The organism is Clostridium sp. AM33-3, assembly GCF_003480315.1.
Classification (GTDB): Bacteria; Bacillota; Clostridia; order Lachnospirales; family Lachnospiraceae; genus Brotaphodocola.
Genome location: NZ_QUIV01000004.1, coordinates 1 through 170,999, shown reverse-complemented (window position 1 = coordinate 170,999; position 170,999 = coordinate 1). Strand labels below are relative to the sequence as shown.

The following is a 170,999-nucleotide window of genomic DNA, read 5'->3' as shown; positions in this document are numbered from 1 at the left end:
CTCGCCATAGAAATGAGAGAACCGCAGGCTGTAACCAAATATACCATACCAATGCGGTTTAAAAGAATATTTCTGCTTTGTCTATAACATATCATGTTTGCATGGGCGCTGCAAGCATTTTCCGGAAATACCCTTACACAGAAATACCTGAAGGAAAATAATTGCAATTTTCTATCACCTTCCGGTAAAACAGAATCGTCAGGGCTGTTGCCGCGAACCATCCAAACGGCCATGCCATCCAGATTCCGGTACTTCCAAACTTTGGTGTCAGCAAATGCGCAAACCCGATCCGCAAAATCAGGTCCGGAACCGTTGCCGCTACAAAATAGGCCATGGCCCCGGAGCCGCGGATAATACCATCTGTCATCAGCTTTATGGAAATCATAAAATACAGCGGCGATACGATCCGCAAAAATGACATTCCGGCATGGATTGCCTCTTCACTCTCCGCATTCAGGAACAATCCCATCATTCCCCGGCTGAACACAAAACACAGGATCACGAAAGGCAGCGCTGCAAATTCCGCCAGCTTTATCCCGGTTCGAAAGCCCAGGGACAGACGTGCCGGTTTTCCTGCGCCCAGATTCTGCGCCGTGTAGCTGGAAAGGCAGGAGCCAAGCGTCATGAAGGTGTTGATGGCAAAGGTATTTAACTTGATAGCTCCGGAGTACCCGGCTACCACAGCGGATCCATAGCTGTTCACGATTTCCTGCACAAACAGATTTCCTACGCTTAACACACTCTGCTGCATAATGCTCGGCACTGCAATAGCAATGATCCACCAGAGCAGACTTCTGTCAAACAGCGGTTGTCTCTCCAGTTCCCTGGTATATGCTGCAAGCCTGCGCCACAGCGTCAAAAATGCCAGCACAGCCGATACGCCCTGCGCCAGGAAAGTGGCCCATGCCACACCGGCTACGCCCCACTGAAACTGTGCCACAAACAGATAATCCAGAAAAATATTTCCCAGAGAAGAACCGATCAGAAAATACAGCGGCGTTTTCGAATCACCAAGTGCGGTAAATATGCCGGTGCACACATTGTAAAACAGCAGAAAGCTCAGACCGTACACATAAATCTTCAGATACAGAACACCGTCTGCCATAATGTCTTCCGGTGTATGGATCCAGCACATCATGGCTCCGCTGCAGAAATATCCAAATACACTGAGTAGCACACTCAGTACAAGCACGGAAATAAATGCAGTCGATACCGCACGCCTGAGTCCTGCCTTATCTCCGGCTCCGAACAATCTGGAAATCACCACCGAAGCCCCCAGATTCATGCCCACCGCAAAGGCCATATAGATGATCGTAATCGGGTAGGATGCTCCCACCGCCCCCAATGCCGATTCCCCCGCAAATTTTCCCGCGATCATGCTGTCCGCGATATTATAGAACTGCTGGAAGATCACACTGATCATCAGCGGCAGCAAAAAACGCCAGAGAATCTTATCCGGATGTTCCTTTGTCAAATCTGTGATCATTTGTATCCCTCCATCTCCTGGTTACTATTTACTTACATCATACCATACTATGCGCTCTGTTTCATTTGACATTTTGCCTTTATCCGATATAATAATTTCATTATATAACCGTTAATTGTAAACAAAAAGGAGCAACATCATGGAATTACTGCAATTACGATACTTTCTGGTGGCGGCCCAGTATCAGCATATCACAAAAGCCGCCGAACATCTGCGTATCGCGCAGCCGGCTCTTTCCCAGTCAATCCACCGGCTGGAGGCAGAGCTTGGGGTTCCGCTTTTCACACGTCAGAACCGGAGCATTGAATTAAACGAAGAAGGCCGTTTTCTCCAGCAGCGGCTCATCCCCATCTTACACAGTCTGGACCTGATCCCGGAGGAACTTCAAAAGGGCAAATACCAGATGAACCACACCATCCATCTGCGCCTGCTGTCTGCTTCTTCCCTGATCACCAGCCGCATCATTGCCTACCGCAGCCTTCATCCAGAGGTAAGCTTCCAGCTCTATCAGAATCCGGATCAGGATGATAACTTTGATCTTTGCGTATCTGCACGGAGGGCTGATACTGTTTCAGAGCACAGTGCCCACAATGACTTTGCGGACGATGTCATGGTCATGCTGGAGGAGGAGCTCTACCTTGCCGTTCCAACTCATTCAGATTTTGGTCAGAAAACAACAATCCGCCTCTCTGAGACCAGAGACGCGGATTATATCTGCCTTGCCGGTTCCCGCCCTATCAGGCAGATTACCAACAGCTATTTTGAAGAGGAGGGATTTTCTCCTCATATTGTATTTGAAAGTGACACCACGGAATCGGTACGCAACCTGATCGCGGCCGGCATGGGAATCGGGTTCTGGCCCCAGCACTCCTGGGGTACCATCCCGGAAAAGCTGGCAGACTCCCCGGAACAGTTTCCGGTCCGGCTGCTTCATATTGAAGACCGCGTCTGCCGCCGCCAGATCACGCTGACCCGCTCTGAAAAAGGGCGGAACAATCCCGTTATCACGGATTTCTGTAATTTTCTTATGTGCCAGAAATAATCTGGGAACAGCAGCATTTTACAGCCCATTATAATAGCTGCCCTTCTGCTGGCTCGCTTTTAATCTGCTCAGGGCTCTCGCCATGGAGGCCCTGGACATATGGTACTCCCGGATGCTCTGCTTCTGACGGAGCTGTTCCTTTGCCCGCTCCAGAGCCTGGCGCGCCCGCACCTGATCGATGTCCTCGGGGCGCTCTGCCGTATCCACCACAACGGTCACACGGTTGTTGGCCACCTGGACAATGCCAAGTCCGACTACTGCCCGGTGCCAGTCTGTTTCCCCTGGAATACGAAACTTAAGCTCGCCCTCCTGTGAAGCCAGAATCATGGCTTCCCGGTGCGGCAGGATGCCTACTTCTCCATCATGGGCCGGCACCACCAGTACCTCACAGCTGCCATCATAAAATACGTGGTCACTGGCTATGACCTTAAGCCAGAATGTCGACATGGCTTTTGCTCCCTTCTGCTTTGAACCGCCAGGATTTTTCCTGACGGTTTCTGTTCTGATTTCTGTTTTGGAATTTCATCTCATCCCTTTTCTGCGTTCTTCGCCATCATATGCGCCTTCTCCACAACCTCGTCGATGGTTCCGACATTGAAAAAGGCTGCTTCCGGATAGGCATCCATCTCTCCGGCAATGATGGCCTTAAAGCCGCGGACTGTTTCTTTTACCGGCACATATTTGCCCGGAATGCCGGTAAAGTTCTCAGCCACATGGAAGGGCTGGGATAAGAATCTCTGAATTTTTCTGGCACGGCTTACTGTCAGCTTATCCTCATCCGAGAGCTCCTCCATACCCAGAATTGCGATGATATCCTGCAGCTCTTTGTATTTCTGAAGCATCTCCTTGACCTGGTTTGCTACCTGATAATGCTCTTTTCCTACAACATCCTCCTCCAGGATACGGGAAGAAGATTCCAGCGGATCCACGGCCGGATAGATACCCTGCTCCACAATCTTTCGGGAGAGTACCGTGGTGGCATCCAGATGCGCAAAGGTCGTTGCCGGAGCCGGATCCGTCAGATCATCGGCCGGTACATATACGGCCTGGACGGAAGTAACGGAACCATTTTTCGTGGAAGCGATCCGCTCCTGCAATTCGCCCAGATCAGTAGCCAGTGTCGGCTGGTATCCTACTGCGGACGGCATACGTCCAAGCAGTGCCGATACCTCGGAACCGGCCTGGATAAAACGGAAAATGTTATCAATGAACAGCAGTACATTCTGGTGCTCCACATCACGGAAATACTCTGCCATGGTAAGTCCGGTCTCAGCTACCCTCATTCTGGCACCCGGGGACTCATTCATCTGACCGAATACCAGCGCGGTCTTTTTTAATACGCCAGATTCTCCCATCTCCGTCCACAGATCGTTTCCTTCACGGGAACGCTCACCGACACCAGTGAAAATGGAATAACCGCCATGCTCCGTTGCAATGTTGGTGATCAGCTCCTGAATCAGCACCGTCTTTCCGACACCGGCACCGCCAAACAGACCAATCTTACCGCCCTTGGCGTAGGGTGCCAGAAGATCAATGACCTTGATGCCGGTCTCCAGCATCTCCGCCACCGGACTCTGGTCCTCAAAAGAAGGCGGATCCCGGTGGATCACCCATTTCTGTTCTCCTTCCAGGCTTTCACCTCCATCAATGGTCTCGCCTAATACGTTAAACAGTCTTCCCAGTGTTTTCTCTCCCACCGGTACCTGAATACCACTTCCGGTAGCCTCCACTTCCATATCACGGTGAAGTCCCTCGCTGGCGGAAAGCATCACACACCGGACCACATCTCCGCCGATGTGCTGGGCTACCTCCATCACGCAGCGCTTTCCCTGATTCTCTACGACCAGCGCATCCTGAATATGCGGAAGGTTTCCATCTTCAAAGGCCACATCTACCACAGGCCCCATGACCTGTATGATCTTTCCCTTGCTCATGACTTTCTCCTTATCTTATCCTGTTATCTCTTTTTCTTTCTCTGTGCCCTGGCACCTCCCACTACCTCGGTAATCTCCTGGGTAATGGCCGCCTGGCGCAGACGGTTATATTCCATAGACAGCTCTGAAAGCAGGGCCGCAGCATTGTCGCTTGCGGACTGCATTGCCATCATTCGTTCATTCTGTTCGCTGCAGAAGGACTCCACCAGCGCACCGAATATAAAACCTGTCACATAGTTCGGTACCACATGATCCATAATTGCCTCCGGTGAAGGTACCATGCGGATTTCCTCCTGATGAATGTCTGCCGGAATGGAAATGCCGCTGAAATTCTCTCTTTTTAACGGAAGAAGCTGTTCCATTCTGGTCTCCGTTTTCATACTGTTGATCATCTGGGTATACAGAATCCAGACCTCATCAACCCGGCCTTCCATGAAATCCTCAATCAGTGTGGACGCGATACAGCGTGCCCGGTGCATGGTCGGATTCTGGACCGTATAATGAAACTGCTCCTCAATCGGCAGCTGCCTGGATTCAAAATAAGCACGTCCAAGCTCACCCACCACATACAGGCGGTTGTTTTTCCCGGCTTCCATCCATTCCTGAGCCTGCTTTAACACATTATGGTTATAAGAACCGGCCAGGCCCTTATCTCCGGTTATGACCAGAAGACCGCGCACCCGCTTTTCCTTCGGAATTGTCTCCCGCGTGTCAAAATACGCATGCCGGGTATCCGGCATATGACGCAGGATCCTGTGGATCAGGCTCTGAAGTGTGTAAAAGTACGGCTCCGTATCTGACAGAAGCTTTTTGCTCTTCTTCATTTTGGTGGAAGAAATCAGATACATGGCACTGGTGATCTTCCTGGTATCCTGAATACTCTTTATTCGGCTCTGGATCTCTCTTGCGTTTGCCATACTGCCTCCTTGAACTCTTTCGCAGCTGCAGTGATTTGCCCTGCAAGCTCATCACTCAAAGCCTTTTTCTCTTCCAGCTCTTTCCCGACCTCCGGATGATGGTTTGCAAACCATTCCAGCATGCTCATCTGAAACTCCTTGATTCGTTCTACAGCTACATCCAGCATCACGCGGTGGGTTGCCGCACAGAGGGTGATGACCTGCTCCTGCATAGACAGCGGACGTCCGAGCGGCTGCCTGAGCAGCTCCATCAGACGCTTTCCATAAGCCAGCTGTTCCTTGGTAGTTTCATCCAGATCTGAACTGAACTGGGTAAAGACCTCCATCTCACGGTACTGAGCCAGGTCAATACGGATACTTCCGCTGGCCTTCTTCATAGCTTTAGTCTGAGCCGCACCGCCCACACGGGATACAGACAATCCTACATTGACTGCCGGACGCTGACCGGAGAAGAACAGGTCACTTTCCAAAAAGATCTGTCCATCCGTGATGGAAATGACATTGGTCGGAATGTACGCAGATACATCCCCCGCCTGTGTCTCAATGATCGGAAGCGCCGTAATGGAACCGCCGCCCAGTGCATCGCTTAAGCGACTGGACCGCTCCAGCAGTCTGGAGTGCAGATAAAACACATCACCCGGATATGCCTCACGTCCCGGAGAACGCTCCAGCAGCAGAGACAATGCACGGTAAGCAACTGCATGTTTGGACAGATCATCATAGACGATCAGCACATCTCTGCCCTGACGCATGAAAAACTCCGCCATGGCCGTACCTGCATACGGAGCAATATACTGAAGCGGTGCCGAATCACTGGCAGTAGACGCCATTACAATGGTGTAGTCCATGGCATCGTGTGTCTTTAAGGTATTGACCAGCTTGGCAATCGTGGAAGCCTTCTGGCCAATGGCCACATAGATGCAGATCACGCCCTTGCCCTTCTGGTTTAACATGGTGTCTACGGCAATGGACGTCTTACCGGTCTGACGGTCACCGATGATCAGCTCTCGCTGTCCGCGTCCGATCGGGAACATGGAATCAATCGCCAGAATACCGGTCTCCATCGGCTCGCTGACGGATTTGCGGTCTACAATACCGGGCGCCTCAGCCTCAACCGGAAGCCAGTCCTCCTCTTTCGCCGGTCCCAGACCGTCGATCGGCTCGCCCAGGGCATTGACCACACGCCCTAAAAACGCGTTTCCGACCGGAACACCGGCCCTCTTCTTCGTCCGGGTCACCCGGCTTCCCTCTACGATCTCCGTATCCTTTCCAAACAGGATGCAGCCGATCTCATTTTTCCGGATATCCTGTACCATGCCTTTTACGCCGCACTCGAATATCACGATTTCCCCGTACATGGCATGGTCGATGCCATAGACAATGGCAATGCCATCACCCACCCAGATGACGGTTCCGGTTTCCCGGATTTCCCCTGCGTGAGCGTCAAAATCTGCAATCTCTCCCTTTATGATGGAGATGATCTCCTGAGAACTGATTGTACTCATCTTCTGTCTCCTATCTATTTCCTTCGAACATCCGTCTGAGCTGTCCGCTCAGACTGTAGTCATATTCCACATCACCGGTCTGCAGCACAAAACCGCCGATCAGCTCCGGATCCTCCTGCATGGACAGCTCCACGCTGTTCTTTCCGTATGTTTTGCACAGAAGCTCCTTCATGGCCTTGACTTCTGCCGCATCCGGTTCTGTCACATAGCGAAGCTTCGCGGAAAGAATCCCTGCCGCCTCGCGGCTCTTTTCATCCCGGATCCGGACCATACTCTCCATCTGGTCCATGCATCCGGCCTCACAGACTTTCTTTAGAAAATTCCGCATGATCCGGGAAAAGTCCGGGTTCTCAAACACCCGGTCAATGATGGTTTCCTTCCTGCTCTGCCGGATCACCGGACTTTCCAGAACCTGCGCAAGCTGCGGATTTTCCCTCAGAATGCATTCACAGGTCCGGATCATAGTCTCCGGAAGCTTCAGCTCATACAACACGGTGCCGTAAAGTCTTGCCTGTTCAGTCATACTTTTCCCCCGTATCTGCCAGAAATGCAGCAAACCGTTTCCGGTCCGCTTCCTGGCCGCTGTTTTCCTTCAAAAGCTTCTCAGTCGCAGTCGCAGCCAGCTCCTTCGTCAGGCCCTGAAGCTCTCTTAACGTCTTTTCGCGCTCCAGACCGATCATCCGGTCAGCCTGCTCCAGTTTCTTTGCCGCATCGTCATCCGCCTGCCTCAGGATCTTTTCATATTCTGTTCTGCCCATCTTCTTCGCATCTTCCAGAATCCGGCCGGCCTGATCCTCTGCTTCCCGCAGGGAGCCTTCATACTGCTCTTTCAGCCGGATGGCCTCCTGCTTTTCACTTGCGGCATCATTTAAATCTGTTTCCACCTGTGCCTGCCGCTTTTCCATGATCTCCATCAACGGCTTCATAAGGAAATGTTTCAGGAACAGATACAGCACCAGAAGGTTGATGACCGTAAAGGCAATATTCCAAAAATTTATGTTTAACATAGTACCTGCCCTTCTCTGCTTCCGAATTTTTGATTATTTCAGGAAGAGAATGATCAGAAGGCCGATTACAAAGCCGTAAATTGCGGTAGCCTCTGCCAGCGCACAGCCAAGAAGAAGCGCCTTGGTGATCTTGCCGTCTGCCTCCGGCTGTCTTGCGATAGCGTCTACAGCCTTAGAGGTTGCAAGGCCGATTCCGATTCCTGCTCCGACACCTGTGATAACTGCTGCTGCTGCACCGATTGCGATTAATCCTGACATAATTCATTTCTCCTTTTCTCTCTCGTTTTAACCTTTTTACCAGCGGCCCGTTGCTTTTATGCTTATTCGACCGCCTCTTTTATATATAATGATGTGAGGAACACAAAGACGTAAGCCTGGATCACTCCATCAAATATATCGAAATATCCGCTGAACGGAAGCGGAACCACCACCGGAAGCAGATACTTGATCAGCGCCATGACAACAACGGCACCAAGCACGTTTCCGAACAACCGCATGCAAAGGGAAAGCGGCCGAATAAACAGCTCCAGTACATTGATCGGCGCAATGATCGGAATCGGCTCCGCAAAGCTTTTGAGCCATCCTTTTATGCCCCGTTTCCGGATTCCCGCTGCCTCCACCAGCACAATGCTCATCACTGCAAGGGAAGCCGTCACATTCAGATCCTTCGTCGGCGATTTGAAGCCCAGAAGCCCGATCATATTCGCAATCGCGATATAAAGCATTACTGTGATCAGATACGGAATATACGCTTTTCCGTCTTCGCCGAGAAGATCCCCAAAGAAACGGTAGAGAAACGTAAAACCGCTTTCCAGAGCTGCCTGCTTCTTCCCGATGTTTCTCATCTTCAGGCCTTTCACCAGGATCAGTGAACCGATCATCATGATGGCCATAATGATCCAGGTAACCACCACTGATTCCAGCACCGGAATACCGCCAAACAAAGGAATGGTAAATACCGTGTTGCAGTTTAATTCCTCCATCAGGGATTCCACCAGCTTATCCATATACTCACACTCCTTTCTCTTTTGCTCTGTCCGTAATTATAAGCATCTGTTTTTTTCTTATCAATTTTTATTTTCTTATCATCACATAACATTCACGTTATTAACTGAAATTTTGCACAATTTTCACATCCGCATAATGCAATATTGGGGATTTTTTCAAAAGATGTTTTGATTTCGTCAAAAAAACAGAAGCTGTATTTTCGCTCATTTTGAAAATACAGCTTCTGTTTTTCTATTTTTTGGTAATGTTTATCCCTTATGCTTCATCAATCGCGTGTCCGATATCATGGCGCATATATTTATTATCGAAATCAATCCACTCTGTCGCTTTATATGCATTGGCGCGGGCTTCTTTCAAGTTGGTGCCGGTTGCGGTCACGCCCAGCACGCGGCCGCCGTTTGTCACCACGCGGCCCTGCTCATCGAATTTGCTGCCTGCATGGAAGACATAGTAGCCGTCCCTGTCTTTGAAGTTCTCCAGGCCACGGATCTCAAAGCCCTTCTCGTAATGCTCCGGATAGCCTGCGGATGCCAGAACAACACAGACTGCAGCGTTGTCCTCAAACTCCAGATCGATCTGATCCAGGGTTCCGTCGATGCAGGCCTCGAACAGATCCACCAGATCGTTCTTCATGCGCGGAAGCACAACCTGGGTCTCCGGGTCACCGAATCTGGCGTTGTACTCCAGTACCTTCGGACCATCTGCAGTCAGCATCAGGCCGAAGAAGATGATGCCCTTGAACTCTCTGCCCTCTGCCTTCATGGCGTCTACAGTCTTCTGGTAAATGTGTTCCCTGCAGAATGCATCCACCTGTGGAGTATAGAACGGACTTGGAGAGAAGGTTCCCATACCGCCGGTGTTCAGTCCCTGGTCGCCGTCCTTCGCGCGCTTGTGATCCTGGGCAGAGGTCATGATCTTGATGGTCTTTCCGTCTACGAAGGATAACACGGAAACTTCACGTCCGGTCATAAATTCCTCGATAACGATCTCATCCCCGGCAGAACCGAACTGCTTGTCCATCATCAGGGTCTTGACTCCTGCTTTTGCCTCTTCCAGATCCTTGCAGATCAGAACGCCCTTGCCCAGTGCCAGACCGTCTGCCTTTAATACGATCGGCATCTTTGCAGTTTCCAGATAAGCCAGTGCCTTTTCCGGGTCGTTGAAGGTCTCATATGCTGCGGTCGGAATGCCGTATTTTTTCATCAGGTCTTTAGAAAATGCCTTGGAACCTTCCAGAATTGCCGCATTGGCTCTTGGGCCAAAAGCACGAAGTCCTGCTGCCTCAAAGGCATCCACAGCGCCTGCTGCCAGCGGATCATCCGGCGCTACAACGGTTAAGTCGATCTCATGCTCTTTTGCGAATGCCACCAGTTTGTCAAATTCCATTACACCAATGTTTACACACTCTGCCACCTCTGCAATACCGGCATTGCCTGGTGTGCAGTACATTTTTTCCACCTTCGGACTCTTTGCCAGCTTCCATGCGATAGCGTGTTCTCTTCCGCCGCCGCCCACGATCAAAATTTTCATCTGCGTATTCCTCCTCACACCACAGACAGACCGGTATCTCGCCGGTCTGCCGTTATCGTTCTTTTTATTTTATCTTTTCATTCGCGATCAGGTCAATGGCCTGCGGAAGCAGCTTCCACTCTGCCTGCTCCATTACTCTGCGCTGCAGTGTCTCCGGAGTATCACCATTCTGTACTTCTACTGCTTTCTGCAGAAGGATAGGGCCGGTATCCATGCCACTGTCCACAAAATGAACCGTCGCGCCGGTTACCTTCACGCCGCGTGCCAATGCTGCCTCATGCACCTTCAGTCCATAATAACCCACGCCGCAGAAGGACGGGATCAGGGACGGATGGATATTGATGATCTTATGCTCATATTTCTCAATCATAGCTGCAGGGATCTTTACCAGAAAACCAGCCAGCACGATGAGATCTAAATGATATTCATCCACCTTTGCCAGAAATGCCTCGTTGAACGCATCGCGGCTCTCATAATCCTTCGGGGAAATGCACAGTGCCTCTACACCATGTTTTTTTGCCCGCTCCAGGGCATATGCGCCCGGATTGTTACTGATCACCACCGCAATTTCGGCATTGGTGATCTCGCCCGCATCTACCGCATCCAGAATTGCCTGCAGGTTGGTGCCGCCACCGGACACCATCACACCGACTCTTAACATAAGGTCACTCCCTTTTCCCCTGCCTCAATAGAACCGATCACATACGGCACATCGCCGGTAGCCTTAATCGCTTCCATGGTTTTTTCCACATCAGCCGGGTCCACGGCCACGATCATGCCAAGACCCATGTTAAAGGTATTGTACATCATCTCTTCTGCAATGTCGCCTTTCTCTGCCAGCATTTTGAAGATAGCCGGTACCTCATAGCTGTCCTTTTTGATCACTGCGCGGGTGCCTTCCTTTAACATACGCGGAACATTCTCATAGAAGCCGCCGCCGGTGATATGGCTGCATGCCTTCACGGTCACACCTGCGTTCTTGATACTCTTTAATGCCTTCACATAAATGCGGGTCGGAGCCAGAAGCGCCTCTCCCAGGGTCTTGCCCAGAGCGTCATAATAGGTATCCAGACCTTCTCTGGTCAGCTCTTTTTCAAATACCTTGCGCACCAGGGAAAATCCGTTGGAATGTACACCGGTGGAAGCCATGCCAATGAGTACATCACCAGCCTGTAAATGCTCTCCGGTGATCATCTCTTTTTTATCGCAGACACCTACCGCAAATCCAGCCAGGTCGTAATCTTCCTCCGGCATCAGGCCCGGGTGCTCTGCAGTCTCTCCGCCAATGAGAGCAGCCTCAGACTGAAGGCAGCCTTCCGCAACGCCCTTTACGATATCCGCGATCTTCTCCGGATAGTTCTTGCCGCAAGCGATGTAATCCAGGAAGAATAACGGCTCGCCGCCTGCGCAGGCAATGTCGTTCACGCACATAGCAACGGCATCAATACCGATGGTGTCATGCTTATCCATGATGATGGCCAGCTTTACCTTCGTGCCGCAGCCATCGGTACCGGATAAAAGAACCGGCTCCTCCATGTTTTTGATCTTTGCCAGGGAGAACGCGCCGGAAAAACCGCCCAGTCCGCCTAACACTTCCTCACGCATGGTCTTTTTTACATGTTCCTTCATCAGTTCTACTGACTTGTATCCTGCCTCAATGTCTACTCCGGCTTTCTTGTAATCCATCTTTTTTTCCTCCGTGTATCAATCTTATTTCATCTGGGATAAATACTCTTTGTATCCGATGCTTTCCAGCTTGTCTGCCTTCTTCACCACATCATTTTTCATTTCTTCACTGTAGCTTTTCAGCTTTGCAAGCAGCTTTGCGTCTGAAGTTGCAAGGATCTTGGCTGCCAGAATGCCGGCATTGGCACCGCCGTTGATGGCTACCGTTGCAACCGGAATTCCGGACGGCATCTGCACGATGGAATAGAGAGAATCCACACCGCCCAGGTCAGAGGTCTTCATAGGAATGCCTACAACCGGCATCGGAAACAGCGCTGCGCACATTCCCGGCAGGTGTGCTGCCTTTCCGGCGCCTGCAATGATCACCTTGATTTCCTTTTCCTCTGCGCTCTTCGCCCACTCAAAAAAGATATCCGGCTCGCGGTGCGCGGAAATGATTGTCATCTCATAATCGATTCCGAATTTATCCAGAATCTCTGCTGCCTTTGCCATAACCGGCATGTCTGAATCACTGCCCATTACAATTCCTACTTTTGCCATTGTAAGATCTCCTTTATTTATCACTTTCTCTAATAAGTGCCACACGTATTAAAGCTGTTACTTATGAATATGATACTCGATTTTGTAAATGACGTCAATACGGAAATTTACCATAAAACAATCCTTATAAAAGCTGCTGCTTTGGTTGACTTTTTTCGGAAAATACGTTATTCTCGAATAGAAATAACGCTTAAGGGGGGATTTACGAATGATGAAAAGAAATTTTATGACAACACACATCTGCAGCAGTCAGACTGCATTTTATCACGAATTACAACAGCGCTTTCTTGCACTCTTACAGGAGCACAGCCTGCTGGGCGAGCAGGTATCACTATCCGCAAAAATGCTGAGTCCCGAGGAGGCGATCGGCATTCCGAAACGAAAAGATTTTCCAATCCTTTCCGGAAAGGATATCATGGTGCAGGCAGAATGTGCAGGCTGCCTCGGGCAGGCCTTTACAGACGCTCCGGCCGTATTTCACGGAACGCTGGAAGAGATCTGTGCACTGGATCTGATTCACAGCTCTCACAACCGCGGGATCTTTATCGCATCACTGAATGCAGTGATGAAGCATCTCGGCCTTGTGGAATGTACCGTACACTGTAAAAACGACACGCCGGAACTGTGTGCAGACGATGCACTACATTACATCAGGAGCCATTACGAGAATCCGAAGATTGCTCTGATCGGTTACCAGCCGGCGCTTCTTGAGCATCTGTCTGCTGCATTCCGGCTGCGCGCAGTCGACCTGAATCCGGAGCATATCGGTCAGACGCGCCATGAGATCCTGATCGAGGATGGAAACAGCGATGCCGTGCAGCAGGAGCTTTGTTCCTGGGCAGATCTGATCCTCTGCACCGGAAGCACAGTCTGTAACGGAACCATCATAAACTATCTGCCGCTACGGTCAAAAATCCTGTTTTACGGAACTTCCCTGGCCGGTGCGGCAAAGCTTATGGATCTGCCGCGTCTCTGCTTTGCAGACCGTTATCAGTAACCGGAGGCGTACACTACAGATCAGCCATCCAGCTCTTCATTCAGTTTTTCTGTCCCCGCAGCCACAAACCGTCCGCTTTGGATCAGCGGAAGTTTCCGTCCGTCGCTGCACACTGCCGTGATATCGCCAAGCTCCGAATAGGGAATGGTAATATCGGTGTGGCATCCGAAGTATGCCTTGGACACATCCTCCTTTCTTAAGAGAGAAATCTCATTGTCTCTTGCAATGATTTCCTTACCGTCCGGATTGTATACGGCAGAGTCTTCACTCCAGCTGTAGCAGGTATCTCCTACCGCAAAATGCGGACCGGTCTTCTCTGCGATCAGAATTGGGAATTTATCCATGATGCCATACTTCTGTGCCACTGCGTAAGCCGTGGTATTGGTACCGATGGCAAATTCGCCCATAGGCAGTGTGTCATGGTTTTTTAAGATCTGCTGACGGATCAGCTTCCGTCCTTCCTCCGGATCTGCGAAATTATCACAGGAATAATCTGTGACCCTGCCATCCTTAAATTCCATGCGGAAGTTTTTAAACTGGAAATCTCCGATGTAAACCTGGCGCACATGGAGCAGGCCCTCGGTTCCGGCAAGCACCGGTGAAGTAAATACCTCTCCCACCGGAATATTCACATCTGCCACGCAGTTCTCAAAGTTTGTCTGCTTTTGTGGATCCGTCAGCGTATGCAGGAAAATCTTCATCTGAGTTTCATTGCCTGCCGCTGCGTTTCCGGTTACTGTTACATATTCTGCCTGATCCAGCACATCTACCAGATTCTGCTGGATTTTTTTGTACTCCTCATAATCCAGCGTATTGATACGGATGGTCTCGTGGAAGATTTCCGCAAAGTCTCTGCCGATGGCCGGTACCGGGAAGGCAATGATGGTAAAACTGGTCTCATCTCCGGGAATATACTGATTCACTACCGGCATGGCCTCGTTGGAATAGGCGATCTGCAGCTCCTCCTGCTTTTCGCTTAAGGAGTAAGCCTCCGGCTTGTTCACCGGCTCAAAACCATCCTCGCCAAAGGTCTCCACCACGGCCGGTCCGGCATATTCTGCCGCCTGCTTCTTACAGTTCTCGTAAGCGGTACGAAGCACAGCCAGCTTGCGCTCCTTAAATGCCTTATCCAGATAGATGGCCTGATCATAGCGGTGGTCGTAATCAAACTGCATATTGGCAGAAGTTCCGTGATAGCCAATCCTGCGGTTCGGACTCATGGTCACAGACCAGACTGCCGCGCGGTACAGGATCACCTCCAGTCCCATCTCCTCAAACTGACGGATGGCAGAGCGGATCATGCGCTCAAAGCCCAGCTCATAGCGGATGGACACCGTCTTTTTCTTTGCGAGATCACGCCCCATCGTCTCAAACCCCTTGCGGTAGCCTTCTGTATAGGTCGAGGCCATTTTCTCAATGGTCTCCTCCGGCAGGGAATTTAAGTAGGAAGCAATCTGTAACTCCGATTCGGAAATATACTCACCAAACCGGTACAGATAACGCAGATCATTCAGATCGGCCCCCTGAATGATATCCTTTGCAAAGCTTAAGCCCGGATCCAGCTGCTCCCGGATACGGTAAGTCAGTGTCACATCGGTGTAATCGCTGAAGAACCAGTACAGCACATCCCGCACTGAGCGCGCCTGCGGCTCACCATCCTCAAACATGTTGTAAATCTCGATCAGTGTCTCACACAGAATCGTAATATCGGTCAGCCTGCACTCGTACGCAAAGACAATTGCTGCCCGAAACTGTGCATAAAAAGCAGAAAGCAGCGGACCAAGCTCTGCTCCCAGCATCCGCACCGCGTACGCCGGATCGGCATAGCTTTCTGCGTAATGCTCCGGCAGAATGTCAGCATAGAGACTGTGGTTTAACTGTTTCAGCTCTTCAAGGGTAAGTGCATCCAGATCCTCGCGCAGCTGCATTCTTGCCAGTTCCTCGATCTGGGAAGTAAATGCTGCCATCTGGTTAAAATAGCTGCGGTACGGCTCACCGACCCGCTCCTCAGACGGAATCTCCATGATCCGCTCTATGGCCAGATCATAGCGCTCCCTGATATTTGTATTTTCCTCATTCCATAATTCCTGATATTTCACCATATGTTATCACCTCTTTAAAACACACTCAGCACTCCGATCACCAGCATGCCCAGCCAGCAGAACAGTAAAATCCCGCTCACGATCGTCCCTGCACGCGCAAGAATGTAATTGACTTCCTTCATTTTCAGCGTTTTCACACCACAGATCACGGACTCCACAGAAAAAAGCAGGCTGGTCAGAGCCCAGGCTGCCACATCCGGTCCGCCGTTTCCCTGGTTCACAATACTGTTTCTCAGACTGAAGCCAAAACATACAAGCCCTACTGCAGCAAATCCCAGGCAGAAAAAGCTCTGCTTCGGCATCGGCTTACGAATATAGGATATGCGTTTTTTCTTATTTTTCATTTGCGTTTTCTCCTTCTGATCCGAACTTTCTGTACCATCCGGTGGGTGCAAAATCCCAACACGCCGCCCAATGTATTCAAAAACAGGTCATCCACATCAAAGCTTCCCACCCGGAAGACCAGCTGGGTCGTCTCAATGCACAGGCTCAGGCAGAAGCTGAACAAAAAGGTGTTATAAAACTTTTTACTCCTGCGGCTGATGATCGGCAGAAAGAACCCGCACGGCATGAAGCCGACAACATTACCAACAATATTTAAAAGGAATGCTTCCATTCCCAGTTGTTTTCGATATTTATAAAAACGCCGTATTTCTTTGAACAGTTCCAGATTGTACGAGTACTCCCGCAGATCCGGATTGCGTCCAAAGGATTCCGCAAAAAACATAAAATAAACCAGCAAGGTCAGATAAGCAATAAAAAGCACCCATCCCAGCTTCTGATTCCTGGTCGTATTTCTGATCATATTTTCCGACAAAACTCCTTTTTCCTCTAAGATGCTAATTAAGATCAAATCCGGCCCGCAACAACTCTGTTGCAAGCAAAGAGGCAGTCTCCGCCCGAAATTGTTGCAGAAACTGCCGCCCCCTGTATCTTTTCGTAATCCGTTTGCTCAGAGTGCCCGCAGTGCAGGCACTCTTTCGCTTTTTCAGTCTAAAATGTAATCTCACCCTTGCGCTTTAACAGCAGTCCGCCGCAGACAATGGACATAATCCCCACGGTCACACCGGTCACCAGAATGATGACACCAACTGCGATGCTGCACGCGCCGGTGCGCTGCATGGTCTTATAAACTTTTTCCATAAAGCTCTCCTTACTCTGCTGTGATACAGCACTGCAAAACCTGCTGATTACTCCTCTGCGCCATACTGCTCATAGTATGCGTCAATGGCTGCCTTTAAGGTATCATCGATGATGACTTTTCCTTTGTAAGGTTTGTTGTAAAGATGCTCTACGACATCTGCCATGGTTACGATGGCTGTGGTATGGAATCCGTATTTCTCCTCAATTTCCTTCAGTGCGGATTTGGTTCCCTTTCCGCGCTCCATACGGTCTACGGAAACAACCAGACCAAGCACGTTTACATCGCCCTGCGCTTTGATGATCGGCAGGGTCTCCTCGATAGAGGTGCCGGCTGTGGTTACATCCTCGATGATGACTACTTTATCTCCATCCTTGATCGGGCTGCCCAGCAGGATGCCCTTGTCTCCGTGATCTTTTACTTCCTTACGGTTAGAGCAGTAACGGATATCTGCGTCGTACAGCTCGCTGATGGACATGGTTGCTGCAACGGTTAACGGAATGCCCTTGTAAGCCGGTCCGAACAGAACGTTGAAATCGGTGCCGAAGGTCTCTTTGATGGCACGCGCATAATACTGACCGAGGCGGCGCAGCTGCGCGCCGGTGCGGTAGAAGCCGGTGTTTACGAAGAACGGGGTCTTACGACCGGATTTGGTTACAAAATCACCAAATTTCAATACTTCGCAGTCAATCATAAATTCAATAAATTCTTTCTTGTAATCTTCCATGATTTCTCCTTCCAGGTCTGTCACTTACGGCAGAACCGTTCCCACATTTATTTTACACATCCGATCAGTTCGCGGATATCCTCTACCTTCTGCTTCTTCATAAAGTTTTCAATACCCTCCGCGATCTCTACGGTCGCATAGGGGTTGTAGAAGTTGGCGGTACCTACGGAAACCGCGGTTGCACCTGCCATGATGAACTCCAGCGCATCCTCCGCAGTCGCAATGCCGCCCATACCGATGATCGGAAGGCTCACAGCATTTGCCACCTGATAAACCATACGGACAGCCACCGGCTTTACAGCCGGTCCGGACATACCTCCGGTCTTATTTGCAATGGCGAAGGCCCTGCGGTTAATGTCTATCTTCATTCCGGTCAGAGTGTTGATGAGGGACAGCACATCTGCGCCGCCTGCCTCCGCTGCCTTGGCCATGACAGTGATATCCGTTACGTTCGGGCTCAGCTTCATGATGACCGGCTGCTTTGCGTGCTTCTTTACTTCCCGGGTGATGGCCTCAACCGCTTTCGGATCCTGGCCAAAGGCAATACCTCCCTCTTTGACGTTCGGACAAGAGATATTGATCTCTAACAGATCCACCGGCTCATCTGCCAGACGTTCCACCACTTCGATATAATCTTCCGTTGTCTTGCCGCAGACGTTCACGATGATCTTTGTGTCATACTGCTTTAAAAACGGGATATCTCGCTTTGCAAAGACATCAATGCCAGGGTTCTGCAGGCCGATGGCATTTAACATTCCGCCGTACACTTCCGCGATACGCGGGGTCGGATTACCCGGCCACGGTACATTGGCCACACCCTTGGTCACAACTGCGCCAAGACGGTTTAAATCTACAAACTCACTGTACTCGGCACCACTTCCGAAGGTTCCGGAGGCTGTCATGACCGGATTTTTTAATTCCACACCGGCAAGGTTCACTTTTGTGTTCATTACAGCTCCACCTCCTCTGCAGCAAAAACAGGGCCATCCTTGCAGATACGCTTATTGTGCACATGAGAATGCTCGTCAATGTCTTTGGACTTGCAGACACAGGCCAGACACGCGCCGATTCCGCAGGCCATCTTTTCTTCCAGGGAAAGCCAGCACTCCATGCCGTGCTCTGCCGCATAAGCCTTTAAAGCACGCAGCATCGGGGTTGGTCCGCAGGCATAAATGATCTCGGCATCCAGTCCGTTTTCCCTGATGGCATCAATGACGTTGCCCTTCGTTCCGGCACTGCCGTCCTCGGTTGCTGCATACACCCTGCCGTACTGCTCAAATTCATCGTTTAAGAATAAAACATCACGGTAGCCCAGAACCATCTGTTTCTCACAGTTTAAGTTCTTTGCCAGTTCCAGCATCGGCGGGATACCAATACCGCCGCCGATAAGGAAAGCTTTCTTTTCCTTTAACGGGAAGCCGTTTCCGAGCGGTCCCATGATCTCGATATCATCTCCGGCCTGGTATGCGGAAAACTCTTTTGTTCCTGCACCCACCACACGGTATACGATGCGCAGTCTTCCCTGCTCTTTGTCTATCTCGCAAAGACTGATCGGGCGCGGAAGCACCTTGCTTTTGTCCTTCGTATATACAGAAATAAACTGCCCAGGCTTTGCAGCCTTCGCAATCTCATCTGCCTGGATCCACATGCTGCAGATATCGTCTGTCAAAGCTTCCTGGCTGACCACCTTTGCCGTAAGCTTTACCTTTTCCTTCTGAATCGTTTCCATACTCTTTCTTCTCTCTTTTCTGTTCTCTCTGCTCCCTTACAGTACGCTGTTGATATCAGCTACCATGTCGATGACAGCCTGTCTGGATGCCTCTGCGAAATGCTCTGCACCAAACTTTGCGTACTTCTCCTGGCGGTATGCCGCAATGATACCGCGGGAAGAGTTTACGACTGCGCCGAGTCCGTCCTCATTGAAGCAGTTCTTTAAGTCTTTTGCGGTGCCTCCCTGTGCGCCGTAGCCCGGTACCAGGAAATAAGTCTTCGGCATGAGCTTTCTCAATACCGCGCTCATCTCCGGATAGGTTGCGCCAACCACTGCGCCTACATTGCTGTACGCGCCGTCCATGGAATCCTCGCCCCATTCAACGACCTTGGCTGCTACATGCTCGTAAAGCGGTTTACCGTCGATCAGTCTGTCCTGGAACTCTCCGCTGGACGGGTTTGAGGTCTTGACCAGCACGAAAATACCCTTGTCCTCTGCGTTGCAGACATCTACGAACGGCTTCACGCCATCGGTTCCCAGATACGGGTTTACGGTCAGGAAATCCGTATTAAATGCAGAGCAGATACTGTTTCCAACTTTTACCTTACCCAGATGAGCGGTTGCGTATGCTGCGGAAGTGGAACCGATATCGCCGCGCTTTGCATCGCCGATCACTACAAGTCCCTTCTCCTGGCAGTATTTCACAGTCTTGTCATACGCCTTCAGTCCCTCGATACCGAACTGCTCATACATGGCGATCTGCGGCTTCACGGACGGAATCAGATCCCAGGTGTGATCCACGATCTCCTTGTTGAAATTCCAGATGGCATCTGCCGCGCCCTCTAAGGTCTCTCCGAACTCTCCGAAGGACTTCTTTAAAATGTGCTCCGGGATATAATTTAACATTGGGTCCAATCCTACACAGATCGGTGCCTTTGTCTTCTGAATTTTCTCAATCAGTTTTTGAATCATGGATGGCTTCCTCCTTAAGTGTATGCGTAGCGCAATAATCTTTTGCTTCCTTTCAATATACCATATCCGCATAACCCTTTCAACCGAAAAACATGACTGGCCTCAAGATTTCTGCCTGCTTATGCAGGAAAGATACGCTCCAGCATGGCCTCAATCTTATCGGCTTCGATCGGTTTGGACATATGTCTGTTCATTCCGGCCGCAAGTGCCTTCTGTTTGTCTTCCTCAAACGCGTTGGCTGTCATGGCTATGATCGGAATGTTGGCCTTACGGCTGTCTGTCAGGGTCCGGATCTCGCGGGTTGCCATATAACCATCCATCCTCGGCATCTGGATGTCCATAAAGATCAGGTCATACCGGCCGGCATCCGCCTGTTCCATGCGCATCACTGCGTCCGCTCCGTCTTCTACGGAATCTACGGTCAGGCCAAGCTCCTCCAGCATAACGGTAGCAATCTCGCAGTTCAGCTCGTTATCCTCCACCAGAAGCACCCTTTTTCCCGCAAAACGCCGGTTTCTCTGAACGCTTTCTTGTTTTCTTTCTGTCCGGGACTGAGGGGCCAGCACAGCACGAAAATCTGACAAAAACAGCGGTTTGCTGACAAAGGCGGTTACTCCGGCCTCTCGCGCTTCGGTTTCAATATCTGCCCAGTCATAAGCCGTCAGGATAATGATCGGAGCCTCGTTGCCGATCACGCGGCGGATACGGCGTACCGTTTCAATTCCATTCATGTCCGGCATCAGCCAGTCAATGATATATACCTTAAAGGCCCGGGACTGCTCATATGCCTCTTTCGCACGCAGGACGGCTTCCTTGCCGGACGTGGTCCAGTCTGCCTCTAGCTCAATACTGCGCAGCATCTTGCTGATGCTCATGCAGGTATCTGTATCATCATCCACCACCAGGACCCGCGCGCCCTTCAGCTCCGGGAGCAGTTCACAGCGCACCGGCCTTCCGGATAGTCTGCACTCCAGTGTCACAGTAAACTCCGACCCCTTTCCCGGAGCACTTTTCAGCGTGATCGTACCACCCAGAAGATGAACGATATTCCGGGCAATGGCCATACCGAGACCGGTGCCCTGGATGCCGCTTTCCGTGGCTGTCCGTTCCCTTGAGAAGGAATCAAAAATGTGCTCCTGGAATTCCTTGGACATACCGATTCCGTTATCCCGGATGGAAAACTCATAGGTTGCCGTTTCTGCTTTCGGCCCCGGCTTTTCGCTGACGCGGATATTGATGATCCCGCCGGTCGGTGTAAATTTGATCGCGTTTCCGACAATATTTAACAGCACCTGATTCAGACGCAGCCTGTCGGTGATGATATCCTCGTGGATCACATCCTGGATATCGATGTAAAGCTCCAGCTGTTTTGCGTGAATACTGCCCTGGATGATAGAACGCAGGTCATGGAGAACATCCGGAAGATGAACCTCTGTCTGTTCGATCTTCACGCTTCCGCTCTCGATTCGGCTCATATCCAGTACATCATTGATAAGGCTTAACAGATGCTTTCCAGAGGTACTGATCTTCTTTAAGTAATCCTGTACCTGCGCCGTGTTATTGATGTGTGCTGCCGCCAATGCCGTAAATCCGATGATGGCATTCATCGGTGTGCGGATATCGTGGGACATATTGTTCAGGAATACCGTCTTCGCGCGGTTCGCATGCTCAGCTGCCGCCAGGGCGCTGCGTAGCACCTGATCTTGCTCTCTGGCTTTTTCCTGCTCCTCCGTCACATCGCGCACTGCGACCAGAACCGCCGTGATCTGCCCCTGTCTGTCCCGTTTTTGAGGAACGATCAGGGTTAACAGCCAGGCTCCTTTTTCCGTCTGGGCCGTAAAGGACAGCGAAGCATGACCATCCAGTCGCGCTGCAACTGTAGCCATATCCGTAAATTCCATGTAAGCTTTGCGGTATGGCTCCGCAATGAGCTCATTTACCTGTTCTGTACCCTTCAACACCTCAACGGTCTCTGTCTCCAGGTCCACCAGGGAAATGGAGGAATATGCCAGTCCCAGGGCATCAATGATCTGCAGACGCTTGTGTTCTCGTTCCAGATTTTCCTTCTCTGTATGATTTTTACAGAGGACAAAAAACACATAAAGCAAAACCGCAAGCAGCACGTAGATTCCGCAGACCACATTGCGCGCCATAAATGCCTGACTGGAAGGAATGAATACAGAAAGCTCGTATTCACTTGCTTTCTGCCTGCTTCCGTACCACACCCGGCTGCCGGAATGCAAACAGACGATATTGCCGAAATCCGGCCAGTACTGCTCCCTGTAAAGCTCTCTGCATTCGCTTACCTGCTTTCCCCAAAGCTTCTCCACGTTTGTAGCCACGACCTTTGTCCCGTCACTGACTACAAGAGCTCCGTCCATCTGAAAATGAAAGCCTGCAAACAGGGTATCCATCGTCAGATCCCCGTTTTCCTGACTGATTTCTTCTTTCTTTATGTAAGTGATGAGCAGTCCCGGCGCATCCTGTCTGGCTACGGCAGCGAAATCATAAAGTATGCCCTCATTGCTCAGACGTGTGCTGTAGGTCTCCTCCGGATGCTTTAAGATATCACGCACATACGCCCCGTTGATCTGATTTTCCCAGACCGGCATGGTATCTCCATCCTGGGAATTCTGCAGCACAACGCTCATGTTTTCATCCAAAATCAGCACACCGCTCAGACGCTGGTCCACCACATACCGGTCCAGCTTTTCCTGATCCATAATTCCCTCTGCCGCGATCACGCGGCTCAGCTCTGTGGATTTGTCAAGCAGGCGGATCAGGCTTTTTACCCTGTCATTGGTATTAAAGTCCTCATAGCGCTGGATCCTGGCTCTGGCAAACGCAATGGTATCATCGATGGTCCGCTGCAGCTTTCTCCTGTCCATGGCAGTAAGCAGGAAAAACAGCAGGATTCCGGTCACAGTCAGTACCAGGAACACAGCTCTTAAGACTCCTGTTATTTTCAGTTTTCTCATTTCCGTGCTCCTTTCCAGACTACTTTCGCTGCATCCAGTCCATATTTTTCCACGATCCTGGTAATGGTCCCGTCTGCTTCCATTGCTCTTAAGGTCTCTGTGAGTCTTTCTGCCAGGTCCTGGTGTGTTCCTTTTTCAAAAGCCACGCCCAGTTCGGAAACATACGGACTTTCCTCCAGCAGACGGTAATTACCGTTTCCTCCCTTTACAAATGCCGTGATCATTGCCTCATGACCGGCGATCGCATCGACATATCCCTTTCGAAGTGCCGCAAACAATTCCTCCGTGGTAGAGAAACAGTTCACCTGTTTCAGCCGCGGGACTGGGGAATCGATTTCATGTAAAAACACTCCAGATGCCTTAGTGGTAGCCTGTGCTGCCGCGCGTTTTCCCTCCAGATCCTTCAGGGCATAGATCTGGCTGTCCGAGCGCACGGCTACCACCTGACGACTGTACAGATAAGGTCCCGCCCACTCATAGTCGTTCTCGCGTCCGTTCATGGTAAAGCAGCTCCACAGACAGTCCAGGCTTCCGTCTGCCAGAAGCCGTGCCTTCTCTTCCCACGGAATCATCTGAAACTCTGCCTGATATCCCATGCGGTTGAATGCCTCCGTTGCAAGTTCGATATCGATCCCGACATAATTTCCGTTTTCATCCACACTGGAATATGGTTCAAACGAATCGAATCCGATTTTCACAACCGCAGTTTTCTTTTCCGGTGTCAGACCATCCTTCCGTCTGCAGCTCTGCAAGGCTCCCGCCACAAGCAGCGCAAGAAGGCATGCCACAAGCAGCCATGCCGCTTTTTTATGTCCGGCCGGCCTTCCTCCAAATTCTTTCATTTTCTTTTTTCTTTTATACATAGAACCGATCCCTTTCTTTGTCTTCCGGTCGTACAGACACTATCACTCAAATTTCTGAGCTAAAAAAACAGCTTTCGGCATCTAAAACCACTCAGATGTCAAAAGCTGTATGATACTCTGCTTTATGGACGATACAACGCTCATTATATCGGGATTTTATTTTTCTGTCCAGCATTTTTTACCATGTCAGATCAGTCCGGAAACCAGCGGCACCACAATGACTGTCATGAGACCTGCCACAGCAATGGAAAGACTGCTCATTGCTCCCTCGACCTCGCCAAGCTCCAAAGCCTTGGCTGTTCCGATCGCGTGAGCGGAGGTTCCCAGTGCCAGACCCCGGGCGATCGGCTCACGGATTTTCAGAATCTGAAAGAGCAGATCTGCGATGATATTTCCGAAAATGCCCGTAATGATAATGCAGACTACTGTGATAGTCACAATACCACCGGCCTCTTCACTTACGCCCATGCCGATTGCCGTGGTAATGGACTTCGGAAGGAAGGAAACATAGTGGATGTGTTCTACGCCAAACAACGTACACAGGAGAAAAATGCTGCCTGCGCTGGCTGCCACACCCGATGTAATGGCCACGATCACAGAAAGGAAATTCTTTTTTAACAGTTCCAGCTGTTTGTACAGGGGAATGGCCAGACAGACAGTGGACGGTGTCAGCAGATAGCTGATGTATTTTGCACTGTTATTATAGGAAGCATAATCCACATGCAAAAGCTTCAGCACCGCGATCACAATGACCACAGAAACCAGAAGCGGGTTTAATATAGCCCATCCCACCTTCTTTTTGATCCATACCCCTGTCAGATATGCAGCCAGGCTGATCACAAAGCCAAAATAAAGAGATTCCTGTAAAAAGCTCATACTGTTTCCTCCTCTCCCGCACCTTTCGCGTCTTTCTTTTTCAGGACAGCAACCATCAGCTCAGTCACCTTTCCGGTCACACCCATGACCACCAGTGTAGAAACCAGGCAGGTCACGATCAGCGGAACCAGGATGGCCTTCATTTCATCGTAGCTCTCGATCAGTCCGACCGATGCCGGAATGAACAGGATCGGCATGATATCCAGAAGGAAATTACCGGTTGCCTCAATATCCTCCAGCTTTAGAAGTCCTGTACAGAGCAGGATCAGAAGCAGGAACAGTCCATATACACCGGCCGGAACCGGAAGCGGCAGGATTGCATTTAAAAATTCTCCGATCATCGTAATGCCAAAGATGATCGCTGATTCTTTGATATACTTCATGATTCATCCTTTCCGGTGATGCCAGCACTGCGTCACCGTCTTATAAATTTTCGTAAACAGTACTGTATTCTACCATCAGAAACAGAAAAGTCAATGCGCATTCTTGTATTCTTTATGTTTTTTTCCTATACTGGAGCTACAGACGATCAGAAGAAAAAATCTCATCAGGAGGTCTCTATGTACCCGAAGCTTTATATTAACTCAACCAATTTGCTCACCCAAAAGCAGCAGCAGGAAATCGCGGAGCTGACAACATTTTGCCGCCATCATGACGGCATTGACCTGTCCTATCCGTCAGAGGAAGAAGATCTCGCTCATTTTCTGGCCTATCTTCCAGACGGACATCTTGCTGCCTGTCTGGCCCTGATTCCCTACGAGGATGATCTGATGGAATGCAGCGCCTTCACCCATCCGGACGATCGGCAGCAGGGCTGTTTTACCAGGCTTCTTGAAGAAGCGCTCTCCCGGCATCCGGATACCGACCTGCTGTTTGCCGTCTCAGAAAATTGTCCGGATACCTTAAAAACGCTGGAGGCCCTGGATGCAGAGAAGGGTGCGGAAGAACACATCATGGAATGCAGCCTGAGCAGTTATCCCCACAATACTGCCAGCAACGGTCTCCGCAACCACCATCCATTTTCCATTACCCGGACTTCCGGCACGGAATATGCCCTTTCCTGTTCCGGTGTCCTCTGCGGCTTTGCCTCAGCTGAACCAGTCAGTGCCGACACGGTCTGCCTGCACCATGTGGAAATTGTCCCGGAATACCGCAACCGGGGATATGGAACAGCTTTTCTCCTGTTGCTCCTCCCGGCTCTTTCCAAAGAAGGCTTTCAGAAGGCTGTCCTCCAGGTATCCGGAGATAATGCCGCCGCCATTGCACTGTACAAAAAAACAGGGTTCTCTGTCACGAAAACCCTGTCCTACTACTTCTATTAAATGAAGAACAACTTACAGCTCCATGGCCTTTTCTGCAGCCAGATCAAACCAGTCTCTCTCCAGATACTCGATGGTGCCGTTGTCCACATGCTCGGCAACCTTCGGGTCGATCGGGAGTTTTGCCAGCACCGGAATGTTGTACTCCCTGGCAATTTCATCAATATGGCTTTCACCAAATACAGAAATCTTCTTGCCGCAGTCCGGGCACTCCAGGTAGCTCATGTTCTCTACCAGACCGATGATCGGAATGTTCATCTTCTGTGCCATCTTCACGGCCTTTGCCACGATCATGGAAACCAGCTCCTGCGGAGAGGTCACGATGATGATGCCATTCACCGGAAGGGACTGGAATACGGTTAACGGAACGTCACCGGTTCCCGGCGGCATATCCACAAACATATAGTCTACGTCTTCCCAGAGAGTCTCATTCCAGAACTGCTTCACTGCGCCTGCAATGACCGGACCTCTCCAGATGACCGGATCGGTATCATTGTCCAATAAGAGGTTGGCAGACATAATGTCGATACCCAGCGCAGAAGTTGCCGGAATCATCAGGTTGTCCTTGGTCATCATGACCATATTGTTATTCAGCCCAAACGCCTTGGGAATAGACGGACCGGTAATATCTGCATCCAGGATTGCTGTGTGTTTTCCCTTGCTGTTCATCTTCACTGCCATCATGGCAGTTACCAGGGATTTTCCTACACCGCCTTTACCGCTGACAACACCGATTACCTTCTTCACACTGCTTGCCGGGTTTAACGGCTCTAAAAAGCTTGTCTGCTCTGCTGTGCGGCTGCTGCAGGATTCGCCACAGGTACTGCAGTTATGGGTACAATTTTCGCTCATGTAAATTCCTCCAGTTTCTAATACATTTCATACATGTAAGCATACCACATTTTTCAGGAAAACAAAACCCTTGTATACAAAAATATCCTGTATCATGCAGCCTGTATCATGTGACTTCAAAAATATACCTTGTGTGAGCATCAAAATCTGTTATAATATAGTTAATAATCTTACAATATTCCACTGTTTTCAGAAATATCGCACAAAAGCAACGAGGTATCTACAAAATGAATATGAATATGAACCCAAACAGTGAGCTGGTCCAGTCCGCTGTCAATGTCCCGAATCTTGTTCAGGTTCCGGACGCCCTCATCAGCCAGGCCAGAGAATTCCAGCAGGCCATGATGATGTACACCTGCGCCATCCGCGAGGTAAAAACCAAGCTGGAAGTTTTAAATGACGAGCTCTCCATAAAAAACCAGAGAAATCCCATCGAGATGATCAAATCCCGTGTCAAAAAACCCATCAGCATCGTGGAAAAGCTGCAGCGGAGAAACCTTCCGGTCACTCTGGAATCCATGGTGAACAATCTGGACGATGTAGCCGGTATCCGCGTCATCTGCTCCTTCGTCGATGACATCTATTCCGTTGCAAACATGCTGGTCAGCCAGGATGACATCACCGTCATTGCCATTAAGGACTATATCAAGAACCCAAAGCCCAACGGCTATCGCAGCTACCATCTCATCATTGAGATTCCGGTTTTCTTCTCCGAGGAGAAAAAGAATCTGCGGGTGGAGGTCCAGATCCGCACCATCGCCATGGATTTCTGGGCAAGCCTGGATCATCAGTTAAAATACAAAAAGGATATCGGAGCCGCTGCCGATGAGATCAGTGAGGATCTGCGCCAGTGCGCCGAAGTCATCGCCGCCACCGACCAGCACATGCTCCAGATCCGGAAGCGCATTGAGGAGCAAAGCACAAAACAACACAAATTGCAATTATAGGAAAGAACGAATAAAAGTCCAGAAGAGAATAAGACCGCTTTCCTCTATTTTCACATATCGTTGTTTGCTTGCTCTCACAACACGCGTTCGCCTGCATCGGACTGCATCCGTTGCATTCGTACACGTGTGTTCAAGATACAAACACCTGATATGCTGAAAATCCCGGAAAGCGGTCTCATTCACTTCCTACTGTATTGGCTCCACTACAAAAAAGTAACTGCAGCCCATATTAACTCTTTCATAAAAAGAAAACGCAGCCAGAACGCTACTATCAGATAAAAGCCGGATTACAGGCTTTTTATCAGCAACGTTCTGGCTATGTTTATTAATGTAGAACAGCCAGTAAAGTAGAAGTTCCGGGGCGGTCATGCAGAACAAGCAGACACATTGGAATTTTCTTTGTGCGCGAGCATAGCGCCAGACCGGAGACCCTTGTCTGAGTGCGCAAAGCGCACGAGTTTGGGTCGCAGGTCTGGCAATAGGCGGCGGAACGCACGAAGTACAAAATTCCACTCAGTGTCTGCGGTTCTGTATGACCGCCCCGGAACTTCGGACCTTATTTGGTTTTATGAAGCAAATTTTTATAGTGCAGCCCGTTTCCGTCCCACGGTTTTGAGCAGCCGGAATACTCCGGATGCTTCGAGAGTCTTTCCGATGGTATAAAACAGAATGGAATTGACAGGCCACATCATAATGTTTTTGAATACCCGCATCGGCAGAAGCGCCATAAATGCTTTTCCATACAGCATGCTCAGCCACAGGGTTCCGAGAAGCATATTGCAGATGATGGATACGGTCAGTTCTGCCGCCAGCACCCGCCAAAAACTGATCGGACGCTTATAGAGAAAACAGCCGTAAAGAACACCGCCCACCATGGCGCTGATGGTGAAACCAGGGAAAAAGGCTCCGGTCGGGCGAATGATGTATTTTAAAATATCAAGAGCTCCGCCGAACAGACCGCCTGCCACAGGACCGAACAGGTAGTATACAAACTGATTCGCAATAGTGGAAAAGCCAATCTTCAAATAGTCTCCCAGCACCAGGGTAAAATACCCCAGTACTACCGAAATAGCTGCAAACATGGCCATGACTGTGACCGTATTCACATGCTTGAATTCTTCCATGGAATCCCTGAACAAAGCTGTAAATTTCTTCATAAAAAATTACCTCCTTTGCAGAATTCTCAACTACAAAGGAGATAATATATCCTCTTCGCAGCGGGATGCGATCCGTGTACCGCGAAACCAGGCGGCTTCTTCGTCCTGCCGGCAACTCCCTGTCCAGCTGGCACTTAACGCACACAGATCTACTCTGCTTTCTGTATTTTATTTTGTGTGCTACTATAACACAGTTTTTTTCTCCTGTAAAGAAGAATATTTCCGCATTTTGTAAAAATAATACGGAATCAGTGGAATCAGCGCAGAAACCCAGGCTGCCGGATCTGACAGGCAGGTACTCACATATCCACCGCCCAGACGTAATACCAGCATAACCACCGCGCCTCTTGCCAGCAGTTCAAACACACCGCCCAGCATCGGCACCAGTCCATAGCCCATGCCCTGCAGCGCATTCCGGTAGAGGAAAATGCTGCCAAGAAATGGATAAGCCCAGGAAACAGCCATAAAATACCGGTCTGCCGCATCAATGACCAGCTTCTGGGAACCATCCACAAAGATCAGCATGAGCTCTTTGGCGCAGAAATGAATGATCAGAAACGATACCGCTGCTGAGATCAGAATCATGATCTGCGTATTCTTCACGCCCTGATGCACCCGGTCCATTTTGCCTGCCCCGCGGTTCTGTCCCACGAATGTCGCGATGGTGGCACCAAAGGCAATGAAAATGCTATTGATCATATTTTGCAGCTTTCCCGCTGCTGCATAGCCCGCAATGTAATCTGCTCCGAACACATTGATAGCACTCTGTACAATGATGGTTCCGATGGCGGTAATGGAAAACTGCAGTCCCATTGGCACACCGATAGAAAGAAGCCTCCGGCTCATGGAAAAGTCAAACCGGAAATCAACCTTCTGAAGCTTTAGGATATCAAATTTCCAGACGATATAGCCAAGGCACAGGAGCGCGGAGATTCCCTGAGCTATAACGGTCGCGTAGGCACATCCCTCCACCCCCATGTGGAACCGGACAATAAAAAGGACATCCAACCCCGCGTTGATCACGGCGGAAATGATCAGAAAATAAAGTGGTGACCGGCCATCTCCCAGTGCCCGCAGCACAGCGGCAAAGGCATTGTAGGCCGCTGTCACACACAGACCTGCATAAATAATGCTCATATAAGCTGCAGTTGGAGTCAGAATCTCATCAGGTGTGTTCATCAGCCGGAGGACCGGTACGTTGAATATCATGAGTCCTGCCGTCATTACAACCACAAAAGCTACACACAGATAGACAGACATTGCCACGTAACGGCGCATCTGTTTATAGTCCCCTGCACCAAAGCACTGGGCTACCATAATGGAAAAGCCGCTGGTGATACCCTGCAGCCATCCGGTAACCAGAAAAATCAAAGATGTGGTACTTCCGATGGCCGCCAGTGCTTCCACACCAATATAACGGCCGGCCACCACAGAATCCACCAGATTGTAAAACTGCTGGAAAATATTCCCGAGAAACGTCGGGATCATAAAGGCCAGTATCAGACGTACGGGATTTCCCCTGGTCATATCATTTGTCATGCCGAATAGCTCCTGTCATTTCCGATTAGGACAGTCCGATCATCATGGCAACAATTACAGCAATAGATGCGAATACAAACAGGAAGCCCTGGAACTTAATCTGGAACTTTGCCCACTGTCCCCATTCCAGCTTTGCTGCTGCCAGCGCGCCGAGAAGGCATCCACTGGTCGGAACAATAAAGTTAGTGAATGCGTCACCAAGCTGGTATGCCAGAACAGCCACCTGCCGTTCTACCCCAACCAGGTCTGCCAGCGGAGCCATGATCGGCATCGTCAGGGCTGCCTGGCCGGAACCGGATACCACGAAGAAGTTAAAGACAGACTGGAACACATACATCAGCCATGCAGAGATCACCGGCGGGAAGTTCTTCATGCCATTGCTGATGGTATACAGAATGGTATTCAGTACGGTTCCGTCAGTCGCGCTGGTACCGCCCAGAATGATGATGATTCCCTGTGCCATACCTACGCACATGGCCGCACCGAGAAGGTCTGCCGCACCATGGTCAAAGGCCCGCGGAATGTCGTTGATCTGCATGCCGTTTAAGTGGAAGATCAGACCGATGATACCGGAAACAAGACCCATAACAAAGAACTGGGAAGCGATCTCCGGAATGTAGTAGCCCTGGGTTACTACGCCCCAGATGGTCCAGATCATGCAGATCAGGATGGTCAGAAGCACCAGCTTATGTCCAAATGTAAACGGAATATCTGCCTTGCCGTTCTTCTCAAAGTCCTCTCGGTATTCCTGATCAGACTCATATGCAACGGAGAGCTTCGGATTTTTTTTCACCTTTGCCGCGTAACGCATGGTGAACACACAGGTAAGTGCAGTGAAGATGATCCATAACGGGATACGGAACCATGCGCCTGACATAACCGGGATTCCGGCAATACCCTGGGCCACTGCCAGGCCGAACGGGTTCTGCCAGGAGGTACCAAATCCAATCTGGGTAGCCACATAGCTGCACATGATGCCAACTACCGCATCATACCCCATGGCAATGAACATTGGTACCAGGATCATAACGAACGGAATGGCTTCCTCTCCCATGCCGAACACAGCACCGCCCAGGGAAAACAGTACGGTGAGAATCGGCACCAGAAAGATTTCCTTGCCGTTTGTCATGCTGATGACGCGCATGATACCGCCCTCCACCGCGCCGGTTCTCAGCACGATACCGAATGATCCGCCAACAACCAGGATAAACGCAATGATACCGACTGCGGTGCCATTTTTATTTCCGGTTGTCAGACCCTCAAATACATAATTTAAAATACCCTGACCGCCAAAGTCTTCCGTACCGAAGATCGGCGCAACTTTTGTCACCCTGTTTCCATTCTCATCCAGAACATACTCAAAGCTGTCCGGATCCAGAACGGTTCTGGTCTTTTCCTCTCCGTTCATGGTGTAGGTGATTTCTTTTGTCTCATATTTACCCAGCGGGATAAACATGGTCAGGATTGCTGCAAACAGAATTACACCAAAAATGATGATGTACGTATGCGGCATCTGAAACTTCTTTTTCTTTTCCATTTGTAGTTCCCCTTCATTTTCAATAATATAGTCAACGAGTCGCAACAAAAAATTATAACATAACGCAAAGAAATTGTAAATGACGGGATCACTGTCTCTATCCCCCGTCTCTATACCTTCACCGCTAATCCCGTGTCGCTCCATGCGGAGGAGTATAATAAACATGGATCTTATCCTGGATCTCCTCCAGGCATTCCAGCAGCAGCGGATTAAACACGCCGCATTCTCCATCCAGGATCATGCGCATAGCCACGTCGTGCGAATACGCGTTTTTGTATACACGAGGGCTCACCAGCGCATCGTACACATCGACGATCGAAACCACCTGGGCTACGATTGGAATTTCTTCACCTTTTAGTCCATCCGGGTAACCCATTCCGTCATAGCGTTCATGGTGCCAGCGGCAGATCTGGCACGCGATCTTTACAATGGCTTCATTCTGATAGACCGTCATATGCTTCAGCATGGTAGCTCCTATCAGCGTGTGGGTCTTCATGATCTCAAATTCTTCTGCTGTCAGTTTTCCCTGCTTGTTCAGAATCTTTTCATCAATACCGATCTTTCCGATATCATGAAGCGCAGACGCCGTTGCGATGAGCTCTCTGTCTGCCCTGGAGAAATGATACTGTTTCGTTTTCTGCACCAGGCGTTCCAGAAGCAGATTTGTCAGCTGGTTGATGTGGGAAACGTGAAGTCCGCTCTCCCCGTTACGGAACTCCACGATCTGGCTTAAGATGGCTACCATGATGCGGTTATTCTTCTCTTTCTCATAAATCTGGCTGGTAACCAGCCTGATCAGGCGGCGCTGCTTTGCATACAGCTTAATGGTGTTAAAAACACGTTGAAATACCACCTTGGCATCAAAGGGCCTACTGATATAGTCGGATACGCCAAGCTCATAGGCTTTCCGAATGTAAGATTCTGAATTTTCACTGGAAATCATGATGACCGGCACCTCCTCGATCCAGTGGTTCCTGGTCATATATTCCAGCACCTCAAATCCATTCATTCCCGGCATCACGATATCCAGCAGGATCAGTGCAATCCCGGTTCCGTACTGTTCCAGCACAGATATGCTCTGTTCTCCGTTCTCCGCCTCCAGAATACGAAAATCTGAATGCAGCATCTCCGAAAGAATCTCCCGGTTCAGCGCGGAATCATCTACGATAAGGATCTGCTGCTTGATATTGTTCTGCACTTCTTCGGCCTGGCCTTGCTGCTGAGTCTCTTCCCTGCTTCCGGCTGTGACTACCATATTTTTCCGGTTCTTTGCCCGGTACATGAGCTTATCTGCCCGGACAGCCGCATCCTCTACCGTTTCTGTTCCGTCCATCAGAACACCGCCTGTACTGACAGAAAGATTCAGCTGCGTATAGCCCGGAACCTCTGACTCATGGATTTTCTGTTTTATCCTCTGAAGGAATTCCTCAAACTCCTCGCGGCTGATGTCCGGCATCAGAAGAAGGAATTCATCTCCACCATAGCGGATCAGAGAATCCGCATCACGGATGCAGCTGCGGATTATCAGCACTATCGTTTTGAGAACTGCATCACCGGCATCATGGCCGCAGGTATCGTTATAGAGCTTGAAATCATCCAGATCGATCATGGCGATGCCACCCTTCTGGACAGAAGTCTTGATCTTGTCCTCGTAATAACGGCGGTTATAAGCTCCCGTCAGCGCATCGATATAGAGCTCGTCGTGATAGCTGGTAAGACGGTTCAGAAGTTTCTCCCGGCCTTCCGCATCGATCAGAAGCTCTCCATCCATACGGCGTACCAGCTCCATCACACAAGGCTTTCCATCTACTTCCACAAAACAGGCTGTCACCTCAAACAGTTCATTTCCTTTATACTCCAGCTTGGTCCGCTGTTTCCGGTCCTGATAGACCTTTCTGGAAATACAGTTTTCACAGGGTTCGTTCTTCTTCCAATACTCATAGCAGCTGCAATGTTCCATTTTGCCGGTCTGGTATTCTTTGTCTTCATTGCTTCCAGACAAACGAAGGTCTCCGGCATCCAGGAGACGTACAACCGTAAAGATTTTCCGGTACAGCTGCATCCGCTCCTCTGCCTGCTGCCCCGTCATTTTATAAGGTGAATTCATATGCAGCTCATGCCTCCGCTTCCAGCTGCCGGATTACGTCTGTTAACTGCTCGTAGCATGTGGTAAGTTCCGAAAATAAGCGGTCTCCGCCATTGATATCCCTGCCGCGAAGGTCTTCCGTCATGGCCGCACTGATCTCATACAGGCGGTCAAACCCCAGATTCAGACAAACTCCCTTTAACGTATGAGCCGCACGAAATGCACGTTCTGCGTCACGTGCCTCCAGCGCCTCACTTAATTCTGCGTAGCTTGGATCTTTTAAAAACTTCAGTGCAAAGCGCTTCACCAGCGCCTCGCTACCAAATCTGCCTAATATGCTCTCATAATTGGATCCGATTTTCTCATAACACTCTTTTGTTGTCATTCTTTTCCCTCTGATTGATTTTATTATTTGTATCTGCTGTCTTCGCAAGTAACAGTATATATGCAGTGTAGCACAATTCATTTCTGATTTCCACTAGGAATAACGCAGTTACGCAAAAAGAGACCGCATTGAGGAACAAATGCGGTCTCTGAAACATTATGCTGTTAAATTACAAATTATTATTTCTGGGCAATTGCAGCCTGTGCTGCTGCCAGTCTTGCGATCGGCACACGATACGGTGAGCAGGATACATAATCCAGACCGATCTTGTTGCAGAACTCTACGGAAGACGGATCTCCGCCGTGCTCGCCACAGATACCGATGTGCAAATCCGGGTTAGCGGACTTGCCAAGCTTAATAGCCATCTCCATCAGCTTGCCGACACCGGTCTGATCCAGTTTTGCAAACGGATCGTTCTCGTAGATCTTAGCATCGTAGTATGCACCTAAGAACTTGCCTGCATCATCACGGGAGAAGCCAAAAGTCATCTGGGTCAGATCGTTGGTACCGAAGCAGAAGAAGTCAGCCTCTTTTGCGATCTCGTCTGCAGTCAGGGCTGCTCTCGGGATCTCGATCATGGTACCTACATGGTACTTCAGATCAGATGCTGCTGCTGCGATTTCTGCGTCAGCAGTCTCAACAACGGTCTTCTTGCAGTATTTTAACTCTTTAACGTCGCCAATAAGCGGGATCATGATCTCCGGAACGATATTCCAATCCGGATGAGCAGCTTTCACTTTGATTGCTGCACGGATCACAGCCTTGGTCTGCATCACAGCGATCTCCGGGTAGGTAACAGCCAGACGGCAGCCACGATGACCCATCATCGGGTTGAACTCATGCAGGGACTCGCAGATTGCCTTAATCTCTGCAACGGTCTTACCTTTTGCCTTAGCCAGCTTCTCAATGTCAGCTTCCTCAGTCGGAACGAACTCATGTAACGGCGGATCCAGGAAACGGATGGTTACAGGGTTGCCCTCCATAGCCTCATAGAGCTGCTCGAAATCGCCCTGCTGTAACGGAAGGATCTTCTCCAGAGCTTCTTCTCTTTCTTCTACGGTATCGGAGCAGATCATCTCACGGAATGCCTCGATACGGTCGCCCTCGAAGAACATATGCTCGGTACGGCAAAGGCCAATTCCTTCTGCGCCAAGCTCACGAGCCTTCTGTGCATCGTGCGGGGTATCTGCGTTGGTGCGTACGGACATGGTTCTGTACTCATCAGCCCAGGCCATGATACGTCCGAACTCACCTGCAATGGTTGCCTCTACAGTCGGGATTGCTCCATCATATACACAGCCGGTAGAACCATCGAAGGAGATAACGTCGCCCTCATGGTACTCTTTGCCATGTAAGGTAAATTTCTTATTTTCTTCATCCATGATGATATCGCCGCAGCCGGATACACAGCATGCGCCCATGCCACGTGCAACAACTGCTGCATGAGAGGTCATACCACCACGAACAGTCAGGATACCCTGGGAAGCTTTCATTCCGGTGATATCCTCCGGTGAAGTCTCAAGACGGACCAGAACTACCTTCTCGCCTCTCTCTGCCCACTCTACTGCGTCATCTGCAGTGAATACGATCTTACCACAGGCTGCGCCAGGAGCCGCGCCCAGAGCCTTTGCGATCGGGGTAGCTGCCTTTAATGCTTTCTGGTCGAAGGTCGGATGCAGTAAGGAATCCAGGTTACGCGGGTCGATCATAGCGACTGCCTCTTCCGGAGTTCTCATGCCCTCATCTACCAGGTCACAGGCAATCTTTAATGCTGCCTGAGCAGTTCTCTTGCCGTTACGGGTCTGCAGCATGTAAAGCTTTCCATGCTCTACGGTAAACTCCATATCCTGCATGTCTCTGTAGTGATCCTCCAGAGTCTTACATACCTTTTCGAAATCAGCGTAAGCCTGCGGGAACTTCTCTGCCATCTCCTGGATGTGCATCGGAGTGCGGACACCAGCTACTACGTCCTCGCCCTGTGCGTTGGTTAAGAACTCACCGAACAGTCCCTTTGCGCCGGTTGCCGGGTCACGGGTAAATGCAACACCGGTACCGCAGTCATCACCCATGTTACCAAATGCCATGGACTGTACGTTTACAGCAGTACCCCAGGAATACGGGATATCGTTGTCACGACGGTAAACGTTTGCACGCGGGTTGTCCCAGGAACGGAACACAGCTTTGATAGCGCCCATTAACTGCTCCTTCGGATCATCCGGGAAGTCTGCGCCGATCTTATTCTTGTACTCAGCCTTGAACTGGTTAGCCAGCTCTTTTAAATCATCTGCGTCCAGCTCAACGTCAAGCTTAACGCCTTTTTTCTCTTTCATCTGGTCGATGAGAGCCTCAAAATATTTCTTGCCGACTTCCATTACGACGTCGGAATACATCTGAATGAATCTTCTGTAGCAGTCCCAAGCCCAACGAGCATTGCCGGATTTCTCAGCAATTACGTTTACTACTTCCTCGTTTAAGCCCAAATTTAAGATGGTGTCCATCATACCAGGCATGGAAGCGCGTGCGCCGGAACGTACAGAAACAAGAAGCGGGTTTTCAAGATCGCCGAATTTCTTTCCGGTAATCTCTTCCATCTTTACGATATACTCGTTGATCTGGCCCTGGATCTCGTCATTGATCTCGCGGCCATCCTCATAGTACTGTGTGCAGGCCTCTGTTGTAATGGTGAAGCCCTGCGGTACCGGAAGACCGATATTTGTCATCTCAGCCAGGTTTGCGCCTTTACCACCGAGAAGATTTCTCATGGTAGCGTCACCCTCTGTAAATAAGTACACCCACTTTTTAGCCATTGGTTTATTCCTCCTCAACTTATGCAGACTCACGTCTACGCTTTTGCTCCGTCTTGTATAGTTTTTGCACAAAAAAGAATCCTTCGACGGTCTGGTATAAGTATACCATATTTTTTCCAGGAGTAAAGGTTTTTGTGTGTGTTTTTTGTATATTTTTTAGCAAAAACTCGTAAAACTTTGTCGATTCTTCGTTATTTTCACATATGCGATAGCAGTTCGTATATACGAATATATATTTTGCATATTTTGACGAATCCGCATATTCCGGCTGTGCTTCTATTTCTGGATATACTGGTCGATCCTGTTACTGCTGTCCCGTCAAAATGATTTCCACCACATCTCCGCTTTGTACCGCTTCGCTGTCTGCCGGAATATCCACAAGACAGTTACATCCGATTCCGCCGGTGAGCTGACCGTTCTGCTGTTTTCCAGACAGGGATACGCTTCTTCCGTCATAACAGCCACGAAGGAGACGGCGTGTTTTGCTTGGTTTGGAAAAGCCGGAGGCAGCTATGGTCTGTACACGCGTATAATGATATTCCGTACATCCCAGAAAACCTGCTTTTAACGGACGGATCAGAAGCTCAAACACGGCAAAGGCCGAATACGGATTCCCGGAAAGACAGAGAACCGGCGTTTTTTCAAGTACAGCCCCCATGCTCGGCATTCCGGGCTTCAGACTGATCCCGCGAAAAAGTATACGCGCGCCAAGCTCCTCCATAACATAAGGCAGCTGATCCTTCTGTCCCACCGAAACGCCTCCGGTCGTAACGACAAAATCTGCCGTTTTTACCGCTTCTCTGACAGCAGCGGCAATGACGCTGCGCTCGTCTCCTGTCCTGCGACAATATACCACCTCACAGCCCTCCTGCACCAGACGCACCTGGAGATATGTCAGATTGGAATTATAGATTTTTCCTGGCAGCAAAGCAGAGCCTGCTTCAGCCAGTTCCTCACCAGTTGTTACAATGGCAGCCCGCAGCCTTCTTCTTACCAGAAGCTCTGTCCTTCCGGCTGCAACCGCAGCCGCCGCTATATAGGCATCCATGCGATCTCCGGCTCTTGCCAGAATATCTCCCGGCTTGAAATCTTCACCGGCCGCACAGCAGTTTTGCTGTGCCCGCCCGCGGGAATAGATGCGGACCCGGCTCTCACCTTCGTCCGTATCCTCCTGACGTATCACGCAGTCAGCGCCCTCCGGAAGCACCGCACCGGTCATGATGCGGACACATTCCCCCGGGAGAAGCCTGCGGCCCGGAGGATCTCCTGCACAGGTCTTATAGATCACCTTTAAAATAACCGGCTGTTCCTGACATGCACCTTTAATATCCGCTTCCCTGAGCGCATATCCGTCCATTGCCGAACGGGCAAAAGGCGGCTGCGGAATGGCAGATGTCAAGTCTTCTGCCAGGACCCGGCCGGCACATTCCGACACCGGGCAGTATTCTGTCTCCACTGGAATCCCTTCCTGAAAAACAAGTTTCTGTGCATCTTCAATTGCAATACGGGCCATGCTGTTCTCCTGTTCCTTGTGTTCTAATGAAAAATCCACGTAAAACGTGGATTTTTCTCTGACACCTGTATACTTGTATTAATATAGTATATCTTATTGCGAATTTTATCAAGTACTTTGTGTTATCCTATGTTATTTTAATATAAGCTCATCCTTTTTTCGATTTCATCTGCCAGTTTTTCTGCCGAAATCAGTGGCTGCTCCGGATATCGGCAGAAATATTTCGGATACGGACTGTTCTTCATGCCTTCGATCAGAATAATATCTGCTTCCGGAAATGCAGCAAACAGCTCCCGTTCTGTAATCCCCTGGTATTCCTTCGTGATCAGAAACCTGTGATCGGAAAATACTGCCGTACCGTAAGCCCCTGCCTTCTGATGACGGTAGCTGTCCGTTCCCGGCACATCACTCTCAAAATCATGGCCATCATGCTTAATAACTGCCACCTTGTATCCGCGCCTCACCAGCTCCGGCACAAGCCGGGTGATCATCGTGGTTTTTCCGCTGTTTTTCCAGCCGCTGACAGCAAAAACAAACGGACGCGGTCCTGTTTCCAGAGTCCGGTAATCCACGGTACTGTTAATATTTTCCAATGCCCGACTGTGTTTTCCAAGCTCCAGCGTTCGGTAGCCGGCCCGTTCTAACAGATGCATCATGCGGTAATCACCCTCCCGGATCATCTGCATGGCCACAGGAAGTACATGCTTCGGATAGATTCCGAATAACGGATGAATTCGTCCGTTCTGTTCCGCCACAAGGATGACGGAAGTATTTTCACGGTATGTATCAAGCAGCTGCTGCACCGATTCCGGATCGATCATGGGCATGTCACAGGCCATCACCAGAAGTGCGTCTTCTTTGCAGGAGACCAGTCCGGAGGCAATTCCTCCGATCGGTCCGATTTCCCTCCACCGGTCCTCTACCATGGGCAGACCGGCTTCTTGATAGGGGTCTTTTTTATCTACAGACAAATAAACCGCAGGCAGACAGTCACAGGCATGCAAAATTCTCTGACAGAAGGTTTCACCGCCATAGCGGAGGAACAGTTTTTTCTGTCCCTCCATGCGTGTGTTCTTTCCCCCTGAGAGGATGTACCCGGCGACTGCGCCTACGGTTTGTAATTTATTTTCCTTCATTTTAGAAGCGGAACTTGTCCTCAAAATACTGCTTTAACTCAGCGATCGGAACGCGAACCTGCTCCATGGTATCACGGTCGCGGACGGTCACTGCATGATCTTCCTCGGAATCGAAGTCGTAAGTAATGCAGAACGGAGTACCAATTTCATCCTGTCTTCTGTATCTCTTACCAATGTTGCCTCTGTCATCAAACTCACAGTTGTAGTACTTAGACAGCTCTGCGTAAACCTTCTCTGCGCCCTCATTCAACTTCTTGGACAGCGGAAGGATACCGATCTTAACCGGTGCGATAGCCGGATGGAAGTGAAGCACGGTACGCACATCACCCTCTCCGATTTCTTCCTCATCGTATGCTGCGCACAGGAATGCCAGGGTAACACGGTCAGCACCCAGGGACGGCTCGATAACATACGGAATGTATTTTTCCTTTGCCTCATCATCGAAGTAGGTCATATCCTCTCCGGAGGTGTTCTGATGCTGGGTTAAGTCGTAGTCTGTTCTGTCTGCGATGCCCCACAGCTCACCCCATCCGAACGGGAAGAGGAACTCGATATCGGTAGTACCCTTACTGTAGAAGCACAGTTCCTCCGGAGAATGGTCGCGGAGACGGATCTCATCTTCCTTCAAGCCCAGAGCCAGCAGCCAGTCACGGCAGAAACCTCTCCAGTACTGGAACCATTCCAGATCAGTACCCGGCTTGCAGAAGAACTCCAGCTCCATCTGCTCAAATTCACGGGTACGGAAGGTGAAGTTGCCCGGGGTGATCTCGTTACGGAAGGACTTACCGATCTGGCCGATACCGAACGGAACTTTCTTTCTGGATGTACGCTGTACATTCTTGAAGTTTACAAAAATACCCTGTGCCGTCTCCGGTCTTAAGTATACGGTGTTCTTTGCATCCTCGGTTACGCCCTGGAAGGTCTTGAACATCAGGTTGAACTGACGGATATCGGTGAAATCATGCTTGCCGCAGCTTGGGCAGCAGATGTTGTTGTCATCGATGTATTTTTTCATTTCTTCCTGGGACCATGCGTCTACGCTGCCCTCGATGGTAATACCGTTCTCAGACATATAGTCCTCGATCAGTTTGTCTGCACGGAAACGCTCCTTGCAGGCCTTACAGTCCATCAGCGGATCAGAGAAACCGCCCAGATGTCCGGAAGCTACCCAGGTCTGGGAGTTCATGAGGATTGCGCAGTCCACACCTACATTGTATGGGCTCTCCTGCACGAATTTCTGCCACCATGCTTTCTTTACGTTGTTTTTCAGCTCTACGCCAAGGTTGCCGTAATCCCAGGTGTTTGCCAGGCCGCCGTAAATCTCAGAGCCCGGATAAACGAATCCTCTGGTTTTTGCCAGCGCCACAATTTTCTCCATTGTCTTTTCCATCATCGATAACCTCTCTTTTTATTTGAATATAATACAGCCGGTTCCCTCTGGGGTCACTGCTGAATAATCACTTGTCACTTCCACTCCATCGGTCACATAGAGGATTTTTCCCTCCGTATAAACCTTTGCGGAGCCTTCGGTAAGTACCATATGGCTGTCTTTTGCTGCAGCCTTCCGGATATCCGCATCTTTTCCGGCAGGTGTTTTGTAGCCCATATCCGGAAGCCTGGTTTCTTCCGTATCCAGAACCTGAAGGGAAGTCACCGTGTGAGTATCATCCCCGTTTTCTTCGGAAAACCTTACAAAGTCCTCCGGTGTGCCGTACGCGAATACCAGCTTTCCGGTCTTTCCTTCCAGGCTGCTGCTTACAAGCGCTGCCGGAAGCTTCGCAGAGCCATCGGTATTCTCTGACTCGGCCGCCGCGCCCTGCTCTTCATTATAAGAAGCGATCTGCTCTCTGACAAACTCTGCCAGGCCATCGGCGCTGTACAGTTCATTATCCTTTTCAGACGTATAGACCATGGCGCTCTGCACGCTTAAGTCATCCGCCACGTAAATGCTGTTCTCGGAACCGTCCCAGGTATTCCCCGAAGACTTAAAACAGCCTGCGGTCCAGACTGCGGCAAGCAGTACGGATGCAGTCAAAACTGCGATTTTCTTTTTCATAACGCTCCTCATCTTCCCCGGACCTTGTTTGTCTCTGTGTAACTGTTCAGTACCTTCACAGTCACGAGCAAAAATCCATGAAAAATTGCCTGCGGCAATGGGATTTTTGCCTGCCAGCCTATGTTTTCTTACGGTCAGCGCAATAAATGCGCAGACCTACTGAACAGTTACATCTCTGTCCATTTTACAAAATAAAATGTGTCCTGGCACACGCAAACAGGGCCGGTATCCCGCATTGCAGGACTATCTAGGATTATACCTGTTCATGGAAGGTTTTTCAACACCTTATTTTTTCCCGGCTTTTTGTCCTACAGACCATGACCGCATTCAGCACTTCGCGCCTGATGTCCGTGCCACGGTCTGCTCCATCATGCGCAGGATATCCAGAGAATGAAACTCCCGGTCAATAAAGCGGCGCTTATTCAGTTCCACGCAGTGTTTCAGCTCTTCCAGCACCTCCGGTGCCAGTGTAAAGGTATACAAAGATTCCAGCGGAGAAGCAATAATGTACTCCCAGGCATAATTTGCGGAATCACTGACCGGGCGCGGCGGATGTTCTGTATAATCTCCGTTGATGGCCATGCTGCGAAGCTCAAATACAGCCTGCACCAGCGGATCCGGCAGAGCCGGCTTTAACAGGGCCCGCAGAGACTGGTACAAAAGCAGAAGCTGCTCTGTGGCCTCCAGATTCTCCCGTCCGTAGTAATCTGCAAACTCCAGGAAATACGAGCCGTAGCAGGCCGCTTCCATATCCAGCGGGATCTCGGCAAAATAGTTGAGCACATCGGCCCCCTGCAGGTTGTAGGCATCCCGGCCCTCATACAGCTTAAACGTTCCAAACACAAAGGGTCTGGTCACGCCCATCAGCTGGCTTCCGGGCCGCTTGGCTCCCCTGGCAAATGCCGTGATCTTCCCCCGCTCACGGGTTAAGATCACCAGGCGCCGGTCGTTGTCTCCCACCGGCGATGCCTTTAAGACTATGCCTGTCAGATTCACAGATTCTCTCACTGCTGTTTGCTGCCTTTCTTTCTCAATTCTTTTTTGCCTATTCTTTCGGATTGTATCCGTAATTCTTCATCAGCAGCTCACTGTCACGCCACTCTCTGCGCACCTTAACCCAGATCTGCAGGTTCACCTTTGTCTCCAGCATATCCTCCAGCTCTCTTCTGGCCGCAGAGCCAATGCGTTTTAACATGGCGCCGCCCTTTCCTATGATGATGCCCTTATGGGAATCCCGCTCACAGATGATCGTCGCTTCTACATCCATAATGCCATTTGGCCGCTCACTCATCTTTTCGATGGTAACTGCAATGCCATGGGGAATTTCTTCATCTAACATGCGCAGGGCCTTCTCACGGATCAGCTCGGCCGCGATCTGGCGCATCGGCTGGTCGGTGACGGTATCCTCATCGTAAAACTGCGGACCGTAGGGCAAATACTTGAACAACTGCTCTAAGAGCCTGTCGGTATTCTTGTCCCGCAGCGCAGACACCGGAACGATCTCCGCAAAATTGCAGATATCCTTGTAGGCATTGATGAAAGTCAGGATGTCCTCCTGATTCTTCACTGTGTCGGTCTTGTTGATGACCAGGATGATTGGTGTCTTGATGCCCTGAAGCTGTTCAGCAATATGGCGCTCACCTGCGCCGATAAAGGTACTCGGCTCCACCAGCCACAGGATCAGGTCTACCTCTTTCAAGGTATGCTCAGCCACATTTACCATATATTCGCCCAGCTTGTTTTTCGCCTTGTGGATGCCCGGAGTGTCCAGGAAAATGATCTGGCCGCGTTCATCCGTGTATACGGTCTGGATACGATTTCTGGTGGTCTGCGGCTTATCAGACGTGATGGCGATCTTCTGGCCGATGAGATGGTTCATCAGCGTGGATTTGCCCACATTCGGCCGTCCGATCAGGGTAACAAAGCCGGACTTTTTCTGAACCGGAGCGGCCTCGACTGTGCCATCTGCACCGGCCTTCTTTGCCCCGTTCAGTTCCTCCAGCAGTTTATCAAAATTGGTAGCTTCCGGTTTTTTTGCCATAACTTATCCTTTCGAAATGCTTATCCTCTTGTAAGGTTTAAAATCTCGCCAAACATACCGCGGTTGGCCTCAATCTTCTCCTCATTGCCCACCACGCAGAGGCTTCCGGTGGCAAGGACTGCCCGTACCTGGGCAGCCAGCGCACGGATGTCTTCCTTGGTGGCGCCTAAGATCTGGTCACGCTCTGTCTGCATCATTTCTTCGGTCACGCCGGACAGGTATGCAGACAGGCCTCTGCTGCCCTTCACAGACGGGGTCAGTGGAGCATCCAGGTTGCTGATGGTTCCGATGACATACTTGGTCATATCGCGCTCATCCGGGTCGAAGGCTTCCAGATATGCAGGGATGCCCTCGTAGATCTCATTGGTCTCCTTCAGGTTCGGGTCACGGTAAGACACCAGATAGCCCTCTCCGGAGCGTCCAAAACCACTCATGCAGCCGTATGCACCGCCCTTCACACGGATATTCAGCCACAGATAATCATAGCTTAAGATCACCTGCAGGATCTTTAATGCTCCGGTATACTGCAGTCCGGCATCGCGGAAGTTTCCGCAGCGTGCCACATAATCTACCTGTGCAGAGGTCTTTAAGCCCTCATTTAAATTCTTAACCGGATGGGTGAAAGCATACTTCTCACCATTCCCCTGCGGCAGCTGATCTGCCAGAAGCTTTAAGGTCTCAGGAAGCTTCTCATAGCCCTTGTCATCTGCAGTGTAGTTCACCAGCATGTTGGCGCGGGTAAAGAGCTTTTTACTTACCTCCTGCAGTCTGGCTATGATCTCCCCCTTCTTTGCAGCGTAATCCTTCTCCAGCTGTTCCAGGAAATGATAATATGCGGTACCGCCGGTCAGTTCGTTGTAGTAAGCAGTTGCAGAGAAATAAGAGGTTGCACGGGATACTGCGGTGCTATGTCCCGCATTCTCCAGCTTCATCTTCGCGCGGGAGCGGGTTTCCTGAATCACCTCGCCCAGACGCTTCTCATCCGTAAATACCGAATGGTTCAAGATCTCCTCCAGCATGGTAAAGCCAAAGTCCAGCTTGTCATAAAGCACACGGATGCTTGCCACAAAGGCTCCGGTAAACTGCTCCGGCTTCTCCAGGTTTGCATAAGAGGTCACAGAGAAATCCACACCTCCGCTGTTTAAGTGAATCTCACTGGTCAGATCTGAATAGCTGTAATGCTCTGTGCTCACGGAACCCAGAATGGATTTTAAAAGACCTGCATACGGAAGGTCCTCAGGCGGCAGCACTTCCGTGTTAAACAGTACCTTCAGATAGCCGATCCCGGCGGTGAAGAAGTTGTGATGCAGCACCTTGATACCAGCCTCTTCCTTTTCCGTCCAGCAGAAGGTCTCTGCTTTCTTATCTATGTCTTCCCGTTTTAAGAGCGGGATCTTTGCCAGAATCTCCGGAGTGGAAGGAGTATCCTGATACTCCTTCAGCTCTCCCGTTGCAGCGACCAGCTCCTCCAGCTGCTCCTCGGACAGGGAGGCTTTATAGTCTGCCAGCTTTTTTGCAAGCTTTTCATCTTCTTTGGCTGTCAGGTTCTTCTCCGGTGCCACCACGATCACAGCCTCAAACGGATTGTCCAACAGGTAATCTCTGATGAGCTGTTCAAAATATCCATTCTCCACCTCTTTCTTCAGGAAATCAAAGGTTTCCTGATAGCAGAGATGAGTCATTGGATCTCCGTCGTATAACCAGCTGTCCAGGCACTGAAGGCCGTACATCAGGCCCTTTGGTGCAGAACCGTAATCTGCCTCGCGGTACTTAAACTCAAAATAGTTCATGCCGGCCAGCAGGCTCTTACGGTTGATACCCTGATCTGCCAGCTTGCGCAGGGTTCCCTTCACAATAGCCAGGAATTCGCCCTTCTGTTCCTTATTGGCATCCTTGGCAATTACGGAAAAATACGGCTGAAGAATGCCGCTCTCATAACCGCCCAGAATGTCCTTGCCTATACCTGCATCGATCAGGGCCTGCTTCAGCGGCGCCCCCGGTGCATCCAGCAGAGTATACTCCAGGATCTGGAATGCCACATACAGTTTCGGATCCAGGTCATCACCGACAACCGTGTTGATGGAAAGATAGGTTGCGTCCTCCTCGGATTCCCCCTCTGTAATGGAGTAAGAAAATTCGCGCTCTACCGGAGCTTCAAATGCCTTCTGCTCCCGGATTCGGGAATCTACCTGGCGCTCCTCATAGTGGCTTAAATATTCCTCATCCAGCCAGGTCAGCTTCTCAGCCATATCCATGTTGCCGTACAGATAAATATAGCTGTTGGACGGATGATAATAGGTTTTGTGGAAATCCAGGAATTTCTCATAGCTCAACTCCGGGATATATACCGGGTCACCGCCGGAATCTTTGCCGTAGCAGGTATCCGGGAATAAGGTTTTCTGGGTCACGCTATCCAGAATACTCTCCGGAGAAGAATACGCGCCCTTCATCTCATTGTATACAACACCGTTGTAGATGAGTGGCGCATCCTTGCTCTCCAGCTCATAATGCCAGCCTTCCTGGCGGAAAATTTTCTCTTCCTTATAGATATTCGGATGCAGCACAGCATCCATATAGACATCTATGAGGTTATGGAAGTCCTTATCGTTGCAGCTTGCCACCGGGTACACAGTCTTATCCGGATAGGTCATGGCATTTAAGAAGGTATTTAATGACCCCTTTACCAGCTCTACAAACGGATCCTTTAACGGGAACTTATCGGAGCCGCAGAGCACGCTGTGCTCCAGAATGTGCGGCAGTCCGCAGTCATTGTCCGGCGGCGTGCGGAATCCGATACAGAATACCTTGTTCTCGTCATCATTGGATACCAGAAACAGTCTGGCTTTTGTCTTCATATGCTCCAGCACAATGCCTTCCGACTGCATCTCCTCGATCATTTTATGCTCTACCACGCGGTAGGCATCCAGTTTTTTGATTGCTTCCAGCTGACTCATGCGTATTTTCCTTTCCGGTTACCGTTTGATATTTTCGGCATGAACGGTAACTTTGTCTGTCTTTTATTCTGTCTTGTTTTTCTATATTTTATAGATTACAGGTTTCCCATCAGGCGGTCTTTTAATAAGGCAATGCCGTCACGAAGGGAGAAATGCGGCAGCAGCACTTTGTCGGCCTCCGATGCAATGCCATAGACCGTACCGTAATTCTGCTTTTTCGCGATCATGCCTGCCCGGCACAGGTGAAAGTTGCTGGTAATGATGCCGATACGCGGCTGACGTGCCGGAACCGGCTTTCTGTTAAGCAGCGCTTCTCTTTTTTCAATCATCACCCTGCTGTAGGCAAGATTCTCCACCGTGCTGAAGGACTGTTCCTCCTTCAGCAGATGATCTGCAGCCGCCCCCTGTCCCAGGAGATAAGCCTCCATGGCCTCTGCCTCGGAACACGGCTCTGCATCTCCCTTCGCACCAGAGAGCACCAACATGGTTTCCGGATTCTCCTCTGCATACTCCAGCGCCTTATTTAGACGGAGCTTTAATGTTTTGCTTAAGCTTCCATCTGGCTTCACCTTGGCCCCCAGTACGATCACGTAATCCAGAGATGGCTCTGCCGTGGCCGGAATACGCCCAAAGATCAGGATCTGTGTCACCAGAATGATCATCAGGCCGGAGGCGCATAAGGTCACAAAGGATACAGGGAGCCAGAGCGGCATGCGCTCCGGATATTTCTGGTAAAAGTGGATCCCGGCAGCCGTAGCTCCGAAAAATCCGCCGATCAGAAGCCATAACACAGCAAAGGAAGTACCAAAGCCCGCGTACAGCACAATGACACCGTAATACACCAGGCAGAGCACTGCCGCCGCAGTGAAGACCCATATTAACATCATTTCACCTCACGTTAGTTTTATGCCGTAAAATATGGCACAATTAATATAATTATACTGCATTTCCAGAACTGCCACAAGAGCGAATATTGCAATATTGAGACGTAACCACATAAGGTCCGAAGGTTCGGTCAGACTATACAGAATCAGCAGATGCTGTGAAATTTTGTACTTCATTCGCTCCGCCGCCTATTGCCAGACCTGCGCCCCAAACTCGTGCGCTTTGCGCACTCAGACAAGGGTCTCCGGTCTGGCGCTATGCTCGCGCATGAAGAAAATTCCAACGCATCTGCTGATTCTGTATAGTCTGACCGAACCTTCTGCTGTATTGGTTATTCTACGATAATAAACGCAGCCAGAACGTTGCTGACGAAAGCCTGTAATCTGGCTTTTATACGATAGTAGCGTTCTGGCTGCGTTTTTTTATGGCAGAGTTAATATAGCCTGTAGCTATTATTTTTTGTAGCGAAGCCAATACAGCAGGAAGTGAATGAGATCGCTTTCCGGGATTTTCAGCATATCAGGTGTTTGCATCTTGAGCACACACGTCCGAATGTGGCGGATGTCAATCCGACACAGGCGAACGCGTGTTAGCGAGAGCAAGCAAACAACGATATGTGAAAATAGAGGAAGGCGGTCTCTTTCACTTCCGGACCTTTATTCAGCTTTGTAACTCAATTTTTATTTGCCCTCGTAAATGATTGCAGACTCTACCTTGTATCCGGCAAGGCGCTCCCTGCCTTTTAAGCCTGCAAGTTCCATCACGAAACAGAGCTTTACGACCTCACCGCCCAGCTGCTCGATCAGGCTGATGATGGCCTCGGTGGTGCCGCCGGTAGCGATGAGATCATCTACCACAACAACCTTCTGTCCCGGTTTGATGGCATCTTTGTGGATTTCAATCTCAGCTGAGCCATATTCCAGATCATATTTTGCTGTAATGGTCTCACGCGGCAGCTTGCCCTTCTTACGAATCGGTACAAAGCTCTTGTGCTCTGCGTAGGCAACCGGCACACCAAAGATAAATCCTCGTGATTCCGGTCCTACCACAACATCGTAATCCAGATCTTTTACCATTTCACGAATGCTGTCTATGGCCAGTGCCAGTCCGTCTGCATCCTGCAGGATAGAAGTAACATCGCGGAAAATGATTCCCGGCTCCGGAAAATCCGGAATGCTTACAACATACTCCTCTAACTTTTTCATCTCTCTTCTCCTTTGATCTGAGCGTTCCGAAAACGCTTTATTTGTTCATGCAAAACGGAGCTGTGCTCCGGCTCTTACCGAAATACCTTCATCAGATTCCGCACTTCCTTCTGGCAGGCTTCGTCCTGGAACGAACTGTATTCGTAGAAGCAGTAACCGGATACCGAACCGCTTGCCCGCCCTGCTTCCACCTGACGGCTGATAATATCGTCATATCGTTTCCACTCCGGAATTCCGGTATTATCTCTTGCGTTGCTTCCGGCCTTATACATGGCCAGTCCGATGTATAGCTTTGCATGACCCCTTTTCACCAGGCTGATCCAGGTCTTTAAATTGTTTTCAAAGGCAAACGGTGCCGGGCTGCCGTTAGACAGCTGATGTTCAAAGCCCCAGTAAATCTGCGGCATGATGTAATCCACATAGCCGTCATGGGACAGCCAGACGTCAACATCCGCAAACAGGCGGTTGTCACTGCGCAGATGCTCCACATAGCCCTCCGGGCTGATTCCGAACTGTGCGGACGGGCGCGCTTCCTTCACTGCACGGTAAACACCGCGGATCAGCTCATTGACATTTTCCCTTCTCCACTGGGCTATGCTTAAGCTGCTGCCGGAGGCATCGTACTCCGGCTTATCAAACCAACGGCTTTCATTGCTGTTATCCACCTCAGGATAAAAATAATCATCAAAGTGAATACCGTCTACCGTATATTTCTGTGCAATCTCCCGCACACCATTGATGATGAGTTCCCGTACCTGAGGAATGGCCGGGTTGAAATAATAGGCGCCATTCTGCTTTAACACCCAGCGGTCATTGGACGGATTTCCATCCGTCAGCCATTTTTTCGCCGGATTCTGCTCCGAAACCTGCTCCCAGGTATTGTGATATCCGGTCACCCTGTACGGATTAACCCAGGCATGAATCTGCAGTCCTTTATTATGAGCTGTCTTTACAAAGATCGCAAAGGGATCATAGCCAGGGTTATGTCCCTGGGTTCCCGTCACAAAACGGGACCACGGAAAGTACGATGACGGATACATGGCATCCGCATCCGGGCGTACATGCACGAATACCGCATTCATCTTCAATTCCACACAGCGGTCCAGCATCTTGTCGACCTCCCGCTTAAAGGCTTCCTGATCGGCCGGCATTTTTTCCCAGTCCAGATAGGAGATCCATACTCCCCGCAGTTCATCGGATCGGATCACCGATGCCACCGGTGCGGCCAGGACAGTAAGCATGCCAGTCTGTACAAGCAGCAGACACACCGCCAGCAGGCACACCGCCCGCTGTAATCTCAGGCGCAGCTTTCCTGACGCCTGATCTGTATTCTTTCGTATCAGCATTCCAGTCCCTCCCGGATGTCTTTCCAAACGGGTTGTTTTCACATTCCCGCATTCCTTTATTTACCATTATATTTATAAACAGTATAGCAAAGGAGTCCAGAAAGAACAAGGAAACAAATCCTTAAGAAAAACCGTCAGTTATCGGTCCAGCAAAAATTCACTTAAGACCACATTGCTGACATCGATTCCAAGCTCAGTCAGCCGGACCACAGGCGCCTCCACCTCAATGAGTCCCTGCTTCTCCAGTTTTTTTAAGGCATCACCATATACATTCCACATATTCTGCCCGAAGCGGTCCAGAAATTCACTTCCGGATACCCCCTTCATCATGCGAAGGCCCACAAACATAAACTCTTCCATCTTGTCTTCCAGAGTAAGTTCCTCTATGTCACGTGCTGCGGCTCCGCCCTCATAGAGGTTTAAAGAAAGATATTCCTGCAGGTCTTCGGTATTATGATAGCGGTAGCCGTAGGTATAGGAGGAAGCGCCAAGACCGAGCCCCAGATACTCCACACCGGTCCAGTAGCCGGTATTGTGACGGCATTCATAACCTTTCTTCGCATAATTGGAAATTTCATAACGCTCATAACCGTGCGCTGCCATCATCTCCCTGGTCAGATGGTACATCTCCCGGTCCGTATCCTCATCCGGAAGATCCGGCAGCGTCATGACTGCCGCGCGGGCTGCTACTTCTGCTGCCGTCTGTGCTCCACAGGCGCAGCTTCCCTGCGGCTCGCCGAAGCGCTCATAAAACAGGGTCCCCTCTTCAATGATAAGGCTGTAAGCGGAAATATGTTCCGGTCTCAGCATCATGACCTTTTTTAAGGTATTTTTCCAGGAATGCACATCCTGTCCCGGCAGGGCAGACATCAGATCTATATTAATATTCTGAAATCCCGCCTGCCTTGCACGCTGATAGCTCTTTAAAAAAGAGTCGTAGGAATGAATCCTGCCTAAATATTTCAGTTCCTTATCGTCCGCAGACTGCAGACCGATGCTTAAACGGTTTACGCCGCTCTGACGGTACACCTCCAGCTTTTCCATGGTAAGCGTGCCGGGATTGGCCTCCATGGTAATCTCTGCATCCAGAGAAATATCGAAGTTCTCATGCAGTGTGGCAAACAGTTCCATGATCAGATCTGCCGGAAGCAGCGACGGAGTACCGCCGCCCACAAAGATCGTGGACACACGATACTCCTGAAAATTCGGACCCTGACCGCAGATTTCTTCCATCAGCTTGTCCATATAGTCCCGATACACCCTCTCCGGCGCCGCAAAGGACAAAAAATCACAGTAGGCACACTTGCGGGCACAGAAGGGAATGTGAATATAAAGTTCCAGTTCTCGTTTATTCATCGTCTAATTTCAGAACACTCATGAATGCCTTCTGCGGGATCTCTACATTGCCCACCTGACGCATCCGTTTCTTTCCTTCTTTCTGTTTTTCCAGAAGCTTTTTCTTACGGGAGATATCACCGCCGTAGCACTTCGCCAGGACATCCTTACGCATTGCCTTAACCGTTTCGCGGGCAATGATCTTACCGCCCACCGCTGCCTGGATCGGGATCTCAAACAGATGGCGCGGAATCTCCTCCTTTAACTTCTCGCACATCTTTCTGCCGCGCTCGTAGGCAGAATCCGCATGCACGATGAAGGACAGGGCATCCACCTCTTCCTTGTTGATGAGAATATCCAGCTTCACCAGTTCAGAAGTCTCATAGCCCTTCATGTCATAATCAAAGGACGCATAGCCCCTGGAGCGGGACTTCAGTGCATCAAAGAAATCGTAAATGATCTCATTTAGAGGAAGATCGTATTTTAAGAGCGCTCTCGTCTCCTCAATGTATTCCATGCCATGATAGATACCGCGGCGTTCCTGACACAGGGTCATGATAGCGCCTACAAACTCGGTGGTAACCATGATCTCCGCACTGACGATCGGCTCCTCCATGTACTCGATCTCGGTTGGATCCGGCAGGTTGGACGGATTGGTCAGCTCGATCATCTCACCATTTTTCTTATGAACACGGTATACTACACCCGGAGCCGTGGTAACCAGATCCAGGTTGTACTCACGTTCCAGACGCTCCTGAATGATTTCCAGATGCAGAAGACCCAGGAATCCGCAGCGGAAGCCAAAACCGAGGGCAATGGAGGTCTCCGGCTCAAAGAAGAGGGAGGCATCATTTAACTGCAGCTTTTCCAGAGCATCCCGCAGATCGTTGTACTTTGCTCCATCTGCCGGGTACAGGCCGCAGTAAACCATGGAGGTTACCTTCTTGTAGCCCGGAAGCGGCTCTGCGCACGGACGGTTCGCGTCAGTGATGGTATCACCCACGCGGGTATCTTTCACGTTCTTGATGCTGGCTGTGATGTAGCCAACCATGCCGGCACTCAGCTCATCGCACGGAATAAACTGGCCTGCACCGAAGTAACCAACCTCAACCACCTCTTCCTGTGCTCCTGTTGCCATCATGCGCACCAGCGTACCTTTCTTTACGGTTCCCTCTTTGATACGGCAGAATACGATAACACCCTTGTACGGGTCGTACAGAGAGTCGAAGATCAGGGCCTGCAGAGGTGCCTCCGGGTCTCCCACCGGAGCCGGGACCTTGTGAACGATTGCTTCCAGCACATCTTCCACATGCAGTCCTGTCTTTGCGGAAATGCGCGGCGCGTCATGGGCCTCAATGCCGATCACATCCTCGATTTCATCCGCAACCCAGTCTGGGCGCGCACTTGGCAGATCAATCTTGTTGATGACCGGGAATACATCCAGGTCATGATCTAATGCCAGATACACATTTGCCAGGGTCTGGGCCTCAATCCCCTGTGCAGCATCCACCACAAGGATTGCGCCGTCACAGGCGGCCAGGCTTCGGGACACCTCGTAGTTAAAGTCTACATGACCCGGAGTATCGATCAGGTTAAAAATATATTCTTCTCCGTCTTTTGCATGGTAGACGGTGCGGACAGCCTGGGACTTGATGGTAATGCCACGCTCCCGCTCCAGATCCATGTTATCGAGTACCTGTGCCTGCATCTCGCGGCTGGTCAGAAGGCCGGTCATCTCGATGATACGGTCAGCCAGAGTAGATTTGCCGTGGTCGATATGGGCGATGATACAGAAGTTGCGGATCTTGCTTTGGTCCATTGATGCCATGTATTTATTTCCTCCAATAACGTATAAGGTCTAGTTTGTCAATTTATTATGATATCATTTTTTCAGGTTCCTTGCAAGAGCGTATCGCTGTGGTTTCTGCATGTGTGAATTCCTGCATGTCTATTTCTGCGTCACCGGATCGAGCACCGTATCCACCACCTCTGCCAACAGCTCCATGGCATTCCACACCTCCTCTTTCGTGTTGGTCTGGGCTCCGGCCTCGATCAGAGAAGATCTGCCCCGCAGGTGCAGGTTGTAGCGCAGCCCCTTCAGGTAAATTTTCCTTGCAAATCCCGGATATCGTCCACAGGCCAGCTGCATCTGAAAACAAAAGGCAAGGTTTTCCTGCAGATGCGGATTGGGCAGATAAGCGATCTCGCCCTCCGGCGTGCGGCTCATACCCTGAAAAAACATGATCTGGGCCGTAGGCTTTCCATTGATATTCTCCGTCAGCCGCACCGAATCTGCCACACCGTCCCGGTGCAGATCCAGCACAACCTCGATCGTCGGATGTGTCTGTAAAATCCCCTGCACGCCTTCCAGGGCATAAGTATAGGCACGGCTGCGTTCCAGCTTTCCTTCTTTCCGGTCATAGGCTGTAGTGTCATGGATCACATTCCAGCCACGCTGACGCAGCAGCTCTGTCAGATAGGTTCCGGCTCCCACTACATCCGCGTCCGTATTCTGCGGTCCATAATCCGCATAGGTTTCGCTGGCATGGGTGTGGTATATCAGGATCTGAGGCTCATCCGGATTTTTCGTCAGTCCTACATCGGTTTCCAGAAGCCTCTCCGCCTTCATGAGGCTGCGTTCTGCCGTGGTGGAAGCATGCACGCTGAAATACTGCTTCATGAGATAGTCATAGTCCTGAAGGCGGGCCAGGGATGCTGCAGAAAGCATGTTTTCGGCACCGGCCTGCACCGCTTCTGTTCCATCCGAAGCGGTATTTTCCTTTTCTTCTGTTTTCTCCGCATAGGAAAACAGGTATCCGTACCGCTCGTACGCATACCTGTATGTCTCGTAAACCGCATAAGCCGGATCTTTCCGCACGGATTCTTCTTTTTGAAACCGCACTGCCGGATATCGAAGCTGCAGGCACAGCGCCAGAAGTCCTCTTAACACCCAGACCAGCAGATTACTCAAAACGGACAATTTCCTTTTTCAGACGTTTCATGATTTTCTTTTCCAGACGTGAGATATAGGACTGTGAAATTCCCAGGCGGTCTGCCACTTCCTTCTGCGTCATCTCTTCATCCTCCGCATTCTTTAATCCGTAACGCAGCTCAACAATCGTTTTCTCCCGTGGGCTCAGGCGGTCGATCGCAGATTTTAACAGCTGGCGTTCCGTCTCATCCTCCAGTCCCCGGTAGATTATGTCATCATCTGTTCCGAGAATATCCGACAACAGCAGTTCATTTCCATCCCAGTCCACATTCAGCGGTTCATCAATGGATACCTCCGCCTTCATCTTGCTGCTGCGGCGCAGGTACATGAGGATTTCATTCTCAATGCAGCGGGATGCATAGGTGGCCAGCTTGATATTTTTCTCCGGATTAAATGTGTTGATGGCCTTGATCAGTCCGATGGTGCCGATTGAGATCAGATCTTCCACTCCCACCGCCGTATTATCAAACTTCTTTGCTATATACACTACAAGCCGCAGATTATGCTCAATTAAAAGAGCTCTGGCTTCCTTCTCCCCTTCAGTTCCCAACCGGGAGATCATTTCCGCTTCTCTTTTGCTTTCCAGAGGAGGCGGAAGAATATCTGCCCCGCCGATATAATGGACTTCACCCTTTTTCTGCCACAGCATTGTGGTAAAGGAAGAAACTGCCTTAAACTGAAAACGATTTGGTACTGAAACTTTCATGATCATTTTTCCATCCTCCCGGTCCTATCTTATCATTCTCCATGCAGAAGCATCTCGTATTGATGCCGTACAGATAACGGTGTTTCACTGATCGCCACCCACGGGTGCTCCAGCACACGGATTTTCTCTCCCCGCTGCCGCACTTCCATCCTTTCCATGCGGACGGCAGGCAGAATCCCGTGTTCATTTCCTACTGAGCAGAAGGGAATATAAATCACCTTGAAAACCGGTTCAGGAAACTCCGGCCAGGCATTCTTTTCCAGAATATGGACTGGCTGGTGACCGTACGGCTCATACAGCTGATTTCCTGTATCCAACAGTGCCAGAACTGTTTTCTGTTTTCCCTGGTAATGCAGCGTCACTTCATACAGACTGCTTCGCAACGTTATTCCATTCTTAAGGAACACTGTTCCCGTCCAAAGCATTCCTCCCGCTGCGCTGAGTGCAAGTCCAAACTCCCGGAAAGTCCAGGGTGTCAGCTCCCAGGCACGTTTCGTCGCTTCCAGCGCTGCAAATACACCGCCGCTTAAAACCGCTGTAAGCCCCAGTACGGTAACCCGCCGCAATGTTTCTAAAAGGCTGCAGCGGCCAAAAGCCACCTGCGTCATCAGCAGGGCCGGGATTGCAAGTTCCAGAAGAATCCAAACCGGAAGCGGAAGTTTGGGAAAGAATACCAGGACACATCCGACTGCGGCCCCCACAGCCGCCCCAAGAAACAACCGTCCTTTTCGTCTCCTTACCGGCTCCCGCAAAATCATCCCGGTAAGAAACAGCAAATACAGATCTGCGGACAGATTCACCAGAAAAAACAGATCCAGATACAGTGTTTCTGTCATGCTACCATGTCCTCCTGCCAGCATGAGCATTACGCTGATAATCATTCTCACTGCTCATGTTCCCCATTATAATCATTCCGAAGGAAAAATTTTGTCAATCTGACAGAAACAATCCGTATTTTTGAACGACAAAAAAAGACAGAAAGCCAAATCTGGTTTTCTGTCTTTGTCGATTTTGTTTGAAAGATGGATTATCTCTTATTCTTTAAGAAATCCGGGATATTGATCTGAGTCTGGTTTAACGGACGGTAAGAACCCTGACTCGGTGCAGCAGCCTGTGTGGAAGCTGCCTGCTGTACAGCCTGCGTCTGAACCGGCTTTACAGTCGGAGCCTGAGCATGCAGCTGCGGTGCAGCCTTCGGTGCAGTTGCACCTGCCTCAGCAGCAGCGGTGCGGCTCTGGGTGTTTAAGTTTAAGCCGGATGGCATTTTCGGCTTAAAGCTGCCAAACTCAGCCATAGCCTTGTTAACCGGAGTGCTTGCGTGAGCATCCAGACCAGTTGCGATAACGGTGATGGTTGCCTCATCCTGAGCGTTCTCGTCATACATAGCACCAAAGATGATGTTTGCGTCATCTCCAGCCAGCTCCTGAACATAGCTTGCAGCCTCGTTTGCCTCGATCAGGCTGATATCGCCGGAAATATTGATGATAACATGGGTAGCGCCCTCGATGGTGGTCTCTAACAGCGGGCTTGCTACTGCCTGCTTTACAGCCTCAACCGCCTTATCATCACCCTTGGCATGGCCAATGCCGATATGAGCGATGCCCTTGTCGGTCATGACAGTCTGAACATCTGCGAAGTCAAGGTTGATCAGGCCAGGTACATTGATCAGGTCGGTAATACCCTGTACTGCCTGCTGAAGAACTTCGTCTGCCTTCTTTAATGCGTCCGGCATGGTAGTTCTGCGGTCAACGATTTCAAGAAGTTTGTCATTCGGAATTACGATGAGGGTGTCCACGCTTGCCTTTAAGTTTTCAATTCCGGACAGTGCGTTGCTCATACGTGCCTTTGCCTCGAAACGGAACGGCTTGGTTACAACACCAACAGTCAGAATGCCCATGTCTTTTGCGATCTTTGCAATAACCGGAGCTGCACCGGTACCGGTACCGCCGCCCATACCGCAGGTGACAAACACCATGTCAGCACCCTTGATAGCCTGTGCGATTTCCTCTGAGCTCTCCTCTGCTGCCTTCTGTCCAACCTCCGGCTTTGCGCCAGCGCCTAAGCCCTTGGTCAGCTTCTCACCGATCTGCATGGCAGTCGGAGCCTTGCAGAACTGCAGCGCCTGTTTATCTGTGTTGATGCCAATGAACTCCACACCCGCAATATTCTCATCTACCATGCGGTTTACTGCATTGTTGCCGGCACCGCCGACACCGATCACAACGATTTTCGCGGAGTTCTCCGCTTCATTTATCTTAATCTCTAACAAGATAATTCCTCCTTAACTTCTTTCATTGGCCTTATGTAACATTTTTGTAATATCATATAAAAAACTAGTCTATGTAATACTATAGGTGATTTCCATAAAAATATCAACCGTTTTTTTCGCAATGAGCCCAAAAAACTATCCCCTCGGTTTGAAGGTATACATGGGATTTGTCTTGGTCTCATCGTAAGTATCCAGATACAGGGTACCGCTTTTTCCTTCCAGCTGCGGGAGCATATCTCCAAGCTCTGCGATCTTGCCATTGAGCCCGGCACTGTTTCCCAGGATCACCTCAATATCTCCCATATAAAGAGTCGCATCTCCAATGCTATTGTACTGAATCTTGTCCACACTCAGTCCATAAATAGAAAGAATCTGCGTGAGATTTAAGATTTCCTCAAATATGCGGTCGCTTTCCACAGGAAGCTTCTGGTAAAGGACGATATGACCGAACTTCAGTCCTGTGATCCAGGGAATGCCAGGGAGCTTTTTGCTGGCACTTTCCACGATGATACCGTCCTTATCAAAATACATATAACTGCTCATATAGGACACATAGCCCACCACACTCTTTTCGTAGACAATGATCTCCGCACGTGACGGTCCCTTAAACACCAGCTTGTAATCCTCCACAAACGGAATCTTCTCATGTTTTCCAAAGTGCTCCCGCAGATAAGTAAATACCGTACTGCGGCTTACATCGTCCGGAAAAACCAGACTGATCAGCTGTTCATCCGTATATTTTTCATTGCCTGTCACAGTGATCTCCTTCAGCTTGATCAAGCATATTCCCGCCATAACTGCAATCAGCAGAAGTACCACCACAGCCAGGATCACTGTTTTCTTCCTGCCTGATCCATATTCCATCTGTTCTTTTCTCCTATCCTCCTGACGCATCCGCTGCTTCAGCCGATCAGGCTGATACGCGCCCCGGCTCCCGCCAGGTCACTGCGGATATCCTCGTAGCCGCGGCTGATATGCTCATACCCGTCAAGAAAACTGGTTCCGTCAGCAGCAAGTGCAGCCACCGCCAGCGCAGCACCTCCGCGCAGGTCTTCTGCCGCCATACGGGTGCCTTTTAAGGCATTCACACCATCCACAACCGCAAGTTTGTTTTCTATTATAATATGTGCCCCAAGTTTCTGCAATTCTTTTGCCGCGCAAAAACGGTTTTCAAATACGTTCTCCTGAATCCTTGAGGTTCCATCCGCAATGGAGGCTGCAGCCATCATCACAGACTGCATATCTGTGGGGAACTCCGGGTAAGGTCCGGTCTCAAGACGGATCGGATGCGGGCGCCCACGCATGGATACCCGGATTCCCTCTTCTAAACTTTCCACCGTGGCCCCCATCTGCCGGGCTGTCTCAATGGTCCGCTCCATATGACCAGCCGGAGCCTGTTCCAGAAACACCCGGCCGCCTGCGCACAGCACCGCTCCCAGATAGGTTCCTGCCACGATCCGGTCTCCCGGAATAAAAAAGCTGGTATCCTCAAATGTGGATGTTCCGCGGATCTTTATCACGGAAGTGCCTTCGCCCTCCACCCTGACACCCATGGCACGCAAAAAGCCGCACAGAATTTCTATTTCCGGCTCCCGGGCTGCCCCGGTCAGAACCGTTTCGCCTCTGGCCCCGGCAGCTGCCATCAGGATGTTTTCCGTAGCTCCTACACTTGGATATGGAAGATGGATTCTGGCTCCGCTCAGTCCGCCAGATGGGCAGACTGCCCGGATCATGCCATTTTGTTTTTCCACCGAAGCCCCCAGTGCCGTTAATCCCAGAAAATGCAGATCCACCGGTCGTCTGCCAATGCGGCAGCCCCCCGGCAGACTGGTCTCCACCTGTCCAAGACGTGCAAGCAGCGGTCCAAGAAGCATGACCGAAGATCGCATCTGTCCGGCCAGTATCTCCGGGATCCTGGATCCGCTCAGAGATACTGCCGAAATCACCAGACGGTTTTCCTCCATCCGACAGTCTGCCCCCAAAGCGTTCAAAATCCCCAACATACAGAAAACATCCTGTATTTTGGGGACATGCTCCAGTACCGTGGTTCCGTTATGAAGAAGAGATGCTGCCATAACCGGCAGCACCCCATTCTTGGAACCCTGTATTTTGATGATTCCGTCCAGACTGTATGATCCTTCTATCCGAAGCACCGACAAACCACGTTCCCTCCCGCACACAATTTTCACGAATTCCTTCTTTTATATCTTATGTACCCTGGGAACCATCGGTTCCTGCAGTCTGCATATCTGTTTTTTCTGTTTTACCGTTCCAGCCGGATCTGATTGGATACGCCAAGTACCATGCCCATTTCCATCATCAGAAACAGTACCGACGTGCCCCCGTAACTGATAAAGGGCAGCGTGATTCCCGTATTCGGAATCGTGTTGGTTACTACTGCGATATTTAAAACGACCTGGATCGCGATATGGGCCATAACGCCTACCACGATCAGGGCACCCAGAAGATCCGGCGCATTATTCGCGATCAGCATGAACCGGTAAATCATAAACAGGAAGATGAGGATGACGGAAACAGCTCCGAACAATCCAAGTTCCTCACAGATGATCGAAAAAATCATATCATTCTGTGCCTCCGGCACAAAGCCCATCTTCTGGATACTCTCGCCCAGTCCCTTGCCAAACAGACCGCCGGAGCCGATGGCATAAAGTCCCTGGAGCACCTGGTATCCGCCATCCATCGGATAGCTCTCCGGAGACAGCCATACATGGATACGGCTCAGCTGATACGGCTTCAGGAGCTTGATCTTCTCAAGAAAAATTGCCAGTGGACCGGCCGTGACGACTGCAAGCATCGCCAGACCTCCGCAGGCATAAAATGGCCACTGCTTTTTACAGGCCACAAACAGCATCACAAAGGCAATTCCCATGATGATGATACCGGAGCTTAAGTTGTTTGCCGCTACAATGCCGGCAATCGGAATGGCCAGCCCCATAACCCGGAACATATTGTTCCATTCATTGACCTTTGCGCCCATCCGGGTGATCAGCACGGCTAGGAAAATGATCAGGGCTATCTTTACAAACTCGGTCGGCTGGAAGCTCAGGGAGCCTACGCCCAGCCACCGCTTTTTGCCGTTTACCTCTTTACCCACCAGAGTAACAGCGATCATCAGCACATAAGACAACATATACGCGAAGATGGAAAATTTCGCATACCAGTGATAATCCAGTTTGGAGATGAACAAAGCCAGGACCAGACCTCCTGCCGCAATCTTAAGCTGGCGCATCATGAAATAACCGGCATTGTTGTATTTTAACTGTGCCGTGTAGGAGCTGGCGCTGTAGATCATGACCAGTCCGAACACCGACAGAAATATGATACAGAACAACAGACTGTAATCATAAAACCGTTTTGGCCGGTTTTTCTTTGCCATACCAATCCTCCTACAGGTTTCTTACGCATTCCTTGAAAATTTCGCCGCGCTGCTCGTAGTTGTCAAACATTCCCCAGCTTGCGCAGGCCGGAGACAGAAGCACATTATCTCCCGCATTGGCATAAGCAGCACAGACACGTACTGCCTCTGGCATATCCTCTGCATACATGATATCCGTAAAGCCGTGGCTTCTTGCACACTCCGCAATCTTGTCGCGGGTCTGACCGATCAGCACCAGGTATTTTACCTTATCGCCAAATGCTTCAATCCACTCATCGTATTCACTGTGCTTGTCATAGCCGCCTGCGATCAGGACAGTCGGTCCCGGCATGGCTCGGATTGCCTGGATCGCTGCGTCCGGGTTGGTTCCCTTGGAATCGTTGTAGTAACGGACTCCGGAACGCTCCAGAACAAACTCGATACGGTGCTCAACGGCCTTAAATTCCTTTACTGCTTTTCGGATCAGGTCCATCGGCACGCCCATGCGGATGCTCATGGCTACTGCTGCCATGACATTCTCGTGATTGTGCTTGCCGAGAAGCTGCATATCCGTCTTTACGTTTAAGACTTCCTCTTTTTTGCCGTCATGTGCATAGATCATCATGTCACCGTCTAAGTACATGCCCTCTTTTAAGGCCTGGGTGCTGGAGAAGAAGATGACCTTCGGTTTCAGATCCTTCTTCTCGCCAAACTCGCGCAGTACCTTGTCATCGTAATTCAGCACAATGCAGTCATCCTCTGTCTGGTTGACCGCCACACGCTCTTTCACTTCGATATAATTTTCCATGGTTCCGTGACGGTTTAAGTGATCCGGCGTGATGTTCAGGATAGCGCTGACATTTGGATGAAAATCCATGATGGTCTCAAGCTGGAAGCTGGAAACCTCCGCCACGGTCACAGACTTTTCGGTCGTGTCCAGGGCCACATCGGTATACGGAATGCCAATGTTTCCTACCACAAACACCTCGTTGAAAAATGTCTTCATGATAGCACCGGTCAATGCAGTTGTAGTCGTCTTTCCGTTGGTTCCGGTAATGGCGATCAGCCTACCCTTTGCCACATGGTATGCCAGCTGGATCTCACTCCAGATCGGGATTTTGGCCTCATCCAGTACCGGTACAAACGGAGCATCCAGCGGAATGCCCGGACTGATGATGGAAAGCTCTACGCCTAACAGATCCGGTCTGGTAAGCTCTCCCAGAACAACGGTAACCTTTGCGTCTTCCTCAAAATTTTCTTTGATCTTCTCCGGATCCAGTTTGTCGTTGCCGTCATAAAGCACGACCTCACCGCCCATGGCAAGAAGAAGCTTTGCTGCTGCGATACCGCTCTTGCCGGTACCTGCCACTAATACTTTCTGACTCATCTCATATACCTCCTGTTCTTCCGATTATAATCCTAAGTATGCCACCAGACAAAGCAGAGCGGTAACAATGGAAAAGACTGCGACCACCCGGGTCTCAGACCAACCGCCCAGCTCGAAATGATGATGGATCGGCGCCATGCGGAAAATGCGTTTTCCGTGAGTCGCCTTAAAATAAGACACCTGCATGATAACTGACAGCACCTCCACCAGGTAGATCAAACCAATGATGGGGATGAACAGCGGAATCTGCATCATGAATGCGCTGGCTGATACAAAACCGCCCAGAGCCAGGGAGCCGGTGTCGCCCATAAATACCTTTGCCGGATAAACATTAAACAGCAAAAAACCAAGCAGGCTGCCTACAACCGCTCCGGTGATCGGGCTGATGCCGCTGTTTTCTCCAATGGAAATAATGGTTAAAAATGTTGCCACCAAAATGGTCACACTGGTGCAAAGACCATCCAGACCATCGGTAAAGTTCACGCCGTTATCGGTTCCGAGAACCACGAAGAATACAAACGGAATAAACAGAAAACCAAGATTCAGATAAAGTCCGTGCTCAAAGCCGCCGGTAAATGGTACCAGCATGGAAGTGCCAACCTCACCTGAGCACACCAGGTAGTATACAAAAATGCCGGTGATGATAAATTGTCCGATCAGCTTCTGAACCGGATTTAAACCCTCTGAACGCTTCATCACGATCTTGATGTAATCATCCAGAAAGCCGATAACGCCAAAGCCCACGGTCATGAACAGCACCGGAATGATGCGCGGATAATCGCGAATATATAACAGGGATGTGATCACTACAGCAGTCAGGAATACCAGACCGCCCATGGTCGGTGTTCCCTGCTTTTTTAAATGTGCCTGAGGTCCGTCTTCCCTGACCTGCTGCCCGAATTTCAGCTTATGCAGAAACGGGATCACGATCGGGCAGAGGATCGCGCTGACTGCAAATGCGATGATGATCGCAAGAATAGTTTCGTTAATCATGATACTCTCCTAAATTCCTTATGTATTTTTGACATATTCATAAGTATACGTCTTTTCGTTTGAATAATCAACTAAAAATGGCTCTCTCGCCGGATCCCCAGATACGGCAGAATGTTCTGAAAAATATCCGCGATCACAGGAGCTGCAATGGTTCCGCCATAATAGATGCCCTGAGGCTCATCAATGGTGATCAGAGCGATCACCTGCGGATCGTCCGCCGGTGCAAAGCCCACAAAGGAAGAAATATATTTTTTCAGGCTTCGCGGCAATTTTTCAGAGGTAGCTGTCTTTCCGCCTATGTGAAAGCCTGACACCGCCGCCTTTTTTCCGCTGCCCTCCGCCACCACCTGTTCCAGCACGTAACGCATGGTTTTGCTGGTCTCCTCCGAAAGGATCCGTTTTCCCTCCGGGTAAGAAAACCTATGGAGAAAGCTTCCATCCGCCGCCACTGCCTTCACGCCAAAATGAGGTGTAATCCGCACGCCTCCATTCACAATGGATGCTGCCGTGGTGATCAGCTGAATGGGCGTAATCTGAAAAGACTGGCCAAAGGAGACTGTGGCCAGCTCCACCAGCCCCATGTTTTCTTTTTTGTGCATGATGGTGGAGGCTTCTCCAGGCAGATCGATACCGGTTTTCTCCCGCAGTCCGAACTGTTCAAAATACTGACAGTACCGGTCAATGCCAAGACGCTGTCCCACATCGATGAACACCGGATTGCAGGAGTTCATGGCCCCCTGCAGAAAGGTCTCCTCTCCATGTCCGCCCACCTTGTGGCAACGGATCTTCCGGTCCTCCACAACCCGAAAGCCAGGGCAGGAAAACCGGTCTGTCAGAGCCACAGCACCAGCCTCCAGGCCTGCTGCCGCAGTAATGATCTTAAAGGTAGACCCAGGCTCGTAGGTATCATTGATGGATGGATTTCTCCACATCTGATTCAGGCGTTTCTGTTTTTCCTTTGCCGAAAGCACTGCTGTCTCTTCTGTATTTAATGTGAACGGATCGTTGAGATTAAATTCGGGTACATTGACCATTGCCAGGATTTCCCCATTCTGAGGATCCATGACAATAACAGACACCCGTTTTGCGCTTTTTTGTTCCATAACCGTAAGTGCCGCCTGTTCAGCATATTGCTGGATATTTACATCCAGGCTCAGGTATAGATCTGCCCCGGCCACTGGTTCGATCCGCTCCTCAAACGCATTTTCCAGCTCCACTCCGGCCGCATCCGTCATAGTGAGGATAGTTCCGTTCTTTCCTTTTAAGATGGATTCATATGCAGCCTCCAGGCCAATGATTCCCTGATTATCTCCTCCGGTAAAACCAAGCACCTTCGAAGCAAGACTGTCAAAGGGATAGGAACGCCTGTAATCCTCATCCACCTTCACGCCTGCCAGATGCAATTCCCGGATCCGGTCGCCAGTCTCCTTATCCACATTCGTACGGATGATTTCACGGGAGCTGCGTTTTTCCACTTTTTTCCGGACAGAATCCTCCTCTGTCCCCAAAATTTCACAGAGACTTTGAATGACTGTCTCCGGATTTTTAATCTGGTTATGGATCACGGAAATGGTGCAGACAGTCCGGTTGGCTGCGATCACCGTTCCATTTCGATCCAGGATCCGGCCTCTGGCCGCCTTGATTGAACGTTCCCGCTGATGCAGCTCTTCTGCCATCTCACTGTAATGGTCCGCCCGGTACAGCATAAGAAACACAAGCCGCCCAGTCAGCCCTGCCATACAAAAACACAGCAGGCCAAACAGGACGGCTATCCGCTTCCGGTGATGCGTCAGGAACGTGCTGTGGTTTCCATGCTGCACAGACAGCAGTTTTAGCATTCCCATACCAGCTCCTTAAAGCAGTCATTATTCTATTGTATGAGATATCCGGATCTTTTTATTCTTCTGCAGCAGATGTTTCACTCATGGTTTCCCGCTCCGGCTGGTTTTCCTGCGCGCCTGTCTCGTTCTGATCTGCCGTCTTTGCAGAAGTCTCTTCGCTTCCGTTACTGTTCTCCGAAGCAGATGTCTCCGAAACCGTCTGAGGCGGAAGCACATAGCTGCCTCCATTCTCTCCGTCTTCTGTACTCTCCGGCACATCCTCCGGCAGATCAGAATCATCACCCGGCTCAATATATTCTTCGGTCTCATATACCTTCGGCTCTTCCGGTGTCTCAGTTTCTGAAGTCAGCCCGCTGTTGTCAGTGATACCCTCTGCCTCCGGAAGCTGCGCAGCCGCCTCATTCTGCTGTGTCTCAAAGTCTACAGATGGGAATACATTCAGATATGGAAGAATATCTCCCATGATTTTTGAGAACACCCCGCTGGCATAAGTACTGTGCGGCTGATCCTCCACGTGCGGAGTATCTATCGTTACGTACACCAGCACCTGCGGATCGTAAGCCGGCGCAAAGCCACAGAAGGAAAGCAGATAATTCTTCGCGGAACGCGGAATTTTCTCTGCCGTACCAGTCTTTCCGGCAATCTCATAGCCTTCTACAGCCGCTGCCTTACCGGTTCCCTCAGAAACTGTGCGGAACAGCGCATCCTTGATAAAGTTGCTGGTCGACTCGGATACTGTTTCCCGGACCAGTTTCGGTTTTACTTCCTTCACCACGGAACCCTGTTCATTTAAGATCTGCTTTACCACATGAGGCTCATAATAAGAGCCTCCGTTGATCACAGAGCAGTAGGCTGCCGCCATCTGGATCATGGAACAGTTATAGTTCTGTCCGAAGGAGTTGGTCGCCAGGTCCGCAGAGTTCATCTCGCTGGCACTTCGCACCAGTCCCTTCGCATCTGCCTCACCCGGCAGGTCGATACCGGTCTTCTGGCCAAACCCAAAGGCTGTCATATAGCGGGTAAACGTGGTTGCTCCCATCTTGGCCGCAATCTGCATCATGGCATCATTGCAGGAAACCATCAGGGCCTCCGCCGCAGTCAGCATACCATGTCCGCCCTTCCGAAAGGCTGTACACTTAATCTGATGTCCCGCCACCTCCTGATAGCCATCGCAATAGAAGGTATCATTCGGAGAGATCACACCCTCCTCCAGAGCTGCCGCAACCGTAAAGATTTTGGACGGAGAACCAGGCTCAAAGGTATCACTGATATCATAATTCCGCCATTTCTGGTTCCAGGCTACCTGAAGGCCAAAAGAACGAATCTCATCTGCTGAGTAATGCTCCGGGACCTGATCGGTGGTGATGGTGCTGCCATCTGTTTTCTTATGCTGGCGGTTATACGTCTGCATAGCCTCCTTTAATCCGTATGTCCGCAATTCTTCTTCACTGCAGCTGTCTGCTGCGCTCCTCGGGTTATTCAGATCAAACATGCTATTGTTAGCCATAGCCAGGACTTCACCATTGTTGGGATTCATAACCATAACGCCGATATGCTCGGAACCCGGATCTGACATCCACTCATTGATGCGCTTTTCCACTGCGTTCTGGATATTCACATCAATTGTGGACACTATCGTATCTCCGTTCTCTGCCGGTTTGATGACACGTTCCAGGTTGGAATCATCATTCAGATAACCATATTCCCGGCCATTGGTACCTACCAGTGAATCATTATAGGACTGTTCAATACCGCCGTTTCCCGTGCCGCCATCGCTGGTCGCAAAGCCGATCACATTACAGGCCAGGGAATTATAAGGATAGATCCGTTTAAATTCATCTTCAAACCAGATTCCCTTGACACGGGCCTTTGAATCCACCTTGGCATTGGCCTTATTGGTATCAGACTGGTACTGTTCGAACGCTTCCTTCTGGTCATAGGAAAGCTGTTTCGCATAACGCAGATACGCCTTTCCGGAATTATCCCGGATCAGATTTTTCATCTCAGTCTCATCATAATCAAACACCGTGACAAGTGCCGTGACCGTTGCGTCCAGATAATCTGTTTCCGCCGACATGATCTGCTTCGGGTCAATGATCAGATTATATACCTTCTCCGTAGTTGCCAGATATGTGCCGTTGCGGTCTACGATATCGCCCCGCCGGTACGGCAGCACACGGCTGTCATACTGCTGCTGGGACAGCACGATCTGGTTGTAGCTGTCCTGCTTTGTGGTAATGATGTGATACAACACATAGATTAACGCAAACAAAGCCAGCGTAATCACAATAACTGTGATCGCCAGCTTTTCCTGCATATATCTCGTGAAGATCCGGCGTGCACCGGATCTTCGCTTCTCCCCCATCCTTGAATCCTGATTAGTGTTTTGGGATGTCCTCATATTGTCTTACATACTCGCTTTCCGTTTTATCATATAATAACACCTGATTACGGTTGGCATATACCATGCCAAGTTCCTCTGTAGCTACCTTGTAGATGTGATCCAGGTCCATATCGGTATTGATGCGGGTCTGCAGCGCATCGTTCTCAGAGCGAAGCTGCTCCAGCTGCTGCTCCAGCGTCTCAATGTTGTGGATCTTTGCGGTCATGGAGGACTGCACATGCAGATACCCGATACAGATATACAGCGCGCAGACTGCTGCCAGTGTCAGCATGATCACGTACGGCAGATTCATCTGAAGTGCCTTTTCCTGATTTTTTCTGACAGTATGGCTCATATCCTGGCGGTACTGCACCACTCTCTGCTTTCTTGTGCGTTCCCTCTCTGCTGCCATATTTCTGGCTGCAGTTCCGTACACATAGCCCTGGTTTGCTGCTCTGTGCGAAGCCATACTCATTCCTCCTTTTTTCTCTTACGTAAGATTCTCTTTTATTTATGCTCTTTCAAATACCCGAAGCTTGGAACTCTTCGAGCGCTTGTTGTATTCTAATTCTTCTTCCCCCGGCACGATGGGTTTTCTTGTGATCACAGTGCCTTTGCTCTTTCTGCCGCACATGCATACCGGGAATTCCGGCGGGCAGATGCAGGGATTTTCATTGTCCCGGAAGCGTTTTTTCACGATCCGGTCTTCCAGCGAATGGAAGGTAATAATGCTTAACCGTCCTCCCGGATTCAGGAGGTCAATCATGGTATCGATGGAGCAGTTTAATACATCCAGCTCATGGTTTAGCTCAATGCGGATTGCCTGAAACGTACGCTTGGCCGGGTGACCTCCCGTTGCCCGGATTTTGGCCGGAATTGCGGCCTTTATGGTCTCAATGAGTTCTCCGGTCGTCTCGTAAGGCTTTTCCTGACGCTGCCGCACAATGTGCTTGGCAATATTCTTGGCAAAACGGTCCTCTCCATAATCACGGATGATCCGGTAAAGTTCCATCTCGCTATAGGTATTCACAATATCTGCTGCCGTCTGGGTATTCCGCTGGTCCATACGCATATCCAGCGGCGCATCCTCCCGGTAGGTAAAGCCCCGGGAAGCAGTATCCAGCTGATAGGAGGAAACTCCCAGATCCAGATAAATGCCGTCCACCTTCTCAATACCAAGCTCATGAAGGACCGAAGCAATATTCTCATAGTTGCTTCGTACCACCGTAACCTTGTCCGCAAACGGCTCCAGGCGTTTGGTGGCCGCCGCGATCGCGTCTGCATCCTGGTCGATGCCGATCAGGCGTCCATGTTCTCCCAGCCGTCTGCAGACCTCATAGGCATGTCCGCCTCCGCCCAGGGTTCCATCCACATAGATACCGTCCGGCCTGATGTTCAGGCTGTCAACCGTTTCATACAGTAATACTGATTTATGCTCAAATGCCATCTTAAATTCCAAGACCCTCCATATTTTCTGCAATTTCTTCCATGTCGTCGTAGGTGTTTGACTGATTCCAATTATCTCTGCTCCAGATCTCAATCCGGCTTCCTACGCCGACTAACACTGCGTCTTTATCGATCTTGGCAAACTCCCTTAAAACAGCCGGCAGCAAAATCCGTCCCTGTTTGTCTACTTCACAGGTAGTAGCACCCGCAAGAAAAAAGCGTGAAAACTTTCGTGCGTTTGCATTGGTAAGAGGCAGGGCATGCAGCTTTTCTTCCAGAGCTTTCCATTCGGTGTTTTCATAGACGAATAAACAGCCATCGAGCCCTTTCGTTACAACGAATTCGTCTCCAAGCTGTTCTCTGAATTTGGAAGGGACAATCAGTCTTCCCTTCGCGTCCACTGTATGATTGTATTCACCCATGAACATAATCAATCACCTGTTACCCTGTCATCTGGCACCCACATATGCCACTTTTGTACCATTTCAAACCACTTTGTGCCACTTTCCACCACTTGTATTCTAAGTTTAGTACATGCGTAAGAAAATAGCAAGTTTTTTTTAACAAAAACGACTGGAAAATCCAGGAATTATCGTCAAAAAAAGAAGGATATCCACACTTCTTTTGTGGACACCCTTCCGGAATGGATGTTAAACCTTTGTTAAGAATCTTTTCATTAATATTCCATGCTGATGTATATCTCAAGCAGGCGGTCAAGCGCTATGCTGTTTTCATAAATATAGCGATAATCGTCTTTGTTCGCAATACTGCCATCCAGTTTCTTTCTGGCACGCTCAATACACACAACCAGTTCCTCCTTGGAAATTTCCATGTCTGCTTTTCTCCTTCCAGTTGTCAGATGGTGCAAGGTGCATCATAACAATACTGCGACATGTTTTATGGCTTGATTTTGCGTCTTTGTCATGGCTTTGTTGCTGTCAGGTTTTCTGTCTGTGCCGATATCCTCTCCAGATCAGGTTTCCTGCTGCCACCAGGATCAGGACCAGGGAGAGCGCCTGAGATACCGGAAGTCCGGTTCCGAACAGGATCAGCTGGTCTGTACGCAGGCTCTCGATCCAGAAACGTCCTATCCCATAACCAAACAAATAAATCCAGAGCATCTGTCCATCATACTTTTTATATCTGCGAAACCACAGCATAAAGAGTAAAAGGCACAAATTCCAGCAGGACTCGTAAAAAAAGGTGGGGTGCACCTGAATATATTCCACCCCGTTTTCCACAATTCTGTGGTTCAGAACATCTGCATTCAGCATATTATCATTCACCAGAGCCCGTCTGATCCGCATGGCCAGCAGACTGTCTGTATAGCCGCCAAATGCCTCGCAGTTAAAGAAGTTTCCCCACCGGCCGATGATCTGACCGGTAACCAGTCCAAGCACACCTGTGTCAGCCATGGAAAAAAAGGATACTTTTTTCATCCGTGTGTAGACGATCATGGTGATGGCTCCCGCAATGACGCCACCATAGATAGCAAGACCGCCGGCTCTCAGGTTAAAAATCTGCAGTAGATTGTTCTTATAATAGTCCCACTCAAAAATCACATAATACAATCTTGCACCGATAATGGAACATATGATCGCGTATAGTGCAAAATCCAGATACAGCTCCGGGTCCTGCCCTCTGCGCTTTGCATCTGACTGGGCGATCCACAGCCCTGCCAGCATTCCGATTCCGATGATGATGCCATAAAACGCAATCCGGAATCCGAATACTGAAATACTGCTTTTCAGATGATTGATCGTAATTCCAAGATGTACAAAACGGATGTCTGCTCCGTTCATTGTCGTTCTCCTTTCGATGCTGTTTATATTTTAACGCGGATCTCTGGCAAAGGCAAACAGATTCGTGCGACTTTGTTCGACAAACTCCGCATAGATAATATGCTACAATCAAAGGGAAAAAAAATCAACTATTATATTCTCTGGTGATCAGAAGCTCCACTGCCAGCCGGTCCTGCAGCCGTCCGCTCTTTACCGCTTCCTCTGTCTCCACGCAGAACTCCACATAGGAAAGGATCTGTTCTCTGCCAAACTGCCTGGCCTGCGGCATGGTCTTTCCGACTACGAAAGGCTGCATCTTCAATTTAGAAGCAATGGTTCCCTTATCCATACCTTTTCCCATCAGATCCTTTACCTGCAGCAGCTGATTGAACTGTCTTGCGATCAGGAACAGAATACGCATGGGCGGCTCTTTTAATGTCAGAAGATCTTCATAAAGATCCATCGCCTTTCTGGGCTGCCGGTTCACAATGGCCGACACCATCTCAAAGATGCGGTTTGTCACCTGCACCGTGCAGACCGCCAGGACATCCTCATCGGTGATGACCTCCCGGCCCAGGGTATAGCTGATGAGCTTTTCCAGTTCCATGCGGATATTTTCCATGTCATCTCCCGCCATGCTTAAGAACAGCTCCATCGTATGCTTCGTGATTTTCTTCTGCTCCCGCGTAAGAATTCCGCCGGCCCATCTTGCGAGCTGGGCACTGTCCTGACGGTTTAACTCTGCCGCATATCCCATATCCTTTACTTTCTTATAAAGACGGTTCCGCTTATCCACTTCCGTTTCTACAAACAGCAGGATGGTGGTATCCGGCATGGATGGCAGATACTGCACCAGGGCATCCGACGCACTCTTAAAAAAGCCGCTGTCCTCCACCAGGATCAGACGGCGCTCCGCAAAAAACGGCATGGTGTCCGCGAGGCGGATCAGCTCGTCCACATCCAGTCCCTTTCCCTCAAAGCGGGCAAAATTCATGGTATCGTCTCCGATGATGGCTTCTTTTAAGCGGTTCTTGTAGCTATTCTTTAAAAATGCCTCTTCCCCGTATAAAAGATAGATCTGTTTGAATTCCCCTGTTTTGATATCCTGGTTTAATGTCTGCATTGCATGTATCTCCCATTCCGTTTTACCTTATGATAACACAAGCCGCAGAACGGAACAAGAAAAAACCTCTATTTGAAGCGTGCGCACAGGGCGCACAGCACAACAGGGCCGCCGGTCCAAGTCCGGCAGCCCTGCGTTCCATTTAGATCTGAGCCTTTATTCTGTTGGGAATCTTAATGTGTCTGATCACTCTTTTGTTACCAGACTGTCAACGGTATCCTGGGTAACAAGCTGATTATCCAGAACAACGTGAGCTTCAACCTCTTTGCCCTCAAGATAATCATAAGCAGTGTTCAGAATTGCTTTACCAAGGAAGAACGGCGGCTCTGCGATGGTTGCTTCCACACGTTTATCTTTGATTGCCTCCAGAGTATCATCGATGGCATCACAGCCAACCTTAACGATATCAGCAGTCCTGCCTGCGGCATCCATAGCCTCCAGAGCACCTAATAACATCTCATCATTTGCAGCGTATAATCCGTCAATCTCCGGATTTGCCTGCAGAATGTTCTCCATAACACTCATAGCTTTTGCACGGTCAAAATCAGCAACCTGACATGCAACGATTTCCATATCCGGATTCTCAGCAATTACCGAATTGAAACCTTCTGAACGCTGCTGTGCAACATTGGTACCCATAATACCCTGCAGCTCAACGATCTTTCCTTTTCCACCAAGGGAATCTACTAAGAACTGACCTGCGAGTTTGCCGGATTTGATCGCATCGTAACCGATATGGGAAATAACGTCGCCGCCGTTTGCTTCACGGTCCATGGTAAATACCGGAATGCCAGCCTCATTGCATGCCTCAATCGAAGAAACAATTGCATCAGAATCACAGGTGTCAATGATGATCGCGTCCGGATTCTTCGTGATCAGATTCTCCACATCCTTCATCTGGATAGTCGGATCATCCTGTGCATCAGTGATGTAAAGCTCAATACCATGCTCATCTGCCGCTTTCTGAACACCATCTTTTACATCTACGAAGAACGGGTTTGTCTGCGTATTCATTGCAAGTCCGATCACGTAACCATCCTTCTTCTCTCCGCCTGTCTCTTCCTTACTCTCGTCGGCTTTCTCCTCTGCTTTGCTCTCTGCCTTTGTTGCTGCCGGTGCACTGGCTCCTGAACTACATGCAGTCACACCTGCGCACACCATTGCCATTGCCATAAAAGCTGCTCCCATTCTTTTTCTCATAAATACATTCTCCTTTTTTATTTTTCCCCGCAGGGATATTTACACCTTTTATTCAGCCTTTGCAGACAGATCCTTCACCTTCTTGTCCACCAGTACTGCAATTAAGATCACCGCACCCTTCACAATATTGGTTGCATGCGGATTTACGTTCATAAGGGTCAGGATGTTATCAATAATACCCATGATCATCGCGCCGACTACCGTCGGAAGCACGAATCCGACACCACCGCTTAAGCTGGTTCCCCCAAGAATAACAGCTGCAATGGCATCCATCTCGATACCTGTTCCGCTTGTGGACTGCGCAGATCCAAGACGTGCTGTCAGGATCAGTCCTGCCATACCACACATCAGACCATTTAAGGTATATACCAGAAACTCACTGGTTTTTACCCGGATACCGGAAAGACGCGCTGCCTCGCGGTTTCCGCCCACCGCATACACACTGCGCCCGTAGGAGGTCTGAGTGAGGATATAATGTGCCAATAAGAATACAATGATGAGGATGATGACCGGCACCGGGATTCCTGCGATACTGCCTTTACCAAAGAACTTGTAGGCATCTGATTTGATCGGAATCGGCGAGCCTTTTGTGTATACAAGAATCACACCGCGAAGCAACGTCATCATACCAAGGGTAGAAATAAACGGCGGGATACCACAGACAGATACGAAAAATCCATTCACTGCACCGCAGGCAATACCGACTGTCAGGGATACTGCGACAGCCACAGCCGTATTGCCGGTCGATGCCAGCACACCGGAGGCCAGTACACCGGATAATCCCAGAATAGAGCCAACGGAAAGGTCAATACCACCGGTTAAAATTACAAATGTCATACCGCATCCGACAATTCCCGCTACCGTGATCTGCTTAAAAACATTGAACAGGTTTGTCACACTCAAAAAGCTTGGAGACAAAATCGTTGCAAATACACAGATCACAAGAAGGATCAACACGGAGCGGTAGATATTAATCTGATTGATTAATTTTTTCTTATTCATTTTCACTGACTCCTCCTGACGCATAGGCTAATATTTTTTCCTGATTCATCTCTGACTTATCAATTTCCAGAACGGTATATCCCTCACGCATGATCACCACGCGGTCACTCATGCCGATCACCTCGGGCAGATCCGTTGAGATCAGAATAATGCTCTTTCCCTGCTTTGTCAGTTCATCCATAATCTGATAAATCTCTGCCTTTGCGCCCACATCGACACCACGGGTAGGCTCGTCCAGAATCAGTATGGACGGATCTGCCTCCAGTACCTTTGCGAATACAACTTTCTGCTGGTTTCCGCCGCTCAGCTTTCCGGCAAGCTGAGCCGGACTGCTGATCTTGATATTCAGGCGCTTTACCTCTGCATTGATATTTTCTGTTTCTTTTGCCTTATTCAGATACAGACCATTGCTGATCTTATCCAGAGACGACATGGAAATATTTTCCCGGATATTACGGATCAGGACCAGTCCCTCCTGCTTACGGTCATCTGAGACAAACCCGATACCTGCTTTTAAAGCTTTTCGTGGTGAGGAACAATCTTTTTTCTCTCCATTGATGATAATTTCCCCATCCGTCATCGGCAGTGCACCATATACGATTTTGGATAGTTCGATCGTTCCGGAGCCAAGAAGTCCTGCCACACCAAGAATTTCTCCTTTGTGCAGCTTTAAGCTGACACCGTGTACTCCCTTTCCGGTTACATTGCGAAGTTCCATCGCAACATCCTGTTTTTCATAATTTCGTTTCGGATAAAGGTTGGTCACACTCCGTCCTACCATCATGGAAACCACATCATCATAATCGGTTTCTCCGATTGCTTTTGTCGCAATGTATTTTCCATCCCGGAATACGGTCAGCCGATCTGAAATCCGGAAAATTTCATCCATACGGTGTGATATGTACAAAATAGAAATTCCCTTTGCCTTTAATTCCGCAATGATCCGGAATAAAATCTGAATTTCCTCATCTGTCAGTGCCGCAGTTGGCTCATCCATGATAATAACCTTTGCACCGATCGTCAGACATTTTGCGATCTCCGTCATCTGCGATTCTGCTACCGACAAATTCTTTACTTTATTGCGGCAGTCAAATTTTAAGCCGAGCTTTTTCAAAACCTCATCCGCATCCTGATAAAGCTTTTTCCAGTCAACCACCCCAAGCTGTGTTTTCGGCAGTCTGCCAAGATACATATTCTCTGCCACAGAAAGCTCAGGAACCATATTAAATTCCTGATAGATCATGGCAATCCCCATTTTTTCCGCTTCCTTGGTTGAATGGAATACCACCTCCTGGTCATTGATGTACATATGACCGGAGGTATAGCCCTGCGCGCCTGCAATGATCTTCATCAGGGTTGATTTGCCGGCTCCGTTCTCCCCGCAGAGCGCATGAACCTCCCCCTCTTTCACATCAAGCTTTACCCCATCCAAAGCCTTTACGCCCGGGAATGTCTTAACAATATCCTCCAGGCGCAATATAACACGATCCCCCATTTTCCGCCTCCTTCGGGTTTCTTGCACTAATAAGCGCAGCCTGCAGTAAGGATTACATTAGTATAGCCTGTAAACTCTCCCGTAAGAATGATTGCTTTCGCGTTTGCGCTTCTGGCTTTTAATTCTGTATGCGGAATATACTCCACCGGAAGTTCCGCCGGAAGAAGCGCCTTTGCCTTTTCATGAAACTCTGGCGTTACACGGAGTGCCTCATCCGCAAAGGTAGCTTTTTCAACCACAATATATTTTAAGATTTCCTCCAGTACATCCAGATAGGCAGGATCTCCCGGTCTCCATCCAAGATCGATGCGCTCCACCCCTTTCGGAATCGGAAGTCCTGCATCTCCGATCACCAGTGTATCCTTATGACGCAGTTCCGCGAGCACTCTTGCCAGCTGCGGATGTAAAATTCCAGTTTTCAGCATAATTTCTTCCCCCTATTTTTTATGTGCATTTAAAAAGTCATCGATTTCACTTCTGACCGGCATAGATGGTGTCGTTCCGATTTTCTGAACAGATAATGCAGCCAGCGCATTCGCAAAATCTGCTGCCTCCCAGATATCCTTATCCTCGGCCAGTGCCGCCAGAAGTCCTCCATTGAAGGCATCTCCGGCACCTGTTGTATCAATTGCATTAACCTTATAAGCCGGGATAATTCCTTTTTTATCTCCGGTGTTGATGTAAACACCTCTGCCCCCCAGAGTAATCAGCACTCGTTTTACTCCTTTGCCGAAAAACCACTCAGCTGCTTTATCTGCCGCTTCTTCACTGTCAACCTTCACACCGGTCAGGATTTCTGCCTCTACCTCATTCGGTGTGATCAGATCAACCTTGCTGAGAAGTTCATCACTGATCGGCTGTACCGGCGCAGTATTTAAGATAACCTTAACACCCTTTTTGCAGGCAATATCCACAATGCGCTCTACCGAAGATACATTCGTTTCCAGCTGGGTCAGCATATATTCACAGCCATCCAGCAGATCCTCCAGAGAATCTACCTCCGCATCAGAAATCGTATTGCAGGAACCCAGAATCACTACAATCTCGTTCTGACTGGTATTTTCATCTACCATGATCAGCGCACAGCCTGTCTCGGTATCATCTGAATACAGGATACGGTCCTGCTTCATGCCAAGCTCCTTCATGGTATTTAATGCAATATCAGCAAAAGTATCCCGGCCAAGCTTTGTTACCATGGTCACATCGGCTCCGGCTTTATGAGCAGCTACGCCCTGGTTGAATCCCTTTCCTCCCGGTCCCATTTTGAATACGGTTCCTTTTACGGTTTCTCCTGCTGCCGGAAGATGCGGGGTTCTTCCCATCAGATCCACAACAAAGCTTCCAAATACAACTGTTTTCTTCCCCATAAGCTGTCTCCTTCTTTCCTTTTTATCCCCAAACTGCTACAGCAACACAATTCCATTTCCGGCACCGATCCGGTCCGCGCCTGCTTCTACCAGAGCCTTTGCCGCCTCCGGTGTGCGAATACCGCCGCTCGCCTTTACCTTTGCACGCTCGCCAACGGTCTTTTTCATCAATGCCACGTCTTCCACAGTAGCACCACCGGTGGAAAATCCGGTTGAAGTCTTTACAAAATCCGCTCCGGCTTTTACAGATAATTCGCACGCCCGAACCTTCTCCTCATCAGTAAGGAGGCATGTCTCAATAATCACTTTTACAACTGCGCCTTTGGATGCTTCAACCACTGCACGGATATCATCTTCCACGTAGTTATCATCTTTATCTTTCAGTGCACTGATATTGATAACCATATCCACTTCATCGGCTCCGGCTTTTACTGCTTCAGATGCCTCAAAAGCCTTGGCTGTCGTCAGCATGGCTCCCAACGGAAAACCAACCACACAGCAGGTCTTTACTTCACTGCCCTTTAACTCGTCAGCCACCAGCGGAACAAAGCAGGTATTTACGCAGACAGATGCAAACTCATGCTCCTTCGCTTCTCTGCAGTAACGGATGATGGTTTCCTTTGTTGCGTCTGCCTTTAACATTGTGTGATCGATCATGCGATTTAAGTTCATAATACCCTCTCCTTTATAATAAATATTTCTCCTTCTGTATGTAACCGGTTACATATTGTTTCAAAGAAAAATGTGCATCTTACATACACATTTCTTCCGTACTCTTTTCTGATCCTCGCAGAATGACCCGATACGGAACCAGAATCCTTTTTCCGCGCTGCCGGTTCTTACTGTCTGCAAAGCATTCCATGAGAAGCTTCATAGCCTCCATTCCCTGTTGTCTTGCATCACGCTCCACCACAGACAGCCTGTAATCAATGACTTTCAATGTTTCGATATCATCAAACCCCAAAAGTGCGATCTCCCGTCCTGGCACCATGCCTTTCTCGGTCAGATATTTTAAGCACCCGAGTGTTGATTCATTGTTGGATGAAAAGATTGCTGTCGGCGGATCCTGCTGTTCAAGCAGATACTTTGTTGACTCATAGGCTTTCTCACTCTTGAAATCCCCATAGGCAACATATTCTTCCCGTACGGGGATCCCTGCATCCTCCATGGCCTGCCGATATCCCTGAAGTCGCTCTTTTCCGGGCTTCGAAGTGCCTGGTCCGGCAATCACAGCGATCTTTTTATGGCCATTCTGGATCAGTGCCTCCACGCCGTCATACGCTCCGCCAAAATTATCAACAAACACCCCATCAAAGCGTGCTCCCCGGATATCTCGGTCGATAAGGACAACCGGGATGCCGGATTCTTCCAGCTTGAGCAGACTGTCCTTTGTAACCGTATCCAGCTGGGAGACCGGCGCAATGATCACGCCCTTCAGGCGTTGGCTGATCGCTGCATTCAAAAACTCATGTTCTTTGCCTAGGGTCTCATTCGTTCCGAAATATACGATGTTGTAGTGATAGCTGTCCGCAATTTCACCGATTCCGCTGATGGCCTTAAAAAAGAACTCATTTTCAATATCCGGAATGATCACGCCAATACTCGGATTGTCATTAATACTTAAGTTCCGCGCGATCGCACTGGGAACATAATGATACTCCTCCACCGCTTCCAGCACCTTTTTTCGTGTTTCTTCTTTTACATATCCAGAGTTATTCAGCACTCTTGAAACTGTGGCAGAAGAAACGCCTGCACGCTTAGCCAGTTCTTTAATATTCATTTAAAACGTCCTCTTTCGCTTCCATTTTAGGAAACCGATTACATATATGATATTAACATACAAACCATGAAATGTAAACGGTTTTTTGTAATTATGCACAATTTTTCTTTTTTTACTATGTCAGCCGATATTTTAACATCAAACTCAGAGAAAAGGAAGCCCTTTATTTCACAGAAATAAAGGGCTTCCTCTGTCCCACCATATCATTCCCTTCCGGCAATCATCCGATAAAACAGGGACGAAAAAAGGCACAGAAGCACGATGGATAACACGACACAGTCCAGCTGAAAAACCTGGCTGCCATAAATAATAAGATAACCAAGTCCTCTCCTTGCCGCCAGGAATTCTCCGATGATCACCCCCACCAGACACAGTCCCACATTGACCTTCATATTGCTCAAGATCAGAGGCACAGAGCCAGGCAATAATACCTTTGTGAGCACATCCTTCTTCGTTCCTCCAAGAGTATAGATCAACCGGATCTGATCCGGATCCATAGAGGAAAATCCGGACTGCAGCGTCAGGATTGAGCCGAACACAGCTACGGAAACCGCCGCCGCGATGATGGTATGCACATGACTTCCCATCCACACGATCAGCATAGGAGCCAGAGCGGACTTTGGAAGGCTGTTTAGCATCACCAGATACGGCTCCAGGATTTCCGATGCACTCCGGCTGGACCACAGCAGGACTGCTGCCGAAATTCCGATTATCGTAACAATCAGAAAGCTGACAATCGTTTCGAACAGTGTGATGCCGATATGGGAAAAGATGCTGCCATCCAGCACCATCTTCCGGAAACAAAAAAAGACTCTGGACGGCGAGCTGAATATAAAATCATCCACCATATCCAGTCTTGTACAGAGCTCCCACAGGGCGAGAAACAGCACCAGGATCATGACTCTTATGGTTCTGACTTTTCTCTCATGATATTTTTCCTGTTCTATATATGCTTTCTGAAACCGATCCACGGATTGAAGCTGCGGATTGTTGTCTGCCATCTTCCTTCCTCCAGTATTCTTCTTTTCTCTATTATATGCCAGAAAACCACCGTGGCTTCTTTCCGGAAACTACTGTGGTCTTCTCATTTTCATGCTGTATTTAATTACTTAAAAATCCCTTGCCGATGATCTCACTGGAGTTGGAGATCAGGATGAATGCGGTCGGCTCCACTTTCTTGATGTAGTTGCGCAGGTGCACGGCCTGACTGCGTTTCATGGTTGTCATAATAACGGTCTTGCTGTGATGGGAAAAAGCGCCCTGTGCCTTGTAAACAGTGGCACTGCGGTTTAACTCCCGGATGATGAAATCACAGATCGGATCCGGATCATCACAGATGATATGAAAGCATTTACAAAGGTTGATATTCTCGATGACACCGTCAATTACCAGGGACTTCGCCATCAGTCCCAGCGAGGAATACAGTCCGGTAGTCGGTCCGAATACAAAAAAGGACATAACCACAGAGGTAATATCCACCACCAGAAGTGCCGTTCCGATATTCATGCTGGAATGTGCCTTTAAGATCATGGCAATGATATCGGTACCACCGCTGGACGCTCCGATGTTAAATAAAACTGCGGATCCAACGGCCGGAAGGAAGATTGCAAAGATCAGTTCCAGCATCGGCTGGTCGGTAATGGTTCCTGCTAACGGAACAAAGCGGTCCAGGGCGCTTAAGCTGAAGGACATCAGCATGCTGGCGTATACCGTCTTAATGCCAACATCGGTTCCCAAAAATAAAAAGCCCATGACCAGAAGTCCTGTGTTCACTATGAACGTAAAGTCACTGGCATTCATGCCGGTCAGTCTGCTGACCACGGACGAAAAGCCCGTAACGCCGCCAAAAGAAAAGTTATTCGGAAACTTAAAAAAATAAATTCCAACGACCATGATCCAGATGCTCACGGTGATCAGTGCGTATTCCGCAATCTTACGTTTAACCGGATCTTCAATCTGCTGTGTAGCCATAATTCTCCCCCAAATTCTGCAAAAATCCGTAACTGTTCAATACCATCACAGTCACGGGTCATAATCTCTCCTGTCTGCCAGAGAGACTATAACTCGTTCCCATCTGAAAAACAAACACTATTCTGACTGGCTCAATTACAATATTATTATTGTATGATTTTCCGGTTTTTAACTGCCGGCACTGTTCCAGCTCTGTCTTGCCACACGACTGTCCTCTGCCATACTCTGCATCTCCTTAAACTTCTTTCCCTTCGGGTCCACGCGCTGCCACAAAGTGTAGGCCGAGGTCTGCTTTGCATCACTCCATGGCACTGCCTCACCCAGGCAGTAGGGGAAGTATAGATCTGCATACAGGGATGCCATCTTTTCCTTCAGATCATCCGGCACCAGAGTAATGGTCTGCTTCACCTGCTCCCGGATCACAGATTTTCCATACTGTAAAGACCAGTCCGCAAAATTAAGCAATTCCGGATTTTTCGATCCCTGTGTCTTTGCCCATGCTGCCACGTCCGCATGCCGGGTCTCAAACGTCATAGTATCGTCCAGGTCCCAGCTCAGCATACCGTACTGATTTCCGGGGAAGGAATACGGACTCAGCACGATTTCATGGATACCATTCTGCACATCTTCCAGCCCCGGACCTGTTACATGCTCCCGGATCCGCTGTACGTGCAGATGTCCGCTGATATAAAGCGGTACCTGATACGCCTCCAGCAGTGCCGTCACCTCCGGCCCGTTCTCCATTTCACACTGAGTTGTGAACAGGCGGCTTTCCTGGAGCAAATTGTGGTGAGCCAGCACGATCACCTGAATATCATGTTCCTTTGCCACCCGGAGATGGACTTCCATCCATTTGAGTGTTGCCTCGCTGATACGCCCTTCCACATGATTTCCGTCATCATAAATACAGGAATCCATCATCAGAAGCCAGTGCTTTGCATCCAGCGGATACACATAGCTCAGGGATGCCATATCCCGGTTCGGAGACTGGTCATACCCAAACCGGTGATAGATCTCATAAAAGTCATCTCCCGTTTCCAGATACTCTGCCTCTTCCCGTTTTTCACCAAAATAGGTGGCTGCGTTTTGATTCCGGATATCATGGTTGCCGGGAATCACCAGCACCGGAATGCCTGCATCCTGAACCTTCTGCAGCTTCTCAGCCAGCAGTTCATGGTTGATCCGCTCACCATTTAAGGTGATGTCCCCGGTCAGGGCCAGAGCCGTCGGATGATTCTCGATCGCCGTTTCTACCAGCGTATCAAGCATCTCGTCACTGTACTGGTCAAGCTTGCCGTCATCGTGCTCCACCATGCTCCGGAAAGCTTTTCCGTCATCGTGGGTGGTGCTGCTCATATAATGAAGATCAGAAGCCAGCATCAGAGTCGGCGGCTCATAAGGCTTCTCTTCTATCTCTGTTTCTTTTGTGTTATGCTCTGCCTCATACTCTTCTGATTCATCCAGGCCATTACCGGTCTCATCCAAACCGGCTCCATTCTCGGTTCCGGATGCTCCATTTTTATTCTGGGTTTCGCCTGCCTGAGAGGTGTCCTCCTGAACCGTAGATTCCCGGTTATTTCCGGTATTGCCCTGCCGGTTCAGCGCTCCAAGAAGCCACACGATTCCAATGCAGATCAAGAGCAAAGCCCCGTAGATCAGGAGCATCATCTTTTTGTAATGCTTCATAATTCTGTCTTAAACCTCTTTTCCGTCCAGAGTGATACCTCAATATAATAAAAAAAGAATGTGCCTTGGCACATTCTCGCGCCGAGGCGCGGTTGCTTCGGCAACCATCTGCCTTTGCGCCGAGTGCGCATCCTCGCGGAGCGTTTTTGTATGATAGGACGCAATTTCCTATCATACAAAAAACGGGCGGTATCACTACCGCCCGCCATCATATCACAGATTGACGAAAAAAGAAAGTTTTAGATAATGTCATTCACGCATACTGCGCCGTAGGGCCGGATGCTCATCCGGTACGCACTTCCTGCTCCCATGGCATGCTCGATATAGTCAATATACTCATCCACGATGTTATTTGGCAACATGGCCATGATCACGCCAGCAAATCCTCCTCCGTGAATACGGCATGCACCACGCTGTTTTTCCGCAATGAACAGCTCTGTAAGTGCCAGGGCAATGGAAATTCCCTGTTCCTGCACGCTGGCTGTGGTATAACAGTTCTGCAGCCATTTCCACGAAGAATTTCCGGATGCCGTGATATTGGCCAGAAAATCTTCGAATCGTCCCTCTTTTAAAGCTGCAACCTCTGCCTCGACCCGCTTGTTCTCCTCAAAGAAATGCAGGGCACGCATCACGGAACGGTCTCCCGCAAAGGCACGTACCTCCTGGATATTGTCGATGACCTGCTGCTCCGTTACCTCAGCGCAGACCTCCTTGCCGAAAAACTGTGCTACCTTCTTCATCTCATTCGGAACAGAAGAATAATCCGCACTTAAGTCTGCATGACCTTTTCCGGTCTGCACGATGATGAGGCTGTGATTCCGGGAAGCAAAGTCAAAGTCAATCTTCTCTACCTTTGGAGCAGCCGGTTCCAGGAAATCAATGGTAATAAGTCCGCCTACCGCGCAGGCCATCTGATCCAGAAGGCCGGAAGCCTTGTCCCAGTACATATTCTCTGCATATTTTCCGATATGGGCATAAGCAACGGTATCCATGCGTCCGTCATTGAAGAACCGGTTTAACATGGAACACAGCAGCATCTCAAAGGATGCAGAAGAACTTACACCGGCAGAGCTGATGACATTGCTGGTGATATAAGCATCGAAACCGCCAACTTCATAGCCGGATTCCTGAAATCCCTTCAGCAGTCCCTTCACCAGATCTACGGTTCCAGCCTTCTTGTCACTCGGCTGAAGATCGTTTAAATCAATAGTAAATTTCTGCTGGAAGGTCTCACTGATGATATTTACCCTGCTGGATTCATTCCTGGCGGCAATTCCCACACAATCCAGGTTAATGCTTCCTGCCAGTACCTTGCCATGATTATGATCGGTATGGTTTCCGCTGATCTCCGTTCTTCCCGGTGAGCTGAACATAAGAATATCGTTCTCTCCAAAGTTCTCCCGGAATTTCTTCACCAGTTCCCCATAACGGCGGATATTCTCCTCCGCTTTTTCTGCTCCGTATAACTCACACATGCGGGCATATGCTGCCTCTGATTGCAGCAATTCCAAAGTTTTTGCTGTGTTCATGATAACCTCCTCCATTATATCCATATTTTCAGTATATCACACCGCATGTTTTTCGGACAATACAATATTCTTTCGTGTGTCTGTGTTTTTTTACGGTTGCATGGTATACTGTATGGAAAAGAAACCGGAAATATCCGGATACGAAAGGACTCACACTCATGAACTGGAACGGCAGCCCCTATCACACCTTGAACTTTGAGATGAAATCCCGCTTCGGACAGAAGGTCTACAAGATTGCCCTAGATGGGCACATGACCTGTCCAAATCGTGACGGAACACTTGGAACACGCGGCTGTATCTTCTGCAGTGAGGGCGGTTCCGGAGATTTTGCGGTATCACTGAATCTAAAAACCGACTGTTCTGCTCAAAACGAGGCATCCCTGATTACCACCGCGGTCCATGAGCAGATTGAAGAAGCTATCTCCCGTGTCAAACGCAAAATGGGTTCCGCACCGGATGCCTACATTGCCTACTTCCAGTCCTATACCAACACCTACGCACCGCTCTCTTACCTGGAAGCACTGTTTACCGCCGCCATCCGTCACCCCAAGATTGTAGCACTGTCCATCGGCACAAGGCCGGACTGTCTGCCGGACGAGGTGCTGGATCTGTGTGCCCGCATAAACCGGGAAAAGCCGGTCTGGCTTGAGCTGGGACTGCAGACCATCCATGAGGATACCGCCGTCTTTATCCGCCGCGGCTATCCGCTCTCCACCTTCACCGACGCATTATCCCGGCTTCGTGCGCGAAGGCTGGACACCATTGTCCACGTGATCCTGGGACTCCCCGGCGAAAACCGTGAGAAGATGTTAGAGACCGTGCGCTATCTGGCAAAGCAGGATATCCAGGGCATCAAGCTGCAGCTGCTCCATGTCTTAAAAGGCACGGATCTGGCAACGGTTTATGAACAGCATCCTTTTCCTGTCATGACCATGGAGGAATATCTTGATCTGGTCATCGACTGTGTGTCCCTGCTTCCGCCGGAGCTGGTCATTCACCGCATCACCGGAGACGGGCCGAAAGCTCTGCTGATCGCGCCGCTCTGGAGCGCAAATAAGCGCCTGGTGCTCAACTCGCTCACCAGGCGCTTCAAAGAACGGGGCGTAACTCAGGGCTGCGGACTGACGATACCGTCTTCTCCCACAGAGACTCCAAAAGAAATCCCCTCCAAATACTGATAAAACTGTGTTTTTGATTCTGTATCAGTCAGCATGCGGGTATAACCGCCGGATGAAGTTCCCGGAATCAGCTGTAATGACAGACTTTCTCCGGTAAATGCAGCCTGTACCAGCATGGTCTTCGGAATCGAGCTTCCAAAGACAAAATTGCCCAGGCTGTAAAAGATCGGCTTTCCTTTATAATACTCGATGCCCTGCAGCACATGCGGATGGCTTCCGATGACCAGATCTGCTCCTGCATCGATATAACGTCTGGCCAGTGCCCTCTGATACTCCTGGGGCATCTCATCGCGCTCAATCCCCCAGTGGATCAGAACCACAACCTTATCTCCTGAGGCATGGCACTCCGCAATCTGTGCAAGCAGCGGCTCCACCGAAACCTCATAAGAAGAAAGCATTCCGGGATGGCCCTTTGTGGCCGCCCAGTCTGCCTTCGGGATCACACGGGTTGCCCCGATCAGCGCCACCCGCTGTCCGTTTTTCTCAAACAGGACCGGCTGTTTCGCCGTATCCAGATCTTTTCCGGCTCCGGTATGCAAAATACCTGCCTGGTCCAGGATTTCACAGGTATCCAACAGTGCATCCGTTCCATAATCCAGCGCATGGTTGTTCGCCAGCGTCACCGCATCAATCCCCATCTCTTTGAACAGGGAAACTTTTTCCGGTGCCAGCCGGAACGTATATTGCTTGTCCGGTGCCTGGGTGCCGCGGCTGCTGAACGGAAATTCCTCGTTGACTGCAAAATAATCAGCAGACTGGATTGCGCTCAAATACCCCTGATCCAGCACTCCTGAGATTCCGCCCGCCCGGCTGTACGCGTTTAAAATATGGTCAGACAGAAGTACATCGCCGGAAAACAGGATGGTCATGGAACCGTCTGCCGGCTCCACAGAATCAGAAGCTTCAGGGTTTTCTTCTAACCGGTCTGTTTCAGGTTCTGTTTCAGATCCTGTTTCAGATCCTGTTTTGAATTCTGTTTCAGATTCCGTCTCCAGCACAATATCTGACGCAGTTTCCGCGACCGTCTCCGCAGCTGTGATCTTCTCATACGAAGCATGACTGCAGCCGCCTGAGAGCAGCGCCGCAAGCAGCACCGCGGCAATTTTTACAGCATGATCTCTGTGATCAGTTCCCATATTATATCCTGCCTTTTCATTTCCTGTTCCAGCACTTTTCTCGTCTCTACCGGTGCCATAAAGCATAGTCCGCAGCCTGCGGAGATGGCACCTGGAAGTGGGATGATCCGGCCCGGAAGCCCGGCTTCCTTCATGGCCTTCTCCATACGGATGGCCATGACCGTATCCCGGAATGTGATGATCAGGCGAAGTTCTTTTTTCAGCATCTTATCCCTCCCAGGCCAGGATCCGCATAGCTTTTACAGCCTCCTGCACTTCTTCCATGGTATTAAAATGAGAAAAGCTGAAGCGCACAGCTCCCTGCGTTCCTGTTCCAAGTGCATGATGCATCAGCGGCGCGCAGTGGCCTCCTGAGCGGACCGCAATATCAAACCGCTGCATCAGCTCGTCACCGACGGCAGCGGAGTCATAATCCTTCAGATTCAGTGTCACCACAGGTGTCCGGACCGCCGCGTCAAAGTCACCATATAAGCGGACTCCCGGTAAATTCTTTACGCCTTCATAAAATGCGCTCGCATATGCGTCTGCCTGCCGCCAGATCGCATCGGTTCCTTTGTCCAGAATGTATTCCACCCCGGCCCGGAGTCCTGCGATTCCGGGCATATTTAAGGTTCCGGCCTCTAACAGGGTTGGCATCTCATCAGGCTGTTCTCGATCAAAGGTGCGGATTCCGGTTCCTCCAACACGAAATGGCTTTATCTTCACACCTTCACGCACGCAGATGCCGCCCATGCCCTGCGGTCCCAGAAGGCCTTTATGCCCGGAAAAACACAGCACATCGATGTGCATCTGTTCCATATCAATTGGCAGAAGACCTGCTGACTGCGCCGCATCTACCAGAAACAACGTGCCGTTTTCCCGGCACAAAGCCCCCAGTTTTTCCAGATCATTGACATTGCCGGTCAGATTTGACGCATGGGTACAGACCAGCGCTTTGGTATCCGGCCGGATACTGGCTGCCAGAACATCCAGACACATTCTCCCCTTTTCATCACAGGGGATGATGGTCAGGTCTATCCCTTCTTTTTCCTTCCGATACAAAGGACGCAGCACGGAATTATGCTCCATCTGGGTAGTGATCACATGGTCTCCCGGCTCAAGCAGTCCCTCAATTGCCATATTCAGGCTGTCGGTGGCATTCATGGAAAATGCCACCTGGTTCGGATGCGGATAGCCAAACAGTTCTCCCAGGCAGCTCCTGGTCTCTACAGCCAGACGCAATGCCTGCAGGGACGCCTCATTGCTTCCCCGTGCCGCGTTGCCTACGCTCCCGGAAACCAGAGTCTGATAAACGGCATCGGCAACTGTCTTAGGCTTATGCAGAGAGGTGGCCGCATTGTCCAGATAAATCATGGCCGCACAACCAGGTCTGCTTCAGCCATGGTCTGTGCGATCACATACATATTGGTAACACCGCCGACTTTTAATTTCTCAGTCAGTCCGTAGTAATTTAAGCAGGTACCGCAGGTCAGGATCTGCACACCGGCCTCTTCCAGCTTCTTTAAATCCTCGATGGAGTCAGAACCCTCACAGGTCAGCTTTGCGCCGCCATTGTAGAATAAAATGGTATCCGGCAGAGTTTCCAGCTGGGTCTGGGCAAATAAGAAGCCTTTGATCAGAACCTTGCCAAGCTCCTCGTTGCCATCTCCCATATGATCTGCTGTAACAGCAACCACCGTTTTTTTCTTTGCCGGAACCAGGCACTGGTCTGCAGGGATCTCCTCTGCTGATTTTTCCTGTCCGCTCACATGAAGAACCACCTTCCAGGTCTTTTCTTCCTCTTTGGAGGCCTCCACGCCGTAGCCCATCTGAACCGCCATCTTCTTCAGGTTCTGGACTGCGATCTCGTTATCAACGAAAACCTCTACAGTTCCGGCTCCGTTTAAGTTCTTGATTGCCTCTTTTGCCTTGATTAACGGAATCGGGCAGATTTCGCCCCTTGCATCTACTGTTATCATACCAGTTTCCTCTCTTTCCTGATCCATTTACATTTTTACAGCACAGTGATTTCCTTCTGAAATCCGGCATCCCCTTGTTTTATGAGCCGTCCCACGATCTGGGCCGGAAGTCCGGCCTCTTTTAATTCCTGCCGGAACGCTTTGCCTTCCTCCTGGGGCACTGCAAAAAGCAGCCCTCCCGAGGTCTGCGGATCAAATAAAATCTCCTCAAGTGAGAACGGAATACCCTTAAAATCAACAAATGTTCCAACGTGGTTGCGGTTGCGCTGTCCGGCCGCCGTGATCATAAAATTCTCCGCATGGGTATAGGCTTCCTTGATATATGGCATACTCAGGGTATCCACCACCGCCCAGAGGCGCTTATCCAGCATTTCATGCAGATGTCCCAGAAAGCTGAATCCGGTCACATCAGTACAGGCATGCACCGTATACTTTTTTGAGATAGCCGCCGCATACTTGTTCAACGTAGTCATGGATGTGATGGCTTCTGCCATTGCCTCTTTGGAAGCCGCTCCCACCCGGTTTGCAGTGTTCATGATGCCGACCCCGAGCTTTTTGGTCAGGATCAGCACATCTCCTGCCTGGCCGCCGTTATTTTTGTAGATCCGGTCCGGATGCACAACACCGTTTACGGAAAGTCCGTACTTCACATCCTTATCGTTGATGGAATGACCGCCGCAAAGTACAGCTCCGGCCTCCACCACCTTTTCCGAACCGCCCCGCATGATTTCACCGAGAACATTCAGATCTTCATCCTGCGGAAAACACACAATATTCAATGCACTGATGACCTCTCCTCCCATGGCATACACATCACTCAGCGCATTTGTTGCCGCAATCTGGCCAAACACATAGGGATCCTCCAGCATCGGCGGAAAGAAATCCAGCGTCTGCACCACAGCCACCTCATCACTGACACGATAGACTGCCGCATCGTCACTGCTGTCAAAGCCCACCAGCAGATTCGGGTCGGCCGCACCGCGCTCAATCCGGCTTAAGACCCGTTCCAGAATATCCGGGCCCAGCTTCGCCGTGCAGCCGCCGCTGCTGCAAAATAAACCTCCTGCCATAATTTCTCCTTTCCTGAAATCCAGCCTTTCTTATCATAGCACAGACAGATCTGTTCCGTCCAACTGTTAAATCCGTAAATTACATCCACAGCCATTCTTTTAGCAGGGTCTCATATACCTTCTGACATCGGCGGATATCTGCCTCATCCACGTACTCATCCGCTTTGTGGGCCATGGCCAGGGTACCCGGTCCATAAGAAAGACAGTTACAGTTTCCGGTAGTTCCGGCAATCACGGCCGTATCAGTGTAGCCCGGAAATGCGGAAACCACCGGTACTTTTCCAGTTTCCTGCTCAACAGCTGTCCTGATACGGGAGAGCATCTCAGCATCCTCGTGGTGTGCGATAGGCGGACGGTTTCCTGTGATCCGGATTTCTGCTTTCAGACCCGGAATTTCCTTTGCCGCGTCTTCTGCTGCAGCTTCCAGCAGTGTCTTCACATCTTCGATATGATATGGCGGTACCACGCGCATATCCACTGATACTTTGCACTCTGCCGGAACCTGGTACGGATGGACACCCCCCTGGATCTCACCAAAGACAATGGTAGACTTACCAAGAAACGCATCTTCCTTCAACTCTTTCACACGATTGCGGGCAGATGCCAGCATATAAGCCATGCCGGCAATGGCATCCATGCCCTGCTCCGGGCGGCTGGCGTGAGCTGCCTTTCCGTGCATAGTCACCTCAAACCAATAGCGTCCCTTATGGGCAGTCTGGATTTCTCCGTCGGTCGGCTCCGTATCCATCACCAGGCTGTCTTTTGTGACCCAGCCAAGCTCGATCACTCGTTCCGCGCCGGTCATATCTCCCTCTTCATCACAGGTCCCGATCCACTTTAAGGTACGTTTCGGAGTCTTGCCGGTTTCCTTCATCTGTGCCGCAGCTTCCAGAAACGCACACAGTGCGCAGGCCAGACCGGATTTCATGTCGCAGGAACCGCGGCCGAAAAATCGGCCGTTCTCCCCGTCCTCGCCCAGAGGATTCTTCGTCCAGCCTCCGGCAACCGGAACGGTATCCATATGACAGATCAATACCATTTCTTCCTTTGTCTCACCCGGAAGGACTGCCAGCAGGACCGGACGTCCCTCCCTGGTATAATCTTTTTTCAGTTCGCCGCGCTCCGGGAGCACTGCCCGGATTTCCTGCTCCAGAAATCCGGCAATCTCATACTCTTCTTTGCCCGGATTTGTGCTCTCGATGCCAACTAATTTCTTTGTCCATGCCACTGCATCCGTATTCTGCATGTTCTTTTGCTTCCTTTCTTTCATCCCCGGCCCGCTTTCTGTTCTGTCTGCCAGGCCATCTGCCGCTGCCGGAGTCTGACTCCAATTTCATATTACTCTGCCAAAGAGCTCTTTCCTCGTTTTAAATACTGGCCCTCGCCGCGTGTTCCCACAAAATTTCCATCCGTAACGATCTCTCTTCCACGCAGAAATACCTTCTCGATCGCGCCTGTCACCTTCGTGCCCTCGTAGCAGGTATAATCTGCGTTTCCGTGCATCTTATCTGTGGTGATAGTCCATTCCTTCTTCGGATCGATGAGTACCAGGTCTGCATCGGAACCGGTCTGGATTGTTCCCTTCTTCGGATACAGTCCGGCAATCTTTGCCGGGTTTGTGCACAGGTAATGTACCACCTGCGGAATGGTCAGATGCTCTCCCTTCACCGCCTCAGAGAACATAAGCGGCAGGCGCTCCTCCACGCCCGGCGCTCCGCTCGGGCACTGGGTAAAGTCTTTCGCGCCCTGCTGTTTCTGCTTTGCAAAGGTGAATGGACAATGATCGGTTGCGACTGCATCCAGCTCTCCGTTCTCCAGGGCCTGCCAGAGTGCTTCGTTATCATCCTTCTTTCGAAGCGGCGGTGCCATAATGGCCTTTAAGCCCTCCTGATCGTCTGCGTAACGGTCATCTGTCATAAACAGGTACTGCGGGCAGGTCTCCACGCCAAAATGCTTCTGACCACGGCGTTTCGCGCGGCGTACCTCCATCAGGCCCTGCTTACTGGATAAATGTACCACATAAACCGGTGCCTCTCCTGCGGACTCGGCCAGATACAGGAAACGGTTCACTGCCTCTGCCTCTGCCGCTGCCGGACGGCTGATCGGATGATACTTTGCCTGGGTATGTCCCTCTTTGACAAATTTTTCCCGCCAGTAATTGACGATGCCGTCGTTCTCGCAGTGGGACGCAATGAGGATGCCATCCTGCTTTGCCCGGGTCAGGATCTGCATCAGATCACTGTCTCCAAGGCCGTAGCCGTAGGTCATATATACCTTAAAGCTGGTGATCCCCTCTTCCTTTGCAATCTCTCCCATTTCTTCCAGGACCTGTGGGTTCACATGCTGGAATACACCGTGGAATCCATAGTCGACTACTGCATTTCCATCGGCCAGTCTGTGGTATTCCTTTACCTGGTGCCACAGACTGCAGTTCTGCGGACCGAAGGCCATATGATCTACAATGGATGTGGTTCCGCCACAGGCTGCCGCAATGGTTCCGGTATAGAAATCATCGATGACACGGGCAATTCCTACATCCAGATCCATGTGCGTGTGGATATCCACAGCGCCCGGAAGTACATACTTTCCTTTCGCGTCTACTACTTCGGCCCCGGAATCCTGAAGATCGGTTCCGATCTCACGGATCACGCCTTCTTCCAGCAGAAGATCGGCTTCATATACACCACTCTCGGTGCAGAGCATTCCGTTTTTAATTATTTTTTTCATCGTTTAAACTTCTCCTATATATGGCTTTAAGCGCAGGAAAACAGCCAAGCCGTTTTCCTGCGCTTATCTTATTTTCAATATTCGCTTACTGATGAATTCTGGTACCGGTTAATCCGTTGATACCATCTTTTGCTTTCTCAAGCAGGGTAATTAAGGACTCACGGCCCGGTGCGGACTCTGCGAAAGCAACTGCTGCCTGTACCTTCGGAAGCATGGATCCAGGTGCGAACTCGCCAGCCTCGATGTACTTCTGTGCCGTTTCCGGGGTAAGCTCAGACAGCCACTCCTGATCCGGTTTTCCGAAGTGAACTGCAACCTTCTCGACTGCGGTTAAAATGATCAGGCAGTCTGCGTTTAACTGTTCTGCCAGCTTCTCTGCTGCGAAATCTTTATCGATTACTGCTGCAGCCCCCTTTAAGTGATGGCCTCCGCTTACGAATACCGGGATACCGCCGCCGCCACATGCAACAACGACATAATCATTCTCGACCAGGCTGCGGATGGTGTCGATCTCGATGATGGACTTCGGCTTCGGAGAAGCAACAACACGGCGGTAACCACGTCCTGCGTCCTCAACAACCTTATATCCTTTCTCTTTGACCAGCTTGTCTGCCTCTTCCTTTGTCATAAATGCGCCGATCGGCTTTGTCGGATTTTCGAAAGCAGGATCATTCGCATCTACCTCTACCTGTGTCAGAATGGTGGTGCATCCGGTATTAATACCGCGATCCAGCATTTCCTCACGCAGCGCATTCTGCAGATCGTATCCGATGTAGCCCTGACTCATAGCCACGCATACAGACAGCGGACACGGAATGTATTTTTCCGGATTGGAACGGGTCAGCTCAGACATTGCGTTCTGGATCATGCCTACCTGCGGTCCATTTCCGTGTGCGATTACAACTTCGTTGCCTGCCTCGATCAGATCTACGATTGCGGAAGCAGTTTTCTTCACCGCGATCATCTGCTCCGGCAGATTATTTCCCAATGCATTACCGCCAAGGGCGATTACAATTCTTTTTCCCATAACAATATCTCCTATGTCCGCCTTTCGCTGCTGCTCGCACCTTGTGCAAACCGGATCTGCGATTTTCCCCCGCGGACTATTTTCATTTTTCTTTTTGAAGCAGTGATGGCAGTCCGTTTAAGGACTGCCACCGCTTTTGTTGAGCAGGTTGTTGTATAAAAAGGGATTTCCCAATTTACCAGATTATTCTGACAACAGGCAAATTATGCCATATGTCTCTCGGTTGCTTTCTCAGCCAGCTTAGCCAGAGTCTCCTGCGGGCACTGCTGTTTTGCAAGCAGGATCATAGCTGCGATGATGTACGGCTTGTAGCTAGCCTCTTTGTACAGAGGAGTACGATAACGATCGAATACGGAAGCCTCAACCTCGCCGTCCTTGCAGGATACATCGTTGATATCAGCCGGTAAGCAGTGCAGGTACAGAGCCTTGCCATCCTTGGTGGTGGACATTAACTCTTCGGTGCAGCACCAGTCTTTGTGCTCTGCGTTCTGAGCAAGCAGTTCTTTCTCCAGAGCCTTGATACCGTCGGTATCGCCCTCAGCGTACAGGTTGGTTCTCTTCTCCATAGCTGCGAACGGAGCCCAGCTCTTCGGATATACGATATCAGCATCCTTGAATGCCTCTGCCATGGAATTGGTCTTGGTGAAGCTGCCGCCGGTCTTCTCAGCGTTCTTACGTGCAACTTCCTCAACCTCCGGCATTACCTCGTATCCTTCCGGATGTGCCAGAACAACGTCCATACCGAATCTGGTCATCAGGCCGATAACGCCCTGCGGTACGGAAAGCGGTTTGCCGTAGCTCGGAGAGTAAGCCCAGGTCATAGCTACCTTCTTGCCCTTTAAGTTCTCAACGCCGCCGAAGGTGTTGATGATGTGAAGCATATCAGCCATACACTGGGTCGGATGGTCGATATCGCACTGTAAGTTAACCAGGGTAGGTTTCTGCTCCAGAACGCCGTCCTTATGTCCCTCGGTTACAGCGTCTACTACGTCATGCATGTATTTGTTGCCCTTGCCGATGTACATATCATCGCGGATACCGATAACGTCAGCCATGAAGGAAATCATGTTAGCGGTCTCACGAACGGTCTCACCATGAGCGATCTGGCTCTTGCCCTCGTCAAGATCCTGAACCTCAAGACCAAGCAGGTTACAAGCAGATGCAAAAGAGAAACGGGTACGGGTAGAGTTATCACGGAACAGGGAGATGCCCAGGCCGGACTCAAACACCTTGGTGGAGATGTTATGCTCTCTCATGTAACGCAGAGCGTCAGCAACGGTGAAAACAGCCTCGATCTCATCATCGGTCTTCTCCCAGGTCAGGAAGAAATCGCCCTCGTACATATCTTTGAAGTTCAGTTTGTTCAGTTTGTCAATGTAACCCTGTAATACTTTATCCATGTTGATCTCCTTCTTTCATATAAGAAATTATTATTTTTGATGCAGACCAGCGCTCACCGCACTGATCTGCCGGCTACTGAAATATTGTCTGATGATTATTTGATGTCGTTGTTGGTCTTGCCTGCACGGAACTGGGAAATATCATCGGTCTTCTTGGAACCATCGTACAGATTTGCTGCTGCTACATACATAGCTGCGCATCTTACAAGGTCATCTTTGTAGGTGATCTCGTTCGGAGCGTGAGCCTGGCTCTCAGCACCCGGGCCAAAGCCTACGCACGGAATACCGTAACGGCCCTGGATAGCAACACCGTTGGTGGAGAAGGTCCACTTATCGATCAGCGGACGGTTACGAAGCTCTTTGGTGGAGTCCGGTCCCATACGATGATCGCCGAACAGAGCTACGTGTGCATCGTACAGAGCCTGTACATGAGCTGCATTCTCTTTGTTGATCCATGTCGGGAAGTAGCACTCGGTCTCGTATACTTCACCGGTCCATGACGGACGGTCATACATATACATGGAAACCTTAACGTCATCGCCATACTTCTGAACGCTCGGCAGCTGACGGATCTCATCCAGACAGGAATCCCAGGTCTCACCTGCGGTCATACGACGGTCGATGGAGATTGCACAGCTGTCTGCTACTGCACAGCGGCTCGGAGAGGTGTAGAAAATCTGGGAAACGGTGCAGGTACCTCTTCCAAGGAACTGAGCGTCCTCGTAGTGCTCCGGATTGTATTTCGGGCTGAGCATCTTAACAAGGCCCTTGATATCGGTGTCTTCGTCACAGCCGTTGTTGTTCAGGGAACGAACGTCAGCAATGATATCAGCCATCTTGTAGATTGCGTTAGAACCACGCTCCGGTGCGGAACCATGGCAGGAAACGCCCTTCACGTCTACACGGATCTCCATACGTCCGCGATGTCCACGGTAGATACCGCCATCGGTCGGCTCGGTAGAGATTACGAACTCCGGAACGATTTTATCTTTGTTGTAGATGTACTGCCAGCACATACCGTCGCAGTCCTCTTCCTGTACGGAACCAACGATCATGATCTTGTAGCCCTCCGGAATGAGGTTTAAATCCTTCATGATCTTTGCGCCGTAAACAGCACTTGCCATACCGCCTTCCTGGTCGGAACCGCCGCGGCCGTAGATGATCTCATCGGTCTCATAGCCTTCGTACGGATCAGCTTCCCAGTTGTTGATGTTACCGATACCAACGGTATCGATGTGAGAGTCGATTGCGATGATCTTGTCGCCTTCGCCCATCCATCCGATCACGTTGCCAAGACCGTCAACCTCTACTTTATCGAAGTTTAACTTCTCCATCTCAGCTTTGATGCATGCTACTACCTCTTTCTCCTCGCAGCTCTCGCTCGGATGAGAGATCATTGCTCTTAAGAACGCAGTCATATCTGCGCGATAACCCTCTGCTGCCTGTTTGATCTTTTCAAAATCAAGTCCCATTGTTTTACCCTCCTGGATTATATATGTTCTTGTTTGTAGTTCGTAATGAAGTGATTTCTTTGGATTATACGGTCGGATACTCGCCGCCCCAGACAATCTTTTTGTACTTGTCCGGATCGGTATCACCCTCGGTGGAGAACATCAGAACCTTACTGTCGCGGTTCAGCTCTAAAGCGTCACGCAGCTCTTTGTATTCATCATCCTCCATGATGGTGGAAATCACGCCCATACCAACTGCTCCGGACTCACCGGAAATTACCTTCGGATCGCCCTTAACCGGAGCTGCCAGCATTCTCATACCCTTTGCTGCTACCCAGTCCGGGCAGGAAACGAATGCGGATACATGGTTTCTTAAGATATCCCAGCCAATGATGTTCGGCTCGCCGCATGCAAGTCCGGCCATGATAGTCTGAAGATCACCACCGACGATACGCGGATCACCGTCTCCCGCAACAGCGCCCTTATACAGGCAGGCCGCAGCGCCAGCTTCCATAACAACGAATTTCGGCGGATTCTCCGGGTACAGGTTGGTGAAATAACCAACTACTGCGCCTGCAAGGCTTCCCACACCAGCCTGAACGAATACGTGGGTCGGGCGGTTTACAGAAACCTCGCGCAGCTGCTCAGCAGCCTCACCAGCCATGCTTCCGTAGCCCTGCATGATCCATGCCGGAATTTCCTCGTAGCCTTCCCATGCAGTATCCTGAACAACAACGCCATGCGGGGTTGCCTCAGCCTCAGCTGCTGCCATACGTACGCAGTCATCGTAGTTTACTTCCTCGATGGTAACCTTTGCGCCCTCTTTTGCGATGTTGTCAAAACGAGTCTTGGTGCTGCCCTTCGGCATATGTACAACAGCCTTCTGGCCCAGCTTGTTTGCTGCCCATGCAACACCTCTGCCATGGTTACCGTCAGTAGCGGTGAAGAAAGTTGCCTGACCGAACTCCTCACGGAATTTCTCACTGGTCAGATAATCATATGTCATCTCGGACACGTCGCGTCCCATCTCACTTGCGATGTAGCGTGCCATTGCGAAAGAACCGCCAAGCACCTTAAATGCGTTGAGACCAAAACGATAGCTCTCGTCTTTTACAAACAGACCGCCAAGGCCAAGGCCCTCAGCCATACCGTCCAGCTTCGCAAGCGGGGTGATGGAATACTGCGGGAAGCTCTTGTGGAACTCGCGTGCCTGTTTGATATTTTCAAGGCTCATAACCGGCAGGCACTTGTCTTCGCTTTTTGGCATCTTGTTTAATGCCCAAAGAATTTTCTCCATTTTCTCTTCTCCTAACAAACTTTTTGTATTTCTCCAAACTTTTTGTTTGCTTCTATAGATATCATAACACATTCTGCCATTATGTCAAGTATGTACAAAACTTTTTTTAATTTTTTTCTCATTTTGTTTATCTGTCACGAAACCAGAATGTGTAAAAATCTGTTTTTTCCTATTATTAGGTTGCTTAACCCTTCTTCTTTCTGTAGAACGTATCTTCCAGTGGAAGGGAAGTACGGAACTTTCTGTCCATTGCATAGTAAGCACCCTGGATAGCCGGTGCAGTCGGGATGGTCGCGATCTCGCCGATTCCCTTCGCGCCGTATGCCACACCAAGAAGTTCATTCTTCTCAACATAGATGGCATGGATGTCCGGGATCTGTGTAGAACGCAAAAGCCCCAGGGTTCCGTATTTCGCCTGCGGAACGCAGTCTTTCAACGGCCAGTCCTCAGTCAGCGCATAGCCCATACCCATGAGCACACCACCCTCGATCTGTCCCTGAATGGAGATCGGATTCACAACCTTGCCGGAATCATGTGCTGCGTAAACCTCTTTGACTTTTCCATCGTTATCCAGAATAACAACATGGGTTGCATAGCCATATGCGATATGGCTCTTCGGGAACGGTACATCTGCACCAAGCTTATCGGTCGGCTCAAAGTACTCGTAGAAGAAGTCGCGGCCTTCCAGCTTGCTTAAGTCTCCGCCAGCCTCATCCATGGCCTCTTTCAACAGTGTGGAAGCACCACGGATCGCCTCGCCGGAAAGCAGGGTCTGACGGGAACCGGATGTCGTACCGGAGTCCGGTGCATTCTCGGTATTTGCCACTGCGTTGCGGATTTTGGAGAGCGGCAGCCCGGTAGTCTCAGATACAACCTGGCAGAATACCGTCAGACAGCCCTGTCCGATATCGGATGCCGCGCAGTAGATCACGCAGCAACCATCTTCAATGACAAGTTTCGCGCGTCCCTTGTCCGGAAGACCTACACCGACTCCGGCATTCTTCATGGCACAGGCAATTCCGGCATGATCCATATTCTGCTCATAAACTTCTTTGACTGCTTCCAGAGTTTCCTTGAGTGCCGTAGAGCAGTCTGCGATCTGGCCGTTCGGAAGCACCTTGCCCGGCTCAATGGCGTTGCGGTAACGGATCTCCCACGGAGTGATACCAACCTTCTCAGCCAGAACATTGATCAGAGATTCCAGTGCGAACTCACTCTGACATACACCAAAGCCGCGGAACGCACCGGCCGGCGGATTATTGGTGTAGTAGCCATAGCCACGGATGTCGGTATTCTGGTAGCAGTATGGTCCTACAGAATGGGTACATGCACGCTCCAGAACCGGTCCGCAGAGGGATGCGTATGCACCGGTATCAAAGTTGATCTCACAATCCAGACCGGTAAAGATACCATTCTCATCACAGCCCAGTGTAAAGGTTCCTTCCATTGCATGGCGTTTCGGATGGAAATATAAGGATTCCTGACGGCTGAATTTTGCCTTGACCGGAACCTGATACTTCCAGGCTGCCAATGCTGCGATATGCTGTACGGAAACATCCTCTTTTCCGCCAAAGCCACCGCCGATGAGCTGGTTTTCCACCACAACGCGCTCCGGATCCCAGCCAAACATGATTGCTGTCTCTTTTCTGGTATCATAAGCACCCTGGTCCGTACTTAAGATCTTAACGCCATCCTTGTACGGGAATGCTACCGCACATTCCGGTTCCAGGAATGCATGCTCCGTAAACGGAGTACGGAAAGAATTTGTAACAGTGTATTTGGACTCAGCCAGTGCCTTTGCCGCATCGCCTCGCACCACATGTCGGGTCTGGCAAAGATTTCCTTTGGAATGAACCTTCGGAGCATCTTCTCTCTTTGCCTCCGCAATGCCTCTTACCGGCTCCAGCTCCTCATAATCAATTTTGACCAGTTTCTTTGCTTTATTTAAAATATCCTCGGTCTCGGCAACAACCAGACAGATAGCATCACCGACACAACGGGTGATATCGCCCTCAGCGATCATCACATCCCAGTCCTGCTGAATGTGTCCAACTTTGTTGTTCGGTACATCTGCTGCAGTCAGAACACCCAAAACTCCAGGCAGAGCCTCGGCCTTGGACGCATCAATCTTCAGGACACGGGCTCTCGGATATTTGCTGCGCACTGCGGAAACGTAAGCCATACCATCCAGCTCGATATCATCCGGGTATTTGCCAAAGCCTAATACCTTCTTGCGGACATCCACACGGAATGCTTTCTGGCCAACCCCGTACAGATCTCCCTTCTCCAGATCCTCATCGACGGAAGCCTCGCCGCGCAGGATCTTCGCTGTCAGCAGGATTCCTTCAATAATTTTCTTGTATCCGGTACAACGGCAGATATTTCCGCGCAGCGCGTATTTCACATCTTCTTCCGTCGGATTTAAATTGTTCTGCAATAATGCCGTTCCGGCCATCACCATGCCCGGAATACAGAAACCACACTGAACGGCTCCGACTGCTCCGAATGCATACACAAACGCATCCTTCCACTCATCGCTTAACCCCTCCACTGTCAGAATGTTTCTTCCAACAGCTCTTTTTGTGGTCAGCACACAGGACTTGATCGCCTTGCCATCTACCACGATCGTACAGGTACCACAGGCACCCTCGCTGCAGCCATCTTTTACGGAATACAGCTTCAGATCATCACGCAGATAACGGAGCAGCGGCTTGTCCTCTTCGGTGCGCTGCACCTGGCCGTTTACTGTAAACTCAAAAACTTCTCCCATTATCCTTCTCCTTCTCCTTTGCTGTCTGCATCATTTTCCCAAAGCCACTGCTCTGTGCAGGCTGTCACAGACAACAATTCTTTCTGAATCCGCCGCAAGCCGCGAACTTGCACGTCCGCGGCGGATTAATGTTTTAGAAACCGGTTGTATAAATTCCGTCCGCATCACGGATGACACCACGCGGACATTTGGTTGCGCACATACCGCACGTCACACATTTTTCCCGGTCGATGACTGCATGAAAATCAATCACATGGATGGCATCGGACGGACAATATTTTTCACAGATCTTACAGCCGATACAGCTGGATGTGCAGGCCTTTCCTGCATCTGCGGCCTTCTGCTCATTGGAACATTTTGGCTGAATAGTTCCCTCCGGGGCTTCCAGACTGATCAGATGCTTCGGACATGCTTTTACACAGAGTCCGCATCCGACACATTGATCCCTGTCAACCTCAGCGACCCCCTTCTCGTTGATGGTGAGAGCGTGCAGCTTGCAGGCAGCCACGCAGCTTCCGCCGCCCAGACAGCCGTAGCTGCAGCTGTGGATCCCGTCCGGATACTGTTCCAGGATCTGGTTACAGTCCTTCGGTAATGCGGCAAAATCGATCCCCTCGTTTTGTTTTGCCCCACCGGAGCAATGAACGACCGCAATGTTTTTCTTTCTTTTCATGTGAAATCCCTAACTCCTTTTATGACCACGCGGCTGCTGCCATGCTGCACAGACAGCCGCGGGATGTTAACCCTTAATGGATCAGATATGCGTAATCCTTTAATACGGTGCGGATCACTGCAACGGCATCAGCAGACAGATCAGTCTCACCGGCAACGTCAATAGTCTCAACCTTGCCGTCCAGACGAACCTTAACCTGGGTGCCTTCTAACGGCAGGAAGCCCTCATTGGTGCTGTCGAGGAAGTCCTCCTCGCTCCAGTATAAGGTGAATTTATCTTTGTAAGGTCTTCCTCCCTTATACGGACAGAACACTTCACAGTTGCCGCACTCGTTACACATGCCGTCTACATGGATGATCTGTGCTTTGCACTTGCCCGGTACGTGGATTGCCACATTTGCGCGGTTCGGGCAGACATCGGTACATACCTCACATACAGTCGGACAGCCTAAGCAGCGGTCATCCGGAGTCTTGGAGGTATCTCTGCTCTGAACACCCTTCTTGGCAGTGTAGAGTTTCTCGTCTGCTGCAACGTTCTCTTCTGCGTACTTGTCGTAGCTGATGCCTGCGATTGCTGCTGCAGCCTTCGCGGAATCTGCGATTGCCTCAACGACGGTAGCCGGTCCTCTTCTGGAATCGCCCACTGCGTAAACACCGGCCTCGGTGGTCATCATGTTTGCGTCTACAACCGGACGGCCCTTTGCATCCATCTCAACGCCAAGCTCTGCGTACAGAGTGGTATCGATGGTCTCACCGATTGCTGCGATGATGGTGTCTGCCGGATATTCCTCGGTTCTGCCGGTGTCTACCGGAGATCTTCTGCCAGAAGCATCCGGAGCGCCAAGCTCCATAACAGAACATTTCAGTTTTCCGTTCTCTGCGCCAACCGGAGCCAGAAGCTCTAAGAATTCTACGCCATCCTCAATTGCCAGCTGTAACTCTTCCTCATCTGCCGGCATGTAGCGTTTGGTTCTGCGGTAGATCAGGCGGACATTCTCAACACCCGGGATACGTTTTGCTGCTCTTGCAACGTCCATGGCGGTGTTACCGCCGCCCAGAACTACAACATCCTTGCCGATGTTCATGGAAGCGCCGTTCTTCTTAGCCTCCATTAAGAACTCCAGAGCATCAGTTACTTCGCCGTATGCTAACGGGGATCTGCCCGGCTTCCATGCGCCGATGGAAACGATGACATCGGTGTAGCCTTCTGCCTTTAATGCTTTCACAGAGGTAACCTCTGTGCCAAGTCTGAATTCTGCGCCGTAAGCCTTGCACAGCTCTACATCCTTGTCGATGGAATCTGCGGAAATACGGAACTCCGGAATCACGTTGCGCACTACGCCGCCCAGCTGTTCCTTACGCTCAAATACCGTTACCGCTACGCCTGCGCGGGACAGGAAGGTAGCTGCTGCCAGACCTGCCGGGCCGCCGCCGATGACAGCAACCTTCTTACCAGCTACGGAACCCTCAGCCTTCAGAGCCGGAAGGATCTCGTTGTAAGCCTGGCTTGCTGCTGCCAGCTTGGTCTCACGGATGTGCAGAGTATCCTCATAGTAGTTTCTCATACACTTATCGCCACAGTGATGCGGGCAGATGGTACCGGTGATGAACGGAAGCGGGTTGCGCTCTAAGATGATCTCGAGTGCTTTCTTCGCATCGCCGTCAACCATAGCCTGTAAGTAAGCCGGAATATCCTGCTCGATTGGGCAGCCGTTACGGCAAGGTGCGTTGAAGCAGTCGAACAGCGGAAGCTTCTTATCTACGTGGCGCTCCGGAAGCGGTTTTACAGGCTTTCTGTACATAGCCTTTGCCTCTACGCCGTCATCGATGGCTGCCAGTGCTGCTACGTTCACGCCGGAGAAGCGCTCGCTGCCGCACTCCATGAGTTCGTCTGCGATCTGGCTCATTCTCTGATAGCCGCCCGGCTTTAAGATGTTGGTAGCCATGGTGATCGGCCAGATGCCTGCGTCGAACAGCTCTTTGATATTCTCGATGGTTGCGCCGCCAGAGTAGGAGATACGCAGCTTGCCCTGGAACTCATCGGTCAGAAGGCGTGCTACATGGATACTTAACGGGAACAGCGCGCGTCCTGCCATGTACATCTCGTTGCTCGGAAGCTCGTTTCTGGTTACGTCTACCGGGAAGGTGTTGGTGATCTTAACACCGAACTCCAGACCCTTCTCCTGGCAGAGGTCATACAGTCTGTGCAGCATCGGAACTGCGTCAGCCCACTGAAGATCCTCTACAAAGTGATGATCATCGAATGCGATGTAATCGAATCCAAGGCCATCCAGACGTTTTCTTGCGTACTCATAACCAAGCAGAGTCGGGTTGCACTTGATGAAGGTGTTTAAGTGCTTCTCGGTGATCAGGTAGGTTGCGATACGCTCGATCTCTGCAGGCGGGCAGCCGTGCAGGGTGGACTCGGTGATGGAGTTGGAAACGTTGGAGCTGATGTTGCGGATATACTCCTCATCTACGTTCTTGAACTCGTTCACATGCTCTAATGCCCAGTTGATGCACTCTTTGAAGACTTCGGTATCTTTTGCCTCGATCATGTCGTTGATGTACTTGTCAACCTTCGGGGACTTAATGCCTTCCAGATCATAACCAACGGACATGTTGAATACGAATGCGTCCGGATCGCCGAGGTTGTACTCTTTTGCGATCAGCTTACATGCCACCCATGCTTTCACGTACTCGGCAAATGCCTGCGGAACGTACAGCTCGGTAGACCACTCACAGTTGTAGCACTCATCGCCTGCAATGATACACGGACGGCTGATGCATGCCGCAAGGTCAGCGCCATCCATCACCTGAACGGTCTTTAACTCGAAGAAACGGGAGCCAGCCACATAGGCTGCTACGATATTCTGTGCCAGCTGGCTGTTCGGGCCTGCTGCCGGACCAAACGGAGACTCGATCTTCTCTTCGTAGATCGGAAGTGCCTGTCCATTTTCATGCTTTACAATCTTCTCAATACCAAAGATGCTCTTTTTCTGCTCGTATTCGGACATGATCCAGTGCATCAGATGGCCGATTGACATTGGTCTCATAATTTCGCTCATGTTATCCTCCTGTCGGAAGCCATTTGTTTAACCCTTGCTTCCCATTTTATATAGTTTTTATATGGTTTTTATTAGTATACTCTGTGATTTAACTTACCCCAGAGCTTCTTACTCTGCTCCATGGTCCATGCGTTGATCTTCTCCTCATCAAGGCCAACAAACTCTCTGTCTTTGTAGAGTACCTTACCGTTAATGATGGTGGTGCGGCAATTCTTGCCTTCCATACCGAAGATCATATGACCGTCAATATTCTCGTCAGAGAACGGAGTGAATGGTTTGTAATCCATGATGATGATGTCGGCTGCGGCTCCCTCTTTTAAGATACCAAGAGTTCTGCCGAAATATTTCTCTGCAATGATACGGTTGTTTTCAAACTGCATCTTCACATCCTCGCACCAGCCTACGTTCGGCAGCATTGCGTTGTGACGCTGGATAGTTAAGAATGCCTTCATGCTCTCTAACATATCGTGGGTATAAGCATCGGTACCCATACCAACGGTGATACCCTTTGCCATCATCTGCAGCACCGGGGAGCATCCGACTGCATTGCCCTGGTTGGACTGCGGGTTGTTGACCACCATGGTGCCGGTCTCTTTGATGATGTCCATCTCAGCCGGGCTGATATGAATGCAATGGCCAAGCAGGGTCTTCTCTCCCAGAATGCCGTTGTACAGCAGACGGTTTACCGGACGGCAGCCGTAGTTTCTCAGACTGTCGTAGACATCATTCATACCCTCAGCTACATGGATATGAAAACCGGTCATGCCATTGTTTGCCTCTACCATCTTCTCGAAGGTCTTGTCTGAGATCGTAAAGAGCGCGTGTCCGCCAAACATAGCCTTGATCATGCTGTCATCTGCATCTTTGGCCCACTTTGCGAAGTCTGCGTTCTCCTTGATGCTCTGTGCAGTCTTTTCTTCGCCGTCACGCTCGGAAACCTCGTAGCAGAGACAGGAACGGATTCCTGCTTCTTTCACGACATCGCGGATCGCAAACAGGGATCCCGGGATCTCACAGAAGCTTGCATGGTGATCGAAGATGGTGGTAACACCGTCACGGATGCAGTCTAAAACGGTAGCCCATGCGCAGGCTCTGGTTCCGTCCAGATCAAGCTGACGGTCAATTGCCCACCAGGTTCCTTCCAGAACTTCCAGGAAATTTGTCGGATTGTTTCCCACGATGGAAAGACCTCTTGCCAGTCCGGAATAGATATGGGTATGCGCGTTGATAAGACCCGGCATGATGACACCGCCGTGTGCGTCTACAAACTCAGCCTCCGGATATTTCTGCTTCATGGCATCCAGGGTTCCAACCTCTTTGATATTCTCACCATCGGTTACAACTGCGCCGTTCTCCAGGTATGGATTTGCGCTGTCTCTTGTGATTACTTTACCGTTTCCTATAAGCAGCATTAATATACCTCCTTGTATAAATTAGTTTTTTTAATTTTTTCTTGCATTCTGTATCTGTAGTTGTTATGATAAATACAGCATCAAACAAATTGTATGATGAACTGATTTGCTTTTTGAAAGGAGAAAACCATGGACAAAACAGCAATTGATTTTTATACACGCCTTGCCCGCGGTCTTGCAGCCCAGTTTGGCTCCAACTGCGAGATCGTCATTCACGATCTGGAGAGCAACGATGTAGAGCACTCCATTGTAGCCATTGAAAATGGCTACATCACCGGAAGAAAGCTCGGTGACGGACCATCCCATATTGTTCTGGAATCCCTGCAGAACGGTGCGAAGCACACGCATGACAAGCTTGCCTATTTAACAAAAACAAAGGACGGAAAGATTCTGAAGTCCAGTACCATCTACATCCGCAACAGTCAGGGTAAGATCATAGGAATTTTAAGCATCAACTATGACATCACGATTCTGCTGGCTGCGCAAAACCACATTCAGAGCTTCACTGCCACTGCAGCGGATGACACGGAAGCCTCCGGTCCTGAGACCGTATCCATGAATGTCAGCGACCTTCTGGATGAGCTGATTGAGCAGGCCTTCCAGCGTATCGGAAAACCGGCCGCCGTCATGACAAAGGATGACAAGATTGACTTCATACGGCTGCTAAATGACGCAGGCGCATTTCTCATTACCAAGTCCGGACAGCGTGTCTGTCAGGTCCTCTGCATTTCAAAATTTACGCTTTACAGTTACTTAAACGAGATCAAAGCCGAAGACGAGGAAACAAAAGCCGAACAGGATTAAAACTGTTCGGCTTTCTTTTTGCATTAAATCATCCGGCTGTCCTTACTCTTCCGGCGGAAGGGTGAGGTTCAGGATGATCGCCATGATCGTTGCCACTACCACGGACGAACTTCCAAATACGGTATTGATCCACGCCGGGATTCCAGGTCCCTGTAAGCATCCGGATACCTGGGTGATACCAACACCAAGTGCTACAGACATACCAACTACGGTTGTCTTTCTTGCTGTCATGCCATCCTTTGTGAACAGGCGTACACCGGTCATTGCGATCTGCGCGAATACGGAAAGAGTTGCGCCGCCGATGACACACTGAGGGATGGTTGTAAGTGCTGCGGACAGACCAGGAATCAGGCCTGCGATCAGAAGCACTGCTGCGGATACCGCGAAAATCACGCGGTTTACTACTTTGTTCATGGTTACGATACCTACGTTCTGGCTGTAGGAAGCCGTCGGAAGTGCTCCAAAGAACGCACCCACGATACTTGCAACACCCTGAACCAGGATACCGCCCTGAAGCTCATTGTCCGTCGGCACACGGTCCATGCCGCCGACAGTAGTAGATGTTAAGTCACCGATGGTCTGTACTGCGTTAACCGCATATACGATAGCCAGTGATGCGCATGCAGCCGGAGCAAATTCGATCTTGAAATGCATAAGCTGAGGGAACGCAATAATGGAAGTCGTGTTCATAACATTGGTGAAATCTACCATTCCCATGAAAAGGGATACTACATAACCAACGATAATACCGAAAAACAGAGAACCCAGTTTTAACACACCTTTAGTAAAGTTGTTCAGGAACAGTACCACTGCAAAAGTCAGCAGAGCAATGAACCAGTTCTTTAAGCCACCGAATTCCGGATGTCCGGAACCACCTGCCATATAACGGATCGCGGTCGGATACAGGGAAAGACCGATGGTAAAGATAACGGTACCGGTTACGATATCCGGGAACAGCTTACGAATCTGCTTTACGAAAATCGCAAATACAATAGCTACGATACCGCCGATGATCTGTGCGCCCATGATGGCACCGATACCGAATTCACCGCCGATCGCAGTCAGGGTCGGTACATATGCGAAGCTGGTACCCATGATAACCGGGAGTGCTGCGCCAATCTTGTGGAACAGCGGAAACAGCTGTAAAAACGTAGCCAGCGCAGTGAAGATCAGTGCCGCCTGGATCATCATGGTCTTTTCTGCGTCCGTCAGTCCGCAGACACCCGCAATGATCATGGATGGTGTAATGACACCGACGATAGCTGCCAGTACATGCTGCAGACTCAGCGGGACAAGCTGGGACATTTCCGGTCTCTTCCCGTAGAAGTCAAACAACACATTGCTGTTTCCTAATTCTTTTGTTTTCTCCTTCATGCTTTTTTGAGGTCCAGACAGCATTTCTTGCTGTTTTGTTCCAAAGCACAGAAAAACGCAACTGTTATTATTTTCACAGTCACAAGCGAAATCTGCAAAATCTATTTCATTTGCCTGCGGCAATGGGATTCTTGCCTTACAGTTTATGTTTTTTACGGTCAGCGGCCATCCCGCGGACCCACCGTGCAGGAACGAATAAACAAGTATTTAGCATCTAGAAAGACTCCCGGCCCCCACCAGAAATCTGTTTGTCTGGCCTCCCCTCCTTACTATTTTTTATTTTTGCTAAATATAATTTTGCTAACTCAATCATAACATATTATCAGGGAAATGCAAGTGTTTTGGATATTTTTTTCTCATTTTCCTTACCTTTTTTGTGCTCATTGTATACCATATTTCAAAAACCTGTATTTTTATCAATACACGTCTAACTATTTGTTTGTTTTTTGCATCATTACATTCCGCATTTTTTCCGGGGGCCTCCCTGAACGGACAGGGTTTAGGGAAAGCCGCAGATCTGCACTTTCCTCACACTGTAGAAATGTAACTGCAGCCATACGGAACAGTTACAGAAAAAAACAGGGTGAAGAGATTCGGATGCGTCCACGACCTCTTCGCCCTGTTTTCTTTTCGTTATCTATTATACACGAAATTTTTTAAATTGTGTGATATTTTTAACTTTTTTTCATTTTATACACAGTACTGAATTCTTTTTTAACCGACCGCCAGGACAATACCGCCGTCTCCCGCATACACCGTGGCAACACCGGCTGCGCCGGTGATCACGATCTCGCGGTAATTCCCGCGCTTTTCCAGTTCTGCCTTCACCTGGAGTGCACGCTCCGGACAATTCACATGCGCGATGACCGCGCGCTTTTCCTCCGGCTTACCCGCACGCCTGGTGGCAAGCTCGCACATACGGGCCAGTCCCTTGGTGATGCCTCTTGCCTGATCCAGCTTGATGATGACACCATGATCCGCTCCCATAACCGGCTTAATATTCAATGCCGTGGCAAAAAAGGCCTGCAGACCGGTGAGACGGCCATTCTTTCTGAGAGGTTCCAGGGTATCGATCACAAAATAGGTCTGCTGCTCATCTCTCATTTTCAGGATGCGCTCAGAAATCTCGCTGAAAACAAGTCCCTCCTCGTACATATCACGAATGGCCAGAGCCTCGTTTAATTCTCCGGCTGAAGCAGACTCGGAATCAATCACCAGAATGTTCTTTTTTCCCTTGCCATGTTCTTCCTCATACAGTTCTTTTCCAAGCACCGCGCTGTTATAGGTACCGCTCAGATGGCTGGACAAGGTAATAATATAAATATCGTCCGCATCACACTCACAGGCCTTCTTAAATGCCTCCGGGGAAGGACAGGCAGTTTTCGGACAGTTCGGGCTCGCCTTCACCATGGCCAGAAATGCCTTCTGGTCAAATGTTTCATCATCCATTATCATATGATCATCCACCTGAAGGGTAAGAGGGATCATCTCAAATCTCGGATCCTTCTTCAATTCCTCAGTCAAGTCCAGGCAGCTGTCACCAAAAATCTTATAGCTCATAATCTTCCTCCGACCCCGTGCTGTTTTCTGTATTCTCCGTTACCGCGCCCGTATGGTGAGCCTGCATCCGTGTTTCGCATCTGCAGCACGTTCTCTATCTGACATAGTTTTTATTACCACTTATTATAGCATAGTTTACCGATATTGCAAGCAATGGTTCCGGCACAGATGGACGGATTTTGTTTCTGGAAAATAATATCATTGTTAATTTTTCAGCAGTATGTTAAGATTTCATTAAGACCGCAGCTGTATCCAGCTTCCACGCAGTTGCAAATAGCACATAAGGAGGTTTTTTATGGAAGTTATCAAACTGATCGGTGTCCTGATCGTTATCGTCGGCTTTATCTTAAAGCTTGACACGCTCGCCGTTGTTGTTGTGGCCGGTCTGGCAACCGGACTTGTAGCCGGCATGAGCCCTATGAAGATTCTCGAAACCCTCGGCACCGCATTTATCACGAACCGTACCGCCACTCTTTTCATTCTCACATTGCCGGTCATTGGAATCTGTGAGCGGAACGGTCTGAAGGATAAGGCCGTAGACTTTATCACGTCCTTAAAGAATGCGACCACCGGCCGCCTGATCGCCATCTGGCAGATCATCCGTACCCTTGCATCCGCCTTCTCCCTGCGTATCGGCGGACATCCGCAGTTCATCCGCCCGCTGATCAATCCGATGGCCCAGGCTGCTGCCGTAGTTCAGTATGGCAAGCTGGACGAAAAGACGGAGGATGATATCAAAGGCATGTGTGCCGGAAGTGAAAACTACGGAAACTTCTTTGCGCAGAACTGTTTCATGGGCTCCTCCGGTACTTTGCTGATCGTCTCCACCCTGACCGAGCAGGGATATCCGGTAGATGCCCTGCAGATTGCCGGACAGTCCGTACCGATTGCCGTGTTCGCTGTTATTGTCGGCGTGATCTATGCCCTGATCTTTGACCAGATTTTAAAACGCCGGTTCTCAGACCGGAAGAAACAGGAGGAAATGTAATATGACCTGGACCGTAAGCACCATCGTCTCGGAGATTTTCTACTGCATCATCGGCCTTTTCTTTATTTCCAACGGCATGAAGGCATTAAAAGATCCGGACTGCTCAAAAAAACATACTACCGCGCTGTTCTGGTTTATCCTGGCATTCACCTTTATTGCCGGAGCCCATCTTCCGCGCTGGATCACCGGTGCCTGCGTGGTCCTGATGGCAGCACTCACCGCGCTGCGTCTTGTCGCTCCGTCAAAAAGTGATGTACCGCAAGCTGCAGAAACCCGGAAAGCTGCAGACAAGACCGGCTACGCCGTATTCATTCCGCCGCTCACTCTGGCAGTCACCGCGGTGCTAGTTGCAACCTTCTTAAAGGTACTCGGTGCCAATAATGCCATCGGTATTTCCGGAACCATTGCCCTCCTTGTGGCACTGCTTCTGTTTAAGACCAGACCGTCCTATGCGGTTACAGACGGAACCCGCCTCGTAGACAATGTCGGCGTGACCGGCATCCTGCCGCAGGTTTTAGCCGCTCTCGGTTCCCTCTTTACAGCTGCCGGTGTCGGTGATGTCATTGCCCACGGCGTCAGCGCCGTAATCCCGACCGGCAACCTGTTCGCGGCTACCGCCGTGTACTGCGTTTCCATGGCACTGTTCACTATGATCATGGGCAACGGCTTTGCGGCGTTCTCTGTTATCACAGTCGGAATCGGCATTCCGTTTTTGATCGCACAGGGCGCAAACCCGGTTGTTATCGGCGCGCTTGGTCTAACCGCAGGCTACTGCGGCACCCTGATGACCCCGATGGCCGCAAACTTCAATATCGTGCCGGTGGCACTGCTCGAGACAAAGAGCAAATATGCTGTCATCAAATCCCAGATCCCGGTGGCCCTCACCATGCTGGTCATTCATATTTTACTCATGTATTTCCTGGCATTTTAATCATATACTCTGAAGCTTATTGCAACTGTCCATATTTTTACATGAAAGCGAGGTTTTCCCATGAAACTTCTTTTAACCGCATTTGATCCCTTTGGCGGAGACAAAGTCAATCCGTCCCTGGAAGCCGTAAAGCTGGTCTCTGAAAAAGTCAGAAACGTAGAGGTGACAAAGGTCGAGGTTCCTACCGTATTCCGCAAATCCATCGCAACCGTAGCTGCTGCCATTGCAAAAGAAAAACCGGACGCAGTGCTCTGCATCGGCCAGGCCGGCGGACGCTACGACATCACCCCGGAACGCGTAGCCATCAATCTCGACGATGCCCGTATCAAAGACAACGAAGGCAACCAGCCGATTGATCTGCCGATTTATGATGACGGTGCTCCGGCCTATTTTTCCGATCTTCCGATCAAGGCTATGGTGCAGCACATCCGTGAGGCAGGCCTTCCCGCCAGTGTCTCCAACACAGCCGGAACCTTCGTCTGCAATCACTTAATGTACGGCGTACTCTACACCCTGGCCAAAGAATATCCGGGCGTACGCGGCGGCTTTATGCACGTTCCGTTCATTCCGGAGCAGGTAGTTGGAAGACCCGCCCCGGCACCGTCCATGAACCTAAAGGACATCGCCCGCGGCATCGAGGCAGCCATTGCAGCCATTGGAGAATACGAGGAAGATATCCGTACCGCAGAAGGACAGACCCACTGAAAAAATGTGCATTGGCACATTCTCGCGCTGAGGCGCGGCTGCACACCAGCAAACACCAAAACCCGGGAGCCGTACCATACGACACTCCCGGGTTTTTCATTTTTACATTTGCAGTTTTTCCGATTTAAAAACAAAGCTTCTGTATAACCGGACTTATCTTTTTCTTTACCACCGGAAGAAGTTTTCCAACCAGAAGCGCGCTTAAAATGGTGCCCTCGCGGATACCGAACAGACCGTGCATAAACAGAAAGGATAACACCACACCGACTGCCACAGATGAACAGTCTACAATGATCTTGATCTTGTGAAACTCGATATTCGGGAAGCAGTCGCTGATTGCAAGCGTCATGCCCTCCATCGGCATATTGACCAGCTTCACATCCATGTAGATTGCCACACCAATGGCTACCAGCACAATACTGATCGCCATCATAAGAAGCTGTCCAAAATAAGTCGGGATCACAAATCCATGCATGACACCTTTTGCGAAATCTGCAAAATAGCCAAAGATCGTGGAAAAGATCAGCTGGGTTAAGTTGATCCACTTATACTCCTTCCGCTTGATGATGACCTGCACAATCATGTAGGTTACAAACACACCAACGATGCAACGGCCAAGATCCACCTTCAGGATCAGCGAAATCACATACGGAAGCGAATTGACCGGGGATACGCCCAGGTTGGAATTCACGGAAAAAGCTACGCCGAACGCCAGAAACATAAGTCCGACACAGTACAACAGTATTCTCATTAACATCTTCATATTTTATATCTTCCCCTTTTTTGTAGTTGATAATATTATAACGTACCCTAAAAATTATGTAAATATAGATATGTCAAAACTGATATAGGGGATTTTAACAAAATTTAAACAGAGAATTTTTGCACTTTTCTTTTCCCGTTATGTTTTTAACGTTTTAAATCACTTTCTTATTTTTCAGCTCTTCCAGCTGTTTTTCTGTCAGCCCTAACATGCCGCCGTATACCTCTTCATTACTGCCTCCAAGCTCCGGACTGCACTCGTATTCTACCTTCACTGCGCTCATTCTCGGAGCGAATCCCGGAAGCTTCACCCTGCCGCGCTGCGGATGATCAATTTCAACCATCATGCCACGCTCATAATACTGCGGATCCTTTGTAATATCATCTACGGAAAGCAGTGCGCCTGCCGGGATATCTGCCTTACACAGGATATCCATAGCGGTAAACTTATCGTAATCCTTTAACCAGTCTTTGATCGCACCATCACAGATATCTCTGTGTTCATAACGACTGCGCGGAGTTGCCATCTCCGGGCATACATCCTGTTTTAAATCCGGACGTCCGATGACATCACAGAGATTATCCCACTGTTTGCTGCCCGGATGACGGCTGCAATAAATATGAACATAATCATTCTTTCCAAATGGCTTACATGGGTAGGTGTCAGACGGTGCTACGTCTTCAAGCGGCATGCCATTGCCAACCCGGCGGTTCGGAACCATGCCATTATTGTAATACGGCTCCCACTGGGAACGGGAAAGTCCGATCATGAAATCCTGCATTGCAACGTCTACACGCTGGCCAATGCCCTCGCGCTCACGCTGTAAGAGTGCTGCAATGATACTCATGGCAAGGGTAATACCGGTACCGGAGTCTGCTACGGAAATACCACACTTGATCGGCTGATCCGGAAGTCCGGTTGCAGAAACCATAACACCGGTGTGGGTTGCGATCGGGTCAAATGCCGGGTAATCTTTGTACGGACCATCCTGTGCAAAGCCCTTTAAGCTGGCATAAATGATCTTCGGATTGATTTCCTTACAAGCCTCATAGGTCAGACCCAGGTTGTTCATGGATCCCGGTCCCATATTCTCTACGATGACATCGCTCTTTGCAACGAGATCCTTTAACAGCTGCAGTCCTTCTGGAGATTTTGCGTTGCAGGTAATGGATTTCTTATTCATATTCATAACCAGGAATCCATAGGTATCAACACCCGGATTTGCCTGGGAATAACGTCCCAGCTCCCCCTTTACCGGGCGCTCAACTTTTAATACTTCTGCGCCCAGCCATGCCAGAGTCTCCGTACAAACAGTACCAGACTCAAACTGAGTCATATCCAGTACACGGTATCCAGAAAGCGGTCCTTTACATGCCATAATTACATTCCTCCAATTCTTGTTTTCGCCAAAGTTGATTTCTGTTTTTATTTTGTTTATCTGCCCGGCTTTCGCAGATCGTGCTATGCCGGACAGACAAAATTTTTTATTGCTTTATTTTTTTGCTTCTTTCGCCTCTTTGTTTGGAATGACGCGGTTCTCAATGAACTCATCGACCAGATTGGTCATGGTCTCCGCATTCCACTTGCGCGGGTTGACCGGATCTGCATGGAATGCAAGAACCGGGAATCCAGCCTCTTCCAGACGTTTCTTAATGAAATAGCTTCCCTCAACAGCCTGCATATCGTTCTCCGGGATCATGTAAACGACACCGTCGATATCGTTCTGCTTTGCCTGCTGTACGAACCACTCACTGTTCCACGGCGGCATATGGAGGAAATCTTCCATTCCGATGAAACGGGCTGCCAGTGCACGAAGCGGATCTTCTTCCACATGATTGCGGATATACGCGTCAGCACCCATAGCCAGGTACATGGACCACATGAAGACTGCGCCATACTTCTGCTCAAAACGCTGATAGAAACCGAAATCCTGCCACATACCGCGGCCAAGCCACATCAGGCGATATTTCTCATTCGGAACAGCAGCCTCACCTTTATCGATCAGCTCTTTGATCTCTTCATAGAGGCTCTTTGCGTGTGCAGCTGCCCACTCGGTACCGCGCTGCCACTGTGCCTGCATGACAGCATTGATGGTATCCACTACGGTAACCGGAACCGGATGGCTTGCAGCGATCATATCACGGATCTTTTTATAGTAGCCTTCCTGCTCATTGATCAGGTCCATGACATGCTGGAGCTTGTTCATATCCATCATCTTTCCGGTCTTCATCTCCAGATAGCTGATCAGGGCTTTCAGCTCTTCAACTGCCAGGTCAATACGGTCTTTATCGTACAGCTCTTCCCAGCGGTCTGCAGTCAGCTCATACCAGTTTAATGGGGTCTTTCTTGCAACCGTATTTTCCATGACGTACAGATCAGCACCATAGTTCTGTGCGATCAGCCCAAAGATCTTGCTCTGGCAGTCACCGGTCAGACGGGTAATGCTGATGGTCGGCTTCGGAAGTCCGCCCCACGGTCCAAGAGGCTTGCCCTCTTCGTCCAGCTTGTGGTCATCCGGGTCAAAGCTCTCTGCCAGTGCCTGCGCATCGTAGCTGTTTAAGTCATTGCGATAGCCATTGTCTGTCATCAGCTGGGCATACTTGCGGGTCATACGTTTTGCTCCGCAGATTGCAGCCCACCACTGGTTTACAACAAACGGAATGTCCATGGCACGGAAGATTTCCATCGGCACATCGGCATTCAGGATCGCGAAATCGCATCCTTCCCGCTCTACGCGGACTTTCATATCAAAGAACCACTGTTTCTGGTAAGCACCTGCTGCTGCGGTTGCTTTCAGTTTTTTCACAACGGAGGATTTTGATCCGGTTGCTTTCTTTTCTTCTGGCATCACTGATCCCCTCCTTTTCCTGCTTTCAGTTCTTCTGCAAATGCAGCAAGTTTTTCGTCCAGATCTTCATTTTTTGCTGCCGGCCAGAGCATTCTGCCAAAGGTGCAGGACTTGATGCCGCGGGCTGCAAGACTCTTTCTCTGGTTTGGCATATCCCAGGTAGCAACTTCGTCGTAAAGATTAGTATAGAAGATGACTGCCTCCGGCTTGGTCTCATCCACCTCACGTTCCAGTGCCTCCACACGCTGGGAAACAAATGCTTTCTTTGCAGAAAACTCTCTCAGCATATAGCGGTCTACCAGTGCACGGGTTACCGGGTACTCCAGATTGAAGTCACGGTTGTAATAACGGTCTCCCCAGTTGGTATCTTCTCCGACGACCACAAGACCCTGTGCCTCGATCTTCTCGTAGAGTGCGGTATCTTCATGCTCTGCTCCGGTGTAGAAGACACGCGGTCCTTCCAGTACCGGCCAGCTCTTTGCGTCTTCCGTAACCTGACGCACCAGCTCAGTGTGGGCTGTACGCTCCATGAAAAGTCCGGCTCCGATGATCACCATCGCTTCGCTTCCGGCAATGTGTACCTCATCGCCATGGCGGAGGGCTGCCATCTCACGCAGTGCCTGACGGTTTTCGTTACAGATCTTTCCGGCTTCACGGATTGCTTCATCCGTGATCTCATGTCCGGCCCACTCTTCTACCTGTTTGCGGAACAGGTCCATGACAAATTCATTCCGTTTCTGGTGCATCTGGTGTCTGGTAAACAGCCAGTCAATGAATGCAAACGGAGGAAGGTTCTTCTCCGGTTCTACACGGTGCAGTTCTCTTAAATACAGGAAAATACGGATTACCACGTCGGTACTGTTGGAGATTGCCAGCGCATCCAGCTGTTCTCCATAGGTGCCGTCGATCAGTTTTTCAAACTGCGCACGGACAACCGGCTCAAAAGCGTATTCCAGATATTTGTTTGTCTCCTCCAGGGAACGGTCCGGATCTGCATAGATCTGAACAGGCAGCATGTCTGCTGCGATCAAAAGTTCATCCGGAACATCAAATCCCAGTTTACCAACTACTTTTTTCCCCTGGGCGCGCCACTTTGCAGCTTCTGCGTCCCGGTGATTCCAGACTTCTTTCAAAGCAGTAAAGGCTTTGCTCTCCAAAGCACAATTACGAATGCTCATCGGTGTGTCACATCCTTTCTTATTCTTCTAGAACCTGTACCCAGCCATCTCTCCACACCAGACGGATGTGAAGCTTTTCCTCTTCGGAAATCTGACGTACATATTCTATAACCTCTTTGGCTTCCTCATAGGTCGTAAGAACTTCCGGTGCTCCTTTTTTGTTGATATAGCACGGAACAAATCCAAACTCCGAAACTCCCTCTTTTGTGATTTCCATACGGGCCAGCATGGTCTTTCTGCTTTCCGGATTGAATGCATAAAATGGCATGTCCGGATCCGGCGTAAAACCAAACAGTTTCTTGCGCTCTGCGATCCAGCGCAGCCGCTCCGGGCTGTTATTATCGCCAGTCGGTGTTAATGCATGGGTTACACAGACGAAGTTGCCAAGATTGTGGTAAATTGGTTTTCCACGGTATACTTCAATTCCGCGGAGAATATGGGCATGATGTCCGATCACGGCATCTGCCCCGGCATCGATTGCGGCATGCGCCAGTGGTTTTTCATACATCTGCAGTTCTGCATGGGTATGTACCATTCCTTTGTGAAGCGCCACAAACAACACATCGCACTCTTTTCGCGCTGCCCGGATCTCCTCCTGCATCTCTTCCACGGAATCCGGTTCCGGGAATGTGTAAACCCGCGCCGGAAGTCCCGGTGTCGCCCGCGGCGATGGCTCATGGTGCGTCAGGATCTGCACGTAAGAAACGCCTGCCTTATGGGAGGTTGCCCAGCATTCCCTCGGTCCAACCGCATTGTAACCGATCAGACCTACCCGGATTCCTTTCCGCTCTGCAATCGCAGGCGTTTTGGCCTCCTGGATATTTCTTCCGGTTCCGGTTACCGCAATTCCAAGACTTCTTAATTTATCCAGGGTATCTACAATTCCCGGTACCCCGTTATCGTGGGCGTGGTTGCCGCAGGTGGTGCAGAGATTAAATCCACAGTCTTTCAATGGATTTAAATTTTCCGGTGCCGCAGGCGGTGCCGGAATGTCCGTACTGTTTGCCTCTCCACGGTCCGTATGAGGAACCTCGATCTGTCCGATCACAAAATCGCCGGAAGACAACAGTTCCCGTGATGGCTCAAAAAAGGAATAAGGATCCGGCTCATCGACAATGATGTCGCCCGTGGCAAAAACCAGGGCACGCTGCGGATCTTTGTTCGATCCATCTGACATAGTTTCCCCCCTCTTTCTGAATACAAAGGTGAATCTGCTTATGCAGACTGATGTATTCTTCTATCTGTTCTTTATTGTACCTTACTTTCTACGGTTCTGACAGGTCTAATGCGCATACCTTTTTTCAGTTTTTATGTGCACCATGCCCATTTTTGCTTCTAATTTTATTTTTATATGTGAGATCCACACATTTTTCTTGACAGAACCCTCTTATTTTCCTACTATAATCCGTGGAATCACAATCTACATAATGAAAGGAACTTTCCATGAGTATGTACACCCGCGCCATGCTGAATGCATGGCTGAAAGATATTATCCTGGTAAACCACCCCGGAACCAAAGAACTTGCCTCCGACGGCGGTATCGTTCTGCTCACCAGCCCTGACGCAGCACTCTCCTCCGAGTATCTTTACATCGGAACTTCAGACATCGTCACGCAAATCCTGGAAAGTATGACACATTCTGCGGAATATGAGCAGAAACCGTCCGCAGCCACCAGTCAGGAAACAGCTCCGGCAGCCGGTATCTGCCTCATTTCTGCCGGTCCCTGCAGTGTTCTCGCAGACATCTGCATTCCTGAACATATCACATTAATAGAGACCTCCCTGCCGGTTTTGGAACTTTACAATCGTGTCCACGAATATCTCCACCGGTTCCGTGTCTGGGATACCGGACTGCAGCGAATCGTAGATACCAATGCCGGACTGCAGGCACTTCTGGAACAGGCTTACAAAGAACTTCCGGCTACCATTCTTCTGGTCAATGCCGGTTACAAAAAAATAGCAGCCGTTTACGACCCTCATATCCAGGACTCTACCGCAGATGAGCTTAGAGAAAACGGCTACCAGTCTTTCGACACCATCCAGTCCATCCATCACCAGCAGGTTGTGAAACACGGAGAAAACATGGAATATGCCGAGTATATTTCCGATCTCAGCCATAACTATACCATTGTCCGTCTGATCCACTATCGCGGAGAACTGGTAGCCCGCCTCTGCGTGATCTTAGACGGACCAGCGGCAGATCCCTGTATATCCGACTTCAATGAACTGCTTTCCCGCTATGTTGCAGATTATATGCTCAGCAACCATCGCACCGACTACAGCGGAAATGCCCAGTTCGGCGCGCTTGCCGCCGATCTGATCGAGTGCCGCATCGCCAACGAAGAAGAGCTGCAGCAGCGTCTCAAGCAGATCAAACTGGCCACGAGACGTTATTACCACGTTATGCTGATCAATTTCCCATCGGACACCGAACGCAACAAAAACATTCCATGGAACTACATCATCAATCAGCTGGAATACCTGTTTCCGTTCAGCAACATTACCACTTATAAAGGCGAAATTCTGCTTCTGATCCGGAAAATGAAGCGCCGCAGCCGCCTCTCCTTTAACCAGGAAACGCTGTTGAAACTCCTGGAAAGCTACAACGGGTTTGCCTGTGTCGGAAATGCTTCAGAATTTTTAATGTCTCTTCCGCCGGTCTACCACCAGACCCATGAAGCACTGCGCATCGGACAGAAAATGCACCCTGCAAAACGGATCTATTATTATGAAGATTACAGCATCTACCACATCATCGAAATGGCAGCAGAATCTTCCATGCAGAAACTTGGCAGCCGCAATCTGGTACACCTGTGCAACAATGAACTGGTAGGACTTCTCTTATATGATAAAAAGCACAACACCAACCTGGTGCAGATCCTCCAGGCTTACTTAGAGCACGAACGTAATACTACGGAAGCAGCGAAATCCCTGTTCATCCACCGCAACACCATGTTAAATAAAGTACATAAAATTGAGGAAATCATCGACAGCAGCCTGGATGAGCCGATGCTGCGGGAGCGTCTTTTATTCAGCTGCCGTGTCATCGAATACATGTCCAGATACTGTCATGAAGATATCCTGGTATTGAAAAGAAATATGGAAAAAGAGAATGAAAAAAGAGCAGACACCTGAACGCGCCTGCTCTTTTTCTCTACATGAAATATGTTTTTTAGAACGGGATCACACCGATCACACCTGCGATCACAGATACGAGTAAACTCATGCCAAATACCCACGGGAAGCAGTATTTTAAGTTAGACGGCATATCGACATCTGCAAGACCTAATGCCAGGTACGGAGTCGGACCAACCAGGCAGAGGTTTGCGGACAGACATGCACCGATCAGGAATGCTGCATTCAGCTGAAGCATGGTGGAACCGTATGCGGTAACAACGTTTGCCATGATCGGGGCAACTGCCATGTACACGGTATCGGAACCAAGGAACATGGACAACGGAACGCTGAGTGCACTGATGATCCAGGTGATGTGGCTGCCAAGGCTCTCCGGAATGATTGCAAGGATCAGGGCTACCATGCCATCCATCATGCCACTGTCTTTTAATACACCAACCAGAACACCGATGGAGAAGATGATCATAATCATGTTCAGGGCTGTACCACCGAACTCTTTGACTTTCTTTGTCTGATCCTTCGGATTCGGGAAGTTTACGACCAGGGCAACTGCAAGAGCTACCATGAAACCAAGGTTGGATTTTACAACACCGGATAACATTGCAATCAGGATTGCAACCGTAAGGATGATATCAAAGTAAATAACCTTCATGGAGACTTTGGTCTCTACCGGCTGGTTTAAGGTTGCCTTTAATGCCTTGAACTCTTCTTCGGTCATGCCTGCGCCATTCTTACGCTCCAGTTTTGCTAACGGGATTACGATCAGGTAGCTTAAGATGAGGCAGATAACCTGTAACGGCAGGACATAACGCCATAATTCCATTGCATCGCCGCCAGTTGCGGAAGTAAGACGCAATACGGAAGAACACCACGGAGTCATGTTCATGGAACCGGAACAGATAGCTGCTAATAAAAGCAGTGCCTGCGGGCGGATCTTCATTTTCTTGTAGATCGGAAGCATCATCGGAATGGTTACCAGCATGGTGGTTGCACCGGAACCATCCAGATGGGAAATGGTTGCTACCAGGCAGGTGATCCACATAACCACTTCAACTTTGTTACCAAGATAACGCATCAGTTTGCTTACAATGACATCGAACATTCCGACATCATTCAGGATACTGAAATACAGTACCGCAAACGTGAAGAGTGCTACCGTGTTCAGTACGCTCTTCAGACCAGTTCCGATAAAATCATTGATCTGAGCCAGACCAAATCCACAGATGAGGCAGGCTACTACCGGAACTACAACAAAGATCGGTGGTAAAGAAACCTTGCCGGTCAACAACAGTACCACGATGATCAACAACATGAGAAAACCTACAGCAGTCAACATACAATTCATCCCCCTTTATGTTTTATCGTCTTCGTTGTAAGTTGTGCTAATTTTATCGCAATCCATGTAGAAAAAACAGAGAGAAAGCGCCCACATTTCATTGTTTCAAAATGTGCACTGTGCATATTTATTTCCGTTTTTCTGTTCATCATGACGCTTCATTCATCATTTTTGCTGAATCACGGGCAATCTGCAGGATCTGCCGCTGACATCCATCCAAGTGCTGCAAGGCATGAAAAAAGGCCGGAAAGCGTTTTGCTTTCCAGCCTCTTTTTCAAGATCATGCTGCCTTTATTTTAAGTACTCTTTCAGTCCGCCCCAGTGCTCTTCAAAGATACCAGGATCCATCTCTTTTAAGTCCGGAGAGATAACCGGAGTAAATCCGAGGTGATCCAGAACGTCTTTCTGCAGGTCAATGCCAGGTGCGATCTCGATCAGGGTCATCTTGTGGTCGATCAGCTGGAATACTGCACGCTCGGTCACGTACAGAACTTCCTGATTGTCCGGTGCGTACTGTCCGGAGAAGGTGATCTGTCCGACTTTCTCTACGAATTTCTGAATGGTTCCCTCTTCTACGATCTCCAACTTTCCACCGCCGACTTTCACTTTTGCCTTGCCCATAAGGGTACCTGCGAAGATAACCTTCGGGGTTGCTGCAGTGATATCGATGAATCCGCCAGGTCCGGTCAGTCTCTTGCCCATACGGCTTACGTTGTTGTTTCCGTCTCCGTCAACTTCACCGATGCCAAGGCAGGTCATGTTCAGACCGCCGCCGCTGATCAAGTCAAACATCTCGTGAGGAGAGAGGATTGCTTCCGGGTTATAAGCGCTTCCGAAGCTCGGCCGTGCAGACGGAACACCGCCTACCATACCGCTCTCGGTACTCATGGTCACATCTTCAATGAGACCTTCCTCAGCAACAACTTTTGCAATGTCAGCCGGCATGCCGACGCCCAGGTTGATGAGGTCACCCTTTCTTAACTCCATAGCGCAGCGTCTGCAGACAACCTTTCTCTCATCGAATGGAAGAGGCTGGATGCTGTCTAACGGAATCTTGATCTGTCCGGAATAAGACGGCTCCCAGTAAGTTCCCTCAGCCTGCCAGCAGGACTTCGGATCCTTTGCCTGTACCACATAGTCGACTAATTTTCCTGGAATCTTAACATCCTTCGGATTTAAGGTATCTTTCTTTGCCAGGTACTCAACCTGTACGATAACAATACCGCCATTGTTCTTGACTGCAGTTGCTACCTCAAAGCCCTCGTTCACAACGCTCTCATGTGCGAAGGAGATATTTCCGTTCTCATCTGCGATGGTTCCACGAAGCAATGCAACATCGCACTTGAATGCTGGGTAGAAAAGGTATTCTTCTCCGTTAAATTCTACCAGTTTTACCACTTCCTCAGAGTTTGCACAGTCGTTCATGCGTCCGCCTTCTACACGCGGATCTACGAAAGTGCCAAGACCGGTCTTGGTAATCAGACCCGGACGGCCTGCTGCACACTCTCTCCAAAGGTTGATGATGACACCCTGCGGTAGGCAGTGGGTCTCAATCTTGCCCTGACGCGCCTGGTCGCAAAGGGTAAATGCACTTCCGATGTGGGCACTGGTCCATTTTGTAATCAGTCCCGGTCCTGCTTCACCGAAACGGGTAACACCACGGTTTCCATGTTCGGTATCTGCCTCCGGGAGCGGGTTTCTGTCCCAACCGTTAAACTTGTTTCCGTACCCCCAGTCACCCAGTGCGCTTGCCTGCTTTAAGTTTAAGTCACAAGGATGTCCGGTTTCCGCAAAGTTATCACGGATCGCACATGCAACCTCCTCCGGCCAGCCGGAAAGTCCCATACCGGCAACACCAACTGTTGCATGATCCGGAATCAGCTGTGCTGCTTCTTTTGCAGTAATAAACTTAGCCATAATAAAATACCTCCTCTTTTATATAAAAAACATGTTTTTACGTTATATTCTTAACGCATTATAACATGTACAAAAAAACATGTAAATATATACATGTAATTTAATGCCTTTTTCAGCGTATTCCACTATATCAAATTCCTGTTTTTGTGAAAAATACATGACAAATCATTTTGTTGTTTTTCATTTGGCATTTTTATGTTAAAATTTACATATCAATCATTACAGGTTGTGAATCACAGACCGGTCAGCGCTTAGAAAAGCTGCCGTTATATATATCAGGAGGACACTCATATGCGAACATTAAAATATGCCATCCTGGGCCTGATCAACCGGGAGCCCATGACTGGTTATGATATTACCCGGGAATTTAACAGCAACAATCTGGCAAACTTCTGGTATGCCAAGCACAGCCAGGTTTATCCGGAGCTTAGCCGCCTCATGGAAGAAAAACTTGTTACCTGCGAAGTGGTCATCCAGGGAGAAAAGCTGGAGAAGAAGCTTTACTCCATCACGGAAGCCGGAAAACAGCAACTTCAAGAGTGGCTCATGAAGGATGAACCTCTGGAAGCAACTCCGAAGGACGTATTCCGCCTTCGCATGTACTTCTCTGATTTCATGACACCGGAACAGTTAAAAACCCATCTCACAAATCAGCTTCAGAAACATATTCTGAAAGAACAGTATCTCTCTGATATCATGCGGGATCACCACCACAATACAGCTCCTGCCATCGGCACCCGGGAATTTGGTGACTTCATGGTTCTTGAGGGTGCCATCATGCGGGAAAAATCTTACATTGACTGGATCAATGACTGTCTCAGACGCTGCTCCACTTCCTCTGCGGAATGATATCCATAGCAGTGTGCTGGTAGATACTTTCTTTGTCCGCATATTTATAACAGCACGAAAATGAAGTCGTTAAGGAAAACTGAGGGAGGCTTTCACTGATATTGTCCTGACTACGTTATTTATTATCGTAGAAAAGCCAATAATATAGAAATTTTGGAGCATTTACGAATAATACGCAATCGGATAGCTTCACAGTACTGAAGAGATTGGGTAATGCCAAAGGCGGAAAGAGAGCTACATAATAATGATCTTTCTGAGGACACGTCAACCGTGTGCTCAGGGACAGAGGAACTGATGGATGTAAATGTCAATATAAAAGAAATTCTGATAGAAAATCCAAGACACAAAGGTATGGCTATATGCAAACAAAAATCAACCACTAAAGAAGATAATAGGTATACTTAACCAGAAACTGACAGAACACTATAGGTACTATAGAATAAGTTATAATAACAGAATGATTTCAAACAACAGGTACGAAAACTTCTGCTTAAAGTATTAAATAGACGAAACGACAAGAAACGTTATACGAGGAAAGGATTCAAAGAAATAATGAAATTCTATCCCTTAGCAATGCCTACATCTATGTCAACTTGTTTTGAAACTGCAAATATTATTATGGAGAGCCGTATGCAGGAAAGCCGCACGTACGGCTCTGTGAGTGGCTTACGTTGTGAGGCATAAGTCTATTCGACTTCTTCATGAACGAATATAGCGGCACCCCAAACTCATACGCCTTGTCTGAGCACGCAAGGCGTATGAGTTTGGGGTGCAGGAGAAACAATCAGCTATAGAGCACACAAAGTACAAAATTCTGCTTAAAGTCTGCGGTTCTGTATGCGGAGCCCAAAACTTCGGACTTTATTTAGATATTGTGACTTATATTTATTTAACGCAGCTTCTCTAAAAACATCAGTAGGAAACTGATCAAAAGTAGCACACTAGAAACCCAGATTGTAGTGATACCTAGTTTCAGAGACATTACGCCGCCTACACCGGCTCCAATGGCAAAGAAGAAAATAATGCCAAAATAATAGAGAAACTGCCGCAGCTGCTCCGGCTTGTGATCCTCAAAATACATGGTCAGCGCTGTGGTTCCGCTTCTTAAGTTTCCGATACACATGGTACTGGCGTAGGAATAGCCGCCCACCTTGCGGAAGGACTGCACCTGCATCGCGCAGGCAAAGGAAACCAGCACAGTAGCCAGCATATTCCGCTCCTCCGGCAGAAACCCTACCAGCGTCAGTATGATAATCTCCAGCAGAAGAATGCTCTGCCTCCAGTGCAGCTTCCTTGCGTCTTTAAAATGCAGATGAATCTCTTCTGAAATATAAACCCCCAGCACAAACGAAAGCAGCGGTACCAGATACCTCAGTGCGCTTCTCATGTTGCCACTGATGATATGCTGGCTCATGAGGACCACATTTCCAGTCTGCGCATTGGAAAATACATGATCGCGCACATTATAGGTATAGGCATCCTGAAGTCCGCCGGACAATGCCAGAAACATATTATTCAGAAACGCCTCAGACATCTGTTTTTCTGTCAGCAGCTTCGCCGCACATTTTTTCAAATAATCTGTATTCATGATAACTTCTATCCATTTCCCATTTTATCATCATTTGTTTGCCAGCCGCTCCCCGGATCCCGGGTTGCCGGCTCTGGTTCATTGTACTTGACTTTCCGGCAAATGTCCACCCCTATTCCAAACAAAAAGGCCTGTTATCCCACAACGATTATCTGCGAAATAACAGGCTCCTCCTTTCATTCCCGGATCAGGAGAACAGATTGCGCTTAATGCGGTTGATCAGTCCGCCGCAGTTCATGATATCATTAATGAAAGCCGGAAACGGTGTAATCTCATAAGTCTTGTTCCGGGTCACGTTCATGAGGATTCCCTTGTCAAAATCGATGGCAAGCTCATCCAGCTCCTGGCAGTCGTCTACTGCTTCGGTACAGATTACGATTGGAAGACCGATATTGATCGCATTGCGGTAGAAGATACGGGAAAATCCTTTCGCCACCACGCAGGAAAATCCTGCTGCCTTGACGGATTTCGGTGCATGCTCTCTGGAGGATCCGCAGCCAAAGCCGACTCCGGCTACCAGAACATCTCCCGGATCCATGCGTTTGATCAGATCCGGATCATAATCCTCCATGCAGTGTTTTGCCATTTCACTGTCTTCTACAATACTGGTATAACGTGTCGGATACATCTGGTCTGTATTGACATTATCACCGACGCGTCTTGCTTTTCCCTGAATAAACATTATTCCATCACCTCCTGCGGATGTGTGATCCGTCCGGTAAGCGCACTGGCCGCCGCAACAGCCGGGCTGGACAGATAAATTTCTGATTCCAGATGGCCCATACGTCCGGTAAAGTTCCGGTTCGTTGTCGCAAGGGCCCGCTCGCCTGCTGCCAGAATCCCCATGCTTCCGCCGATACACGGACCGCAGCACGGAGTCATGATGGCACAGCCTGCGTTCATGAAATCCATCAGAAGGCCCTCTTCCATGGCCTCGCGGTAAATCTTCGGAGTCGCAGGAATGACAATGACGCGTAGTCCCGGCGCAACCTTCTTTCCGCGCAGGATATCTGCTGCTTCCTTTAAGTCAGACAGTCTACCGTTGGTGCAGGATCCGATAACGATCTGATCCAGCTTTACCTCGCCAAACTCAGAGAAGCATCTGCCGTTATCCGGTTTGCCCGGGAAAGCTACAATCGGCTCAACCTCATCCAGATCCAGTACCAGGGTCTTCTCATATGCGTCAGCCGGAGCCTCCCCGCATACGATACCGCCCTCAGCGCCCACTTTCTTTAAGTAAGCTCTGGTTACATCATCTACCGGGAATACTGCATTCTTTGCGCCGGCCTCTACCGCCATGTTGCAGATGGTCATACGGTCATCCATAGTCAGATCCGCAATGTCACCCACAAACTCCAGGGACGCATAGTCCGCGCCATTTACGCTGATCTGGCGAAGCAGCCAGAGAATGATATCCTTTCCGGATACCCATTTTTTCTTTTTGCCGCGGAGCTCCACGCGGATTCCGCGCGGAACCTGGAACCACAGCTCTCCGGTCAGCATGGCTGCCGCCATGTCCGTGCTTCCGATACCGGTGGAAAACGCGCCGAATGCACCATAGGTACAGGTGTGGGAATCCGCACCCACGATCAGGTCGCCGGTATGTACATAGCCCTTTTCCGGAAGCAGTACATGCTCTATTCCACCATTTCCTACATCATAAATATCAGAAATCCCCTGTGCTTTCGCAAACTCTCTGCAGGCCTTGCACTGGGTTGCTGTCTGAATATCCTTGTTCGGGGTAAAATGATCCATTACAATTACTACCTTTTCCGGATTTTTCACCTTTGCACCCTCGATTTTCGCGAACTCACGGATCGCTACCGGGGTAGTCAGGTCATTTCCGAGAATCAGATCCAGGGATACCTCAATCAGATCTCCCGCCTTTACAGACTCCATGGCGCAGTGGCGGGCCAGAATCTGCTGTGTCATCGTCATACTCATCGGTTTTTCTCACTCCTTTTTGTCTATATCCATTCTTTTTACTGGTCCATAACAGCTCCGTCAGTAGTCAGCCTGGTTACCACTTTACGGCGCTCAAACGGGAATTTTTCTTCCACACCGTCTATCAGCTCAATTCCAAGTCCCGGTGCGTCCGGCACGATCAGGAAGCCGTCCCGGCACTCCGGCATACGATCCACGATATCGCAGACATGGAACTCGGATTTTCCGGTCTTCTCGAACACGAAACGCGCATGGGCTGCCGGTCCGTTCGGATCCGGATATTCCTGAATGGTAAAGCACGGAACCGCTGCGTCTAACTGGATGCAGGCTGCAGTTGCTACCGGGCTTAACGGATTGTGCGGGATGATTCCAAGATGGTTGGCCTCCGCAATCGCTGCAATTTTCTTCGCTCCGGTGAAACCGCCGCAGACACAGATGCTCACACGCAGATAATCCAGCGCCTGACGTTTTACCAGCATCTGGTATTCCTGCGGTGTATGGATACGTTCACCGGTTGCCAGCGGAATGCGGATCTTCTGAGCCACCCATGCCATGGAATCAAAGTTGTCCGGAATCAGCGGATCTTCGTAGAACATCGGAAACAATGGCTCTAACTGGGAAGCCAGCGCAATGGCCTCCGCAGGGTTTAAACGCCGATGATTCTCGATACATAAGTCTACATCCAGGCCAACTGCCTCACGGATCCGGCTTAAGCGCTCTACACCATTGCTCATCTTTCTTGCATAGGTCTCAAAATAGCGGGTAGATCTCGGCTCATCCAGGAACGGGGATAAATGACCGATAGCCGTAAAGCCTTTCTCCTTCTCTGCCAGGCAACTCTCCATCAGCTCCTCAAAGGAACCCCCGGATACATGTGAGTATACCCGGACTTTATCTCTTACTTTGCCGCCCAGCAGCTGGTATACCGGCACACCATAATACTTTCCGGCAATGTCATACAGCGCGATATCGATGGCACTCAGCGCACCCATGACAGCCGCTCCGCGGAAATGGAAGCAGCGGTACATATACTGCCAGTGATGCTCAATCCGCAGCGGATCCTGACCGATCAGATACTCGCGGAAGGATTTGATCACCTCTCCGGAGGACTCCAGAAAGCCCCAGTCGCCGGATTCGCCGATACCGGTGATTCCCTCATCGGTATATACTTTTACAAATAAGAATTTATTGACCGGAATTAATTTGATATCTGTAATCTTCATACTTCTGCCTCCACTCTGTCTACTGCCTGTTTGATGATAGCCGGTGCCCGCAGGCATTTCTCGGTGGTGACTGCACACGGTGAGAAGCGGAGCCCTTTCTTCTGAGGCACCACATATACATGCTCCTCCTCCAGATATGCAGCGACCTTAGCCGGATTTTTGCACGGAATTGCGATGAAATAGCCATGCTTGTACGGACAGCACTTTAAGCCCACACGCCGGGCTTCCCCGTAGAAGCTTTGGCCGCGCTTTGTAATCAGATCCGAGAATACCAGACGCTCTTTGTCTACCTCGGCTTTCACTTCCGGATTCAGATTAATGTCCACCAGAATCCTCTGGGCGATCCGGACAACATTGGACCATACGGATCTGGAGGAATAGGACATGGCGGCCTTGAACAGGTCTGCAGCCTCCTTCGTTTCCGCCAGGCAGACAATGGCACCACAGCGCATTCCGCACATGGTATAGCTCTTGGACATACTGAATACCACCAGGGTCATCATGTTTTCCGGCATATCATGGATGCTGTCAAAAATAGATCTGGTTTCCTCAAAGCTTCCGTCAAAATCAATATAGGACACATCCAGACAGAAGGTCAGGCGGCGGTCCGGATACTCAGCTGCCAGCTTTTTCAGAACAGCTGCTACCTTGTCCATCTCTTCCTTTGTCATGGAGTAACCGGTCGGGTTGTTGGCCGGAGTATTGAGCAGCAGCAGTACCTGTTTCTGTTTTTCCAGAAGCTCTCTTAAGCCTGCTTCCATGCCCTCTACGTTAAAAGTATCCTGATCGTTGAACATCGGAAAGTCTTTTAAGAAACGTCCGTGCTCCTCACAAATGTTGCGGTACGGTCCCCAGATCCAGTCGGTGGTCAGAAGGCTGTCTCCGTTATCCAGAAAGTTCCAGATGGCATGACGCAGTGCGCCGCAGCCGCCCGGAGTCGGAACAGACTCTACATGGAAGCGCTCACTGACATGACCGAACAGGGAAATCTGAACCGCCTCATTGAAGCCTGGTATACCACCGATCGGCGCATAGCTGCACATCTCCTCTATCGGCATGGAACGAAGCATCTTCTCCACCGTTGGAAGTACCATCAGCCTTCCGTCATCGTCCTGACACTCGCCCAGAGTGGAATTGATCACAGCATCTCCACCCAGCTCTGCAATGGCCGCTTTGGCCTTCTGGCTTGCGGCAAAAATTTTATCCGGTGCATACTCACGCATTGCATGATCTGCAAGTGTTACATATTTCATAGGTTTTCTCCCTTCCGTTTTCTGCAATATACGCTGTCCTTATTATAATAGAAAGAGCTCCTCAGCGTAAAATACACTTTTTCTATGTCTTCATAACCTCTTTTTATGGCTTACCGTTTCAGCTCCTGCTTGATAAAGGAGATCAGCGTGCGGGCATCGTTGTAGATCACCTTGCCACGCCGGGTGATGAGGCCGATCTCCGCCCGCATGGGATTTTCCAGCGAGAGCGCACAGATCTGGTCATCCATACGAACCGCATCACGGAGCAGGAATGCTCCGCAGCCGTCCCGTATCACCAGATTTTTGATGGTATGCAGCTGGCCGGTCTCCATCCAGATATCCGGTACTACCCGATTCTCCTTCATAAGCTGCTGTACCCGCTCATTGATGTAAAACCCTTCCTGAAATACCACCAGTGGACAGCTGCAGGCTTCCCGGAAGCTGACGGATTCTTTCTTCGCCAGCTCATGATCCTTTGAGACACAGAAACAAAACTCTGAATTGTACAGATGCGTCCACTCCACATCCCAGATGCGAGAGGAGTCCACCGACAAAATGGCCAGATCCAGCTGGTCATCCAGAAGTTTTTTGACAATATCAATGGCACCGCTCTCTTCAATCTCCAGACTGATATCCGGATATTCCTGCCGGAATTTGCCAAACAGAAGCGGCAGCAGAAAACTTCCGATCTGCAGCGGAACCCCAAGGCGGATATGATTTTTCTGCCCCACGAAATCATTTAAATCCCGATTCAGGGTGTCCATGCTTTTCAGGATTCCGTCAATGCGTTCCTGCACAAACCATCCTTCCTCCGTCAACTGAATCTTGTTGTTTCGCCGCAGGAACAGGTTTACCCCCAGCTCTTTCTCCAGTTCATGAACCGCGGCTGTCACAGAAGGCTGGGAAATATGCAGTTCCTTTGCAGCCTTCGTAATGCTCCCGCACCGACAAACGCAGGAAAAATATTCCATCTGGCTGATCTTCATATATTCTCTCCTTCCGTTTTTATTCATGGTGTCCGCGCCTTTGCTCTATACAGGCACGACACGGAACGAAAAAAACACCACAGACGGAACTGACACAGCATAAATGCTGTCCCCCGGTTCCATCTGCAGTGTTTTCCTTGTTTTAAGCAGCCTTTGCTGCTTTATTTGCCTTGATACGTTTTACCAGCGGCATACCGATAAAGATGATGGACAGAATCAGTAATGCACAGCTTAACGGTCTGGTAACGAATACAGACAGAGAGCCGTCAGCAAACTTCATGCTCTGAGTCCAGTTGTTCTCCATCATGCTTCCCAGGATAGAAGCAAGGATCAACGGAGACTGCGGAATCTTGTACTTATTGAAGGCATATCCAATAAATCCGAAGAATACCATGACATAAATGTTGAATACGTTGTTGCTTACTGCAAATGCACCGGTTACACACAGGGTCAGAACGATGCCGCTTAAGATCATACGGTTCAGACGAAGTACTGCGGTTGCAAGGAAGTTACAGTAGTAAACGGAAAGCGGAAGCATGATGATGTTGGCTACGATGAAGCCAAGGATAATCATGTATGCCATTTCCGGGGTATCACGGAACAGGGTCGGGCCGGTTCTCAGTCCCTGAATCGTCAGTGCGCCAAGGAACAGAGAAGAGGTAGAGTTTCCAGGAACACCAAGAGACAGAAGCGGAACCATGGAACTTGCTACCACTGCATTGTTTGCTGCCTCAGGAGCCGCAATACCCTCCGGAACACCAGTACCGAATTCGAGGTTCGGACGACGTCTGGAAGCCTGGTCGTATGCCATGAAGATTGCCATGATCATGCCGGCACCTGGAATAATTCCGATCACGTTACCAATAACACTGGACTGCACCCAGATCGGAAGCAGGCGTTTCGCCATTTCCTTGTCCGGAAGAACCACCTTTACTTTTTTGTAGTTCTCTTTTACATCTTCCTTGAAGTTTTCTACCTTCTGTTTTACTTCTTTCACCTTCGGGGTCTTCTGAATACCCTCGATCATCTCAAGAATTGAAGTAATACCGAACAGGCCAATTAACATCGGGATCAGGGAAATACCATCCATCAGGCTGACCTGGCCGAAGGTAAATCTTGCAAGACCGGTCTGCGGGCTCATGCCGATACAGCTGAAGATCAGGCCGACAGCCATCGCAAGAATGTTCTTTGCAATGTTGTTGCCTGCCATGCCGATTACGGTACTCATACCAAGTACAGCCAGCATAAAGTATTCCGGCGGGCCAAACTTCAGTGCCTGTTTTGCCAGGAACGGAGAAAGGAATAACAGAACGATCGCACTGGTCAGTCCTCCAAAGGTGGAACTGGATATGGCCAATCCAAGCGCCTGTCCACTCTTGCCCTTCTGGCTCATCGGATAACCGTCATACGCGGTAACTGTAGCAGATGCAGTGCCCGGAATCTTTAACAGAATAGACGGAACAGAACCGCCGCAGGCAGATGCACAGTAAATACCAACCAGAAGACAAATCGCAACCTGTGGTTCCATACCGAATGTGATCGGGATCAGAACCGCCATGGTAATACTGTCGTTTAGTCCCGGAAGGGAACCAACAATCAGGCCGATCACAACACCGCCTAGCAGTGCAAGTAACGCAGTGGGCTGTACCAGCTGCCCTAAACCTAATAAAATGCCGCTCATAAACCCACCTCCTTAGAAATCAAGCAGTATCATCGGCAGCGGAACTGACAATAATACTTTAAAGATAAAGAATACGCATGCAACTGCAAGCGCAGAACACAACAGGGTAACACCGGTCTTTTTGTAACCCAGAGAACGGATCACAAAAAAGCACAAAATAAACGTATCAATAATATAACCGATTTTCTTTAACAGAAATACATAAATAACCAGAGCCAGAAGTGTAATTCCAACCATCTTCAGGTTCACACCCTCCAGCTTTACAACCTGCTGATGTTTGATCAGAATCTCAACAAATAAGTATACCGCACAGAGCAGCAGCACACCGGCTGACATGATCGGGAATACACCCTCACTCTCCATGGGAATGGCCGTCACAATGATATAAACCGCCATCAGCATAAACACGATCGGCATAGCCAGTTCGATCATTAATTGCTTTTTATTCACAGCAATTCCTCCTTTTTTATCGTTTTCTTCACACTGTAAGAAAAAATGCGCCGCGCCTGGCTGCTTTATAGCCCGCAAGGCGCGGCGCATCATGGCAGTTAATGCTTACGAATGCTTACAATGTTTACTCGGATTAGTTGCCCTTTAATTCCGGAACCAGAGCCTCCAGATCCTTAGAGCACTGATTAGCATATGCCTGGAAATCTGCTGCGTTCTTGTATGCATACGGAATGGAAGCTTCCTTCATAGCATCAATGAACTTGTCAGAAGTGATGATCTTGTCGAACTCAGATACCAGATAATTGTATACATCATCCGGAACACCGGCCGGGCAAGCGTAACCACGGAATGCACCAGCTACCAAATCTTCACCCTTTTCTGTGAAGGTCGGAACATCCGGGATGTCTGCATTTCTCTCTTCACCGCCCATTGCAAGGCCGATGATCGTACCATCTTTGATCTGGCTTACAGTCTCACCAGTACCCATGAATGCTGCATCGCAGTGACCGCCCATCAGCTGCTGCATCTGTACGGATGCACTGTCGTTGTGCAGATACTCAAAGTTTAAGCCAAGGTCTTTTGCAAACTGGATTGCTGCAATGTGATGTGCAGTAGAATGACCCGGAGTTGCAACCTTTACGGTATGAGTCTTAGCATACTCAATGAACTCCTCATAGGTCTTGTACTCTGCAGTCGGCGGAACTACCAGGATCTCAGGATCGAAGCATACCATGCCGAGCGTCTTGAAGCTGTCCAGAGTGTAGGTTACATCTTTTAACAGCGGGTTGTTTACAACTGCACTGGTGTAAGCCAGTAATGTGTAGCCATCCGGATCTGCGTTAGCCACAGCGGTATGACCGATAACAGCACCGCCGCCTGCCATGTTCTCAACGATCAGGGACTTACCGTCAAAATAATCTTTTCCTGCCGCTTCTGCCAGGATACGAGTGGTGATATCTACACCGCCGCCTGCATCATAAGGAACGATGATCTTAATGTTCTTTTTCGGGAAATTGTCCGGTTTTGCAGCCTCTTTCACGGTCTCAGCTGCCTTCTCTTCTGCTGCAGTCTCCTCTGCCTTTGTCTCAGCTGCTGCCTCGGTAGCTGCTTCGGTAGCTGCTGCAGTGGTCTCTGCAGGTTTGCTGGAGCATCCTGCTAAAGATGCTGCCATGATTCCTGCGAATAATAATGCTGCCATTCTTTTTTTCATACTGTCTCTCTCCTTTTTCTTTTATCTATCGTTCATTTCCAAGCCTGGTTTATGCCAGCGCTTTCACGATCCGATCAAGTGCCTGTTCTACCGTGGATTTCGGACAGGCGATGTTCATCCGGAGGAATCCCTCTCCATCCGGGCCAAAGGTCTTTCCGCTGTTAAATCCAAGCTTCACAGTCTCAACAAAGAATTTGTTTAGCTCGTCCTGACTCATATTCAGTCCGCGGCAGTCCAGCCATACGAAATAAGTACCATCTGCATGGATTGCCTTGATTCCCTTTACATCTTTCAGGGTTTCCTCGACAAGGGCACGGTTCTTTTCAATATAAACTGCAAGCTGGTCTGCATAGTAATCGCACGCTTCATATGCAGTACAGAATGCAATGGTTCCGCAGATATTCTCACCAATCTGCTTATTATTGACTACGATATCATGAACTGCATTCTTGAGTACCGGGTTTGCAGCGATGAAGGCCGCGGTACGGAATCCCGGAACATTGAAGGTCTTGCTTGGGTTCATAAAGGAAACGCTGTTCTGCTCGAATTCCTCACAGATACTTGCAAACGGAATGTGCTTGTGTCCGCTGCTTACGAGATCCTGATGAATCTCATCTGCAAGAACAATTACATGGTATTTCATGCAGATATTTCCAAGCTTTGTAAGTTCCTCTTTCGTAAACACATGACCAGTCGGGTTCTGCGGGTTACAGAGGATAAATAATTTTGTTCTCGGATCTTTACATTTCTCTTCGAAGTCTTCAAAGTCAATCTCGTAATGATCTCCGGTTAAAACCAGCTTGTTTCTTAATAAATGGCGTCCATTATGATCGGAAAGATCTGAGAACGGCGGATAACACGGAGACTGGATCACAATGTTGTCTCCTGGCTGGCTCAATGCACGTACCGCACAAATCAGTCCGGTAATAACGCCCGGAACAAATTCAACCCATTCCGGATCCACGTCCCACCCGAAACGTTTTTTCTGCCATCCTGCTCCTGCTTTCTTTAAGCGCTCGCTAATCGGAGTGTAGCCGTATACGCCCTGCTGCATTCTTGCTACCAGCGCATCTACAACCGGCTGCGGAGCCTTAAAATCACTGTCTGCAATCCACATTGGGATGACATCTTCCGGATATACGGAATATTTTTTGGAATCAGTTCCTCTCCGGTTGACAACCTCGTCAAAATCATGTACCAAACTCATCTTCAGCATTCCCCTTTCTTCATCAGCACCGATACCCTCTCCCTATGCCTGTCTCCAGTATAGGCTCCGATCCGGTATTTGTAAAATACTGCTTTTTGATTGTCCCATAGGTTTTTCCTATCAGGTTTTTTTGGTATACCATATGTTTAACATGTTTAGAGTCTAAACCTTTTTTTCCTGTTTGTCAATATACCATTGTATAGTTTGTTGTATTCCAATAAAGTTATTGATTTTTTTTGTGCAATTTATCACACAAAGAAAAGTGTAGTGCTTATTTTAATCCGTTTTTTTGCCTTTTCGCTTTATTTTTTTTAATTATGTCTTGTTTTCTGAAGTATAAGGCTTTTCTTTATGCTCTGCCTCCAGTTATGATTTCATCTCCGAAGCGTTATTCCCACTTATCTGGTATGTTAATATGTTATACTGGTTGTTTTTCATTTTGTCAATCTGTTTTCTTTCGTTTTTTCCAGAAATACAAATTCCTTCCACAAATAGCAAAAGCAGGACCGTCCTTCCGGCAGTCCTGCTCATACAATCCATATTCTGTTTTATACAATGTGTCTGCTTTATGTGCATCTGTTTTTATGCTTTTCCTGCCTTCCATTGCTTCCAGAGCGGAAGTCCGATGAAAATACCGCTCATACATTCCCCTCCTCGCGTTAAAAATCAAGTATGATCATTGGAAGCGGCACAGACAGTATCACCTTGAAAATCACGAACACAACTGCTACAGCAGCCACGGAACAGACCGCAATCATGCCATATTTCCGGTATCCAAGTGAGCGGATGATGAACGCGCAGAGAAGATTTATAGAAATAATAAAGTTAATATGATGTTAACTTTTGCCGTGAAACCATATGTATTTTTTTATTTTTCTGTGCATTTTTAATAATTTTATTTTCTAACAAAAAAAGAACCGGGCTTGTCACTGCAAAACCCAGTTCTTTTTCCTTATGCTTTTCTACTTTTTTTCTGCCGGCAATGCCCGCATAATCCAGGCATCTGGACGGCCCTTGCGAATGAGTGCCTCTTCCATCCGAAACCCGCATGCTTCATAGCACCGGATGGCCCTGGTATTATTCTGATAAACAACCAGGCTCACGCGCTCCACCTGCAATATGCAAAAAGCCTGCTTCAATATACTTTTTATAGTGAATGTTCCAAGCCCCCGGCCCCGCATTTCAGGCTCCAACACCACCCGGGCCAGAACTGCGTCCGATCGGTTCTCCTGAATCTGATCCAGTTCAGCAAAACCTATGATTCTTTCCTGAAAGATTACCCGATAAAGAAGCATTCGTTTTCTTGAGGCATAGCTTTGTTTCATCTGGGCCAGATTCGGAGGATAATCATACACAAAATCTGCTCCCCACAAACAAAATTCCTCATAAGACTGCTTTTTGCACAGCTGATACAAAAGCTCTATATCTTTGCCTTCTGCTGTTTCCACATACAGCATACTCTTGTCTAGTTCCATTCGCTCCATTCCAGGCCGACAAAAGCAATGCGGTCTCCCGTACTTACAACCGGATTCTCTCTGGTGCCAATTACAAAGCAGTCTGTTTCAGCCGGCATTTCAGAAACCTCTGAACCATAATAATGCAGCTTCAAAAGAGCTTCGCCTGCCTTTACCGTATCGCCTGATTTCACGCACATCTGAATCAAACCGCCCTTATCGCTTCGCAGGAATTTCCGCTTCGTGATCAGAATCTGCTTCTGCGGCTGTACCACAGTTCCATCCAGCATTCCAAGATAGATCATGACATTCCGGATTCCCTGTCTGCCTGCTTCCACAAACCGGTCCTCGATTTTTCCGCCCTGTCCCATTTCACCCATGAAAGCCGGGATTCCATCCTTCATACAGGTGATATCAAGGGCTCCGCTTGTAACTCCCGGCAGCTCATTGGTTGCGCCGCCCAGATCAACCAGACAGTTGACAGACACGCCAAAGGCACGCTGCATTCCCTCTGAAACTTTATTGATCTCCGCGGAAACCCCAGGAACAATTTTTCGTACCGAATACGGATTGGCCAGATATGGTGTTGCCATCGTATGGAAACTAATCAGTGCCTTCGCATGCTTGCGGATCTCTTCATATATTACATACGCAATCCGCTGGGTCAGCATTCCCTTTGGATCACCCGGAAATGCTGTATCCATATCCATACTGTCAATTGCAGATATTTTGTTTCTTGCTTCAAATGCAATTGGGTTGCAGATTGGCGTTACAATAAACGTGCCAGACATTTTTTCAGGATCAAGTTCACGAGACAGCTCCCATGCGGCATAAGAACCATTCAGCTCATCACCATGTACGGTTCCATTCACCCATAAAACAGTTCCTTCTTTTTTTCCGGCAACCACAATCACCGGAATCTCAATCACGGCCTGATGAGAAAGCTGCCCTACCGGCACGGTAAAATACGCTTTTTCTCCTGGATTCACCTGATGTCCAAATACCTCAATCATACATGTGCCTCTCTTCCTTATATGCTAGTTCATGATGCCAATTTCTTTATAATATTTTGCTGCACCCGGATGAATATCAATCAAAGCTCCATCAACTGCGTTTTCCTTGTTGAACATCTTCGCCTGCGGATGGATATCCGGCAGTTCATCCTGATGCTCGATGATCGTCTTTACTACATTGTAAACAACATCTTCATCTACACTTCTTGCACACACCAGGTTATTACGTGTACCAATTACAACCGTATCATTGTCTATTCCCGTATAAGTACCGCCCGGAATGGTGGTTTCAAAGAAGAACGGGTTTTCCGCAACGATCTTATCAATGTGTTCCTGATCCAGAGAAATGAGCTTGATTCCCTTGGTCGCTGCCAGGTCAGCAATCGGAGAACTGGTATATGGTGTGATATGTACTCCGAAATCTGCATTTCCATCATTAACTGCATCACAGATATCCTGCAGTGCTGTCTCTGTGATCTGTACATCGTCCGTTGTCAGTCCATAAGCTTCCAGTAAAATCGGCATATAATACTGCGCCATTGCACCCTTACTTACTGCTAACTTTTTTCCTTTCAGGTCTGCGATCGAGTTAATATCAGAATCTTTCGGTACAAACATATGCAGCATCGTGGTATATCCACCCATGACATGACAAATATCCACCGGGCTTCCCTCAAATTCACGGTTTCCCTTTGCAGCTGCCTCTTCTACATCCGTCATGGCCACACCAAACTGTGCAGTTCCATTCTGGATCATACGAATGTTTTCCTGGGATCCGGTAGAAATTTCCGTATTTACCAGATAATTTGGATTATCCTTCATGATCAGATTTCCAATGCCGGCAAAGGTTGTATAGTTTGCACTGGAACTTGGGCCACCGCCAATGCGGATTGTCACCTTTCCACCTGAGGAAGCCGGCGCTGCAGCACTTTCTCCGCCGGAAGCCGCAGCCGATGAAGGTGCGGAGCTGACCGGTTTATTCGAGCATCCGGTAGAAGCAAGCAGCATTGTGCCTGCCAGAAAAGCTGCTGTCAGCATTTTGAATGTGTGTTTTTTCATAGTACGTCTCTCCTTTTTTATATTTTTTAATTGCATGATACTTTTTTCTTATTCTCAATTAGCTTTAAAGCAAAGATTACAGCCAGAACCACAAATCCAACCATATCTGTCAGCGTTCCAGGCACAACCAAAAGGATTGCAGATACAAACAAAGCCACCCGCTCCACCTGACTGATTTCCCACTTGAACGCAAATTTTTCCAGCGCACATGACAAACTGTAAATGCCAAGGAGTGCCGTGATCAGGGACTGTATAATCTCAAGTGCACTTCCCTGCATCAGAAGAACCGGATTGTAAACAAAGATAAATGGAAGAATGAATCCGGACAAGGATAACTTAAAGGCAAAAAATCCAGTCTTCGTCGGATTGCATCTTGCCACTCCTGCAGCCGCATAGGCTGCGAGGGCAACCGGAGGTGTAACATTTGAAATAATACCAAAATAGAAAATAAATAAATGTGCCGCCAACGGAAGTACATTCATCTGCTTTAAAGCCGGAACTACAAGCAGAGCCAGCATCAGATAAGCTGCTGTTGTCGGAACACCCATTCCCATAATCAGGGATACGACCATGGTTAAAATGAGCAGGATTGCAAGGTTGCCATTGGAAACCTGAATCAGGACCGATGACATCCTGAATCCCAGACCGGAACCCATAACGATGCCGATGATGATTCCAACCACGCCACAGGCAATGGCCACAGGCTTTGCCCCGTTGATAGAGCCCTTAATGATCTTTACAATTTTTTCTTTGTTCAGTCTGTTCTTTGCAGAAAACATGGTGCATACAATCGCCATAAGGATTGATGAAATACCGGATTTCGTAACTGACATCTTCAATACGCTCATGGAAATAATCAGGTATACCAGCGGAAGAATCAGATATACGGTTTTTCCCAGTTCTTTCCAGGTGGGAAGCTCATCCTCCGGAACACCGGAAATGTGATGTTTTCGCGCATATAAATCCACAGTCATCAAAATTGCCACGTAAAACAGTACAGCCGGGATCAGAGCTGCCTTTACCAGGTCAAAATACGGGATGCCCAGATACTCCGCAATCAAAAATGCCGTAGCTCCCATAACCGGCGGCATGATCTGTCCACCCGTTGATGCAGATGCTTCTACCGCTGCGGCATATTCGTCCTCAAATCCACATTTCTTCATCATCGGAATGGTGAAGGTTCCGGTTCCGATGACATTTGCTATTGCACTGCCACTGATTGAGCCAAACAGTCCGCTTGCCACTACCGCAATCTTGGCCGGTCCGCCGACAAAGCGTCCAAATGCCCTGGAAGCCAGTTTGGTAAAATAGTCGCCAACACCCGTCTCATTAAATACCGCTCCAAGGATAACAAACAAAACAATGTAGCTTGCCGAAGCATAAATTGCTGTGCCGTAAATTCCATCGGTTCCCAGATACACAATGCTGATAAATCTTGGAAGATCCATTCCTACATGGGCCAGAAAGCCCGGCATATACTGCCCGAAGAAACCATACAGAATAAAGCAGCCTGTAACAATTGCAAGTGAGGTGCCCACAGATCTGCGTGTTGCCTCAATCAAGGCCAAAACAAGAAGAACACCAAAAACGATATCGTAGGTATATACCACTCCGCTTCTCAAGTCGATGGTACTGTCAATTGACATGATATAGATCAGGCTTCCTGCCGATGCAATAATAAAAAACAGGTCTGTGATCTTCAAATACCATTTTCGATCCTCTTTCGCCAGATAATCCAAAAAGAAAATAATTAATACAAGTCCCAGATGAATTGCTTTCTGTCCAATTCCTGCTGCCGCTCCAAACATTGCGGTCCAGCAATGGAACAGGCAGAATACAAAAGCCAATAGAAACGATAGTTTTTTTAACATGTTCATCCCCCTTTATGTTGGAAGTCAGTGCCGTGTGTGAAGTTTCTTCTCAGGTATGTAATGCAAAAATTGTTTTCTTTTCGTGCTTTTTATTTGAATATTCTGACTTTTTCCTCCATTTCTTTTTTATTTTTATCTTTTTTGTGCACAATTTGTTGTTGTTTTGATTCTAAACTATTTTTTTTTTTTTTTCAATACCTTTTTTCTATTTTTGACATCTTTTTCATTTCTTCGTTTTTGTCACTGTTTATTTTGCACAAAAAAAGATTAAAGAATGATTTGTAAAGCTTTCATTCTTTAATCTTTTCTGTTCACAGGATAATTTTGTTTTATCTTGTTCTTTTTTCGTTCTTCTTCGACCTGGCGTCTGACCTCCAGCCAGGTTTCCAGTACCTGAAAGGCGGTATTCATTTCCTCCGGCGTGTAAAGCCTCCGTACTTCATTCATGGATTCACCGGCATGGACCATATCATAATTTCGGTGGGCCAGATCCAGTTCCTTTCCCTTTTCTGTCAAAAACAGCGGTAATTTGTTATCTCCATTGGACGCTTCCCTGCAAACCAGACCCTTTTTCTCGATTTTTTTAAGAATCTGGGAAATAGCGCCCTTCGTCTTACCATTATGCCGCGCAAGTTCTGTTACTGTAATGCCAGGATTATCCGCAATGTGCTTGAGCGTATGAACCTCAACAGAGGTATACTCTTCTCCCGTTCCGTAATCCTGCGGCACCTTTGTGGAAATGTACAAATTGGCTACCTGGTGGATAATATCCACAGCCTCTGCATTGCTGTATTCTTTGCTGCTCCGCTTTGCCGCCATTTGCTTCCCTCCTATTCCTTCATTTTGTCATGATCGGCCATGACCCGCTTTAACGCCCTGCTCAGATGGAATTTCATATATTTGCTGGCATCATCCGCATTTCCGCTCTCGATTTTGTAGAGAATGGCTTCATGATCCATGAGGGTAGAATCGCTGACACTCTCCGGACGCATGGTGTATTGTTTGGAAATCTCCAGAAGATCATAGAGACTGCGGTACAGGTTTTCCAGTACCGGGTTCTTGGCCGCCGCGATCACCCGCAGATGGAAAGCATGGGATGAACGTGTAAAGGCTTCGCTGTCTGCGTCCGGATCGTCGATCGCTGCGGACATGGCTGTAATGGCATTACGGATCTGTTCAATATCCTCATCCGTATGCCGCAGTGCTGCATAGTATGCCGCAGCGGACTCCAGAAAGATCCGCACTTCAAACAGATTTTCGATGGTTTCCTGGGTGATCTCCGTTGCAAAATTAGCTCCCGGTGTAAACAGCTGTACATCTACCCGCTGAATGATCATTCCATCCGCTCCGTTGCTGATAATTCCAATATACTCCAGAATTCTTAAGGCCTCCCTCACCGGAACCCGGCTTACACCAAACTGAGCAGCCAGCTCCCGTTCTGAAGGAATCGTGTCTCCCTCCTTCATCTGACCGGACAGGATCTGCTGGCGGAACCAGTCCAGGATCACTTCGTAATATTTATTTCCAGTTTTTGATACTTTCTTTTCTTCCATGAATTTCCCCTCAGTTCTTCTAAATGTAAAAAACATTCCGGCAAATAGCATTCGTGCTCTTTTTCTGTGTTTCACATTTTTTGTTATTTAAAAGATACAATAAAACTTCTGTCATTGTCAATAGTCCCCAAAAAAGCCTCGTCAAATTCTATAATTTTTTTCTCATTTTCTCTTCCATTTTTTCATTATGTGTGGTATTCTGTAATCACAGCTGGTATACCACCAGAGAAAATAACAATTTCCAGACACTTTAACGAAAATATCTAAATCTGTGAGGAGGCTTTATATGAGTACTGCCAATCAGGAAACCCGGAAACTGGCCGCCTATATCAAAGATATGGGCTATGACCATTTTGATGCCCACACCATCGACATCACCAAAATGTGCATTCTTGATTTCATAGGTGTAGCCATTGCCGGTTCCGCAAAGAAAGAATCATCCATCTGGAAGGAATATTATGCCGAGAAGGTAACTGCTCCCCAGGCCAGCCTGTTCCAGCCTGGTTTTCCAAATATGACCACTGAACAGGCCGCTGCATTAAATGCAGTATTTGGCCATGTCATGGATATGGACGATGTGCACAACGCATCCATCACCCATCTGGCTGTCATCACCGTTCCGACCGCTTTTGCCCTTGCGCAGAAGCTTCACCTGAGCGGCAGACAGGTAATCGAAGCAGTGGCTGCAGGCTATGAGGCAGGTGCCCGCATCGGAGAGACCATCAACCCTTCCTCCTATAAATACTGGCATACTACCGCGGTAGTCGGTGCCTTTTCCTCCGGTGCCACCGCCTCTAAGCTGCTTGGTCTCACGGAAGAACAGATGGTAAACTGCTTTGGCTCCGCTGGAACCCAGGCTGCGGGCCTGTGGGAATTCCTGGCAAGCGGATCCATGAGCAAGGTTCTTCACACCGCAAATGCGAACCTCTGCGGTATGCGGGCTGCTGAGCTTGCAAAACTTGGCTTTACCGGTGCCCCTGCCATTCTGGAGGGAGAGCGCGCTTTTGTAAATGCACTTGCCCCGGAGCATGACATGAACAACCTGATAAAGGGCTTCGGCGAAGGCTACCGCATCACCGAAAATTCCTTCAAGCCGTATGCTTGCTGCCGCCATACCCATTCCGCGGACTACTGTGTTGAGAAGATCCTTGCGGCACATGACATCAATCCGGACGATATCGTATCCATCACGGATGATACCTACAGCACCGCGGTACAGACTACCAACAATCCATATCCGGAAAATCCGTACGCAGCGAAATTCAGCGTTCAGTTCTGCATTGCCGCTGCCATCATTTTACGGGATTTAAGCGACCGGGTATTTACCATCGAAAACATTAACAATCCAAAGATCAAAGACCTGATGTCCAAGATCAAGGTCAATGTCAGCCCGAAGCTGGACGATGAGTTCCATCAGGATCCGAACCAGTGGTCCCACAAGCTCACCATCACCATGAAGAGCGGCGAGATTATCACGGATCAGGTAGACTACCCGATCGGTGACTTCAAGAATCCATTCGACTGGGCTATGGCTGACCGCAAATTCCGCCTGCTGACGGAGGATATGCTTGGTGCCGACGTAGTTACCCGCCTGTTAGACAACCTGCATAACCTGGAAACATTCGATGATATCAACAAAGTATTTCAATTATCATAAACCCAATACCATTTAAGGAGGTTTTTATTATGGAAAAAGAATTGATGAAAGAAGCCATGCATGATGCCTGCATCAGAGCCGTAACCGAAATTTCAGCTGATGTAAAGGCACTGGTTCAGGCTGCTCTGGATCGCGAAACCAATGAAACCGCGAAGAGTATGCTTTCTTCCATGCTGGAGAATCTGGATATCGCAAAAGCACAGGACAAGGCAGTCTGCCAGTCCCCTGGATATCCGACCACCTGGATTTCCTACGGCGATGACAACTTCCCGTCTTTCGCAAAAGACACGATTGCTGAGGCGCTCGGTGAAGCCACCAAAAAGGGCTACCTTCGTCCGAGTATCGTTGATCCGTTAACCCGTCATAATCCTGGCAACAACACCGGTAAGGGTGTTCCGAACATTGAATACCAGTACAATCCGGGACAGGATTATGTCGATTTCATCATCAGCTTCAAGGGCTGCGGCGCTGAGCTTGGCAATGCCATGAAGATTTTCACTACCGCTACCTTAAAGCTGGACAAAGATTTTGAAGGTTTAAAACGTTTCGTTCTGGAAACCGCGATCAACGCAGGCGGAAAGCCATGCCCGCCATTCGGCATCGGCATCGGCATCGGCGGACAGATGGATATCGCATCCAAGTTAAGCCGTGAAGCAATCAGCACCCGTAACTGGTCCGACACCAACCCGGATCCGCTTCTTGCAAGACTGGAGGATGAGCTCCGCGACAACATCAACAAGCTTGGCCTTGGTGCTGCAGGAACCGGCGGTGACACCGTATGTCTGGCCGTTAAGATCGGAACCGCTGCAACCCATACCGCCATTGCTCCGGTAGCAATCAATTTCCACTGCTGGGTAGCAAGACGTGCCGGCATCCGTATGTATAACGACGGACGCATTGAAAAGCTTCTGTAATCAGTATCGGATCAGAAAGGAGATCACAACCTTATGGAAAAGAAAGTTCTTACTATGCCTATTAAAGAAGAGGATGTCCGTGAGTTAAAGCTCGGCGATGTCGTATATCTGACCGGCCATATCTTTACATCCAGAGATATGGGACATTTAAGAATCCGTCAGTTACTGGAGAAGGGCGAGCCGCTGCCGAAGGATTTCAACGGCGCTGCCATCTTCCATGCCGGCCCGGTATGCTTAAAGAATGAGGATGGTTCCTGGCGCTTAAACGTAATCGGACCGACCACCAGTATCCGTATGGAGCCATACGCTGACATGGTTGGAAAGCTTGGTGTCAAAGCGGTCGTCGGAAAGGGCGGCATGGAAAAGGATACTCTGGCAGCCTGTGAAAAATATGGCTATGTTTACCTTCAGGCAGCTCCTGGCTGTGCTGCAAAGCTGGCACAGGGTATCAAGGGTATTCAAGATGTTACCTGGTTTGAGATGGGTATGCCGGAGGCACTCTGGGATCTGGAGGCCGTTGAGTTTGGTCCTCTGGTAGTCGGCATGGATACTCACGGAAACAGCATCTATAAGAATCTGAAGGAAGCTGCTTTCAAGAAACTGGATGAGATTTATCCGGCCTAACTTGCAATTTCATACAAAATCCAGTATGATGAAGCCAGTGCATACGCTTTTTTGCGGCACTGAGGTACAACACGATCATAACAGCGCTGGGCGGCAGGCCCGGGGGTGGCCCCGTCCTGCTCCCCCAGGGCTGTTTTTGTTTTAAAATTAACGATTTAAGGAGGGTTTTACAACATGGAGTACAGAACAGAACATGATTCAATGGGTGAGGTTCAGGTTCCAGCAGACCGCTACTGGGGTGCACAGACTCAAAGAAGCTACCAAAACTTCCGGATCGGCATCGAGAAAATCCCGAACGAAGTCATCCGCGCTTTTGCAATCTTAAAAAAGGCAGCCGCTATGGCCAACAACCGTCTTGGCAAAATGGATGACAAACGCGCTGGACTGATTGCCCAGGCCTGCGATGAGATTCTGGAGGGCAGGCTGGAGGGCAACTTCCCGTTAGCTGTATGGCAGACCGGAAGCGGCACCCAGTCCAATATGAACGTAAATGAGGTCATTGCCAACCGGGCCAATGAGATTGCCGGTGAGAAGCTGATCCATCCAAATGACCATTCGAATATGTCCCAGAGTTCCAATGACACGTTCCCGACGGCCATGCACATTGCGGCAGCTACCGAGATTGAAGACAAGCTCTTCCCGGCCATCGACCGCCTGACAGCAACCTTTGACCGCCTGATGAAGGAAAATGAAGGCATCATCAAGACCGGACGCACCCATCTGCAGGATGCAACCCCGATCACCTTCTCCCAGGAGATCAGCGGCTGGAAAAATATGCTGGAGAAATCCAAAGCCATGCTGGAGCTGGCGCTTCCGGGACTTCGTGAGCTGGCTCTGGGCGGAACCGCAGTCGGAACCGGCTTAAACGCACCGAAGGGCTTTGACACTGAGGTAGCAAAGGCCGTTTCCGAGCTGACCGGCAAACCGTTTGTAACTGCATCCAACAAGTTCCACTCTCTCACCAGCAAGGACGAGCTGGTATTCGCTCACGGCGCATTAAAAGGCCTTGCGGCGGATATGATGAAAATCGCCAACGATGTACGCTGGCTGGCCAGCGGCCCGCGCTGCGGCTTAGGCGAAATCTTTATTCCGGAGAACGAGCCGGGAAGCTCTATCATGCCGGGTAAGGTAAATCCGACCCAGTGTGAGTCCGTTACCATGGTAGCAGTCCAGGTGATCGCCAACGATACCGCAGTCGGTATGGCAGCATCCCAGGGCAACTTTGAGCTGAACGTATTTATGCCGGTGCTGATCTACAACTTCCTGCAGTCCGTCCGCCTGTTAACCGACTCCCTGACCTCCTTCAACGACAACTGCGCATGCGGCATCCGCGCCAACAAGGAAAAGATGGATGACAACCTGCACCGGTCCCTGATGCTGGTTACCTGCCTGAATCCATACATCGGATACGAGAACGCAGCCAAGACCGCCAAAAAGGCTTACAAGGAAAATATTTCCCTGAAGGATGCCTGCGTAGCCCTGGGATTCCTGACCGCAGAGCGTTTTGACGAGGTATTTAAACCGGAACAGATGGTATAATTTCATTTTTTATAACAAGATCATAGCAAAGGAGAACAAGAACATGGATATCAACGAAGCTTCTTTAAAAATGCACTATGAGTTAGGCGGCAAGATCGAGGTTGTTTCCCGCAAGAAAATCGAGACCAGAGAGGATCTGTCCCTGGCTTACACTCCAGGCGTTGCAGAGCCGTGCCGCGTCATCGCCAAGGACTACGAGCAGTCCTTTAAGCTGACCCGCCGTGGGAATCTGGTTGCTGTCATCACCGACGGCACTGCTGTTCTGGGGCTTGGCGACATCGGACCGGCCGCAGGCATGCCTGTTATGGAAGGCAAATGTGCCCTCTTCAAGGAGTTCGCCGACGTAGACGCATTCCCGATCTGCATCGATTCCAAGGATACCGACACCATCGTCCAGACCATCTACCTGATCTCCAAGAGCTTCGGCGGCATCAACCTGGAGGATATTGCTGCTCCGCGCTGCTTCGAAATTGAGCGCCGCTTAAAGGAGATCTGCGACATCCCGGTATTCCACGATGACCAGCATGGTACCGCCATCGTCGTTGCTGCAGCCCTGATCAATGCCATGAAGGTAACCAAAAAAGAGATGGGCAAGATGCGCATCGTCATCAACGGCGCAGGCGCAGCCGGCATCGCAATTGGTAAGCACCTCATCAACATGGGCTTCGGTAATGTAATCATGTGCGACATCAACGGCATCATCTGCGAGGGTGATGAGGGCTTAAATGCCGGACAGGAAGAGATTTCCCATGTCAGCAACTTAGCGCACGAGCACGGCAAGCTGGCTGACGCATTAAAGGGTGCTGACGCATTCATCGGCGTATCCCGTCCTGGACTGGTAACCAAAGAGATGGTTTCCACCATGAACAATGGTATCGTCTTCGCCATGGCTAACCCGACCCCGGAGATCATGCCGGATGAGGCTCTGGCTGGCGGCGCTGCTGTTGTTGGTACCGGACGTTCCGACTTCCCGAACCAGATCAACAACGTCCTGGTATTCCCGGGTGTCTTCAAGGGTGCACTCTCCGTCCGTGCGAAAGAGATCACTGAGCTGATGAAGGAGCGTGCTTCCTACGCTATCGCCAGCCTGATCCCGGATGATCAGCTGACCGCAGAGAACATCATTGCTTCCCCGCTTGATAAGACCGTGGCTGACGTAGTTGCTAAGGCTGTAGCTGACACCGCTGTAGAACAGGGCATCGCAAGAGTTTAATGACAACAATAAAAAATATGGGGCTGCCGCTATTGCGACAGCCCCTTTCGCATCTTATAAGCTTCTCTCTCTGCGCGCATACGGCGGAAGAAGAAGCGGAGATACACGGTCGGTGTGAATGCCGGCAGCTTCCAGCTCCTCGGCAAACTTCTCCACATGATCCAGATTCGGTGTGCCAAGCTCTACTTCATGGGTAAGCTCTGCGGCATGCTTTCCTGCATCACGGCCAAATACAATGATATCTAACAGGGAGTTGCCCATCAGACGGTTGCGTCCGTGGATTCCTCCGACAGCCTCGCCTGCTACCAGCAGATTCGGGATGTTGATGGTCGCACAATCTGCACCGATCTCCAGACCGCCGTTCTGATAATGCAGGGTCGGGTAGATCAGGATCGGCACCTTGCGCATATCAATGCCATAGTTCATGTACATACGCAGCATAGCCGGGATACGCTTCTCAATGGTTCCCTCGCCATGGATCATCTCGATCATCGGGGTATCCAGCCATACACCATAGCCGCCGCCCGGAGTCGGAACACCATTTCCGCGTGCCGTGCACTCACGGATAATAGACGCTGCGGATACATCACGGGTCTCCAGCGGATGCATGAAGGCTTCGCCTTCACGGTTTACCAGCTGGGCACCTACGGAACGTACCTTCTCGGTTACCAGGGCACCAAACAGCTGAGCCGGGTAAGCAACACCGGTCGGGTGATACTGAATGGTATCCTGGTACAGTAGATTTGCTCCTGCACGGTATCCCAGAACCAGTCCATCTGCAGTTGCGCCGTAGTGATTGGAGGTCGGGAAACCCTGGTAATGCAGGCGTCCTGCGCCGCCGGTTGCAATAATAACAACCTTTGCTCTTGCGATCAGGTACTCATCGGTCTCCATATTCTGGAGAACCGCGCCGGCAATCTGGCCCTTGTCATCCTTGATCAGCTCAATGGCTGAGGTAAAATCTACAACCGGAATGCCGCGGTTGATGACCTCATCACGCAGCACACGCATGATCTCGGCACCGGAGTAATCGGCACAGGCATGCATTCTCTTTCTGGAGGTACCGCCTCCATGGGTGGTTACCATAGTGCCATCCGGGTTCTTATCAAACATAACACCCAGATCATTCAGCCACTGGATAGCCTCCGGAGCCTCCATAACCAGCTTGGATAACAGCTCCGGCTTTGCAGCGAAATGACCGCCGCCGAACGCATCCAGATAATGTCTCTGCGGAGAGTCATTCTCCTTATCTGCTGCCTGAATGCCGCCCTCTGCCATCATGGTGTTTGCATCACCAATTCTTAACTTGGTCACGATCATGACGTTCGCTCCGCCGTTGTGAGCCTCTATGGCTGCGGAAGCGCCTGCTCCGCCGCCGCCGATAACCAGCACATCAACATCGTAATCCGGATGGGTAAGGTCAATATCCTTGCCCAGTACACGGCTGTTAGCCTGCAGCAGCTCGGCCAGCTCGGCCGGTGCCTTCTCGCCCTTGTTCGGTCCCATCTCTAAGGTTGCGAATCCGCTCTCCTTGTAGTCAGGATGAAACTCTTTCAGCAGATTGTCTTTCTCGTCCGCATCCATACGGCGTAATTCTTTTCCGATTCTGGATGCTCTGGATGCTTCTACCTTCTTAATGGATTCCAGCATTTCCTCTGTATACATGACTTCATCCCTCCCTTATTTCTCGATATCGCGGTTGTTGTACAGTTCCTTCATCTGGTCGATCGGGGTCTCCATGATCTGCTCGATCAACTGATCGTACTCGCCATGGCGGATCTCATCCACACGCTTCTCCAGATGCTCGCTCTCCGGCGCAATGTACTTGCCGGTCAGTCTTCTGGCCAGCAGGCCTACCATCGGATGGGAGATTCCGGCCGGGCATCGGGTGGAGCAGATTCCGCAGCTTACGCAGTCAAAGGATTCCTTCGCGCATTTCTCGAAATCGCCTCTCTGCGCATAGGCAATATACTGCATAACATTTAACTTCTGCGGGCATGCCTTGGTACAGGCATTACAGCCGATACAGCTGTAAATCTCCGGGTACAGCTCCATCATGATCTGCTCATTCGGACGGAGATCCTCAATGTCGTAGGTGCGCTTGTCCGTCGGGAAGAACGGGATGCTTGCCACATACATTCCCTCCTGCACCTGAGTCTGGCAGGCCAGACAGGTCTTTAATTCATTCTGTCCCTTGATCCGGTAGATGGTTGCACAGGCACCACAGAATCCGTGACGGCAGCCGCAGCCTCTTACCAGTTTGTATCCGGCATATTCCATAGCGGTCATGATGGTCAGATCTGCCGGTACCGTATATTTTTTACCATAGAAATAAACATTTACCATTTCCTGCATTTTTTTATCCTTCCTGATTATCCTCGTAATCCAGCCTTAGTACTCATCCGGCAGCTCGTCTACCTCGTCGCACCGGAATACCGGTCCATCCTTGCAGACATACTTGGAACCGATGTTGCAGCGTCCGCATTTACCGATGCCGCATTTCATGCGGAGCTCCAGTGTGGTATACACCTGGGTCTTCTCAAAGCCCATCTCCTGCAGAGCCGCCAGTACAAACTTGATCATGATCGGCGGTCCGCAGACCAGAACGGTTTTATCTACTGAAAATTCCAGTTCTTTTAAATAGGAAGGAACAAAGCCTACATGGCCGTCCCATTCCGGCTGCTCCCGGTCGATGGTCAGATATACATTCACGCCCTTGTCCTTCGTCCACTCGTTCTGAATCTCATCCAGGCCAACCAGATCTTCCTTAGAGCGGGAACCGTAAAGGATATCTACAGTACCGTAATTTTCACGGTTGTCCATCACATAGTTGATGACGGAACGAAGCGGTGCCAGGCCGATGCCTCCCGCTACAAACAGAAGATTCTGTCCCTTTAATACCGTTTCTACCGGAAATGCATTGCCGTAAGGTCCTCTCACGGTCAGCTCATCTCCGACCTCCATCGTATGCAGATAATCGGTCAGGGTTCCGCAGCGCTTGATGCTGAACTCCTGATATTTTTTATTGGTTGGGGAAGAGGTAATGGAAAACATAGCCTCACCCACTCCCGGCACGCTGATCATGGCGCACTGTCCCGGCATATGCTCAAAGAGCTTTCCGCCCTCCGGACGTTCTACCCGAAAAGTCTTGACATCCGGGGTCTGATCCTTGATATCCGTGATCACGCCGACCATCGGCACTAATTCATCGTGTTTATGGCTTCCGCCGCATCCACAGCTACACATCTTCTGTCACCCCCAGACTTTTGATCACCTTCAGGATATTCAATCCGGAAGGACATTTGTTCACACAGCGTCCGCATCCTACACAGGAAAACAGGCCGCCGTTGTTTTCCGGATAATATACCAGCTTGTGCATGAATCTCTGACGGAAACGCTCCTTCTGGCTCTTACGGTTGTTGCCGTGGGCCATCAGGGTGAAGTCAGAGTACATACAGGAATCCCAGCAACGGAATCTGCGGATTCCCTTTCCGGTGTCATAATCCCGGATATCGTAGCACTGGCAGGTCGGACACACAAAGGTGCAGGTACCACAGGCCAGGCACGGCTTATAAAGTTCATCCCATTTCGGAGAATCAAAGATTTCCTGCATCGGGGTGTTTTTGAAGTAGTCCAGGGAAAGGCTGCTGTAAGGAAGCTTTCCGGTAATGGCACGGATCTGCTCTTTTTCTGCTTCCACAGCCTCCTCACCGGTTTTGTCTGCCTCTGTGAGCAGTTCCTTCACGGTTTCTGTGAGCGCAGCTCCTTTTTCGGTTGCCGGCTTCCAGTACAGATCCTCTCCCACGCTCCAGGTTACGATATCGCCAACCGGCTCTGCGGCATCGATATCGAATGCCTTGCAGAAACAGGTTACATCCGGCTCATGGCAGGCTCTTGAGATCAGCACACCATGCTCTCTGCGTGCCTGATAGTAGGAATCCACCGGATCGGCCAGGAATACCCGGTCCAGAACCTCAATGCCCTTTACATCACAGGCCCGGATGCCAAACACGGCAAAGGACTCGCCGCAAAGCTGCTGGGGATCGATGGAAATCTTCTTTCCCTCTTTATAACAGGTATACAGTGTCTCACTCTGCGGAAAGAAAAGATCCTTTGGAGATTTCACTGCATTCAGCGCATCCAGCGCCGGCTCTTCCTCGTTTGTCCAGATTCCGTAGTTTACCTGACCATGTTTGTGAAGCGGCATATAAAGATCCATGTTTTCTGCGATGGCGGCAAAGAGTAACGGAAGTTTTTCATTTGAAATTTTGTACATATCCTAACCCCTTTCCCCGGCAGCTCCCGGCTCTACATCATCCAGACGGAAATCGGTAAGCGGTGCTCTTGACTCCGTATCATCACCAGCCTGATATTCTCCGTAGAACTGGTCGATATCCTTGATCATCTTGCGGTTCAGCAAATGAAGTGGAATGCCCTGCGGACACACGCGGCTGCACTCGCCGCAGTCAGTACAACGTCCTGCCACATGGAAGGCACGGATTAAGTGGAACATCTGTTCCTCAAAGGTATCTGCGTTGGCTTTCTGCGCGGTATCAAAACGGTCACTGTCAAATACACACTTGTTGCAGCTGCAGGCCGGACAGACATTGCGGCAGGCATTGCAGCGGATACACTTGGAAAGCTCACCCTGCCAGAAAGCGAAACGCTCCTCCGGACTCAGACTCTCTAACTCCCGCACTTTCGCGAAGCGGTCCTCAGCCGGTACGGCCAGCTCCAGCTCCTCGTGAATCAGCTCATCGTATACCTTATGCTCATTTCCCTTGCAGCACAGGCAGCGCTCCAGGATGCCGTCTGCAAAGGAACAGGTCTTTTCTCCATAGATGGTCTGAATATGAAGGGTGTCGCCATCCTCCTCCACAGACTCAATGCCCTTTATGCCTGTATTTTTGATCTTTTCAATATCCAGCTTGCCCTTGCAGCCCACGCCGATAATGTAGCTCTTTTCGCGGTCAATCCGGCGCTCTTTTAATAACTGGTTGAAACTGTAGGTATCACACGGTTTTAAGAAAACCAGGGTCTTCCCTTCCAGCTTGCTGGCCTGGATCATATATTTGCTTAAGTTTGCCCCGCAGAAGCTGTCATAAACCAGCTCCTCCAGCTGTTCTCCGTTTTCAAAAAAGGCCGGCTGCGGATTATAAGGCAGGTCTTCGCCGCGTTTCCATCCAAGGACACGCTGTACCTGACCGGAGGCAAGCAGCTCTTTGGCTCTCTCTTTTATTTCCTGCATCTTAAATCCTCCAATCTCACATTTTTGCCGAGGCTCCGGATCTTTTCGATAAATTCGTTCATGGTTGTTGCAAATTTTACACCCTCTGCAGCAGATACCCATTCAACCCGGGCTCTTCCCTTTTCTACTCCGATGTAGTCTAACAGAGAGAAGAGCATGGTCATTCTTCTTCTTGCATAATAGTTTCCGGTACTATAGTGGCAGTCACCCGGATGGCATCCGCAGAGGATCACGCCGTCCGCTCCCTTCTGGAATGCTCTCAGGATAAACAGCGGATTGACACGGCAGGAACAGGGAACGCGGATGATCTTGACCTCTGCCGGATATGCAAGTCGGCTGGTTCCCGCCAGATCTGCTCCCGCGTAGCTGCACCAGTTACAGCAGAACGCCACAATCACAGGCTTAAATTCTGCATTTACTTCTGTATTCTCATGTTCTACCTGCATATTGCATCTACCTCCGCAATTAATTGTCTGTTGGAAAAGCCCTGCAGATCCATCGCGCCAGACGGACAAGCTACCGTGCAGGCACCGCAGCCCTGACACAGTGCGCTGTTGACGCAGGCTACGATGCGCTCTTCCTTCACGCCGTGGTCTACAATCAGCTTCGTCTCATAGGAAATTGCGCCGTACGGACATACCTTCTCACAGGAACGGCATCCGTTGCAGTAGCGCTCATCCGGTTTGGCGGTACACGGGTTTGTTACCAGCTTATCCTTTGCCAACAGGCCAATGACCTTGGCTGCTGCCGCACCGGCCTGGGATACGGTCTCCGGAATATCCTTCGGTCCCTGACATACACCAGACAGGAAGATTCCTGCGGTCGGGCTTTCTACCGGACGCAGCTTCGGATGTGCTTCTGTCAGGAAATTGTTCGTATCAATGCTGGCCGTCAGCATGGTAGCAAGCTTTCTCACAGATGGATCCGGCTCAATGGCTGCTGCCAGAACCACCATATCCGTATCCAGCAGAATCCGGCGATTATCAATTAAGTCCATTGCCTGGACACGAAGATGTCCGTCTACCTCTGCTACCTTTCCGACCTGGCCCTTGATGTAGTTCACACCGTACTCCTCTACGGCTCTGCGGTAGAACTCATCGAAGTTCTTGCCCGGGGTACGCACATCAATGTAGAACACATTGACCTGAACATCCGGATATTTATCACGGATCAGCATTGCATGCTTTGCGGTATACATACAGCAGATCTTAGAGCAGTAGCTCTTTCCGCGGCAGGTGGTATCACGGGATCCCACACACTGGATAAAGGTTACGGACTTCGGTGCCTTATGATCAGACAGGCGCTCTAAATGTCCCTTCGTTGGTCCAGCTGCATTGGTCAGACGCTCAAACTCCAGGGAAGTGATGACATCCGGGCAGGTATCATAGGAATACTCACCGAACTTGTCCAGCTTGATCATATCAAAGCCGGTAGCCACAACAATCGCACCGTACTCTCTGGTAATGATCTCATCCTCCTGGGTATAGTCAATGGCTCCGGCCGCACAGACCTTAGCGCAGAGACCACATTTGCCAGTCTGGAATTTGATGCAGTGCTCACGATCGATAACCGGAACATTCGGAATAGCCTGCGCAAACGGAGTGTAAATGGCGCTTCTGGTTCCCAGTCCCCGGTTGAACTCGCTCGGAGTCTTCTTGGACGGGCACTTCTGAGAGCAGACACCACAACCGGTACACTTGCTCATGTCAACGCTTCTTGCCTTCTTGCGGATATCCACCTTAAAGTCTCCGACGAAGCCGGATACCTTTTCTACCTCACTGTATGTATACAGATTGATCCGCTCGTGGGCAGAAGCCTCTACCATCTTCGGGGTCAGGATACATGCGGAGCAGTCCAGGGTCGGGAAGGTCTTGTCCAGCTGGGACATCTTGCCGCCGATACTCGGAGTCTTCTCCACGATATCTACCTCGTAGCCTGCATCTGCAATATCCAGTGCAGTCTGAATTCCGGCGATTCCGCCGCCGATAACCAGCGCACGCTTTACAACCCGGCTCTCCCCCGGCTGCAGCGGCGCGTTTAAATGCACCTTCGCTACAGCGGCTCTGGCCAGGATAATGGCCTTCTCAGTTGCTTCTTCCCGATTCTTATGAATCCAGGAACAATGCTCACGAATGTTTGCGATTTCCAGCATATACGGGTTTAATCCCGCTTTCTCCACCGCCTTGCGGAATGTGTTCTCATGCATACGCGGGGAACAGGAACAAACAACAACACCAGTCAGATGCTTCTCTCTGATAGCGTCCTGGATTTTTGATTGTCCAGCTTCCGAACACATATACTGATAATCTTCCGCATGAACCACGCCAGGCTCGTTTTTGACCGCTTCTACCACTTTTTCAACGTCTACAGTCGCCGCAATGTTTGTACCGCAGTGGCAGACAAATACTCCTATTCTTTGCAATGATTTCACCTCGGATCTTTCTTCTACTTACTATATTTACGAAAAGCGCTTACTAAAAGCTGCTGCGGAAGCTCCGGATCAAGCAGCTCCGGAATCTCATCCGGTGACAGATAATTGCCGCCCTGGCTTCGAATCACCATCAGACGGACTGCCTCAATCAGCTTGGCCGGTTTTACATCACGCGGGCAGCGCTCCACACAAGCAAAACAGGAGAGGCATTTCCAAATGGATTTGGATTTTAACAGCGGTTCAATCTCTCCACGGTCTACGTAGGAAACGAACTGATGCGGACGGATATCCATACTGTCACAGGCCGGGCAGGATGCGGAACACTTGCCGCATTTCATACACTTTTTTGTATCGACATTGCTGATTCTGCAGATCAGCTCTGCTTTGTCTTTGTCTGTATGGATCATACCTCGCCATCCTCCTTTCCTTCCCGGATGTCTACTCCAAGAGCTTCTGCAAGAATCTCTGTGAAATACGTTACCTTCGGTGTATGTGCATGGCCGCTGTTATGATTTAAGTTGTACTGGCACAGTGGACAGGCCGTTACCAGTTCGTCTGCTCCGTTGTATTCTGCGGAATCCAGAATGGTGTCCACCATCTGTCCGGCCATTTCTTTTTCCTTTAAAGAAATATATCCGCCACAGCACTCATTGCGATACGGGTATACCACCGGCTCTGCTCCAAGGGCACGGATGAAATCCTCCAGAATCTTTGGATTTTCCGGATCGTCAAACTGTAAAATACCGCTTGGGCGAAGAAGCATACAGCCATAGTACGCACCGATTTTTCTGCCGGTCAGCGGTTTTACCACCTTCTCCTTTAATTTGTCAAAACCAATCTGATCTCTCAAAAGCTCCAGAAAGTGGTATACATGGGTTTCGCCCGCATAGGGCTCCTTTAACCCAAGATAATTGTTTGCACGATCCCGGATATCAGCAACATTCGCCATATCATCATTCACGCGCTTAATCACATGATGACATGCAGAGCAAATCGTTACCAGATCCTGGCCCTTTTCTTTTGCTGCATTCAGCGCACGTACCGAAGATAATTTCGTAGCAATCTCATCGGAAGCCAACGGATATACGCCTCCGCAGCACTGCCAGTCCTCAATTTCTTCCAGGACAATGCCCAATGCCTCCGCTGATTTGCGTGCGCAGATATCCAGTTCCTTCGCCTTGTTCTTCAAGGTACAGCCCGGAAAATAACTGTAAACCATCAGCATCACGCCCAATTTCCTAACACTTTGTCTTTATGTGTCAAATTATTCACGCTAAGCAGACATTGTTATCTTTTTACTGATAATTTTTGTGCAGAAACTGGGCTTTCCTCCTTTCTTTTGTATACCACTTTCGTTTTTATTCATGAGCGGTATTCCACTTTTTCTTAATAATACCATAATTATAAACAATATGGTAGTACTTTTTGAGAAATTTTTCACATTTTTTCACATCAAACAGCCTACTGGTATACCAGTAGGCTGTTATCTTTTTATCATATCATTCTTTGCTTTTTTGTCCGTGAAATATCCCGCATTACTGAAGCACATTCAGGTCTCCAATAATGGCATTTTCCGAAAACAATGCCGTTGCTCCGCCAGTGTGAAGATAAATAACCGTGCTGCCTTTTTCGACTTTTCCGCTGCGGATATAATCCATCATGCCATGAAAGCTTTTTCCGCTATAAACAGGATCTGTAAAGATTCCCTCTGTTCTGGCCAGATAACGAATATCATCGTTGGCTTCCTTATATGGCATTTCATAGCCAGGTCCATAATAAGCGGCATCAATCTCAAAGATATCTTCCGATACCTGTTCCCCGGATTGCAGGAGTCCCAGGGTGCAGTTTCCAAGATCCACAATCTGTCTTGAATAAGAAACCGGATCCTTTGGCCCAACCTGAATTGCCACCAGACGGGTCTGATCACCAAGCAGTGCTTTTCCGACACTTAGTCCAGCCAGCGTTCCGCCGCTTCCAGTCGCCGTAAAGACCACATCAGGGTGAATCTCCATGGAGCGGGTCTGCTGCATCAGTTCTATGTATGCATCCGCAAATCCGCACACGCCATGTGGTGTAGAGCCACCTACCGGAATATCATAAACCTTATGTCCTTCCTGCTGCAGACGGGCAATATGTTCTGCAATATCCGCAGTCGAAGCCTGAATGGTATCTTTGGTGCTGCGCCCATTTGCAGGCAGGATATGAATCTCTGCTCCAAGAATCGTATCCAGAAGCAGATTCGCCCGAATGTCGGCGGCGTCCGGATTCACATGCGCAACCAGATACAGAACCGGTGTCATTCCACATTTTCGCACGGCTGTGGCGGTTTCCATTGCATGGTTGGACTGGGTTGCACCGTAGGTAAACACTGTATCACAGCCTTTATTTTTTGCATCATTCAAAAGGTATTCCAGCTTGCGGATCTTGTTTCCTCCAAAGAGCGTCATGCCGGAAAAATCTTCCCGCTTCGCATAAAGATTGATTTCATATTCATTCGAAATGCGGTCCAGACGCTGAAGGGGCGTGGGATAAAATCCCAGATTGATTTTACCAACTCTTTGCAAAAGCATTTTTGCATTTTCTATACGATCCATACACGGATCCTCCTTATTTTTTATTCATGGTTGTTAAATAACCGGTCCCAACGTATGAATCTCAATTGCACTGTAGTAATGAAGGCTCTCGTTTTTGCTCACTTCGCCGTTTAAGGTATCTACCAACTTTGCGAATACTTCTTCGCCTACCTGCTCGATACTTTTCCTGCCCTCCAGGATCAGTCCCGCATTGATGTCCATGTCCTGTTCCATATGCTGATAGGTCACCGGATTTCCGCATACCTTCACAACCGGCATAATCGGGTATCCCTGCGGTGCTCCTCTTCCTGTGGAAAACATCATGATCTGTGCTCCGCTGCAGGCCATTCCAGTCAGAATCTCCGGTTCACGGCCCGGCGTGTCCTTGATCCAGAGTCCCTTCTTAATTTCCTCGCTGGTACGAACACGCTCTGGATATTCCATGACGCCCTGAATCGGGCTGGTGCCGGATTTTAAAATTGCGCCCAGAGACTTCTCCTCAATGGAAGAAAGTCCTCCCTCGATATTTCCCGGGGTCGGCTGTCCTTTTCGCATATCACACCCCAGCGATTTCGCACGTGTCTCCATCCGGTTCACAATAAAGCCGATCCGGTCTGCCACCTCCTGGTTCACAGCCCGCCGCATCAGGATATGTTCTGCACCGATAAACTCCGTCGTCTCTCCAAAAATAACTGTTCCTCCAAGACTTACCAGCTTGTCAGCCGCGTAGCCCAGCGCACAGTTGGATGCCATGCCGGACGTTGCATCGGACGCACCACACTTGATGGAAAGCACAACCTCAGACAGGTCTGCCTCCTCCCGCTGCTGACCAGAGATTTTCCGTACCAGGCCTGCAGCCGCGTCAATACCGGCCGCAATAGCTTTGCTAACACCGCCAAGCTTCTGGATTCCAATAATCTCCACCAGCTTGCCTGCCGCCTGAATTTCCTGGTACATTCTCGCATGATCTGTTCCCTCGCAGCCAAGGCTGACAATCAAAACCGCTCCGACATTGGGATTTAACGCCAGTCCAATCAGCGTATCCGTCACTCTTTTTAAATCCGGCGGAAGCTGGCTGCAGCCCTGGTGATGGAATAAGCCGACTGCCCCCTGCACGTTCTGCACAATGGCCTGCGCTACATCAGCTGCACAGACTACGCTTGGAATCACTGCTACCAGGTTCCGGCATCCTACACTGCCGTCTGCTCTTCTGTAACCGTAAAATTTCATTTGGTCTTCGCCTCCCCGCCGTCCTTATTCCAGTCACCTCTCGCTCTCATACTCTCCAGATTATGGACATGTACATGTTCTCCCTTTCGAATGTCAGCGGAAGCCATTCCTATCTCTTCTCCGTATTTTACAATAATCTGCCCCTTCGCAATATCCTGCAGCGCAATCTTGTGTCCGTAAGGAACCGCCTCCAGTGCCTTCACCTCTATTGTCTCTCCCTTTTTATCCCGGACCTGAATCGCATCGCCACCCTGTACCTGCTCAGCAAAGATTGTTGCCACATTGTCTTTGTCATTTACCTTCAGTGCAAGAACCATGTTCTCTCCTCCTTCTTAAGATACTTTCAGTTTACTCCTATAAAAATCTCCTGTCCAGTAGTAAGAATTTATTCATCTTTTTACAAAAAAAAGAGCCCCCAATCAGCAAAATTTCTTTTCTAATATGGTGGCCCTTACAATTTTCTTTTGTTTTTACAAGATTCTTTTTTAGCCCATATTCTGGACAACTTCTTTTATAAAAGTTTTTATTTCATTACGCAATATTCTGGCTGTTTTCCTCGCAGATTTCTTTTACGGAACGATCATCATGGGAAAGACCGTCTGCATACTTGCGGATAATATCCGCCGCATAGCGGATCAGCTCCGGATTCTCATTTTTCCCGATCGGCAGATTGCCGTTTGCCTGCTCCAAAAGCTTCTGAAGTGCATTCGCAATCCACAGTAATTTCGGAAGACATACCGGATGCTCTGCCTCATGACACACCTGCATGCTGTTGTCCTGCGCTTCTTTATTTCCGATCATAACGGTATGATACTCACCGTCCTCACTGACCCAGATTTCATCGTGAACGCCTGTATTCAGGAGACTTCCCAAATAAATTTCCTGCTCATCCTGACCGGTGAGAAATTTTTCTTCGGATTCTAAAATCAATTCTGCTAATTTTTTTATGCCTTTGTACATCTGTCCTACCTCTGTTAAACTCGAATTCTAATCTGCGCAAAACGCATTTCCTTTTATTATAAGGATATGAGCATGATTGACAAGTAGGATTGCTGTTCTTTTTTTAAGACATAACTCATTTTGTGCGGATCGGAATATGGTCAGCCACAGAGAGCTTCTAGAACTTTCCTCCGCCCCCGCCATGCGTTCTTCCGGAGGATGAGGTGTGAGTGCTGCTTCCGCCGGAGCTTTTTGGTTTTGGTTTTTCGGTTCTGTGAATGGTGCGGTAGAGAAAATAATCGCCGCCGGATGTTACCTGCAGGCTTCCCGGCCGGATGTAATCCCGCGCCTCCCGCTGCATGCCAACTGATTTGAGCTGGCTCTTCATGCTTCCCACTGCCAGCAGAGCTGCACCAAGGCCTGCCGCAAACGAGAGCCCCAGCCAGATCGCAGACAGCGGCTTTTTCGGCATATGGTCTGTATCGTAGGCTTCTCCGCTGTTGGCCTGATCAATAAAATCATCACACAGTTCTATATAGTTTTCAAATGCCCCCAGGTAATCTCCGTCTGCCAGCTGCGGCCGGATCTGTTCTCCGATATACCGGATACCGGCGTCCGTAAACACAGTAATTCCGTAGCCGCAGGTAGAGATATACCAGTCGTGATCCTCCAGACTGACCAGCAGCAGCACGCCGTCACGCTCATCTCCATATCCGAAATCACAATCATCGTAAAGGTTATCCGCATATGCTTCCACACTCTCGCCACTCAGGCTGTCCACCAGTGCTGCCGTCACATCAAAATTCTGATTGTGGCTGATCTCATCCAGCTGCTCATTCAGCTGTTCGGCCTCATCCCCGGAAAGAATCTCATCCGGGTTCTGAAAACGGTAATACTCCTCGGAAAATCCATCTGTATCTGCCATTGCCGGAGCACAGCCCAAAATAGAAAGAAGACCTGCTGCCAGAAGGGCCGCTGCATAAGCTTTTCTTGTTTTCATCGTCCTGTCCCTCCTGTTAAACTCCGAACATCCATAAAATCAGACGCAATATGTAAAATATCATAGTAAAGATCACAGTCAGCTTAATGGTCATCCTTCGTGCCGCGTTCTTATCTGCCGGGAGATCTCCAACAAATTTACCGGTCTGTCCGTTCATGGCAAACAGATACTTCTTCCCCTCCCATGTGGTATTTAAGATCCACACCGGAAGCAGGGCATACCGGACACTTCCGCCGTGAAGCTGCACACTGCTGTTCTCGGCGGCCACCGTGGTATAACCGGTCACTGTCTCCTCAAAAGCACGTTCTACCGACTTTTTCACACGCTCATTCGCGCGCGGCGCGCTCTCCTCTGAGTCTGCATCGTAGCGGTCTGCCAGATACCCGGCCAGGTAAGCAGGCTGGAACGCAACCGCCTCACTGATTTCAAACGGTTCTATGGATTCCATCAGATCATCCGGAATTTTAGAGTCTCCATCCACCGGGACCTTCTCAAATCCGATGCTGCCGCCCCGGTTGATCAGATAGAAGCTGGTTTCTGTATAGTCATACCGGCTGTCGCTCCAGAACCGGGTTCTGGTTCCGCGATAACGGATGTTTGCATCTGCCTCAGTGTCAAACAACCAGAACGGCACATAAATTCCGCGGATTTCATCAATATGATTCTGGTCTTTGAAAATCTTCGGCAGAAGCTTTTTCCCTTCCAGATGCTTCATCAGTCCGGATTTTGCGGCCTGTTTATCCAGTTTAAACGGAATGATGAGATCCGGGCGCAGCGCACCGGAAAGCTTTCCGGTCATTACGACAGGATTTCCGCAAAACGGACAGACTGACGCCGCTGTATTCTCATCCGCCACGATCTCACCACCGCAGGATTCGCAGTGATAGGTACTCAGCCCCTGCTCCTCCCCTTCCTGCCAGATGCTGCCCTCCGCCTTATCCCATCGCATATCATCCTGTTTTTCTTCCTTCAGAGTTGTATCATACTGCTGCAAAGTCTCAATTTCAAACTCGGTATCGCAGTAGGGGCATTTCAATTTCTGTGCCTTGCTGTCAAAGCGGATGCCACCTCCGCAGCAGGGACATTTGTATTCCTGTAGTTCTCCCATCTCATTTCTCCGATCTTTTCCCTTACGTAACTGTCCCGTGCCTTCACACGCACTATCTTACGATATCCCCCTCATCAAAGGGATCGTTACCGTCCACGCATGCGTGTCCAGCAACAGGATTTTGCCGATGCTTCGCATTCCAAATCGGCAAAATCTGCTGCCACCACTGCAACATACGGAATTTTCAGTTCAGAAAATCCCTACCCAGAAATAATTACAACGAATTTCCACATTCCGGACAGAATTTCGGCGGATGTGCCGGATCCTCCGGCTCCCAGCCGCACTTGTCGCACTTATAAAGAAGTGCCCCGGCTGGTTTCTTTGCTCCGCAGTTGGTACAGAATTTTCCCTTGTTCACGGCACCGCAGGAGCAGATCCACCCGTCTGCAGGTTTCGGAGAACCACACTCCGGACAGAACTTTCCGTTTGCCCTGGTTCCGCACTTTGTGCAGATCCAGCTGCCTTCCGGCTGCATTTTCGGAATCGGATTTTGCGCCTGCTGCCCGGCTGGCTGCATGGGCTGTGCCTGCTGCTGTCCCATAGCAAACAGATTCTGCGCATTTGCGCCTCCTGCTGCGTTCATGGCCATGCCCATTCCCATAAATCCGGTCATGGCACCGCCGCCATTGGCTGCCGCTGCCTTCATGGCATCAATCTGGCCGCCTACCAGGCGTGCTGCTGCCGTGTTCGGATTCGTAGTCATTGCATTTTCTTCCCACTCCGTCAGTTTCTTTCTCTGATCATCCGGAATGCTTAAGGAATTAATGTTGACAGAAAATACCTCAATGCCTCGTTTCTGACGCCAGGAAGAAGACAGCACCTCATTTAATGCGTCCGAAATCTCCAGCGTGTGGGCCGGAATCTCATAATACTGGATTTTCTGTGCGGAGAGCTTTGCCAGCGCCGGCTGCAGGGCAGTCATCATCTCACCCTTTAAGCGGGCCGCGATTTCTTCGCTCTCATAAGTATCCGCAACATTTCCGCATACATTGGTATAGAACAGAAGCGGATCGCAGATCTTGTAAGTAAATAAGCCGTTGCAGCGGATATCCACAGACAGCTTGTAGCCAAGGGACTCATCCACCACAACGCGGAACGGGATCGGCGTTGCTGTTCCAAACAGGATTTCCCCCAGCTCCTTGGTGTTGATATAATAAACCCGCTGGTCTTTTGCCGTGTCACCTCCATAGGTAAAACGCTTACCCACGATCTTGAAGGTTTCCTTGATGCTGTCTCCCAGATTGCCGGTAAAAATGCTCGGCTCAGTGGAGCTGTCATAGGTAAATTCGCCTGGCTCCGCGCAGACCTCCACAACCTTGCCCTGCTCCACGATCAGCATGCACTGACCGTCCGCCACCGCAATACCGCTTCCGTTGGAAATGACATTATCATTACCCTTTGTATTGGCAGAACGGAACGATGTCCGCTTTCTTCCTCTCTTCACCAGTATATCTTTATCCATTGCATCACAGTAGAAAAATTCTTTCCACTGATCTGCCAGGGTTCCCCCAAGTGCTCCTGCTGCTGCTCTGATCAGTCCCATATACTTACTCTCCCTTCCATATTTATGTCTCCGGCCTCTGAAAAGCAGATACCGGAACATTTTTTCATTTTACCACAAATATCAGGAAAAAAGAAGAAAGCTGTCAGACAAATCTTGATTTCTGTTTGTCTGACAGCTTTCGCTTCAAAAGGCTTTATGCCCTGTATTCTGTTTTACCTGTGCGGCCGGTCATTATTTCTCAGCCAGCATCATCATGATCTCATTGGTACGTGCCACAAATCCGGTCATGCGCTCCGGACTTAAGCTGCCGTGCGCCAACAGAGCCAGATCGTAAAGCTGCTCGCAGATCTTATTGGTATTCTCACCCTCACCGTGATTCAGTACATACTGGACCAGCTTATTGTTGGCATTTAATACCAGGGTCTCGCCTGCACCTCCGAACATGGACGGATCCATACCGTACATATTGTACATCTTCATCATATCCTGCATACGGCGGGTCTCCTCGGAGACGGTCAGCATGGAAGAAATGCTCTCATCTTTCAGTTTTTCTACCTTGATCTCCAGCTTGTCATTGCCGAGAGCCTTCTTGAAGGTTTCGGTCAAAGCCTCAGATGTCTTCTTGAACTCCTCATCATCGTCCTTGACCTCTTCCTTGAAGGTGCTGTTTAAATCTGCATCGATACGTAAAAACTTCAGGCCCTCATTTTTCTGCTCCAGATGACCGATGAACGGGCTGTCGATGCTGTGCGGCAGGATAACCGCATCCAGACCTTCTTTCTTGAACATGTTGATGTACTGGCTCTGCTCTTTCTCATCTGTTACATAGAAGACGGTGTTCTCATGCTTCTCTTTGTTCTCCTCCAGGCAGTCCTTTAAGGTCAGGTACTTGCCGTCCAGATTCTTAAAGAGGATGTAGTCATTCATCTTCTCTGCAAACTTTTCATCCTTAATGCAGCCAAATTTGATGAACGGTGCGATATCATCCCAGTATTTCTCATAGTTTTCACGGTCGGTCTTGCACATGCCGCTTAACTTGTCTGCTACCTTCTTGGTAATATAATCAGAAATCTTCTTAACAAATCCATCGTTCTGCAGTGCACTTCTGGATACGTTCAGCGGCAGATCCGGACAGTCGATGGCACCCTTTAACAGCATCAGGAATTCCTGGATCACCTCTTTGATATTATCAGCAATAAACACCTGATTGTTATACAGCTTGATGGTTCCCTCGATGGAATCGTACTCGGTGTTGATCTTCGGGAAGTACAGGATACCCTTTAAATTAAACGGATAGTCCATATTTAAGTGGATCCAGAACAGCGGCTCCTTGTAGTCGTGGAACACCTTGCGGTAAAAGTCACGGTATTCCTCATCGGTGCACTCGTTCGGATGCTTGCTCCACAGCGGAGTGGTATCATTTAAAGCCACCGGGCGTTTCAGAATCTTATATTTCTCTTTGGCCGGCTCGGTCTCTACCGTTTCTTTCTCGCCGTTCTCGTTTTCCTTCTCTTCCGTCTTGGCCGGCTCTACAATAGTCTCAATGATGGTATCCTTCTCAGTGAGCTCATCCTTCTCAATTGTTTCATACTGCGGCTCAGCTTTTTCGTTATTTAAAAAGATCGGAACCGGCATAAAGGAACAGTATTTTTCCAGAACCTCTCTTGCACGGTACTCATTGGAGAACTCGTAGCTGTCTTCATTTAAATACAGAGTGATGGTGGTTCCCTGCTCTGCCTTCTCGCCGTCCTTCATCTCGAAGGTCAGGCCTCCCTCAGACTCCCAGTGAACCGGCTTGCTGCCCTCTTTGTAGGAAAGGGTGTCGATGGTTACTTTGTCCGCTACCATGAATGCGGAGTAGAAGCCTAAACCGAAATGACCGATGATCTGGTCTTCATTGGCTTTGTCTTTATACTTTTCCAGGAAATCCTGAGCACCGGAGAACGCGATCTGATTGATGTACTCCTCCACCTCAGACTCGCTCATGCCCAGGCCGTTATCGGTGATGGCAATGGTCTTCTCATCCGGGTTTACGGTAACCTGTACCTTATATTCCATGCCTTCCGGCTTGTTATACTCCCCCATCAGCTCCAGCTTTTTCAGCTTGGTGATGGCATCGCAGCCGTTGGAAACCAGCTCACGATAGAAAATATCGTGGTCGGAATACAGCCATTTCTTAATGATCGGGAATATATTTTCACTGTTTATGGATAAATTACCTGTTCTGCTCATAATACATTGCTCCTTTTCGATTCAGAATGGAAAGACAGCCCTTCAAACCGCCTTTCAAATTACCATAACGGTATTTTAATACCACAAAATCGAAAAGTCAATAAAAAATCAGCACTCATTTGTGTTGAGTGCTAATAATTTAGAAAATTTTAATTTTTATCAGGTTTCTGTTTTCAGACTTCTACGCAAGGTATCTGCAGCTTCCTGAAATATCTCCGGACTGTCTCATCCCATTCCTGCTCGATTTGCTTGTCCAGCATAAAAATTTTCAGGGATGTTCCGGTCACACAGGCCGCCGCGTGATTTTCATAACGGATGTTTAAATACAGGGCCGCTATCTGGTCTGCCGGAAGATCTGGCTTTACCCGGCGTATGAATTTCTCATTTTCCTCCGGTGAGAGCTGCAGAGTGATCTGAAAGCTCTCCGGCAGCTTCTTGCCTCTGATCAGAGAGTAACAAAACGGGCGCAGCGTCTTCCAGGAAGAAAACTCCTCAATCCGGTTCGTTTCCAGCTCCTCATCTGAATAATAGCCCTGGCGGATCCGCCCATCTATGGTAAAGCTGTTAAACGTCACAATGTTGGCCTCCCGCACCAGCCAGTAGTCAAAGGTCTCCCCCATAAAAAGCTGTGCGGTAAAGGTTTTTAAATCTTCTATTTTTAATGCGATCATCCGTAAATCCCCCTTTTTCGCTGCCTGCTCCTGCGTCAACTCTGCAAAACACCATTCCCTGCTCACGCAGCTACTCCCTCATCATCTCATGATACCGCTCAAAGAAATCGGACGTAGTACAGTCGGCCCCATCACTTAAGGACACCTTGTTCCAGATTGCTCCGTCAATTTCCACCCTGTGCTCTGCTTCGTAAGAATCGTAGATACTGCGGAACGCCTGATTTTTTCGCTGCAATGCCAGGTTGTTCTTGCGTTCCAGTGTTGCGTCCTCATCAAAATCACTGACACATTTTACCACATACCATTTTCCCTGCCATACAAACGGCTCACTGATTTCTCCTGCTTCCAGCGCAAAGACCGGTTCCTCATAGACGGTATCACGCTCGCCCCGCCCCACGGATACCTCAATGTCCGGATTCTCGGACTCTTTTCTGGCTGTAGCTGCAAAATCTGCCCCCTCATTTGCCACCTTCGCATAAAGTTCCTGTGCTTTTGCTTCGTTGCTGACTGCAATCTCCTGCACCTGAATTACCCTTGCCTCACTGTCACTGATTTCCAGGTTCACGTCCTTTGTCAGCTCGTCTACCAGCTTATTGGCCCGGTGATAAGCCTCATACATCGTGTATACATCATCCCGTGTTGCTTTGGTATAAGCCTTATCCGCATCCGTCAGGGAATTGTAGTAATCATCTGCCAGCTGCTTTAACTGCTCCCGTTCCTGACTGGTCAGCGTCAGTCCCTGCTCGTCTGCCAGAAGATTCATGGATTTGACCTCACCTAAAAAGGTGCGTATCTGCTCTAACAGATACGTCTGGAACGGTGTCTTGTCCTCACTGACCTCCACATTCCAGATCTGGTCGGTATAGACCTGGCGGTAGCGGTTGCGTTCCGTGGCAATGATGAGCATGGTCTGGGCATCCGTGTAACCCTCTGTGTCAGCACTGTCTGACACCATAGGAATGTTGACGCTGCAGGCGGTAAGGAACATGATCTGGGATGCAGCGAGAAAAGCCAGCATGGCCATTCTAAGTCTCCAGATAAGTCTCTTTGTTTCTGTTCTCTGATTTTTCATTCTTTCAATCCTGATTTTCCATTTTTTACTCTGCATCCTGTCCAGATCCTGCCTGATCCGGATTCTTTGACAGAAGTTCCGCTGCCCGTGCCTCCGCAAACTTCTCCTGCATGGTAGGATTCTTCCAGGTCAGCTTCTTGATGGTCAGGTCATCCAGCTTATTGTTTGCCAGACGCAGATTGTTCTCCGATGCAAGCAGATGGTCTTTCACCTTCTGCAGATGGTCGATAGTCTTGTCAATCTCGTCAATGGCTTTCTGGAACCGGTCGCTGGCCAGGGTATAATTTCGCCCAAACTTGTCCTTGAAATCCAGAAGCTTCTCCTCAAACCGGGTGATATCCAGGTTCTGGTTCCGCATTGTCTCCAGTTCCCGCTTGTACTGTAGGGAATTCATGGCGGCATTGCGCAGAATCGTGATGATCTGGATGAAGAACTGCGGGCGGATCACATACATCTTCGGATACTTATGGGACATATCCACAATACCCGTATTATAGTAGTCGCTGTCCGCCTCCAGAAGCGTTACCAGTACTGCGTACTCGCAGCCCTTCTCCCGGCGGTCCTTGTCCAGCTCTTTGAGGAAATCCGCGTTCTTATGCTTGGTGGCGGTAGTCTCGTTTTCATTCTTCATCTCAAACATGATGGAGATGTACTCCAGACCGTTCTCATCGTAATCCCGGAAAATGTAATCGCCCTTGCTTCCGCTTTTAGATACCTCATTATCCTTCTCAAAATAGGCATTCTGGAAGCCAATGGCCCGCACCTGGTTGAAGGAGACCTCGCAGTGCTGCTCCAGCGTTTCCCCCACCATTTTGGTAGACTGCTTCGCCTTTAAGTCGCGGTAGTATTCGATCATCTCGTCCTTATCTTTGAGCTGAATCTCATAATGCTCCTTGACGGCCTTCTCTTCCAGACGGCGCTCTGCCTCATAGCGCTCCTTCATAGACTGCTCCTGCTGCCTCAGCTGCGCTTCATACCGCTCCTTCAGTTCCGTCATGGATGCCTGCTGCTGCTTTAACTGCATGCCATAACTTTCCTGTTGCTGTTTCATCTGCATATCGTAGCTTTCCCGCTGCTGCTTCAGCTGTGCATCCAGACTTTCCCGCAGAGTTTTCTCCTGCAAAGCTGCCTGTTTTTCTGCCAGCTCTGCCTGCTTTCTTGTAAGCTCCGCCTGCGCTTTCAGCTCTGAGAGTTCAGCCTGCTGACATCGGATCTGCCCCTGCAGCTGTTCCTTCAAATTTGCTTCCGCTCTCGCCACCGCAAGCTCCTGTTGTTTCCCGGCCTGTTCTCCCTGAGCCTTCAGCTTCAGGATCTCTGTCTCTTTCGCCGCAAGCTGCTTCTCGTAGCTTTCTGCAGTCTGGGACTTCGCCAGTTCCAGGGCAGTCTTCTTCTCAGCCTCCAGCGATGCCTGCTGACGGGTCAGTTCCTCTTTAAACTCTCTGTCCCGCACCTGCTTTGCAATGGCAGCGTAGCCTTTTTCATCAATCTCAAATGGTTCCCCACAATTGGGGCATACCAGTTTCTTTTCCATATATTAAAACCTTTCCTTATACCAGCAGTTTCAGGATCTTCAGCACGCCGTCCCGCACATTGGTATCTGCCTGAAATCTGGCTGCTTCCTTAACTTCCGGTCTTGCGTTGCCGATCGCAAAGCTGTAGTAAGCCCGGCCAAGCATCTCTATATCATTTAACTGGTCACCAAACGCAATGGTCTCCTCCGGCAGAATCTCCAGACTCTCCTGCAGCAGCTTCACAGCTTCTCCCTTATTAACGCCGGTTGCCATACAGTCCAGCCACATATCACCGGAAATGGTCATCTTTAAACGGTCACCGTACTTTTCGCGCAGCTCCTTGGTGTGTGCTTCAATATCTGTCTTCCGGTATGCGGATACCTTGATGAACTGGTCATCTACTGCCAGTACATCCTTTACGCTCTTTGCCTGAAATTTATAACCGTTGACGATCCAGTCCTCAAACTCCGGATCCGGATTTTCCAGGTAAGCCACATCCGGGCCACCAACCATGACAGTCAGTCCTGCTTTGCGGATATCCTTTACCAGTTCTTCCACCAGAGAACGATCAATGGGATTTACAAACAGCTGACGGCCATGACAGCCTACATAAGCACCATTATCTGACAGATAAAAAATTTTCTCCTTGATCGGATCAAACACCTGCTCAATACTTGCCCACTGTCTTCCGCTCGCGGCTGCAAACTGCATTCCCTTCTCGCGAAGCTTCAAAATCACCTCAAACAGCTCCGGATTCAGCTCATGGCCTCCATCCTCCAGCAAAGTTCCGTCTATATCTGATACCACCAGCTTAATCATGGAATTCTCCTCTTCTCTTTTATCAATTCACAGTCATTCATACCTTATTAACTTACTATATAACCCTCCAACCGTCAAGAGAACCATTCTTCTCACTGCACATGAAAATCGCAATTATCTTCCTTCAGGTATTTCTGCATAAGGGCACTTCCTGAAAATACTTGCAACGCCCATGCAAACATGATATGTTATAGACAAAGCAGAAATATTCTTTTAAAC

General features: G+C 49.5%; 149 protein-coding genes and 1 riboswitch. Of the genes, 16 read left to right on the top strand and 133 right to left on the bottom strand.

Translation table 11 applies throughout. The annotated features are described in order from the left end of the window. Positions 1-133: 133 nt before the first annotated feature. Positions 134-1,486 carry an MATE family efflux transporter gene (locus DW819_RS03955; RefSeq protein ID WP_118732166.1) on the bottom strand — a complete coding sequence of 451 codons (1,353 nt, stop codon included), beginning with the start codon at positions 1,484-1,486 and terminating at the stop codon, positions 134-136. A 139-nt stretch (positions 1,487-1,625) separates the two neighbouring features. On the opposite strand from DW819_RS03955, the gene DW819_RS03950 reads away from it, so the two are divergent. After that, positions 1,626-2,528, top strand: coding sequence for a LysR family transcriptional regulator (locus DW819_RS03950; RefSeq protein ID WP_118732165.1), 903 nt, complete (start codon positions 1,626-1,628; stop codon positions 2,526-2,528). 18 nt (positions 2,529-2,546) lie between these two features. Here the strand turns inward: DW819_RS03950 and atpC are convergent, their stop codons facing one another. The 12 genes from atpC to purE all read right to left on the bottom strand — a co-directional run bounded on the left by atpC (position 2,547) and on the right by purE (position 12,655). Further along, positions 2,547-2,975, bottom strand: a complete 429-nt coding sequence (gene atpC, locus DW819_RS03945; protein WP_118732164.1) for an ATP synthase F1 subunit epsilon — start codon at positions 2,973-2,975, stop codon at positions 2,547-2,549. Positions 2,976-3,055: 80 nt separating this feature from the next. Continuing rightward, on the bottom strand, positions 3,056-4,462 hold the full coding sequence (gene atpD / locus DW819_RS03940; RefSeq protein WP_118534378.1) for a F0F1 ATP synthase subunit beta: 1,407 nt from the start codon (positions 4,460-4,462) through the stop codon (positions 3,056-3,058). A 23-nt stretch (positions 4,463-4,485) separates the two neighbouring features. Further along, positions 4,486-5,379, bottom strand: a complete 894-nt coding sequence (gene atpG / locus DW819_RS03935) for an ATP synthase F1 subunit gamma (protein WP_118732163.1) — start codon at positions 5,377-5,379, stop codon at positions 4,486-4,488. Beyond that, positions 5,346-6,884 carry a F0F1 ATP synthase subunit alpha gene (gene atpA / locus DW819_RS03930; protein ID WP_118732162.1) on the bottom strand — a complete coding sequence of 513 codons (1,539 nt, stop codon included), beginning with the start codon at positions 6,882-6,884 and terminating at the stop codon, positions 5,346-5,348. Before atpA ends, atpG begins: the two co-directional genes overlap by 34 nt. 10 nt (positions 6,885-6,894) lie before the next feature. Further along, complete coding sequence (gene atpH, locus DW819_RS03925; protein ID WP_118732161.1) at positions 6,895-7,407, bottom strand: ATP synthase F1 subunit delta; 513 nt, start codon at positions 7,405-7,407, stop codon at positions 6,895-6,897. Further along, on the bottom strand, positions 7,400-7,891 hold the full coding sequence (atpF, locus tag DW819_RS03920; protein WP_118534382.1) for a F0F1 ATP synthase subunit B: 492 nt from the start codon (positions 7,889-7,891) through the stop codon (positions 7,400-7,402). The genes atpH and atpF overlap by 8 nt, the downstream gene beginning before the upstream one ends. A 33-nt stretch (positions 7,892-7,924) precedes the next feature. Then, positions 7,925-8,149, bottom strand: a complete 225-nt coding sequence (atpE, locus tag DW819_RS03915) for an ATP synthase F0 subunit C (protein ID WP_118534383.1) — start codon at positions 8,147-8,149, stop codon at positions 7,925-7,927. A gap of 62 nt (positions 8,150-8,211) precedes the next feature. After that, on the bottom strand, positions 8,212-8,898 hold the full coding sequence (locus tag DW819_RS03910) for a F0F1 ATP synthase subunit A (protein ID WP_118732160.1): 687 nt from the start codon (positions 8,896-8,898) through the stop codon (positions 8,212-8,214). 256 nt (positions 8,899-9,154) lie between these two features. Continuing rightward, positions 9,155-10,429, bottom strand: a complete 1,275-nt coding sequence (gene purD / locus DW819_RS03905) for a phosphoribosylamine--glycine ligase (RefSeq protein ID WP_118732159.1) — start codon at positions 10,427-10,429, stop codon at positions 9,155-9,157. A 64-nt stretch (positions 10,430-10,493) separates the two neighbouring features. Next, positions 10,494-11,090, bottom strand: a complete 597-nt coding sequence (gene purN, locus DW819_RS03900) for a phosphoribosylglycinamide formyltransferase (protein WP_118534386.1) — start codon at positions 11,088-11,090, stop codon at positions 10,494-10,496. Next, entirely contained in the window at positions 11,084-12,115 is a 1,032-nt protein-coding gene (gene purM / locus DW819_RS03895; protein ID WP_118534387.1) for a phosphoribosylformylglycinamidine cyclo-ligase, read from the bottom strand. The genes purN and purM overlap by 7 nt, the downstream gene beginning before the upstream one ends. A 24-nt stretch (positions 12,116-12,139) precedes the next feature. Next, positions 12,140-12,655 carry a 5-(carboxyamino)imidazole ribonucleotide mutase gene (purE, locus tag DW819_RS03890; protein WP_118732158.1) on the bottom strand — a complete coding sequence of 172 codons (516 nt, stop codon included), beginning with the start codon at positions 12,653-12,655 and terminating at the stop codon, positions 12,140-12,142. 208 nt (positions 12,656-12,863) lie between these two features. Here purE and DW819_RS03885 point away from each other — a divergent pair, with 208 nt between their 5' ends. Then, a complete protein-coding gene (locus DW819_RS03885) occupies positions 12,864-13,652 on the top strand; it encodes a DUF364 domain-containing protein (protein ID WP_347560158.1) in 789 nt (262 codons plus the stop codon). A 20-nt stretch (positions 13,653-13,672) separates the two neighbouring features. On the opposite strand, the gene DW819_RS03880 is transcribed toward DW819_RS03885, so the two are convergent. From DW819_RS03880 to DW819_RS03830, 12 genes are all read right to left on the bottom strand, one after another. Then, the gene (locus DW819_RS03880; protein WP_118732157.1) at positions 13,673-15,754 is read right to left on the bottom strand and encodes an aminopeptidase; all 2,082 of its coding nucleotides are present in this window, start codon (positions 15,752-15,754) and stop codon (positions 13,673-13,675) included. A 14-nt stretch (positions 15,755-15,768) separates the two neighbouring features. Further along, entirely contained in the window at positions 15,769-16,098 is a 330-nt protein-coding gene (locus tag DW819_RS03875) for a calcium:proton exchanger (protein ID WP_118732156.1), read from the bottom strand. After that, positions 16,095-16,559, bottom strand: coding sequence for a VanZ family protein (locus tag DW819_RS03870; RefSeq protein WP_118732177.1), 465 nt, complete (start codon positions 16,557-16,559; stop codon positions 16,095-16,097). The genes DW819_RS03875 and DW819_RS03870 overlap by 4 nt, the downstream gene beginning before the upstream one ends. 188 nt (positions 16,560-16,747) lie before the next feature. Next, complete coding sequence (locus DW819_RS15570; RefSeq protein WP_177303440.1) at positions 16,748-16,897, bottom strand: hypothetical protein; 150 nt, start codon at positions 16,895-16,897, stop codon at positions 16,748-16,750. A gap of 47 nt (positions 16,898-16,944) precedes the next feature. Beyond that, the gene (gene pyrE, locus DW819_RS03865; protein ID WP_118732155.1) at positions 16,945-17,622 is read right to left on the bottom strand and encodes an orotate phosphoribosyltransferase; all 678 of its coding nucleotides are present in this window, start codon (positions 17,620-17,622) and stop codon (positions 16,945-16,947) included. Positions 17,623-17,669: 47 nt separating this feature from the next. Then, positions 17,670-18,572 (bottom strand): dihydroorotate dehydrogenase, encoded by a 903-nt coding sequence (locus DW819_RS03860; protein WP_118732154.1) that lies wholly within the window; start codon positions 18,570-18,572, stop codon positions 17,670-17,672. Beyond that, on the bottom strand, positions 18,572-19,351 hold the full coding sequence (locus DW819_RS03855; protein WP_118732153.1) for a dihydroorotate dehydrogenase electron transfer subunit: 780 nt from the start codon (positions 19,349-19,351) through the stop codon (positions 18,572-18,574). The genes DW819_RS03860 and DW819_RS03855 overlap by 1 nt, the downstream gene beginning before the upstream one ends. Positions 19,352-19,387: 36 nt before the next feature. Further along, a complete protein-coding gene (gene pyrF / locus DW819_RS03850) occupies positions 19,388-20,305 on the bottom strand; it encodes an orotidine-5'-phosphate decarboxylase (protein WP_118732152.1) in 918 nt (305 codons plus the stop codon). 119 nt (positions 20,306-20,424) lie between these two features. After that, entirely contained in the window at positions 20,425-23,283 is a 2,859-nt protein-coding gene (locus tag DW819_RS03845) for a response regulator (protein ID WP_118732151.1), read from the bottom strand. After that, complete coding sequence (locus tag DW819_RS03840) at positions 23,280-24,146, bottom strand: transporter substrate-binding domain-containing protein (protein WP_243025545.1); 867 nt, start codon at positions 24,144-24,146, stop codon at positions 23,280-23,282. Before DW819_RS03840 ends, DW819_RS03845 begins: the two co-directional genes overlap by 4 nt. A 186-nt stretch (positions 24,147-24,332) precedes the next feature. Then, a complete protein-coding gene (locus tag DW819_RS03835) occupies positions 24,333-25,022 on the bottom strand; it encodes an LrgB family protein (protein WP_118732150.1) in 690 nt (229 codons plus the stop codon). Further along, complete coding sequence (locus tag DW819_RS03830) at positions 25,019-25,405, bottom strand: CidA/LrgA family protein (protein ID WP_118732149.1); 387 nt, start codon at positions 25,403-25,405, stop codon at positions 25,019-25,021. Before DW819_RS03830 ends, DW819_RS03835 begins: the two co-directional genes overlap by 4 nt. A gap of 177 nt (positions 25,406-25,582) precedes the next feature. Here DW819_RS03830 and DW819_RS03825 point away from each other — a divergent pair, with 177 nt between their 5' ends. Continuing rightward, the gene (locus DW819_RS03825; RefSeq protein ID WP_182432558.1) at positions 25,583-26,344 is read left to right on the top strand and encodes a GNAT family N-acetyltransferase; all 762 of its coding nucleotides are present in this window, start codon (positions 25,583-25,585) and stop codon (positions 26,342-26,344) included. 12 nt (positions 26,345-26,356) lie between these two features. Here the strand turns inward: DW819_RS03825 and DW819_RS03820 are convergent, their stop codons facing one another. Further along, positions 26,357-27,193: an Mrp/NBP35 family ATP-binding protein gene (locus DW819_RS03820; RefSeq protein ID WP_118732147.1), complete on the bottom strand. Its 837-nt coding sequence runs from the start codon at positions 27,191-27,193 to the stop codon at positions 26,357-26,359. Between the two features lie 227 nt (positions 27,194-27,420). Between DW819_RS03820 and DW819_RS03815 the strand changes: the two genes are divergently transcribed. Further along, a complete protein-coding gene (locus DW819_RS03815) occupies positions 27,421-28,140 on the top strand; it encodes a GTP pyrophosphokinase family protein (RefSeq protein WP_118732146.1) in 720 nt (239 codons plus the stop codon). A 581-nt stretch (positions 28,141-28,721) separates the two neighbouring features. Here DW819_RS03815 and DW819_RS03810 read toward each other — a convergent pair. The 46 genes from DW819_RS03810 to DW819_RS03590 form a co-directional block, all read right to left on the bottom strand. After that, entirely contained in the window at positions 28,722-29,297 is a 576-nt protein-coding gene (locus DW819_RS03810; protein WP_118732145.1) for a folate family ECF transporter S component, read from the bottom strand. A gap of 56 nt (positions 29,298-29,353) precedes the next feature. Further along, positions 29,354-29,456, bottom strand: a riboswitch (THF riboswitch). A gap of 24 nt (positions 29,457-29,480) precedes the next feature. Further along, the gene (locus tag DW819_RS03805) at positions 29,481-30,836 is read right to left on the bottom strand and encodes an MATE family efflux transporter (RefSeq protein WP_118732144.1); all 1,356 of its coding nucleotides are present in this window, start codon (positions 30,834-30,836) and stop codon (positions 29,481-29,483) included. A 25-nt stretch (positions 30,837-30,861) separates the two neighbouring features. Beyond that, complete coding sequence (yfcC, locus tag DW819_RS03800; RefSeq protein WP_118732143.1) at positions 30,862-32,373, bottom strand: putative basic amino acid antiporter YfcC; 1,512 nt, start codon at positions 32,371-32,373, stop codon at positions 30,862-30,864. Positions 32,374-32,497: 124 nt separating this feature from the next. After that, complete coding sequence (locus DW819_RS03795; protein ID WP_118732142.1) at positions 32,498-34,480, bottom strand: diguanylate cyclase; 1,983 nt, start codon at positions 34,478-34,480, stop codon at positions 32,498-32,500. Positions 34,481-34,487: 7 nt separating this feature from the next. Beyond that, a complete protein-coding gene (locus tag DW819_RS03790) occupies positions 34,488-34,844 on the bottom strand; it encodes an Hpt domain-containing protein (protein WP_118732141.1) in 357 nt (118 codons plus the stop codon). 179 nt (positions 34,845-35,023) lie between these two features. Next, positions 35,024-37,651, bottom strand: a complete 2,628-nt coding sequence (gene ppdK / locus DW819_RS03785; protein ID WP_118732140.1) for a pyruvate, phosphate dikinase — start codon at positions 37,649-37,651, stop codon at positions 35,024-35,026. A gap of 304 nt (positions 37,652-37,955) precedes the next feature. Continuing rightward, a complete protein-coding gene (gene glp / locus DW819_RS03780) occupies positions 37,956-39,164 on the bottom strand; it encodes a gephyrin-like molybdotransferase Glp (RefSeq protein WP_118732139.1) in 1,209 nt (402 codons plus the stop codon). A gap of 137 nt (positions 39,165-39,301) precedes the next feature. Further along, entirely contained in the window at positions 39,302-40,300 is a 999-nt protein-coding gene (gene mobB, locus DW819_RS03775) for a molybdopterin-guanine dinucleotide biosynthesis protein B (RefSeq protein WP_118732138.1), read from the bottom strand. A 1-nt stretch (position 40,301) separates the two neighbouring features. Next, positions 40,302-41,690 (bottom strand): glycine--tRNA ligase, encoded by a 1,389-nt coding sequence (locus tag DW819_RS03770; RefSeq protein WP_118732175.1) that lies wholly within the window; start codon positions 41,688-41,690, stop codon positions 40,302-40,304. Between the two features lie 18 nt (positions 41,691-41,708). After that, positions 41,709-42,356 carry a hypothetical protein gene (locus tag DW819_RS03765; RefSeq protein WP_118732137.1) on the bottom strand — a complete coding sequence of 216 codons (648 nt, stop codon included), beginning with the start codon at positions 42,354-42,356 and terminating at the stop codon, positions 41,709-41,711. Between the two features lie 327 nt (positions 42,357-42,683). Further along, the gene (gene recO, locus DW819_RS03760) at positions 42,684-43,364 is read right to left on the bottom strand and encodes a DNA repair protein RecO (RefSeq protein ID WP_118732136.1); all 681 of its coding nucleotides are present in this window, start codon (positions 43,362-43,364) and stop codon (positions 42,684-42,686) included. Between the two features lie 37 nt (positions 43,365-43,401). Further along, positions 43,402-44,397: a GTPase Era gene (era, locus tag DW819_RS03755; protein WP_118732135.1), complete on the bottom strand. Its 996-nt coding sequence runs from the start codon at positions 44,395-44,397 to the stop codon at positions 43,402-43,404. Between the two features lie 20 nt (positions 44,398-44,417). Beyond that, a complete protein-coding gene (locus tag DW819_RS03750; protein WP_118732134.1) occupies positions 44,418-47,351 on the bottom strand; it encodes an insulinase family protein in 2,934 nt (977 codons plus the stop codon). A gap of 95 nt (positions 47,352-47,446) precedes the next feature. Then, on the bottom strand, positions 47,447-48,238 hold the full coding sequence (locus DW819_RS03745; RefSeq protein ID WP_243025543.1) for a YdcF family protein: 792 nt from the start codon (positions 48,236-48,238) through the stop codon (positions 47,447-47,449). 678 nt (positions 48,239-48,916) lie between these two features. After that, entirely contained in the window at positions 48,917-49,441 is a 525-nt protein-coding gene (locus tag DW819_RS03740; protein WP_118732132.1) for an adenine phosphoribosyltransferase, read from the bottom strand. A 74-nt stretch (positions 49,442-49,515) separates the two neighbouring features. Next, positions 49,516-50,787, bottom strand: coding sequence for a family 10 glycosylhydrolase (locus tag DW819_RS03735; protein ID WP_118732131.1), 1,272 nt, complete (start codon positions 50,785-50,787; stop codon positions 49,516-49,518). A 138-nt stretch (positions 50,788-50,925) separates the two neighbouring features. Then, complete coding sequence (hemW, locus tag DW819_RS03730; protein ID WP_118732130.1) at positions 50,926-52,143, bottom strand: radical SAM family heme chaperone HemW; 1,218 nt, start codon at positions 52,141-52,143, stop codon at positions 50,926-50,928. Further along, positions 52,136-53,950 carry a translation elongation factor 4 gene (gene lepA / locus DW819_RS03725; RefSeq protein WP_118732129.1) on the bottom strand — a complete coding sequence of 605 codons (1,815 nt, stop codon included), beginning with the start codon at positions 53,948-53,950 and terminating at the stop codon, positions 52,136-52,138. Before lepA ends, hemW begins: the two co-directional genes overlap by 8 nt. 120 nt (positions 53,951-54,070) lie before the next feature. After that, positions 54,071-55,093: a stage II sporulation protein P gene (locus DW819_RS03720; protein WP_243025541.1), complete on the bottom strand. Its 1,023-nt coding sequence runs from the start codon at positions 55,091-55,093 to the stop codon at positions 54,071-54,073. After that, positions 55,086-55,826 carry an RNA polymerase sporulation sigma factor SigE gene (gene sigE / locus DW819_RS03715; protein ID WP_118732128.1) on the bottom strand — a complete coding sequence of 247 codons (741 nt, stop codon included), beginning with the start codon at positions 55,824-55,826 and terminating at the stop codon, positions 55,086-55,088. Before sigE ends, DW819_RS03720 begins: the two co-directional genes overlap by 8 nt. A 26-nt stretch (positions 55,827-55,852) precedes the next feature. After that, complete coding sequence (locus DW819_RS03710; protein WP_177304658.1) at positions 55,853-56,656, bottom strand: sigma-E processing peptidase SpoIIGA; 804 nt, start codon at positions 56,654-56,656, stop codon at positions 55,853-55,855. Between the two features lie 191 nt (positions 56,657-56,847). Further along, entirely contained in the window at positions 56,848-58,089 is a 1,242-nt protein-coding gene (gene ftsZ, locus DW819_RS03705; protein ID WP_118732126.1) for a cell division protein FtsZ, read from the bottom strand. A 135-nt stretch (positions 58,090-58,224) separates the two neighbouring features. Beyond that, entirely contained in the window at positions 58,225-58,953 is a 729-nt protein-coding gene (locus tag DW819_RS03700; protein WP_118732125.1) for a cell division protein FtsQ/DivIB, read from the bottom strand. A gap of 38 nt (positions 58,954-58,991) precedes the next feature. Continuing rightward, positions 58,992-60,242: a UDP-N-acetylglucosamine 1-carboxyvinyltransferase gene (gene murA, locus DW819_RS03695; protein ID WP_243025552.1), complete on the bottom strand. Its 1,251-nt coding sequence runs from the start codon at positions 60,240-60,242 to the stop codon at positions 58,992-58,994. A gap of 110 nt (positions 60,243-60,352) precedes the next feature. Further along, positions 60,353-61,486 (bottom strand): FtsW/RodA/SpoVE family cell cycle protein, encoded by a 1,134-nt coding sequence (locus DW819_RS03690; RefSeq protein ID WP_118732123.1) that lies wholly within the window; start codon positions 61,484-61,486, stop codon positions 60,353-60,355. Between the two features lie 10 nt (positions 61,487-61,496). After that, positions 61,497-62,852 carry a UDP-N-acetylmuramoyl-L-alanine--D-glutamate ligase gene (gene murD / locus DW819_RS03685; RefSeq protein ID WP_118732122.1) on the bottom strand — a complete coding sequence of 452 codons (1,356 nt, stop codon included), beginning with the start codon at positions 62,850-62,852 and terminating at the stop codon, positions 61,497-61,499. A gap of 24 nt (positions 62,853-62,876) precedes the next feature. Then, positions 62,877-63,845: a phospho-N-acetylmuramoyl-pentapeptide-transferase gene (gene mraY / locus DW819_RS03680; RefSeq protein WP_118732121.1), complete on the bottom strand. Its 969-nt coding sequence runs from the start codon at positions 63,843-63,845 to the stop codon at positions 62,877-62,879. A 71-nt stretch (positions 63,846-63,916) separates the two neighbouring features. Beyond that, a complete protein-coding gene (locus DW819_RS03675; RefSeq protein WP_347560157.1) occupies positions 63,917-65,689 on the bottom strand; it encodes a penicillin-binding transpeptidase domain-containing protein in 1,773 nt (590 codons plus the stop codon). A gap of 52 nt (positions 65,690-65,741) precedes the next feature. Beyond that, positions 65,742-68,051 (bottom strand): penicillin-binding transpeptidase domain-containing protein, encoded by a 2,310-nt coding sequence (locus DW819_RS03670; protein WP_243025539.1) that lies wholly within the window; start codon positions 68,049-68,051, stop codon positions 65,742-65,744. Between the two features lie 13 nt (positions 68,052-68,064). Then, on the bottom strand, positions 68,065-68,538 hold the full coding sequence (locus DW819_RS03665; protein WP_347560156.1) for a septum formation initiator family protein: 474 nt from the start codon (positions 68,536-68,538) through the stop codon (positions 68,065-68,067). Positions 68,539-68,580: 42 nt separating this feature from the next. Next, positions 68,581-69,516 carry a 16S rRNA (cytosine(1402)-N(4))-methyltransferase RsmH gene (gene rsmH, locus DW819_RS03660; RefSeq protein WP_118732119.1) on the bottom strand — a complete coding sequence of 312 codons (936 nt, stop codon included), beginning with the start codon at positions 69,514-69,516 and terminating at the stop codon, positions 68,581-68,583. 1 nt (position 69,517) lies between these two features. Continuing rightward, entirely contained in the window at positions 69,518-69,943 is a 426-nt protein-coding gene (gene mraZ, locus DW819_RS03655) for a division/cell wall cluster transcriptional repressor MraZ (protein ID WP_118718949.1), read from the bottom strand. A gap of 248 nt (positions 69,944-70,191) precedes the next feature. Next, positions 70,192-70,347: a hypothetical protein gene (locus tag DW819_RS15565; protein WP_177304654.1), complete on the bottom strand. Its 156-nt coding sequence runs from the start codon at positions 70,345-70,347 to the stop codon at positions 70,192-70,194. A gap of 106 nt (positions 70,348-70,453) precedes the next feature. Beyond that, on the bottom strand, positions 70,454-71,317 hold the full coding sequence (gene lgt / locus DW819_RS03650) for a prolipoprotein diacylglyceryl transferase (RefSeq protein WP_118732118.1): 864 nt from the start codon (positions 71,315-71,317) through the stop codon (positions 70,454-70,456). A 124-nt stretch (positions 71,318-71,441) separates the two neighbouring features. Then, complete coding sequence (holA, locus tag DW819_RS03645) at positions 71,442-72,419, bottom strand: DNA polymerase III subunit delta (RefSeq protein WP_118732117.1); 978 nt, start codon at positions 72,417-72,419, stop codon at positions 71,442-71,444. Positions 72,420-72,605: 186 nt separating this feature from the next. Then, positions 72,606-73,619 (bottom strand): substrate-binding domain-containing protein, encoded by a 1,014-nt coding sequence (locus tag DW819_RS03640; RefSeq protein WP_118732116.1) that lies wholly within the window; start codon positions 73,617-73,619, stop codon positions 72,606-72,608. Positions 73,620-73,667: 48 nt separating this feature from the next. Beyond that, positions 73,668-74,621, bottom strand: a complete 954-nt coding sequence (locus DW819_RS03635; protein WP_347560155.1) for a ribose ABC transporter permease — start codon at positions 74,619-74,621, stop codon at positions 73,668-73,670. Next, complete coding sequence (locus DW819_RS03630) at positions 74,614-76,116, bottom strand: sugar ABC transporter ATP-binding protein (RefSeq protein ID WP_118732114.1); 1,503 nt, start codon at positions 76,114-76,116, stop codon at positions 74,614-74,616. The genes DW819_RS03635 and DW819_RS03630 overlap by 8 nt, the downstream gene beginning before the upstream one ends. A 26-nt stretch (positions 76,117-76,142) precedes the next feature. Continuing rightward, positions 76,143-76,541 carry a D-ribose pyranase gene (rbsD, locus tag DW819_RS03625; protein WP_118732113.1) on the bottom strand — a complete coding sequence of 133 codons (399 nt, stop codon included), beginning with the start codon at positions 76,539-76,541 and terminating at the stop codon, positions 76,143-76,145. 12 nt (positions 76,542-76,553) lie between these two features. Then, positions 76,554-77,483, bottom strand: a complete 930-nt coding sequence (rbsK, locus tag DW819_RS03620; protein WP_118732112.1) for a ribokinase — start codon at positions 77,481-77,483, stop codon at positions 76,554-76,556. A gap of 36 nt (positions 77,484-77,519) precedes the next feature. Beyond that, a complete protein-coding gene (deoC, locus tag DW819_RS03615) occupies positions 77,520-78,155 on the bottom strand; it encodes a deoxyribose-phosphate aldolase (RefSeq protein WP_118732111.1) in 636 nt (211 codons plus the stop codon). A 79-nt stretch (positions 78,156-78,234) separates the two neighbouring features. Next, positions 78,235-79,263 carry a LacI family DNA-binding transcriptional regulator gene (locus DW819_RS03610; protein ID WP_118732110.1) on the bottom strand — a complete coding sequence of 343 codons (1,029 nt, stop codon included), beginning with the start codon at positions 79,261-79,263 and terminating at the stop codon, positions 78,235-78,237. 203 nt (positions 79,264-79,466) lie between these two features. Further along, complete coding sequence (locus DW819_RS03605) at positions 79,467-80,264, bottom strand: ABC transporter permease (RefSeq protein ID WP_118732109.1); 798 nt, start codon at positions 80,262-80,264, stop codon at positions 79,467-79,469. 100 nt (positions 80,265-80,364) lie between these two features. Continuing rightward, positions 80,365-81,234 (bottom strand): YitT family protein, encoded by an 870-nt coding sequence (locus tag DW819_RS03600; protein WP_118732108.1) that lies wholly within the window; start codon positions 81,232-81,234, stop codon positions 80,365-80,367. Positions 81,235-81,402: 168 nt separating this feature from the next. Further along, positions 81,403-82,920, bottom strand: a complete 1,518-nt coding sequence (locus tag DW819_RS03595) for a metallophosphoesterase (protein WP_118732107.1) — start codon at positions 82,918-82,920, stop codon at positions 81,403-81,405. 239 nt (positions 82,921-83,159) lie between these two features. After that, the gene (locus tag DW819_RS03590; RefSeq protein ID WP_118732106.1) at positions 83,160-84,449 is read right to left on the bottom strand and encodes a galactokinase family protein; all 1,290 of its coding nucleotides are present in this window, start codon (positions 84,447-84,449) and stop codon (positions 83,160-83,162) included. A gap of 158 nt (positions 84,450-84,607) precedes the next feature. Here DW819_RS03590 and DW819_RS03585 point away from each other — a divergent pair, with 158 nt between their 5' ends. Continuing rightward, a complete protein-coding gene (locus DW819_RS03585; protein WP_118732105.1) occupies positions 84,608-85,627 on the top strand; it encodes a TIGR01212 family radical SAM protein in 1,020 nt (339 codons plus the stop codon). On the opposite strand, the gene DW819_RS03580 is transcribed toward DW819_RS03585, so the two are convergent. From DW819_RS03580 to ssnA, 15 genes are all read right to left on the bottom strand, one after another. After that, positions 85,558-86,763, bottom strand: coding sequence for a CapA family protein (locus DW819_RS03580; RefSeq protein WP_118732104.1), 1,206 nt, complete (start codon positions 86,761-86,763; stop codon positions 85,558-85,560). The two genes, DW819_RS03585 and DW819_RS03580, sit on opposite strands and share 70 nt — an antisense overlap. Then, on the bottom strand, positions 86,733-86,969 hold the full coding sequence (locus DW819_RS03575) for a DUF3343 domain-containing protein (RefSeq protein ID WP_118732103.1): 237 nt from the start codon (positions 86,967-86,969) through the stop codon (positions 86,733-86,735). Before DW819_RS03575 ends, DW819_RS03580 begins: the two co-directional genes overlap by 31 nt. A gap of 1 nt (position 86,970) precedes the next feature. After that, a complete protein-coding gene (locus DW819_RS03570) occupies positions 86,971-88,116 on the bottom strand; it encodes an aminotransferase class V-fold PLP-dependent enzyme (RefSeq protein WP_118732102.1) in 1,146 nt (381 codons plus the stop codon). Continuing rightward, complete coding sequence (yedF, locus tag DW819_RS03565; RefSeq protein ID WP_118732171.1) at positions 88,113-88,721, bottom strand: sulfurtransferase-like selenium metabolism protein YedF; 609 nt, start codon at positions 88,719-88,721, stop codon at positions 88,113-88,115. The genes DW819_RS03570 and yedF overlap by 4 nt, the downstream gene beginning before the upstream one ends. Before the next feature lie 35 nt (positions 88,722-88,756). Then, on the bottom strand, positions 88,757-89,791 hold the full coding sequence (gene selD, locus DW819_RS03560; protein ID WP_118732101.1) for a selenide, water dikinase SelD: 1,035 nt from the start codon (positions 89,789-89,791) through the stop codon (positions 88,757-88,759). A gap of 79 nt (positions 89,792-89,870) precedes the next feature. Further along, positions 89,871-91,037 (bottom strand): M20 family metallopeptidase, encoded by a 1,167-nt coding sequence (locus tag DW819_RS03555; RefSeq protein WP_118732100.1) that lies wholly within the window; start codon positions 91,035-91,037, stop codon positions 89,871-89,873. A 92-nt stretch (positions 91,038-91,129) separates the two neighbouring features. Next, positions 91,130-92,518: a dihydropyrimidinase gene (gene hydA, locus DW819_RS03550; RefSeq protein WP_118732099.1), complete on the bottom strand. Its 1,389-nt coding sequence runs from the start codon at positions 92,516-92,518 to the stop codon at positions 91,130-91,132. 85 nt (positions 92,519-92,603) lie between these two features. After that, positions 92,604-93,545, bottom strand: coding sequence for a carbamate kinase (gene arcC / locus DW819_RS03545; protein WP_118732098.1), 942 nt, complete (start codon positions 93,543-93,545; stop codon positions 92,604-92,606). A gap of 203 nt (positions 93,546-93,748) precedes the next feature. Next, positions 93,749-94,945: a knotted carbamoyltransferase YgeW gene (gene ygeW, locus DW819_RS03540; RefSeq protein WP_118732097.1), complete on the bottom strand. Its 1,197-nt coding sequence runs from the start codon at positions 94,943-94,945 to the stop codon at positions 93,749-93,751. Between the two features lie 95 nt (positions 94,946-95,040). Continuing rightward, positions 95,041-96,417: a YgeY family selenium metabolism-linked hydrolase gene (locus DW819_RS03535; protein WP_118732096.1), complete on the bottom strand. Its 1,377-nt coding sequence runs from the start codon at positions 96,415-96,417 to the stop codon at positions 95,041-95,043. Positions 96,418-96,481: 64 nt separating this feature from the next. Then, positions 96,482-97,693, bottom strand: coding sequence for a diaminopropionate ammonia-lyase (gene dpaL, locus DW819_RS03530; protein ID WP_118732095.1), 1,212 nt, complete (start codon positions 97,691-97,693; stop codon positions 96,482-96,484). Between the two features lie 184 nt (positions 97,694-97,877). Then, complete coding sequence (gene xdh, locus DW819_RS03525; RefSeq protein WP_118732094.1) at positions 97,878-100,463, bottom strand: selenium-dependent xanthine dehydrogenase; 2,586 nt, start codon at positions 100,461-100,463, stop codon at positions 97,878-97,880. A 133-nt stretch (positions 100,464-100,596) separates the two neighbouring features. Continuing rightward, entirely contained in the window at positions 100,597-101,136 is a 540-nt protein-coding gene (locus tag DW819_RS03520; protein WP_118732093.1) for a 4Fe-4S binding protein, read from the bottom strand. A 73-nt stretch (positions 101,137-101,209) separates the two neighbouring features. Next, entirely contained in the window at positions 101,210-104,203 is a 2,994-nt protein-coding gene (ygfK, locus tag DW819_RS03515) for a putative selenate reductase subunit YgfK (protein ID WP_118732092.1), read from the bottom strand. Positions 104,204-104,274: 71 nt separating this feature from the next. Beyond that, positions 104,275-105,615: a putative aminohydrolase SsnA gene (gene ssnA, locus DW819_RS03510; protein WP_118732091.1), complete on the bottom strand. Its 1,341-nt coding sequence runs from the start codon at positions 105,613-105,615 to the stop codon at positions 104,275-104,277. Positions 105,616-105,744: 129 nt separating this feature from the next. Between ssnA and DW819_RS03505 the strand changes: the two genes are divergently transcribed. Next, positions 105,745-106,419 (top strand): helix-turn-helix transcriptional regulator, encoded by a 675-nt coding sequence (locus DW819_RS03505; protein ID WP_118732090.1) that lies wholly within the window; start codon positions 105,745-105,747, stop codon positions 106,417-106,419. A gap of 42 nt (positions 106,420-106,461) precedes the next feature. Here the strand turns inward: DW819_RS03505 and DW819_RS03500 are convergent, their stop codons facing one another. Both DW819_RS03500 and DW819_RS03495 read right to left on the bottom strand, forming a co-directional pair. Then, positions 106,462-107,793, bottom strand: a complete 1,332-nt coding sequence (locus tag DW819_RS03500) for a solute carrier family 23 protein (RefSeq protein ID WP_118732170.1) — start codon at positions 107,791-107,793, stop codon at positions 106,462-106,464. Between the two features lie 714 nt (positions 107,794-108,507). Beyond that, positions 108,508-109,353, bottom strand: coding sequence for a DegV family protein (locus DW819_RS03495; protein WP_118732089.1), 846 nt, complete (start codon positions 109,351-109,353; stop codon positions 108,508-108,510). A gap of 304 nt (positions 109,354-109,657) precedes the next feature. Between DW819_RS03495 and DW819_RS03490 the strand changes: the two genes are divergently transcribed. Genes DW819_RS03490 through pcp form a run of 3 tightly spaced genes read left to right on the top strand, consistent with a single transcriptional unit; the run spans position 109,658 to position 111,977 of the window. Continuing rightward, entirely contained in the window at positions 109,658-110,341 is a 684-nt protein-coding gene (locus DW819_RS03490) for a DUF969 domain-containing protein (RefSeq protein ID WP_207665119.1), read from the top strand. Position 110,342: 1 nt separating this feature from the next. Beyond that, the gene (locus DW819_RS03485; RefSeq protein WP_118732088.1) at positions 110,343-111,272 is read left to right on the top strand and encodes a DUF979 domain-containing protein; all 930 of its coding nucleotides are present in this window, start codon (positions 110,343-110,345) and stop codon (positions 111,270-111,272) included. A 60-nt stretch (positions 111,273-111,332) separates the two neighbouring features. Then, entirely contained in the window at positions 111,333-111,977 is a 645-nt protein-coding gene (pcp, locus tag DW819_RS03480) for a pyroglutamyl-peptidase I (protein ID WP_118732087.1), read from the top strand. Between the two features lie 124 nt (positions 111,978-112,101). Here pcp and DW819_RS03475 read toward each other — a convergent pair whose 3' ends face one another. The 5 genes from DW819_RS03475 to DW819_RS03455 form a co-directional block, all read right to left on the bottom strand. Then, positions 112,102-112,740 (bottom strand): DUF6198 family protein, encoded by a 639-nt coding sequence (locus tag DW819_RS03475; RefSeq protein WP_118732086.1) that lies wholly within the window; start codon positions 112,738-112,740, stop codon positions 112,102-112,104. A 154-nt stretch (positions 112,741-112,894) separates the two neighbouring features. Further along, complete coding sequence (locus tag DW819_RS03470) at positions 112,895-114,118, bottom strand: CoA transferase (protein WP_118732085.1); 1,224 nt, start codon at positions 114,116-114,118, stop codon at positions 112,895-112,897. A 114-nt stretch (positions 114,119-114,232) separates the two neighbouring features. Next, complete coding sequence (locus tag DW819_RS03465) at positions 114,233-115,588, bottom strand: 2-hydroxyacyl-CoA dehydratase family protein (protein WP_118732084.1); 1,356 nt, start codon at positions 115,586-115,588, stop codon at positions 114,233-114,235. Next, positions 115,588-116,766, bottom strand: a complete 1,179-nt coding sequence (locus tag DW819_RS03460; protein WP_118732083.1) for a 2-hydroxyacyl-CoA dehydratase family protein — start codon at positions 116,764-116,766, stop codon at positions 115,588-115,590. The genes DW819_RS03465 and DW819_RS03460 overlap by 1 nt, the downstream gene beginning before the upstream one ends. A gap of 19 nt (positions 116,767-116,785) precedes the next feature. Continuing rightward, positions 116,786-117,943: a CapA family protein gene (locus tag DW819_RS03455; RefSeq protein ID WP_118732082.1), complete on the bottom strand. Its 1,158-nt coding sequence runs from the start codon at positions 117,941-117,943 to the stop codon at positions 116,786-116,788. 266 nt (positions 117,944-118,209) lie between these two features. On the opposite strand from DW819_RS03455, the gene DW819_RS03450 reads away from it, so the two are divergent. Next, the gene (locus DW819_RS03450) at positions 118,210-119,901 is read left to right on the top strand and encodes a helix-turn-helix domain-containing protein (RefSeq protein ID WP_118732081.1); all 1,692 of its coding nucleotides are present in this window, start codon (positions 118,210-118,212) and stop codon (positions 119,899-119,901) included. 37 nt (positions 119,902-119,938) lie between these two features. On the opposite strand, the gene DW819_RS03445 is transcribed toward DW819_RS03450, so the two are convergent. Beyond that, positions 119,939-121,237, bottom strand: a complete 1,299-nt coding sequence (locus DW819_RS03445; protein WP_177304394.1) for an SLC13 family permease — start codon at positions 121,235-121,237, stop codon at positions 119,939-119,941. A gap of 291 nt (positions 121,238-121,528) precedes the next feature. Further along, a complete protein-coding gene (locus DW819_RS03440) occupies positions 121,529-123,154 on the bottom strand; it encodes a CoA-transferase (protein WP_118732079.1) in 1,626 nt (541 codons plus the stop codon). A gap of 291 nt (positions 123,155-123,445) precedes the next feature. Between DW819_RS03440 and DW819_RS03435 the strand changes: the two genes are divergently transcribed. Further along, on the top strand, positions 123,446-124,003 hold the full coding sequence (locus tag DW819_RS03435) for a PadR family transcriptional regulator (protein WP_118732078.1): 558 nt from the start codon (positions 123,446-123,448) through the stop codon (positions 124,001-124,003). Positions 124,004-124,892: 889 nt separating this feature from the next. On the opposite strand, the gene DW819_RS03425 is transcribed toward DW819_RS03435, so the two are convergent. The 16 genes from DW819_RS03425 to DW819_RS03345 form a co-directional block, all read right to left on the bottom strand. Next, positions 124,893-125,591 carry a YoaK family protein gene (locus DW819_RS03425; RefSeq protein WP_243025538.1) on the bottom strand — a complete coding sequence of 233 codons (699 nt, stop codon included), beginning with the start codon at positions 125,589-125,591 and terminating at the stop codon, positions 124,893-124,895. Between the two features lie 187 nt (positions 125,592-125,778). Then, positions 125,779-126,273: a 3-isopropylmalate dehydratase small subunit gene (leuD, locus tag DW819_RS03420; protein WP_118732076.1), complete on the bottom strand. Its 495-nt coding sequence runs from the start codon at positions 126,271-126,273 to the stop codon at positions 125,779-125,781. Beyond that, positions 126,273-127,535, bottom strand: a complete 1,263-nt coding sequence (locus DW819_RS03415) for a 3-isopropylmalate dehydratase large subunit (protein WP_118732075.1) — start codon at positions 127,533-127,535, stop codon at positions 126,273-126,275. Before DW819_RS03415 ends, leuD begins: the two co-directional genes overlap by 1 nt. 38 nt (positions 127,536-127,573) lie before the next feature. Further along, entirely contained in the window at positions 127,574-128,758 is a 1,185-nt protein-coding gene (locus tag DW819_RS03410) for a mandelate racemase/muconate lactonizing enzyme family protein (RefSeq protein ID WP_118732074.1), read from the bottom strand. After that, on the bottom strand, positions 128,755-130,011 hold the full coding sequence (locus DW819_RS03405; RefSeq protein ID WP_118732073.1) for an aminotransferase class I/II-fold pyridoxal phosphate-dependent enzyme: 1,257 nt from the start codon (positions 130,009-130,011) through the stop codon (positions 128,755-128,757). The genes DW819_RS03410 and DW819_RS03405 overlap by 4 nt, the downstream gene beginning before the upstream one ends. Positions 130,012-130,121: 110 nt before the next feature. Further along, positions 130,122-130,997: a LysR family transcriptional regulator gene (locus DW819_RS03400; protein WP_182432555.1), complete on the bottom strand. Its 876-nt coding sequence runs from the start codon at positions 130,995-130,997 to the stop codon at positions 130,122-130,124. Positions 130,998-131,139: 142 nt separating this feature from the next. Continuing rightward, entirely contained in the window at positions 131,140-132,678 is a 1,539-nt protein-coding gene (locus DW819_RS03395; protein ID WP_118732071.1) for a tripartite tricarboxylate transporter permease, read from the bottom strand. A gap of 12 nt (positions 132,679-132,690) precedes the next feature. Continuing rightward, positions 132,691-133,128 carry a tripartite tricarboxylate transporter TctB family protein gene (locus tag DW819_RS03390; protein ID WP_182432554.1) on the bottom strand — a complete coding sequence of 146 codons (438 nt, stop codon included), beginning with the start codon at positions 133,126-133,128 and terminating at the stop codon, positions 132,691-132,693. A 133-nt stretch (positions 133,129-133,261) separates the two neighbouring features. Next, a complete protein-coding gene (locus tag DW819_RS03385) occupies positions 133,262-134,338 on the bottom strand; it encodes a tripartite tricarboxylate transporter substrate binding protein (protein WP_118732069.1) in 1,077 nt (358 codons plus the stop codon). Between the two features lie 49 nt (positions 134,339-134,387). Then, entirely contained in the window at positions 134,388-135,545 is a 1,158-nt protein-coding gene (locus tag DW819_RS03380; protein WP_243024714.1) for a MalY/PatB family protein, read from the bottom strand. A 962-nt stretch (positions 135,546-136,507) separates the two neighbouring features. Next, on the bottom strand, positions 136,508-137,020 hold the full coding sequence (locus tag DW819_RS03370; RefSeq protein WP_182432553.1) for a GNAT family N-acetyltransferase: 513 nt from the start codon (positions 137,018-137,020) through the stop codon (positions 136,508-136,510). Further along, positions 137,011-138,012 carry a M14 family metallopeptidase gene (locus DW819_RS03365; protein WP_118732066.1) on the bottom strand — a complete coding sequence of 334 codons (1,002 nt, stop codon included), beginning with the start codon at positions 138,010-138,012 and terminating at the stop codon, positions 137,011-137,013. The genes DW819_RS03370 and DW819_RS03365 overlap by 10 nt, the downstream gene beginning before the upstream one ends. A gap of 24 nt (positions 138,013-138,036) precedes the next feature. Beyond that, positions 138,037-139,071 carry a TAXI family TRAP transporter solute-binding subunit gene (locus DW819_RS03360; RefSeq protein ID WP_182432552.1) on the bottom strand — a complete coding sequence of 345 codons (1,035 nt, stop codon included), beginning with the start codon at positions 139,069-139,071 and terminating at the stop codon, positions 138,037-138,039. A gap of 26 nt (positions 139,072-139,097) precedes the next feature. Then, a complete protein-coding gene (locus DW819_RS03355; RefSeq protein WP_118732064.1) occupies positions 139,098-140,942 on the bottom strand; it encodes a TRAP transporter fused permease subunit in 1,845 nt (614 codons plus the stop codon). A 297-nt stretch (positions 140,943-141,239) separates the two neighbouring features. After that, on the bottom strand, positions 141,240-141,761 hold the full coding sequence (locus DW819_RS03350) for a helix-turn-helix domain-containing protein (protein WP_118732063.1): 522 nt from the start codon (positions 141,759-141,761) through the stop codon (positions 141,240-141,242). A gap of 11 nt (positions 141,762-141,772) precedes the next feature. Continuing rightward, entirely contained in the window at positions 141,773-142,495 is a 723-nt protein-coding gene (locus DW819_RS03345) for a FadR/GntR family transcriptional regulator (RefSeq protein WP_177303366.1), read from the bottom strand. A gap of 286 nt (positions 142,496-142,781) precedes the next feature. On the opposite strand from DW819_RS03345, the gene DW819_RS03340 reads away from it, so the two are divergent. The 5 genes from DW819_RS03340 (at position 142,782) to DW819_RS03320 (ending at position 148,442) form a co-directional block, all read left to right on the top strand. Further along, entirely contained in the window at positions 142,782-144,152 is a 1,371-nt protein-coding gene (locus DW819_RS03340) for an MmgE/PrpD family protein (RefSeq protein WP_118732061.1), read from the top strand. Positions 144,153-144,181: 29 nt separating this feature from the next. Beyond that, positions 144,182-145,066 carry a fumarate hydratase gene (locus tag DW819_RS03335; RefSeq protein ID WP_118732060.1) on the top strand — a complete coding sequence of 295 codons (885 nt, stop codon included), beginning with the start codon at positions 144,182-144,184 and terminating at the stop codon, positions 145,064-145,066. Between the two features lie 33 nt (positions 145,067-145,099). Next, positions 145,100-145,690, top strand: a complete 591-nt coding sequence (locus DW819_RS03330; RefSeq protein WP_118732059.1) for a FumA C-terminus/TtdB family hydratase beta subunit — start codon at positions 145,100-145,102, stop codon at positions 145,688-145,690. A 174-nt stretch (positions 145,691-145,864) separates the two neighbouring features. Continuing rightward, positions 145,865-147,229, top strand: coding sequence for a class II fumarate hydratase (gene fumC, locus DW819_RS03325; protein ID WP_118530435.1), 1,365 nt, complete (start codon positions 145,865-145,867; stop codon positions 147,227-147,229). A gap of 43 nt (positions 147,230-147,272) precedes the next feature. Then, the gene (locus DW819_RS03320) at positions 147,273-148,442 is read left to right on the top strand and encodes an NADP-dependent malic enzyme (protein ID WP_118732058.1); all 1,170 of its coding nucleotides are present in this window, start codon (positions 147,273-147,275) and stop codon (positions 148,440-148,442) included. A 54-nt stretch (positions 148,443-148,496) separates the two neighbouring features. Here the strand turns inward: DW819_RS03320 and DW819_RS03315 are convergent, their stop codons facing one another. From DW819_RS03315 to DW819_RS03215, 21 genes are all read right to left on the bottom strand, one after another. Then, on the bottom strand, positions 148,497-150,107 hold the full coding sequence (locus DW819_RS03315; protein ID WP_118732057.1) for an FAD-dependent oxidoreductase: 1,611 nt from the start codon (positions 150,105-150,107) through the stop codon (positions 148,497-148,499). 15 nt (positions 150,108-150,122) lie between these two features. Beyond that, a complete protein-coding gene (locus tag DW819_RS03310) occupies positions 150,123-150,797 on the bottom strand; it encodes a 4Fe-4S dicluster domain-containing protein (RefSeq protein ID WP_118732056.1) in 675 nt (224 codons plus the stop codon). Between the two features lie 36 nt (positions 150,798-150,833). Continuing rightward, positions 150,834-151,688, bottom strand: coding sequence for an FAD/NAD(P)-binding protein (locus DW819_RS03305; protein WP_118732055.1), 855 nt, complete (start codon positions 151,686-151,688; stop codon positions 150,834-150,836). Continuing rightward, on the bottom strand, positions 151,681-152,718 hold the full coding sequence (locus DW819_RS03300; protein WP_118732054.1) for a 4Fe-4S dicluster domain-containing protein: 1,038 nt from the start codon (positions 152,716-152,718) through the stop codon (positions 151,681-151,683). The genes DW819_RS03305 and DW819_RS03300 overlap by 8 nt, the downstream gene beginning before the upstream one ends. Positions 152,719-152,721: 3 nt before the next feature. Next, positions 152,722-153,690, bottom strand: a complete 969-nt coding sequence (locus DW819_RS03295) for a 4Fe-4S dicluster domain-containing protein (protein WP_118732053.1) — start codon at positions 153,688-153,690, stop codon at positions 152,722-152,724. Continuing rightward, entirely contained in the window at positions 153,678-154,136 is a 459-nt protein-coding gene (locus DW819_RS03290) for a hydrogenase iron-sulfur subunit (protein ID WP_118732052.1), read from the bottom strand. Before DW819_RS03290 ends, DW819_RS03295 begins: the two co-directional genes overlap by 13 nt. Beyond that, the gene (locus DW819_RS03285; RefSeq protein ID WP_118732051.1) at positions 154,127-156,112 is read right to left on the bottom strand and encodes a CoB--CoM heterodisulfide reductase iron-sulfur subunit A family protein; all 1,986 of its coding nucleotides are present in this window, start codon (positions 156,110-156,112) and stop codon (positions 154,127-154,129) included. The genes DW819_RS03290 and DW819_RS03285 overlap by 10 nt, the downstream gene beginning before the upstream one ends. A gap of 23 nt (positions 156,113-156,135) precedes the next feature. Next, complete coding sequence (locus DW819_RS03280) at positions 156,136-156,528, bottom strand: 4Fe-4S dicluster domain-containing protein (protein ID WP_177303361.1); 393 nt, start codon at positions 156,526-156,528, stop codon at positions 156,136-156,138. Continuing rightward, on the bottom strand, positions 156,525-157,346 hold the full coding sequence (locus tag DW819_RS03275; RefSeq protein WP_347560154.1) for a CoB--CoM heterodisulfide reductase iron-sulfur subunit B family protein: 822 nt from the start codon (positions 157,344-157,346) through the stop codon (positions 156,525-156,527). Before DW819_RS03275 ends, DW819_RS03280 begins: the two co-directional genes overlap by 4 nt. 310 nt (positions 157,347-157,656) lie before the next feature. Further along, positions 157,657-158,715: a D-cysteine desulfhydrase family protein gene (locus DW819_RS03270; RefSeq protein ID WP_118732050.1), complete on the bottom strand. Its 1,059-nt coding sequence runs from the start codon at positions 158,713-158,715 to the stop codon at positions 157,657-157,659. Positions 158,716-158,748: 33 nt separating this feature from the next. Continuing rightward, entirely contained in the window at positions 158,749-159,924 is a 1,176-nt protein-coding gene (locus DW819_RS03265) for a UxaA family hydrolase (protein ID WP_118732049.1), read from the bottom strand. Next, positions 159,921-160,241 carry a UxaA family hydrolase gene (locus DW819_RS03260; RefSeq protein WP_118732048.1) on the bottom strand — a complete coding sequence of 107 codons (321 nt, stop codon included), beginning with the start codon at positions 160,239-160,241 and terminating at the stop codon, positions 159,921-159,923. Before DW819_RS03260 ends, DW819_RS03265 begins: the two co-directional genes overlap by 4 nt. Before the next feature lie 214 nt (positions 160,242-160,455). After that, a complete protein-coding gene (locus DW819_RS03255) occupies positions 160,456-160,884 on the bottom strand; it encodes a hypothetical protein (protein WP_118732047.1) in 429 nt (142 codons plus the stop codon). Positions 160,885-161,041: 157 nt separating this feature from the next. Next, a complete protein-coding gene (locus tag DW819_RS03250; protein ID WP_118732046.1) occupies positions 161,042-161,863 on the bottom strand; it encodes a TPM domain-containing protein in 822 nt (273 codons plus the stop codon). 16 nt (positions 161,864-161,879) lie between these two features. Beyond that, the gene (locus tag DW819_RS03245; protein ID WP_118732045.1) at positions 161,880-162,971 is read right to left on the bottom strand and encodes a hypothetical protein; all 1,092 of its coding nucleotides are present in this window, start codon (positions 162,969-162,971) and stop codon (positions 161,880-161,882) included. Between the two features lie 214 nt (positions 162,972-163,185). Further along, entirely contained in the window at positions 163,186-164,514 is a 1,329-nt protein-coding gene (locus tag DW819_RS03240) for an SPFH domain-containing protein (protein WP_118732044.1), read from the bottom strand. A 192-nt stretch (positions 164,515-164,706) separates the two neighbouring features. Then, positions 164,707-166,707: a molecular chaperone HtpG gene (gene htpG / locus DW819_RS03235; RefSeq protein WP_118732043.1), complete on the bottom strand. Its 2,001-nt coding sequence runs from the start codon at positions 166,705-166,707 to the stop codon at positions 164,707-164,709. 173 nt (positions 166,708-166,880) lie between these two features. Next, positions 166,881-167,444: a DUF5721 family protein gene (locus DW819_RS03230; RefSeq protein ID WP_347560153.1), complete on the bottom strand. Its 564-nt coding sequence runs from the start codon at positions 167,442-167,444 to the stop codon at positions 166,881-166,883. A 4-nt stretch (positions 167,445-167,448) separates the two neighbouring features. Then, complete coding sequence (locus tag DW819_RS03225) at positions 167,449-168,450, bottom strand: peptidylprolyl isomerase (RefSeq protein WP_177303356.1); 1,002 nt, start codon at positions 168,448-168,450, stop codon at positions 167,449-167,451. A 25-nt stretch (positions 168,451-168,475) separates the two neighbouring features. Next, positions 168,476-169,981, bottom strand: coding sequence for a DUF2130 domain-containing protein (locus DW819_RS03220; RefSeq protein WP_118732040.1), 1,506 nt, complete (start codon positions 169,979-169,981; stop codon positions 168,476-168,478). A gap of 16 nt (positions 169,982-169,997) precedes the next feature. Further along, positions 169,998-170,780 carry an HAD family hydrolase gene (locus DW819_RS03215; RefSeq protein ID WP_118732039.1) on the bottom strand — a complete coding sequence of 261 codons (783 nt, stop codon included), beginning with the start codon at positions 170,778-170,780 and terminating at the stop codon, positions 169,998-170,000. Positions 170,781-170,999: the final 219 nt, after the last annotated feature.

Coding starts and splice junctions, on each gene's coding strand:
- DW819_RS03955 (WP_118732166.1), bottom strand. CDS start 1,486: ATGATCACAGATTTGACAAAGGAACATCCGGATAAGATTCTCTGGCGT.
- DW819_RS03950 (WP_118732165.1), top strand. CDS start 1,626: ATGGAATTACTGCAATTACGATACTTTCTGGTGGCGGCCCAGTATCAG.
- atpC (WP_118732164.1), bottom strand. CDS start 2,975: ATGTCGACATTCTGGCTTAAGGTCATAGCCAGTGACCACGTATTTTAT.
- atpD (WP_118534378.1), bottom strand. CDS start 4,462: ATGAGCAAGGGAAAGATCATACAGGTCATGGGGCCTGTGGTAGATGTG.
- atpG (WP_118732163.1), bottom strand. CDS start 5,379: ATGGCAAACGCAAGAGAGATCCAGAGCCGAATAAAGAGTATTCAGGAT.
- atpA (WP_118732162.1), bottom strand. CDS start 6,884: ATGAGTACAATCAGTTCTCAGGAGATCATCTCCATCATAAAGGGAGAG.
- atpH (WP_118732161.1), bottom strand. CDS start 7,407: ATGACTGAACAGGCAAGACTTTACGGCACCGTGTTGTATGAGCTGAAG.
- atpF (WP_118534382.1), bottom strand. CDS start 7,891: ATGTTAAACATAAATTTTTGGAATATTGCCTTTACGGTCATCAACCTT.
- atpE (WP_118534383.1), bottom strand. CDS start 8,149: ATGTCAGGATTAATCGCAATCGGTGCAGCAGCAGCAGTTATCACAGGT.
- DW819_RS03910 (WP_118732160.1), bottom strand. CDS start 8,898: ATGGATAAGCTGGTGGAATCCCTGATGGAGGAATTAAACTGCAACACG.
- purD (WP_118732159.1), bottom strand. CDS start 10,429: ATGAAAATTTTGATCGTGGGCGGCGGCGGAAGAGAACACGCTATCGCA.
- purN (WP_118534386.1), bottom strand. CDS start 11,090: ATGTTAAGAGTCGGTGTGATGGTGTCCGGTGGCGGCACCAACCTGCAG.
- purM (WP_118534387.1), bottom strand. CDS start 12,115: ATGGATTACAAGAAAGCCGGAGTAGACATTGAGGCAGGATACAAGTCA.
- purE (WP_118732158.1), bottom strand. CDS start 12,655: ATGGCAAAAGTAGGAATTGTAATGGGCAGTGATTCAGACATGCCGGTT.
- DW819_RS03885 (WP_347560158.1), top strand. CDS start 12,864: ATGATGAAAAGAAATTTTATGACAACACACATCTGCAGCAGTCAGACT.
- DW819_RS03880 (WP_118732157.1), bottom strand. CDS start 15,754: ATGGTGAAATATCAGGAATTATGGAATGAGGAAAATACAAATATCAGG.
- DW819_RS03875 (WP_118732156.1), bottom strand. CDS start 16,098: ATGAAAAATAAGAAAAAACGCATATCCTATATTCGTAAGCCGATGCCG.
- DW819_RS03870 (WP_118732177.1), bottom strand. CDS start 16,559: ATGATCAGAAATACGACCAGGAATCAGAAGCTGGGATGGGTGCTTTTT.
- DW819_RS15570 (WP_177303440.1), bottom strand. CDS start 16,897: ATGGAAAAAGTTTATAAGACCATGCAGCGCACCGGCGCGTGCAGCATC.
- pyrE (WP_118732155.1), bottom strand. CDS start 17,622: ATGGAAGATTACAAGAAAGAATTTATTGAATTTATGATTGACTGCGAA.
- DW819_RS03860 (WP_118732154.1), bottom strand. CDS start 18,572: ATGAACACAAAAGTGAACCTTGCCGGTGTGGAATTAAAAAATCCGGTC.
- DW819_RS03855 (WP_118732153.1), bottom strand. CDS start 19,351: ATGGAAACGATTCAGAAGGAAAAGGTAAAGCTTACGGCAAAGGTGGTC.
- pyrF (WP_118732152.1), bottom strand. CDS start 20,305: ATGATTCAAAAACTGATTGAGAAAATTCAGAAGACAAAGGCACCGATC.
- DW819_RS03845 (WP_118732151.1), bottom strand. CDS start 23,283: ATGAGAAAACTGAAAATAACAGGAGTCTTAAGAGCTGTGTTCCTGGTA.
- DW819_RS03840 (WP_243025545.1), bottom strand. CDS start 24,146: ATGTATAAAAGAAAAAAGAAAATGAAAGAATTTGGAGGAAGGCCGGCC.
- DW819_RS03835 (WP_118732150.1), bottom strand. CDS start 25,022: ATGAGCTTTTTACAGGAATCTCTTTATTTTGGCTTTGTGATCAGCCTG.
- DW819_RS03830 (WP_118732149.1), bottom strand. CDS start 25,405: ATGAAGTATATCAAAGAATCAGCGATCATCTTTGGCATTACGATGATC.
- DW819_RS03825 (WP_182432558.1), top strand. CDS start 25,583: ATGTACCCGAAGCTTTATATTAACTCAACCAATTTGCTCACCCAAAAG.
- DW819_RS03820 (WP_118732147.1), bottom strand. CDS start 27,193: ATGAGCGAAAATTGTACCCATAACTGCAGTACCTGTGGCGAATCCTGC.
- DW819_RS03815 (WP_118732146.1), top strand. CDS start 27,421: ATGAATATGAATATGAACCCAAACAGTGAGCTGGTCCAGTCCGCTGTC.
- DW819_RS03810 (WP_118732145.1), bottom strand. CDS start 29,297: ATGAAGAAATTTACAGCTTTGTTCAGGGATTCCATGGAAGAATTCAAG.
- DW819_RS03805 (WP_118732144.1), bottom strand. CDS start 30,836: ATGACAAATGATATGACCAGGGGAAATCCCGTACGTCTGATACTGGCC.
- yfcC (WP_118732143.1), bottom strand. CDS start 32,373: ATGGAAAAGAAAAAGAAGTTTCAGATGCCGCATACGTACATCATCATT.
- DW819_RS03795 (WP_118732142.1), bottom strand. CDS start 34,480: ATGAATTCACCTTATAAAATGACGGGGCAGCAGGCAGAGGAGCGGATG.
- DW819_RS03790 (WP_118732141.1), bottom strand. CDS start 34,844: ATGACAACAAAAGAGTGTTATGAGAAAATCGGATCCAATTATGAGAGC.
- ppdK (WP_118732140.1), bottom strand. CDS start 37,651: ATGGCTAAAAAGTGGGTGTACTTATTTACAGAGGGTGACGCTACCATG.
- glp (WP_118732139.1), bottom strand. CDS start 39,164: ATGGCCCGTATTGCAATTGAAGATGCACAGAAACTTGTTTTTCAGGAA.
- mobB (WP_118732138.1), bottom strand. CDS start 40,300: ATGAAGGAAAATAAATTACAAACCGTAGGCGCAGTCGCCGGGTACATC.
- DW819_RS03770 (WP_118732175.1), bottom strand. CDS start 41,690: ATGGAAAAGACAATGGAGAAAATTGTGGCGCTGGCAAAAACCAGAGGA.
- DW819_RS03765 (WP_118732137.1), bottom strand. CDS start 42,356: ATGAAAAAGAAAATCGCAGTTTTGACTGCATCCGTACTGCTTGCCGCA.
- era (WP_118732135.1), bottom strand. CDS start 44,397: ATGGCAAAAAAACCGGAAGCTACCAATTTTGATAAACTGCTGGAGGAA.
- DW819_RS03750 (WP_118732134.1), bottom strand. CDS start 47,351: ATGAGTCAGCTGGAAGCAATCAAAAAACTGGATGCCTACCGCGTGGTA.
- DW819_RS03745 (WP_243025543.1), bottom strand. CDS start 48,238: ATGATGTTAATATGGGTCTTCACTGCGGCGGCAGTGCTCTGCCTGGTG.
- DW819_RS03740 (WP_118732132.1), bottom strand. CDS start 49,441: ATGAAAAAGTTAGAGGAGTATGTTGTAAGCATTCCGGATTTTCCGGAG.
- DW819_RS03735 (WP_118732131.1), bottom strand. CDS start 50,787: ATGCTGATACGAAAGAATACAGATCAGGCGTCAGGAAAGCTGCGCCTG.
- hemW (WP_118732130.1), bottom strand. CDS start 52,143: ATGAATAAACGAGAACTGGAACTTTATATTCACATTCCCTTCTGTGCC.
- lepA (WP_118732129.1), bottom strand. CDS start 53,950: ATGGCATCAATGGACCAAAGCAAGATCCGCAACTTCTGTATCATCGCC.
- sigE (WP_118732128.1), bottom strand. CDS start 55,826: ATGATCATGAAAGTTTCAGTACCAAATCGTTTTCAGTTTAAGGCAGTT.
- DW819_RS03710 (WP_177304658.1), bottom strand. CDS start 56,656: ATGACAGAAACACTGTATCTGGATCTGTTTTTTCTGGTGAATCTGTCC.
- DW819_RS03700 (WP_118732125.1), bottom strand. CDS start 58,953: ATGGAATATGGATCAGGCAGGAAGAAAACAGTGATCCTGGCTGTGGTG.
- DW819_RS03690 (WP_118732123.1), bottom strand. CDS start 61,486: ATGGCAAAGAAAAACCGGCCAAAACGGTTTTATGATTACAGTCTGTTG.
- murD (WP_118732122.1), bottom strand. CDS start 62,852: ATGAGTCAGAAAGTATTAGTGGCAGGTACCGGCAAGAGCGGTATCGCA.
- mraY (WP_118732121.1), bottom strand. CDS start 63,845: ATGATTAACGAAACTATTCTTGCGATCATCATCGCATTTGCAGTCAGC.
- DW819_RS03675 (WP_347560157.1), bottom strand. CDS start 65,689: ATGGGAATGCTAAAACTGCTGTCTGTGCAGCATGGAAACCACAGCACG.
- DW819_RS03670 (WP_243025539.1), bottom strand. CDS start 68,051: ATGGGGGAGAAGCGAAGATCCGGTGCACGCCGGATCTTCACGAGATAT.
- DW819_RS03665 (WP_347560156.1), bottom strand. CDS start 68,538: ATGGCTTCGCACAGAGCAGCAAACCAGGGCTATGTGTACGGAACTGCA.
- rsmH (WP_118732119.1), bottom strand. CDS start 69,516: ATGGCATTTGAGCATAAATCAGTATTACTGTATGAAACGGTTGACAGC.
- mraZ (WP_118718949.1), bottom strand. CDS start 69,943: ATGTTCATGGGTGAATACAATCATACAGTGGACGCGAAGGGAAGACTG.
- DW819_RS15565 (WP_177304654.1), bottom strand. CDS start 70,347: ATGGAAATTTCCAAGGAGGAACTGGTTGTGTGTATTGAGCGTGCCAGA.
- lgt (WP_118732118.1), bottom strand. CDS start 71,317: ATGAACGGAGCAGACATCCGTTTTGTACATCTTGGAATTACGATCAAT.
- holA (WP_118732117.1), bottom strand. CDS start 72,419: ATGCAGACATTAAACCAGGATATCAAAACAGGGGAATTCAAACAGATC.
- DW819_RS03640 (WP_118732116.1), bottom strand. CDS start 73,619: ATGAGAAAAAGAATGGGAGCAGCTTTTATGGCAATGGCAATGGTGTGC.
- DW819_RS03635 (WP_347560155.1), bottom strand. CDS start 74,621: ATGAATAAGAAAAAATTAATCAATCAGATTAATATCTACCGCTCCGTG.
- DW819_RS03630 (WP_118732114.1), bottom strand. CDS start 76,116: ATGGGGGATCGTGTTATATTGCGCCTGGAGGATATTGTTAAGACATTC.
- rbsD (WP_118732113.1), bottom strand. CDS start 76,541: ATGCTGAAAACTGGAATTTTACATCCGCAGCTGGCAAGAGTGCTCGCG.
- rbsK (WP_118732112.1), bottom strand. CDS start 77,483: ATGGGGAAGAAAACAGTTGTATTTGGAAGCTTTGTTGTGGATCTGATG.
- deoC (WP_118732111.1), bottom strand. CDS start 78,155: ATGAACTTAAATCGCATGATCGATCACACAATGTTAAAGGCAGACGCA.
- DW819_RS03610 (WP_118732110.1), bottom strand. CDS start 79,263: ATGAATATTAAAGAACTGGCTAAGCGTGCAGGCGTTTCTTCTGCCACA.
- DW819_RS03605 (WP_118732109.1), bottom strand. CDS start 80,264: ATGGCAGACAACAATCCGCAGCTTCAATCCGTGGATCGGTTTCAGAAA.
- DW819_RS03600 (WP_118732108.1), bottom strand. CDS start 81,234: ATGGCTACACAGCAGATTGAAGATCCGGTTAAACGTAAGATTGCGGAA.
- DW819_RS03595 (WP_118732107.1), bottom strand. CDS start 82,920: ATGAAGCATTACAAAAAGATGATGCTCCTGATCTACGGGGCTTTGCTC.
- DW819_RS03590 (WP_118732106.1), bottom strand. CDS start 84,449: ATGAACACAGCAAAAACTTTGGAATTGCTGCAATCAGAGGCAGCATAT.
- DW819_RS03585 (WP_118732105.1), top strand. CDS start 84,608: ATGAACTGGAACGGCAGCCCCTATCACACCTTGAACTTTGAGATGAAA.
- DW819_RS03580 (WP_118732104.1), bottom strand. CDS start 86,763: ATGGGAACTGATCACAGAGATCATGCTGTAAAAATTGCCGCGGTGCTG.
- DW819_RS03575 (WP_118732103.1), bottom strand. CDS start 86,969: ATGCTGAAAAAAGAACTTCGCCTGATCATCACATTCCGGGATACGGTC.
- DW819_RS03570 (WP_118732102.1), bottom strand. CDS start 88,116: ATGATTTATCTGGACAATGCGGCCACCTCTCTGCATAAGCCTAAGACA.
- yedF (WP_118732171.1), bottom strand. CDS start 88,721: ATGATAACAGTAGATGCAAGGGGCGAAATCTGCCCGATTCCGTTAATC.
- selD (WP_118732101.1), bottom strand. CDS start 89,791: ATGGCAGGAGGTTTATTTTGCAGCAGCGGCGGCTGCACGGCGAAGCTG.
- DW819_RS03555 (WP_118732100.1), bottom strand. CDS start 91,037: ATGCAGAATACGGATGCAGTGGCATGGACAAAGAAATTAGTTGGCATC.
- hydA (WP_118732099.1), bottom strand. CDS start 92,518: ATGAAAAAAATAATTAAAAACGGAATGCTCTGCACCGAGAGTGGTGTA.
- arcC (WP_118732098.1), bottom strand. CDS start 93,545: ATGGGAAAAAGAATTGTAATCGCCCTTGGCGGTAATGCATTGGGAAAT.
- ygeW (WP_118732097.1), bottom strand. CDS start 94,945: ATGGATAAAGTATTACAGGGTTACATTGACAAACTGAACAAACTGAAC.
- DW819_RS03535 (WP_118732096.1), bottom strand. CDS start 96,417: ATGGGACTTGATTTTGAAAAGATCAAACAGGCAGCAGAGGGTTATCGC.
- dpaL (WP_118732095.1), bottom strand. CDS start 97,693: ATGGAGAAAATTCTTTGGGCATTAAACAAGATGCCAAAAAGCGAAGAC.
- xdh (WP_118732094.1), bottom strand. CDS start 100,463: ATGGGAGAAGTTTTTGAGTTTACAGTAAACGGCCAGGTGCAGCGCACC.
- DW819_RS03520 (WP_118732093.1), bottom strand. CDS start 101,136: ATGAAAAGAAAGAAAAACATTGCGGTCGTTCATTGCTCCGGTGGGGCA.
- ygfK (WP_118732092.1), bottom strand. CDS start 104,203: ATGAGCGAAATTATGAGACCAATGTCAATCGGCCATCTGATGCACTGG.
- ssnA (WP_118732091.1), bottom strand. CDS start 105,615: ATGCTGCTTATAGGAAACGGTAAAGTAATCACAAGAGACAGCGCAAAT.
- DW819_RS03505 (WP_118732090.1), top strand. CDS start 105,745: ATGGACAAAACAGCAATTGATTTTTATACACGCCTTGCCCGCGGTCTT.
- DW819_RS03500 (WP_118732170.1), bottom strand. CDS start 107,793: ATGAAGGAGAAAACAAAAGAATTAGGAAACAGCAATGTGTTGTTTGAC.
- DW819_RS03495 (WP_118732089.1), bottom strand. CDS start 109,353: ATGAGCTATAAGATTTTTGGTGACAGCTGCCTGGACTTGACTGAGGAA.
- DW819_RS03485 (WP_118732088.1), top strand. CDS start 110,343: ATGACCTGGACCGTAAGCACCATCGTCTCGGAGATTTTCTACTGCATC.
- pcp (WP_118732087.1), top strand. CDS start 111,333: ATGAAACTTCTTTTAACCGCATTTGATCCCTTTGGCGGAGACAAAGTC.
- DW819_RS03475 (WP_118732086.1), bottom strand. CDS start 112,740: ATGAAGATGTTAATGAGAATACTGTTGTACTGTGTCGGACTTATGTTT.
- DW819_RS03470 (WP_118732085.1), bottom strand. CDS start 114,118: ATGGCATGTAAAGGACCGCTTTCTGGATACCGTGTACTGGATATGACT.
- DW819_RS03465 (WP_118732084.1), bottom strand. CDS start 115,588: ATGCCAGAAGAAAAGAAAGCAACCGGATCAAAATCCTCCGTTGTGAAA.
- DW819_RS03460 (WP_118732083.1), bottom strand. CDS start 116,766: ATGAGCATTCGTAATTGTGCTTTGGAGAGCAAAGCCTTTACTGCTTTG.
- DW819_RS03455 (WP_118732082.1), bottom strand. CDS start 117,943: ATGTCAGATGGATCGAACAAAGATCCGCAGCGTGCCCTGGTTTTTGCC.
- DW819_RS03450 (WP_118732081.1), top strand. CDS start 118,210: ATGAGTATGTACACCCGCGCCATGCTGAATGCATGGCTGAAAGATATT.
- DW819_RS03445 (WP_177304394.1), bottom strand. CDS start 121,237: ATGTTGACTGCTGTAGGTTTTCTCATGTTGTTGATCATCGTGGTACTG.
- DW819_RS03440 (WP_118732079.1), bottom strand. CDS start 123,154: ATGGCTAAGTTTATTACTGCAAAAGAAGCAGCACAGCTGATTCCGGAT.
- DW819_RS03435 (WP_118732078.1), top strand. CDS start 123,446: ATGCGAACATTAAAATATGCCATCCTGGGCCTGATCAACCGGGAGCCC.
- DW819_RS03425 (WP_243025538.1), bottom strand. CDS start 125,591: ATGAATACAGATTATTTGAAAAAATGTGCGGCGAAGCTGCTGACAGAA.
- leuD (WP_118732076.1), bottom strand. CDS start 126,273: ATGTTTATTCAGGGAAAAGCAAGACGCGTCGGTGATAATGTCAATACA.
- DW819_RS03415 (WP_118732075.1), bottom strand. CDS start 127,535: ATGAGTATGACGATGACACAGCAGATTCTGGCCCGCCACTGCGCCATG.
- DW819_RS03410 (WP_118732074.1), bottom strand. CDS start 128,758: ATGAAGATTACAGATATCAAATTAATTCCGGTCAATAAATTCTTATTT.
- DW819_RS03405 (WP_118732073.1), bottom strand. CDS start 130,011: ATGAAATATGTAACACTTGCAGATCATGCAATGCGTGAGTATGCACCG.
- DW819_RS03400 (WP_182432555.1), bottom strand. CDS start 130,997: ATGAAGATCAGCCAGATGGAATATTTTTCCTGCGTTTGTCGGTGCGGG.
- DW819_RS03395 (WP_118732071.1), bottom strand. CDS start 132,678: ATGAGCGGCATTTTATTAGGTTTAGGGCAGCTGGTACAGCCCACTGCG.
- DW819_RS03385 (WP_118732069.1), bottom strand. CDS start 134,338: ATGAAAAAAAGAATGGCAGCATTATTATTCGCAGGAATCATGGCAGCA.
- DW819_RS03380 (WP_243024714.1), bottom strand. CDS start 135,545: ATGAGTTTGGTACATGATTTTGACGAGGTTGTCAACCGGAGAGGAACT.
- DW819_RS03370 (WP_182432553.1), bottom strand. CDS start 137,020: ATGGAACTAGACAAGAGTATGCTGTATGTGGAAACAGCAGAAGGCAAA.
- DW819_RS03365 (WP_118732066.1), bottom strand. CDS start 138,012: ATGATTGAGGTATTTGGACATCAGGTGAATCCAGGAGAAAAAGCGTAT.
- DW819_RS03360 (WP_182432552.1), bottom strand. CDS start 139,071: ATGAAAAAACACACATTCAAAATGCTGACAGCAGCTTTTCTGGCAGGC.
- DW819_RS03355 (WP_118732064.1), bottom strand. CDS start 140,942: ATGTTAAAAAAACTATCGTTTCTATTGGCTTTTGTATTCTGCCTGTTC.
- DW819_RS03350 (WP_118732063.1), bottom strand. CDS start 141,761: ATGGCGGCAAAGCGGAGCAGCAAAGAATACAGCAATGCAGAGGCTGTG.
- DW819_RS03345 (WP_177303366.1), bottom strand. CDS start 142,495: ATGGAAGAAAAGAAAGTATCAAAAACTGGAAATAAATATTACGAAGTG.
- DW819_RS03340 (WP_118732061.1), top strand. CDS start 142,782: ATGAGTACTGCCAATCAGGAAACCCGGAAACTGGCCGCCTATATCAAA.
- DW819_RS03335 (WP_118732060.1), top strand. CDS start 144,182: ATGGAAAAAGAATTGATGAAAGAAGCCATGCATGATGCCTGCATCAGA.
- DW819_RS03330 (WP_118732059.1), top strand. CDS start 145,100: ATGGAAAAGAAAGTTCTTACTATGCCTATTAAAGAAGAGGATGTCCGT.
- fumC (WP_118530435.1), top strand. CDS start 145,865: ATGGAGTACAGAACAGAACATGATTCAATGGGTGAGGTTCAGGTTCCA.
- DW819_RS03320 (WP_118732058.1), top strand. CDS start 147,273: ATGGATATCAACGAAGCTTCTTTAAAAATGCACTATGAGTTAGGCGGC.
- DW819_RS03315 (WP_118732057.1), bottom strand. CDS start 150,107: ATGTATACAGAGGAAATGCTGGAATCCATTAAGAAGGTAGAAGCATCC.
- DW819_RS03310 (WP_118732056.1), bottom strand. CDS start 150,797: ATGCAGGAAATGGTAAATGTTTATTTCTATGGTAAAAAATATACGGTA.
- DW819_RS03305 (WP_118732055.1), bottom strand. CDS start 151,688: ATGTGTAGCTGTGGATGCGGCGGAAGCCATAAACACGATGAATTAGTG.
- DW819_RS03300 (WP_118732054.1), bottom strand. CDS start 152,718: ATGTACAAAATTTCAAATGAAAAACTTCCGTTACTCTTTGCCGCCATC.
- DW819_RS03295 (WP_118732053.1), bottom strand. CDS start 153,690: ATGCAGGAAATAAAAGAGAGAGCCAAAGAGCTGCTTGCCTCCGGTCAG.
- DW819_RS03290 (WP_118732052.1), bottom strand. CDS start 154,136: ATGCAGGTAGAACATGAGAATACAGAAGTAAATGCAGAATTTAAGCCT.
- DW819_RS03280 (WP_177303361.1), bottom strand. CDS start 156,528: ATGATCCATACAGACAAAGACAAAGCAGAGCTGATCTGCAGAATCAGC.
- DW819_RS03275 (WP_347560154.1), bottom strand. CDS start 157,346: ATGCTGATGGTTTACAGTTATTTTCCGGGCTGTACCTTGAAGAACAAG.
- DW819_RS03270 (WP_118732050.1), bottom strand. CDS start 158,715: ATGGATCGTATAGAAAATGCAAAAATGCTTTTGCAAAGAGTTGGTAAA.
- DW819_RS03265 (WP_118732049.1), bottom strand. CDS start 159,924: ATGAAATTTTACGGTTACAGAAGAGCAGACGGCAGTGTAGGATGCCGG.
- DW819_RS03260 (WP_118732048.1), bottom strand. CDS start 160,241: ATGGTTCTTGCACTGAAGGTAAATGACAAAGACAATGTGGCAACAATC.
- DW819_RS03255 (WP_118732047.1), bottom strand. CDS start 160,884: ATGTACAAAGGCATAAAAAAATTAGCAGAATTGATTTTAGAATCCGAA.
- DW819_RS03250 (WP_118732046.1), bottom strand. CDS start 161,863: ATGAAAACAAGAAAAGCTTATGCAGCGGCCCTTCTGGCAGCAGGTCTT.
- DW819_RS03245 (WP_118732045.1), bottom strand. CDS start 162,971: ATGGGAGAACTACAGGAATACAAATGTCCCTGCTGCGGAGGTGGCATC.
- DW819_RS03240 (WP_118732044.1), bottom strand. CDS start 164,514: ATGGGACTGATCAGAGCAGCAGCAGGAGCACTTGGGGGAACCCTGGCA.
- htpG (WP_118732043.1), bottom strand. CDS start 166,707: ATGAGCAGAACAGGTAATTTATCCATAAACAGTGAAAATATATTCCCG.
- DW819_RS03225 (WP_177303356.1), bottom strand. CDS start 168,450: ATGAAAAATCAGAGAACAGAAACAAAGAGACTTATCTGGAGACTTAGA.
- DW819_RS03220 (WP_118732040.1), bottom strand. CDS start 169,981: ATGGAAAAGAAACTGGTATGCCCCAATTGTGGGGAACCATTTGAGATT.
- DW819_RS03215 (WP_118732039.1), bottom strand. CDS start 170,780: ATGATTAAGCTGGTGGTATCAGATATAGACGGAACTTTGCTGGAGGAT.